The following is a 226,441-nucleotide window of genomic DNA, read 5'->3' as shown; positions in this document are numbered from 1 at the left end:
CCCCTGGGGCAGGTCATTGCCGCCGACACGGGTGAGAAAATTCTGATGGACGATCTCTGCGCGATCCATGATCTGCCCCCCTTATGCGCCAAGACCGGCGACAAACCGGCCCATCCGCGCGAGCCCCTCGTCGAGCAGCGCATCGGCATAGGCAAAGGACAGGCGCAGATGCCCCGGCATCCCAAAGGCCCGCCCCGGCACCAGCGCCAGCGCCTCGGCCTCCAGCAGCGCCTTGCAGAACGCGCCATCCTCGTCAAAGCCCCCCGCCTTGATCGCCCCTTCGATGTTGGGGAAGGCATAGAACGCCCCATCCGGCACGAGACAGCTCACCCCCGGCATCGCATCGAGCGCCGCCACCACCCGGTCCCGGCGCGCCTTCATCGCAGCGTTGCGTTCGGCCAGCAGCGATTGATCCCCTGTCAGCGCCGCCACCGCCGCCGCCTGCGAAATGGACGATCCGCCCGAGGTCACCTGCCCCTGCACCGCCGTCATCGCTTTGATCAAAGGCGCAGGCCCAATGCCCCAGCCGACCCGCCAGCCGGTCATCGAATAGGCCTTGGACACGCCGTTGATCACCAGCGTCCGGTCCCGCAGCCCCGGCACCGCCTCGCGGAAGGACACGAAGGGCACAAAGCTCAGATGCTCATAAATCTCGTCGGCCATGATCCACACATGCGGATGCCGCTCGAGCACCTCGGCCAGCCCGGCATAATCCTCGGCCGAATAGACCGCGCCCGACGGGTTCGACGGCGCGTTGAGCATAAGCCAGCGGGTGCGTGAGGTGATCGCCGTCTCGAGCTGCGCGGGCGTCAGGCGAAACCCGGCCTCCATCGGGCAATCCACGAGAACCGGCACCCCGCCCGCCATCCGCACGATATCGGCATAGCTCGTCCAGAACGGCACCGGCATCACCACCTCGTCACCGGGATCGAGCGTCGCCAGCATCGCATTGGCGATGGATTGCTTGGCCCCGGTCGAGATCACCACATGCGCAGGCTCGACACCCGCGCCCTCTGCCACGGTCGCGCGCAGCTTGGCCGTGCCGCCGGTGGGCGTGTAGTTGGTATCGCCATTGAGCGCCGCGCGATGGGCCGCCTCGACCACATGCGGCGGCGTCGGGAAATCCGGCTCGCCCGTGCTGAGCGCGATCACGTCATGGCCCGCGTCGCGCATAGCGCGCGCCGCCTCGGAGACCTGCACGATCTCCGACAATTCGAGCCCTTGAAGCCGTTCAGCCCTGCGAAAATCCGTGCTCATATCCTGATCCCCTGTCTTGGTCTGACGCCGCTGGCAGCCGTCATTCCCTGTCTAGCCCGCGAAAACACGGTTTAAAAGACAAGCAAACCTGCGATATTGATGAGTGATTGTAATGAATGAGCATGCCCATGGCCCAAACACCCCCTCTGCCCTCCCTGCCGGTCCTGCGCAGCTTTGAGGCCGCCGCCCGCCATCAGAGCTTTACCATGGCCGCCGAAGAGCTCGGCCTCACCCAAGGCGCCATAAGCCGTCAGGTCCGCGAGCTCGAAGAGCTCATCGGCGCGCGGCTTTTCGCCCGGGTCGGGCGCAGCGTGCAGCTCACCCCGGCGGGGCGCGGCTTTGCCCGTGACCTGGGCGGCGATCTCGCCCGGCTCCGGCAGAGCGTGAGCCGGGCGGTGGCGGCGGGCGATGGCGGCTCAATCCTGTCAGTGGCGGTGCTGCCCACCTTCGGGTCGCGCTGGCTCATGCCGCGCCTGCCCGATTTCTGCGCCCGTCACCCGGACATTCAGCTCAGCTTCAGCAGCCGGGGCGAGCCCTTTGACCTGCAAGAGGCGCGCTGCGACGTGGCCATTCACTTTGGCCGCGCCGACTGGCCGGGCGCGCAGCTCACCCCGCTCTGCCCGGAAAACCTGCGCGCGGTCGCCGCCCCCGCCTTTATCGAACGCCACGGCATCCGCCAGCCCGCCGATCTCTGCCACGCGCCGCTCTTGCAGCTGAGCTCGCGGCCTGATGCCTGGGCCGGCTTCTTTGCCGCCCATGCGCAGGATGCCACCCGCGCCGGGGCCGGGATGCTTTTTGATCAATTCTCGCTGATGATTTCCGCTGCATTACAAGGGCTTGGCGCGGCCCTCCTGCCTGTCTACCTGATCGAAGACGAGCTCAGCCAAGGCAGCCTCTGCGCGGTCGCGGCGGTCGGCTCGCCCCAAGAGGCAAGCTATCACATCGCCACGCCACTTGGCGGGACGAGCCGCGAGGCCGCAAGTTTTGTCAGCTGGCTGCGACGTCAGGTGCCGCGGCGCCGCGCGGCGTGATGCGCAGCCAGATGCCATCGCGCCCGCGCACCGTCAGATGCGCGACGGGCATCGCAGGCCGGTCTACGACCACCGCAAAGCGATATTTCCGCAGCAGCATCGACAGCAACAGTGGCCCTTCGATCATCGCAAACCCCGCGCCGGGACAGACCCGCTGCCCGGCGGAAAACGGCATGAAAGCCTCGCGCAGGCAGGACCGGCCATTGTCGGTGGCAAAGCGGTCGGGATCGAACGCATCCGGCCGTTCCCAGAGCCGCTCATGCCGGTGCAGATGCCAGGCGCTGAGCACGATCTGGCTGCCTTTGCGCACCTCGCGATCACGGAAAACCTCTGTCCCGGACGCCTCGCGCACCATCATTGGCACCGGCGGATAAAGGCGCAGCGCCTCGCGGAACACATCGCGCGACAGCCGCAGCTTGGCCATGTCCGACATACCGAACGCGCCCGTCATCGCGCCCGTCATCGCGCCTGCTGCCTCCTCTGCCAGCCGCTCCTGCCAGTCAGGATAGAGCGCCAGAAGATAGAGCGCCCAGGCCAAGGCAGAGGCGCTGGTTTCATGCCCCGCCAAGAAGAAGATCGCCACCTGATCGACCATTTCCTCGGTCTCGAACCGCTTGCCCGTCACCGGATCAGGCGTCGTCATGATCTTGGTGGCTAGATCATCCGGCGCGGTACCGGCCTCGATCTCGGCCCGGCGTCGCGCTGTAAGATCGGTGATCAACGCCCTGATATGTCTCGCTGTTTCGCGGGTCTTGCGGCGGTGAAACCGGGGAAACCAGCGCGGCAGCGGCAAAAAGGCCCCGAGGTTCAAAACCGGCTGCGTCCGCTGATGATCGCGGAAGGCGGCAAAGACCTCGCTCGCGGTCTCATCCTCGATGGGCAGTGAAAACAGCGTGCGAAAGATCACATCCGCCGCGGCGTGGCTCGTGTGAAACTCGATATCCTGGGGCGCGCCATCGGCCTGCGGGGCGAGCCGCGCGACGGCGGCCTCGCCCGCGGCATACATGGCCGGAAACGTGTCGCGCAGCCGCCCGCCCTCAAAGGCAGGATCGATGATTCGGCGTTGCCGCTTCCATGTCTCGCCATTGGTGACAAAGACCGATTGCCCCAGTAGAGGCGTCAGCCCCTCGCGAATGCGATCGGATTTCGGGAAATCATCGGGCCGTCCTTTGAGGACCAGATCCACCAGATCTGGCTGATTACACAGGTAAGACCGGAAAAACGGCGTGCGAAACTCGGCCATCCACGCTCGATAGAGCCGCGCCGGCTGGGCCGAGAGGATGTCCTGCCGAAAGAGCCGCGCATAGCGCCAGAGCGACACCCGCCCCTCGCGTGCCGGGGGTTTCGGCGGCAGATGCGGGCAGCCGTTCATACGGTGGTACTCGTGAACCGGTTGACCGGCTTTTCGATCCGGCTCTGCGACGGCTGCCGCCCGGCAAAGCGCTCGGCCAGTGTCTTGGGCCCCGCGGTGATGCGGAAGTAATCGTAATCGCCCGGCCGGTCAAAGGCGCAAAGATATTGAAAATGCAGCCGAAAGAACCGCCAGCGCAGCTCTTTCCAGCGCTCTGGGCTGAGCGTCTGGGTGAAAGCCGCCGAGAGCACCAGAGGCCAACGCTTGCCACTTGCGGGGGCCACGCCCGACACCGCCACCGGATCGCAGAGCGCAAAGGCGCAGCCATCGCCCGGCGCGGTGACATCCACCCAAGCGAGCTCGCCTCGCGTCGAGAGATAGGCGAGATCGGCGCGCAGACGCGCGGCGCGCGGCAGGAAGGACACCATCGGCACCACCTGCCCCAGCGACAGGAATGAGAGCTCTGGCCCTCCCTCCGGCACCCGGCCCGCGCGGATCAGATCGGCGAGAATCGAGACGGCGAGATGCGCGCCCGAGCTGTGGCCCACGACGAGAACCTCATCGCTATCCTCTTGCAAAGCTTGCGCAATCTCATCCGCGAACTCCGCCATCCGGGCCTCGAGATCGGGCGGGTTTGCGCCGCGCCAGCGGGCGGAATAGGCGTAATCATGCATAAGGTAATAGGCGAAAAAACGGTTGTCCTTGCGGCGAAACCAACCGAGCACCAGCGGCACCAGTGCGAGCCCCGCCCAAGCGGCCCAAGGGTGGATCAGGCTCAAGAGACGCCCCGCGCCCCAGGCCAGCCCGAGCGCGATGAGCAGTTGCAGGATCAGAAATCCGACCGGGTAGAGCGCCGCGATCACCGGGCCCTTGCGCAGCCGCATCAGCCGGAAGAGCGCGCCCGAAGCGATATAGGTCCAGGCGGTGCGAATGAGCTGACCATAGGTGGCAAGAATGCCCTGCTCCATGCTGCCCCGCACGATATCCGACCAGACCAGAACCGCGATATCGGCATGGGTTTCGCCACCCTCGATCCGCGCATCGACCTGCCAGCCATAGCGCGTCAATGAGGCGTTTTTATCCTGCGGTTTCAAGGTGATGTCATAGCCCGACACCTCCGCCTGCGCGGCGGATTCCTTGCGGTACAGTTCCCTGTACCGGCGCGGGTGGATGGGGTCATATCCGGGGATATAAAAGACCCGCCTACGGGAAATTCTTTTGCTCATGTCCTGCCTCTAGCGCCGAGAGTAGCGCAGGAGTTTGGCAAGACAAAGACCTAACCAAGGAGAGCGAGGGCCGGGAAAAGCTCGAGCAGCCAATAGGCGAAGGCCGAGAAGCCGCCGGTGAGCATCATCAGCCCGATGGTCCACAAAAGCAGGCCCATGATCCGTTCGATCACATCCATATGGCGCTTCATCCAGCCAAGGAAGCCGCCCATGCGCGGCAAGAAGAGCGCCACGAGGATGAAGGGCAGACCGAGCCCCATGGCATAGACCGCCAGAAGCGCCGTGCCGCGCGGCACCGAGGCCTCGGACGCGGCGAGCGACAGGATCGCACCGAGCTGTGGGCCGATGCAGGGCGTCCAGCCAAAGGCGAAGGCAAGCCCGAGGATATAGGCCCCAAAGGCCGAGCCGCCCCGGTCCCCGGCATCCACCCGCGCCTCGCGATTGAGGAAGGGAAGCCGCAGGATCTGCAGGAAATGCAGCCCGAAGACCATCACAGTTATGCCCGCCAAGGCATTGAAATAGCCCTGATATTGCAAGATCATCGTGCCCGCCACCGAGGCCGCAAAGCCGAGGATCAGAAAGATCGTCGACAGCCCCATGACAAAGAAAATCGCCGGCACGACCGCCGCGTTGCGGCGCCGGTCCCCGGCCGAAAGATCGGCCAATGTGGTGCCGCTCATATAGGCCAGATAGGGCGGCACGATGGGCAGCACGCAGGGGCTCAGAAACGAAATGATCCCGGCCGCCAATGCGACAAACATGGCGGGGAGGAGGGAGGCGTCGATGAGGTCAATTCCGAACATGGGGAGAGACATACGGTATTTGCGCGGCGGCGTCATGAGACATCCGGTCACAAGTTTGTGGACAGGATGTCACGTTCCGGTTAACTGGCCGTATGAGCGACAATGACACTTTGGATGCGCGTGGGCTGCTCTGCCCCCTGCCCGTTCTCAAGCTGCGCAAGCGGTTGAAATCGCTGGAAAACGGCGCGGAGATTACCATGTTGGCGGATGATCCGGCGGCGGTGATTGACGTGCCGCATTTCTGTGCCGAGGCCGGTCATACGCTCGTCGAGAGCCAAGAGGTTAACGGCGATCTGCGCTTTGTCGTGCGTGTTGGCCGCTGATTCGAGACGCTGAAACCCCGGAAAATGGCATGTCGGCAGGACGTCGGTATTTCGACGGTAAAGCGACAGTGCGGGTTTTGAGGGGCGGACGGGGCTGTCCCGGATCGCGTTTGGGGGCGCTGCCCCCCGGCCTGCGGCCTCCCCCCGGGATATTTTGAGCCAGAAGAAGCGGCAAGGGACACGCCAGAAAGACATCAGGCGGGCGGGCATGAAAAAAGGCAGGGTCTCCCCTGCCTTTTTGCTGTTCTGTGCGGAGCCTGAGCTTAGCGGCCCATGGACCACCAGCCGCGGCGCTTGGGCTTGGACGGCTCTTCTGCCTGGGCCGCCTCGGGGGCCGCTGCGGGCTCGGGCGCGGCGTCGACCAGAGCGGGCTCGGGTTCGGGCTGCGGTTCCGGCTGCGCCTCGGGTTCCGGCGCGGGTGCAGGTTCCGGTGCAGGCGCCTCAGCCACCGGCTCTGGCTGCGCCTCGGGCGCTTCTGCGGCCTCGGGCGCGGCGTCGACCGGCTCTTCCTTCTTCTTGCGCGGGGCGCGTTTGCGCTTGGGCTTGGGCTTTTCTTCGGCCTCGGGCGCGTCTGCGCCGTCAGTCTCGGGTTTGGCCTCTGCCGGGGTCTCGGCCTCTGCCTCGACCTTTTTCTTGCGCGGCGCGCGTTTGCGCTTGGGCTTTTCTGCCGGCGCAGCCGCTTCGGTTTCGGCCTCTGCAGGGGCTGCCTCGGGCGCAGTATCAGCGGCCGCCTCGGCAGTCTCTTCGACCTTGTCGGCGCTCACGTCACCCTCGGCGGCCTCTTCGCTGTCGCTGTTGTCGCCGTTTTCGCCGTCAGAGCCGTTGTCGCCCTCGTCGCCGTTGCGTTTGCCGCCCCGGCGGCGACGACGACGGCGGCGCTTCTTGGGCTTGTCATCCTCGCCCTGGGTCTCGGCGGGCGCATCGCCGCCGGGCAGGTTGTCCTCGACCTCCTCCTCGATCGGCTCGGCCTCGTCGATATCGGCCATGATCGAGCTGTCGACGGAGACCACAGGCGCTGTGGCCTCGGGCACCGAACGGGTGGCGGTCTTGAACTTTTCAAGGCTGAAATCGGGGCTGATCAGCGTGTGATCGCCTTCGATCCGGACCGAGAGCCCGTAGCGGGTTTCGATCTGGGCCACATGTTCGCGTTTCTGGTTCATCAGGAAGTTGGCGATGGCCACCGGGCATTTCACCAGAACTTCGCGCGAGCGGCGGCGCACGCCCTCTTCTTCGATCTGACGCAGGATCGACAGGGCGAGGTTGTCATCCGACCGGATCAGCCCGGTGCCATGGCAGGCGGCGCAGGGCTGGGTCGTGGCCTCGATCATGCCGGGGCGCAGACGCTGACGCGACATTTCCATCAGGCCAAAGCCCGAGATGCGGCTCACCTGGATGCGGGCGCGGTCGGTCTTGAGCCGGTCCTTCATCCGCTTTTCCACCGCCGCGTTGTTGCGGCGTTCGTCCATGTCGATGAAGTCGATGACGATGAGACCGGCCAGATCGCGCAGGCGGAGCTGGCGGGCCACCTCGTCGGCGGCCTCGAGGTTGGTCTTGAGCGCGGTTTCCTCGATCGAGCCTTCCTTGGTGGCGCGGCCCGAGTTGACGTCGATGGCGACCAGCGCCTCGGTCACGCCGATGACGATATAGCCACCGGATTTGAGCTGCACCGTCGGGTTGAACATCGCGCCGAGATAGCTTTCGACCTGATAGCGGGCGAAGAGCGGCATCGCGTCTTGGTAGTTCTTCACGTTCTTGGCGTGGGACGGCATGATCATTTTCATGAAGTCCTTGGCAATGCGGTAGCCGCGTTCGCCTTCGACCAGAACCTCGTCGATGTCGCGATTGTAGAGGTCGCGGATCGAGCGTTTGATCAGGTCGCCCTCTTCATAGATCTTGGCCGGGGCGATGGATTTGAGCGTCAGCTCGCGGATCTGTTCCCAGAGCCGTTGCAGATACTCATAATCGCGCTTGATCTCGGCCTTGGTCCGCTTGGCGCCCGCGGTGCGGACGATGAGACCGGCGCCCCGGGGCACGTCGATCTCGGAGGCGATTTCCTTGAGCTTCTTGCGGTCGGCGGCATTGGTGATCTTGCGGCTGATGCCACCGCCACGGGCGGTGTTGGGCATCAGGACGCAGTAGCGGCCGGCGAGCGACAGATAGGTGGTGAGCGCCGCGCCCTTGTTGCCGCGCTCTTCCTTGACGACCTGCACGAGAAGGATCTGGCGGACCTTGATGACCTCTTGGATCTTGTAGCGCTTGGGCCGCGGTTTGCGCGGCGGGCGGATGTCGGCCTCGTCATCATCATCTGCGACGGATTCGATGGCCTCGTCCTTGGAGGCGGCGGATTTGCGGCGGCTGCGGCCACGGCCCCGGGTCGAACGCCCGTTGCTGTCGTCCTCGTCGTCGCGGTCGTCGCCGTCATCGTCTTCGTCGCTGTCGTCGTCGTCGCCATCACGATCGTCGTCGAAGGACAGATCGTCCTCGGCGTCATCGCTGTCGTCGGCTTGCGCGTCGGACTGATCTTCGGCGCGATCCTCGGCCTCAGCGGCCGCGATGGGCGCATCCTCATCACGGGCCGCGTCCTGGGCCTCATCCTGAGCGGCATTGTCTTCGGGGTCGATGGTTTCCATCCCCGAGATGCCATCGCTCACCACATCCGAGCTCTCGACCACGTCGCCATTGTCGGCCTGTGCGGCCTTGGAGCGGCTGCGCGAGCGCCGGCTGCGTTTGGGTTTGCTGTCGTCCTCTTCGCGGGCTTTCAGAGCCTCGGCATAGGCGCGTTCCTCTTCGAGAAGCGCCTCGCGGTCGGCGACCGGGATCTGGTAGTAATCCGGGTGGATCTCCGAAAAGGCGAGGAAACCATGGCGGTTTCCGCCATAGTCGACAAAGGCCGCCTGCAGCGACGGTTCGACCCGTGTTACCTTTGCGAGATAGATATTGCCGGCGAGTTGCCGTTTGTTTTCAGATTCAAAATCGAATTCCTCGACCTTGTTTCCGTCCACCACCACGACGCGGGTTTCTTCCGCGTGGGTGGCATCGATAAGCATTTTCTTGGCCATGTATTCCAATTGCACCGGCGCAGAACCGCGCGCCCGGGTGGGGCGGTCGCGGTTTGGGCAGGGTGTCTGTCAGGGGCGAGTGCGTGCGCGGGTGGACGGTGACCGCTGGCGGCCTCTCTCGTCCTGTTTGTCCCGTTCGCGCGTGTCATCGCGGTTCTTCTCCGGTGCCTCGTGTGGCACCCGTTCGGTCACCCGGTTCGCCAAATTCTGCGGACCTGGGCATGTATGTGACCCTGTATGTCGGGCCCAATCGGTCTGTGTCAGAAGGCCCGGCTCTGGCCGGGGGCGTCTCTGAAACAGCGAAACTCAGAAATGGGCGGAGGTCAGGCCTCTCGCGCATAGACACACACTAATGCGTTGCTGCAAGGAATTACAATGGGCAAAATGTTCCGAGCGCCTTTGGGGGCCTCGGATCCGCGGGGGAATTCGGCGGCTTGCATCCCCCTGCCCGGCGCAGCACTGTGCCGCCGGAGCGGCCGCGAGGATGCGCGGCGCGGGGCGCGGGTCCTGACCTCAGGGATCAGCCGCAAGAGATCAGCCAAGGAGAGAGCATGGTCACCAGCACCGAAACCATCTGGATCGAGATGCCCGACGGGGCGCGGCTTGCCGCACGGCTCTGGCTGCCCGAGGGCGATGGGCCCTTTCCCACCATTCTCGAATATATCCCCTATCGGCGGCGCGACCGCACGCGGCTTCGCGATGAGGCGATGCATCCGCGGTTTGCGCATGCGGGCTATGCCTCGATCCGGGTCGATATGCGGGGCGCGGGCGACAGCGACGGGCTCATGCATGGCGAATATCTCGAACAGGAGATCCAGGACGGTTGCGACGTGATCGGCTGGATCCGGGGGCAGGATTGGTCCGATGGGCAGGTCGGCATGTTCGGCAAGAGCTGGGGCGCCTACAGCGCCTATCAGGTGGCGGCGCGGCGGCCCGAGGGGCTGCGGGCGATTGCGCCGGTGATGGGGACGGATGACCGCTGGGCGGAATGCATCCATTTCTCGGGCGGTTGCCTGATGAGCGACAATTTCTGGTGGGGCGCGATCATGCAGCTGTTTAACGCGCAGCCGCCCGATCCGGCGGTCTTGGGCGACGCGTGGCGCGAGACATGGCGGGCGCGGCTTGAGGCGGCGGAGTTCTGGCCGGCAGAGTGGCTCGAACATCAGACGCGGGACGCGTTCTGGCGGCATGGGTCGGTCTGCGAGAATTACGCCGATATCGAGGTGCCCGCCTATATCTTTGGCGGTTGGGCTGACGCCTATCGCAACACGCCGTTTCGGATGGCGGAACATGCCACGAGCCCGGTCAAGGTGATGATCGGGCCTTGGGGGCATCTCTATCCGCATGAGGGCGCGCCGGGGCCGCAGGTGGATTTCCCGGCCGAGCTCATCCGCTGGTGGGATCATTGGATGAAGGGGCGCGACACCGGGTTGATGGACGAGCCGCCGCTGCGGCTCTACCTGCGCGAGGCCACGGCTCCGGGCGACGATCCCGACCCGCGTCCCGGCCGCTGGGTCGAAGAGCCGCGCTGGCCGAGCCCCAATGTGACTGAGGAAATCTTTCACCTCAATCACGGCGTGTTGGGCCAGAGCCCGCATCCCGGCCCTGATATGTCGGTCACCACGCCGACCAGCTATGGCGCGTCGGGGGGCGATTTCATGTCCTTTGCCACGCCCGGCGACCTGCCCGGCGATGCAAGGCTCGACGGTGCCGGGGCGCTCGAGTTCCGCAGCGCGCCCTGCGAGGCGGCGCTCGACATTCTGGGTCAGGCGCGGCTCCGGCTGCGGGTGGCGGCGGACAAGCCGCAGGCGATGCTCGCCGCGCTTCTCGTCGACGAGGCCCCCGACGGGGCGCAGACGGTGATCGCCCGGGGCTTTGCCAATCTCATGCATCTCGACGGGCCAGAGCAGGTGACACCGCTCAGCCCCGGCACGCCGGTCGAGGCCGAGATCCTGCTCCATGCCACGGGCTATCGCCTTCCCGAAGGCCACCGGGTGCTGATCAAGCTCTCGTCCGCCTATTGGCCGATCCTCTGGCCGAGCCCCGAGCCGGTCAAGATCACCCTGACACCGGGCCTGTCGCAGCTGTCGCTGCCGCTGCGCCAAGCGGTGGCCGACGCGCCCACGCCGCGCGCCCTGCCCGCACCCGACGCGCCGCCCCAACCGGCGATGACGCAGATCCGCGAAGGCCGGATGGAGCGCGGTTGGCAGTTCGATGCGCTGAGCGGCAAGCTCATCAACCGCACCTGGATCGATGGCGGGGTGTTCGGCCCGGTGGGGCGCATCCGCATCGACGAGACCGGCACCGAGCTCGGCGATATCTCGGAACGGATCTATGAGATCGGATCAGACCCGACGAGCGCCCGCGCGGTGATGACCCAAGAGGGGCATTTCAGCCGCGACGATTGGAATGCCCGGATCGAGACCCGCGCCGAAATGTGGTGCGATGCGACGCATTTCTACATTGAGGCGGGCACGCGCTGTTTCGTCGATGATGCGCTCTTTCATGAGAAATCATGGTCGCACAAGATCCGGCGCAACGGGATGTGAGGTAGATTAATCAGACCACAGGCGGCGGGGCGCAGAGGCGCCCTGCCCCTCGCCTTGGCTCTGCACCCTAGTAGGTCCCGGCCACGTATTTCGCGATGGCGCCGCCGCGCGAATTGACGCCAAGCTTTTGATAGATCGCCTTGAGGTAATATTTGACGGTGTTCTCGCTCAGCCCGAGCCGGGCGGAAATCTGAAAATTGGTCAGCCCGTCGACCAGCAGCCCCAAAATCTCATGCTCGCGCCGCGACAGCGCGTCCGAGGTGTCATTGGTCAGCCGGCGCAGGATGTCGGTCGGCACGAGGCTATGGCCGACGACCAGCTTGCCCAGGATACGCGGCAGGCTTTCGAGGATCTGCCCCATCATGCAGACCGAATTGGCCCCGGATTTGATCGCGGCACGGATGAAGGCAAATTCGCTCTCCTCCGCCACCACCACCACGAGCACATGGGGAAAATCCTTGTGCAGCGCCTTGAGGCTGGTGGCGAGATCGGCATCGGCCAGACGCACGCCCAGAATGACGATCACCGGGCCGCTTTCCTGACCCAGCAGACGGCGCAGCGTCTTGAGATCGGTGGCAAAGGGGCCAAGCGCCACCTCCTCCATCTGATCGACAAGCGAGCCGATCCCCTGACACACGATCACCTGCCGGTCCGCGACGATCACGCGCGACAGGGTCCGGGTCTTATCCTCGGTCATGACTTTGAGCACATCGTGCCACCTCCCCATGGCATCCCCTGATTGTGACCAAGGAAGTGACTGAAATCAAAGTATTTTTCCGCATACCATCGTATGCCAGCCGGAAATGCCCCCGGTTTCACCCCCGCGGGTAGCGCGGCCTACCCGTTCGGGGCCGCCCGCCCGTGCCCGGCACCCGATCGCCATGCGGACGGGCGTTACCTGCCGGGGCCGCCTGCGCGAGACTGCCCCAAACCACGGAGGCGATCATGCACGGAACCCAACATCTTTTCATTCCCGGACCGACCAACATCCCGGAAAAAATTCGTCAATCCATGAACATACCTATGGAAGATATGCGCGCGCCCGATTTCCCGGAATTGGTGAACGGGCTCTTGGAGGACGTGAAGAAAGTCTATCGGATGGCCTCGGGGCGGGTCTTTGTCTTTCCCTCCTCGGGCACCGGCGCCTGGGAAAGCGCGATCACCAACACGCTCGACCGGGGTGACCGCGTCCTAATGTCGCGCTTCGGCCAGTTCTCGCTTCTTTGGGTGGATATGGCCCAGCGCATGGGGCTCGAGGTCGAGCTCTGCGAGGTGGATTGGGGCAAGGGCGTGCCGCTCGACGCCTATCGCGCGGCGCTGGCGGCGGACAAGGATCACACGATCAAGGCCGTCTTTGCCACCCAGAACGAGACCGCGACCGGCGTCACCTCGGATATCGAGGGGGTGCGGCGGGTGCTCGATGAGACGGGGCACCCGGCGCTTCTCTTCGTGGATGGGGTGAGCTCCATCGCCTCGATCCCCTTTGAGATGGACAAATGGGGCGTCGATCTGGCGGTCTCGGGCTCGCAGAAAGGGTTCATGCTGCCGGCCGGGCTCGGCATTCTGGGGGTGAGCGACAAGGCGCTCGAGGTCAACCGCCGCCGCAACAAGGCGGGGATGGAGCGCTGTTACTTCAGCTTTGAGGATATGATCGCGCTCAATGACACGGGCTATTTCCCTTATACGCCCGCGACGCAGCTGTTGCGCGGTCTGCGCGCGGCGCTCGATATGCTGCTCGCCGAAGGGATGGAGCAGGTCTGGGCGCGCCACGCCTATCATGCCGAAGGGGTGCGCCGGGCGGTGGCGGCCTGGGACGGCTGTGAGCTGGTGGCGGCGGGGCCGGAATGGGCCTCGGACACGGTCTCGGCCATCTACACCCCCGAGGGCGTCGATGCGCGCGATGTGATCGCCGGCGCCTATAAGAAATATCAGACCTCGCTCGGCACCGGGCTCAACAAGCTCGCCGGGCGCGCGTTTCGCATCGGGCATCTCGGCTCGCTCAACCCGGTGATGCTCTGCGGGGCCTTGTCGGCGGCGGAGATGGCGCTCATCGATGCGGGGGCCAAGATCACCCCGGGCGCGGGCGTGGCGGCGGCGCAGGATCATTACCGGACGGGGCGCTAGGCGATGGCCGGACGCGCGAAGATCCTTGTCACCCGCGCCTGGCCCGAAGCGGTCGAGGCGCGGCTGACCGAGCTGGGGGCGGTGACCTTTCGCGCCCCCGATACGCCGATGAGTGCGGCGGAATTCATCGACGCCGCCGGGCGTTACGATGCGATCCTGCCCACCGTGTCGGATGTGATCCCACCCGAGTTCTACCCCGCCGCCAAGGGGCGGTTGCGGCTCCTGGCCTCTTACGGGGTGGGCTATAACCATATCGACCTCGACGCGGCGCGGGAGAATGGCATCACGGTGACCAACACGCCCGGGGTGCTCACCGATTGCACCGCCGATCTGGCGATGGGGCTCTTGCTCGCGGCGGCGCGGCGGATTGGCGAGGGCGAACGTGAGACCCGCGCCGGACACTGGGCCGGTTGGCGGCCCACCCATATGATTGGCCGCAAGGTGAGCGGCGCGACGCTTGGCATCGTGGGCTTTGGCCGCATCGGTCAAGCGATGGCGCGGCGGGCGCATTACGGCTTTGGCATGGAGGTGGTGTTTCAGAACCGTTCCACCGTCGATCCGGACGTAGCGCGCGCCGCCGGCAATGCCCGGCAATTGGCCAGCGTGATCGAGGTGGCGAAGGCCTGTGATTTCCTGTCGCTGCATTGTCCCGGCGGGGCCGAGACGGCGGGGCTCATCGGGGCCGAGGTGCTGGCCGCGATGAAGCCGGGCGCGATCCTCGTCAACACGGCGCGTGGCGATGTGGTGGATGAGGACGCGCTTTTCGCGGCGCTGGAGCGGGGGCATCTGGGCGGTGCCGGGCTCGATGTCTATTGCGGCGAGCCGGCGCTCGATCCACGGTTTCTGGAGCATGACAGTCTCGTGCTCGCGCCGCATCTGGGCAGCGCCACCGAAGAGACCCGCGCCGCGATGGGGCATCGTGCCATCGACAATCTCGCAGCCTTCCTGGCCGGGGCGATCCCCCCCGACCGGGTGGTCTGACGGCTCTCCCAGCCCGCGTCAGACCCGCGCCGTCCCCATCCCTGTCATCGGGGGCGGCGCAAAAGTTTCCTATCATAAACATTTGAAAACCCAAGGAAACCATCGGGTGCCCCACGGCATCCTATGGCATCCCGCAGTGCCGCCCGCGGGTAGTCCCCCCCTACCCGTTCGATGCCATGTCTCAACCCGGTGCGGCGCTTCTTACCCAAGGGAAAGTGTCGCGCGGGCCCTGCCCCGGCCAGACTGAGGAGGACGGCGCGCAGCCCGTGCGCCAGAGGACAATGAAGGACAGACCATGAGCTACACACTCCACCCGCTGAAAAAGCAACGCCTGCAACGCTCGGAACTCGCCGTGCCCGGCTCCAACCCCGGCATGATCGAAAAGGCCGCTGACAGCGATGTGGATTACATCTTCCTCGATCTCGAAGACGCGGTCGCCCCCCCCGACAAGGTGCAGGCCCGCAAGAACATCATCGAGGCGCTCAACGACATCGACTGGAAAGCCAAGGGCAAGACCATGTCGATCCGCATCAACGGTCTCGACACCCATTACATGTATCGCGACGTGGTCGATATTCTCGAACAGGCCGGTCAGCATGTGGACACGATCCTCGTCCCCAAGGTCGGCGTGCCCGGCGATCTCTACACCGTGGAAACCATGGTGAGCCAGATCGAAGAGGCGATGAACCTGCCCCATAAGATCGGGCTTGAGGCGCTGATCGAAACCGCGCTCGGCATGGCCAATGTCGAAGCCATCGCCGCGACCCCCGGCCGCCTCGAGGCGCTGCATTTCGGGGTGGCCGATTATGCCGCCTCGAACCGCGCCCGCACCGTGGTGATCGGCGGGCTCAACCCCGACTATCCGGGCGATCAGTGGCATTTTGCCCTGAGCCGGATGACGGTGGCCTGCCGCGCCTATGGGCTGCGGGCCATCGACGGGCCGTTCGGCGATTTCAGCGACCCCGACGCCTATGTCGCCAGCGCCAAACGCGCCGCGGCACTCGGCATCGAGGGCAAATGGGCCATCCACCCCAGTCAGATCGCGCTGGCCAATGACGTGTTCTCGCCGCCCGAGGCCGAGGTCACCCGCGCCCGCCGCATCATCGAGGAACTGCGCAAGGCGGAAGCGCAGGGCAAGGGCGCGGCCAGTCTCGACGGCAAGATGATCGACGCCGCCAGCGAGCGGATGGCCAACAACGTGCTGACAGTGGCCGATGCCATTGCAGCCAAAGGGTGAGGAGGACCCGATATGGACATTCATGAGTATCAGGCCAAGGAGCTGCTCAAGCGGTTCGGCGTGAACGTGCCGCGCGGCGGCATTGCCTATAGCCCCGAACAGGCGGTCTACCGCGCGCAGGAACTGTCGGGCGACAAATGCGTCGTCAAGGCACAGATACATTCCGGCGCGCGCGGCAAGGCGGGCGGTGTGCGCGTCTGTTCCAGCGACGAAGAGATCGCCGACGCCGCGAGCTGGATGCTGGGCCGCAAGCTCGTCACCCATCAGACCGGCCCGCAGGGCAAGCTCGTCGGGCGGCTCTATGTCGAAGAGGCCACGGATATCCGTCAGGAAATCTACCTCGGCTTTGTCATGGACCGCACCGAAGAGCGTGTCGTGGTCGTGGCCTCGGCCCAGGGCGGCATGGAGATCGAAGATATCTCGGCCAATGAGCCCGACAGCATCATCCGCTCGGTCGTCGACCCGGCGGTGGGGATGCAGGCCTTTCAGGCCCGCGAGATCGCCTTTCAGCTCGGGCTCGACCCGTCGCTCATCGCGCAGGCGTCGAAAACCATCACCGGCGCCTACAAGATGATGGATCAGCTCGACGCCTCGATGCTCGAGATCAACCCGCTGGTGGTCACCGGCTCGGGCGAGATCGTGGCGCTCGACTGCAAGGTGAGCTTTGACGACAACGCCCTCTTCCGCCATCCCGAAATCTCGGAGCTGCGCGACAAGAGCCAAGAGGACGCCCGCGAAACCTATGCCGGCGACCGTGGCCTCAACTATATCGGGCTCGAGGGCGAGATCGGCTGTATCGTCAACGGCGCGGGCCTCGCCATGGCGACGCTCGACATGATCAAGATGGCCGGCGGCGAGCCTGCCAACTTTCTCGACGTGGGCGGCGGCGCCAGCCCGGAACGGGTGCTGATGTCCTTCAAGGCGGTGCTCAACGATCCCAATGTCGAGGCGGTGCTGGTCAATATCTTTGCCGGGATCAACCGCTGTGACTGGATCGCCGAAGGCGTGGTGCGCGCGGTGCAAGAGCTCGACCTCAAGCTGCCCCTCGTGGTGCGCCTGTCGGGCACCAATGTCGAGGAAGGCCGCAAGATCCTCGCCGAAAGCGATCTCAACATCACCACGGCGGAAACGCTGGCCGAGGCCGCCGAAAAGGTGGTCAGCGCCTGGCGCATGGCCGAAGCCAAGAATGGGAGGGCCGCATAATGGCTATTCTGATCGACAAGAACTCCAAGGTGCTGGTGACCGGGCTCACCGGACGCATCGGCAGCTTTCACGCGCAGGAGATGCGCGACTATGGCACCAATGTCGTGGGCGGTGTGACCCCCGGCAAAGGCGGCATGGTGCATAATGGCCTGCCCGTGTTCAACACCGTCAAGGGCGCGGTGGCCGAAACCGGCGCCGATATGGTCATCGCCTTCGTGCCGCCCCCCTTTGCCGCCGACAGCATCATGGAAGCGGCCGATGCGGGCATCCGCACCTGCATCTGCATCGCCGACGGCATCCCGACCCAGGACATGATCCGCGTCAAACGCTACATGCGCCGCTACAAGGCCGAGAACCGGATGCGGCTCATCGGGCCGAACTGCGCCGGGATCATCACCCCCGGTCAGGGCTTTGCCGGGCTGATGCCGCCGCATATCTACCTGCCGGGCCGGGTTGGCATCATCGGCCGCTCGGGCACGCTCGGCTATGAGGCGGCGAGCCAGATGAAGGCGCGCGGCATTGGCGTGAGCTCCTCCATCGGCATCGGCGGCGATCCGATCAACGGCTCGAGCTTTCGCGACATTCTCGAGCTCTTCGAGAATGATCCCGAGACCGATGCCGTGGTGCTCGTCGGTGAGATCGGCGGCCCACAAGAGGCCGAGGCCGCGGAATATATCCGCGATCACATGACCAAGCCGGTGGCCGCCTATATCGCCGGTCTCTCGGCCCCCAAGGGGCGCCGCATGGGCCATGCCGGGGCGATCGTCTCGGCCTTTGGCGAAAGCGCGCAGGAAAAGGTCGAGATTCTCAAGGATTGCGGCGTCACCATCGTGCCGACCCCCTCGGCCTTTGGCGAAGCGGTGGAAACGATGCTGGCCGCCTGATCGGCGCGGATCCGCTCAGATTTCCGGCCCCGGATGACCTCCGGGGCCGGTTTGCGTTTGGCTGAAACATGTGTTGCCGATTTCGCGTGCAATCCACTTTGAAATGAGGAATATGCGCGCAGTTCGAAACATTGCCCAATTCTCGCCATAGTCTAACCACCCCCACGCCCCTTTTCCCGCCTATCCTGAGATGATCAGCCAAGCGCCGCCCGGGGCAGTTCGGGTGGCCTCCTACAAGGAGCAGCCCAATGGGCCAAGCAACCAAACCCACCCAAGTACAGGCACCATCCCCCCGTCCCGACACGCGCCCGCAGCCCTGCGCCCAAGCCGGCGGTCAGACCGCCAAGGACCCGCAGCACGACAGCGACGAACGCCGCAAACCGCAGGTCATCTCGCGCAAGATTTTCTCGGATTTCGCCAGCCTCTGACATCTGGTCTGAGCCCTGACCGCCGCGCTTGCCGGCGGAACAAATGGCCCCTCTCGGCGTTGCCTTCTTGGGACGCACCCAAAGATGAGAGGACAGACCATGGACCTTCTGCGCATATTGATCGCCATTCTCCTGCCGCCGCTCGGCGTGTTTTTGCAGGAAGGATTTGGCAAGCATTTCTGGCTTAACATCCTGCTGACGATTCTCGGCTATATCCCCGGCATCGTGCATGCCGTCTGGATCATCGCGAGCCGTGGCCCCCGCCACGCCTGATGTCCCGCCTGATCGCCATGCCCGACATCGCCACACCCCAGGCAGCGCCCAGCTCGCCACAGATCGACCGCGAACTTGACCGGCTCGACCGGTTGGCGCGGCAGATGGACCGCGCCTTTCGCCTGCCCTTCACGCAGATCCGCTTTGGCTGGGATGCGCTGTTGGGTCTGGTGCCAGGCATCGGCGACACGGCGGCGCTGGCGCCCTCATTCTATATCCTGGCCCGCGCCCAGCGGCTCGGCGCGCCCGGCTGGCTCTTGCTGCGGATGGCGGGCAATCTCGGCATCGACTGGGCGGTGGGGCTGATCCCGCTGGTGGGCGATCTGCTCGATGTGGGCATCAAGGCCAACACCCGCAATGTCCACCTGCTGCGGGCGCATATGCAAAAGGCGGCCCCCGAGGGACCGCCTTCGATGTCGTCTGGCGTGGGCCGTAAGGCTTAGCCGACCAGTTCGAGACCCGAGAAGAAGAACGCAATCTCCTGCGCTGCGGTTTCCGGGGCGTCCGAGCCGTGGACCGAGTTTTCGCCAACGGATTCGGCGAACTCGGCGCGGATCGTGCCGGGGGCTGCATCGGCGGGGTTGGTGGCGCCCATCACTTCGCGGTTCTTGGCAATCGCGCCTTCCCCTTCGAGAACCTGCACGACGACCGGCTCGGAGGCCATGAAGTCGCACAGCTCGCCGTAGAACGGACGCTCGGCATGCACTTCGTAGAACTTGCCAGCCTGCGCCGGGGTCAGCTGAATGCGCTTCTGCGCGACGATGCGCAGACCGGCGTCTTCGAACTTGGCGTTGATCTTGCCGGTCAGGTTGCGTTTGGTGGCATCGGGTTTGATGATGGAGAGCGTGCGTTCAACAGCCATGAGAGCCTCTTTACATTAGGGGTTAAGCGCGGGATCAGACCCGCCGGAACGGTGTTTCGCGGCCCCGATACCACGCGCCCCCAGCTTTGAAAAGCCGCGATTGACAGTGCCTCTCTGCTGCGCCATTCCCCTGCCCATGTTGAAAATCGAGAACATCTCCTACGCGGTCGCTGGCCGCCCCCTCCTCGAAGAGGCCAGTGCCGTCATCCCCGAGGGCCACAAGGTCGGCATCGTCGGCCGCAATGGCACCGGCAAGACCACGCTGTTTCGCCTGATCCGGGGCGAACTGGCGCTCGAAGGCGGCCAGATCACCCTGCCCTCGCGCGCCCGCATCGGCGGCGTCGCCCAAGAGGTGCCGGGCAATGAGGTGTCGCTCATCGACACGGTGCTCGCCGCCGACACCGAACGCGCCGCGCTCCTGGCCGAGGCCGAAACCGCGAGCGACCCGGCACGCATCGCCGATGTGCAGACCCGGCTGTCGGATATCGACGCCTGGGGCGCCGAGGCGCGCGCCGCCACCATCCTGCGCGGCCTGGGCTTTACGCCCGAGGAACAGCTCATGCCCTGCAGCGCTTTCTCCGGCGGCTGGCGGATGCGCGTGGCGCTGGCGGCGGTGCTCTTCTCCGCCCCAGATCTGCTGCTCCTCGACGAGCCCACCAACTATCTCGACCTCGAAGGCGCGCTCTGGCTCGAAAGCTATCTGGCGAAATACCCCCATACGGTGCTGGTGATCAGCCACGACCGCGGGCTGCTCAACCGCGCCGTCGGCGCGATCCTGCATCTCGAGGACCGCAAGCTCACCCTCTATCAGGGCGGCTATGACCGCTTTGCCGAGACCCGCGCCGCGCGGCTCGCCGTGGCCGAGGCCGAACTGCGCAAGCAAGACGCCCGCCGCGCCCATTTGCAGAGCTTTGTCGACCGGTTCCGCTACAAGGCCTCCAAGGCCAAACAGGCGCAATCGCGGCTCAAGATGATCGAAAAGATGAAGGTCATCACCACCCCGCAAGAGGCCGCGCTGCGCGCCTTCAGCTTTCCCGAACCCGAAGAGCTGTCGCCGCCGATCATCAATCTCGAAAGCGCCTCGGTGGGCTATGGCGAGAAACCCGTGCTGGGCCAGATGACCCTGCGCATCGACCAGGACGACCGGATCGCGCTGCTGGGCCGCAATGGCGAGGGCAAATCGACCCTGTCGAAACTCCTGGCCGGCAAGCTCGATCCGATGGGCGGCCGGGTCACCCGCGCCACCAAGCTGCGCGTGGGGTTCTTCGCCCAGCATCAGGTCGAGGAACTGCATCTCGACGAGACGCCCATCGACCATGTGCGCCGCCTGCGCCCTGCTGAGCCCATCGCCAAGCTGCGCGCCCGGCTCGGCGGATTTGGCATCGGTGCCGAACAGGCCGAAACCGAGGTCGGGCGGCTCTCGGGCGGGCAAAAGGCCCGGCTGAGCCTGATGCTCGCCACGATCGACGCGCCGCATCTGCTGATCCTCGACGAACCGACCAACCACCTCGACATCGAGAGCCGCGAGGCGCTGGTTGAGGCGCTCACCGCCTATTCCGGCGCGGTCATCCTCGTGAGCCACGACATGCACCTGCTGAGCCTCGTCGCCGACCGGCTCTGGCTGGTCAAGGATGGCCGGGTGAAACCCTATGAGGACGATCTCGAAACCTATCGGCAGATGCTCGTCTCGCCTGAGAAATCGAGCCGCCCCAAATCCGACAAGGCCAAGGCCGCGGCCAAGCCCAAACGCCCGTCGCGCGACGCGCTGCTGGCGCTGCGCGCCGAGGTCCGCAAATGCGAATCCCGCGTCGAAAAGCTGCAGGAAATGTCGGAAAAGCTCGCCACCAAACTGGCCGACCCGGCGCTTTATGACGAGGACCGCGTCGACGAGGCCGCCGTCTGGCAGCGCAAATATTCCGAAGTCTGCGACGGGCTCGAACGGGCCGAGGCGCTCTGGATGCGGGCGTTGGAAAAACTCGAAGCCGCCGAGGCCTGAGGCCCGCTCTCTTTCTGGTCAGAAATACCCAAATCCCCCGGCCTGCACCGGGGGATGCCTTTGGTTATTTCCCTTAGATATCTTCCACGTCCCAGACCCCATCGAGGCTCTTGATCGCGCCCTTGATCTGCGGATTGACGGCAAATTCCTGGCCTGCGTCCATCTCCACCTCGCCGGGCAACCCCTGATCCACCAGACAGAACCGCACCGGACCCCGGGCAGCATTGCGCGCCGCCTCCTGCGCCCGGGCCAGCACCCGCGCCACGGTCTCGACCGCGCCGGGGCTTTCGACAAAAATCCGAAGCCCCATGGCCCCCGCATCCGCCACCACCGTGTCAATGGGCGACACCGACCGCGCCAAGAGCTTGAGCTGATCGGATTCGCTGGTGGCCTCGACAGTGACCACGACCTGCGATCCGGTCTCCAGATAATCGCGTGACTTCTCAAGCGTTTCCGAGAACATCGTGACCTCATAGCCGCCGGTGGTATCGCTCAGCTGCACAAAGGCAAAGCGGTTGCCGCGCGCCGATTTCCGCTCTTGCCGCCCGGCCACCACACCGGCGAGCTTGGCGATACAGGCCCCGCCCCGCGCCAGCATCTCGACCTCGTCGAGCGTCTTGACGTCCTTGCGCTTGAGCGCGGCCATGTAATCGTCGAGCGGATGCCCCGAGAGGTAAAACCCCACGGCGCGGAATTCTTCGGTGAGCCGCTCGGCGGGCAGCCAATCCTCGACCGGCATGATGCGCGGCTCGGGCAGATCGTCGCCCGCCTCACCAAAGAGCGACACCTGGTTGGAATTGCGCTGCTCATGGATCGCGGCCGAGTAGTTCATCAGCCCTTCGAGACTGTCAAACACCCGGCGGCGGTTGCGGTCAAGCTCGTCAAACGCCCCGGCCCGCGCCAGCATTTCCAGCGGCCGCTTGCCGATCTTCTTGAGATCCACCCGGCGAGCGAAATCATAGAGCGTGGCAAAGGGCTTGTCACCGCGCGCCTGGGTGATGAGCCGCATCGCCTCGACGCCGACGTTCTTGAGCGCCCCCAGCCCGTAATGCAGCACGCCGTCGCGCACGATGAACCGCGCCTCGGAGCGGTTGACGCAAGGCGGCAGCCAGTCGAGCCCCAGCCCCTTCTTCACCTCTTCGAAATAGACCGCCAGTTTGTCGGTGAGATGAATATCGCAATTCATCACCCCGGCCATGAATTCCACCGGGTGGTTGGCCTTGAGCCAGGCGGTCTGATAGCTCACCACCGCATAGGCGGCGGCGTGCGATTTGTTGAACCCGTAGTTGGCGAATTTCTCCAGCAAGTCAAAGACTTCGCTGGCTTTCTTCTTGTCGACGCCATTCTCGGCCGCGCCCTTTTCGAACTTGGGCCGTTCGGCGTCCATCGCCTCCTTGATCTTCTTGCCCATGGCGCGGCGCAGAAGGTCAGCACCGCCGAGGCTATAGCCCGCCATGACCTGGGCGATCTGCATCACCTGTTCCTGATAGACGATGATGCCTTGGGTCTCTTCGAGGATATGGTCGATGAGGGGATGCACGCTCTCGCGCTCCTTGACCCCGTTCTTGACCTCGCAATAGGTCGGGATGTTCTCCATCGGACCGGGCCGATAGAGCGCCACGAGCGCCACGATATCCTCGATACAGGTGGGCTTCATCCGCTTGAGCGCGTCCATCATGCCCGAGCTTTCCACCTGGAACACCGCCACCGTCTTGGCGCGGGCATAGAGCTCATAGGTCTTGGCATCGTCGAGCGGGATCTGCCCGATATCGTCGACCGCGCCCTCGGGCGGCTCATAGAGGGTCGCGCCATCCGCCGCCTGATGCAGATGCCGCCCGCCGCCCTTGATCTGATCAATGGCGTTCTGGATCACGGTGAGGGTCTTGAGCCCGAGAAAGTCGAACTTGACCAGCCCCGCCTGCTCCACCCATTTCATGTTGAACTGCGTCGCCGGCATGTCCGAGCGCGGATCTTGATAGAGCGGCACCAGCGCGTCGAGCGGCCGGTCGCCGATCACCACGCCCGCGGCATGGGTCGAGGCGTTGCGCAGCAGCCCTTCGACCTTCATCCCGTAATTCAGCAGCCGCTCGACCACCTCTTCGCGCCGCGCCTCTTCGCGCAGCCGTTCTTCCTGCGCCAGCGCCTGTTCGATGCTCACCGGCTTGACCCCCTCGACGGGGATCATCTTCGACAGCCGGTCCACCTGCCCATAGGGCATCTGCAAGACGCGGCCAATGTCGCGCACCGCGGCCTTGGACAGAAGCGCCCCAAAGGTGATGATCTGCCCGACCCGGTCGCGGCCATATTTGTCCTGTACATAGCGGATCACCTCTTCGCGGCGGTCCATGCAGAAGTCGATGTCGAAGTCGGGCATCGACACCCGCTCGGGGTTGAGGAACCGCTCGAACAGCAAGCTGTAGCGCAGCGGATCAAGGTCGGTGATGGTCAGCGCATAGGCCACCAGACTGCCCGCGCCCGAGCCCCGCCCGGGCCCCACCGGAATATCGTGATCCTTGGCCCATTGGATGAAATCGGCCACGATCAGGAAATAGCCCGGAAAGCCCATGCCCTCGATGATGCCGAGCTCGAAATCGAGCCGCTTTTGATAATCCTCGACCGAGGCCGCATGCGGGATCACCGCGAGCCGCGCCTGAAGGCCCGCGTTGGCCATGCGGCGCAGCTCGGCCACCTCGTCATCGGCGAATTTCGGCAGGATCGGATCGCGGCGATAGCAGCCAAAGGCACAGCGCCGGGCGATCTCGACGGTATTTTCGAGCGCCTCGGGCAGATCGGCAAAGAGCGTCGCCATCTCCTGCGGCGTCTTGAGGTAATGTTCCGGCGTCAGCCGCCGCCGCGGGCCGCTTTGATCGACATAGGCGCCTTCGGCCACGCAGAGCATGGCATCATGGGCCTCGAACATCTCTTTATTGGGGAAATAGACGTCATTGGTGGCCACCAGAGGCAGGCCCATCGCATAAGCCATCTCGACATGACCGCGTTCGGTGAGCCGTTCGGCCTCGGGCTGGCCGTTTTCGCCGGGGTGGCGCTGCAGCTCGATATAGAGCCGGGTGGGATAGGCCTTGGCCAGCCGCGCGACCAGCGCCTCGGCCACAGGCGCGCGCCCCGCCTGCAAGAGCCGCCCCACCGGCCCATCCGGCCCGCCGCTGAGACAGATCAGCCCCTCGGCATGGCGTTCGAGCTCTTCGATGATCACATGCGGCAGCGACCCGTCGCCGCGCAGATAGAGGCACGAGTTGAGCTTCATCAGGTTCTCGTAACCCGCCTCGTTCTGCGCCAGCAGGACAAGCGGCGCGATCGCCTCGTCGCCCGCCGCTTCGTCATAGTGGAAATCGACCTGACAGCCCATGATCGGCTGCACGCCTGCGCCCTGCGCCGAGACGGAAAATTCGAGCGCCGCGAACATGTTGTTGCTGTCGGTCACGGCGACGGCGGGCATGTCCATATTGGCGCAAAGACCGGGCAGCTTCTTGAGGCGCATGGCGCCTTCGAGAAGCGAATATTCGGTGTGCAGGCGGAGGTGGATGAATCGGGGGGCTGTGCTCATGCCGCCAGCTTATGTGAGCCGCGCCCGCCATGCCAGAGCCAAGGCAGCGCCAAGTTGGTGCCAAGGCCGCGTGGGGCGCATATGCTCCAACAGGACGGCAAAGCCCCGCCGCACGGCGCGCGCGCCCCACCCCATAAGAAAACCCTTATGCCCAACCCAAGAATATTCTCGCTTTTTCGCGCATTGATTCTGGCTTACCCCAAGGGACAGAGAATTCTGGCCGTCGCGCCTATAGGGCTGCCTTATGCAGCCCCGGCGCCGACAGGCCCCAGCCACGGAGATTGCCAGATGGCCCCAAGGATGACACTCGAAGGGATCTACACCCCGGTCGTGACCCCGTTGCATGATGATTTCAGCGTCGATTACGACGCGCTGGCCGATGTGGTCGATCATCTGGTGGCAAGCGGCGTGCACGGGCTTATTTCCGGCGGCTCGACCGGCGAGAACTATACCCAGACCGTCGAGGAACGGCTCGAGATCGCGCGCTTCACCCAAGACCGGCTCAAGGGGCGGCTGCCGCTCTTTGTCGGCACCGGCATGATGCGCACCGAGGACAGTCTCGCCATGGCCGCGGGCGCCCGCGAGATGGGCGCCGATGGCATCCTGCACGGCACCCCGCCCTATTCGGTCCCCACCGAACATGAGAATGCGCTCAACACGCTGGCGGTGGACCGCGCCGCCGATCTGCCGATGATCCTCTACAATTATCCCGGTCGGATGGGCGTCAACATGGGCGAAGAATTTCTCGACCGGGTCGGCCGCTCGCGCAATGTGATCGGCATCAAGGAAAGCTCCGGCGACATCAACCGCGTGCATCTTCTGGCCCGCGACTATCCCCATATTCAGCTCAGCTGCGGCATGGATGATCAGGCGCTGGAATTCTTTGCCTGGGGCGCGCGCAGCTGGATCTGCGCCGGCTCGAACTTCCTGCCCGAGGAACATGTGTTCCTCTACGAGACCTGCGTCGTGCAGGGCGATTTCGCCAAGGGCCGCCGCATCATGTCGGCGATGATGCCGCTGATGCGGGTGCTCGAACAGGGTGGCAAGTTCATCCAATGCGTCAAGCATGGCACCACCTTCATGGGCCACCCCACCGGCACCGTGCGCCCGCCCCTGCGCCCGCTCAACAAGGATGACAAGCGTCAGCTCGAACAGGTCATCCGCACCCTCAAACGCACCATTTCTGACATCAAGGCGGAGAATTGAGCCATGAGTGATCTTCTGACCCGCGAAGAATACGGCGCCATTGCCAAGGGGCTGACCCTGCCCGTCAACGCTTTTATCGACGGCAGCTTTCGCCCCGCGCACTCCGGCGCGACCTTTGAGACCGTGAACCCCGCCACCGGCGCCAAGCTCGCCGATGTGGCTTCCTGCGACGCCAAGGATGTGGATTTCGCCGTCGAAAAAGCCCGCGATGCCTTTGAGGATGGCCGCTGGTCGCGGCTCCACCCCTCGGCGCGCAAGGATGTGCTCATCCGCCTGTGCAAGCTGCTCACCCGCAACGCCCATGAGCTGGCGGTGATGGAAAGCCTCGACAGCGGCAAGACCATCTATGATTGCGAAACCGTCGACATTCCCGAGACCATCCATTGCCTCAAATGGCATGCCGAGCTCATCGACAAGATCTATGATCAGGTGAGCCCCGCCTCGGACGACCATATCGCCATGGTTCTGCGCGAACCGGTGGGGGTCGTGGGTCTCGTGCTGCCGTGGAACTTCCCGCTCTTGATGCTGGCGTGGAAGATCGGCCCGGCGCTGGCGGCAGGCTGTTCGGTGGTGGTGAAACCCGCCGAGGAAACCCCGCTCACCGCGCTGCGCCTGGCGGAACTGGCGCATGAGGCGGGTGTGCCCGCCGGTGTGCTCAACATAGTGACCGGCGACGGGCCGGGCGTCGGCGAGCCGCTCGGGCGGCACCCGGATGTCGATATGGTCTCTTTCACCGGCTCGACCGAAACCGGGCGTCGCTTTCTGCATTACTCCGCCGACAGCAACCTCAAGGAAGTCGTTCTCGAAATGGGCGGCAAGAACCCCTGCGTGGTGCTCGACGACGCCGAAAACCTCGACAGTGTCGCGGCCCATGTGGTCAACGGCGCCTTTTGGAACATGGGCGAAAACTGCTCGGCCTCGTCGCGGCTCATCGTGCATGCGGCAGTGAAGGACGATCTTCTCGCCCGGGTCGAGGCCCATGCCCGCGAATGGATCACCGGCGATCCGCTCGACCCGCAGGTGCGCGTCGGCGCGCTCGTGTCGCGGGCGCATTTCGACAAGGTCTGCTCCTATCTCGACGAGGTTCAAAAGGGCCGCGTGGTGATCGGCGGCACCCATTCCGGCGGCGCCTTTGTCGATCCCACCGTGGTCGAGATTTCCGGCAATGACGCGCGGCTTGCCCGCGAGGAAATCTTTGGCCCGGTCCTGTCGGTGATCACCGTCACCAGCACCGAAGAGGCGATCAGCATCGCCAATGACACGCCCTATGGGCTGGCGGCCTCGGTGTTTTCGGCCAATGGCAAACGCGCGATCCGCGCCGCCCGCGCCATCAAGGCCGGGACCGTCACCGTCAACAGCTTTGGCGAGGGCGACATCACCACGCCCTTTGGCGGGTACAAGCACTCGGGCTTTGGCGGCCGCGACAATGGCATCCACGCCCATGACCAATACACCCAGCTCAAGACCATCTGGATCGACCTGTCGGATGACAGCGACGATCAGATCGGCTGAGCCATCGAGGCCAGACCCATGACCAAGCTTCATGCCCGCCGCCTGCCCCGTCACACCGGGCGGGCGGCCTGGAACGCCATTCTGCCCGAGGCGCCGCCGCCCGTGGCCCTGACCGAGGATCGCACCGCCGATGTGACCATCGTGGGCGCGGGCTTTGCCGGGCTCTCGGCGGCGCGGCGGCTGCATCAGATCGACCCGGGGCTGCGCATCGCCGTGCTCGACGCGGGCCGCGTCGGCGAAGGGGCCGCCGGGCGCAACTCGGGCTTTATGATCGACCTGCCCCATGACCTGCAATCCGACGATTACGCGGGCCATGCGGCGGACAACGACCGGATCATGACCGGGTTCAACCGCGCCGCCATCGCCTTTGCCGCGCAGGCCGTCGCCGACTATGGCATCGCGCCCGCCTATTTCGATCCGGTGGGCAAGGTCAACGGCGCGGCGGGCGACGGCGCCCATGCCCAGAACCTGAGCTACGCCCGTCATCTCGAGGCGCTGGGCGAGCCCTGTGAAATGCTCGACGCGCAGGCGATGCAAGAGCTCACCGGCTCATCCTATTACCAGTCCGGGCTCTACACGCCGGGCACCGCGATCTTGCAGCCGGCGGGCTATATCCGGGGGCTCGCCGCCGGTCTCGCCGCGGGCGGCGTGGCGATCTATGAGGAAAGCCCCGTCACGGATATGCGCCGGAATGGCTCTGACTGGACGGTGACGACCAAGGGGCATCGCCTCACCTCGGGCTGCGTGATCCTGTGCACCAATGGTCATCTGGAAAGCTTTGGCTTTGCCAAGAAACGCCTTTTGCATGTGATGCTCTTTGCCTCAATGACCGAAGACCTCTCGCCCGAGGCGCTCACCGCGCTCGGCGGACGGCCGCGATGGGGAATCACGCCGTCGGACCCGATGGGCACCACCATGCGCCGCATCGATTCGGCCCAGGGCGGCAACCGGATCATCACCCGGTCTTGCACCGAATTTCGCCCCGGCATGGAGCCGAGCCGCGCAGGGCTCGCCCGCGCCACCCGCGTCATGGCCCGCAAATTCGCCGACCGTTTTCCACAGCTGAGCGGCGTCAAACAGGAATATATCTGGGCCGGTCACCTCTGCCTGAGCCTCAATGGCGTCTCGGTCACCGGGCGGCTCGACGACGGGCTGTTTTCGGCCTGCGTGCAAAACGGGCTTGGCACCGCGCGCGGCACGCTCACCGGCATCGCCGCCGCCGAGGCAGCGCTTGGCCATCACAGCGACATCAGCGCCCATTTCACCGCAGAGCCCGCGCCGAAACGCCTGCCGCCCGAACCCTTTGCCACGCTCGGCGCCAATATGGTGCTGCGGCTGCGCGAACATCGCGCCCGCATCGAATAAAGCGGAGCAACGCGGACCAGGCCCAAACTCAGGCCCAAAAAATTCAGGCCCGAAAAATCAGGCCGGATATTTATGCGCCGAGATGAACTGCCAGATGTCGCGGTTGATCTCGGCCAGCGCATCGAGCGCCGCGCGGATCTCGTCCAGCGCCGCCTCGTCGAGCGGCGTGTCCTGCCCCATCAGCAGCCGGTCTTTGCGGTCGGCAATGCGCATCTGGATGGTGCGCGGATGCTGCCCGTCGGGATCAAAGGCATAGATGCAGTGATTGTAGCGGTTGCGCAGCGCCGAATGGCGTTGAATGCGGCCGGTGAGGCCGAGAATGGCCTTGCGCTCGGCGGCATCGACCCGGTCGAGCTTGGACAGCCGTTCCACCAGGTCGATCCGCGCCCGTGTCGTGTTGAGCGTCAGAAAGGTGACGGTGGCGATTTCCTTATCGGTGCCCGAAAGCCCGGCGATCAGATGGATCAGCAGGCTTTCGGTATTGGTCCAGGCATAGTTGAGCCGCCCGACGAGCAGGAGCACCGTATCGAAATCGATCCGGCCCCCCGCCGTCATCACTGCACGCGCGCGGATTGCTGCTGTTCCAGAAAACAGATCGTCGCCTCGGTCCGGTTATGCACCCCGAGCTTGGCGATCACATGGTGCATATGCAGCTTGACCGTATGCACCGACAGGCCGAGCTTGTCGGCGATGATCTTGTTCTGATTGCCCTGCGCGGCACAGCTCAGCACTTCGAATTCGCGATCGGTCAGCCGATCGAAAAGCCGGTCGGGCATCGCGGGCTTGGCAGGTTCCGGCGCGGGTGCCGCCTGTTCGATCAGCTCGCGCGGCATATAGCTCTCGCCACAGAGCAGCAAACGCAGCACCGACACCCAGCGGTCGATCTCGAGGTTCATCGGCAGATAGCCGAGCTGCGCGCCAAGCCCATCGGCCTCGGCCGCATCCGCCACCTGACGCGCGGCGGGCACATCGCGATAGCCGAGCGCCACCATCGCGCCGTTGAACCCCTCACAAATCTTCCCCAACTGCGCGAGCAGCTCTTTCGACTGGCTTTGATGGACAATGATCGCGCGCAGGTTATGGCGCCCGTTCTTGTCGAAAAACCCGAGGTCGTTGATATGGGAAATGCGCTGGAACTCGCAGCAGGGAAACTCTTCGCTCGCCAGCCGGAGCACATGGTCGGAAAAATCATGCGCGGTACCGACAAACAGGCAGATCACTTTGGTCTTATCCAGGTTTGCTTCATCAATCATAGGCTCTCATCCCCTAGCCTTGAGCGCAAATAGGATCGGCCGGACAGGCCGCGCGCTCTCGTGTTGAAAAACTCTCTCGAGGCCGGTTTGAAAGACCCCGTCCAAACAATGGTCACTCTTACCTTTGAGCCCAAAAATACGGCGGGCCATGGCTGAAAAATCACCCGAAATACGGTGAAGCCATTAATTAATATTAACACATTTTAGCCTAATTGTCCGCTTGTTTATTGGGCATTGGGCGTAGGGCGGGTCAAATTGGGCAAAGGTTGGACCGGCCCCCTCGCGCCTTGGGCGATGGCGATTTTGTCAACTCAACCCTGACGTTACGCGCCCTCACCCCGCCTGCCGCCCCCCGCCGCCCGCGTTCAGGCGCTACCCATCACGGCCACCCGGGGTCTAGACCCCCAGACCAGTGGATTTAGACCTCCCCCTGCTCTCCCTGATCAAAAGTTAACGTAAGGTTAACCGTTCGAACGCGCCCACAGCGATCCGCCCCGCCGTTTCCCCTGCCTTTTCAGCCAGATACCCGGCCCGACGGCGCATCGCCCCGTTAGACCGTTTTACCGGCTGTTTTCGACTCGGGCAGCGGTGAGATGCTGTGCCTACCGCAGGTCACTTGGGGAACATGACCCTTATTTTACGGGGAATGTCGGTGATCAGAGCGTCGGGGGGCATCGCATATTTTCCGCCTCCCGCCTGATCGTCAGCCTGACGGCAAGGGGAACAGATTGAATGAAGGGGGGACAGCAACACAGAGATTTCATCAGCCAACCCGGTGCCGTTCAGGATCGAGACCTCGTCCGAACCGCGCCAAATCATACGTCCAACAGAATCACCTTCCGTTGATGATCGCTTTTGAAATGAGCGGCGATCCAGCGAAGGTCTCTTATTTCGGAGATTGAACAAATGAGTAACCGCAACAACATGATTTTCCCGATCGGTCCCAATCACAGTCAGGACCAGGACCAAGATCAGCACCAGGCCCAGGCCCAGGCTGAACTGCAAGCCCAGCTGCAAGCACAGGGACAAGGCCAAGGTCAGGGTCAGGCCCAGTACTCATCAAGTGAGAACTGGAACGGCAATGGCAACGGCAACCTGAACGGCAACGGCAACCTGAACGGCAATGGCAATCTGAATGGTAACGGCAACCACAACGGTAACGGCAACCATAACGGCAATGGCAACCACAATGGCAACGCCAATGGCAACCTGAACGCCAACGGGAACCTGAACGCCAATGGCAACCTCAACGCCAATGGCAACGTCAACAGCAACACCAACGAGAGCATGACCACCGTGGGTGTTGAAGTGGCCGTCGGGATCGAAGGCTATGAGCCGACCGATGACGATTTCGCCGACATCGACCTCGACAATTCAGAGGCCGGTGATTTCATCATGGCCGACGGCAATATCGACTACAGCCCCGGCAATGACCTGAACCTCGAAGACATCCTTGCCGACGCCCTTGACGGCGAAGGCAATGACACGGGCATCGTCAACGCAATGTCCAACAACCTTCAGGACAATGACACGCTCGACAACGTGTCGAACGACGGTTCGCTGGATCAAACCAACGATTCCCGCGGCGGCGACGCTTCTTCGGGTGACGGCATCAGCTCCGGCGCAGGCGGCGGCAATGGCGGCGAAGCCAATTCGACCGGCGGTTCGGCCCTCGGTGGCTTTGGCTTTGGCGGCGCGGCCATCGCGACCGGCGCAGCCAGCGGTGACGGCGGTGAATCCACGGCCGAAGGCGGCGAAGGTGACGATGGCGGTGATGCAACCGCGGTTGGCATCGGCCTTGGTCTCGGCGCAGCTGGCGCGGATTCGGACGCTGACGGTGGCGACGGCGCAGGCGCAGCCTCGATCGGGGCCGGTCTCGGCATTGGCGCAGGTCTGGCCGGTGCGAATGCTGAAGGCGGCAACAGCGGCGACGCTGGCGGTCTTGGCCTTGGCATCGGTGCTGCAAGCTCCGACGCGGACAGCAGCAACGACGGCGATGCCGGCGCAATCGGAGCCGGTCTCGGCATCCTTGGCGTTGGTCTGGCTGGCGCTGAGAACGGTTCGACCGGCAATGCCGATGCGGCTGCAGGTGGCATTGGCCTCGGCGGTGGCTCGGGCGAGAGCGGCAATGGCGGTGACGCCGGTGCTCTGGCTGCAGGTCTCGGCAATGGTGAAGGCACCGGTCGCGGTGGCGAAGCCTCTGGCGGCAACGGCGGCGACGCCGGTTCGCTGGCCGGAGCGGCCAACAACGCCCAAGGCAATGGCGGCATCAATGGCGCCTTCGCCGGCAACGGCGGTGACGGCTACGGCGGTCACGCCTGGGGCGGTGACACCGGCAATGCCACGGGCGGCTATGCAGCGGTCGGCGGCGTTCAGGCCGGTGGCGGCACTGGCGGCTCGGCACGCGATGCCTTCGCGGATGGTGGTGCTGGCGGCAATGCCGGCATGTGGGGCTCGAACAACGGTGACGATGGTTTCGTGACCGGCGAGAGCTTTGCATCGGCCGCGTCGCAAATCGACACCACCGCGTTCAACCAGAGCGTTGTGATGGGCGCGAACGTCCTCGGCAACACGGTCGACATGACCGTGGTCGGCGGCAGCTTCAGCTCCAGCTACATCGGCGACGACGCCGACAGCTAAGTGACCTTGTTTCGGGCCCGGCATCGTCCGGGCCCGAAGCCTTTTTAAGACCCAAGATTTTTAGATTCGTAAATTCGGTGAAGCGGCCCCGAGGGCCGCACGGCCCTTAAGGCCAAAAGGCAAGAGCAGCCGGCCAGAATACTTGGATGGAAAGGCTCGGACATGTTGGACAAGACCACAGAGATCATCGCCCATATGGTGGGCATTTTCCACATCACGCTCGAAGAAGAGCGCATGCGTGACATCTATGAGGACTTTGCCGCGCTGAGGCTGGCCGAGGCAGATCTCGGAAGCTTGCTGAACATCACAGTCATCGTCAAAGCGCCCTACAGCCCCGATGGCTTTTCACCCTATACCAACTACCGCGATATCGCCCCGCCCGCCGAGGGTCCGGGGTTTTTCTTTCAGCCCTTCGGCTATTTCATGCCGCAGATCCCGCTGCCGATGCAGATCTTTCTGGCGCCCGATGCGATCTTTCTGCCGGCCCATCTGACGATCGAGATGGCGGCCGCACGGCCCCTTCTCATTCTCGAACCGCCGGGAAGCGTCGCCACCGCGACCTATCAATACGCCTGGCTCGAGGACAATGACGATTTCGAACTGGGCCGCAGCGATCATGTGTTCGAGGACACCGCCGCCTATACCGAAACGCTCAAGCAATATCACACCGTGGGTCAGGCGCTCGAAGCCGCCCCGCGGCTCGAGATGCCGGATTTTTCCGCATCCGTTCGCGATGACGCGCTCGCCACCACCCAGGCTGTAGCGCTCACCGAAGCGGCCCCGATCACCGGGGCCAGCATAGAGATCCAGCGTGGCGAGGCGACGCAAGGCACGTTCGAGAACGGCCAAGCCGTGGACACCGTGACCAAGCTCGACGACGTCATGCCCGCCTATTTCCGAGCAAAGAACCCAGATGTCACGCTGGACCCTGACGCAGAAGAGACCTCAGAGGACGACGGCACAAGCACCGGCCCCGAAGAGGGCGACAGCAGCTTTGTGCTCTCCAACGCCCCGGTCGATCCCGATCCCTTTGCCGGGCTCGGCGACAATCCGGCGAGCGCGCAATTCGCCGTGGATCCCGGCCATCTCGCCCTCGCGGGTGGCAATATGATGATCAACGAGGCCGGCATCACCCTGGGCTGGCTCGACGCGCCGGTCATCTCGGTGATGGGCGATGTGATCACCCTTGATCTCATTTCGCAGGTCAATGTCATGGTGAGCTATGGCTCGGTCAATGGCACCATCGAGGCCAGCGCTTCGACCAGCGTCAACAGCGCCGTGATGGCGCGGGTCAGCTCGGCCCCGCCGCCCGAAGAGATCATCGTCGAGGCCGAAGGCACCGAGGGCGAAGAGGGCAGCGACGCAAGCGCCGAGGGCGAGGCGGGCGAAACCGGCCCCGACGCCACCGCCGGCGGCCCGCTCTCCCTGCCCTCCAACTGGGCCGTGACCCGAATCGAAGGCGATTTGCTGACCGTCAACTTTGTCGAGCAATACAGCTTCATGACGGACCATGACCGCGCCGACATCACCTTCAGCAGTTCCAACACCTATATCGGTCTCGGCGACAACACCGTCGCCAATATCACCCAGCTCTTCGAGCTCGGCTTTGGCTATGACCTGATCATCATCGGCGGCAACATGATCTCGGTGAACCAGATCTTCCAGCTCAACGTGATGATCGACATCGACAATGTCACCTGGTCCGGCTCGATGGCGTTCAGCCCGAGCTTTGGCGACAATCTCGTGTTCAACGGCGCGTCGATCACCGCCACCGGGCTCGACAGCTATGCCGAGATGCAGGACAATTTCGCCAATGCCGCCGATCAGCTTGGCGATGGCGCCATCACGGTGGGCGGCGACGTCGCCCGCGACAGCGCCTTCGAGGGGATCGATCTGCTGCGGGTGCTCTATATCGACGGCGATCACACGATGATCAACTCGATCCGTCAGACCAATGTGATGGGCGATTCCGATCAGGTGCATCTGGCGCTCGACAATTTCGAGGCCGCCACCGGGGCCGAGGCTTCGGTCTCGCTGGTCAGCGGCTCGAACGCGGCGATCAACCTGGCGGCCATCGATCTCTATGGCACGGATTCCACCGTCCATGTCGGCGGCGAGGTCTATAGCGACGCGCTGATCTATCAGGCCGAGCTCATCGACACCGGGGCCAACCCGCTCGGCGTCAACCTGAGCCAGCTCACCAGCGAGGCGGTGGCCTTTCTCGCCGAGGGCATGCTCACCACGCCCGACCTGCCCGACACCGAAGAGATTGCGCCGACCCCGGCCCCTGACACCACATCGCCCGATGTGATGCAGACAATGCTTGCTTGAACAGAACGGATTACACATGAGTTTGGACGATATTGCCGCCCGAAACGCAGCCGCGCCGCCTGAGGCAGAGCTGCCCAATTCAACGAGCCCCGGAAAAACCGGCGCAAAACAATCATTTAACAAGGCAAAGACAGATTCCACCACTCACAGCACCAAAGACACAGACGACACGCTCCGCCTCGACCCGGCCCAGCGCGTGACGCCCAAGGAGGCCGACGGGCAGGAAATCTTCCGCTCCTCCCGCCCCGGCATCCAGATCGAAGGCGACACCGGCCCGATCCTGCGCAAAACCGGCGGCGGCGGCGCCAAACCCCCCGCAGCGCGGCGACGATGGCGGCGGCGGTGGCGGCGGCAACAACCAGACGCCCAAGTTCCACAAACGCGGCGGCCCCGACCAATTCGCCGTGCAGCTCGAAAAGGGCAAACGCGTGGTGCGCCGCAACATCGGCTTCGTGATGGTGCTGACCTGCGCCACCAACCTGCTGGTGCTGGCCATCCCGATCTATCTCTTCCAGATTTCCGACCGCGTGCTGACCTCGCGCTCGCTCGACACGCTGATCATGCTGACCATCGTCATCGGCAGCGCCGTGGTGCTGCAGGCGGTGTTCGACGCGGTCCGCCGCTTCATCCTGATGCGCACGGCGGTCGAGGTGGCGGTGCGGCTCGGCGCCCCGGTGCTGAGCGCGGCGGCGCAATCCTCGCTCCATGACAACGGGCGACAATATCAGACCCTGGGCGACCTGCAGCAATTGCGCGGATTTCTCACCTCCGGCACGCTCATCTCCTTCCTCGACGTGCCTTTTGCCCCGCTCTTCATCCTCGCCATCTTTCTCGTCCATCCGCATCTGGGGATGATCGTGGTGATCACCGCGATGGTCCTGATGGTGGTGGCGCTGATCAACCAGAAAATGACCGCAAAACCCTTTGCCCAGGCCAATATGGCCCAGGCCCGCGCCAACATGCATCTCGACAGCATGACCCGCAACAGCCAGATCATCAACGCCCTCGCCATGGTGCCCGAGGCCGTCGCCCTCTGGGGCCGCGACACGGCGCAATCCCTGCGCTCGCAGGTGATGGCCCAGGACCGCAACATCGTCTGGGCGGCCGTGTCGCGCGGCGCGCGGCTGCTGACCCAGATCGGCATGCTCGGCTGGGGCGCTTATCTGGCGATCCAGGGCGAGATCACCGGCGGCATGGTCATCGCCGCCTCAATCATCGCAGGCCGGGCGCTGGCCCCGATCGAAGGCTCGATCGAAGGCTGGAACGGCTTTACCCAGGCCCGTGGCGCCTATGGCCGGGTGACCCAGCTGATGCTGGCCACGGTGCAGAAATTCGAAAAACTGCGCCTGCCCAACCCCGAAGGACGGCTCACCGTCGAACGGCTGCTCTATGTGCCCACCGGCACCAAACAAGTGGTCTTGAACGGGCTGAGCTTTGATCTGAGCCCCGGCGAATCCCTCGCTGTGATCGGCAATTCCGGCGCGGGTAAAACCACGCTGGGCAAGATGCTGGTGGGCTCGATCCTGCCCACCTCGGGCAATGTCCGGCTCGACCTGATGGACCTGCGCAACTGGGACGAACGCCAGCTCGGTGAAAACATCGGCTACCTGCCGCAGGACGTGCAGCTCTTCCCCGGCACCATCAAGAACAACATCGCAAGGATGCGCGCTGATGCCCGCGACGAGGACATCTACCGCGCCGCCATGCTGGCCGATGTGCATGACATGATCGCCACCCTGCCACATGGCTATGAAACCATGGTGCAGGCCGATGGCTCGCCGCTCTCGGGCGGTCAGAAACAGCGGATCGCGCTGGCCCGCGCCTTCTATGGCAACCCGCGCTTTCTGGTGCTGGACGAGCCGAACTCGAACCTCGACACCGCCGGCGACCGGGCGCTTGCCAATGCCATCCGCCACGCCGGACAACATGGCATCACCGTGGTCGTCATCACCCAAAAACCCTCGCTGCTGAGCGTGGTCGACAAGATCATGCTTCTGGCCGACGGCAATGTCGCGCTCTTCGGCCATCGCCAGCAGGTGCTCGAACAGCTCGCCCAGCGCAGCAACCAGGGCCGTGGCGGCCATATTTCGGGACAACAGCAACAGGGAGGCCCGTCCAATGTCTAATCTCGTGGTCTATGCCGAGCCCCCCGAATGGTATGCCGAGGTGCCACGCAGCGTGTCAAAACTGGTGATCTTCGGCCTCGTGCTCTTGCTCACCACCTTTGGCGGCTTTGGCCTTTGGGCCTTTACCGCGCCGCTCGCCGCCGCGGTGATTTCCCAAGGCAGCTTTGTCGCCACCGGCAGCAACAAGATCGTGCAGCATCTCGAAGGCGGCATCATCAAGGAAATCCTCATCGAGGAAGGCGACAATGTCACCGCCGGTCAGCCGCTCCTGCGGCTCGATGAAACCTCGGCGCTGGCCACCGAACGCGAATTGTTCCTGCGCCAGATCCGGCTCGAGGCGATGGAGGCCCGCATTCTCGCCGAATACAATCAAAAGGAAACGCTCACCTACCCCGCCCATCTCGAGGCGCTGCGCTCGGATTTCAACATCGCCGCCATGCTCGATGGTCAGCGCGTTGTGTTCAACGTCGCCCTGCAACAGATGAAGAACGACGTCAAACTGCTGCAACAGAATATCGAGGCGCTCACCGTGCGCGCCGTCGGCTATCAGCAACAGCTCATCTCGAGCCGCGCCCAACACGCGATCCTTCTCGAAGACAGCAACGCCAAACAGACGCTGCTCGATCAGGGGCTGATCCGGCGCAGCGAATTCAACGCGCTCCGCCGCGCCATCGCAGAGATCGAAGGTCAGATCGGCCGCCTCATCGCCGAGGTGGACGAGATCACCGAGGTCAAACGCCGCTACGAGGCCCAGATCGCCCAGGCGGTGAGCGAACGGCGCGGCGCGGCGCTCGATGAGCTACAGGTCGTGCAATCCGAGCTTGAAAGCGTCCGCGAACAGGCCCGCACCGCTGAAAACGTGCTGCGCCGGGCCGAGGTCGTGGCGCCGGTTGCCGGCACCGTGGTGCGGCTCCACTATCACACCCCCGGCGGCGTGATCGAGAGCGGCAAGGCCATCGCCGAGATCCTGCCCACCGGCGAGCCGCTGATCATCGAGGTGCAGATCCCGCGCGTCGAGATTGACGTGGTCAAGAAAGGTCAGCCCGCCACCGTGCGCCTCACCGCGCTCAACCAGCGGATCACCCCGATCCTGATGGGCGAGGTATTCTATGTCTCGGCCGATGCGATCCTCGACCGCTCGCAGGAGAAACCGCGCGAGATCTATGTCGCCCGGGTCTCGGTGCCCCCGGCAGAGCTTGACCGGGTGCGCGGCTTTACCCCGACCCCGGGCATGCCCGCCGAAATCATGATCCAGACCGAGGAACGCACCTTTGTCCAATATCTGATGAAGCCGGTGACCGACAGCATGACCCGCGCCTTCCGCGAACAGTGACGCAAAGCCCCCGGCCAGAATTATCTTGATCTGGACCGGGGGCTCGCCTAATCGCTGGCCATGGACACCGCCTTTCTCATCACCGCCTTTGTCACCTTCTTCGTGATCATGGACCCGCCGGGCCTCGCCCCGGTCTTTGCCGCCCTGACCCAAGGCATGTCGGCCCAGCGCCGCCGCGCCATCGCGCTGCGCGCCTGTCTGGTGGCGGCCGGTGTGCTCATCGCCTTCGCGGCCTTCGGCGAGTCGATCCTCGGCTTCATCGGCATCACCATGCCCGCCTTTCGCATCGCGGGCGGTATCCTTCTTTTCCTGACCGCGCTCGACATGCTCTTTGAACGCCGCAACCAGCGGCGTCAGACCCGTGGTGAAGAAGATGACCATGACGACCCCTCGGTCTTTCCCATGGCGATCCCGCTCATCGCGGGGCCGGGCACCATCGCCACGGTGATCCTGCTCACCGGGCAGCAACCGGGCTGGGAAGGCTTTGCCCTCGTCGTCGGGGTCATGCTGGCGGTGCTGACGCTGAACTTTGTCTTTCTGCTCGGGGCGAGCCTCATCGACCGGGCGCTCGGCAAGACCGGCATCGTGGTGGTGACCCGGCTTCTCGGCATGCTGCTGGCGGCGCTGGCGGTGCAATTCGTGCTCGACGGCGTGCGCGGTTTCGGCCTCGCCTGAGCACAGTCGTGGTACCGTCGTAATACCGACGTGTTACCGACACGGGGTTTTCGCGCCCCTTGCCACCCCCTATATCGACAGGACCGAGGCCCCGGCCTGCCCCGCACCATGAGGTTTTGATGCAGGAATTCGACACCGCCCATCTCATCTATCTCGTCATGCTGGGCACGGCGGTGGTCTTCTGGTTCCTCGTGCAAAACCGCAATTCGCTCGGCAAAGTGGCGCAACAGGCGCTGCTCTGGGGCCTTATTTTCATGGGCGTCATCGCCGGGATCGGCATGTGGGACCATATCAAGCAAACCGTCCTGCCCCGGCAATCGGTCGAGCTCGCCAATGGCCGCATCGTCGCGCCGCTCGCGGCGGATGGCCATTACTACCTGAGCGCCGAGGTCAATGGCGTGCCCATCCGCTTTGTCGTCGACACCGGCGCCACCGATCTCGTCCTGACCCAACGTGACGCCGAAAGAGCGGGCTATGACCTTGATAAGATTAGCTTTCACGGCTCCGCCCGCACCGCCAACGGGATCATCCGCACCGCGCCGATCCGCCTCGACAGCATCGACATCGGCGGCATCCGCGACGAAAATGTCCGCGCCGTGGTCAATGGCGGCGAGCTCGACAGCTCGCTTCTGGGCATGTCCTACCTGTCGCGGTTCGGCACCGTGACCTTCGCCGATGGCAAGTTGATCCTGACCCGCTAAGCGCCTCTCAACGCTCGGCTTTCTTCTCCCACGACCCGCTCTCTTCCGACCAGTATTGCGCCGAACAGCCCGCCTCGGTGAGCGCCTTCCACTGCCCCCGCGCCCGGTCCAGCGCCGCCATGTCATTGCCGTCAAAGAGCACGCACACCCGCTCGAGCCGTTGCACCTCCTCGGCGCTGACCTCGGCCCCATCCACCGCCATCAGGCATTGCGGATCATTCGCACCCTCCATCGCCGTGGTGAGCAACACCGGCTGCAACGCATCATGCGCCCCACCCGCCAGCCCATGCGGCAGAAAGCTCTCGCCGCCCTGCCACAGCTTTTGGTCGAGCCAGTCCATCCGCCCCGGCTCGACCCCGCGCACAACCACCCGCCAGCCCGCGCCCATCGCCTTGGTCAAAAGCATGGGCAGCGTCGCCTCGAGCGGCTGTCGCGTCAGGTGGTAAAAATAGGCCGCGCCCAAGGGTTTACGCGCCCTCGAACTGATCCGCCACCAGCCGGTTGAGCGCCATCACCCCCCAGCCCGACGCGCCCTTCGGCGCATGCGGCGTGTCGGTCTTGACCGAGGCCACCCCGGCGATATCGAGATGGATCCACGGCGTTCCGTCCTGCACGAAACGCTGCAGGAACTGCGCCGCGGTGATCGAGCCCGCAGCCCGCCCGCCGACGTTCTTCATATCGGCAATCTGGCTCTTGAGCATGTCGTCATAGGCCTTGCCCAGCGGCATCCGCCACGCGCCCTCGCCCTCGGCCTCGGCAGCCCGCAGGAACTGGTTGCAGATCTGGTCGTCATTGGCAAAGACCCCGGCCTTCTCATGGCCGAGCCCGATGATGATCGCCCCGGTCAGCGTCGCCAGATCGATCATGCCCGCAGGCTTGTAGGTCTCCTGCGCGTACCACATCACATCCGCCAGAACGAGCCGGCCTTCGGCATCGGTGTTGATCACCTCAACCGTGTCGCCCTTCATCGAGGTGACCACATCGCCGGGCCGCGTCGCATTGCCCGAGGGCATGTTTTCCACCAGCCCGACGAGCCCCACGACATTGGCCTTCGCCTTGCGCAGCGCCAGCGCCCGCATGGTGCCCGCCACGACGCCCGCGCCGCCCATATCCATGGTCATGTCTTCCATGCCCGCCGCCGGTTTGAGGCTGATCCCGCCGGTGTCGAACACCACGCCCTTGCCGATCAGGGCCAGCGGCGCCGCGTCCTTGTCGCCACCCATCCACTCCATCACCGCCACTTTCGACGGGCTGTCAGAGCCTTGCCCCACCGACAGAAGACAGCCCATGCCCAGCGTGGCAAGCTCGTCTTCCTCGAGGATTTTCACCGTCAGACCGAGACCTTCCATCTCCTTGATCCGCTTGGCGAATTCCGTGGTGGTCAGATGGTTGGCAGGCTCGCTCACCAGGTCACGGGTAAAGAACACGCCCTCGGTCACCGCCAAGAGCGGCGCCGCCGCCTCGCGCGCGGCCTCGGGGTCGGTCACCATCACCGCTAGCGCGCCGGGGGCGTCCTTCTTGGCGTCGCTTTTGTGGGCGTCAAACGCATAGGCCCGCAGCGCGATCCCCTGCGCCAGCTCCGCCGGACGTTTGAGCTGCGGCGCCAGCGCCAGCATCGCGTCGCGCCCCTTGAGCTTGCCGAGCGCCACCCCGGCCTTGCGCGTCGCCAGCGCATCGGCATTGCGCTCGATACACACCACGTCGAGCGCCTTGGCCGCCATCCCCGCCGGATAGGCCAGCGTCTTGACCTCGGCCTCTTTCATCTCTTCGAGAGCGCCTTCGTCCACCAGCCGCATCAGCGCCCCTTTGGTGAGCCGGTTCACCCGCCGCGCCGTCTTGTCCATCTTGCCGTCACGGGTCAGGAACACGGCCACACGGCCCTCGGCCTCGGCGATCTCGTCGAGCGATACGGCGCTGAAAGTGACGTCAACAGGGGTGGTCATAACGCTTCTCCTTTGAAGATTTGCACAAGACCTAACGCGGCGGCGCGCCCTTGACCAGTGCCGACACCCGTGCCGGGTCCGGTGCCGCGTCCCGTGTCAGACCACACCCACAGGCCCAAGGCCGCGCCCCGCCCCGCGCCGTTCCCCCGCGCGACGGCGGGGCTTTGCCAGCCGCCCCGCTTTAACGGTTTTCCCCCGCGCGGAATTGGGCTAGTTTGCCCTGCAATAAATTCAGACTTTGGGGGAAGCCGCGTGACCAGATTCGACAGATACATGCTGTCGCAATTCATGGTGCTCTTTGGGTTCTTCGCCCTGGTCCTGGTGTCGATCTTCTGGATCAACAAGGCCGTGCGCATGTTCGACCGGCTGATCAGCGACGGACAATCCTCCTTTGTTTTCCTTGAATTGACGGCCCTGACCCTGCCCGGCGTGATCGCCGTGGTGCTGCCCATCGCGGGCTTTGCCGGCGCGGTCTATGTCACCAACCGGCTCAGCACCGAAAGCGAGCTGACCGTGATGCAGGCCACCGGCTATTCGCCCTGGCGGCTGGCGCGGCCGGTGCTGATCTACGGGGTGATCGTGGCCGCGATGATGTCGCTCCTGACCCATGTGCTCGTCCCGACCAGCCTGCACCGGCTCGAAACCCGCAAGGCCGAAGTGTCGCGCAATGTCACCGCCAAGCTCCTGACCGAGGGGGAGTTTCTGCACCCGGCGGGCGGCGTCACCTTCTACATCCGCGAGATCACCCCCGAGGGCGAGCTGCGCGATGTCTTCCTGTCGGACCGGCGCGACACACAGGCCCCGGTGATCTACACCTCCAAGATGGCCTATCTGGTGCAGGAAGGCGGCGGCACAAAACTGGTGATGGTGAACGGTCTGGCGCAGACCGCCCAGACCAAGGGCAACCGGCTCTTCACCACGTTTTTCACCGATTTCTCCTATGACATCAGCGGGTTGATCAGCGATGACGTGATCAACCTGACCCATGCCCGCTATGCCTCGACCCCGGCCCTGATGACCCGCGCCGCGGAAATCGCCCAGATTTCCGGCGTCTCCGAAGGGGTCGTCACGCTCGAATTGCACAACCGCTTTGCGCAGGCGCTCATGTGTATCGTCGCGGCGCTCATCGGTTTTGCGACGCTGCTTTTGGGCACCTATAGCCGCTTTGGCGTCTGGCGACAGATCCTCTTGGCCTTTTTGCTGCTCGTCGCCGTCAAGCTGGTCGAAGGCACGCTGACCTCGCCGATCCTCTCCGCGCCCGAGCTTTGGCCATTGGCCTATGCGCCGCCCGCGATGGGCTTTGTCCTTGTGGTGCTGCTGCTCTACATGGCCAGCAGGCCGCGCCTCTTCCGATGGCGCAGCCGCTCCCTTGCCGAGGCCAGCAGCGCATGATCCTGCATTTCTACTTCGCCCGGAAATTCCTATGGACCCTGATCGGCATCGCCACGGTGTTTTCCGTGCTGATGGGGCTTATCGACCTTGTCGACGAGCTGCAGGATTTCCCCGACCTGCCGTTTTTCGACGTGCTCGAAATCGTGCTTCTGAACCTGCCCCATGCCAATTACGAGATCCTGCCGCTGGTGATGATCCTCGCCACTGTGGCGCTCTTCGTGCGGCTGGCGCGCAGCTCGGAACTGGTGGTGCTGCGCGCCTCTGGCCGCTCGGCGCTGGCCGGGCTGGCGGGGCCGGTCGCGGTGGCGGCCCTCGTGGGGCTCGTCGGCGTCACCATGTTCAACCCGGTCGTCGCCGCCTCGGCGAAACGCTACAATGATCTGGTCAACGGCCATTCCGGGCTTGGCGACAACGTGCTGGCGATCTCTTCCGAAGGCCTCTGGCTGCGCCAGGGCACCGAAGAAGGCCAGACCGTCATTCACGCCAAAAGCGCCACCCCGGATCTGAGCACCCTCTTCGGCGCGACCTTTACCAGCTTTACCCCCGAGGGCGACCCGATGCGCCGGCTCACCGCCGAAAGCGCCGAGTTGGGCCAGGGCCAATGGCACCTCTCGGACGTCAAGATCTGGGATCTCGCCAACACCGACAACCCCGAGGCCAGCGCCCGCACCCAAGACCGGCTCACCATCCGCGCCGCGCTCACCCGGGACCGGATCATCGACAGTTTCGGCAAGCCGGAATATATCCCGATCTGGGATCTGCCCGCCTTTATCGATCAGCTCGAAACCGCGGGCTTTTCGGCCCGCCGCTATGCCGTCTGGTTCCAGATGGAGCTGGCCCAGCCGCTCTTTCTCATCGCGCTGGTTCTGGTCGGTGCGGCCTTTACCATGAAACACGCCCGGCTCGCCAACACCGGCACCTCGGTTCTGGCGGCGGTCATGCTCGGCTTTACGCTGCATTACATCCGCAATTTCGCGCAGGTGTTGGGCGAGAACGGTCAGATCCCGATCCTTCTCGCCGCCTGGGCCCCGCCGGTGGCCTCATTGCTGTTGGCACTCGGCATCTTGCTGCATATGGAGGACGGATGACGTCCCGTTCGACCCACTCCGCGCCCCTTATGCTCCCGGCCCTGCGACTGCTGCCCTCGCTGGCGCTGGCGCTCGGTCTTGGCACCGCCCTGTCGCTGCCGCCCGCCGCGCTGCGCGCCCAAGGCGTGACCACGACCGCCCGCGCGCCCCAAGACGATCCCGCCCTGCTCGTCGCCGACGATCTGCAGATCACCCCCGACCGGCGGCTCATCGCCAGCGGCAATGTCGAGGCGCTCTATGAGGGGCGGCGTCTGCGCGCCCGGCAGATCATCTATGATCACGAGACCGAGACCCTCACCATCGAGGGTCCGATCACGCTGCAGGACGGCGAATATACCACCGTGCTCGCCGATCAGGCGCGGCTCGACCGGGATTTGCAAAACGGCATCCTCACCGGCGCCCGCATCATCATGGATGATCAGCTACAGCTCGCCGCCGTGCAGGCCAATCAGGTCGAAGGCCGCTATACCCAGCTCTACAAGGCCGCCGTCACCTCCTGCCGCACCTGCAACACGGACGAGGCCCCGCTCTGGCAGTTTCGCGCCCGCCGGGTGATCCACGACAAGGAAGAACGCCAGATCTATCTCGATGGCGCGCAGTTCCGGGTCTTTGACGTGCCGGTCATGTACCTGCCGCGCCTGCGCCTGCCCGATCCGACGCTCGAACGGGCCACCGGCTTTCTCATCCCCTCGATCGAAAGCTCGACGCAACGCGGCACCGGCGTCAAAGTGCCCTATTTCTTCAAGCTTGGCGATCACCGCGACCTGACGCTGACCCCCTATATCGCCACCAAGACGACGACGCTCGAATGGCGCTACCGGCAGGCCTTCACCAAGGGCGAGATCGAATTCGAGGGCGCGTTTTCCAACGATGATTTCGGCACCGAGCGCAGCAACCGGCATTACCTCTTCGGCCAAGGCAAGTTTGAACTGCCGCGCGATTTCGAGCTGAATTTCGACATCGAGCTGGTGAATGACGAAAGCTACCTGGTGGATTATGGCTATTCCGACAAGGACCGGCTCGACAGCGAAATCTCGATCCACCGGGCACGCCGCGACGAATGGGTGAGCGCCGCGCTGACCCATTTCCGCTCGCTGCGCTCCGGGGAAGAAAACACCACCCTGCCGACCATCGCCGGCAATCTCGACTATGAACGCCGCATCTTCCCGACCCGGCTCGGCGGCGAGCTGCGGTTTTCCGGCGGGCTGCACAGCCATTACCGCAGCTCCGACAGCATTCTCGACGGCACGGACTACGACATCTGGGCCGATGGCCGCGATGTCACCCGCCTGACCGGCAGCGCCGATTGGCTGCGCACCTGGACGCTCTTTGGCGGCATCCGCTCGACGGTGCAGACCGGGCTCGCCCTCGACAGCACCTATGTCAATGACGCGGGCGCCACCAGCGCCTCGAGCGACACCCAGCTGACGCCCAGCGCCTCGGTCGCGCTGCGCTGGCCGCTAGCCAAGACCACGCGCGGCGGCGTCACCCATGTGATCGAACCGGTGGCGCAATTCGGCTGGGTCGGCGGCAGCAACTCCGACCTGCCCAATGACGAAAGCACCCGGGTCGAGTTCGACGAAGGCAATCTCCTGTCGATGTCGCGCTTTCCCGAAACCGACCGCCGCGAACGCGGCTTTATCGGCGCCTACGGGCTGAGCTGGTCGCGGCTCAACCCCAAGGGGCTGGAAACCCGGCTGAGCTTTGGCCAGGTCTGGCGCGAAAAGGACCTGGCCGAGAGCGACGGCAGCTCGACCTTCTCCGCCTCCTCCGGTCAGCGCGGTTCGACCTCCGACATGCTCGTCGCGGCCCATGTCGCCACCCAGAACGGGCTGAGCCTGACCGCCCGCGGCCTCTTTGACAGCGGTTTTGACACCACCAAGGCCGAGGTCCGCACCGCCTGGGACAACGCCAAGACCGGGCTGAGCGCCACCTATATCTGGCTCGGCAGCGATCTTGCCGAAGACCGGCCCAACACGATCTCCGAATGGGCCTTTGACGCGAGCTACCGGATGTCGCGGCATTGGACAGGCCATGCCGAATGGCGTTATGACGTGGCCAGTGACGAAAGCGTTGAAGGAGGGCTTGGCGTGACCTACACCAATGAATGTGTCGATATCACGCTTAAGGCCTCGCGCCGCTTTACCTCTTCCACTATCCTCACACCATCGACCGATTTCAGCCTGACGGTGGGGCTGCGCGGGTTTGCGACCCGGACCAGCGACGCCAACTACGCCCGGACATGCAGGAAATGACAGAAATGACCAAGAAGACGCGCATGATTGCCAAGTTTTTCCAGACAAGCGCCGTGGCGCTGGTGCTCGGGTTGACCCCGCTGACGGCCGCTCCGGTCATCGCCCAGTCCAAATTCGAGGCGGTCATCACCGTCAACAACGCCCCCATCACCCAGTTCGAGATCGAACAGCGCGCCCGCTTCCTGCGGCTCCTGCGCGCGCCGGGCGATCCCATCGCGCTGGCCCGCGAACAGCTCATCGAAGACCGGCTGAAACTGCAGGCCGCGCGTCAAAGCGGCATCGAGGTCAACGAGGAACAGATCGCCGCCGGGATGGACCGCTTTGCCTCGCAGGCCAATCTCAGCGGTGCCGAAATGATCAAGCTGCTCGAGAGCGAAGGCGTCTACGAGGAAACCTTCCGCGCCTTCATCATCGCCGGGGTGAGCTGGTCCGACCTGACCCGCGCCCGCTTTGCCCCCCGCGTCTCGATCAGCGAGGACGATCTCGAACGCGCCCGCGCCGCCGTCGGAAAGGGCGGCGGTGTCGAGGTGCTCATGTCCGAGCTCATCATCCCCTACACCCCGCAGACCCAGGAACAGGTCGAGGCCACCGCCCGCCGCATCTCGGAAGGCGCCAGCGAAAGCAGCTTTGCCGCCGAGGCCCGCCGCTATTCGGCGACCCGCACCGCGCCCAGCGGCGGCCGCCTGCCCTGGACCCCGCTCAACGAATTGCCCGGCGGGCTGCGCGGCATCATCCTCGGCCTCGCGCCGGGAGATGTGACCGACCCGCTGCCGCTGCAAGGCGCCGTCGCCCTGTTCCAGCTGCGCGATATCCGCGAAACCGACGTGGCCGAGCCGGAATATGCCGCCATCGAATATGCCGCCTATTACATCAATGGCGGTCGCAGCGAACAGGCGCTCGCCCGCGCCGCGCGGGTCGAGGCCGACACCGACACCTGCGACGATCTCTATGGCATCGCCCAGGGCGAAGACCCGCGCGTTCTCGAACGCGGCTCCAAGGCGCCCTCGGAGATCCCGCAAGACATCGCCTATGAGCTGTCCAAGCTCGACCCCGGCGAGGTCTCCTACACCCTGACCCGCTCCAACGGCGAAACGCTGGTGCTGCTGATGCTCTGCGGCCGCTCGCAAACCATCGCCGAAGAGGCCCCTGCCACCGGTGAAACCACCGCCGACAGCGCCGAAGGCGAAGCCACGGCCAATGCGCTCTCGGAGACGGAAATGCTGTCGCGCCAGATCGGCGATCAGCGTCTGGCCTCCTACGCGGACGGTTACATGGCCCAGCTCAAGGCCGAGGCCCGGATCGTCGAGAAATGAAGCCCGTCGCGCTCACCTGTGGTGAGCCTTCCGGCGTCGGGCCAGAGCTCGCGGCAAAGACCTGGGCCGCGCTGCGCGACCGGCTGCCCTTCTTCTGGATCGGGGATCCGTCGCATCTGCCGCCGGGCACCCGCCATGTGGAAATCGCCAGCCCCGCACAGGCGAGCGAGGTCATCGACCGTGGCCTGCCGGTGCTGGTGCATCCCTTTCCCGGCACGCTCAGCCCTGGCACGCCGAACCCGGACCATGCCGCCCATGTGATCGCCGCCATCGAAGAGGCGGTGACCCTCGTGTCGCAAGGCGCGGCCTCCGCCATCTGCACCGCGCCCATCCACAAACAGGCGCTGCAGGACGGCGCGGGCTTTGCCTTTCCCGGCCATACCGAATTTCTCGCCCGTCTCGGCGGCGTCGACCGCGCCGTGATGATGCTGGCCTCGGATCAGCTCCGCGTCGTGCCGACCACGATCCATATCGCGCTGTCCGAGGTGCCCGGCGCGCTCACCGCCGAACTCTTGCGCGACACGATCCGCATCACCCATGCCGCGCTGATCGCCGATTTCGGCATTCCCGCGCCGCGCCTCGCCGTCGCCGGGCTCAACCCGCATGCGGGCGAAAGCGGCAAGATGGGCCGCGACGAGATCGACCTCATCGCCCCGGTGCTGGCCGAGTTGCGCGCCGAGGGCCTGTCGCTCATCGGGCCGATGTCCGCCGACACGATGTTCCATGCCGCCGCCCGCACGGGCTATGACGCGGCGATCTGCATGTATCACGATCAGGCGCTGATCCCGATCAAGACGCTGGATTTCGACCGCGGCGTCAACGTCACCCTCGGCCTGCCCTTCATCCGCACCTCGCCCGATCACGGCACCGCGCTCGACATCGCAGGGCAAGGTATCGCCAACCCGACCTCGATCATCGAGGCGATGAAGCTCGCCGCCCAGACGGTCGCCGCCCGCAACAGATGAGCACGATCGACAATCTCCCGCCGCTCCGTCAGGTGATCAACGACCACGATCTCGTGGCGCGCAAATCGCTTGGCCAGAACTTCCTTCTCGATCTCAACCTGACCGCCAAGATCGCCCGGCAGGCCGGCGATCTGAGCACGGCGGATGTGCTCGAAATCGGCCCCGGCCCCGGCGGTCTCACCCGTGGGCTGTTGGCCGAAGGCGCGCGCCGCGTCCTCGCCATCGAAAAGGACAGCCGCTGCCTGCCCGCGCTGGCCGAGATCGCCGCCGCCTATCCCGGCCGGCTCGAGGTGATCAATGGCGACGCGCTCGAGGTCGATCCACTGGCGCATCTGACGCCGCCCATCCATATCGCGGCCAACCTGCCCTATAATGTCGGGACCGAACTGCTGGTGCGCTGGCTCACGCCACAGGACTGGCCGCCCTTCTGGCAGAGCCTCACCTTGATGTTTCAGCGGGAGGTGGCCGAGCGCATCACCGCCAAACCGGGGTCCAAGGCCTATGGCCGTCTCGCCCTTCTGGCGCAATGGCGTGCCGAGGCCCGCATCGTGATGTCATTGCCGCCCGAGGCCTTCACCCCGGCCCCCAAAGTGTCGAGCGCCGTGGTCCATCTGCGCGCCCTGCCCGAGCCCCGCTTTCCCGCCGATCCCAAGATGCTCGAACGGGTCGTGGCCCAGGCCTTCAACCAGCGCCGCAAGATGCTGCGCGCCGCGCTCAAATCCATGGCCCCCGACATCGAGGACCGGCTCAACGCCGCCGGCATCGAACCGACCCGCCGCGCCGAAACCCTGAGCCTCGAAGAATTCTGCGCCCTGGCCCGCGTCATGTCCGCCGCCTGAGCCATCTGACAGCAGCGCTCAGATCACCACCAGCTCCGGCCCCGCAAAGGGGCTGAGCCGCTCAGCCCCGCCCGCACGGATGACGATATTTTCCTCATGCACCATGAGCCGCCCGGGCCCGGTCTCGACCCCCGGCTCGAGCGTGATCACCATGCCTTCGGCGAGCACCGTCTCGTCGCGCGGCGAGAGCGACAGCCCCTCGGTCAGCTGCAGCCCCAGCCCATGGCCGAGCCGCCCGGCCTCTTCGCCGCCGCCGGTGATCGCCGCCATCGCCGCAAAGACATCGCAGGCCCGCGCGCCGGGACGCGCCGCCTCAAACCCCGCCGCGGTCGCCTCGATGAGCTGCGCATGCGCGCCCGCCGCCACGGCGCTCGGCGCGCCCACCGCGAAATTCCGGTCGAAATCGCAGAAATACCCGTCACGGACCGCCCCGGTGTCGAGCATGAGAACATCGCCCCACGCCAGCGGCACATCTGAAGCGGGCGAAATCACATCGCCATAGCCATCCGGCCCCGCGCCCCCCGCCAGATAAGAGACGAACTCGGCCCCCTCCTCGAGCAAGAGCCGCTGAAAATCGCGAAACACCTGCGCTAGGGCCACGCCCTCGCGGGCAATCTCCGGCACCCGGGCGAAACTGCGCCCCGCCACCGCACAGCTGGCGCGGATCTTGTCGATCTCGGCCTCCGATTTGATCGCCCGCAGCCGCGCCGTGATCCCCGCGTCATCGCGAAACATGAGCCCGCTGTCGCGCTGCACCCGCGCATAATCCGCAAGGCTCATGCGCAGGCTGCTCTCCGGCCCCGATGGCAGCGCCACCGGCCCGCCGGTTTCGCGCAACGCCTCGACCAGAAGGCTCACCCCCTCGTCGCGCGGATCGGGCGCGGGCCATGTGCGAATGTCCTGCACCCAAGTGCTCTGCATCAGCGCCGCGCCGATCGAGGGGATCACCGCCACCGGATCGCCCTGCGCCGGCAGGATGAGAAACCAAGGCCGGCTCGGGCTCTCCCAGAACCGCGTCAGAAAGCCGCTGAAATAGCGAAATTCCGGCTCGGTGGTGAGCAAGATCGCCCCGATCCCCGCCTCGGCCATGAGCGTCTGCGCCTTGTTCAACCGCCCGCGAAACTCGGCCTCGGCAAAGCCACGCATCACCCCGCGCCCTCGCTCAGGATGCACAGGGGCCGCGCGCCTTCGGGCAGGGTCATTTGTGCCAGCGCCGCCAGCCCCGCCGCCCCCGATGTGGTGGTGGCAAAGCCAAGCGCGCTCAGCTCATCGAGCACCGCGAACGCCTCTTCCTCGGAAATGAGCGCAAAGGCATCCGCATCCCGCGCCAGCCCCTTCAGCGCAATCAGCGACGCCTCCTTGCAATCGAGCCGCCCCATATCCGACGCAGGCCCTTCGGCGGTGACGAACCGCCCCGCCTCGATCGCCCCATAGAGCGCCGCCGCCCGGTTCGGCTCGACCACGATGATCTTGGGCGCGTCGCCCCAGACATGGCGCATATAGGCCGCCATCGCCCCGGCGAGCCCGCCGACACCGGCCTGCAAGAACACATGGGTCGGCACCTCTGTCAGCTGATCGACGATCTCCGCCCCCATGGCGAGATAGCCCTCCATCAACCGATGCGGGATCTCCGTATATCCTTCCCAGGACGTGTCGAGCAGCAGGGTCCAGCCATTCTCCTCCGCCGCCCGTTGCGCCGCGACCATGCTGGCCTCGTAATCCGCGCCCTCGATCACCACCTCTGCGCCCTGCGCCCGGAGCCGCGCGGCAAAGCCAGAGGGCACTTCTTGTGACAGGTAGATCACCGCCCGCGCCCCGAACCGCGCCGCGCCATAGGCAACCGACAGTCCGTGATTGCCCGCGCTCGAGGTCACAAAGGTCTCGCCAGCCAGGGCCGTCGCCCGATCACCGCCCCGCGCACGCGCCATATGCGCAATCACATAGGCCGCGCCCAGCGCCTTGAAGGACCCAAGCCCCATGCGCCCGCTCTCATCCTTGATCCAGACATCGACGCCAAAGGCCTCTACCCTTGTCAGCGGCGTGACCTCCGAGGGCAAATACTCCGCCATCACCGCCCGTGCCGCCGCCGCATCCACCGACGGTGCCGGCACCGCCTCGAGCTCGGCCAGATCGAGCCCCTGCCCCCGATAGGGATTCTTGAGAAACTTCATCGCCCTCTCCTCACCTTCTGCCACCACACCAAGGGGCGCAACCGCCCCCTTTTCTCGTCCCTCCTAGCCGTGACAGCCTTTCCCGCTTTGCGCAAGGGATTTGAAATCCGCATTAGTTTTCATGCAATCCCAAGGGCTTAGACAAAAATCACGCAATCTCTGTGGAACACTTGCCGGTCTCGCGGCTTGTCTCCCCGTAACAGCAAGGGGCACCGCCCCACAGATCGTGGCAAGGCCAAGGCCAACCCCACGGAACGTAATGAATTCAGGAGGATAGACATGTTTATCCGTGACATCGCACTCACCGCCGCCCTCGCAACCACCACCGCCATGGGCGCCTATGCCGCCTCGCTCGACAGCGGCATCAATGTCGAAGGCAAAGTGATGGAAGACGGCGCACAGGTTCAGACCGAAACCACGCTCGACACCGACATCCGCGAAGTCGAAGGCAAGACCCAGACCAACGTCGGCCTCGAGACCAACAAGCAGCTCGTGGCAGACGCCACGGTCAAGGATCTCGGCCCCGATGACGTCCGGGGTGACACCGCCGAAGACGAGTTCGACCGCATCTTCGTCGCCGCCAAAGCCGGCACCGAAGTCCGCACCTCGGACGGCGAGCTGATCGGTACCGTGATTGAGGCCCGTGAAACCGATGACGAGAATGGCGCCATCGTCTTTGTCGACGTCGCCGCCGATGCCGACATCCCGGCCAAGACCGTGGGCTTCACCCTCGACACGCTGAACGTGGCCACCGCCGGCACCATCGAATACGGCGCCGAGATGAGCCATCTGCGCGGCCACGTGCTCGCCAATATGTAAGCTCTAGGCCTTTATGGGCCACAGGCTTCGGGGGGCACCCTCCCGCCCCCCAATCTCCCCGAAACGGCCCGGACATCGCGTCCGGGTCGTTTTGCTGTGGGTTAAGCGGGAGGCCGCGCCCCCGCCCCCTTTCCCCCATCCCCGCAATCGCCTAAAGAAGGCCCATGCCGCAAAAGGGGAATCGGAGCAGATGCAAGAACCTGCCATCACGCCGGAACTGATCGACGCGCACGGGCTCAAGCCCGATGAATATGATCGCATCCTGGAGATCATCGGCCGCGAGCCGACGTTTACCGAGCTGGGCATTTTCTCGGCCATGTGGAACGAGCATTGCTCCTATAAATCCTCCAAGAAATGGTTGCGCACCCTGCCGACCACCGGCCCGCAGGTGATCTGCGGCCCCGGCGAAAACGCCGGCGTGGTCGATATCGGCGATGGTCAGGCCGTGGTCTTCAAGATGGAAAGCCACAACCACCCCTCCTATATCGAGCCCTACCAAGGCGCGGCCACAGGCGTCGGCGGCATCCTCCGCGATGTCTTCACCATGGGCGCACGTCCCGTGGCGGCAATGAACTCGCTGAGCTTTGGCGAGCTGTCGCACCCGAAAACCCGCCAGCTTGTGCATGGCGTGGTCGAAGGCGTCGGCGGCTATGGCAATTGCTTTGGCGTGCCCACGGTGGGCGGCGAGGTCCGCTTTGACCCGGCCTATAATGGCAACTGCCTGGTGAACGCCTTTGCCGCCGGTCTCGCCGATGCGGACAAGATCTTCTACTCCGCCGCCTCGGGCGTCGGCATGCCCGTCGTCTATCTCGGCGCCAAGACTGGCCGCGACGGCGTCGGCGGCGCCACCATGGCCTCGGCCGAATTCGACGACACGATCGAAGAGAAACGCCCCACCGTTCAGGTCGGCGATCCCTTCACCGAAAAACGCCTGATGGAGGCGACGCTCGAACTGATGGCCACCGGCGCGGTGATCTCCATTCAGGACATGGGCGCCGCAGGCCTCACCTGCTCGGCCGTGGAAATGGGCGACAAGGGCGGGCTCGGCGTGCGGCTCGATCTCGATTCCGTGCCGCAGCGCGAAGCCAACATGACCGCCTATGAGATGATGCTCTCCGAGAGCCAGGAGCGGATGCTCATGGTCCTCAAACCCGAGCTCGAGGCCGAGGCCCGCGCCGTCTTCGAGAAATGGGATCTCGATTTCGCCATCGTCGGCGAAACCATCGACGAAGACCGCTTCCTGATCCTGCATCAGGGCAATGTCATGGCCGATCTGCCGCTGTCGAAACTCTCCTCGACCGCGCCGGAATATGACCGCCCCTGGGAGGAAACCCCGGCCCCAGCCGCGCTCACCACCAACCTGCCCGACAGCGACCCTGTCGGGGCCCTGCGCAAATTGGTGAGCTCGCCCAACTACTGCTCGCGGCAATGGGTCTATGAACAATATGACACGATGGTCATGGCCGACACGGTGCGCGGCCCCGGTCTCGGCGGCGGTCTGATCCGCGTCCATGGCACGGAAAAACTGCTGGCCTTCACCTCCGACGTGACCCCGCGCTACGTCAAGGCGAACCCGGTCGAAGGCGGCAAACAGGCGGTGTCCGAGGCCTATCGCAACCTGACCGCCCTCGGCGCGACGCCGCTCGCCACCACCGACAACATGAATTTCGGCAACCCCGAGAAACCCGCCATCATGGGTCAGTTCGTCGGCGCCATCAAAGGCATCGGTGCCGCGGTCGAGGCGCTCGACATGCCGATCGTCTCGGGCAACGTGTCGCTCTATAATGAAACCGACGGCAAGGCGATCCTGCCTACTCCCACTATCGGTGCCGTGGGTCTCATCGCGAGCGAAGACAAGGCCATTCTCGGCGCGGCCCAGCCCGGCGACATCGCCCTGCTGGTGGGCGACACCCGCGGCCACCTGGGCCAGTCGGCCTGGCTCGCCGAGGTGCTTGAGCGCGCCGAAGGCGACGCGCCGCCGGTCGATCTCGCCGCCGAGAAACGCAATGGCGATTTCATCCGCGACAACCACGCGGCGATCCGCGCCTGCACCGATCTCTCCGACGGCGGGCTGGCCCTCGCGGGCTTCGAGATGGCCGAGGCGGCCGGCACCGGCCTCTCCCTCACCCCCGCCAGCACCGGCGATCTCTTTGGCGAAGACCAGGCCCGCTACCTGCTGGCCGTCTCCCCCGATCAACTCGCCACGCTGCAAGAGGCCGCCCAGGCCGCCGACGTGCCGCTCACCCAGGTGGGCAGCTTCGGCGGCGACCAGATCGCACTCGGCTCGGCCTCTGTGCCGCTGGCAGAGCTCGCCACGCTCTACCGCACGAGCTTCGGCCGCTATTTCGCCTGAGCCCCGCCGCTCTTTCTGGTTTCAAATACCCAAAAAACAACGCCCGCCGGTTCCCCCCGGCGGGCGTTTTGCATCTCAATCCCGATACCTTACCCCGAAAACAGCCCTTTGATCGCCCCCGGCCCGCTCTGCACCAGCCAGGCCGACAGCGCCCCCTCTAAGAGAAAATGATCCACCCCAAAGATCAGCGCCACCAGCATCAGCCATTGCAGCGGCCGCGTGACGATACTGTGCAAAAGCTTGAGCCCATAGGCCACCGCCGCAAAGGCCAGTAACGCCGCCCCCCAGGCCAGAGGATCCGGCGCAAAGGCGCGATAGGCGAGATAGGCCGCAAGCCCCCCCAAGACCCAGGCCGCGAGGCGCAGCTTGGGCGGCAGCGGCGTCATCGACCGGCCCCCAACCCTGCCGCCCCCGCCGCGCATCTGCCGGTCCCTATTGTCCTGCTGCAGCTTGCGGATCGGATCAACGACAAGCCCGCGCCCGCCGCAATGCCCGCAGATGATATTGCCATGCCTGCCGCTGCCGCCGCAGCCCGAGCATATGGTTAACGGATCCCCCATCTCGCCATCCCCTTGTGTTCCCCGGGGCAACTATACCAAAAATTGGCGTTTTTTGCGATCCTCTGGCATGCTGCTTCCCGTGATCCCGGCCGTTTTTCTGGCTCTGATCCCCGGAGGCCCACGCCTTGGCCCATTCCGCCACCGCGCCACAGGCCTCCCAGCGACCGCGTTACGAGCATGTGTGCGCCCCGATCCCTGTCACCGGGCAATTCCAGAAAAACACCCCATGAGGGAGGGACAGATCATGCGACATCTCACATCGGCACTGCTCTTGGGCGCGCTCGCCGCCCTCCCCCGACCCGCCACGGCCCAAACGGCCCATAGCGACGAGACCCTCGGCGTCTCCTTTGCCCTGCCCCAATCCGACTGGCTCGAGCTTGAAACAACCGCCCCCATCCGCTTTGCCATCGGCAACCTCACCACGCCCGAGGCCAGCGAGGGCGCGCTCTGGCGGGCCTGCTTCCTGCAAGGCGGCCCCTATCCCGAGACCATGACACCGCCGCAATCCACCGGCGATCTCCTGTCCGACATGACCGACAAGGGCGCCGAAATCTTCTCCCGTTCGCGCGGTGACGGGCTCGCCCGACAGGGCTACACGCTCGACAGCGCCGAGGCCACGCCGCGCCAGGACGGCTACCCGAGCTGGGACTACCACGCCACCGGAGAGGTCCAAAGCGTGCCGGTGACCCTCACCGCCCGCACGCTCTTCCTGAAAACCACCGTCGCCACGCTCTCCTGCGAGCTCTACCCCGGCAACGCGCCCCAGAGCACCGATCTCGACGCCACGCGGGCCGAGATCACCCAGACCCTCGCCAGCTTCGCGCCGCTCCCCGCCGCCGCCCTCCCCCAAGGCACCGCCAGCAAAAGAGCGGACCGCACCGACAGCCTCCTCGCCACCTTAGGCCGCGGCATCGGCATCGTGATCATGGCGCTCTTCGCCATCTTCCTGGTGCGCCGCCTGACCCGCCGCAAACGCCGCTGAGCCGCCCTCTCGGCCTCGTCCGATACCCCGGAATGAGGCCGGGGCGCGGACAGATCAATGGCAATGGGCAAAGGCCTCTAGACGCCCAAATTTATTCTGCTGGAGATCCTCGCGGAGCATGGTGACATAGAAGATGCCGCAATCCCCCCACATCCAGCCCATCGGACCATCGGTGTTCAGCTGGAACAAGAGCGCCTCCTCCGGTTCCAGTTCGAAATACTGCACCAGATTGGGATGACCGCCCATACGATGTGGCGCCTGCCCTTCAAAATGGCGCAACCCTTGCTCGAGCATCCTGAGCTTCTTCTTACTCAGCGACGCCAAACCAATCGTTCCGCGCGCATAGAGATCGAGAATATCTTCGCGGATCGCCATGTCGAGATGGCGTTCTTCGATCGCGAGCGTTTTTTCAACCGGCAAGAGATACGAGTTACGTTGCCTCCAGAAATGGGCTTTTTCCTGGTCGCTAAGGATCTTGGTGATTGCCACCCAATCGGCTTTCCGCAGGGGCGCGGTCAGAGTCCGAGCTCGGATTTCATCATACAACTGACCAACCTTCACGCGCATGGCCTCCCCCCATGCGAAATAGGCCTCTCCCGCCGCTTTGATGTCTTCGCCGAGGGCTGCCTCGCGATCCGGGCCGGAAAAGCCCGCCGCCCTCTTGGCCAGATCGTCGAGAACATGGTTTACTTGAGCAAGCGTCTCATAAAGCCCCTCAAGCCTGCGCTGTTTGCTCTCCCGGGGCTCGTCATCGAGACTTTCGTCCCCCACGTCCATCTCCATTTTAAGCGCTTCAATCTCTCCTTGATACTTCGCCCGTCGCCCCTCGAACTCGGCAAAGGTCCGGACCAGCCATCCTGTGCTGTGTCCGGCGCGCAGTTCGGCCACGACCTCCTCGTAGATAGCCTGTCGCCGCGCCTCATAGCCCGGCGCGTCCGCTGCGTCCGCATTACTGCGCTCGAGACGTTTTTCGACCTCTTGATTGACACCCGTGAAATCCGGCTCCGGCGCGGCAAGAAGTCCAGAATCCCTTTCGAACTGACGCGCGAACGTCTTCGGCTCCAACCTCCGCAAAGCCCCTTCCACGACATAGAGCGCCCCCTGCCAGGTGATCGGCCGGGAAAGGCCGCAGTCGCGAAAATTATGCCAAATGCCACCGTCAAGAGCTGGCGCACCATAGACAGTCTCATCGGTAATAGCGGCCGGGCCCATGCCATCCTCTGACTCGAAATAGCGATGAACATAGATATCAACCGGCCATTTACGCCAGAATTTCGGCACTCCCGGCCGGATTTCCGCCGCTGTGTTAGCGATGGAATCGGACATGCTCTGCCGCACAGTCGGGGCGTCCTCCGGCGGCGCGTGTTCCACCCCAAGCCGCTCGACATGCATCACCTGCACGCCCCCGCGCCTTCTCTCGTACTCTAAGGTTTCCACGAACAACAAGAGCCAGCCATCGCGCGGCCCATAGCCGTTCCAAAGATCCGCCGGCAGATCCGCACAGCAGATCTGCGCCAGGAAATGAAGGGGCGCCCCCGTCTCGTCGCGGGGCCATTGCACATCCTTTGGCATCATCGGCAAACCGCCCAGCCAGGACCGCGGCGCCTCACCATGCCGGATCGGGATCTGCCGCCGCAAAATCGCGGATACGCGCTGCCGCGGCTGGGAAGGTTCTTCACTCTTGTTGTCTTCGGAAGTCACGTTACTCACCTCACACTAAATCACTCGAAACACCCTTGTTAACCAAGTGAGCATGGCCAAAACAAGGCCTGCCTATCCCGTAACCAAGATCAAAACATGGCCATCGGGCCGCCCCCGCCCGCCCCCCTCATTCTGGTCCCAAATACCCAAAGAAAAACGCCCGCCGATCCCCCGGCGGGCGTCTCATGTCGCAACCACAGCCCCACACGGGGCCGCCAACCTCAGGCGTTGGCTTCGCGGATCTTCTCGGCGGCGTCCTTGTCATAGGTCACGCCATTTTCCTCGAACAGCGTGTCCAACTCCCCCGAGAGCGTCATCTCGGTGATGATGTCACAGCCGCCCACGAACTCGCCCTTCACATAGAGCTGCGGGATCGTCGGCCAGTCGGAATACTCCTTGATCCCCTGCCGGATCTCTTCATCCGCCAGCACGTTCACATCGGCGTAATTGACACCCATATAGTTGAGCACCCCCGCCACGCGGCTGGAAAACCCGCATTGCGGCATTTCCTTGGTGCCCTTCATATAGAGCACCACGTCATTGGATTTGACGGTCTCGTCGATCCGGGTCTTTGCGTCACTCATTGCTCATGTCCTTGTCTCTAGATCTCAGTCGGGCGCCTTGGTGGTGAGCGCCAGCGCGTGCAGCTCGCCGTTCGACCCGTCCATCTTACCCTTGAGCGCCGCATAAACGGCGCGTTGCTGTTGCACGCGGTTCTTCCCGCGAAAGCTTTCGTCGATCACCTCGGCTGCAAAATGCGCCCCGTCATCGCCCTGCACGCTGATCCGCGCATTGGGAAAGCTCTCACGGATCAAAGCCTCGATATCGCTTGCGAGAATGGCCATCGCGCCCTCCTTGGTGGTTCCTCTCACGAGATAGAGTGCCACCGACCCAAGCGCAAGGCAAAGCCCTCTTGCACCGCGCTGCGCTCTCGGCCAATCATGCCCCATGACCGATGCCAACGCCCCCTCGCCCGATCCAACGACCCGCTGGGGCATCGTCGCCACCGTCAAGGCAGACTGCGACGCGATCCTCGAGTTCGCGGCCCATCATCTGGCGCTCGGCGCGCATCGCATCCACCTCTTTCTCGACGAGGACAACCCAGAGGCCCGCGCGGCCCTCGCCACCCGGCCCCGGGTGCAGGTCACGGTCTGCGACGACGCCCATTGGGCCCGCTGGGACGGACGGCCCGAAAAACATCAGGCCCGCCAGACGAAAAACGCCACCTTCGCCTATCGCCGCCGCCCCGGGGTCGACTGGCTCGCCCATATCGACGTGGATGAATTTCTCTGGCCCGACCGGCCCATCGGCGAACAGCTCGCCGCCCTGCCCGATGACACCGACGTGGTCCGGGTCTATCCCATCGAGGCGCTGGCGCCGGTGGATGACAGCGCGCACCCCGGGCTCTGGTTCAAATCCTACGCGCGCCAACAGGCCCTGCGCCGCCGCCAGACCGCCGAGATCTACCCCGAATTCGGCCCCCATCTCAACGGCGGCTTCCTGAGCCATGTGGCGGGCAAGGTCTTTATCCGCACCCGCATCCCCAAGGTGAATTTCCGTATTCACAACGGCTTTGTGCAGGGTGAACAGCTCAGCGCCGAGACCTCTTTGGCAGAGACCAAGCTCTGCCATCTCCACGCCCGCGATTTCGACCATTTCCTGCAGGCCTATCGCTACCGGCTGGCGCGGGGCAGCTACCGCGCCGATCTCAAACCGGCGCCCACCCCGGATGGCGCGGGTCTCAACCTCAATGCGCTCTTCTCCCTGCTCGAGACCGAGGGCGGCGAGGCGGCGCTGCGCCGCTTCTACGCCGAGGTCTGCGAGGCGAGCCCCGCCCTGCGCGCCCGGCTCGCGGATCACGACCAGCTGCACCGGATCGACCTCGATCTTGCGGCGAAACGGGCCCGGTTTTTCCCGCAAACCGCGTCAACTGTTGCCAAATAGGCGACAAAGCACCGCTTAACCCCCGCATTGTGCGCACATAATCACAACAGATTGCCACCAAGCCCAATCTGCGCTACATGGCCCCGAGGGATCGTTAATTGCGACGAACCGCAAGGGCCGCGTGGGCCCGATCCCAATCATGACGGCGGGCCGGGAAAGTGTCCGCAAACAGCGGATACACATGACAAAATTCTCTGAGCTGAACCTCAACGCAAAAGTTCTCAAGGCCATCGACGAGGCCGGATACGAAAGCCCGACACCGATCCAGGCGGGCGCGATTCCCCCCGCCCTCGAAGGCCGCGACGTTCTGGGCATCGCCCAGACCGGCACTGGCAAGACCGCCAGCTTTACCCTTCCGATGCTCTCGCTTCTGGCCCGTGGCCGGGCCCGCGCCCGGATGCCGCGCAGCCTGGTGCTCTGCCCGACCCGCGAGTTGGCGGCACAGGTGGCGGAAAACTTCGACACCTATTCCAAACATCTGAAACTGACCAAGGCGCTGCTCATCGGCGGGGTCAGCTTCAAGGAACAGGAACAGATCATCGACAAGGGCGTCGATGTGCTCATCGCCACGCCCGGCCGCCTGCTCGACCATTTCGAGCGCGGCAAGCTGATCCTGTCGGACGTCAAGGTGATGGTCGTGGACGAAGCCGACCGGATGCTCGACATGGGGTTCATCCCCGATATCGAACGCATCTTCGGCCTGACCCCCTTCACCCGTCAGACGCTCTTCTTCTCGGCCACCATGGCCCCGGAAATCGAACGTATCACCAACACCTTCCTGTCGAACCCGGCACGGGTCGAAGTGGCCCGTCAGGCCACCGCCTCCGAGACGATCGAACAGGGCGTGGTGATGTTCAAAGGCTCGCGCCGCGACCGCGAAGCCTCCGAGAAACGCAATGTGCTGCGCAAGCTGATCGACGCCGAGGGCGACAAATGCACCAACGCGATCATCTTCTGCAACCGCAAGACGGATGTGGATATCGTCGCGAAAAGCCTCAAGAAATACGGCTATGACGCGGCGCCGATCCATGGCGATCTCGACCAGTCTCAGCGCACGCGCACGCTCGAATCCTTCCGCGCCGGCGACCTGCGCTTCCTCGTGGCCTCCGACGTGGCGGCCCGTGGTCTCGACGTGCCCTCGGTGAGCCATGTGTTCAACTTCGACGTGCCGAGCCATGCCGAGGATTACGTCCACCGTATCGGCCGCACCGGCCGCGCCGGGCGCGACGGCAAGGCGATGATGATCTGTGCGCCGCGCGACGAAAAGAATTTCGACGCCATCGAAAAGCTGATCCAGAAAGAAATTCCGCGCATCGACAACCCGCTCGGCACCGCCCCCTCTGACGAGGGCGACAATGCCAAGGTCGAGGGCGCCGAAGGCGACAAGCCGAAACCGCGCCGCACCCGCAGCCGTCGCGGCAAATCCGACAGCGCCCGCGACACGGCCCGCGACACGGCAGATGCCGCCCCCGCAGAGGCCAGCGAGGCGGTCGAGACCAAATCCGACGCGCCCGCCATGGCCGCGACAGAGGCAGAACCTGTGACCGATACGGTCGAGGCGACCCCGGCCAAATCCGCCGATAGCGACGACAAACCGCGCAGCCGCAGCCGCAGCCGCCGGGGCAAGCCCGCCGAGCCCGCCGAGGAGAACGCCAGCGACACGCGCGAACCCCGCGAGAGCCGTGAAAATCGCGAAAACCGCGACCGCTCGCGCGGCGGTCAATCGCGCGGCCAGCGTGGCGGCCAACAGGGCAAAGGCCCCGTCGGCATGGGCGACCACCTGCCCAGCTTCATCGCGCTGAGCTTTGAGGAGCGGATGACCGGCTAAGCCCGGTCACCGGCCCCCTTTCCTTTACCGACAGCTCGCAACGCTGCGATCGACCTTGCCGCCAATGGTAGGCTCGGGAAATTGCACCTGCACGCTGCGCTGCCCCTTGTCGCCGATGGCCACCCGCGTCTTGCGGGTGAAATCGCCCTCGCTCGTCTCGAGCCGCACGGAAATCTCGACCTCGCGCCCCGCCCCGTCGAGCCCGGCGGTGACATGGGTCACGATCCCATAGTCGAACTCGCCATTGACGATAAACGCATCCTCCGCGTTGCGAAGCGCCACTATCTTGCAGGTGCTGAGCATCTGACCGCCAAGGCTGCGCATCACCAAGATCCCCACCAGAAGCAGCACCACCGCCCCGCCCGCCATCTTGAGCCGCCCGATCCACACCCCCGACGGCCCCGGATTGTCGAGCCCACAGCTCGGGCAGGTCTTCGCCGCCTCTGAAATCTGATGCCCGCACTCGCGGCAATTCGTCAGCCCCATCTCGCATCCTCCCCAAGAACGCTCCACTCCCCACCCCATGCAAGCGCGCAAACCCGCCGCGTTTCAACTCTTTTTTCGGCCTCTGAAACGAGAAAAGCCCTCCCCGTCACGCGAGACGGGAAGAGCTCTGATACCCTGCCCTGCGGCAGAAATCGCCCGGAACGGCCTCAGCTCAGCCGGCTGATCACCACCGTCACCTCGGGCTTCTTGCCGATCTCGCCCTGCGTCGTCTGACGGGTGATCCGGCGCAGCTGCTCTTCGAGCTTGTCATCATCGGCAAGCGTCTTGTCATCCGCCCGGCCCAGGAACTGATCGAGATCGGCCTCGAGCACATCGACCAGCGGCGCATTGCTGCTCCCCTGCTCGGCCAGCCCACGGAGCTCGCACCACGGCTCGCCCAGCGGCGCGTCCTCTTCGTCGAGGATCACATTGACCATCACATGCCCGTTGAGCGCCATGCGGATCCGGTCCCGCACGATTCCGTCCATCGCCCCGTATTTCACCGACCCATCGAGATAGGTCCGACCGGTGTCGATATATTCCGCCACCTTGGGCGCCTTGCCGGTGAGATCGATCATCATCCCGTTGACCGCAAGGATCCCCTTGATCCCCCGCTTATCGGCGAGCTTCACATGCTCGCGCAGATGGCGATGCTCGCCATGCATCGGCACCAGGATCTCGGGCTGCAAAATCTCATGCATCGTCTCGAGATCGGGCCGGTTGGCATGGCCCGACACATGGTAGAGCCCGGAACTGTCGTCGATCACATCGACGCCCTTCTCGCTGAGCTGGTTGACGATGCGCAGGACACCGCGCTCATTGCCGGGAATGGTCTTCGAGGAAAAGAGGAACATATCCCCCTCTTTCAACTCGATCCCCTGATATTTGCCATTGGCAAGCTGCGCACTCGCGGCGCGGCGCTCGCCCTGGCTGCCGGTCACGATGAGCATGAGGTTCTCGCGCGGGATATTGCGCGCGTCCTCAGGGCTCACCGTGCGCGGGAAATCGGCGAGAACACCGGTCTCGATCGCGGCCTCGATCATCCGCCGCATCGCCCGCCCCAAAAGGCACACAGACCGCCCGGCGCGCTGACCGGCCTCGGCCAGCGTCAGAACCCGCGCCACGTTGCTGGCGAATGTGGTGGCGACAAACACGCCCTCGGCGGTACCGACGAGCTTTTCGATCTCGCCACCGACGCTCGATTCCGAGCGCCCGGGATGGCGCGACATCACATTGGTGCTGTCACAGGCAAACACCTTGACCCCCGGCTTCGCCACCTCTTCCCAGAGCTTGCGGTCAAACGCCTCGCCCACCACCGGGTTCTCGTCGAGCTTGAAATCGCCGGAATGGACGATCCGCCCCGCCGGCGTGTCGATGATCAGACCCGAGCTTTCGGGGATCGAATGCGACAGCGGCACAAAGCCCACCTGAAACGGGCCGGCCTCGGTCATCTCGGGCCAGGCCGACACGGTGGTCACCGCCTCATCGGGATGCCCATGCTCGCCCATCTTGCGGCGCGCGATATTGGCGGTAAAGGCCCGCGCATAGACCGGCGCGCCCAGCCGATCATAGAGATGCGCCACAGCGCCGACATGATCCTCATGGGCATGGGTGATGAACACCGCCTCGAGCCGGTCGCGGTTCTTGGCGAGCCAGGCGATATCGGGCATGATCAGATCCACGCCCGGCGTCGTGTCCATATCCGGAAATGTCACGCCGAGATCGACCAGGATGAGCCGCTCCTTGCCCGGTTTGCCATAGCCGTAAACATAGGCATTCATGCCGATTTCGCCCGCGCCGCCCAGGGGCAGGTAGATCAGTCTGTCGCTGCTCATATGTCCTCAGCTCTCTTTCTTGTTCTTACATCTTCTGGTTATACGCATGGATCACGGTGAGACCATGCATCGTCAAATCTTCTTCTATCGTATCAAATAGCTGCGTTCCCTGCGCAAACAAGGGCGCCAGCCCGCCGGTCCCGATCACCCGCATGGGGCGATCATACTCGGCCCGAATACGCGCGCAGATCCCTTCGACCAGCCCGACATAGCCCCAGTACACCCCTGACTGGATGCAATCCACCGTATTCGTACCGATCACCTTCTGTGGCGTGGTCACATCCACATGCGGCAGCGCCGCCGCCGCCATATGCAGCGCCTCAAGGCTGAGGTTCACCCCCGGCGCGATCACCCCGCCGACATAGGCGCCATCCTCGGCCACCACGTCGAACGTGGTGGCGGTGCCGAAATCGACCACCACCAGATCGCCGCCATGGCGGTCATAGGCCCCCGCCGCATTGACCAGACGGTCGGGCCCGACAATCGTGCCCTCATCGACACGCGGCGCTTGCGGCAGCGCGCAATCGGGCTTGCCCACCACCACCGGGCGACAGCCAAAGAACCGATCCGCGAAAACCCGCAGGTTGAACACGACCCGCGGCACGGTCGAGGAAATGATCACATGTTGAATGTCCGGGGTGATGCCGTAATGGGCCACCAAAGTGGTGAACCAGGTGAAATAGGCATCCGCCGTGCGCGCATGATGGGTCGAGGTGCGCAGGGTGCAGAGGAATTTCTCCCCGTCCCAGATCGAAAACACCGTGTTGGTATTGCCGCAATCAATCGCCAGAAGCATCGCGCCGCCCTTCCCTAGAAAAACACATCCGCCGCCGGGATGGCGATGCGCCCGTGGGCGGTGGATAATACAAGATTGCCCGTCGCGTCCACTGTCTCGAACGTGCCCTCATGGCTGTCGCGGGTGGTGCGCGCGGTGATCACCTCGCCGAGCTTCGCCGCCCGCGCGAGCCAGGCCTCGCGAATGGGCGCGAACCCATAGGTCACGAATTGCGTCTCATAGCGCGCATAGGCCGGGGCCAGCAGATCAAGAAACTCTTCCGGCGTCACCATCACCCCCGCCTCGGACAAGAGCGACACGGGCCGCACCGCGCCCGGCTCGACCTCGCCCGCGCCGGGGGCCTCGCGCAGGTTGACGCCAATGCCGATAGCGAAATGCGACAACCCGCCGCCGCTGCCCGCGCTCTCGAGCAAGATCCCGGCGAGCTTGCCGCCATTGAGCAGCACATCATTGGGCCATTTGAGGCTCACCCCCGCCGCGCGGCCCGTCGCATCAACCACCGCGTCAAACAGCGCCAGCGACGCCACAAAGGACCGCAGCGCCACCTGATCCGGGCTCTCGGTCGGGCGCATCACCAAGGTCGCGGCGAAATTGCCCACCGGGTTGGCCCAGGCGCGGCCCCGCCGCCCCCGTGCCGCCGTCTGTTCCAGCGCCAGAATCCATTCCGGCCCCGCCAAAGTCGGCGCGATCCGCGCGGCCTCGGCATTGGTGCTGTCGACCCGCGCCAGCACCCGCCGCCCATAGCCTTCCGGCCAATTCATCATGCGCCATCCCCCTGACCGCGTTTCTGCGGCTCGCATTTCATCTTCCCGCGGTGATACAGGCTGAGGCGGCCAAGGCAAAGCCCCCGCTTGCGCGTCCAACCCTGTCGCGCCGCCCTTTGGTGACGCCCTCTTGCCCCCATCGTGATACGCCCCGCCGAATTTTCCCATCTCCCGCCGGGGCATGGCCGATAGCCTTGACGCCCCCGATAGGCTAAACTTGTCCAAACCCCACGCAGGCAAGGAAAATCCCATGGAAGGTATGCTGTTTCAGGCGACGATCTACTTGGTTGCAGCGGTCATCGCCGTACCGCTCGCCTCGCGCCTGGGACTGGGCTCCGTTCTGGGCTATATCGCCGCCGGCATCCTCATCGGTCCGGTGCTCGGCCTCGTCGGTCACGAAACCCATGATTTGCAGCATGTCGGCGAATTTGGCGTGGTGATGATGCTTTTCCTCATCGGGCTCGAACTCGAGCCAAAGGCGCTGTGGGACATGCGGCACAAGCTCATCGGCCTCGGCGGCATGCAGGTGGTGCTCACCACGCTGGCGGTCATGGTGGTGGCGATGCAGCTCGGTCAGGTCTGGAGCGTGGCGCTCGCCATCGGCATGATTTTCGCGCTCTCCTCCACCGCCATCGTGCTGCAAACCCTGTCGGAAAAGGGGCTGATGCGCACCGGCGGCGGCCGCTCGTCCTTTTCGGTGCTGCTGACCCAGGACATCGCGGTCATTCCGATGCTCGCCTTCATCCCGCTCCTCGCCCTGCCCCAGACGCCTGAATCCGTGCTTGGCGACGCGCTCAAGAAACTGATGGCCGGCGAAGGCAAACACGAGGTCGCCCCCGCCCATGAGGCCGCCGTCCATTTCATCGAAAGCCTGCCGTCCTGGGGCGTGACCCTCGTCACCTTCGGCGCGGTCGCGGGCATCATCGTTTTCGGCGTCTACCTCACCCGCCCGATCTTCCGCTTCATCCACGCCGCCAAGCTGCGCGAGATGTACACCGCGCTGGCCCTGCTCATCGTCGTCTCGATCTCCTTCCTGATGAACCTTCTGGGCCTCTCACCCGCGCTCGGCGCCTTCCTCGCCGGGGTGGTCCTCGCCAACAGCGAATTCCGCCACGAGCTCGAAAGCGACATCGAACCCTTCAAGGGCCTGCTCCTCGGCCTCTTCTTCATCACCGTCGGCGCCGGCATCAACTTCGCCGTGCTCTTCGCCCTGCCCGCGCTGATCCTCGGCCTCACCCTCGCCGTCATCGTGATCAAGGGCATCGCCCTCTACTGCCTCGGCCGCGTCTTCGGCCTGCGCCGCCGCGATCTGTGGCTCTTCACCCTGTCGCTGGCCCAGGCCGGCGAGTTCGGCTTCGTGCTGATCTCCTTCTCGAAACAGCAAAACGTCCTGCCCCGCCAGATCGACGAGGTGCTGCTTCTGGTGGTCGCCCTCACCATGCTGATCACGCCGCTGCTCTTCCTGCTCTACGACTGGATGTCGCGCCGCATGACCGAGACGAACGACCTCCCCGAGCCCGACCAAATCGACGACAAGGGCCAGGTGATCATCGTCGGCATCGGCCGCTTCGGCCAGATCGTCCACCGTCTGGTGCGCTCGGCGGGCTTTTCCACCGTGGTGCTCGACCGCGACCTCTCCGCCATCCAGCGCATGCGCCGCTTCGGCATCAAGAGCTTCTTCGGCGACCCCACCCGCCCCGAAATGCTCATCGCCGCAGGCCTGCGCGAGGCGCGCGTGCTGGTGGTCGCCATCGACGACCCGCAGGCCTCGGTGCGGCTGGTGCATTTCGCCCGCCGCGAACGGCCCGATCTGCACATCATCTGCCGCGCCCGCGATCGCACCCATGTCTTCCGCCTCTATCAGGCCGGGGCCAATGACATCGTGCGCGAAATGTTCGACGCCTCGCTGCGCGCCGGGCGCTATGCGCTGGAAAACCTCGGCCTGTCGGAATTCGAGGCGGCCGAGCTGGAGACCACCTTCTACCATCACGACCGCCACTCGGTGAAGGAACTCGCCGCGCTGTGGAACCCGGACATCCCGACGGTGGAAAACGCCGCCTATATCGCCCGCGCGAAAGAGCTCGAATCCGAGCTCGAAACCATGCTGCTCAGCGCCATGGAAGAGGCCGCCGCCACCGAGGATAAGAAAACCGCCTGATCCCCGCCTGCCGGGCCCCAGACCTCCGAGCCCACAGCAGCGCGGTGATCAGCGTCGCCGCCGCCTGCGCCATGGCAAACCCCGCCATCGCCTCTGGCAGGCCGACCCGCTCGGCCAGCGCGCCGCTCGCCATCACCGGCAGGGCAAACCCCACATAGGCATAGACAAAAAGCCCCGCCACCGCCCGCGCCCGCTCCTCGGGTGCGGCCCGCGACACCTCGGCCAGCGCCGCCAGATAGGTGAACCCATAGCTCGCCGCGCTGGTGAGGCAGGCCCCCGCCAGCACCGGCCAGAGCAGGCCCAGCCACACCCCCCACAAGAGCACCGCAAACCCCATTGGGACACAGAGAAAGCCAAGCGCCAGCGCCCGCCCAGGCCCCATCCGCCGCGCCAGCGGCTGACAGAGAAACCCTATGAAAATCGCCAGAAAAATCACCAGCCCACCCCAGCCGCCAAGCCCCCGCGCGCCTAGCTCAAGTGGCACCACCGCGATCACCATCCCCGTCGTCGACCAGGCAAGCGCCATCGCCACGCCATACACCCATGTGCCACGCGCAAAGACCGGCAACCGCAGCGGCGACACCGCCCGAGGCCGATCGACCCGGGGCAGCGCCAGCACGCCAAGCACCAGCCCCGGCACTGCCAGAAACAGCGCGACATAGCTCGCCGGCAACAGCGTCGCCCCCTGCACCCCAAGGCTGATCCCCGTCGCCAAGGCCCCGCCGCCAAAGCCCAAAGACGTGGCCGAGGTCACCACGAGCGCCGCCCGCCCGGCCCGCGCCTCGCCCATGATCTCGGCCATATAGGCCGTGCCCGCCGTCGTCGCGAGCGCCGTCCCCACCCCCAGTAGGACCCGCGCCACCACAAGGCTCGACCAGCCGGGCCAGACCACCAAAATCCCCGTCGCCACCCCGCCAAGGCAAAGCGCCAGCGCAATCGGCCCCCGCCGCCCCACCCGGTCCGACAGCCCGCCGAGCAGCACAAGCGTCGGCATCAGCCCCGCCACATAAGCGGCAAAGCCGATGGTCACCGCCATCGCCCCGCGCCCGCTCCCGGCGGCATAGGTCTCATAGAGCGGCGCCTGCAGATTGACCGCGAATGTCACGGTAAAGAGGCTGAGCGCCAAGAGCGGCACGGCAAGCGGTTTCATCATGATTTGCGCTCCTGATTGGCAAGGGTCTCGCTGCCCCGGCATGGCACGCCGCGCCTATCCATGACAATTTTTAGATTGTCCTAAGGACAGCGCCCCGCCATGCTCTCCCCACGCCGCCCCGAGCCTCCCGAGTTACTAAGATGCCCCAAGCCCGCTACCTCCGCCTCGCCGATCAGATCGCCGCCGCCATCGACCGTGGCACGCTCGCCCCCGGCACGCGGCTGCCCACCCACCGCGCCTTTGCCGAACGCTTTGGCGTGGCGCTGGCCACCGCCACCCGCACCTATGGCGAATTGGAACGGCGCGGGCTGGTCACGGGCGAGGCCGGGCGCGGCACGTTCGTGCGCGATCCGGGCCTGCCGCTCAGCCTCGGGATGCAGCAGGGCACATCCGACGGGCTTCTCGATCTCGTCTTCAACATGCCCGGCGACAGCGGCGATCCCGACATGCTCCGCGCCGGGCTCAGACGCCTCGCCACGGCGGGCGATCTCGAGGCCATGCTGCGCTATCAGCCCCATGGCGGCCGCCCCCATGAACGCCGCCTCATCGCCGCCCATCTCGAGCCGTCCCTCGGCGACGGTTTCGGCCCGCTCGACCCCGAACACCTCTTGATCACCTCCGGCGCGCAGCACGGGCTCGCCATCACCGCCCTCGCCCTGTTCAAGCGCGGCGATCTCATCGCCAGTGACGCGCTCACCTATCCCGGGTTCAAATCCGTGGCCGCCCTGCAGGGCATCGACCTCGCCCCGGTCGACAGCTACGCCCGCGCGGGCGGTGTCATGGACCCCGACGCGCTCGACCGGCTCTGCCGCGCCCGCCCGGTCCGCGCCGTCTATCTCATGCCCACCGTCCACAACCCGCTTGGCGCGGTGATGGATATCGCCACCCGCCACCGCATAATCGCCGTGGCGCAGGCCCATGACCTGCTGATCCTTGAGGACGCCGCCTATGCGTTTCTCGATCCCACCCCGAGGCCGAGCCTTCTCTCCCTCGCCCCCGAGCGCACGATCCATATCGGCGGCTTTTCCAAGAGCCTCGCCACCGGGCTGCGCCTTGGCTATCTCATCGCGCCGCCCAGCCGCATCGCCCCGCTGATCGAGGCGATCCGCGCCACCACATGGAACGCGCCGGCGCTGATTTCGGGGCTTGTCACGGGTTGGATCGAGGATGGCACCCTCGCCCGCTCGGAAGAGACCCGGCGTCGCGACGGGGCCGAACGTCAGCGCCTTTGCCGCGACTGTCTTGCCGGTCTCACCGGTCTGCCGCTCCTGTCGCATCCCAACGCGGGCTTCGCTTGGCTGCCGCTCGACCGGGGCCTGCGTGCCGAACCCATCGTCTCACGGCTCAAGACGCGCGGCGTCTCGGTCTCCGGGGCCGAGGCCTTTGCCACGACCCAAGCCGTGCCGCAGGCGCTCCGCCTCGCCTTCGGCGGTCTGGCCAAGCCCGATCTCACCGCCGCCCTGCGCAGCGTCGCCGAAGAGGTAAAGGCCGCCCGTGCGCAGCCTTAACCGTGTTTCTGACACGGGGCCGGGCCGCGCCTCCCCATACAGTCGCTTTACCGTCGTAATACCGACGTCATACCGAAAAAGCGCCCAAACCCCTCAACCCGCCGCCGATTTACCCAACGGCACGCTGGTTTTACGGCGCATTCATGGATGAGAAACGCAGTTTATGTAGTTGATATTGCTAGATTACCCATCAGACACGCCAGCCTCTGCAAAGGTCGCCATACCGCTATGGCAGGCCAGCGCCCCCTTGAGGATCGAGATCGCCAGCGCCGCCCCCGAAGCCTCGCCCAATCGCATCCCCAGCGACAGGATCGGGGCCTTGCCCAACCGCTCCAACAGCGCCCCATGCGCCCCCTCGGCGCTCAGATGCCCGGCCACGCAATGATCCAGCGCCCCGGGCGCGGCCACCTCCAGACAGGCGGCTGAACTTGTGCAGATAAACCCATCCAGAATAACGGGAATTCGCAAATGCCTTGCCCGCAGAATGGCACCCGCCATGGCCACCATTTCGCGCCCGCCCAGATGCCTCAGCGCCGCCATCCCGTCGCCCTTGACCCCCGGATGCGCCGCCACGCCCCGCGCCACAACCTCGGCCTTGCGCTTGAGCCCCGCATCATCCACCCCGGTCCCCCGCCCGGTCCAGTCCTCAGCCTCTCCCCCAAACACCGCCAAAGCCACCGCCGCCCCCGCCGTGGTGTTGCCAATTCCCATCTCACCCACAACGAGCAAATCACATTTTGGATCAACAGCTTGCCAGCCATCCCTCATGTGCTCAAGAAAGCTCTTTTCACCCATCGCAGGGGCCTTCGTGAAGTCCTCTGTGGGGGTCTCCAACCGCAACGCATGCACGTCCATCCGCGCCCCTGAGACGGCGCTCAATTGGTTCACCGCAGCACCGCCCGCTTGGAAATTCGCCACCATCTGCGCGGTGACCTCTTGCGGAAACGGCGACACGCCCTGCGCCACAACGCCGTGATTTCCCGCAAAAACAATGACTTGCGGCGACTTCAGCACAGGCCGCGCCTCCCCACGCCAGCCCGCATACCAGATCGCCAGCTCTTCCAGCCGCCCAAGCGCCCCCGGCGGTTTCGTCAACACCGCATCCCGCGCCCGAGCCGCCTCTTCCGCCGCCCCGTCCGGCCCCGGCATCTCCGCCAGCAAAGCCGCCAGCTCGCTCATCGTCTTCGGCCCGTCCTGCATCTCAGCCCCCTGTTGCGCTATCACCCGCGCCTGTGTATCCCATTTCGTCAGGCAAGATGCAGCCAAATTCACCCGGATCGGAAGGGGAAAACGACATGAGTCCAAGAGCTTCGGAACTGGTCACCGCCTTCAGCCTGCTGAGCCGCCTGCCGCTGCCGCGCGGCGTCGCCGATCCCGACCTCAACGCCGCCTCCGTCTGGGCCTATGGCGCGGTGGGGCTGGGTCTCGGCCTCCTCTCGTCGCTCGCCATGCTTTGCGCCACGCTGATCGGCCTGCCCGCGCCTCTGGTGGCCCTTACCGGGCTTGGCGCGCTCATCGCCCTCAGCGGCGCGATGCATGAGGACGGGCTCGCCGATGTGGCCGATGGGTTCTGGGGCGGTTGGACGCAAGAGATCCGGCTCGAGATCATGCGCGACAGCCGTATCGGCACCTATGGCGTTGTGGCGCTCATCCTGTCGCTCGGTGCGCGGTGGGTAACGCTTTGGTATCTCCTTGAAATATCGACCGGTTTCGCCTGCGCCGCGGTGATCGCCAGCGCTGCTTTGTCGCGGGCGCTCATGCCGTTTCTCATGGCGCTGCTGCCGCATGCCCGCAAGGACGGGCTGTCGCATGGGGTGGGCCTTGTCAGCCTTGAAAACGCCTGGCTGGGCCTCGCCATCGCGTTTATCCCGGCGCTGATTTTCGCGGGTTTTGGCGTGTTCCCGGCGCTGTTCTGGGCGGCGCTGCTCACCTGGGGCATGGCGCGGCTCGCGCAGGCCAAGATTGCCGGTCAGAGCGGTGACGTTCTGGGGGCGACACAGCAGGTGGCGGAGATCGCGATCCTTGCCTCGCTGCTGATTTAAGCCGGCTCCAAACACATGAAAAAACCGCGCCCCGGGGGACGCGGTTTTCTAGCGGTATTACGTCGGTAACGCGTCGGTGTCAGGCCGCGCGCGACACCAGCACATCGCCGACCTGCTTGGCCGCGGCAACTTCGTCATTGCCGTTCACCGCCGCCACTTCGCGGGTCAGACGTTCGAGCGCCGCCTCATAGAGCTGACGCTCCGAATAGCTCTGCTCGCGCTGATCATCGGTGCGGTGCAGGTCGCGCACCACTTCGGCGATCGCGATCAGATCGCCCGAGTTGATCTTCTGTTCATATTCCTGCGCCCGGCGCGACCACATAGCCCGCTTGGCCTTGGCCTTGCCCTTGAGCGTCTTCATCGCCTGGCTGACCACATCGGGGCTCGACAGCGAGCGCATGCCGATTTCGGTCGCCTTGTGGGTCGGGACCCGCAGCGTCATCTTGTCTTTTTCGAAGGAGATGACAAAGAGCTCGAGCTCGATGCCGGCAATCTCCTGCTCCTCGATCGAAACGATCTGCCCGACGCCATGCGCCGGGTAGACGACGTAATCGTTGGGGCGAAACTCGGATTTCTTCGATTTACTCATTCAGCTTTCCTCGCATGGCTCCGACTGTCTTGGACACACAAGCCACATCCCGGACATCCTGCCCGGACCGTGAAGAGCTATGTCGCAAAGAAACCACCCCCGTGAGCGAAGCGGGCGGGTGGGTTTATGTCAGGCGTCTGTCTACATTTGTGACGATATCATAACACAAAATTAGCCCCTTCGGAAGCGGGGCCGGTACAGATGGCAAATTACCATATTTGCATCAGGGATTTACGCCAAATATAGGCGCCAATTCCTGCCCTGCAAGCCGGGGGAAACGAATCACCCCCGCGCCCGTGCTCAACCGACGATCAGCCGCCAATCCGCCGAGGCGGGCTCAGCCGCCCTCGCCTGCCTTCTCGGAGAAGTATTTGGCGAGCTTGCCCTCTTCGCCGTCGCGCTCTTCGGCTTCGGGAAGCTGGTCTTTCTTGGTGATGATCACCGGCCACATCTCGGAGTATTTGCGGTTGAACTCGACCCATTCCTCCATATCCGGCTCGGTATCGGGGCGGATCGCGTCGGCGGGGCATTCCGGCTCGCAGACGCCGCAATCGATGCATTCATCGGGATGAATGACCAGCATGTTCTCGCCTTCATAGAAGCAGTCCACGGGGCAAACTTCCACGCAATCGGTGTATTTGCAGGCAATACAGTTATCAGTGACGATATAGGTCATGACACCTTCCACGCTTGATCAGTTCAGCCCATCTAAATCAGCCGTCCGGATCAATCAAGCGCCCTGCCCCTTTTTGGGACAGCCCGCGCCGCTGACCCCATGTCGTGGGACAGTGTTCCACGACGGGCCGGGATCAGGGAATTTCTTCGTATAATTGCTGGGCTTCGCTGGCCGGACCGCGCCGCGTGCCCAATCCCAGCACCCGCAACACCCGGACGCCGCCGGGCAAGGTCACGGTGAGCACATCGCCCGACCGCACCGCCTGGGCCGGTTTGTTGATCTTGCGGGAATTGAGCCGGACCTTGCCGCCCTCGACCATCTGGGCGGCCAGCCCGCGCGTCTTGAACAGACGCGCGTGCCAGAGCCATTTGTCCAGTCGCAGCTTTGGCGGAGCAGTGTCCTGCGACACCGATGCCCCGATCCGTCAGCTTTTGTCGCGCAGGCCCATCAGGGCCGCCGCGAAGGGGTTGTCCGGGTCGATCTTGCCGGATTTCTCGGGCTTGGCCGAGAATTTGCGCGGGCCTTTGTTTTCAGGCTTGCCACCCGGCTTGCGCGGGCCACGGCCCTTGCCACGGGCCTCCCCATCCTTGCCACGGGCCTGTTGACCGCCCTGGCGCTGACCTTGGCCTTGACGCTGGCCTTGGCCCTGGCGCTGGCCCTGACGGGCGTTCTGACGGTTGCCACGGCCGGCCCAGGTGAAGGTGTAAAACACTTCGACTTCCGGCTCTTTGGCAGCGCCATCGTCTGTGGCCGCCGCGTCGCCTGCGGCCTCTTGCGTGTCCTTGATCGCCTCGACCTCGCCTTCGACCGAGGTCACCGGGCTGGCATCGGCCGGGATGGCCTCAACCGGCTCTGCCGTGGCCTCAGGGGCCTCTGTGGCCTCAGATGCGGCCTCAGGGGCATCTTTGGCCTCTGCAGTGGGCTCTGGGGCCTCTGCGGCGCTCTGGGCGACATCTGCGGCGGCGCGGGCCTTGTCCCGCTCGCCTCGCTCGGCGCGATAGCCCAGACCCTGCATCAGATCGGCGAATTGTTCGAGCGTCATGCCGGTGATCGACAGCATGTCGGGCGTGGCTTCAAACCCGCCGCGGCTGTCGGCACCGCGCAGCATGTCGGCCAGCCGCTCGAGCATGTCGATGCGGATCGCCCGTTCACCTGCGGCACGATAGCCTGCCATGGTGAAATAGCCCTGCGGCACGGGGACCGAGCGCGCGGGCACCGTCACCAGACCCGGCGGCGGCGATTCGGGGAATTCATCGAGGTCCTGCTGCAGCGACCAGAGCACCAGACGCAGACGCGTCGGCGCGGGTTTGAGCAACAGCGGCATGAAAATGGTGAACTGACCAAAACGGATGCCATGTTTGCGCAGCATGCCGCGGGCTTCTTGATCGAGGGATTTCACATCCTCGGCCACATCGCCGCGCGGCAACACGCCGAGCGCCTCGACCATCTGAAAGCCGAAACCGCGCGCCATGCCGGTCAGGGTCTCGTCATTCTGCAGGGCCAGCAGCGGCTCGAACAGCGTGGCGATCTTGCGGTCGATGAAATGCTGCAACCGGCGTTGCACCTTCTGCGCCACGTCGTCGCCCGCCTCGTCATCGACGAAGGCCTTGACCGTGGGTTTCAACGGGTCGGCGCCTTTGACAAGCTTGCCCACCGCGTCGGAGCCCCACATCAGGCCGCCCTGTTCGGTAAAGTCGATCTCGGTATCGGGGGCGTTGTAGAAACGATCCGCCTTGAGGTGAAAATGCGGCGCCAGCGCCTGTAGGCTGGCCTGATCCAGCGCCTTTGCCTCGGGGCCGCTTGCCGCCTTGTCACGGATAAAACGGAACCCTTCCAGACGGCCTGCGAATTCGCCTTCGACCGTCACTTCACCACTATCATTCACTTCGGCCACAACGGCCTCCTTCTGCTTGAGCCGGCGCAACAGCACTGAGGTGCGCCGGTCCACAAATCTTTGCGTCAGGGCCCCGTGCAGGGCATCCGACAGGCGATCTTCTACCGCGCGGGTGACATCGCGCCAATGCGTTTCGTCATCCACCCAGCCGTTTCGCTGCGCAACATAAGTCCAGGTACGGATAAAGGCGAGACGTTTCGACAATGTGTCGATATCTCCGTCACTTCGGTCCAGCCTTTTCACCTGGCGGGCCAGCCAATCATCCGGAATCCGACCCAATGACGTCAGATCCGTAAAGATTGTTTCCAAAAGCGAGACATGCTCGGCGGGGCTGATGCCGCGAAAATCGGGGATACGGCACACATCCCAGAGCAGTTTGACCCGTGTCGCATCGCCGAGACGGTCGCGAATGGCGGGGATTTGCGACAGGCTGCGAAGCGACTGTAAATCGTCGGTATCGCGACTGCGCCCCAAACGCGGCGTGGCGGGTTTCTGCTCAAGCGCGGCGAGAAGCGCGTCGACCGTGCCGAATCGCAGATCCGAGTTGCGCCATTCGAGCCGCGAGATCGGCGCGAAGCGATGGTTGGTGATCGCCTCGACCACCTCGTCAGAAATTTCTGGCGCCTCGCCGGTGACGCCAAAGGTGCCGTGGCGCATGCCGCGCCCGGCGCGCCCGGCGATCTGCGCCAGCTCATTCGGGGCGAGCATCCGCATCCGCCGCCCGTCAAACTTGGTCAGCGACGAGAACGCCACGTGATCCACATCGAGATTGAGCCCCATGCCGATGGCATCGGTCGCCACGAGGTAATCGACATCGCCGTTTTGGTAGAGTTCGACCTGCGCGTTGCGGGTGCGCGGGCTGAGCGCCCCCATCACCACCGCCGCCCCGCCCTTTTGACGGCGCAAAAGCTCGGCAATGGCATAGACGTTATCGACCGAAAAGCCGACGATGGCGCTGCGCCCCGGCATTTTCGCGAGCTTCTTGGGCCCGGTATAGGCGAGCTGTGACAGGCGTTCGCGGGTCAGAAAGCTCACCCCCGGCACCAGTTCCGCAATCACCCCGCGCATGGTGGCGGCGCCGAGAAACTGCGTCTCTTTCTGGCCGCGCATATGCAAGAGCCGGTCCGTGAAGACATGACCGCGCTCGGGATCGGCGCAGAGCTGGATTTCATCCACCGCGACGAAATCGGCGCCGAGGCCCTGTGGCATCGCCTCGACCGTGCAGACCCAATACTTGGTGCGCGGCGGCACGATCCGTTCCTCGCCGGTGACCAGCGCCACCACCGAAGGCCCGCGCAGCGCCACGATCTTTTCATAGACCTCGCGCGCCAGAAGACGCAGCGGCAGGCCGATCACCCCGGTCGGATAGCCCAGCATACGCTCGATGGCGTAATGGGTCTTGCCGGTATTGGTGGGGCCAAGTACCGCATAGGTTCTGGATGGCTCTGCCATCGCCGCCTCCTGCTCGTCAGAGGGAATTTCGGGCCGCGATCAGAGTCGCGTGCCGCCCGTGACATGCCCCAGCCGGTCCCGCGCTGCAAGAATGTCGGGATCATGGGGGTGAAGTTTACTGGCTTCCATATAGGCGCGGCTGGCCAGTTCGTCCTGCCCCATTTCCTCCAAAAGCGATCCAAGGCTGAAAAGTGCGGTGAAATGGCGCGGCTCGAGCGTCAGCGCATGTTCGAGATCGGCCAGAGCCGGGCCAAGCAACCCCATCCGCGCCCGCGTCACCGCCCGCAGATGCCAGCCCTCGGAAAAGCCCGGCGCATGGTCGGTGAGTGCGGTGAAATGGCCGTCTGCCGCCGCCAGATCGCCCAGATCGAGCGCCGCCCGACCGCGACGCAGCAGCAGATCCATCGCGGGCGAGCCGGATTTCGACAGCTCGAGCGCGATGTCGGCGGCAATCCGCGCAGCCTCCGCCGGCTCCGCCTGCGACAGCTCTGTGTATAGCGTATCGAGCCTGTTCTCCGCCCCGTTGCCGGTCAGGCCCGTGTCCTGACTGATCGCGGGTAAGGAAAACATGACTGTCACGGCAAATGCCGCAACGGTATTCTTGAGATCATAAGTTAGACGGCTCATAACTCGGACCAGTTTAACGTCTGCCGCCGGAAATCCTAGCCCCGGCGACCCCTCTGGAGGAGAGAATCGTGAGCGAAGTGATCACTGCGGCCGTGGCCGCCCTGAACGAGAAAATGAACGGCCAGAGCTTTGACGGTTCGGCGAAATTCGTGATCGAAGGCGAAGGCGCCGTGATCATCGACGAGGCGGGTGCCCGCGCCGCCGATGACGAGGCCGATGTCACCCTCACCGCCGATGCCGACACGTTCCAGTCGATCATGTCCGGCGATCTCGATCCGACGGCGGCCTTCATGACCGGCAAGCTGGCGGTCGATGGCGATATGGGCATGGCGATGAAGCTCGGTTCGGTCCTAGCCTGAGCCACGCGATGGAGACCGCCCCGTTCTTTGCCGAGATTGCCGACGCGCCCGAGGGCGGGCGCGCCCATTGGCTCGTGGCGGAAGACGGGGTGCGCATCCGGATCGGACATTGGGTGCCTGCCGATGCGGCGGGCACCGTGCTGCTCTTTCCCGGGCGCACCGAATATATCGAGAAATACGGCCGCGCCGCCCGCGATTTCGCCGCCCGAGGCTTTGCCATGGCGGCGGTGGATTGGCGCGGTCAGGGGCTGGCCGATCGGCTCGCCGGGGATGTGCTCTCGGGCCATGTGGATTTCTTTGGCGATTATCAGCGCGACGTGCGCGCGGTGATGGCGGCGGCCGAGGCGCTCGACCTGCCGCGCCCGTGGTATGTGCTCGGCCATTCGATGGGTGGCTGTATCGCGCTGCGCGCGGTCCAAGATGGCCTGCCGGTGGCGGGGGCGATTTTCTCCGCGCCGATGTGGGGCATCCGCATGGCGCAGGCGCTGCGGCCGCTGGCCTGGTCGCTTGGCTGGGGCAGTCGGCGGCTCAGGCTCGATCATGTCTATGCGCCGGGCACCCAGCCCGAGCCCTATGTGCTCAGCGAGCCCTTTGAGAGCAACAAGCTCACCCGCGACCGCGACATGTATCAATACATGATCGACCAGACCCGCGCCCAGCCCGAGCTTGGCCTGGGCGGGCCGAGCCTGCGCTGGCTGCATGAGGCGCTCATTGAATGTCGCGCCCTGATGCGGATGGCGCCGCCGAAACTGCCGGGGCTGACGCTTCTTGGCACGGCCGAGGATATTGTCGACCCGACCGATATTCACCGGATGATGGCGCGCTGGGCCAAGGCGTCTGATCGCGGCCATCTGGCGCTGCTCGATGGCGCGCGCCACGAGGTGATGATGGATGATGCCGAGACCCGCCGGACGGTCTTTGACATGATTGCCCGGTTCATGCAGGCCCCCGAGGCCTTTGACCTCGACCGGCCTGCGGCCTGAACCACCGGGGGCCCTAGCGGGTCAGCTATCGGCCACCACCTCTTGTCGCTGACGGCCAAGCCCGGCAATCTCGAGCTCCATCACATCGCCCGGTTTGAGGTATTTCGGCGGTTTGAACCCCATCCCTACCCCCGGCGGCGTGCCGGTGGCGATCACATCGCCCGGATGCAATGTCATCATCTGGCTCAGATAGGAAATCACCTCGGCCACGCCAAAGATCATCGAGCGCGTGTTGCCGGTCTGCATCCGCGTGCCGTTGAGATCGAGCGACATGTCGAGATCCTGCACATCGCCCAAGGCGTCGGGCGTCACCAGCCAAGGGCCGATGGGGCCGAATGTGTCGCAGCTCTTGCCCTTGGTCCATTGGCCGCCGCGCTCGGTCTGAAAGGCGCGTTCCGAGACATCATTGACGATGGTGTAGCCCGCCACATAGGACAGCGCCTCGGCCTCGCTCACGTATTTGGCGCGGCGTCCGATCACCACGCCAAGCTCGACCTCCCAATCGGATTTCTCCGAGCCGCGCGGCAACGAGACCGTGTCATTCGGCCCGCAGATGGCCGAGGTCGCCTTCATGAAGACGATGGGTTCCGAGGGCGGCTGCATCCCCGCCTCGGCGGCGTGATCGGAAAAGTTGAGCCCGATGCACACCAGCTTGCCAATGTCTGCCACCGGCACGCCCAAACGCGGCGTGCCCTCGACCAGCGGCAGCGCCTCGGGGTTCACCTTGGGCAATTGCCCCAGCACCTCGCCCGAAAGATCCGGCACCACCCCCGACAGGTCGCGCAGCCGCCCCTCGGCGTCGAGCATCGCGGGCCGTTCTTCTCCGGCTGCTCCGTATCTGGCAAATCGCATCTTGCTCCCCCTCGCATGGTTCGATGTTGCCCCGACCCTACCCGGCCCGGCCTGATTGGCAAGCCGCTATCCGCCCGCCGCCCTTGCCGCGCCGGGTGGGGCGGCATATGTCTGGGCGCAACACGCAACAGAAAGGCCTGTCATGATCTCCTTCCCCCGCCCTGTTCGAGACGCCAACGCCCAAGGGGGCGCCGACAATCTTGGTCACCTGCCAGAGTGGGACCTGAGCGATCTCTACAAGGGCGAGGACGCGCCAGAGCTGATCCGCGATCTTGACTGGCTCGAGAGCGCCTGCGCCGAGTTTGCCCGCGATTACGAAGGCAAGCTCGACACGCTCGACGCCGCGGGGCTCCTCGAGTGCATCGTGCGCGACGAGAAGATCTCGAACATCGCCGGGCGCATCATGTCCTTCGCCAGCCTGCGCTACTATCAGCTCACCACCGATCCGGCGCGCACCAAGTTCCTGTCGGATTGTCAGGAAAAAATCACCGCCTACACCACGCCGCTGGTCTTCTTCACGCTCGAGCTCAACCGCATTTCTGAGGACAAGCTCACCGCGATGTATGCCGAGAACGCCGATCTGGCGCGCTACAAACCCTCGCTCAACCGCATCCGCGCGATGAAGCCGCATCAGCTCTCGGATGAGATGGAAAAGTTCCTGCATGACATGGGCGTGGTGGGCGATGCCTGGGAACGGCTCTTTGACGAAACCATCGCCGGCCTTTCCTTTGAGGTGGCGGGCGAGACGCTGACCATCGAGGGCACGCTCAACCTGCTCACCGAGCAGGACCGCGACACGCGCGAAGCCGCGACCCGCGAACTGGCCCGCGTCTTTGGCGAGAACATCCGCATCTTTTCGCGGGTGCACAACACCGCCGCCAAGGAAAAGGAAGTGATGGACCGCTGGCGCAACATGCCAAGCGCCCAGGCCGGGCGGCATCTGTCGAACGATGTCGAGGCCGAGGTGGTCGAGGCGCTGCGCGATGCGGTGGTCGCCGCCTACCCGCGGCTCAGCCACCGCTATTACGAGCTCAAGCGCAAATGGCTCGGTCTCGACCGGATGCAGGTCTGGGACCGCAATGCGCCGCTGCCGATGGAGCTGCAGAAAACCGTCGATTGGGACAGCGCCCGCGACATCGTGATGGAGGCCTATAACGCCTTTGATCCGCGCATGGGCGAGCTGGCCGAGCCTTTCTTTTCAAAGGGTTGGATCGATGCGGGCGTCAAGCCGGGCAAAGCCCCCGGCGCCTTTGCCCATCCCACCGTCACCACCGTCCACCCCTATGTGATGCTGAACTATCTCGGCAAACCGCGCGACGTGATGACCCTTGCCCATGAGCTCGGCCACGGCGTCCATCAACGCCTTGCCGCGGATCAGGGCGAATGGCTGAGCTCGACACCGCTGACCCTTGCCGAAACCGCCAGCGTCTTTGGCGAGATGCTCACCTTCCGCAAGATGCTCGACAAGGCCGCGAGCCCGCAGGAACGCAAGGTGCTACTCGCCGGCAAGGTCGAGGATATGATCAACACCGTGGTGCGCCAGATCGCCTTCTATGATTTCGAATGCAAGCTTCACGCTGCGCGCCGCGAGGGCGAGCTCACCCCCGAAGACATCGGCGCGCTGTGGATGTCGGTACAAGGCGAAAGCCTCGGCCCGGCCTTCGACTTCATGGAAGGTTATGACACGTTCTGGGCCTATATCCCGCATTTCGTGCATTCGCCCTTCTATGTCTACGCCTATGCCTTTGGCGACGGGCTGGTGAACGCGCTCTACGCGGTCTACGAGGAAAACCCCGACGGCTTCCAGGACAAGTATTTCGACATGCTGCGCGCCGGCGGGTCGAAACATCACAAGGACCTGCTCGCCCCCTTCGGCCTCGACGCGAGCGACCCGGCCTTCTGGGACAAGGGGCTGTCGATGATCTCGGGCTTCATCGACGAATTGGAAGCGATGGAAGACTGATCCGCGCCTTCTTCTGGCGGAAAATATCCCGGGGGGTCTCGGGGGGCAGCGCCACCCGGCCCTGCCCTCTCCGATAATCCTCAGATCACGTCAGCTAGACAGGTTACTTGAGCTGGCTGTCTTTCGAGCCGCGCCGGTTGATGCCGCCGCGCGGGGCTGTCTGGGCCTGCCGGTCGCTGGCGCAATCGATGCAGAGCTTGACGCCCGGAATGGCCTCGCGGCGGGCCTGAGGGATCTCTTCTTCGCATTCGGCGCAATGGGTCAGGCTCTCGCCCTGCGGCTGTTTGCGCGCCTTGAGCCGGGCGAGCTCATCCGAAATGGAGGCTTCGATCTGTTCGCTGACCGCGCCATCGCGGGACCATCCACCGGCCATCGCTCATCTCCTGATCATCACGGGTCTCACCGGCGACCACCTCGGGGATTTAAACCCTCAGGGCGTTGCCTTGAGCACCATATAATCCCCGAACCGACCACCGCCAGCCCCGGCCTGTTCGATCATGCCGCGCACGACGCCCACCGCCAGCGGCGAGGTGACCGCCACCGAATGCTTGAGAGGATCGCTGCCCTCGCCGCCAAGCTCGGTGAAATCCAGAAGCGAAACATTGAGCCCCTTGACCTGTTCGGCACTGTCGAGCCGCCCGAGACGCGCCTTGCGCCCGGTGATAAAGCTGATCAGGCCCAGCGCGCGGTCCTCGCGAGAGGTGAAGATCACGAAAGGCTGCGGCAGCGTGCCAATCGCCTCGGCCTGTTTGCGGAAAAGATCGGGATCGATGTCGGGCGACATGAGGGCGACGCCGCTGATCCGCGACAAGAGCCGCTTGTCGCCGCGCAGTGCCGCCTGTCGCAGCACTTCCATCGTCAGATGCGCGCCCATGGAATGCGCAAGGATGAACACCTTGTCATTGCCCTGGCTCAACAGGCGCAGTGTTTCCTCCATGTCGTCGCGGGCAAAGAGCACGGAATCGCGGTCATAGGCATAGCCGCGCGGATCGCCCGCCGAGGGCCAGGAATAGAGCGCCGCGGGCGCGGTCACGCCGAAATCATTCTTGATCTGGGCAAAGCGGTAGAGCGCATCCGAGAGCGTGTTGTTATAGCCATGCACGAAGAGCACGGTTTCGCTTTCGCCCGGCTTGCGGCGGCGCAGCAGGTCGTTGCGCATCGCCGCGCCGCTGGCGAAATGGCGGCTCTCGGTGATCACGAAATCGGTGTTGGCGTCGGGCGTGTCATCGGGCCATTCGATCTGGCCGATCTTATGGGTGGGCGGCACGCTCACCGTCATGCCGACAAAATTGAGCTTGGTCGGGCGTTTCTCGCCAAAGCTGTTGCCCGGCTCGCGCAGATTGCGCTGTGTCGCGACATAGATCTGCTGCTGTTGCGCCGCCGGGCTCGGCGGGGCGACCCGCGCGACCGGACGCTCGCCACAACCAGCGAGGCCGAAACTCAGACATGCCAAAACAAGTGTCAGACGCACCCGGTAATCCCCCAAGAAAAATCCCGTCCCCCGGGCTGGGGGACGGGACTATAGTCTTGGCGTAGTCTGCCGATCCGGTCAAGGCGGCGATCAGGCCGGGGTCAACATCCCCCGCTCCTGCGCGAGGCTGCGCATGCGTTTTTGCAGCTTCTCGAAGGCGCGGACCTCGATCTGACGGATGCGTTCGCGGCTCACCCCATATTCGGTGCTGAGATCCTCGAGCGTCACCGTCTCGTCATTGAGGCGGCGTTGCGACAGGATGTCCTTTTCGCGGTCGTTGAGCACATCCATCGCCTCGGTCAGCAGTTCGAGACGGGTTTCCATCTCGTTGCGCTTCTCATAATCGCCCGCCTGATCGGCATCCTCATCCTCGAGCCAATCCTGCCATTGCATCGTGCCCTCGCCTTCCGAGCCGACGGTGGCATTGAGCGAGGCATCGCCGCCCGACATCCGCCGGTTCATCGAGATCACCTCATCCTCGGTCACGCCGAGATCGGTGGCGATCCGCTTGACGTTGTCGGGATGCATATCGCCCTCTTCGAGCGCGCCGATGCGGGCCTTGGCCTTGCGCAGGTTGAAGAACAGCTTCTTCTGGGCGCTGGTGGTGCCAAGCTTGACCATCGACCAGCTGCGCAGGATATATTCCTGAATGCTGGCGCGGATCCACCACATCGCATAGGTGGCGAGGCGGAAGCCTTTTTCCGGGTCAAAGCGTTTCACCGCCTGCATCAGGCCCACATTGGCCTCGGAGATCACCTCGGCCTGCGGCAGCCCGTAGCCGCGATAGCCCATGGCGATCTTGGCCGCGAGCCGCAGGTGGCTGGTGACCATCCGGTGCGCCGCCTCGGTGTCCTGTTTTTCGACCCAGGCCTTGGCCAGCATATATTCTTCTTCCGGCTCCAGGAGCGGGAATTTGCGGATTTCCTGCAGATAGCGGTTGAGCCCGCCTTCCGGCGTCGGTGCCGGCAGATTTGCATAATTGCTCATGTTTCTGTCCCCTCTTTGCCCCTTAAGTTAAGGGAGTTAACATTCAGATAGGGTCGCCCTTGGGCCGGTTCAAGCCACTTAAGCGCGAAAGCTGAAGACAATATGAACCCCGCCCCGCCGTTTGGCGAGCTTTGCCGTCTTGCCTCACGCAGACGTGCGAATGATGTCAATCCGGGCTCAGCCCCGCAGCGCGGCCAAGAGGCCCGCCATATCCTCAGGCAAACGCGCATTGAAGCGCAGAGGTTCCCCGCTGGCCGGGTGGGTCACCCCGAGATGGCCCGCGTGCAGCGCCTGACGGTTGAACGCGGCGAGCGTTTCGGCGGCCTCGGCGGAGAAGCCGCGTTTCGGCAAGCCGCGCCGCCCGCCATAGACCGGATCGCCCAGGAGACCATGCCCGGCATAGGCGAGATGGACGCGGATCTGATGGGTGCGCCCGGTCTCGAGACGGCATTCGATGAGCGCGACCGAGGCCGGATCGCCCAACCGTTCGGTCACCTGGGCCCGCGTCACCGCATGTTTGCCGCCGTCAAACAACACCGCCTGTTTCTGCCGGTCGGTGCGGTGGCGGGCGAGCTGTGTGGTGATGCGCAGCACATTGCCCGGTTCGAACCCGACGCCGCGCAACCCGCCGAGACGCGGATCGGCCGCATCGGGCACGCCATAGACGATGGCCTGATAGACCCGCTCGGCGCTATGGGCCTCGAATTGCGCGGCAAGCCCGTGATGCGCCTGATCGCTCTTGGCCACCACCAGAAGCCCGCTCGTGTCCTTGTCGATCCGGTGCACGATGCCGGGGCGACGCACGCCCCCCACCCCCGACAGATCGCTGCCGCAATGATGCAAGAGCGCATTGACCAGCGTGCCGCGCGGCGTGCCCGGCGCGGGATGGACGACCATGCCCGCGGGCTTGTTCACCACCAGCAGATCCGCATCCTCATAGACGATGTCGAGAGGGATGTTCTCGGGCAGGATGTCGCTCTCTTCCGCCACGGGCACGGTGATCACCACCTCGTCGCCCTCGGCCACCCGCGATTTCACATCGCGCGCCTCGGCACCGTTGACCGAGACCGCGCCTTCTTCGACCAGACGTGCGAGCCGGGTGCGCGACAGATGGGCCTCCTCTGGCACATCGCGCGAAAGCGCCTTATCAAGGCGCGGCGGCGGATTGGCCGCGATTGTAAAGACAACTTGCGTGGATGCCATGGACGACACTCCTCAGCCGGTCGATCCGGCGACTTTGAAATATCTGCGCCTGTTGGTGACAGTGCTGACGGTTGTGACGATTGTGGGCCTTCTAGTGATCATCGGCCTGTTTGTCATCAGGTTCTCGTCGCTTGGCGAGGACCGCGCCGCGCCCAGCGTCGAATTTCCCACCGAGCTTGCCCTGCCCGCGGGCGAAACCGCCTCGGCCATCACGCGGGGTGAGGGCTGGATCGCCGTTGTGACACAGGCGGGGCGCATCCTGATCCTGGATAACACAGGCCAACACATCCTGCAGGAGATCGACGTCCCAGCCACGCGCGAGTGAGACCCAGAAGGGCGTCATTTCCGGGCATCATATCCGGGCGGATCAACGGAGGGAGAAGTGGTACCGCCTCCCCGGCTTGAACGGGGGACCTCTAGATCCACAATCTAGCGCTCTAACCAACTGAGCTAAGGCGGCACTGGGGGGCGATTTAGCTGGCCCGTTGCGCGAATGCAAGAGGTCTTGCGCGGGAAATTCTCATCTTCTGCCGGGAATTTCCCACCGGCCCGGTCTGGCCTTTGCCCCGGCCGCATCGGGCAAACTGCGCTTGCCGCTTGTCAAACCTTGGGCAAAAGTTTACCTCACGCGGCACAAGTGCGGAGAGACCCATGGGCATCAATACAGAACGCGACATCGAAGCCAACCTGCAGATCGGCCCGACCGACGCCGGCATGGTCCGCCTGTTCATCGCGGCGGATGACATTGAGATCCCGATGGATTTCTCGCCCGAAGAGGCCGAAGAAATCGCCGGTGAGATCCTCGCCGCCGCCAAGGCCGCCGCGGCCGCTGGCTAAACCCGATCAGATCCTCGGATCGCGCAACGCCTGAAGCCTCTGGGCGGCATGGCGGGCGAATTTGCGTGTGAGCGCGCTGCGCCGCGCGCCGGGCAGTTTATGCTCGGGCGCCATGCGAAGGATCTCGGCATTATAGGCATCGGCGATGATGAGCCCGGTGCCCTCGGGCAGCAGATCGGTGGGAAAAGCCTCGTCCACCGCCCAGAAATAGCGGTCGCACCATTCCAGATAGCCATCCCATTTCCGGTCGGTCTGAAAATCGACGCGGCTTGATTTGCACTCGATCACCCATATCTCGCCCTTTGGGCCGAGCGCCATGACATCGACGCGCTTGCCCCGCTCGGGCACGAATTCTTCGACCGAGGCGAAGCCATGGCCGCGCAGATGGCGGCAGACCCCCCGGGCCAGGGCCTGACCGGGTTGCAGCACGGGAACAGAGGCAAGGATGGCATCGCGATCGGACATGACCCCAATATGAACGAAGCGGGAACATTTTCAACCCCTGCCCCTGCGTCGCGCCGCTTTGACAGGTCGGAAATCCTGCCTATTGTGGATGGGGCCGCTGCGAAATCCTTAACGCGATGCGGGTCCGACCATTTATCACCGCGTTTGATTGCCATGAGAAAGGCCCTTTTCCGATGACCAGACTCACCCCCGATCCCGACAGAAGCGGCGGGCGCGATCTGCGCATGGCGCGCGAGCTTGAGGGCCATGTCACCTGGCTCGGCACGTTTTCCGGCACGGCGCTTGGCGTGCTATCCGTGGCCTCCGGCATCTATACCTATCTCGGGGTGTCGTCGCTTCTCGATGACAATGGCGCGATGTCGGTTTTCGCCGCCATCGCCTATTCCGTGGCGGTTTCGGTCGGTATTTTCGTCTTTTGGTCCTATCTTCTGCGGCTCTTCCCGGCGGTGCGCACGGCGCAGGCGCGGGTGGCGCTGCTCGGGGCGATGGGGCTTGGCTCGGTGGCGATCATCGCCATGTCGAGCTGGCTCAACGCGGCGGCGTTGGCGGGATCGGCGGCGGTGGAACAGCATCTGGCCAAGACCGTGCAGGATTATCAAACCAGCCTTGAGCGGGCCCATGAGGTTGCCCTGACCGGTCAGGCGCTGGAACGCGATGTGGCGCGGGTGCGGCAGAGTTTCGAGGATCTGAGCGAACAGGAGGCCACCGGCGATCTCTCGGGTCTGGCCGGGCGTGGCGCGGTGTTCCGGGTGCTCCGGCAAAAAGCCGCCGAGCTGTCGGCGCTCGAGGCGCAGATTGCCAGCCAGACCCCGCGCGTCAACGACGCCTTTTCCGAGGGCAACGCGATCCTGAGCCGGATGCGCGCGCTCACCGTCGAGCAAGGCCCGGTCGAGGCGCGGTCGGTCGAGTTTTCGGAGGCCGCCGTGCGCCTGCAGGGGCTGATCACCCAGATGCGGCAACTGACGGTCGCGCCGCTGGTCGAACGCGCAGCGCAGGATCTCGCGGCCTCGGTGGTTCTCCCCGAGCTCGACAGCCGCAGCGCCGAGGGCCGCAATGATCAGGCCGCGACGATCAAATCGGTGCTCGAGGTTCTGGGCCAGCGGGCCGCCACGCTCGAACGTGCGGCGCAGGAGGTGAGCGCCCTGCCCGCTGCGCCCGAAGTGACCTATACGCCGGTGTCCTCCGCCGATGCGGTGATCCTCTATGCGCGCAATTTCATCCCCTCCTGGGCCGGGGCCATCGCCATCGACCTGCTGCCCGCGGTGCTTGTCTTTATCCTCGCGATCACGCAATCGGCGATCCGGCAGGGCCGCGACGGGGCCTCGGTCGAGGACACAATGACCCTGTCGGAGCTGCGTGCCGCCTTGCGGGCCGCGCGGGATGTGGATCTCGCCTTTGATGCCGAGCACCTGCCTGAGACGCGCAAGCCGCCCGAGGCCGACAGTCCCAAAGAGACCCCGAGCGCCGAGGTCAAACCGTTTTCGGGGTCAACTGGATGAGTACGCTAGCCGATCCAGAGACCGATCCAGAGACCGCGCAAGAGCCCGCGGAGACTGGCCCGCCGCTGGTGGCGCGGATCCTGACCGGGGTTCTGGTGCTGCAGCTGGGGCTTGGCGGGCTGCTGGTGCTGGGCGATGTGCAGATCGGTGCCTTTCCGGGATTTGGCCCGGAGGCGCCGCCGCTCAGCGATCCGGTGCGCCCCGGCGATCAACGCCGGGTCTTTCGCCCTGACCGCGACCGCCCGGGAACCCAACCGGCACGCCCGCCCGGCGATATTCCGACGCGGCTGACGCTAGACCAGATCGAGGGGACGACCTATCGGCTCGAGGGCGAGATTGCCCCGGGCGACGCGGCGCGGATGATCGAGCGGCTGGCGTCGCTCACACCGGCGGCAGAGCGCCTTGTGCTGCAATCCCCCGGCGGGGTGGTCGAGGAGGCGCTGGCGCTTGGGCGCCACATACGAGAGGCGGGCGTCACCACGCAGATGCTCGCCGGTGAGTTTTGCTATTCCGCCTGCCCCTATGTGCTTGCCGCGGGCGCCACCCGCGACATTGACGACACGGCCCAAGTGGGCGTGCATCAACATTATTTCGGCGAGAGCACCATCCTGCCCGCGGCCTTTGCCGTCGAGGATATACAGACCGGTCAGGGCGAGGTCATGGGCTATCTCGTCGAGATGGGGATCGATCTGCGGGTCATGCAGCATGCGCTCACCACGCCGCCGGACGAGATCTATGTGCTCTTGCCCGAAGAGCTGCGTGACTACGGATTTATCGCCGACACAAATTAGCACCCTTGTCGTGGCCCCTCGAGCACCCTAAGTAGGGCTGTGGCGGGTGCTGCCCTTCTCGTGAACGGTTGCATTCCGGTGGCCTTAAGCAATTCCGAGGGAGCTGGCTCTGTCCGAGCCCTGGTTCGGTTACCCGGCGCCCACCTGTATATACAGGTCCTCGGGAATGAGATAACCAAACGGTCGCGTGCGGGCCCGCCACATTACCGCAAACATGAAGAGACCCCCTCACGGGGGTCTTTCGCGTTTCAGCCTCTGGTGAAAGCGATGGGATTAGCGGCGCAGGCCGGGTTTGCGGGCCCGATCGGCGCGCACGCGGATGGCGATCATCTCTTGTTCCATCCGGGGGTGGCGATGGCCGCCGCGCGGCTCGTCATCATCGTCATCGGTGCCGCCCGCGCTGATCGCGGCCTGCAGGCCCGAGAACACCGCGCCATTTCCGAGCCACAGCGGCAGAAGCGCCAGCCAGCCGATGTCAGAGCGTTGGATCGCGCCCCGGAGACCGGCCACATCGAACCACAGCGCCATGGCCAAAAACACCCCCGCAGCGGCAAAGCCGATCAGGATCGTGGTTTTATAGGCGCGCAGCGGTTCTGGCATGAACGATTCCCCCCATTTCAGATAAAAACTATAGCGCATCGTTTCCGGGTCTCAAGCCGGATGAGCCATTTTCCGCAGGTCTTTCCCCTGTCTTGCGCAATTAATGCAAAGCCGGGTCGCGCGGCTCCTGGCAACTGCCCAAAAAAGAAGCGCGCAGGTCAAACCTTGCGCGCTTTTTCTATGTTATCAGAGGGGGTAACCCGGCTCAGAACGCCTCGGGCCTCGCCTCGCGCGCCATGAAATCGAGCACGGCATTGACGAATTTCGGCTCGCGCCCCTCGGGGAAGAAGCTCTTGGCGATGTCGACATATTCGACGATCACCACCTTGGGCGGTGTGCCCTCTTGCATCAGCTCGGCACCCGCCGCCCGGAACAGCGCCCGCAGCGTCGGGTCGATCCGGTCGATCGGCCATTTCGCCACCAGCGCCCGGTCGGTCATCTGGTCGATCTTGGCCTGCCACTGCACCGCGCCTTCGATGACATCGGCAAAATGCTCGGCATCGCCTTCCTGCATGTCGATCCCGTCATCGAATTCGGCGCCGAAGCGGAATTCTAGGAATTCGCGGCGGACCTCGTCGACGGAGAGCGAGGAATGTTCCATTTGGAAAAGTGCCTGCACCGCATAGAGACGCGCGGCGGAGCGCATTTTGCGCTGTTGGTTGCCGGAGATATTGGGTCTGTCGCTCATGCTTTGGGTGTGTCCTTGGGGTCGCCTGCGAGTTTGTATTCCTCTGCCGCCGGGGCAAAGCCCACGCCCTTGCGCGGAGCGCCCCATTTGCGCGTCAACGCCACGAGATGCAAGGCCGCAGCGGCGGCCCCTGCCCCTTTATTCATTTTTTCCGGATTGGCGCGGGCTTCGGCCTGGGCCATATTCTCGACCGTGAGAATGCCATTGCCGATGCAGAGCCCCTGCAGGCCGAGCAAGGTGATCGCCCGCGAGCTGTCATTGCAGACCGTGTCGTAATGGGTCGTCTCGCCCCGGATCACACAGCCCAGCGCCACGTAACCGTCGAAATTCGACAGCCGTTCGGCAATGCCGATGGCGGTGGGAATTTCCAGCGCGCCGGGCACTTCGGCAATCTCAAAGCTGCCGCCCGAGGCCTCGATCTCGGCCGTCGCCCCGGCGATCATCTGATCGGCGATGTCGCGATAGAACGGCGCCACCACGATGAGCAGTTTCACCGGCTTGTCAAATTCAGCACGGGGCAAGGAATATTCGCTGGCAGCCATTAGTTCGTCTCCGCTTTGGCACCGCTGATCGGGCGGGTGCCGACAATGGAAATCCCGTAGGCATCGAGCCCGAGATAGCGCGTGTCGGGGCTGTCGGTGAGCAGGATCAGCTCATGCAGGCCCATATAGGACATGATCTGTGCGCCGAGCCCGGTGTGTTTGATGGTGCGCGGCGTGTCGTCATCCTCCATCTCGGAGGCGAGACGCGGCCGGGGCTGGCGGAAGAGGAACACGGCACCGCGCCCCTCGGCGGCGATGATCTCCATCGCGCGGGGCAGTTTGCCGGTGGGGCCGCTGCCCGTCGCCTCGAGCCCGATGCCCAGCACATCCTCGAGCGCGTCGAGCGCATGGGTCCGGGCCAGCACCGGCGCGCCATCGGTGATGTCGCCCTTGCTCAGCACCACATGTTCGGTGCCGGTGATCTGATCGGCATAGATCGCCATGTCCCAGGCGCCGCCATGCGACGAGGTCACTTTTTCGCGACGCACCTCATGGATCAGGTTGTCATGTTTGTGACGGTAGGCGATGAGATCAGAGATCGTGCCGATCTTCATCTCGTGTTTCTGCGCAAACTCCACCAGATCGGGCAGACGGGCCATGGTGCCATCGTCCTTCATGATCTCGCAGATCACCCCCGAGGGATGCAGCCCCGCCAGACGCGAAATATCGACCGCCGCCTCGGTGTGACCGGCGCGGACCAGCACCCCGCCCTTGCGCGCGCGCAGCGGAAAGACATGGCCCGGCGTGGCGATATCGGCGGCGGATTTCTGTTCATTGATCGCGGTGGCGATGGTGAGCGCACGGTCGGCGGCGGAGATGCCGGTGCTCACCCCTTCGCGGGCCTCGATCGAGACGGTGAAAGCGGTCTCGTGGCGCGAGGAATTGTTCACCGCCATCATCGGCAGGCCCAGCGTTTCAACGCGCTCGGCGGTCATCGGCAGGCAGATCAGCCCGCGGCCATGGGTCGCCATGAAATTGATCGCGGCGGCATCGGCATGTTCGGCGGGGATCACCAGATCGCCTTCGTTCTCGCGGTCCTCGTGATCGACGAGAATATACATCCGGCCCGCACGGGCCTCTTCGATGATCTCTTCTGTCGTGGCGATGGCGTCGCGAAGCCCTGCCTCGACGGGGCCGGGTTTCTCGAAGGGGACGGTATCGGACATGGGGCAGCCTCTGGTGGTGTCGGGCCCTCCGATACAAGAGCCGCGCCCCAGATGCCAGTGCAGAGTTGCACAGCCCCTCTGCGGGGCTGGTACTGGGCTGCTGCAAGGTTGAAGGGTATCAGCCGAGGTTGGCGCGCACCCTTGCGGTGAAATCATCGCCACGCTGCTCGAAATTGTCGTATTGGTCAAAGCTCGCCGCCGCCGGGGCCAGCAGCACGCAATCGCCCGGTTCCGCCTCTTCCATGGCGCGGGCTACGGCGCGCTCCATCGTGGTGCAGATCTCGGTCTCGGTCTCGCCCAGATCGAGCGCGAAAGCCGCCGCCTCGCGGCCGATCACATAGGCCTTGACCACATTGGCCAGTCCCGGCGCGAGGCCCGCCAGACCGCCCTCTTTTTGCAAGCCGCCGCAGATCCAGCGGATGCGGCCATAGGCCATGAGGGCGCGCGCGGCGCTGTCGACATTGGTGGCCTTGCTGTCATTGACAAAGCTCACCCCATCCCGTTCGGCGATAAGCTGGCTGCGATGCGGCAAGCCGCCAAAGCTCGCAAATCCGGCCTCGATCACCCGGGGCGCGAGGCCGAGAGCGCGGCAGGCGGCATAGGCGGCGCAGGCGTTTTGATGGTTATGAGCACCGGGCAAGCCCTTGATCTCGCGCAGGTCAATAGATCCGGCCTGACGGCCCTTTCGGTATTCGCTCAGGAACCCTTTACGGGCAAAGACCTGCCAGCCGGGACCGGTGAGCTTGGTGCCGGACGAGATGCGGATCACTCGATCGTCGCTCGGCCCGACAGAGAGCTGGTTGGCGAGAAACCGGCCCTCGGCCTCGTCGACGCCGATCACCGCGCGATCAGGCCCGCCTTCGGAAAAGAGCCGCCGCTTGGCCGCGAAATAGCCGCCCATCCCGCCATGCCGGTCGAGATGATCGGGGCTCAGATTGGTGAAGACCGCCACATCGGGGGTGAGCGCGCGGGCGAGTTCGGTCTGATAGCTCGACAGTTCGAGCACCACCACGCCGCCATCCTCGGGCGGGTCGATATCGAGCACGCCGCGCCCGATATTGCCCGCAAGCTGCGAGGCGCGCCCGGCTTCGCTCAGCACATGGTGGATGAGCGCCGAGGTGGTCGATTTGCCGTTCGAGCCGGTGACCGCCACCACGCGCGGCGGCGTGTCAAATTCATCAAAGCCCTGCGCCGCGAAGGAGCGGAAGAAAAGCCCGATGTCATTGTCCACCGGCACGCCCGCCGCGAGGGCGGCGGCGATGACGCGGTTGGGTTCGGGATAGAGATGCGGGATGCCGGGGCTGGTGACCAGGAGCGCGATGTCGTCAAAGGCGCCTTGGCGGGACAGGTCGCTCACTTTGAACCCTTCGCCAGCGGCGATGTCGCGGGCCGCCTCATTGTCGTCCCAGCAGATCGGATGGGCACCGCCCTCGCGCAGGGCGCGGGCCGCCGAGAGACCTGAGCGGCCCAGCCCGAGGACTGCGATCCGCTGCTCTTCCACCCCGATGACTGGTATCATTGGCCACCTCTATTCCTTGATGATCTATCGCTACAGCGGGCGGGGCGGAAGGTCCAGTATGGACAAATCCGGGCCGAAATCGCCCTGTCGGTAGCCTGTCGGTATTGCGTCGGTAAGACGGCGGTGGGCGATGTCGCCCACGCGCCAGATTGGACCGCCTCTTTCGGCGCCTATGTGGACGCCGATTTGGGCAGGCGGATTACCGGACCTTGAGCGTCGCCAGTCCGATCAGCGCGAGGATCAGCGCCACGATCCAGAAGCGGATCACGATCTGCGGCTCGGACCAGCCCTTTTTCTCGTAATGGTGATGGATCGGGGCCATGAGAAACACCCGCTTGCCGGTGCGTTTGAAATAGAGCACCTGAATGATCACCGAGAGCGCCTCGACCACGAAGAGGCCGCCGATGATGGCGAGCACGATCTCGTGCTTGGTCACCACCGCGATGGCGCCGAGCGCGCCGCCGAGCGCGAGGCTGCCGGTGTCGCCCATGAAGACCGCGGCGGGCGGGGCGTTATACCACAAAAAGCCCAAGCCGCCGCCCACGAGACCCGCGACAAAGATCAAGATCTCGCCAGTGCCCGGCACGTAATGCACATCGAGATATTCGGTAAAGTCGACCCGCCCCACCGCATAGGCGATGACGCCGAGCGACACCGAGGCGATCATCACCGGCATGATGGCCAGCCCGTCGAGCCCGTCGGTGAGGTTCACCGCATTGGCCGAGCCGACGATCACGATCATCGCGAAGGGGATGAAGAACCAGCCGAGATTGAGCAGCACATCCTTGAACACCGGCAGCGCCAGCTGATGCTGCAGCGCCTCGGGGTGAAAGAGCGTCGCCACATAGGCGGCAACCGCCGAGATAAAGAAGCCGATGGCGAGGCGCACCTTGCCCGGCACGCCCTTGTGGTTGCCCTTGGAGACCTTGGCGTAATCGTCGGCAAAGCCGATGAGGCCAAAGCCCAGCGTGACCATCATCACCACCCAGACATAGGGGTTGTCGAGCCGCGCCCAGAGCAGCGTCGCGGTGAGCATCGCGCCGACGATCAGCAACCCGCCCATGGTCGGTGTGCCGGCCTTGGCGAAATGGGTCTCGGGGCCGTCTTCGCGGATCGGCTGGCCCTTGCCCTGGCGGCGGCGCAGCACGTTGATCAGCGGCGGGCCGAAGAGGAAGCCGAAGAACAGCGCCGTGAGAAAGGCCCCACCGGCCCGGAATGTGATGTAGCGAAACAGGTTAAAGAGATCGCCACCGTCAGACAGGGCAGTCAGCCAATAGAGCATTGTTCAATCGTCCTCGTTATTATTGGGACGTCGACGACGCCCGATATTGCGCAGGCTCTCGGCCACAAGGCTCACTCGGCTGCCCTTGGAACCCTTGACCAGAACCACGTCGCCCGCATCCACCAGATCGGGGAGTTCTGCAACCATTTCCTCGGCCATATCGGCCCAGGTGCCCCGCTGTGCGCGGGGAAGCGCCTGCCAAAGATGCCGCATCCGGGGTCCGACGCAATGCACCGTGTCGAGCTGAGCAATCAGCGGCCAGGTGGCGATATCGGTATGCACCGCGATCTCATTGGGGCCAAGTTCGAGCATATCGCCCAGAATGGCGATGCGCCGCCCGCGGGCGATGCGCCCGACATTGTCGCGCGGCGTGGCGGCAGCGAGCACTTCGAGCGCCGCCTCGAGCGAGGTCGGGTTGGCGTTGAACGCGTCATCGATGAGATCGAGCACCCAGCCCTGCCGGGCCTCGTCCATCACCACGTCTTCACGGGTGCCGCGCCCGGCGGGCGGCTGCCAGAGCGCCAGGTCCGGCGCGGCACGGCCCGCGTCGCCACCGAGCGCCGCCACGGCGGCCAGCGCCCCGAGCCCGTTCATCGCGAAATGCCGCCCCGCGCAGTCGAGCTTGAACAGCGCCGTCTCGCCCTGGATTTCGGCGCGGATCACCGTGCGGTCGCCGGTGATCTGCACCGTGTCGAGATGATAGTCGCGCGCCTTGGTGCCAAAGCGGCGGATGCTGGCCCCGGCGCGGGTCGCGGCCTCTTCGAGAATGGGGGTGGTGTCGAGATCGGCATTGACCACGGCGATGCCGCCCGGCTCCAGCCCTTCGAAAATCGCGGCCTTTTCGCGGGCGATGCCCTCGATATTCTCGAAGGCTTCGAGATGGGCGGCGGCGACGGTGGTGACCATCGCCACATGCGGCCGCGCCAGACGCGCCAAGGGCGCGATCTCGCCGGGGTGGTTCATGCCGATTTCGATCACCGCAAACTGGGTGTCGCGCGGCATCCGGGCCAGTGTCAGCGGCACGCCCCAATGGTTGTTATAGCTTGCCTCGGCGGCATGGGTGCGGCCCTGACGCGCCAGCACCGTGCGCAGCATTTCCTTGGTCGAGGTCTTGCCGACCGAGCCGGTGACGGCGACGACGCGGGCGTCGCTGCGGGCGCGGGCGGCGCGGCCCAGCGCCTCGAGTGCGGCCAGCACGTCCTCGACGATCAACAGCGGCGCATCGGCGGCGACGCCCTCGGGGATATGGCTCACCAGTGCGGCCCCTGCCCCTTTGCCCAAGGCTTGCGCCACGAAATCATGGCCATCGCGGGCGGCTTTGAGCGCCACGAAGAGATCGCCCTCGGCCAAAGTCCGGGTGTCGATGGAGACGCCGGAAACCTGCCAGTCGCTTTGCGCTGTGCCGCCGGTGGCCTCGGCCGCCTCTCGGGCGGTCCAAAGCGCGCTCATGCGAGCCTCCCGTCAAGGGCGGCGACGGCGACGCTTGCCTGTTCGCAATCGTCGAAGGGCAGCACATCGTCGCCGACGGTCTGCCCGGTCTCATGGCCCTTGCCGAGGATCAGCAGAGCATCCCCCGGCCCGAGCATATCGACGCCGCGCAGGATCGCCTCGGCCCGGTCGCCCATTTCGAGCGCCTCGGGACAGCCTTCGAGCACGGCGGCGCGGATCAGCGCCGGGTCTTCGCTGCGCGGGTTGTCATCGGTGACGATGACCTGATCGGCATGTTCGCCCGCCGCGCGGCCCATCAGCGGGCGCTTGCCCGCGTCGCGGTCGCCACCGGCGCCGACGATGGCGATGAGACGGCCCATCACATGCGGGCGCAGGGCGCGGATCGCGGTGCCGACCGCATCGGGCGTATGGGCGTAATCGACAAAGACCGCCGCGCCGTTTTCGCGGGTCGCGGCCAGTTCCATCCGGCCCCGCACCGTGCGCATCTGCGGCAAGGTGTCGAAGACGCGCGACGGGTCGGCCCCGGTGGCGATGGCGAGACCGGCGGCGAGCAGCAGGTTCTCGCCCTGAAACCCGCCGATGAGCGGCACGGTGGTCTGATAGGGGCGGCCTTCCCAGTCAAAGCGCATGGTCTGACCGGTGGTCTCGAACCGCTGGGCGCGCAGGATGAGATCGGCCTCGTCCTTGCGCCCGACGCAGAGGATGCCCTGCCCCCGGTGGCGGGCGATCTCGGCCATCTCGGCGCCGCGCGGATCGTCGATATTGATCACCGCCGTGCCATCCTCGGGCAGGACGCGGGCAAAGAGCCCGGCCTTGGCGTCGAAATATTCGTCAAAGCTCGCGTGGTAATCGAGGTGATCCTGGGTGAAATTGGTGAACCCCGCCGCGGCGAGCTGTACCCCGTCGAGACGGCGCTGGGCGAGCCCGTGGCTCGACGCTTCCATCGCGGCATGGGTGACGCCAGCCGCCTGACATTCGGCCAGGACGCGGTGCAGGGTGATCGGCTCCGGCGTGGTATGGGCGAGCGGCACCTGATAGGCGCCCTCGACCCCGGTGGTGCCGAGATTGACCGCCTCAAAGCCCAGTTCGGCCCAGATCTGCCGGGTAAAGCTCGCCACCGAGGTTTTGCCATTGGTGCCGGTGACGGCGATCATGCAGTCGGGCTGGCCGCCATACCAAAGCGCGGCGGCATAAGCGAGCGTCTGGCGCGGGTCTTCCGCCACCACCAGCGCCACCGCCGCCCCGTCGAGCAGATCGCGGGCCAGCGCCGCGCCCTCGGCATCGGTGAGCACGGCCGCCGCGCCGCGCTCGAGCGCGGTGGCAATAAAGCGCGCACCATGCACATTGGTGCCCGGCAAAGCGGCAAAGAGATGGCCCTCGCGGGTCTGTCGGCTGTCCACCGACAGGCCGGTGACAAGGGCCTGGGCACCGCCTTGGGCGGTCAGCCCCAACTCGGTCAAAGATTTACGCATGGCGTTCCCGCCCTCCACTGGCCGCTCAGTTCGATGTGAGCGTTATATCAGCCAATGGGGCGGGTTCAATCTCGGGTCTGAGGCCCAGCAGCGGCGCCACGCGGCCGATGATTTCGGCGGCGACCGGCACGGCGGTCCAGCCAGCGGTGCGGCGCGGTTCCTTGCCGGAGGTTTCCACCGGCTCATCCAGCGTCACCACCAGCACATATTTCGGGTCATGCGCCGGGAAGATCGTGGCGAAGGTCGCGATCACCTTGTCGTCGTAATAGCCGCCGGTGGGCTTGGGTTTGTCGGCGGTGCCGGTCTTGCCGCCCACCGCGTAGCCCGGCACCTCGCCCATGCTGGCGGTGCCTTCGCTGACCACTTTGCGCAGCATGTCACGCGCGGCGCGGGCGGATTTCTCGGACAAGACCCGGTGGCCCGGCTCGACACGCGGTTTGTGCAGGAGCGTGGGTTTGACATAGGTGCCGCCATTGGCAATCGCCGCATAGCCTGCGGCGAGGTGCAGCGGGCTCGACGAGAGGCCGTGACCATAGGAGATGGTCATGGTCGACAGCTCGTTCCAGCGCGCCGGCAGCAGCGGTTTGCCGCCCGCCGCCTCGATGATCTCGAACGGTGTCGGCTCGAAGAAGCCGAGCGATTTGAGGAACTCCTGCTGACGCGAGGCGCCGATCATCTGGGCGATGCGGGCGGTGCCGATGTTAGAGGATTTGACGATCACCGTGGTGGCGCTCAGCGACGAGCCGTAATTGCGAAAATCGCGGATGCTGAACCCGTCCTGGCGCAGCGGGCCCTTGGTGTCGATCATCGTCTCGGGGTTGATGAGCCCGAGGTCCATGGCCTGCGCCACGGTGAAGATCTTGAAGGTCGAGCCGAGTTCGTAGACGCCCTGCACCGCGCGGTTGAAGAGCGGGCTGTCGCTGGCATCGCCCGAGACCGCCGGGCGCGGCCGGTCGTTCGGGTCGAAATCGGGCAGCGAGGCAATGGAGATCACTTCGCCGGTGTGGACATCCATCAGCACCGCCGCCGCGCCCTTGGCGTTCATCAGGCGCATGCCGCCGTGGAGCACCTGTTCGATGGCGGATTGGATGGTGAGATCGATGGAGAGCTTGAGCGGCTCATGCCCCTGCGCCGGGTCGCGCAGACGGTCGTCGTAGAAACGCTCGATCCCGGCCACGCCGATCACCTCGGCGGCATGGACGCCCTCGCGGCCAAAGCTCGCGCCGCCGAGCACATGGGCGGCCAGCTTGCCATTGGGGTAGAGGCGCATTTCGCGCGGCCCAAAGAGCAGGCCCGGCTCGCCGATGTCATGCACGGCCTGGCGCTGTTCGGGGCTGATTTTCTTCTTGATCCACAGGAACTTGCGCTTGCCGGTGAAGTCGCGCATCAGCCGGTCCTGATCGAGATCGGGGAAGATCTTGACCAGCTCGCGCACGGCGCGTTCCGGTTCGATCATCTGCTGCGGCTGGGCATAGAGGCTGTGGGTGTCGAAATTGGTCGCAAGGATGCGGCCCTTGCGGTCGACGATATCGGCGCGCTGGGCGAGGATCGAGGCGCCGGCGGCGCTGGCGCGCGGCTCGGCCGGTTCGGACTGGGCCAGAACCGCCATCCGCCCGCCGATCACGATGAAGGCGCAAAAGAACATGGCCCCCATGACCAAAAGCCGCCCCTCGGCGCGGCGGCGGTCGCGGTCGCGCATCTCTTCGTGGCGCAGGCGGATGTTCTCGCGTTCGATGGCGTCGGGGTTTTCGCCCTGATGGCGGGCCTTGAGGATACGGGCCAGAGGCCGAAGCGGGGTGCGGATCATTCTACGCTCTCCTGTGCGGACACATCCACGGAATTGCTCAGATCAATCGGCAGGCCTTCGAGCGCGCCTGCAACCGGCGGGTAGGCCACCTGATCGACGCGGCCGAACTGATGCGGCTGCAGCGGCAAGAGGCCAAGACGTTCGTAATTCAGCTCGGCCAGATCGCGGAGCCGGTCGGGACGGTTGAGATAGGCCCATTCCGCCTTGAGCACGCGCAGCCGCTGGCGGGTGCCGGCAATCTGCGTTTCGAGCCGTTCGGCCCGGTCCTGCGCGGCCTGGGTCTCGTAATTCTCGCGGTAGGCCCAGAAGGCCAGCCCGACGACGATCAAGGCGCTGAGGATATAGAAGAAGCTGCGCATCAGCGGCGCCCTCCGAGCTGTGGCATCCCGATGGCGCGGCGGTCGAGCGGCGCGGGCGGCGCATCGGTGCGCGTGGCGACCCGGAGCCGCGCCGAGCGGGCGCGCGGATTGCGGTCGATCTCGGCCTCGCTGGCCGAGGTGGCCTTGCGGCTCACTTGGGTGAATTGCGGGGCGACCTCAATGGTCTCGGGGGCGTGGCGGCTGCCCCGCCCGGCGCCGCCGAGCCGCGACTGGATGAACCGTTTGACCATGCGGTCCTCGATGGAGTGAAAGGTCACCACCGCGAGCTTGCCACCGGGTTTCAGCGCGCGTTCCGCCGCCGCCAGACCTTGGGCCAATTCGCCATATTCATCATTCACCGCGATGCGCAGCGCCTGAAACGAGCGGGTCGCGGGATGGGCCTGACCGGGCTTGGGGCGCGGTAGGCATTTTTCAACGATTTCAGCGAGTTGCAACGTGGTCACGATGGCCGCCTCTTCGCGGGCGCGGACGATGGCGCGGGCGATGCGGCGGCTCGCGCGTTCCTCGCCATAGAGAAAGAGGATATCGGCCAGATCGCCCTCGTCGGCGCTGTTGACGATATGGGCGGCGGTCTCGCCCTCCTGGCTCATCCGCATGTCCAGCGGGCCGTCCTTCTGGAAGGAAAAGCCGCGCATCGGCTGATCGAGCTGCATCGAGGAGACACCGAGATCGAGCACCACCCCGTCGAGATCGGTGGCGTAGTCGTCCATCTTGGAGAACACGCCGCGCACCAGTTCGAGCCGGTCGCCATAATCCGCGCCCCATTGCGCGGCGAGATCATGGGCCAGCGGATCGCGGTCGACACCGATGACCTTGTCGGCCCCGGCAGCGAGAAGATAGCGGGTATAACCGCCCGCCCCGAGCGTCCCGTCGAGCCAAGTGCCAGTGACCGGGGCCACCTCGGCAATCAGCGGTTCGATCAAAACGGGAATATGGGGGTCGCGGTCAGAGGGGGGTGTGGCAGCAGGTGACATCCCTCACTCCTTTGCAGCGTTGTCCAGGAAAATCAGCGGATCGAAGTCATCGGGCAGCTCGTCGAGCCATTCCTCGGTCCGGGCCAGCTCTTCCGCCTCGTAGGTTTCGGGCTTCCAGATCTGGAACGTGTCACCGGCGGCGATAAAGAAGGCCTCATTGTCGAGATCGATCTTTTGCCGCAGCTTGGCGGGCAGCACAAGACGGCCGGTTTCATCGACCGTGGTGGGAAAGCTCTGACCGTGAAAGAGGCGTTGGAGCATCTTGCGCTCCATCGAGCCACGCGGCAGGGCGTCGATCTTGGCATCCACCTCCTCGATGGCTTCGATCGTATAGCATTCGAGGTAATTGCGGCGGTGATCGCCATAGACGATGACCAGCTCGGGCGTGTCGCCATCGCGCCAGTTCGGGTCGGACGCTTCCAGCACACGGCGAAACGAGGCCGGGATCGAGACCCTGCCCTTCGTATCTACCTTGTGATGGCTTTCGCCTCTGAACCTGCGGGCCACTTTGTCCTGTCCCTTGCGTGTTGCCTCCCGGAAACGAAACGACGGATAGAGCTGCTGCCACTGCCCTACCCGTCGCCCTCGTCCCGCTTGGCGGGGTGTCCAGCTGCGCGCGCCACCTGGGGGGATGTCTGCTCGCCCGCGCGCCGGATCTCTTCGTTTCTGATGAAGCGGGCGCCTGTATGAAACCTGACTTGGGAGTTTTGGTTGGGGTCTTGCTGCCCCTTGATCCCGTCCTCATCGTGTCTATAGGGATGCCATGGGAATTCATGGAGATCAACAAGTTTTTACGGGAAATCACCACAGGATGTTGTTCTCGAGGCCCTTAAAAAACAAGATGATGTGGCAGTTTTGGGAGATTTTGCACACAACCTAGCGGAAAGTGACTTGACCACACACAAGATATAGACAAGTCGCAGTGCCCAAATTTTTTCCCATATATTCCCGGGATTTCCGAGAATCTCAGTGAATCAAGGCCGCAGAGCCCGCTCTAGCAGCCCTTTCAGCCCGAGAAAACCCGGCAAATCACCCGGGGAACCCGCGATTTCCTGCCAAATCGCCCCAAGTGATTCGCAAATTGCCGCTCATCGGCCCATGAATTCCCGTGCCGCCCATGATGTCCCTGACATCCCGGCTGATCTGCGCCGATCCGGGCCTGATCCACGCCATCCCATGGCGTCCCAGCTGTCCCATGAGATCCCAGACCTCCCATGCGATCCCACCCACTGCATGCGAAAGGGGCGCGCCCGCTGGCACGCCCCTTCCCTGTCTTTGTCGATCCTTGTGGCCCTTTGTGGGCCCGCTGTGGGCCCTGCCCCGATCAGGCGTTGACGTCGACCACCACGCGGCCCTTGACCTGACCCTTGAGGATGTCGCGGCCAAGCCCCGGCAGATCCGAGAGCGTCGCGGGCTGCACCATCGCCTCGAGCTTGTCCATCGGCAGGTCGCGGGCGATGCGCTGCCAGGCGCGGACGCGGTTGTCATAGGGCTGCATCACGCTGTCGATGCCGAGAAGGTTCACGCCGCGCAGGATGAAGGGCGTGATGAGCGCGCCTTCGATGGCCGCGCCCCCCGCGAGGCCGATGGCCGCGACCGAGCTGCCATATTCCATCTGCTTGAGCACCCGGCCCAGCATGGCGCCCGCCACCGCATCGACGCAGCCGCCCCAGCGTTCGCCTTCGAGCGGTTTGCGCGTCACCTCTTCGAACTCTTCACGGCCAAGGATGTCGCTGGCCCCGAGATCGCGCAGGTAGTCGGCCTGTTCGGCGCGACCGGTGACCGCCGCCACCTTATGCCCGAGATTGGCGAGGATCGCGGTCGCCACGGACCCGACGCCGCCCGCAGCACCGGTGACCAGCACCGGCCCTGATTTGAGCCCCTGATCCTCGAGCGCCTGCACCGCGAGCATCGCGGTGAGACCGGCGGTGCCCACTGCCATCGCCTGCCGCGCATCGAGCCCCTCGGGCAGCGGCACCAGCCAATCGGCGCGCACCCGCGCCTTTTGCGCATAACCGCCCCAATGCGCCTCGCCCACACGCCAGCCGGTGAGCACCACCTTGTCGCCGGGCTTGTAGCGGTCGTCCGAGCTCTCCTCGACAGTGCCCGAGAAATCAATCCCCGGCACATGCGGGTAGTTGCGCACCAGCCCGCCGCCCGGCCCGATGCAGAGCCCGTCCTTGTAGTTCACGGTGGAATATTCCACCGCCACGGTCACCTCGCCCTGCGGCAGCTGCGCCAGATCGATCTCTTCCACCGCAGCAGATGTCTTGCCGCTCTCTTCGTCCTTGTTGACGACCAATGCCTTGAACATGTCTCTCTCCTCCATCTTATGTGAATGCCCTGACTGTATGTCTTGGGACTGCGGGGGCCGCGCCCCCGCCTGCCCCTGTCAGAGCCAGAATTTTTCCTGCACCACTGCGGCGCGCTCTTCGCCCTTGATATCGACCCGCAGCTCGGTGCCCGCGTCCCAATGGGTCATCCGCACCATGCCGATGGCCACGTTGGTGTTGAAATCGGGCGACCAGGCGGCCGAGGTCACCTGACCGACCCGCTTGTCCCCGGCATAGAGCGGCCAGACCCGGTCACAGCCCGGCACCGGATCGCCGGCGATGGCGATGGGGCGGATCTGTTGCACCGGGCCTTCCTTGGCCACCCGCAACAGCGCATCCCGGCCGATACAGCCGATGGCGGTATGGGTGTTGCAGAACTTGCCCAACCCGCATTCATGCGGCGTGTTGTCATCGGTCATGTCATTGCCATAGCTGAGCAGACCGCCCTCGACCCGCTCGATCCCGTTGGGACAGCCAGCGCGGACCTGCAAATCCTCGCCCGCCTTGAACAGCGCGTCCCAGAGCGGCATGCCGATGTCACCGCCCTCGACATAGATCTCGAACCCGCCCTGTTTGGAATAGCCCGAGCGCGCGATCACCATGTCGCGGCCTTCGAAATCAAAGACCCCATAGCGGAAGAAGCGGATGTCGCGCACCGCATCGCCAAAGACCCGCGCCATGAGCTCGTCCGATTTCGGCCCCTGTATGCCCAAGGGCGACACGTCCGGCTCATCCACCAACACATCGAGCCGATAGCCATTGGCCACGCCCTTGACCCAGAGCAGCAGATCGCTGTCGGCGATGGAGATCCACCACCGGTCTTCGGACAGCTTGACCGCCACCGGATCGTTGAGCATGCCGCCCGTCTCATCGACGATCGGCACGTAATAGCATTGACCAACGCCCATGCCGCGCAGATCGCGCGGGGTCAGCATCTGCATCAGCCGCGAGGCATCGGGGCCGCGCAGCTCGACCTGGCGTTCGCAGGCCACGTCCCAGACCTGCACATGTTTCTTGAGATGGTGGTAATCCGCCTGAACGCTTTCGAACACAGTCGGCAGCAGCATCCGGTTGTAGACGGTATAGGCGCTGACGCCTTGCGCCTCGACCCCATCGGAAAAGGGCGTGCGGCGCAGGCGGCGGGTCTGGGAAATCATGGCTGGGCTCATCGGCCAACATCCTCTGGCATGACAAAGAGATCGGTATCCCCGGGGCGCGCGCCCGCCGCCGTCAGCATGGCGTGGATTTGCCCCCGGTGATGGGTTTGGTGGTTGAAGAAATGCGCGACGCATAGGCCCAGAGCCCGTGTCACATCGCGCCCCAGAGTGCCGGAATACCAAGCGAGATCGCTGGCAAGTTCCGCCACCCCAAGCGCATGCGCCCAATCCAAAATGCGCGCATCCGTCTCGGCGCGCTGGGCTTTGAACGCCTCCCAATCGGCAAAGAGCGCGGCACTGCCGGTGACGCCGCAGGCCGGGGCCTCGCCCCCTTCAAAGCGCGACATCCAGGCCAGATCGGCCCAGAGCAGATGCGAAAACGTGCCCGTGATCGAGCCAAAGAACGCGCCGCGCTCTTCGGCCCGGGCTGCGGGCGACAGCGCCTCGGCCGCCGCCACAAGAGTCTGGTTTTGCCAGAGGTTGTAGCGCGCCATCAGTTGGCAATAGTCTGGGGTGACGATCATGGCGTCCACTCCTGCCGGGGCCCCGGCCCTAGCGTTTGGTCGGGCCGGACCAGTCGATCGGGCAGATTTCCGCGGATTTGCCGCCGAAATCCCAGACCCGGCCATAATCGCGCACACGGCTCTTCTTGCCCTTGGCGGCGATGATGTCGGGACCCATCCAATATTGCGAATTGGTGATGGTCACCGGCTGATCGGGGCTGGCGCCGTCGATCATCTCGATCTCGCCCTGGATCTTGCGGCCGATCTGGATGGCGCGGGTCTTGCCTTCGCGCTGGATCGACACCGGCAGCCGTTCGACGCCGATGATTTCCGACACGAGCATGGTAAAGAGGCCGGTGGTGCCGCCCGCCTTGCCCGAAAAGATCGCGCAGATCGCGTCAAACGCCGCGTCGCTGGCGCGTTCGTCAACATAGAGCGCGACCTTCCAATTGCCCTCGCCCATGCGGCCCGGGATATCGGCGAGAATGCCGACATTGAGGTTCGACAGGTCTTCGCCGTCAAAGCTGCCCTCGTCGATGGCGATGGCCATCCAGGCGTGGCAATGGCCCTCGGTAGGCGGGTGCTGGCCGAGGCTCACCACGCAGGGGCAGAAGACTTCGCAGCTACAATTGAGGAACAACTCACCCTTGATCGCCCATTCCGGTGCGGTTTTCGTCTCACTCATCCTTTATCCTCCCAGGACATGCGGCGCGACCAGCCAGACCAGCCCGCCAAGTATCAGCAACACCCCAAATGGCCGCGCCACCGCGTGACCGATCTGAGGCAGTTTCTCCAAAATCATGTAAATCGTGGCGAGCCCCATCCAGGCGAGGTTCATCACCCCACCGGCAAAGCCCAGCACCATCAAGGGCCAGCAGCAGCCGACGCAATAGGCGCCAAGCCCCAGCCCCATGCGCAGCCCGCCGAGCCCGCCGGCGCGCCAATGGCCGAGGAAATACATCATCGGGCTGTGGCAGACGCCGTGGCAGATCTCCTTGAGCCGGGTGAACTGGTAAAGCCCCGCCCCGATCAGCAAGAGCGCGCCGATCCAGGGCGCGCGCGCGATGCCCAGCATGTCGATCACCCCACCGTAGAGAAGCGCTAGCTGCGCCCCGGTGATCAGCCCGGCAAAGCCCACCCAGATGAGGAAATACCCCGCCAAGACGCCGAGAAACCCGGCGCGGCTGCCATTGGCCGAGGCGATCAGATCCTCATAGCTGCGCAAGGTCGGCACCAAGGTCGGCAGCATCATCGCCGCCATCATGATCGCCCACATGGCAAAGAGCGGGCCGAAGTTCGCCATCGGCATATACATCGGCATGCGCGGGTCCATCTGGCGCATCCGCTCGCCCATCGCGCCGGGGCGGCCCAGCAGGTCGAGATCCATCTGCATCGCCATCGCATACATCGCATACCACGCCGCGAGGATCGCCGCGAAAAAGCCCAGCCAAGCCAGGTTGCGCAGGGGTATGGTCAGAATTCCGTGCATCGCGTATGTCCTAGACTCACCTCGGCACTCAAAATGTCAGACAATTGCGGACGGCACAAATGAAAATTGATCCGGACAAGAAAATCGACCTCTCGGCTCAGATCGCCAATGCCATTCGCGATGCCATCGTATCGGGGGATATGATCGTCGACGAACGGCTGCCCTCTGAGGCCGAGCTCTCGGATCAGTTTCAGGTGTCGCGGCCGACGGTGCGCGAAGCGCTCAAACGGCTGGCGGCGCAATCGCTCATTCGGACGCAGCGGGGGGCGACCGGCGGCGCCTTCGTCAACCGGCTGCGCTATGAAGAGGCCTATGGTCAGCAGGTCACCACCTCGACGCTGCTTCTGTCGATGAATGAGGTGAGTTTCGATGTGGCCTGCGAGGCGCGCTATGCGCTGGAGCGGGCCTGTGCGCCGCTCTCGGCCGAACGGCGCAGCCCCGATCACCTCGCCACGATGCGCGCCGAGATCCACCGCCAGGCCCAGCCCGGCCTCTCCGATGAGAGCTTCTGCGCTTCGGATGTGACCTTTCACCGGGCGCTGGTCGATGGCGCGGGCAACCCGGTGCTGAGCTATCAACTCGCCGGGGCGGTCGAGGCGATGCAGCCCCTGATGAACATGATCACCTTCACCGCCCGGTCGCGCGAAGCCATTGTCGGGCTGCACACGCGGATTGCCGATGCGCTCGAGGCGCATGATGCGGACGGGGCGGATCAGGCGCTGGTCGAGCTCGAGGCCTATACGCTCACCCTTGGCCGCGATGTCATGGCGGCGCGCGCCAAAGGCTGACGCCGTTTCCCTCAAAGGGAAACGGGACGAAATCCTTTCAGGATTTCGGAAACTCGAGCCGCTCGCCCGAGCCGAGCATCGCCCGCTGCATGGGGATGTCCCAAGGCTGCGGAAAGATCGTCTTGATCCGGCAATCGGAAAAGCCCACGCCGACCACTTCGGCCGCGAGCCCGGCCAGGGTCCGGTCGTAATAGCCGCCGCCATTGCCGAGCCGATAGCCCGCCCCGTCGAGCCCCAGCAGTGGTGCTATGACGAGATCGGGCGTGATCGGCGCACCTGTCTCGGGCACCGGGATGTTCCAATGACCGCGCGTCATGGCCACACCGGGCCGCCAGCGGCGAAAGATCAGGGCGGCGTCTTTTTCCACCACCACGGGCAAGAGCATCTCGGCCCCGGCCCGGTCGGCCTCGGCCATCCAGTCGCGCAGATCGGGCTCGGCCCGGATCGGCCAGAAGACCGCGATGCGCCGCCCGGCAAGCGGGCCGAGCATTTCACCAAGCCCCGCCATGATCCGCGCCGATTGCGTCCGCAGCCCCGCGACCCCCAGCGCCTTGCGTGCCGCATAAAGCCGCGCGCGTTCGGCCCGGCGAAACCGGGCGACATCGCGCCATGTCTCTGGGTCGACCGGGTGACCGCCGATCAGCTCATGCTGAAAACAGGGCGGCGCACCGGGTCGGTCATCATCCTCTGCCATGGGCGCCAGCGAAGCACAGCCCGCCTGCCCCGGCAAGCGATCAGTCTTCGGGGCCCGCATCGGGGTCGGCCTGACCGACCCCTTTGAAGATGAATTTGAACGGCAGCGCCCAGACAATGCCGAGCGCCACGAAAACCACCAGTTCGGTCAGCGCCGGCAGCACCGGGTAGCGCCCGCGCAGCCAATCGGTGAGCGTCACCGCCAGCACGATATAGAGCGGCAGCCCGATCAGCAGGATGACCAAGGCCCAGCGCCGCCGCGCCTTGTAGCTCAGACCGGGTGCCTTGCCCATCGGATCAATCCGCGAAGGGATCGGTGACGAGGATCGTGTCCTCGCGCTCGGGGCTGGTCGAGAGAAGCGCCACCGGACATTCGATGAGCTCTTCGACGCGGCGCACATATTTGATCGCATTGGCGGGCAGATCGGCCCAGCTGCGCGCGCCTTCGGTCGATTCGCTCCAACCCGGCATTTCCTCATAGATCGGCTGACAGCGCGCCTGCTCTTCGGCGGCGGTCGGCAGATAGTCGAGCCGCTTGCCGTCGAGATCATAGCCGACGCAGATCTTGAGCGTCTCGAACCCGTCGAGCACGTCGAGCTTGGTCAGCGAGATGCCGGTGACACCCGAGGTGGCGCAGGTCTGACGCACCAGAGCGGCATCGAACCAGCCACAGCGGCGCTTGCGCCCGGTGACGGTGCCGAACTCATGGCCACGGGTGCCGAGACGGTTGCCATCCTCATCGTCGAGCTCGGTCGGGAACGGGCCTTCGCCCACGCGGGTGGTGTAGGCCTTGACGATGCCCAGCACGTAATCGATCGAGCCCGGGCCGACGCCGACGCCTGTGGCGGCCTGACCGGCGATCACATTGGACGAGGTGACAAAGGGATAGGTGCCGAAATCAATGTCGAGCAGCGCGCCCTGCGCCCCTTCAAAGAGGATACGCTCGCCCTTTTTCTTGCGCTCGTTGAGCACTTTCCACACCGGTGCGGCATAGGGCAGGATCTCTTTGGCGATCTCCTTGAGCTGCGCGATGAGCCCGTCGCGGTCCACCGGCTCGATGCCGAGGCCGCGGCGCAAGGGATCATGGTGCTGCAGCGCGCGGTCGACCCGCGCCTCGAGCGTGGCGTCATCGGCGAGATCGGCGACGCGCACCGCACGACGGCCGACCTTGTCCTCATAGGCCGGGCCGATGCCGCGACCGGTGGTGCCGATCTTGGTGCCCTTGCTGGCCGCTTCTTCGCGGGCGCGGTCAAGCTCGCCATGGATCGGCAGGATGAGCGGCGTGTTCTCGGCGATCATCAGCGTCTCGGGCGTGATCTCGACGCCCTGCTCGCGGATCTTGGCGATCTCGGCCACGAGATGCCACGGATCGAGCACCACGCCATTGCCAATGACCGACAGCTTGCCGCCGCGCACCACACCCGAGGGCAGCGCGTTGAGCTTGTAGACCTTGCCGTCGATGACAAGCGTATGGCCGGCGTTATGCCCGCCCTGAAACCGGGCGATCACATCGGCCCGCTCGCTGAGCCAATCGACGATCTTGCCTTTTCCCTCGTCACCCCATTGGGCGCCCACGACGACAACATTTGCCATGGTGATCCTTTCCGGACATCCATTTCTGTAAAACCGGCTCCCCTATACCGGGCCAAGGGGGCCAGTGGAACCGCTAATTCAGAGAAAGCCGTGGCAAACTGTCCAAGCACGGGCGCCGCCACGCCAGACGGGCCATCCGCGCGCCGGGCAAAAGGCTGGACATGATCTGCCGCCTGTCCCACTCTCAACTCCGATTCAGCCCGACCCAAGACGGAGAGCTCTCGCATGGCAGGCTTTTTTCTACGCTGGTTTTTGGCCTTTGCGCTTCTGGCGGTGACGTTCAATCCAACGGGCTATAGCTATCTCGGCTGGGCGCGCGACAATCTAAACGCGGAATTGCCGATGGTGGTGCTGGGCGGACTGCTGCTCTTGGTGGGCTACATCATCTATCTGCGCGCCACGCTGCGCTCGATCGGGGGTTTCGGCATGCTCCTGGTGCTGGCGATTGCCGGGGCGCTGGTCTGGGTGCTCTATGATCTCGGGCTTTTGCGGCTCGAGGAAGGCGCGGCGCGTATCTGGCTCGGGCTCGGCATCCTGTCCTTGGTGCTCGGCATTGGCCTCAGCTGGAGCCATGTGCGCCGCCGGATCAGCGGTCAATCCGACATGGATGATGTGAGTGCTTGACCGATGCCCTGTCTTTGGGTGTTAATCCATATGTGTACATACGGAGATTTATAAAGGGTTAGGCGATAATCCGCACGTTTTGAAAGGGGACTTACGGAACTCCGCCACATTTAATCATTTGTTAATGTGTTCCTCCGAATTTGCCGGCTCTAGCCTGAGGAAACCCATGCCAAAGACCTTTGACGAAACCCTGTCTCGACCGCCTTCGGGTGGCATCGCCCAAGTGGCGCCCGACGGGCGTTTCCAATCGGTGTCGGTGCAGCTGGCGCATTTTCTCGGCTATAGTGTCGAGGCGCTCATCGGCAAGGGCATCGATGAGATCACCCACACGACCGACCATTTGCGCGAATGCGCCCAGCTCGAGCTTTTGCAGGCGCGCGGCGCGGGCAAGTTCAGCCTGCTCAAACGGTTTCGACATCCTGAACGCGGGCTGGTCTGGGCTGAACAGCTCGTGCTGCTCATGCCGCAGGTGGAGGGACGCCCGCCGGTGTTCGAGGTCCATGTCCGCGAACCCATGGTCAGCGACCAGACCCTGAACGAGCTGCACCGCCGCGCCTTTCGCGATCCGCTCACCGGGCTCCTGAACCGGGCGTCGATCTCGGAACAGATCGACAGCGCGATCATGGCCGGAAACCGGCTCGGGCGGAGCTTTGCGCTTTTGCTGCTCGACATCGACGGGTTCAAGCAGGTCAATGACACCCATGGCCATCTCGCCGGGGATGCGGTGATGCAACAGCTCGGGCGGCGGCTCAATGCGACGATGATCGAACGCGATCTCACCGGGCGGCTTGGCGGTGACGAATTCGTCATCCTGCTGCGCAGCGCCACCGATGATTTCGCGCTCAAGCGTGGGCAACGGCAGGTGCTGCGCTGCTTTGATGCGCCTTTCACCCTGCCCAAGGGCGGCCAGGCCGACAAGATCGCGCTGGGCGCGAGCCTTGGCATGGCGGCCTTTCCGCGGGATGGCTGTACGGTGACCGGGCTGCTTACCCGGGCCGATCACCGCATGTATGAAGAAAAGCGCAGCCGCCTCAGCGCCTGAGGCGACCGCCCGGGATCAGCCCTGCCGCGGCAGCCGCTGCTCCACCAGCTCCGCCCACCAGCTACAGCCGGCGGGAATCACCGCATCATTGAAATCATATTCCGCGTTATGAACCATGGCCGTGTCGCCATTGCCGACGAGGATATAGGCGCCGGGCCGCTCTTCGAGCATGAAGGCGAAATCCTCGCCGCCCATGACCAGAGGCGCGGTGTCGCATTGGCCGCTGATCGCCCGCGCCGCGCCTGCCGCATGATCGGTCTCGGCGGGATGGTTGACCATCACCGGATAGTTCCGCTCATAGCGCACCCGCGCCTCGGCCCCAAACCCCTGTGCCGTGGACTGTGCCAGCGCGGTGATCCGGCTCTCGGCAAGGTCGCGCAATGCCGGCGACATGGTGCGCACCGTGCCGCGCAGGGTGACGCTGTCGGGGATCACGTTGAACGCATTGGAGGAGGTGGCGACCGAAGTGACCGAAACCACGAGCTGTTCGGTCGGATCGGCATTGCGCGCGGCCACCGTCTGCAGCGCCATGATGAGCTGGCTCGAGATCACCACCGGGTCGATCGTGTCATGCGGTTTCGCCGCATGGCCGCCACGACCCAGGATCTCGATCTCGATGAGGTCTGTGGCGGCAAAAAAATTGCCGGGCCGGATGGCGAATGTCCCCTCGGGCACGCCGGGCCAATTGTGCATCCCATAGACCTCTTCGATGCCGAACCGCTCCATCAGCCCGTCTTCGCACATCTCGCGCCCGCCGCCGCCGCCCTCTTCGGCGGGCTGAAAGATCACCACGCAAGTGCCGGAAAAATCGCGCGTTTCGCAGAGGTATTTCGCGGCCCCCAGCAGCATCGCCGTATGCCCGTCATGGCCGCAGGCATGCATGACGCCGGGGGTCTTGCTCGCATAGGGCACGCCGGTCGCCTCGGGGATCGGCAGCGCATCCATATCGGCGCGCAGCCCGATGGTGCGCGCGTCATTTCCGGGCTGAGCGCCCTGCCCCCGGATCACGCCGACAACGCCGGTGCGCCCGATGCCTTCGACCACCTCGTCACAGCCAAAATCGCGCAGCTTTTCCGCCACCAGCGCCGCAGTGCGATGGGTGTCGAAGAGAAGCTCGGGATGGGCGTGAATGTCGCGTCGCCAGTCGGTGATTTCGGCGTGATGCGCGGTGAAGAAGGGTTTGACGGGCATGGGAGGTCCTTGGGCCAAGGGGGGGGATTCGTCGCGCAGCTTAGCCCCGATTGCCCCCGGCTGAACAGCCGTGCCCTCTCAGGCGTCTGCCATACCTCCCGCCTCGGCCAAGAGCGCCCTTGTCACCGCATGGCGCGGCGCGCGCAGCACCTCCGCCGCGGGGCCGGTTTCTACGATCTCGCCGCCGGCCACCACGGCCACGCGATGGGCCAGCTCGGCCACCAGCGCCATGTCATGACTGATGAGCAGCAGCGCCATGCCGCGCGCCGCCTGTTCGGCCTGCAAGAGCGCCACCATCTCGGCCCGCAGCACCGGGTCGAGCGCGCTCAGCGCCTCGTCGGCGATGAGCAGATCGGGCGCGAGGATGAGGGCGCGGGCCATGGCCGCCCGCTGCCGCTGCCCGCCCGAGACCGCGCCGGGCCGCCGCGTCAGCAGAGCGGCATCAAGCCCCAGCCGCGCAGATAGCGCCGTCGCCCTTTCCTCGGCCTCTGGCCGCGTCACGCCGAAATTGCACGGGCTGTCGGCGATCTGCGCGCCAAGGCTGCGGCGTGCGTCAAAGCTTTGCAGCGGGTCCTGAAAGATCATCTGAAACCGCGCCCGGTCGGCCCGCGACAGGTTCTGCCCCGCCCCCAGCAGCACCCGATCCTCCACCTGCACATGGCCCCCCGAGAGCCTCTCGATCCCCAAAAGCGCCCGCGCCAGGCTCGTCTTGCCTGCGCCCGACGGGCCGATCAGCGCCAGACATTCGCCGCGCCGCAACTCGAGCGCGACATCGCGCAGCGCCGCCTTTCGCCCGCGACCCCGCGCGGGATACTCGAGGCAGAGCCCCTCGGCCCGCAGCCACGGCGCCGTCTCAGGCGCGCGCCCCGCCTCAGGCCGCACAGGCGCGGACCCGAGCATCTCCGCCACCGGCCCCTCAGCCACGATCCGCCCCGCCTCGATCCGTGCCACCCGGTCGGCCAACCGCCGCGCCACGCCCGCATCATGGGTGATGAGCAGCACCGCCAGCCCCTCTTCGCGGCGCAACCGGTCAATGAGATCGAGAATGCCCGCCTGCGTCACCGGATCGAGCGCGGTCGTCGCCTCATCCGCGATCAAGAGTTTCGGCCCCCGCGCCAGCGCCAGCGCCAGCATCACCCGCTGCGCCATCCCACCCGAGAGCTCATGCGGATAGGCCTGCATCACCTCCGGGCCAAGCTCGACCCGACGCAACCATTCATGGGCCTGCGCCCGTGCCTCGCCCCGCCGTATTCCGGGCTGCAAACGCAGGCTCTCGATAAGCTGCGCACCGATGCGCCGCCCCGGGGTCAGCGCCGCCGCCGAATCCTGAAACACCATGCCCGCCAGACCGCCACGCAGCTGCCGAAGCTCTGCCGGAGGGAGAGCCGTGAGATCGCGCCCATCGAGCCACACGCGCCCCGCAGTGATCCGGTTGCCATCGAGCAGATCGAGCCGCAGCACCACCCGGCCCAGCACCGATTTCCCCGCCCCCGACGGCCCCAGCAGGCAGAGCACCTCGCCCGCCCCGATGGTCAGATCGATGCCTTTCAGGATCTCCGTCCCATCCGGGGCAGAGACGCCGAGGCCGCAGAGCGCCAGACGGGCCGGGACGGATGAGTTCTGCGGCACGGGGCGTCCTTCTTTCGGGGCTGCGACATCAACTTGCAGTTTAGCGGTTGATTTCCAGAAGAAAATATCAAAGCTTGTTCCCCGGGGGCCCAGGCGCCCCACGCCACGGGGCATTTCCGTGGCCCAGACATTCAACCCCACTCGTCATGTCGCCCAGCGACGGCCCGGACAGAACGGCGCGGAGACGCATATGAACCTTTCCATCCCCCCCGCAAGCGCCCCCTCGGCGCGCCGGCGTCTCGCATCCGTGGCCCTGACGCTTGGCTGTCTCGCCACGCCGCTCATGGCCCAATCGCAAGACACGGGCGAACGCGGCCGCGATGGCCGGCTCGAGATGATCTATTGGCAGGCCCCCTCGACGCTCAACCCCTATCTCTCGAGCGGCGCCAAGGACACCGAGGCCGCGAGCATCGTGCTCGAACCGCTGGCGCGCCATGATGCGACGGGCGCGATGGTGCCCTGGCTTGCCACCGAGATCCCGACGCTCGACAATGGCGGGGTGAGCGAGGATCTCACCCGCATCACCTGGACCCTACGCGAGGGTATCACCTGGTCCGATGGCAGTGCCTTCACCGCCGAGGATGTGGCCTTTACCTGGCGCTATTGCACCGCCCCCGGAACCGGCTGTGCCCAGGCCGATATGTTCGACGATGTGGCCGAGGTGACCGCCCCCGATGCGCGCAGGGTCGAAATCCGCTTTTCCACCCCCAAACCCTATCCCTATCAGCCCTTTGTCGGTGCCCAGGCCCCGATCCTGCAGGCCGCGCAATTCGCCGAGTGTCTCGGCCCCGAAGCGGCGGGCTGCAGCGCGCAGAACTTTGCCCCGATCGGCACCGGCCCCTATCGCGTCGCCGAGTTCCGCAGCAATGACACCGTGCTCTTCGAGGCCAACCCCGCCTATCGCGACCCCGCAAAACCGGCCTTTGCCGAGATTTCGCTCAAAGGCGGCGGCACCCCGACCGAGGCCGCCCGCGCGGTGCTCGAGGCGGGGGCCTTCGACTATGCCTGGAACCTGCAACTGCCGCCCGATCTGCTGAGCGCCATGGCGGCGGCGGGGCACGGCACGCCGGTGGTGGCCTTTGGCGCGGTGGTCGAACGGCTGGTGGTGAATTTCTCCGACCCCGACCCGGCGCTCGGCGAGGCGCGGGCGACCTTTCTCCAGCAGCACCCGATCCTGTCGGAGCGCCTCGTGCGCGAGGCGCTGAGCCTTGCCATCGACCGCGCCGCGCTGGTCGATCTGGGCTATGGCGACACCGGACGGGTGACCTGCAACATCCTGCCGCCGACGATGCTGGCGACCGAAGAGGCGCTCGCGCCCTGCCCGGCGCAGGATCTCGACGCGGCGCGTGCCCGGCTTGACGAGGCGGGCTGGACGGACAGCGATGGCGACGGCATCCGCGACAAGGACGGCACGCCGCTGCGCCTGTTGTTCCAGACCACCACCAACGCCGTGCGGCAGGATTTCCAGATGGCACTCAAACATTGGTGGGGCGAGATCGGCATCGACACCGAGCTGCGCCATATCGATGCCTCGGTGTTCTTTGGCGGCGACACCGGCAGCCCCGACACGATGCAGAAATTCTTTGCCGATATTCAGATGTACGCGGCGAGCTTTACCGGCACCGACCCCGAGGCCTATCTCGCTGGCTGGACCTGTAGCTCTATCCCGCGCCCGGAAAACCAATGGCAAGGCAGCAACACTGGCCGCTGGTGCCATGCCGAGTTCGACGCGCTTCTGGCGACGCTGGCCCAGACCGCCGGGCTCGCGGCGCGCGCCGCGCTCATCCGGCAGCTCAACGATCTCTTGGTGCAGGATTACGCGGTCATCCCGCTGGTCGACCGGGGCCGGGTCTCGGCCCATCTGCATGATCTCAAGGGCGTGGTGATGAACAGCTGGGACAGCGAGTTCTGGAACATCGCCGACTGGCACAAGAGCCCGGTTTCGCGCTAGGCTGCACGGCGTGCGAGACCACAGAGGGACCAGCCAGGTGCCAGTTTGTTGACATTCACCCTCCGCCGGCTCGGCTGGGCGATCCCGACGCTGCTCGTCATCGCGCTCGCGCTCTTTGCCCTGATCGATCTGGCCCCGGGCGATCCCTTGGCTCAGCTGCCCTTGGGCGTCTCGCCCGAGGTCGAGGCCGAGATGCGCGCGGCCCTCGGCATCGACCGGCCCGCGCCCGATCGTTTTGGCCTCTGGCTGCAACAGATGTTCTGGATCGAACCGGCGCAGGCGGTGAACGCGCTGTTTGGCACCGGCTGGGCCGAGGACATGCCGCGCCTGATCAGCTGGCAAAACCGCGCCCCGGTGATGCAGATCATCGGCGAACGCCTGCCCCAGACGCTCTGGGTGGTGGGGGCGGCCTATGTCGTGGGGCTGCTCCTTGCGGTGCCGCTGGGGATCATCTCGGCGCTGCGGCAGTATTCGCTCTTTGATCACCTGACGGGGGGCATTTCGGTGCTGGGCTATGCGCTGCCGCCGTTTTTCACCGGGGCGGTGCTGATCCTGCTCTTCACCACCACGCTGGGCTGGCTGCCGCTCTCCTATGACGGGTTGCACCGGGTCGAGGATTGGCCGAGCCTGCGCTTTCAGCTCTGGCAGATGACCCTGCCGGTCATGGTGCTGAGCCTGCAGACCACCGCGCTTCTGAGCCGCTACATGCGGGCCGCGATGCGCGACGAGCTGCGCGCGCCCTATGTGCTCTCGGCCCGCGCACGGGGCCTGTCAGAGCCACGGGTGATCCTCCTCCACGCCCTGCCCCGCGCCCTCGGCCCGGTGGTGAGCGTCGCGGCGCTCGGCCTGCCACAGGTCTTTGGCGGCGCAATCATCACCGAGCAGATTTTCCGGGTGAATGGCGTCGGTCACCTGCTGATCACCGCCCTGAAGGCGAGCGATTGGCCCGTGGTGCTCACCATCACCTTCCTGCTGGCGGTGCTGATCGTGCTCTGCAACCTGCTGGCCGATCTGCTCAACGCCTGGCTCGACCCAAAGCTGCGCCATGGATAGACGCCGCAGCCCCCGCCCGCGCCGTGCCCCGGCCCGCGCCGCCCGCGCCACGCTCGGGCTCATCTTGCTGCTGGTGCTGCTCGGGCCGCTGCTCTGGCCCCATGCCGCCGATGCGGTGGATTTCGGCCAGCGCAACGCCGCCCCCTCGCTCGCCCATCCCCTCGGCACCGATCAGCTTGGCCGTGACCTGCTGGCACGGCTCTTCGAGGGTGGGCGGCTAACCTTGGCGGTGGGCGGCGCGGCCATGGCGCTGTCGCTCCTGTTGGGCTGCGCCATTGGCCTCGCGGCAGGGCTCTTTCCGCGTCTCGACGGGCTCTTGATGCGGCTCACCGATCTCTTTCTGTCGCTGCCCCTGCTGCCGATCCTCTTGGTGGCGGTCATGCTCTTCCGCGACCGGCTGAGCGGCGCGTTCGGCCATGACGTCGGCCTCTTCCTGCTGGTGGTGCTGGGCATTGGGTTCACCTCCTGGATGATGACGGCGCGGGTGGTGCGCGGGCTGACCCAGACGCTGATGCGGCGCGACTTCATCATCGCCGCCCGTGTCGCAGGCGCCAGCACCGGCGCGCTCGTCACCCGGCATATCCTGCCCCATTGCGCCTCGGCGATCCTCGTCTCGGCCACCTTGGGCATCGCCAATGCCATCCTGCTGGAAAGCGCGCTGAGCTATCTCGGCCTCGGCTTTCCCGCCGATATGCCGAGCTGGGGCCGCATGTTCACCGAGGGCCTGCCCTATCTGAGCGACCGGCCAGGCCGCGCCCTCTGGCCCGGCGCGATGATCTCGCTCACCGTGCTCGCGGTGAGCTATCTGGGCGACGGGCTGCGCGACCGCATCGCCGACGAGATCCACCTGCCCCGCTAATGCACCGCGCCGCGAATGCGCCGGATGATGAGCCAGACCGCCAGGATGATCGGCAAGGTCACCAGCGCCGTCAGCACCCCCTTGCTCATCCCCAGCCCCGCCGCCAGCGGATAGAGAAGATAGCCCGCCAGCGACACCGCGTAATAGCTGATCGCCACAACGCTGAGCCCCTCGACGGTCTTCTGCAGCTTGAGCTGCATATCGGCGCGCTGATCCATGCTCTCGAGCAGCGATTGGTTCTGCGCGCTGCGCTCGACCTCGACCCGCGTCCGCAGAAGCTCGCCCGCGCGCCGCGCCCGGTCCGCCATCGCCGCGAGCCGCGCCTGCGTCGATTCCACCGTGCGCATCGCCGGCTGATAGCGCCGCATCATGAACTCGGTAAAGGTCTGCCGCCCCTCGAACCGCTCTTCGCGCAACACGTTGATCCGCTGCGTCACGATCCTCTCATAGGCTGCCGTCGCGCCAAAGCGGAACGAGGCCCGCGCCACCATCGCCTCGAGCTCGGCGGAAATATCGAGAAGCACCCGCAGCGTCTCTTCCGAGCTCGAGCCGCCGCCGGTCATCTCTTCGATCATCCGGCTGAGCCGCGCGTCGATCTCGCCCATCCGAGGCTCGAGCGACCGCACCCGCGAAAAGCCGAGCATCGACATCGACTTATAGGTCTCGATCTCGCAGAGCCTGGTGACGATGCGGCCCACCCGATTGGGCCCGATCGAGGGCGCGGCAATCACCAGAATGCGCTGATGCCCGGCCTCGTCGATGCGGAAATCCGACGCGATCACCGCCGCATTATCAAGCACCCGCGCCACCGCCACGCTCTCGGCCACGAAGTGATCGGCAATCGCCGCACGGGCGTTTTCCTTGTCCTTCCACGGCACCACCCGGATCAGCGCCGAGGTGATCCGCACCCCGGGCGCCTCGGTCAGCCAATCCTCCGGCAGGACCGAGGCCTCGGCCGGATCGAACGGCCGCTGGCCCGCGCCTTCGGCAAAGACCGTGTAGGTCACAAACTCGGTATGGCTTTCCCAGCGCAGCGTATGGCGGCCGATCTTGCCGGAATAATGCGTGGCCCCGGGCTGTGGATGCGGCGCGCCATGGCGATCGAGAAGCGCCACCAGATGCGCCAAATCCTGATCCCGGTCGCGGGCCGCCGCCCCCTCTTCGCGCTTGATCGCCAGAAAGAGCCCCGTGGCCGGCACCGACATGGCTGGAAAGGGCCGCGCGTGAAGCTCGTTGGCAAGGCTATAGCGCAGCGGATGGTCGGCGATGGGCGGCATGTCTGTGATCCCCGTTGGTTCGCCACACCCTAGGGATGATTCGCCCCGATGAAAAGGAATTACTGTGACATCGCAAGGGCTTGGCCGCATACCATTGTATGCCGCAGCGCAGCGATCAGACGCGGGTCACTCGGCAGTGCCCGCCTCCAGCGTCCAGCCCTCGCCCTGCCATTTCTCCGCCACCTGATGCAGCCCGTCGAGCGCCCGGTGCAGCTCTGCGCCTCTGCAGCTCATCGCATAGGTCACCTGCGGCGGGATCGTCGGCACCACCTCGCGGGTGATCAGCCCCGCCGCCTCGAGACCGCGCAGCCGCTCGGTGAGCATCTTGGCCGAAATCCCGGGGATAAGCGTCTTGAGCGCGCCAAACCGCTGCGGCCCCTCGCTGCGCAAGAGCCACAGGATATAGAGCGTCCAGCGCCCGCTCACCGCCCGCAAAAGCGGGTCCATCGGGCATTGGCCGGGGGTATGCGCCAAATTTTTCGACGCCGCGCGGCCCTTAATTTCCTGATCCATCATGTCGCTCATGACATTTTTTTCCTTAGTTACCAAAAGGTACCCACTTACGTTTTGTAAGTAAAGCCCTTACCTCCCCTCTCACACAAGGAACACACGCCCCGCGGGGCATCTGAATGGAGGCCAACATGGCAAATATCGAAATCGTTTACTTCTCTGGATATGGACATACCGACCGGCTCGCACAAGCGGTGGCCGATGGCGCGGGCAATTCCGCCCGGCTCTGGAAACTCTCCGAAGACGGCACCCTGTCCGACGACGCCTGGGAGGCGCTCGATCAGGCCGATGCCATCCTCTATGGCAGCCCGACCTACATGGGCGGCCCGGCCTGGCAGTTCAAACGCTTCGCCGATGACAGCTCGAAACGCTGGTTCGCCCGCGACTGGCAGGACAAGCTCGCCGGTGGCTTTACCAACTCGGCCAGCACCAATGGCGACAAGGGCTCGACCCTGGCCTATTTCAACACGCTCGCCTCGCAGCATGGCCAGATCTGGGTGAGCCTCGGTCAGGCGCCCTCTAACACGCTGGCCAGCACGCCTTCGGACATCAACTGGGGCGGCGGCTCGGTCGGTGTCACCGCCATCTCGCCCAGCGATTCCAGCCCGGACCAGGGCCCGCGCAACGGCGATCTCGACAGCGCCCGCGCCTTTGGCGCCCGCGTCGCCAGCCTCGCCGAGCGCTTCGCCGCCTGACACCCTGCCCCGAAAAACACCCTCCCGGCGCGCGTTACGCCGGGGGGCTCTGCGCCGCTTGCATCTGCCGCAACAGCCCGTCGAGCTGCGCCCGCTCCGCCGCATCGAGCCCCGCCAAGAGCCGCGCCTGCGTCGCCACATGCGCCTCGAGCATCCCCTCGATCCGCGCCAGACCCTCTGCCGTCAGCCCGACCAGAACCGACCGCCGATCGCCCTCCTGCGCGATCCGCTCGACCAGCCCGGCCTTGACCAGCTGGTCGATCCGGTTGGTCATCGTCCCCGAGGTCACCATGCTGCTGGCAATCAGATCGCCGGGTGACAGCCGATAGGGCGCGCCCGCCCGCCGCAACGTCGCCAAAAGGTCAAATCCCGCCGCATTGATCCCATGCGCGCGAAAGGTCTTTTGCATCTCTGCACTCATCTCGAGCACCAGCCGCGACATCCGGCCGATGATCGCCATCGGCCCGGTGTCGAGATCGGGCCGCTCCCGCGCCCATTGCGCGATGATCTTGTCCACATGATCCATGCACATACCCTGTGCGCGGGTTATCTTGACGTCAAGAGATTATCACATATCTTGACGTCAAGATTTCTTCTCCCCTCCCGCGTCAGGACATCTCATGACCCGTCAAACCGATCTCGCCCTCACCGCGCTCGCCCCCGCCATCTGGGGCAGCACCTATATCGTCACCACCGAACTCCTGCCGCCGGGCCATCCGCTCGGCATGGCGATGCTGCGCGCCTTGCCCGCCGGGTTGCTGCTCATCTTGCTGCTACGGCAAATGCCGCCCCGCCGCTGGCTCGGGCGGATCTTCCTGTTGGGCGCGTTGAACTTCACCCTCTTCTGGGGCTTTCTCTTTCTCGCGGCCTATCGCTTGCCCGGCGGGGTGGCGGCGACGCTCGGCGCGGTACAGCCGCTCTTTGTGCTCTTCCTATCCCGCGCCCTGCTGGGCAGCGCCACGCCGCCTGTGGCAATCCTCGCCGCCCTGGCCGGGATCGGCGGCGTCGGCCTGCTGGTCCTTTCACCCGAGGCACAGCTCGACCCGGTGGGGATTGCCGCCGGGCTCGGCGGTGCGGCCAGCATGGCGCTCGGCATGGTGCTGAGCCGCCGCTGGACGCCGCCCGTCTCAGCCCTCACCTTCACCGCCTGGCAGCTCGCCGCCGGGGGGCTCTTGTTGCTGCCGCTGGCGCTCTGGCTGGAGCCGCCGCTGCCCGCGCTCGACCGCGGTGCGCTGCTTGGCCTGTTGTGGCTTGGACTGGCGGGTGCGGTGCTGACCTATGCGATCTGGTTTCGCGGGTTGGCGCGGCTCGGCCCGGCGTCGCTCTCGGTGCTGGGCTTTGTCTCGCCGCTCTCGGCGGTGCTGCTCGGCTGGGCCATCGCGGGCCAGACCCTCAGCCCGCAACAGACCATCGGCGCCGCCACCGTGCTCGTCTCGGTCTGGCTCGGCCAATGGGCGCTGCGCCCGGCCCCCGCAAGGCCCGCGCCGCTGCGCGCCGCCTGACAGCCCCCCAAAACGCAAAACGCCCCGGCAGACACCGGGGCGTTTTCTTTTGTCTCGCAGTCCCGATCAGAGACGGGTCAAGAGGCTCGACACGCTGTCCTTGGCATCGCCATAGAACATGCGGGTGTTCTCCTTGTAGAAGAGCGGGTTCTCGATACCGGAATAGCCGGTACCCTGACCGCGTTTCGACACGAACACCTGCTTCGCCTTCCACACTTCGAGAACCGGCATGCCCGCGATGGGGCTGTTCGGGTCTTCCTGTGCGGCCGGGTTCACGATGTCGTTCGAGCCGATCACGATGACCACATCCGTCTCCGGAAAGTCCTCGTTGATCTCATCCATCTCGAGCACGATGTCATAGGGCACCTTGGCCTCGGCCAGAAGCACGTTCATATGCCCCGGCAGACGGCCCGCGACCGGGTGGATCGCAAAGCGCACCGATTTGCCCGCCGCCCGCAGCTTGCTGGTGAGCTCGCTCACCGCCTGCTGCGCCTGCGCCACCGCCATGCCATAGCCCGGCACGATGATCACGCTGTCAGCGTCTTTGAGTGCGGTCGCCACGCCATCGGCATCGATCGCCACCTGCTCGCCCTCGACCTCCATCGCCGGGCCGGTGGTGCCACCGAAACCGCCGAGGATGACGCTGACAAAGGAGCGGTTCATCGCCTTGCACATGATGTAACTCAGGATTGCACCGGACGAACCGACCAGCGCACCAACCACGATCAAGAGATCATTGCCGAGGCTGAAGCCGATCGCCGCCGCCGCCCAGCCCGAGTAGCTGTTGAGCATCGACACCACCACCGGCATATCGGCGCCGCCGATGCCCATGATCAGGTGATAACCGATGAAGAACGCCAAGAGCGTCATCACCAGCAGCGGCCAGAACGCGCCCGTGTTGAGATAGACGATCAGCAGGATGAAGGACGCAATCGCCGCCCCCGCGTTGAGCAGATGCCCACCGGGAAGCTTGGTCGCCGCCGAGCTGAGCTTGCCCGCCAGCTTGCCAAAGGCCACAACCGAGCCGGTGAAGGTCACCGCGCCGATAAAGACGCCGAGAAACACTTCGACCCGCAGGATGTTGATTTCGACCGCATCTTTCTTGGCCAGAAGCGCGGCAAAGCCGGTGAGGTCCTTCTTTTCTGCGGCTTCCATCGCCAGAACCCGGCCCAGTTCGATATCGGCGTTAAAGCCGACAAAGACCGCCGCCAGACCGACGAGGCTGTGCATCGCCGCCACAAGCTGCGGCATCTCGGTCATCTGGACGCGCTGCGCGACCATATAGCCGATGATGCCGCCGCCCGCGATGAGCAGCACCGACAACAGCCACAGGCCAGAGCCCGGCCCGATCAGCGTCGCAAAGATCGCGAGCCCCATGCCGACGATCCCGTACCAGACCGCGCGCTTGGCGCTTTCCTGGCCCGACAAGCCGCCCAGCGACAGGATGAAGAGGACAGCGGCAACAACATAGGCCGCAGTGGTAAATCCGAAATCCATTATCCCCTACTCCTTACGATTTCTGGAACATGGCGAGCATGCGCCGGGTCACGAGGAAGCCCCCGAAAATGTTGATCCCTGCCATGAAGACGCTGAGCGCCGCCAAGAGGATCACCAGGAAACTGCCCGATCCGATCTGCATCAACGCGCCGAGGATGATGATCGACGAGATCGCATTCGTCACCGCCATGAGCGGCGTGTGCAGGCTGTGGCTGACGTTCCAGATCACCTGGAAGCCGACAAAGACCGACAGAACGAAAACGATGAAATGCTGCATGAAACTCGCCGGGGCAACGGTGCCAACCAACAGCAGCAAGCCGCCGCTGACCGCCAGCAAGGTCACCTGCTGCTTGGTCTGCGCCTTGAAGGCTTCCACTTCCTTGGCGCGTTTTTCCTCCGGGGTGAGCTCCTTGGGCGCGTCCTTCTTGGGCTGCGCCGCAATCGCCTGAATTTTCGGCGGCGGCGGCGGGAAGGTCACGTCACCGGCATGGGTCACGGTGGCGCCGCGGATCACGTCATCCTCCATGTCATGCACGATCACACCATCCTTTTCAGGGGTCAGATCGGTGAGCATGTGACGGATGTTCGTGGCATAGAGCGTCGAGGATTGCGACGCCATGCGGCTCGGGAAATCGGTATAGCCGATGATGGTCACGCCATTGTCGGTGACGATCTTCTCATCCATGACGGTGAGCTTGCAATTGCCGCCCTTTTCCGCCGCCAGATCGACGATCACGCTGCCCGGCTTCATCGCCTTGACCATATCCTCGGTCCAGAGCTCCGGCGCTTCGCGGTTCGGGATGAGCGCGGTGGTGATGACGATGTCCATCTCCGGTGCCAGCTCGCGGAACTTGGCCAGCTGGGCCTCGCGGAACTCGGGGCTCGACACCGAGGCATAGCCGCCCGAGGACGACCCGTCCGCCTGCTCTTCCTCGAAATCGAGATAGACGAACTCGGCGCCCATCGATTCCACCTGCTCCGCCACTTCGGGGCGCACGTCGAACGCATAGGTCACAGCGCCCAGCGAGGTCGAGGTCCCGATCGCCGCGAGACCCGCGACACCGGCACCAACGACCAGAACCTTTGCCGGCGGCACTTTGCCCGCCGCGGTGATCTGCCCGGTGAAGAAACGGCCGTAATTGTTGCCCGCCTCGATCACCGCGCGATAGCCCGCGATATTGGCCATGGACGACAGCGCGTCCATCTTCTGCGCCCGGCTGATGCGCGGCACCATCTCCATGGCGACGACCGTCGCGCCCTTCTTGGCGGCGGCCTGCATCTGCTCTTCATTGCCACCGGGGTTGAAGAAGGAGATCAGCGTCTGCCCCTTGCGTAGCCGCTTGAGCTCGGCCTCGGTGGGCACCCGCACCTTGGCGACCACGTCGCAGGATTTCCACAGCGCGGCGGCGGTGTTGATCACCTCGACCCCGGCCGCCTTGTAATCCGCATCCGCAAACCCGGCCTTTTCGCCGGCCCCGGCCTCAATGGCACATTCATGGCCCAGTTTCTGCAGCTGCAGCGCCGAGTCCGGCGTCATCGCCACTCGGTTCTCACCGTCCAAAACTTCCTTGGGCGTTCCGATCTTCAAGACATGATCCCCCTTTTTTTCATCCCTACCCGGCGCCTGACGGACCAGTTCCGCCGATATGATTGTTGCGCTCTCCACCGGGTGTTCGCGCAATATTATTGCGCGCCCGACAAAATCGCCAGCGCATTTTTCTGCACTGCGACAATTCCGCCGCGCCCGATGGCCGACCTGCCCCTCCCAAAGCGGACGGTTTCGGCCTGACAAGCGTCGTTATTTCACATTTTCGGCATGGATACGATAACCTGATTTCCCTAAATCATGTGGGTCATCGCGGAATTTGCCCCAGATGCGGCAGCGCAGCGGTCAAAACGTCCCCTCAGACGCGCCTCGGGCCCAGCGATCCGGCCATTCCGCCCCGCGCCGCGTTGCAGCATTCGCGCCACAGCCCGCCGCCGCAGAATCAGGCCCCTCTCAATCGAGCGTGTAGAACTCCGGCGCGATCGCCAGCTGCCAGCTCACCCGATCCGCCTCCAGCGCATAGACCGGTTCCGCCCCCAACATCGACGCCGCCAGCTTGGTCAGCACATCGGTGCCAAACCCGTGCGACGTCGGCGGCGCGGGGATCTCGATCCCGGTCTCGGCCCAGTTGACCTGCAAGAGCGTCCCGCCCTCCTCGGCGACCAGCTCCCAGCTCAGGGTGATCTCGCCCGCAGGCTGCGCCAACCCGCCATATTTCGACGCGTTCGTCGCCAGCTCATGCAGCGCCATGCCGAGAACCTGCGCCGCCGTCACATCGACCGACACCTCCGGCCCCAGCAGATGCACCCGGCTCAGATCGCTCACGAAAGGCCGCAGCTGCGACACCGCGAGACTGCGCAGGGACGCCGCCTGCCAGCGCCCCTGCACCAGCACATCGGTCGAGGTCACCAGCGATTGCAGCCGCGCCCCGAAAATATCGGCAAACTCCGCCAGGCTCGCCGCCTTGCGGGCGGTCTGGCGATGGATCGCATTGACCACGGTGAGCATGTTCTTGGCGCGGTGGATCACCTCGCGCGCCTCCGCCTCGCGGGCCTCTTCCTCGGCCCGCATCTCGGTCACATCGCGCAGGATGTTGGAAATCGCCACGACATCGCCGTCCTGCCCCCGGATCGGCGAGGCCGTGACCCAAAGATCGAGCCGCCGCCCGTCGCGCCCGCGCATCTCCGCCTCGAAATCGGTGAGCTCGCCGCTCAGAACATCGTCGCGATAGCGCCCCATGCTCTGCTCCCATTCCTCCGGATAGAGCATCCGCACCGACTGGCCGAGCACCTCTTCAGCCGCCAGCCCAAACAGCTCTTCCGCCGCATGGTTCCAGGTCAGGATCGCCCCGCTGAGATCATGGCTAAGGATCGCATCGCGCGACGACGCCACCAGCGCCGAGAGGATTTCCGCATCCCTTATCGCCTCGCGCGCGTCGCTCTGGCTGACATAGCGGGTGGTGATGTCGCGATGCTGAATCACCGCATAGGGCTGCCCGCCCTCGCCCAAGAGGCGGAAACTGTACAGCTCGAACCAGCGTTTCTTGCCCGGCGCATGACAGGGGTATTCCGACCGGTAGGGCGTGCCGCTCTTGAGCGTTTCGCGCACCCCGCGCGCCACCGCCCCCGCCGCCGCATCCGACGCGGTGATGCCGCTTTGACAAATCTCGAAATAATTGGTGCCGATATACTGGCTCTCGGTGTCGCCGCCATTCTCTGCGCAAAACCGCCGCCAGGCCGCGTTCACATGCTGCACCCGCCCCGCCGCGTCGATCACCACCACCACGTCGATCATCGCGTCAAGAAAGGCCGGTAGCCCCACCGGCAGAGCGATTTCATCCTGGCTCAGCAAAGTCATAAACGCGTCAAGATCTCTTCAGGGCTGTGAAATGCGGCAAAAACACAAGGGGCCCACGGGCGCACAATAGCAAACCCGGCCAACCTATCGGGTTCGCCCTTTTGGCACAACGCCTTCCTGCCCCGCCATATCCGCCCTTGCGGCCTGCAACGCGCGGCGGCACCATGGCGCCATGACACGAGACGAGTTCAATGCCTTCTGCGCCGCCCTGCCCGCCACCTCACATGTGGTGCAATGGGGCAATGCCGATGTCTGGAAGGTCGGCGGCAAGGTCTTTGCCATCTGCGGCTGGAACGAGGGGCGCGACGCCTTCACCTTCAAAACCGGCGACATCGCCTATGAGGTGCTCCGCGATCAGCCCGGCCTGCGCCCGGCCCCCTATCTCGCCTCGCGCGGCATGAAATGGATACAGCAGTTCGACCGCCCCGGCCTCTCGGATGCCGAACTGCGCGACCATATCGAGGCGAGCTATCGCATGGCGATCGATCGCATGACCCGCAAGGCGCGCCGCGAATTGGGGCTGAAAACCTCGGCTTAGGCCGCGCTCCGCGCCCGCGCGCCCTGCGCCCAGGCCCGCGCCGCATCGCCAAAGGCGCTGAACAAGGGCCGCGACACCGGATCGGTGCAGGCGTTATATTCCGGATGCCACTGCACCCCCAGCGCAAAGCCCTTGGCCCCCTCGACATAGATCGCCTCGGGCGTGCCATCGGGCGCGTGGCCGTCGATCACCACGCCCTTGCCCGGGCGCACGATGCCTTGGCCATGCAGCGTGTTGGTCATCACCTCCACCGCGCCGAGCAGCCCGTGAAACGGCCCGCCCTCGCTGAACCGCACCACATGGCGCAGCGCGAATTTCTCTTCGAGCGTGCCATCGGGCGGCATCCGGTGGTTTTCCCGCCCCGGAAGCTCGCGGATCTCGGGATGCAGGCTGCCGCCCAGCGCCACGTTCATCTCCTGAAAGCCCCGGCAAATGCCGAGAACCGGCTGCCCGCGCTCGACACAGGCCCGCACCAGCGGCAGGGTGATCGCATCCCGCGCCCGATCAAACGCGCCATGCGCCGGGGTTTCGTCCTCGCCATATTCGCTGGGATGGACATTGGGCCGCCCGCCGGTGAGCAGAAACCCGTCACAGACATCGAGCAATTCCTCGACCGTGACGAACCGCGGATCGGCGGCAATCGCCAGCGGCATACAGCCCGCCACCTCGGCCACGGCAGTGGTGTTCATCACCCCCACCGCATGCACGGGATAGCGATCCTCAAGTTCCTGAAAATTCCCGATGATCCCAATGACCGGACGCGCCATGTTTGTCGATTCTCCTGACCTACACTGGCATCCATACTACGGCGCAAGCGTCAAGAAAACGTCGCCAAGAGGCAAGACGCCTGTGCAGCGCCGCACATCCTGCCGCAAAATCAGGCCGGAGACACCGGCCTGATCAAGGCTTGGGCATCGCCGAGGCGGTGTTAATCGCCCGCAGGTACCGTCTGCGTCTCGGCCCCCTCAGTGGCGCCCGGCGTGGCCTCTGGCACGACCCCCGGCTCGGCCGGCGCCACTTCCGGCGCGCGCGTCTCATCGGCCTCTTGCTGCTGGACCACCCCGGCCGGGGCCTCCTCGCCCGAGGCGTCACGCGGCTCATTGCCATTGGCGACGAGCCAGATCCCGAGAATGCCGATCATCAGCACGCCAAAGAGAAAGGCCAGCGCCATCCCGCTCAGCGGCCCTTTGTGGCGGCGTTCCTGTTCGTGAATATTGGTTTGCGGTGCGGACATCTGCTCCCTCCAATCGGTCAAAGGCGGCAGGCGGCCCATTGCACACCTGCCCTCGGGCACATAACGTCCCGCCGAAACAGAAGTTCCCAAGCCCAAGGACAGCAGGATGAAAGACGCAAGCCCCGCGCCGGTCTATCTCAAGGATTACACCCCCTTTTCCCATCTCGTGGACGAGGTGCATCTGACCTTTCAGCTCGAGCCCGCGAAAACCCGCGTCATCAGCCGCATCCGCTTTCGCCCGAACCCCGACGCCACCGCCGCGCCGCTGCGTCTCGATGGCGAAGGGCTGACGCTCCTTTGGGCCAAGATCGACGGCACACCCGTCACCCCCGAGGTGGACGAGGCAGGCCTCACCTGCGACGTGCCCGACGCGCCGTTCCTCTGGGAGGCCGAGGTCGAGATCAACCCCGAGGCCAACACCGCGCTCGAAGGGCTCTACCGCTCTTCCGGCATGTATTGCACCCAATGCGAGGCGCAGGGCTTTCGCAAGATCACCTATTACCCCGACCGCCCCGACGTGATGAGCATCTTCACCGTGCGCATCGAAGGCGAGGAAAGCGTGCTGCTCTCCAATGGCAACCCGGTGGCCTCGGGCGATGGCTGGGCCGAATGGCACGATCCCTGGCCCAAACCCGCCTATCTCTTCGCGCTGGTGGCGGGAAATCTCGTCAACCACCCCGACCGTTTCACCACCGCCTCGGGCCGCGAGGTAGAGCTCAACATCTGGGTGCGCCCCGGTGACGAGGGCAAATGCGCCTTCGGCATGGAGGCGCTGAAACGCTCCATGGCCTGGGATGAAGAGGTCTATGGCCGTGAATACGACTTGGACATTTTCAACATTGTCGCCGTGGATGACTTCAACATGGGCGCGATGGAAAACAAAGGCTTGAACATTTTCAACTCAAGCTGCGTTCTAGCCAGTCCCGAGACCTCGACGGACGCGAACTTTGAACGCATCGAGGCGATCATCGCGCATGAGTATTTCCACAATTGGACCGGCAACCGGATCACCTGCCGCGACTGGTTTCAGCTTTGCCTCAAAGAGGGTCTCACCGTCTACCGCGACGCCCAGTTCACCTCCGACATGCGCTCGGCCCCGGTGAAACGGATCGAGGACGTCATCGCCCTCCGCGCCCGGCAGTTCCGCGAGGACAACGGCCCGCTCGCCCACCCGGTGCGCCCCGCCTCATTTGTCGAGATCAACAATTTCTACACCGCCACCGTCTATGAAAAAGGCGCCGAGCTCATCGGCATGCTGAAAACCCTCGTCGGCGACGAGGCCTATGCCCGCGCGCTCGATCTCTATTTCAGCCGCCACGATGGCGACGCCGCCACGATCGAGGATTGGCTCAAGGTGTTCGAGGATGTGACCGGCCGCGACCTGAGCCAGTTCAAACGCTGGTATGAACACGCCGGCACCCCGCGCCTGCATGTGACCGAGGATTATGAGGGCGACCGCTACACGCTCACCTTCCGGCAGGAAACACCCCCCACCCCCGGCCAGCCCGAGAAACCGCCGCGCGTCATCCCCATCGCCCTTGGCCTGCTCGGCCCCAATGGCGACGAAATCCTGCCCACCCAGGTGCTCGAGATGACCGAGGCGGAGCAGAGCTTTACCTTCGACGGCATCCCGTCGCGCCCGACGCCCTCGATCCTGCGCGGCTTTTCCGCCCCGGTGATCCTGACCCGCCCGAGCAGCAACAGCGAACGCGCCTTCCTGCTCGCCCATGACACCGACCCGTTCAACAAATGGGAGGCCGGGCGCGCCCTGGCCCGCGACGGGCTTCTGTCGATGATCACCAAGGGCGCCGCCCCCGATGATCTCTACCTTGACGCGGTGCTCACCATGGCCCGCGACGACAGTCTCGATCCCGCCTTCCGCGCCCTCGCCCTCGCCCTGCCGAGCCAGGACGATCTCGCCCAATCGCTGCATGAGGCCGGGCACACCCCCGACCCGCAGGCGATCTGGGACGCGCTCGAGACCCTGCGCCAGGCCCGCGCCCACAGGCTGCAGGACCTCGCGCCGCGCCTCTATGCGCAATATCAGGTCGAGGCCCCCTACGCCCCCGATGCCGAGCAATCCGGCGCCCGCGCCCTCGCCAATGCGGCGCTCGGCCTGATCACCCGGCTCGATGGCGGTGCCCAGGCCCAGGCCCAGTTCGACCGCGCCGACAACATGACCCAACAGCTCGCCGCGCTGGCCAACCTGCTGCAGGCCGGTAGGGGCGAGACCGCGCTCGCCGCCTTCTATGATCAATGGAAGGACGACCGTCTGGTGATCGACAAATGGTTCTCGCTGCAGGTGCTCCACGCCGCGCCCGACCGCGCCGCCGAAATCACCCGGGCGCTCACCGAACATCCCGATTTCACCCCGCGCAACCCCAACCGCTTCCGCGCCACCCTGGGCGCGCTGGCGCAGAACCACGCAGGCTTTCACCATGCGAGCGGCGCGGGCTATGCGCTCTTGGCCCAGTGGCTCAAGACGCTCGATCCGATCAACCCGCAGACCACCGCCCGCATGTGCACCGCCTTCGAAACCTGGACGCGCTACGACGCCGCCCGTCAGGACAAGGCCCGCGATGCGTTGGAGGATCTGCTGGATCTCGACGGGCTGAGCCGCGACACGACCGAAATGGTCACCCGCATTCTCGAAGCCTAAGAGGGGGAGAGACCGGGGACGGCAGGGATCAGTTGCGCCCTGCCGCTTCCTTTTCGGGGATGGTGGCGATCTCATCCTCGGAGGCGCCCGTGACCGACGCCACTTTCACAACCGCGGCAAGATCCGCAGGCCGTGCATTGGGCCGCGCAGTCGCGCTCTCCTGCGCTCCCGCCGCCGCAATCTGCGCCCCGAAATTCGCGGGCCGCGCCTTGGGCCGCTGGGTCAGACCGACGCAATAGGGCTGCTTGCGCATCCAGCGCTTCATGTCCTCGCGCTTGGCCCGGCTGTGGAATGGCCCCCAATCGGCGGCCACGCCCCGCATCCCCGCCGACACAACGCCATCGCGCGGCACTGTCACCGCCATGATCCGCGTCGCACAGGCAAGGTTGAGCGCCCCGTTCTTGAGCGCCCCGCCGCTGCGCGCCTGACAGCCATAGCCGCGCGCCGTGGCGGGCAGGATCTGCAACAGCCCGTACCATTTGCCGCCACCGCCCACCGCATCGGGACGATAGGTGCTCTCATGCTTGGCCAGGGTCGACATCAGCCCGACCCAGAACGCCCGCCGGTCGGCGGCGCTCGCCATCGGATAGGCCGGGCACCAATTGGCAATGTCACGCGGCACCGTGTTGACCAGCGGCTTGCCATGGGTCTTGAGCGCCCCAAGCGCCGCGCGCGTCCACATGTCCGAGCCGCGCCGCCCCTGCCAGCGGGTCTGCGGCAAGGTCTCGAGCCGCGCCTGAGGCCGCGACATCGCCCATTCCGGGCGCGGCATGGCGGGCAATTCATCGGGCGTGGTGATCATGCCAGAGGCCGCTGAGGCCACCGAGGTCGGCATCAAAACCGCCCCCGACGACAGGCCCTCGCCCGCCACGACGGGGGTCGCCACACCAAAACCGGTGCCCAAACCGCTGCACAGAATCGCAAGGCAAATATGTCGTAATCTGGCTTTCATCGCCGCAAGACTTCCCCAAAGCCGCCGGAAAATCAATCTGACCCCCGAAAGCTCCACGCGATGACCTTTGACGGGTCATTATTATGCCCAGAATCGCCGTCACTTTCGGGCCAAGCCAACGATAATAAACGGATGCCAGAATGCCTGTGACACGCCTCATCAAACGCGCCCTCGCCACCCAGACCGCCCAGTTCCTGCGGCGGCCCTCCGGCGCGGATTGGGACGGCCAAACCCAACTGTCACAACAAGAAATTGACCATATGGCACAGCGCATCCTGCTCCCCTCGCTGCCCGTCTCGGACGAGGAAATGGCCCGCGCGCAATTTCAGGACCGGGGTCAGAAAATGGCCCGTCAGGAAAACTGGCCGGCGCTTTCGGCGGCAATCCGCGCAGCAGACGAGACCCGGCTCGCCACACCGGGCGGCGAGATGGCCACAATGCTGCTCGCCTATGGCGCACGCGGCGATGTGACCGCCGCCGCCGAGGACGCGCTCTATGATGGGGTGGTGCCGCCGAACCATGGCATCGACGCGCTCGAAGAGGCCGCCGAAGAGCTGCCCGGCGACTATCCCACCGCCCTCGTCACGGCGCTGGCGCATATGGATATCGGGCTGGCCTGGCGCAACCTGCCAAAGACCATCACCCAGATCGACATCACCGACCGCGCCGCCCGCACCCATCACCATTTCGCCCGCGCCGCCCAGCTTCTCGCCCCCCATTGCGGCCTCACCCATGACGCGCCCTCGCTGGCCGCCGCGCAATGCGCCCTGCTCGCCGGGCAAACCCCGTCGCAACGTCAGGTGGCCGACGATTACGAGGCGTTGATCCGGCTCGATCCCAACAGCCCGAAACATCTTCGCGCCATGGGCCGGGCGCTGCTGCCCGAATGCGGCGGCTCGCTGGCACAGCTCGAACTCGAAGCCCGCCGCGCCGCCACCCTCACCCAGTCGATCTGGGGCGCCGGCGGCTACACTTGGGTCCATCTCGACGCGCTGGCGCTTGACCCCGACGCGCTGATCCGGCTCGACGCCGAGTTTTTCGCCGATGGCATGCGCGACATCCTCGCCCGCCGCAAGAACCAGCATATCGCCAATCTCCTCGCCGCCTATTGCGCCGCCGCGCTCAAGGGCGCGCCCGGTGCCCCCGGTGCGACGCCAGACAGCGCCGCCACCAACGCCGCCAAGGTTGACCCCGCCACCGGCACCGCCCTGCGCGCGCTCTTCGAATGGGTGCTCTCCACCCATCTGCAGGAATTGCACCCGCTGATCTGGACCGAGGCGCTGCACCGTCCGGGCCTCGCCACAGCACTGCCCTCGCGCCGTTCGCTGGTGCGCGCGGGCCGTCACGCGGCGCTCGGCATGATCGCCACGGTCTTTGCCGACAAGCTCGCCAATGGCCGCTCCATCGCCTTTTCCACCGCCGGCATGTATCAGCTCGACCCGATGTAAGCCCGATGTAAGCCCATTCTGCCTTGCCCCCTCGCCCGCCCTGTCCTAGAACGCCCACGTTCTGAACAGCCATGGTGCGACGATGCTTGACCTCACATATGACACGCCAAAGCCCAAGGTGATCGCCGGGGCCAAACAGGATTGGGAACTGGTGATCGGGATGGAAGTCCACGCCCAGGTCGCCAGCCGGGCCAAGCTTTTCTCGGGCGCCTCCACCCAATTCGGCGCCGAGCCGAACTCGAACGTGGCCTTCGTCGACGCCGCCATGCCCGGCATGCTGCCGGTGATCAACGAATTCTGCGTCGAACAGACCGTGCGCACCGGGCTCGGGCTCAAGGCGGACATCAACCTGAAATCCGCCTTCGACCGCAAGAACTACTTCTACCCCGACCTGCCGCAAGGCTATCAGATCAGCCAGCTCTACCATCCGATCGTCGGCGAAGGCGAAATCCTCGTCGATCTCGAGCCCGGCATCGCCCGGCTCGTGCGCATCGAACGCATCCATATGGAACAGGACGCGGGCAAATCGATCCACGACATGGACCCCAACATGTCCTTCGTCGATCTCAACCGGACCGGCGTCTGCCTGATGGAGATCGTCTCGCGCCCCGACATCCGCGGCCCCGAAGAGGCCGCCGCCTATGTCGGCAAGCTGCGCCAGATCCTGCGTTACCTCGGCACTTGCGACGGCAACATGCAAAACGGCAACCTGCGCGCCGATGTGAACGTCTCCATCTGCCAGCCCGGCGCCTACGAGAAATTCCGCGAAACCGGCGATTTCTCGCATCTCGGCACCCGCTGCGAAATCAAGAACATGAACTCGATGCGCTTTATCCAGGCCGCGATCGAGGTCGAAGCCCGCCGTCAGATCGCCATCGTCGAGGCAGGCGGCGCGGTGGTGCAGGAAACCCGGCTCTACGACCCGGACCGCAACGAAACCCGCTCGATGCGCTCCAAGGAAGAGGCCCATGACTACCGCTACTTCCCCGATCCCGACCTGCTGCCGCTCGAAATCGAACAGGCCTGGGTCGACGAGATCAAGGCGTCCCTGCCCGAGCTCCCCGACGAGAAAAAAGCACGTTTCGTGACCGCCTTCGGGCTGAGCGAATATGACGCCAGCGTGCTCACCGCCGATGTCGCCAACGCCGCCTATTTCGAAGAGGCCGCCCAGGACCGCGACGGCAAACTGGTGGCGAACTGGGTCATCAACGAGCTTTTCGGCCGCCTCAAGAAGGACGACCGCGACATCACCGACTGCCCGGTCACCCCGGCCCAGCTCGGCGGCATCGTCGATCTCATCGCCTCCGACGCCATCTCCGGCAAGATCGCCAAGGACCTCTTCGAGATCGTCTACACCGAAGGCGGCGACCCGGCCCAGATCGTCGAAGAACGCGGCATGAAACAGGTGACCGACACCGGCGCCATCGAGACCGCCGTCGATCAGATCATCGCCGACAACCCGGCCCAGGTCGAAAAGGCCAAGCAGAACCCCAAGCTCGCCGGCTGGTTCGTCGGTCAGGTGATGAAAGCCACGGGCGGCAAGGCCAACCCCAAAGCCGTCAACGAAATCGTCGCCGCCAAGCTCGGCCTCTAAGGCCAAGGTAACGACAAACAGACGTAACACGGGCCGGGGTCACCCCGGCCCGTTTTCTTTTGCAAACAAGTTATTACAGCAACCGGACCGCCATACCGCCATCCACCGCCACCGGCGCGCCAGTCACGAAACTCGCCCGATCCGACAGAAGAAAGAGCGCCGCCTGCGCGATCTCCCGAGGCTCCGCCATACGCTTCATCGGATGCAGCCCGGCGATAAACTCATGGGTCGCGGGATCATCCCCCGCCATGCCCGTCTTGGTGCCACCGGGCAGAACCGTGTTGATGCGGATATTCTGCGCCGCATGGTCCGAGGCCAGCGACTGCACCAGCCCGAGAAGCCCCGCTTTCGAGGCCGCATAGGCCGCCATTCCGGGCAGGCCGCCATTGCTGACCCCGACAAAGGTTCCGGTGAACACGATCGAGCCGCCACCCCGCTCGGCCAGCGCCGGGATCTGCGCCTTCGCTGCGAAAAAGGCGCTGGTGAGATTACTCGCAAGAACGGCGTGCCAGTTGCCTGCCTCCATCTCCGATACCGGCCCCATCTCGCCCATCATCCCCGCATTGTTGAACGCGCCATCGAGCCCGCCGAACTGCCGCTGTGCCAGATCGACAAGATCGCCGAGATAGGTCTCGTCGGTCACATCCCCGGCAAGGCAGATGGCCCGCCCATTGGCTTGTGTGATCTGCCCCGCGATCCGGTCGAGCTCGGCGCCCCGCCGGGCCCCGAGCAAGACATTCGCCCCCTCCGAGGCAAATAACAGCGCAGCCGCCGCGCCGATCCCACTGCTCGCGCCGGTGATGAGGATGGTTTTGTTTCGAAGTTCCATGGTCATGCCTTTCTTTGACTAGAGGCCCCTCCCTTAGGCCCCGACCCAAAGACCGCACGACCCGCTTCTTGCGGGTGCGCCGCCCCCAGACCTGAAAGCGCAAGAAACGGGTCGGCACGCCATCCACCCCCGCCATCCGGCATCCCCAAGCCGCGCCGCGCCGTGCCGGGGCCCGGCGACCCTCGCCAGCCATCTACCGCTTTATCCCGGCCACTCCGAAACCCCCCGAAATCTCACGGCCCCGCCCCCAAATCGCCGTGCCCCCGGACGGCACGGCGATGCGCGGCGGGCCAAGGCCCTTGCCCCGCGCCCCCCTATTCCGCCGCCTCGACCCGACGCCAGCCGGGAAACGGGTCCGCCATCCCGGCGAGTGCCGCCAGCGCCTCGGGGCCGCGCGCCGCCGCCTCGGGCACCAGGGCCGCATCGAGCCGCGCCCGCAGCGCGACCCAGTCGATGCCGCTGCCGATGAACACGATCTCCTGCCGCCGGTCGCCCCAGGGCTCCTGCCAATGCGCCTGCATATAGGCGCGCGCGCTGTCATGATCGGGGCGGCGCGCCTCGGGCACGCTGGCCCACCACTGGCCCAAGGGCGCCACCGACGACAACGCCCCCGCCAGCGAGAACTCGGCCACCCATTCGGGCCGCGTCGCGATCCAGAAATGCCCCTTGGCCCGGATCACCCCCGGCAGATCACCGTTCAACACCGCGTGAATTGCCTCTGGCACAAAGGGCCGCCGCGCCCGGTACACATAGCTGGTGACACCATATTCCTCGGTCTCCGGCACATGGTCGGCAAACCCATAGAGCTCCTTGGCCCAGAGCGGATGCTCATGCGCCTTGTCAAAATCAAAAAGCCCGGTGTCGAGCACCAGAGCCGGCGCCACCTCCGACCGGTCGGTCTCGATGATCTTGGCATCGGCATTGAGGCTGCGAATGATCTTGCGCGCCGCATCGACCCGCTCGGGCCCCGCATCGCTCACCTTGTTGAGCACGATCACATCGGCAAACTCGATCTGATCGGTGAGCAGATGCACCAGCGTCCGCTCATCGCCCTCGCCCATGACCTCGCCCCGGTCGTGCAGGAAATCATGGCTGGCGTAATCGCGCAAAAGGTTCACCGCATCGACCACCGTCACCATCGTGTCGAGCCGCGCCACATCCGACAGGCAGTCCCCCGCCTCGTCGCGAAACTCAAACGTCGCGGCCACCGGCAGCGGCTCGGAAATCCCCGTCGACTCGATGAGCAGGTAATCGAACCGCCCCTCTGCCGCGAGCCGGCGCACCTCGACCAGAAGATCGTCGCGCAAGGTGCAGCAGATGCACCCGTTCGACATCTCGACCAGCGTCTCATCGGTGCGCGACAGCTCGGTATCGGCGCGCACCAGATCGGCGTCGATATTGACCTCCGACATGTCATTGACGATGACCGCCACCCGGCGCCCCTCGCGGTTGTTGAGCACCCGGTTGAGCAGGGTCGTCTTCCCCGCCCCGAGAAATCCGGACAAAACGGTCACGGGCAGTCGGTTGTCACGCATTGGTAAAACTCCTGTTTGGGCGGCCGGCGCGGCCTGGGTCACGTCGCGAATCTGTTATAGTATAACATTACAATCCGCAACCCAGACCGCCCCCCAGACCGCATCCCGCCTGACCCGCCGCCAAAGGGTTAACGCCCCAGCCCCCGGCCGCCGCCCGGCCCAAAGCCGCACTGTCGTGATACCGACGCAATACCGACGTGCTGCCGACGCCGCATTTCGCGGCCCGGACACAGGTTAACGACGATCCACAGCGCCAGCGGCCTTTCTCTTTGCAATCCGCCCCCCCACGCCCTATTTCCTGAGGGGAGCAGAGCAAATGACAGCGGAATTCCATGCCCGAGCCCAAGCCCTTCATGTCCACCTGGCACGAGATTGAACCGGGCTGGATCGACTATAACAACCACCTTAACATGGGCTATTACACGGTGCTCTTCGACCGCGCCGCCGATGAGGTGTTCGAGCAATTCGGCTTCGGTCCCGACTATCTCAACCGGACCAATCACACGACGTTTTCGGGCGAATTTCACCTGCGCTACCTGCGCGAGGTCAAGCTCGGGGACAAGCTGAGGTCTTCCTTCTATCTCATTGATTATGATGAGAAACGCTTTCACACCTTTCAGGAACTTTACCACGAGGACGGCTGGATTTCCGCCACTGGCGAAGGCCTGACCCTGCATGTCGATCTGACCGGCCCCAAGGTGGCGCCGATGCCCTCCGACATCCTCGACCGCGTCTCTGCCATGCAGCGCGCCCATGCCGATCTGCCCCGCCCCGAGGGCGTCGGCCGCCGCATCGGCATCCCCCGCAAATCCGCGTGATCCCACGCCGCCCAAGTCAAAGGACGACGCCCATGCACCGCTATGAATACAAGGTCATCCCGGCCCCCGGCAAAGGCCTCAAGGCCAAGGGTCTCAAATCCCCCGAGGCCCGTTTCGCCTATGCGCTCGAAACCGCGATGAACGAGCTTGGCGCCGAAGGCTGGACCTACCTCCGCGCCGACATCCTGCCCAGCGAAGAACGCCAGGGCCTGACCTCCTCGCACACCGTCTACCGCCCACTTCTGGTCTTCCAACGGCCGCTCGATCCCGGCGCCTCCGCGCCCGCGCCGCTGCCCATGGAAGAGGCGGACGCACCCGCAGACGAGGCACAAGAAGAGCCCAAGAAACCCCCTGAAACCAGTGAGTTGCCCACCAAAGCTTCTTCAGAACCTGAAGCGAAAACCCCCGACACCACCGCGGACCCCGCCGCGCCGGAGACATCCGACACGACGGAGACGCCGCGCAAATCCGACTAGGTATCGAGTTCCAGCGCCAGCGCGTGAATGCGCCCGAGAAGGTCCTTGCCCAGCGCCCCATGCACCGCCCGATGCCGGGCGATCCGACTCAGCCCGCCGAAATCCGGGCTGCGCAGCCGCACCCGGAAATGGCTCTCGCCGCCCTCCTGATATCCGGCATGGCCCCGGTGACTTTCGCTCTCGTCGATGACCTCCAAATCGGTTATCTCAAAGCCCGATTCCAACGCTCGGCGGATCTCTTCCGTTCTCGTCATTTTTTCGCTCTGCCCTCTTCTCTTTACCGTCATTTAGCCTAAACTCTCCGCTCCGAGTCGAAAAGGGAATGCCCATGGCCAAATCCGATCCTTTCGGTTTCGACATGTCCGTGTCGTCCGCCAAGAAGAAAAACCCCCGCGGCCGCCGTGGCATGTCCGGCGCCTCCGAAACCTCCGTGCGCATCTGCGATCACGAAGGCTGCAACGAGCCCGGCAAGTTCCGCGCCCCCAAGGCCCCTGATGTGCTGGATGATTTCTTCTGGTTCTGCAAGGACCATGTCCGAGAATACAATCTCAAATGGAACTTCTTCAACGGCACCACCGAGGCCGAGATGAACGCCCAGATGTCCAAGGACAAGGTCTGGGAACGCGAGACCCGCACCTTCACCGACCCCGAGGCCAAGGCCTGGGCGCGTCTGGGCATCGAAGACCCGCATCAGGTGCTTGGCGCCAATGCCACCCGCAACCCCGGCAAATCCGGCGGGGCACAGCGCCGTCTGCCGCCCACCGAACGCCGCGCCGTGGAAATTCTCGAGGCGGAGGACAGCTGGACCAAGGCCGACATCCGCAAGAGCTACAAAAAGCTCATCAAGGTGCTGCACCCGGATATGAACGGCGGCGACCGCAGCCAGGAAGAACAACTGCAAGAGGTGGTCTGGGCCTGGGACCAAATCAAACAAAGCCGGAACTTCAAGTGAAGTCCCGGCCCCAAGCCCTTCTTTTGGCTTAAAATATCCCGGGGAGTGTGAGGGGCTGGCCCCTCACGTCCCGCCCCTCCCATCACGCGGCGCGAAAGACGAGGCTCACCCCGTTGAGACAATGGCGCGCGCCCGTGGGCTTTGGCCCGTCATCGAAAATATGGCCCAGATGGCTGCCACAGCGGCGGCAATGGCATTCGGTGCGCAGCATGAAAAGCTTGCGGTCGCTCTTGGTGCCAATCGCCTCCGGCAGCGCCTGCCAGAAACTCGGCCAGCCGGTGCCGCTGTCGTATTTATGGGCGCTGGAATAGAGCGGCAGATCGCAGCCCCGGCAATGATAGACCCCATCATCATAGAGCTTGTCGAGCGGCGAGGACCCGGCCCGTTCGGTGCCCTCCTCGCGCATCACCGCATATTCCAGATCGCTGAGCATGGCGCGCCATTCGGCCTCGCTACGGGTGATCTCAAACCCGCCCTCGGCCCCCGTCGTCGCGGCCCGCGCCGCCCGCAGCGGCACCAAGGCCATCAGCCCCGCACCCAGCATCAATTCACGTCGTCGCATCACCTGACCTCCCGATCCTCTTGCCCCCAATATGGGGTTTGCCGGGCCGTGGCGCAAACCACGACCCGGCCCGAAGCAGCTCAACCCTGGCCGATTACATCTTCGGCAGGATCACGCTATCGACCACATGGATCACGCCATTCGACTGATCGACATCGGCGATGGTGACATTGATCACCCGGCCGTTCTCGTCTTCGAGCATGATCTTGTCGCCATCATAGGTGGCGTTGAGTTCACAGCCGCCCAGCGTCGGCACCACATGCGAGCCGCCATCGTCGTCGATCATGCCTTTGATCGCCATCGACATGGCATCGGCCCCGACCACATGACAGGTCAGCACCTTGGTCAGCTGATCTTTCGCCTCGGGCTTGAGCAGCCCTTCGACCGTGCCCTCGGGCAGCGCCGCAAAGGCGTCATTGGTCGGCGCAAAGACGGTGAACGGGCCTTCGCCCTGCAGCGTCTCGACAAGGCCCGCGGCCTTGACGGCGGCGACGAGCGTGGTGTGATCGGCCGAGTTCACGGCGTTTTCAACGATGTTCTTGTCGGCATACATGGCGGCACCGCCGACCATCGGGTTTTCACCGGCAAATGCGGTGCTGGCGGCAAGGCTGGCGCAAAGGGCGGCAAGGCTCAGGGTGGATTTCATCATAGTGTCTCTCCTGTTCGATTGACCCGCCGGGACATCGCCCGGTCGGGAGCCGGGGCATCTTCTGCCCGGTCTGACCCAAGCCACGCAAAAGGCGCGGTGAGAGTTTCACCGCGCCCGACATTTTTTTGAACTTTTCTCGAAAACCCTTTCGGGTCAGAGGCTTGCGCCAGAATTAAACTTCCGACACCTGCCCGATGGCCAGCACCGATCCGGTCGCCACGCCACCCGGCGCACCACCCGGCGGCTCATCCGTGATGGCGAATGTCGCGCCGCGCAGCTTCTCGGCCAACTCACCCGCGAGGGTGAACTCGGCCCGTCCGCCCCCGTCCATCACGCCAAGCGACACCGGCGCATTCTCGCCCTCGATGAGCCAGAGCTCCATCACCCGGCCCTCCGGCACCTCGCCCGACCGGTGATCAAGCGTGAGCGCGCCGCGCCCCGCGTCATAGGAGGCCGTGACCACAAAGGCCCCCTCGCCGCCGACCATCTCGGCCACATAGGCCGGATCTCCCGGCCCCTGCGGCCCGCGGTCCGCCCCGGCGAAATAGACAAGTGCCGCCAGCCCCGCCACGGCCACCCCGCCCCAGAGCCAGCGCAGCCCCGGACGCGCGCGCCGCTCAGCCCCAAAGAGCTCGGCCCGCAACGCCGTCTCGACCCGCGCCGGCGGCGCCACCGGCTCGAGCTCGTCACTGAGCCGCGCGAAATCCTCGACCCAACTCGCATAGAGCGCCCGCAACCCGGGCTCGCCCTGCAGGCGCGCCTCGAAGGCCGCCGCCGCCTCGGACGACAACAGTCCCAGCGCATATTCTGCGGTCAGGACCCGGTCGTCTTCCTCCTCTTGCGGCAGATCGCTCATCGCGACAGGCACTCCTTCAGTTTCAACAGACTGCGCCGCAGCCAGGTTCGCATCGTGTTGAGCGGCACGTCAAACCGCCCGGCCAGATCATCATAGCTCTCGCCATCGAGATAGGCCCGGCGCACCGCTTCGGCCCGGCTCGGCTCCAACTCGCCGAAACAGGCCATGATCACCCCCGTCTCCGACCCGGCAATCACCCGCGCCTCGGGCCCCGGAGCCGGATCGGCAAACACAATCCGCGTCACATCGACGCTTTGCTCGGGCCTGCTCTGACGCCGCCGCAGCCGGTCGATGGCGGCATTCCGCGCCACCGTGATCAGCCAAGTCATCGGGCTGAGCCCGTTGCTCTGATAGCGCCCGGCACCCCGCCAGATCTTGACGAAACTCTCCTGAAGCACCTCTTCCGCCTCGCCCCGATCTTTCAACACACGCAGGCACACGGCAAAAAGTTTCGCCGAGGTCAGCCGATAGAGCTCGCCAAAGGCCGTCCGGTCGGCCAATGCCACCCGGCCAAGCAATCCCTCAATATGTGTATGATCGGTCATCGCCCATCCCCGCTTCCCGGCACAAACTAAACCACCGCGGGCAAAAGACCAGAAATTCTTCCCCTTGCCCTTGCCCGCTTTATATTGCACCAAATGGCCGAAAATGACGCCGCGTGATTGAAGGACGATGCAATGGCTGACGGAACCATCGACATGAATGCCAAGCCCACCGAAGAGATTTCGGTCCGCGAGGTCTTTGGCATCGATACAAACATGGTGGTCAAAGGCTTTGCCGAACGCACCAACCGCGTGCCCGATCTCGACAGCACCTATAAATTCGACCCCGACACGACGCTGGCCATTCTCGCAGGCTTTTCGCACAACCGTCGGGTGATGGTGCAAGGCTATCACGGCACCGGCAAATCGACCCATATCGAACAGGTCGCGGCCCGTCTCAACTGGCCCGCCGTGCGCGTCAACCTCGACAGCCACATCTCGCGGATCGACCTCATCGGCAAGGACGCGATCAAGCTGCGCGACGGCAAGCAGGTCACCGAATTCCACGAAGGCATCCTGCCCTGGGCGCTGCGCAACCCGGTCGCCATCGTCTTTGACGAATATGACGCCGGCCGCGCAGATGTGATGTTCGTGATCCAGCGCGTTCTCGAACATGATGGCAAGCTGACGCTGCTCGACCAGAACGAGATCATCACGCCGAACCCGAATTTCCGCCTCTTCGCCACCGCCAACACCGTTGGCCTCGGCGACACCACGGGCCTCTACCACGGCACCCAGCAGATCAACCAGGCGCAGATGGACCGGTGGAGCCTTGTGGCCACGCTCAACTACCTGAGCCATGATGCCGAGACCGCCATCGTGCTGGCCAAGAACCCGCTCTTCAACACCGCCGACGGCCGCCAGAAGGTGAGCCAGATGGTCACCGTCGCCGATCTCACCCGCACCGCCTTCATGAATGGTGAACTGAGCACGGTGATGAGCCCCCGGACGGTGATCTCCTGGGCGCAGAACACCCATATCTTCCGCGATGTGGGCTATGCGTTCCGCCTCACCTTCCTCAACAAATGCGACGAGCTCGAACGTCAGACCGTGGCCGAGTTCTATCAGCGCTGCTTTGACGAGGAACTGCCCGAAAGCGCCGCAAGCATGAGCCTCGCATGAGGGCGCTCCGCGTGATCCGTCGGGAGGCGCCCATCGCGGCGCCGCTCATGGCTGCGGTCTTTGCGCTGACGGCGGCCCTGCCCGCACAGGCGGAAAACCCGTTCATGCCCGGCGATTTCGCGGTGCCCTTTCGCAGCCTGACCGGCGGCGAGATCGTCCATGACGAAACCGGCGGTGGCCGGATCACCGCGCGCGAAGGCGCCGAAGTGACCGACACCGTGCCCGAGGGCTATGAGGACACCTGCTGGATCGTCCATAGCTCGGACGAGCATTCGGTCACCATGACGCTGCTCACCGGCACCTTCCGCCCCGCTTGGGAAGGCGGCAAGGCCTATGAGGAATGGACCGACACCTGGCGTGTCGATGCGCTGGCCCCGTTTCCGACGGATATGGACGCCAAGGAATTCTCGCTGTTCCGGCAGGTTAAATCCTGCCTGTGAGCACAGCCAGGGCGGCGCGGCCGCGCAGGGCTGAGACGACGGCACGACTTCGGGGGAAATTGACGAGATGAAAAAACCGAACGACAACCCCGCCGATCCTTTCAAAAAGGCGCTGGCCGAGGCGACCAAGGTCATGGCCGATGACAGCGACCTGACGGTGACCTATTCGGTCGACCCGGCGGGCGTCTCGGGCGATGCCATGCGCCTGCCCCAGGTGAGCCGCCGGATGACCCGCGACGAGGTGCTGATGGCGCGCGGCACCGCCGATGCGCTGGCCCTGCGCCACAAGTATCACGACGCCAAGACCCACGCCAAATACGCCCCTCCGGGCCAGATGGCGCGCGAGCTCTATGAGGCGATGGAAACCGCCCGCTGCGAGGCCGTCGGCGCCCGCGCCATGCCCGGCACCGCCTCCAATATTGACGTCAAGATCGAGGCCGAGGCCCGCCGTCAGGGCTTTGACCAGATCACCGAGGCCTCCGAGGCGCCGCTGCCCACCGCCGCGGGCTATCTCATCCGCCATCTGGCCACCGGGCGCGATCTGCCCCCCGGCGCCCAGAACGTGATGGAGCTGTGGCGCGGCTTCATCGAGGCCGAGGCCGGTGGCACGCTCGAAAACCTGCAAGACATGCTCGCGGATCAATCTGCCTTTGCCCGGTTTGCCCGCCAGATCATCGACGATCTCGGCTATGGCGATCAGCTCGGCGACGACCCCGACAGCGAGGATGAGGATCAGCAGGACGAGGCCGAGGAAAGCGCCGACGAAGAGCAAGATCCCGAGAGCCAGGGCGACGACGACAGCAGCCCCGAGGATGCCGACGCCGATCCCGAACAGCAGCAGGACGACACTCAGGACCAGTCGCAGGCGCAGGTCTCGATGGATGAAATGGCCGAGGACGAGGCCGGCGAAGAGACCGAGATGCCCGAGGGCGAGGCCCCGCTCGACCCGCCGCCGCCGCCCGCCAGCGAGGCCGATCCCGACTATACCGTCTACACCACCCGCTTCGACGAAGAGGTCCATGCCGAGGATCTCGCCGAACCGGCGGAACTCGAACGGCTGCGCGCCTATCTCGATCAACAGCTCGAACCGCTCAAAGGCGCGGTGAGCCGGCTCGCGAACAAGCTGCAACGCCGCCTGCAGGCGCAGCAGAGCCGCTCGTGGGAGTTCGACCGCGAAGAGGGCATTCTCGACGCGGGCCGCCTCGCCCGCGTGGTCGCGAACCCGACGACGCCGCTGAGCTTCAAGGTCGAGAAAGACACCGAATTCCGCGACACGGTGGTGACGCTGCTTCTTGATAACTCAGGCTCGATGCGTGGCCGGCCGATCTCTATCGCGGCGATCTGCGCCGATGTTCTGGCCCGCACCCTCGAACGCTGCGCGGTCAAGGTCGAGATCCTCGGCTTTACCACCCGCGCCTGGAAAGGCGGCCAGAACCGCGAGGCATGGCTCAACGAGGGCCGCCCGCAACTGCCCGGCCGTCTCAACGATCTGCGCCACATCGTCTACAAATCCGCCGACGCGCCGATGCGGCGCACCCGGCAGAACCTTGGCCTGATGATGAAAGAGGGCCTGCTCAAGGAAAACATCGACGGCGAGGCGCTCGAATGGGCGCATAAGCGCATGGTCAACCGCCGCGAGGCCCGCAAGATCCTCATGGTGATCTCTGACGGCGCCCCGGTCGATGACAGCACCCTGTCGGTCAACCCCGCGAATTATCTGGAAAAGCACCTGCGCGACGTGATCGAGATGGTCGAGAAACGCAAACAGGTGGAACTTCTGGCCATCGGCATCGGCCATGACGTGACGCGCTACTATGACCGCGCCGTGACCATCACCGATGTGGATCAGCTCGCCGGCGCAATGACCGAACAGCTCGCCGCCCTCTTCGACAGCGACCCGCGCGCCCGCGCCCGGGTGATGGGCATGCGGCGGGTGAGCTAAGCCACCCCCGCCACGCCCGCGCTACTGCACCGCCTCCGGCATCTCCAGCACGCCGATCTCGCTCACCCCTTCACCGTCGGGGTGCAGAACATCCGCATCCGGGTGCAGCGCGTGCTCAAAGGTGAATTTGCCCTCGCCATAGCTGTAGATCGGAAAGAGCTGCAGGCGCTGCCCCTCGGGACATTCGGTGAGCTCGGATTGCGACGCGATCCGGTAGAACGGCTCGGTGAGGCTGGTGCAAAAGGCAAATTGCGAGACGTGAAACTGTTTCATCAGCCCGCCAACCCCGCTGAACCGCCCCGGCCCCCAGCGCCCCTCCTCATCCTTGTAAAGATAGGCAAAATAGAACTCGGTCGACCAATCTTCGCCACGGGTGACGCATTCGCCCACCCCGCGCGGCAACCAGCCTTCGGCCTGCCACAAACCCTCTCGGGTCTTGGCCACCACCGCCACCGCCATTTCGGTATCTCCGGCATTGCACAATCTGGCGACAAAGGCCTGTGCGGGCATCGGGGCGAGCAGACCCGACAAGAGCAAAAGTCGCTCGGACAATCGTAAGAACATCTCTATGACCCTCCTTGGGGAGGCTTTACGACCTAGCGCAATCCATCTCCCTGACACGTGCCCCAGCCGTAATTGACGTAACGTAACATAGCTGCGCGTCCCCGCCAATTAGACAAATCACGGTCTCGAAATCCGCCCGTCTCCCGCCACGCCTCTGGACATTCGGGGCGGCGCTGGGCCAATTTCCCGCAAGCCCCCCGGCAGCCCCCCGGCACGCCCACCAAGAGGAACGCCCGATGTACCAATCCTTCACCGAGACCGCCCGCCCCGAGCAAGGCCCGCCGCGTCTGGCCGCCCTGCGCCACGCGCTGCAAGAGGCACGGCTCTCGGGCTTTCTCGTGCCCCGCGCCGACGCCCATCAGGGCGAATACGTGGCCCCCGGCGATGAACGTCTGGCCTGGCTCACCGGCTTTACCGGCTCGGCCGGGTTCTGCATCGCGCTGCTTGATCGCGCCGGGGTCTTCATCGATGGCCGCTACCGGGTGCAGGTCAAGGCGCAGGTGGCGCTCGACCATTTCACCCCGGTGCACTGGCCCGAGACCAAGCCCGCCACATGGCTCCGCGAGGCGCTGCCCGAGGGCGGCCGCATCGGCTTTGACCCCTGGCTCTACACCCCCGACCAGATCGACGAGATCACCAAGGGGCTCATCGGCAGCGGGATCGAGCTCGTCCCCCATGACAATCTCATCGACCAGATCTGGGAGGACCGCCCGGCGCCGCCGCTGGGCGCGATCCGCGCCTACCCGGACGCGCTCGCCGGTCTCACCCATGGCCAGAAGCGCGCCACCCTCGGCGCCGAACTCAGCTCAGCCGGCCAAGAGGCCGCCGTCATCACCCTGCCCGATTCCATCGCCTGGCTCTTGAACATCCGCGGTAGCGACATCCCCCGCAACCCGATCCCCCACGGCTTTGCCATCCTCCACGCCACCGGCCATGTGACCTTTTTTGTCGAGGCGGCCAAGCTCGACGAGGCGCTGCGCGCCCATCTCGGCGACGAGGTGGTGATCCGCCCACCGAGCGCCTTCGGCCCGGCGCTGCGCTCGCTCACCGGCACGGTGCGGGTCGATGCGAAATCCGCGCCCCTGCAGGTGCTGCGCGAATTGGAACAGGCGGGCGTGCCGGTGCAGATGGGCGACGATCCCTGCATCCTGCCCAAGGCCTGCAAGACCCCGGCGGAAATCGACGCCACCCGCGAGGCGCATCTGCGCGACGGCGCGGCGCTTTGCGAGTTCCTGACCTGGTTCGAGGCCCAAGCCCCCGGCACCATCACCGAGATCGACGTGGTGCGCGAATTGGAAAACCGCCGCCGCGCCACCGGCGCGCTGCTCGACATCAGCTTTGAGACCATCGCAGGGTCCGGCCCGCATGGGGCGCTGGCCCATTACCGGGTGAGCGAGAGCAGCAACCGCACCCTTCAGGCGGGTGATCTTCTGGTGCTCGACGGCGGCGGGCAATATCTCGACGGCACCACCGACATCACCCGCACCCTGCCGGTGGACGAGGTGGGCGAGGACGAACGGGCCGCCTTCACCCGCGTGCTGCAAGGCATGATCGCCATGAGCCGGGTGCGCTGGCCCGCCGGTCTCGCCGGACGCGATCTCGATGTGCTGGCGCGCTATCCGCTATGGCTCGCCGATCAGGACTATGCCCATGGCACCGGCCATGGCGTCGGCGTGCATCTGTGCGTCCATGAAGGACCGCAACGGCTCTCGCGGGTCTCCGAAGTGCCGCTGCGCCCCGGCATGATCCTGTCGAACGAACCGGGCTATTACCGCGAGGGCGCCTTTGGCATCCGCATCGAGAACCTGCTGGTCGTCCATGAGGCGACGCCGCTGCCCGGTGGCGACCAGACCGGCAAACTGGCCTTCGAGACGCTGAATTTCGTGCCGATCGACACGAGGCTCATCGAGACCGGGATGCTGAGCGGGCCCGAGCGCGACTGGCTCAATGACTACCACGCCGCCTGCCGCGACAAAATTAGCCCTCGGCTTGGCGAAGCCGCCCGGCTATGGTTGGCGCAACGCACGCAACCGGTCTGACACAAAGACCGGCTAGACGGAATTGACGCGGGCCCTCGTGGCCCGCTCTGCTATGAAAGGGACGGGATGATATGACCAAGATCACGATACGCAATGCCGCAGGCACATGGACGGTGCGCGCCGGGGGCGCGGTGCTCGCCGAGAGCACCAATGCGCTGGAACTGACCGAGGGCGATTACCCCCCGGTGATCTATTTCCCGCGCGGCGACATCGCCATGGCCTTCCTCGACGCCACCGATCACAAGACCACCTGTTCGCAAAAGGGCGAGGCGAGCTATTTCTCCATCGTGACCAAGAGCCAGACGCTCGACAACGCGGCCTGGAGCTATGAGGCACCGAAAGAGGCCGCCGCCCGGATCAAGGATCATCTGGCCTTTGCCCCCGGCGATTACCTGACGGTGGAAGAAATCTAAGCCCCCGCGTGGGGCCTGCCTCTTGCAGGGGTATTTATCACCAGAAAGAGCCATAGGCGCGCCCCTGTCCGAGGGGCGCGTTTTTTTGTCAGCTGTGCTCTTCTTCCGAGATCGCCGCCAGCGCCCGGTTATAGGCCTTGAGCGCATCCACCTGGAACAGCGCGCCGCGCAGCTCGACCGCCGCGCCCTCGCCGCCCAGCGACACCACCGGGATGAAATAGACCCCGGCCCTCTCGTAGATCGGCATCGCCGTCTCGAGCGTTGAGGCCGCGTCGATATAGACCCCGTCTTCGATCAGCTTCCAGCATTCGTCCTCTGGGGCGCTGCGCGGGTGATCGGGGGCGCGCATCAGGCTCTCGACGCTCTGGATGCTGAGCAGATAGGCATGTGGGCCGGCCGCCAGATGCACGCCGCGCCGTTCGAGCTGGGTCAGGAAGAAGGAGCGTTTGACCATGCGCGAGGCCAGCGCCGTCGAGGTTGAGACCGCCACCATCACCGCCAGACCCGTCTGCCAGTCGCCGGTGAGCTCAAAGACGATGAGCGTGGTCGAGATCGGCGCGCCGAGCACCGCCGCCGCCACCGCGCCCATCCCCGCCAGCGCATAGAGCGTATGGGCACCCGAGACCTCGGGAAAGACTGCCGTGGCGATGAGCCCAAAGGCCAGCCCGGTCAGCGCCCCGAGCATGAGCGACGGCGAGAACACCCCGCCGCCCATCCGCCCGCCCAGCGTGATCGCCACCGCCGCCACCTTGAGGATGGCAAAGACCACCGCCTCATGCAGCAAGAGCTTGCCGGTGAGCGCCGCCGAGGTCGTCTCGTATCCCACGCCGATGATATGCGGAAAGGCAATGGCGATGACGCCCAGGATCGCCCCCGCCGCCGTCGGTCGCAGCCAGCGCGGCAGTCCGCTCCGCGTCTGGGCGTATTCTGCCAAAGTGTCGGTGAAGAAGATCGCCTTCATCATCACCGTCGCCACCAGCCCGCAGACCAGCCCGAGCAGCAGGAAGGCCGGCAGCTCGACATAGAATTCGAGCGCCGTCGCGGTGGGCAGGACGAATTCCGTCACATCGCCGAACTCGAGCCGGTTGATCACCGTCCCCGCCACCGAGGCGATGACGATGGGCGCGAAAGCATGCAGCGCGAAATGGCGCAAGATCACTTCGAGCGCGAAAAGCGCCCCGGCAATCGGCGCGTTGAACGAGGCTGAGACCGCCGCCGCCACCGCACAGCCCAAGAGATCGCGCCCGGTGATCCCATCGGCATTGATCCGGTGGCTGACCCAGCTCGCGATGAGCCCCGCGAGATGCACCACCGGCCCCTCGCGCCCTGACGAGCCGCCCGTGCCCAGTGTGATCATCGACGAGATCGCCGAGGCCAGCCCCGCCCGCCGTTCGACCCGTCCATTGCGCAGCGCCGCGCCTTCGATCACATCCGCCACCGACCGCGCCCGCGCGTCCGGCGTGAACCGGTGCAGGATCAGCCCGACCACCAGCCCGCCCAGTGTCGGCACCGCGATCACCCAATACCAATCGAGGCTCGAGACAAAGGAATGCAGCCGCGCCGTGTCCTCGGTGCCATAGGCAAGGCGTTCAAGCGCCTCGATCCCCTTGCGAAAGAGCAGCGCCGCAAACCCCGCCGCGATCCCGATCAACAGCGCGATGAACCAGAATTGCAGCTTGCTCGGCCCCCTCGTGCGCAGCACCAGCCAGCCCCGCCGGATTTCCCCCATAAGGGTGCGCAGCGCGGTGACAACCGGATGATCTTGCGGCATTTCACTCATCTCGGGGCCCCTTCCTGCACTTTCCCACCGCCACGGTTTGGCCTAACGTGGAACGAAACGGCTGTGAAGGGTCCAGTATGCACAATCAAGCGGCTATCGATGAGTTGATCACAACTCTAGGCCAACGTGTCTCGCAGTCCAAGTCCGATCTGGAATTGCATGGGCGCAGCGAGACCCATTTCCCCGACGCCCCGCCCGAGGCGGTGATCTATCCCGAGAGCACCGAAGAGGTGGCGCAGATCCTGCGGACCTGTCACGCCCATCGCTGCCCGGTGGTGGGCTGGGGCACCGGCACCTCGCTTGAGGGTCACGCGCTGGCGCTCAAGGGTGGCGTCACGGTCGATTTCAGCCGCATGAACAAGGTGCTCGACATCCGCGCCGACGATATGGATGTCCGGGTGCAGCCCGGCGTTACCCGCGAGGCGCTCAATCACGAGCTGCGCGCCACAGGGCTCTTCTTTCCGGTCGATCCCGGCGCCAATGCCTCGCTCGGCGGCATGGCCTCGACCCGGGCCAGCGGCACCACCTCGGTGCGCTACGGCACGATGCGCGATCATGTGCTGGCGCTCGAAGTGGTCACCGCCTCTGGCCAGATCATGCGCACCGGCAGCCGCGCCCGCAAGACCAGCGCCGGCTACGATCTCACCGGGCTCTTCGTGGGCTCCGAGGGCACGCTCGGCCTGATCACCGAACTCACCCTCCGCCTGCATGGCCAGCCCGAGGCGATCTCGGCGGCAATCTGCGGCTTCGACACGGTCGAGGACGCGGTCGGCACCACCATGGACGCGATCCAGATGGGGCTTGCCATGGCCCGGATCGAGCTTTTGGACGAGGCCTCGGTGCGCGCCGTCAACGCCTATGCCGGCAGCAATATCCCCGTCAAACCGCATCTGCTGCTCGAATTTCACGGCTCTGACACGATGGTGCGCGAAACCTCGGAACTCTTTGGCGAACTGGCCGAGGCGCGCGGCGGCTCGGGCTTTGACTGGGCCTCGAAACCCGAAGACCGAAGCGCCCTCTGGGCCATGCGCCACAACGCCTTCTATGCCATCTTGGGCCTCATGCCCGGCGCCACCTCCATGGTGACGGATGTCTGCGTGCCGATCTCGCGGCTTGCCGAAACCATCGAGGAGACCCAGCGCGACTTTGCCGCCCATGACGTCACCGGGCCGATCCTCGGCCATGTCGGCGATGGCAATTTCCACGCCGTGCTCTTGATGCATCCCGACGACAGCGCCGCCCGCACCCGCGCCCATGACGCGGCGCATCGGCTGGTGGAGCGGGCGCTCGACAAGGGCGGCACCGCCACTGGCGAACATGGCATCGGCATGGGCAAGCTGCGCTATATGGAGCGCGAGCACGGCCATGGCTGGGCCGTGATGGGCCAGATCAAACAGGCGCTCGACCCGCTGGGTATCATGAACCCCGGCAAGATGGTCCCACCCAGCAATCTTTGACGCTGTCGCTGTTCAGCCGCGCCCGCCGCGGATCTTCTGACGCAACCCGTGGATCTTGCAGGCCAACGGATGCAGCACCCGCGCCACCCCCGCCAGCACAGCCCCCAACCGCGCCGCCTTTGCCCCCGTGACGTCCTTTGTGACGTGCTCTGTGACCGCCGCGCCCTGCGCCGCCGCATGCGGCACCGCACAGCGCGCTGGCGGCAGCAGCTCTGGCAAACGTGCCTGCCCCCGTGTGGCGGGCCGCGCCCGATCCCGTTGCGTAGACTGTCGTGCGTTCTGCTGTGCAGAGGATGGCGCCACCACCGCCCGCGGCGTCAAAGGCCGCCGCCCGAGCGGCACCAAAGCCTCCGGGTCGAGAACCGCCGCCATCATCGCCTCATCCAGTACCCAACGCCCGAGACTGCCCTCGCGGCGATCCTCGCGCTGCGCCTTGAGCCAATTGCGCAACCGCGCGGCCAGCATATCGTCGAGCCGTGTCACCTCTGCCGCGGGCTCGGCCTCACCCATCAGGTAAAACCCGCTGTTGATCCGCAGACAGATATTGTCGAGCACCCGGCAGGCACCGCGAAATTTCTCGGGCACATCGCGCTTGTGGAGATAGTTGAACCGCTCGGGCGCACCGTTGAAAAACGTCGCCAGCGCCGATTGCATGTCCACCGATTGCTGCGCCATGACCCAGCCGAGCACCGGCTCGGGATATTGGTCCCAATCATATGCGCGCGCCATCGCGCCCAACGCCGGGCGCTCGGATTGGCGCACCAGTTGCAGATGTCGGTCAACATCCCCGTTGGACCAAGTCGTGGCAGCCATGCGAATCCCTCCAGCAGCAGTGTGTTTTGTTGCGCCGAAACTGACCTCGGAAATGGCGGTTTCTTTGGTGCAAATGTGACGCTCTCGCGGCGCTTGCACCTTTCGCGCCAAACACCTCGAGAACCGCCCGTGGCGCGGCCGCCTCACACCCCGCAAAACCCGCTGCAAATCGACCTCTTTGCGGCGAATTCACAGGCGCGGCTCTTGTGTGAATCAGGTCACAGGCATAGACTTAGCCCATGTTGTCAAAACTCTTTTCCTTCCACGCGCCCAGCGCCAAGGAACCCGCCCCCAAGCCGGATGAACGCACCGCTTTGGGCGCTTTGATGGTGCGCGTCGCGAAATCCGACCGCAACTATAAATTCGAGGAAATCAGCGCCATAGACCGCCTCTTGGGCCGGTTCTTCGGGCTCAAGCCGATCGAGGCGGCCAAGCTCCGGGCGCTGTGCGAAAAGATCGAGGCCAACGCCCCCGCCACCGAGGAATTCGCCCAGATCATCCGCGATCACGTCGATTTCCAGCACCGGATCGAGGCCCATGAGGCGCTCTGCGAAGTGATGCTGGCCGATGGCTCTGCCACGGTGGAAGAGCTCGAAATCATCGACCGCTCGCGCGTCGCTCTGGGGCTGAGCGAGGCCGATTGCGCCGCCGCCCGCGACCGGGTCTCGGCCTGACCGATGTTTGCTGAGTTTCTCAACCGCCTGACCGCGCCCGCCCCCGCGCCCCTCGGGGCCGAAGACGCCCGGCTGGCGCTCGCCGCCCTGCTGGTCCGCGTCGCCCGCACCGATGGTCAATATGATCCCGAGGAACGCCGTCGCATCGACCGCATTCTCGTCACCCGCTACGGGCTCACCGCCCCCGCCGCCGAGGATCTGCGCGCCCGCGCCGAAACGCTCGAGGCCGAGGCCCCCGACACCGTCCGCTTCACCCGCGCCATCAAGGACAGCGTCGCCTATGAGGACCGCGCCGCGGTGATCGAGGCGCTGTGGTCCGTGGTGCTCGCCGATGGGGTGCGCGACGACGAGGAAAACGCGCTGCTGCGCCTTGTGGCGAGCCTTCTGGGCATCAGCGACATGGACAGCAATCTCGCCCGGCAACGCGCCGAAGCGGCGCGATGATCGCCAGCCTGCCGATGTATGACCGTCCCGAGCTGCGGGACGCCCATGACGCCTATTGGCAGCTGATCTCGCAAAACCTCGGCGCGGGCGCCCCGGCCAGGCTCACCCGCGACGGCGATCTCTGGGAGATCTGGCAATCCCCCGATCTGGTGCTGGCCCAGACCTGCGGCTTTCCCTATCGCGCCAGGCTCCATGACAAGGTGACGCTGGTCGGCACGCCGGATTATGGGCTGCCGGGCTGCCCCCCGGGCCATTACAACAGCGTGCTCATCGCCCGCGCCGAGGATCGCCGCGATCTGGCGGCGCTGGGCGAGGCGCGGTTCGCCTATAACGAAGCCATGTCGCAAAGCGGCTGGGCCGCCGCCGCGAGCCATTTTGCCGAGGCGGGCCTGCCGCTCAACCCGGTGCTGCAAACCGGCGGTCACGCCCTCTCGGCCCATGCCGTGGCCTCGGGCGAGGCCGATCTCGCCGCCATCGACGCGCTGAGCTGGGCGCTCTTTCTGCGCCATGAACCCGAGGTCGCCTCTGGCTTGCGCGAAGTGACCCGCACCGCGCCGACCCCCGCCCTGCCCTATATCGCCCGCGTCGGCGCCGACGGCCCCGCCACATTCGACGCGATCCGCCGCGCCATCGACGCGCTCAGCCCCGATCACCGCGCAGCGCTGCACCTGCGCGGCATCTGCGTCATCTCGCCCGCCGCCTATCGCGCGGTGCCGACACCGCCGCCGCCGGGGCTCGCTGCCGTTTCGGGGTGACCCGGCGTCACTTTGGCCGCCAACGCCCCAAATCGCCCCTTTTGCAAGTTGCATTGCGCCAAATTTTCATTCCTATTGTCTGTCACACTCACGTCACAAGGAAATGGAACGGTTTTGACAGAAACGCCTCCGGTCATCGAAATCCGCAACCTGCACAAGGCCTATGGCACGCTCGAAGTGATCAAGGGCGTGGACATCATGGCCCGCAAGGGCGACGTCATTTCCCTGATCGGCTCGTCCGGGTCCGGCAAATCCACCATCCTGCGCTGCGCCAACCTGCTCGAAGAGAGCCAGCAAGGCGAGATCCTGTTCAAGGGCGAACCCGTCCGCTGGAAAGGCACCGGTCTCAACCGCCACCCCGCCGATCCGAAACAGGTGCTGCGCATCCGCACCAATTTCTCCATGGTGTTCCAGCAGTTCAACCTCTGGGCCCATATGACCATCCTGCAAAACGTGATGGAGGCCCCGGTGACCGTGCTCGGCCGCGACCGCGCCGAGGTCGAGAAAAGCGCCCGCGCCTATCTCGACAAGGTCGGCATCGGCGACAAATGCGACGTCTACCCGGCCCAGCTCTCGGGCGGCCAGCAACAGCGCGCCGCCATCGCCCGCGCCCTCGCCATGGAACCCGAAGCGCTGCTCTTTGACGAACCCACCTCCGCCCTCGACCCCGAGCTCGAACAAGAGGTGGTCAAGGTGATCCGCGACCTCGCCGCCGAGGGCCGCACCATGATGATCGTGACCCATGACATGAAGATGGCCGCCGATGTGAGCAGCCATGTCGTCTTCCTCCATGAAGGTCTGATCGAAGAACAAGGGCCGCCCGAAACCCTTTTCGGCGCGCCCGAATCCGAACGGCTCCGGCAGTTCCTCAGCTCGACGATGGCTGCCTGACCCGCCCACCCCAAGTAAAAAAGTAATCTAGGGAGACTACCACATGAAAACCATCCTGCTTTCCACCGCCGCTCTGGCGCTGACCGCGGGCTTTGCGCTGGCGGACACCGTGCGCATGGGCACCGAAGGTGCCTACCCTCCGTATAACTTCATCAACGACGCCGGCGAAGTCGACGGGTTCGAGCGCGAGCTGGGCGACGAGCTGTGCAAACGCGCCGAGCTGACCTGCGAATGGGTCACCAATGAATGGGACAGCATCATCCCCAACCTGGTGTCCGGCAACTACGACACGATCATCGCGGGCATGTCGATCACCGACGAACGTGACGAAGTCATCGACTTCACCCAGAACTACATCCCGCCAGAGGAATCGCTCTATGTCGCCCTCACCGATGATGTCGACATCATGGGCGTGATCGCCTCGCAGACGAGCACGATCCAATCCTCCTACATCGCCGAAAGCGGCGCCACCCTGCTCGAATTTGCCACCCCCGACGAAATGGTCGCGGCCGTCCGCAATGGCGAAGCAGACGCCGCCTTCTTCCAGGGCGCCTATCTCAAGCCGATCGTCGAAGAGAGCAGCGACCTGACCTTCGTCGGCGATCCGATCGCACTTGGCGGCGGTGTCGGCATGGGCCTGCGCGAGAGCGATGGCGAACTGCGCGAGAAATTCGATGCGGCCATCACCTCGATGAAAGAAGACGGCACGCTGAACACGCTACTGACCAAATGGTTCGGCGAAAAGCAGAAAACCTTCTGATCTAACCTTCGGGCGCGGCGGATCTCTGCCGCGCCCCTCTCCTGCGTGGTCCCATGTTTTCCTATTGCACCGATCCCGAGACCCTCTCCGGCCTGAGCTGGCTGTCGTGCTACCTGACCACGGGCAAGCATATGTCGCTCTATTATGCCGTGCCGACGGTGCTGCTGCTTCTCGCCCTCACCGCGCCGCTGGCGCTGGGCGTGGGCTTTCTCGGGGCGATGGCGGCCCGCGCCCGCTTTGCGCCGCTCTCCTGGGTCGGTAAATCCTATATCGCCATCGTGCGCGGTGTGCCCGATGTGGCCTTCTTCCTCTTCTTCGTCATTGCGCTGGATCAGGCGCTGGAATGGCTCCTGCACAAGGCGCGCTGCCCCGACTGGCCCGAACCGGTCCGACAGGGCAATGATTTCGTCGTCTGTTCCGCGGCCAAGATCCCGCCCGGCACCGCACCGCAATGGATCCACGAATCCTACGGGTTCATGCTCGCCGTGGTCACCTTTGCCATCGTCTTTGGCGCCTTCGTGGCCAATGTGCTCTTTGGCGCGATGCGCGCCGTGCCCCGGGCCCAGCTCGAAACCGCCGCCGCCTATGGCATGAACACCCGCCAGACCTTCTGGCGCATCCTCGTGCCCCAGATGTGGGTCTATGCCCTGCCCGGTCTCGGCAACCTCTGGATGGTGCTGATCAAGGCAACGCCGCTGCTCTTCCTGCTCGGGGTCGAGGACATCGTCTATTGGGCGCGCGAACTGGGCGGCGCGAAAACCGCGCGCTTTTCCGACTACCCGCATCCCGACTGGCGCATGTGGTATTTCCTCGGGCTGCTGGTCTTCTACCTGATCTTCACCCGGATCTCGGAAATCTTCCTGGAACGGCTGATGCAACGGCTGAGCCATGGTCAGGCCACGACCGGGGGCGAAGCTCTCAGAAAGGCCGACGCATGAGCTGCTGGCAAACCATCCAGGATTACGGCCTGCGCTCCATCGGCATCGGCGAACGGCTCCTGCCGCGCGACGGGTTTACGCTCTGCGAACAGATCACCCTGATCGGGTCGGGCATGCTGTGGAACATCTATTTCGGCACGCTGGCGCTGGTCGCGGGGTTCTTCCTCGCCAACCTGCTCGCCGTGGCCAAGGCGGCACCCAGCCGCTGGGCCCGCAAACCGGCGGAATGGTTCATCTTCGTCTTCCGTGGCTCGCCGCTCTTCGTGCAGTTCTTCTTCGCCTATTTCCTCTTTCTTTCGCTGAAGCAGAGCTTTCCGATCTTCACCCCCTTCGCCTCGGCCTGGCTCGGGGCGCTGGTGGTGCTCTTCTTCAACACCGCCGCCTATTCCGCCGAGATCTTCTACGGCGCGCTGCGCTCGATCCCCAAGGGCGATGTCGAGGCGGCCGACGCCTATGGCTTTTCCGGCTGGCCGCGCTTTCGCCGCATCGTCTGGCCGACCATGCTGCGGCTGGGCTGGCCCGCCTATACCAATGAGGCGATCTTTCTCTTTCACGCCACGGTGCTGGTCTTCTTCTCGGGCTTCCCGAGCCGCCAGCAACGCGGCGATGCGCTCTATTACGCGAATTACTTCGCCGACAAGACCTTCAACCCCTTCGTGGCCTACCCGATCCTCGCCGGCTATTTCATCCTGCTGACGCTGGTGGTGATCGCGATCTTTGGCCTGATCAACCGCCGCCTCAACCGGCACCTGCCGCAAGAGGCCCGGCGCAAGCTGCGGATCAGACCCAACCTCATCCGCTGATCCTTCCCGGAACCCGATGCTCAACGCCCCGATCACCGCGCGTGATCGGGGCTTTCGGGCGTCTCCACAGAGCTGCCATTCACGCAAAATCCAGACTGTCGCGATACCGTCGTAATACCGACGTGTTACCGCAACCGAAATAATTTGATCAAATTCTGTTGCCTTGCGTCAAATCCCCGCTTAGGGTCGCGCCAAGACCAACAGGAAAATTTCAGATGTCCCAAGATCCGCATACGATCCGCGTCGCATTTTGCGACCTCAACGGGGTGATGCGTGGCAAACGCCTCCCCGGCGAATATGAGAGCAAGCTTGCAAAGGGCGCGGTCAAACTGCCCCTCTCGGCGGTCAATGTCGACGTCACCGGCGCCGATATCGAAGACAGCCCTCTCGTGTTCGAAACAGGCGATGCCGATGGCGTGCTGCTGCCCACCGGGCGCGGCCCGATGCCCCTGCCCTGGCTGGGCAGCGATCAACCGCTCTACCCGATGGAGCTGCGCCGCTCGCGCGAGGACGCCTTCGGCGCCGATCCCCGCGCCGCGCTGCGCCGGGTGCTGACCCGCTATGAGGCGCGCGGCTGGTCCGTGCAGGCCGCGACCGAGCTCGAATTTACCCTCGTGGACGACACCGGGGACGAGCTCGCCTGCGTCCGCAACCCGCAAAACGGCCAGCCCATCGAGATGCCCGAGGTCCTCGCGCTGAGCCATATGGACGCTTTCGATGCCTTCCTCACCGACCTCTATGAAGGGGCCGAGGAAATGGGCATCCCGGCCCAGACCGTGACCTCCGAGGCGGGCGTCGGCCAGTTCGAAATCACCCTCGATCATCAGGACGCTTTGCGCGCCGCCGATGACGCTTGGCTCTTCAAGGCGCTGATCCGTGGTTTGGCCCGAAAACATGGGCTTGCAGCCACGTTCATGGCGAAACCCTTTGGCGATGACGCGGGCAATGGCATGCATGTGCATTTCTCGATCTGGGGCGCCGGCGGTCAGAACATGATGGATGAGACCCATCCCGGCGGCGAAGAGCGGCTCCATGCCGCGCTGGCCGGCTGCCTCGCCGCGATGGCCGGCTCGACGCTGATCTTCGCACCGCATGCCAATTCCTACGCCAGGCTGGTGCCCGGTGCCCATGCCCCCACCGCAATCTGCTGGGGTCAGGACAACCGCACCGCCGCGCTGCGCATCCCGATGGGCGGCCCCGGCAGCCGCCGCATCGAGAACCGCGTCGCGGGTGGCGACACCAACCCCTATCTGGTGCTCGCCGCCATCCTTGGCGCGGCGATCCACGGCATCGAAAACGGGCTGACCCCGCCTCCGCCCATCGAGGGCAACGCCTATGAGCAGGACCTGCCGCAGCTCGCCGAGAGCTGGACCGAGGCCATCGACCGCTTCGAGGCCGATCCGATCATGGCCGAGATCTTCGGCCCGCTCCTGCGCGACTGCCTCGTGCGCTGCAAACGCCAGGAGGTCGACATCCTCGCCGACGTGCCGCTCGAAGATCATTGGAAGACCTATCTCGACACGGCCTGACGAAGAGCGCTACGATGCGCGGCACGGGCCCTCCCGGCCCGCCGCCAGATAGAATTTGATCAAATTAAGGTGACCCAGTGAAAATCGGCATCCTCCAAACCGGCCACGGCACCCCCGAAATGATTTCGGCGCAGGGTGATATCGACCGGATGTTCATGAAACTGCTCGGCGCGCGGGGCTTTGACTTTGAAACCTTCGCCGTGGTCGACGGGATCTTTCCCGACACGGTCGAGGACGCCGACGGCTGGCTGATCACCGGCTCCAAACATGGCGCCTATGAGGATCACGACTGGATCCCGCCGCTCGAAGAGTTCATCCGCGCCGTCCATGCCGATGGCCGCCCAATGATCGGCGTTTGCTTTGGTCACCAGATCATCGCGCAGGCCATGGGCGGCAAGGTCGAGAAATTCTCCGGCGGCTGGTCCGTCGGCCACAAGAGCTATGAGATCGAGGGCGAAACCCACCATCTCAACGCCTGGCATCAGGATCAGGTGACCGAAGTGCCCGAGGGCGCCCGCGTCATCGGTCATAATGATTTCTGCGCGAATGCGGCGCTGATCTACGATGACCGCATCCTGACGATCCAGCCCCACCCCGAGTTCAACGCCGAGGTGATCGACCTGCTGATCCGCACCCGCGGTCCCGGCGTCGTCCCCGAAGAGCTGCTGCAATCCGCCACCGCGCAGCTCGACAAAAAGACCGACAGCGACCGCTTCGCTGATCGGATGGAACAGTTTTTCAAACGAGGTGCCTGATGGCCCAATGGACCGACTCCCTGCCCGAAGCCGCGAATGCCTATCTCGAAGGCCGCCGGCTTGACGAAGTCGAATGTATCGTCTCCGACCTGCCCGGCATTGCCCGGGGCAAGGCGGTGCCCGCATCGAAATTCGCCCGTCAGGATTACTTTCACCTGCCGGATTCGATCTTTTACCAAACCATCACCGGCGGCTGGGCCGAGGCCGCCGGCGACGAAGGCTTTATCGAGCGCGACATGCTGTTGCGCCCGGATATGAGCACCGCCACCGCCGCGCCCTGGACGGCGGACTGGACGCTGCAAGTGATCCATGACGCCTTTGACAAGACCGGCGCGCCGATCCCCTATTCGCCGCGCAACGTGCTCAAACGCGTGGTGCAGCTCTATCGCGATCAGGGTCTCGAACCCGTTGTCGCCCCCGAGATGGAGTTTTTCATCGTCGCGCGCAACATCGACCCGGCGCAGGAAATTCAGCCGATGATGGGCCGCTCCGGCCGCCCCGCCGCCGCGCGCCAATCCTATTCGATGACCGCCGTCGACGAATTCGGCCCCGTCATCGACGACATCTATGATTTCGCCGAGGCGCAAGGCTTTGAGATCGACGGCATCACCCAGGAAGGCGGCGCAGGCCAGCTCGAGATCAATCTCAACCACGGCGATCCCGTGGCGCTGGCCGATGAGGTCTTTTACTTCAAGCGGCTGATCCGCGAGGCGGCGCTGCGCCACGGCAGTTTCGCGACCTTCATGGCCAAACCCATCGCCGACGAGCCGGGCAGCGCCATGCATATCCACCAATCCGTCCTCGATTTGAAAACCGGCGAAAACATCTTTTCCACCCCCGAGGGCGAAGAAACCGATGCCTTCCGCCATTTCCTCGGCGGCATGCAGAAACACCTGCCCGCGGCCATCGCGGTGCTCGCCCCTTACGTCAATTCCTACCGCCGCTACGTCAAGGATCACGCCGCCCCGATCAACCTCGCCTGGGCGCGCGACAACCGCACCACGGGGCTGCGCATCCCGATCTCGAGCCCCAAGGCACGGCGCATCGAAAACCGCCTCGCCGGGATGGATTGCAACCCCTATCTCGGCATCGCGGCCAGCCTCGCCTGCGGTCTTCTCGGCATGATGAACAAGGTCGAGCCCGCCGCCGAATTCCATGGCGACGCCTATGAGGGCGACGAGGACATCCCGCGCGTCCAAGGCGAGGCGCTCGATCTCTTTGAAGAGGCCACCGATCTGCACGAGGTGCTGGGCCGCGAGTTTGCCCGCGTCTATGCCATCGTGAAACGCGCCGAATATGACGAGTTCCTGCAGGTCATCTCGCCCTGGGAACGGGAACATCTGCTGCTCAACGTCTAGGTGCTGTGATGAACCTGCTGCACGCCAATGATCGCCCGGGCGAATACCCGCAGAGCTGGTACGCCGCCACCGCCGAGACCCTGCCGCCCTTCGCGCCGCTCAAGGGCGAACAACGCGCCGATGTCTGCGTCGTGGGCGGCGGCTTTACCGGGCTGTCGGCGGCGCTGCATCTGGCCGAGGCCGGGCTCGACGTGGTGCTGCTCGAGGCCCAGCGTCTGGGCTTTGGCGCCTCGGGCCGCAACGGCGGTCAGCTCGGCTCGGGCCAGCGGCAGGATCAGCACACGCTTGAAAAGATGCTGGGCGACGCCGATGCCGCCCGCTGCTGGGAGCTGGCCGAAGACGCCAAGGACCTCGTCAAATCGCTGATTTCAAGCCACAATATCGACTGCTACCTGAAACCGGGCGTGGCGCATGCCTGTTTCACCCGGGCCGAGATGACTGAAGAGCATGATTATGCCAGCCATCTGCGCGACCGCTACGGCTATGACCAGATCGAGACGCTCGACCGCGACGCTTTCCACGCGCTCTGCCCCTCACCCGCCTATCACGGCGGCATTCTCGACATGGGCGCGGCGCATCTGCACCCGCTGCGCTATGCGCTGGGCCTTGCCCGCGCGGCCCGTGACGCGGGCGTGCGCATCTATGAGCGCGCCGAGGTGCATCACATCGCCGAAGGCCAGCCCGCCACCGTGCAAACCGCCCAGGGCCGGGTCACCGCCGATCACGTGATCCTCGCCTGCAACGGCTATCTCGGCGGGCTCAACCGGCAGGTCGCGGCCCGCGTCATGCCGATCAACAATTTCATCCTCGCCACCGAGCCGCTCGGCGACGAGGCCGCCCGCGTGCTCACCCGCGATGTGGCGGTGGCCGATACGAAATTCGTGGTGAATTACTTCCGGCTGAGCCATGACAAACGGCTCTTGTTCGGCGGCGGCGAAAGCTATGGCTACCGCTTTCCGCGCGACATCCGCGCCACGGTGATGAAGCCGATGCTGGAAATCTATCCCCATCTGCGCGAGGTGCGCGTCGATTACACCTGGGGCGGCACGCTGGCGATCACCATGAAACGCCTGCCCTATCTGGCGCGGATCGGGCCCAATATGCTCACCGCCTCGGGCTATTCCGGCCATGGCGTCGGCAGCGCCACCCATTGCGGACGGCTCATGGCCGAGGCGGTGCGCGGCGAGGCGTCGGGCTTTGACACGATGGCGCGCCTGCCCACCCCGCGCTTTCCGGGCGGCGGTGCGCTGCGCTCGCCGCTCCTCGTGCTCGCGATGAGCTGGTACGCGATGCGCGACCGTCTCGGGCTCTAATCCGCGCCGAAGGTCGCCGAAACCTCGTACATCACCGGCTCGAACCCTTTGCACAGGGTGTTGAACCCGCGATTGCGCCGCCGCATCTCGTCGCTGCGCAGCATCGCCTGGAAATCCTCCCGCGTGCTCCATTGCGAGTAATTGGCGATCCGCGTCTGGGCGTCATTGACATGCAGCCCCGCCGCGATGAACCCCGGCTGTTTCGAGATAAAGGCGTCATAGGCCTCGGTCAGCGCCTCCAGCAAATCCTGGCAGGACCCCGGCGAGGTCTCGAATGTGGTGATGACGGTCTGGTGGCCACCACCTTGGCTAATCCTGGGCATGGCATCCTCCTTTTTGAGAAATAGCCTAACACCCTCTCGTCATTTGACAAAGACAGACAATTTAACCTGCCGTTTACCATTCTAGGCAAGGCTGGGCCGACGCGGAGGAACCCGATGGCCCGCCTGATCCTCATTCTGATCTGCCTGAGCGGCATGGCCCATGCCGGGCCGTGGCCACGCCCGCCGGGCACCGGGCATCTCTCCGTCTCCACCACCTATTTCGACGCCAAGACCTATGCCGACCCGCTGAGCTTCAACACGCTCTATCTCGACTATGGGCTGACCGAACGGATCACCCTTGGGCTCGATCTGGGGCAAAATGATCTGGGCGAATACAAGGCCATCGCCTTTGCCAAAACCCCGCTCATGGCGGGGCTGCTGGGCGATCGGCTGCGGATCTCGGCCGAGCTGGGGGCGGGCATGGTGATCAACCGCGAGGCCCTGCGCGCCGGGCTTCATCTGGGCCGGGGCGGCCGGGTCTGGCGCGAGAAAACCGGCTGGATCGCCTGGGAGAACCGCGCCATCTTCACCACCGGCCACCGCCCCCGCATCACCAGCGATCTCACCTTGGGCCTCACCGCCAGCCCCCGCACCAAGCTCATCGTGCAATTGCAAAGCGGCGTCACCCCGGGCGAGCCCGCCTATGCCCGCCTCGCCCCGAGCCTCATCTGGCAGCGCAAGCCCGGTCACCATCTCGAATTCGGAGTGGGTGCCGGGCTGCATGATGCGGAGCGCTACAATATCAAACTGGGCATCTGGCGCGACTTCTGAGCCGCGCCAGACACTTACCTAATGCACGTCATCCATCCGCGCCCGCAAGATCACCGTGCCCTGCACCGGCTCGGGCCAGCGCAGCCGGATCTCGTTTTGCGACGCACCCTGCTTGGCATGGACATAAGGCGCGGCAAACACCTCCTGCCCGGCGCCATTGGTCAAGGGCCCCATCGCCACCACCGATTCCACCGCCTGCGCCCAGCCCTCAAACGGCAGATGATCCGCCAGGCTGATCGACCAGTCGTTTGACACCCCCGCCCGGCTGAACTCATAGCTGAACGGGCTCTCGCTGCGCTTTTCGATGTTGTTGTAGGTGTTGGAGGTGAAATTCACCCCCTTCATCCGGTTATAATCGAAATCGGCAAAGCTGGTGTCGACATGTTCGACCTGCGCGATGCTGCCGCCAATGATGCGGAAAGAATTGTTGTTGATGTTCAACCCGTTGAGGTAATGCCCCGCGCCATGCGGCTTGATTACGAGAAAGGTGAACCAGGGCGCCACATTGCCCGCCAGAAACACATTGTCCGACAGGTTGAGCGCGCTGAAGGAAAACTCGCTGTCATAATCCGGCGCGCTGTCATGCTCGTTCACCCATTCGACAAAACAATTGTCGATATAGTTCGAGGTCACCGTCGACCGCGAATTGGTCCGGGTGAGGATAAGCCCCGCCGTCCGCCCGCCGTCATTCGACGTATCGCCCTGAAACCAATGGTTGCTGGTGACGATATTGCTCGACCCGGCCAAGAGCGCGAAATGCCGGAAATAGGACGCCCGGTTGTCGCGCAGCTTGACGTCATTGGCATTCGCATTGAGCCCGATCGACACCCGGTTGAGCGCCGGAATATCGCTTTCATCCGACAGGAATTGACAGCGGTCGATGATCATCCCCTGATCGCCCTTGGAATAACTGGTGATGCCGCGATCCTTGGGCCGCGTGATGAAACAATCGCGGAAATGAAACCCGGTCCCCGATCCGGGCAGCATCACGCCGCTGCACACGCCGGAACATTGGAACTCGATATTCGACAGGGAAAACTTGCTGAGCTTCACAAAGCCCGAGAAATCGAGCAGGTATTTGAACCGCCGAAAGGTAAAGACCTGCGTGCCCTCCCCATCATAGAGCTGCTGGCTGAGCGTGATCTCCTGCTGCGCCACATCGACCTCGGCGACATAGACCTCGCGCCCGACGCCGGTGCCCTCGATCACCGCGCCCAGCGGGATATTGGCCACATTCGTCACATTGGTGAGCTTGAGCGAGTCGGTGAGACTATAGCTCGCCTGCGAGGTCACCACCTCGGTCGCCCAGCTGCCATTGCCATGGGCCGAGAACTGGCCGTTCTTGATATAGCGGCGCTGCGAATAATTGTCCTTGTCGACCACCGCCGCCTGCATATCCACCGGCTCGGTGAGCGTGATCAACCGCCCGCACAGATCGAGCGATTCATGCCCCGAATTGTTCAAGAGCGCCTGAAACGCCTTGCGAAAACCCAGCTCCTCATCGCCGAACGCATCAATATAGCTCGGCAGATCATAACTCCCGTTGAGCGACAGGATCTTGTCGGCGGCCATAGTCACAATGCCCTGAAACCGCACCCGCGATTGCAGCGTCACAGAATCGCCAAGCCGATACACCCCGTCCGGCACCAGCACATCGCGCCCCTGCGCCGCCGCATCCGCCGCCTCAAAGGCCGCGTGATTGTCCGTGGTCCCATCGCCCACCGCACCATAATCGCGCACATCCACCCAATCGGTGGACTGGCCGCGAAAGGCCGCCGTGATGTCCTCGATCTCGATATCGTCGATCCGCACCACACCGCCATTCGGCCCGGTCATATCCAGCCCGAAATGCCCGTAGATCGCCCCCGGCCCCCAGGCCATATCGACACCGCTGCGCTGGCCGACACCGACGATGGCGCTGATCTCCACCACCTCGCCATAGGAACTTAGCGTCACCTCCGGCCCGGTCTCGGTCACGCCGGTCACATGCTGATTGCCCGCCCCCCCGGCCCAGGCCGCAATCCGCAGCGTCGGGAAATTGCCCGACACGGCTTTGACCCGCGCCCGCACCTGCAGATAACAACCCGGGAGGATCGGCGTTTCGCCAAAATGGCGCAGCTTCTGCGTGGTCTGGCTCTTCGTGAGCTCGAGCGCCCCGCCGAAATCCTGATCCGCCGCCACCAGCGCGGCATTGCCCGCCCCCTGATAGCTGTCCGACCCCGGCGTGCCATCGCCGCTCGACCATTGATCCAGACCCATTGCAAAGGCCGGGGGCATAAAGACCACGCCGTCGGTGATTGCCTTGTTCATCCGTTTCCCTTTCCGCCTGTCCCGCGCCTTGCGGCTGTGGGACCCGTTGATATCGCCAGCCGGGACTGGCCCGGTCAGGGCAATGGTCTAGGAAAGATTGGTTAACGCCTTGCGGCCCCACCGTGACGGTGCCCCCTCTGGCCCTCGCGCCGTGGGGCTACGGGTTTCTACGCTCTGGCGCAGGCCTCACCCCCATGCCACTCTGGCCCGACAGTCGAAAGGACAGCCCATGCAGCCCACCAGCCTCTACGCCCTCACCATGCTCATCGCCGGGATCGGCATCCCGCTGCTGGCCGGGCTCAACGCGGCGCTGGGCACCCGGCTCGGCTCGCCCGCCGCCGCCGCGACCGTGCTTTTCGTGGTGGCCTTTCTGGTGGCGCTCGTCACCTGCCTCGCGGTGTCGAGCCCCCGCGCCCTCGCCGGTCTCGCCGCCGCGCCCCGGCATCTCCTGCTGGGCGGTGTGCTGGTCGCCTTCTACGTGCTCTCGATCACCTATGTCGCGCCGCATTTCGGCGTCGGCAACGCGGTCTTCTTCGTGCTGCTGGGCCAACTGATCAGCGCCGCCGCCATCGACCATTTCGGCCTCTTCGGCGCGCGCATCTCGCCGCTGACGCTCAACCGCGCGGCGGGCATCGCGCTGATGGCCACCGGCGTCTTTCTCACCCAACGCGCCTGAGCTGCCACCGCCCCCCGCCGCACGGCGCGTTAACCCCGCGCCGCAACACCGCGTCGAAGGCGATTTTCGATACCGACGTCCTGCCGCCGGAATACCGACGTGATACCGACAAATGGAAAACCCGGCCAAAATGACCGGGTTAACCTCAATAAAACAACGACTTATGGCGGATTTCAGCCCGCAAGCTGGTTGAGCTGGTTCCACACATGCTCTTCGATCTCCACAGGGTCCATTTTCCGTTTCCCCTGCCCCGGCATCCGGGCCCCCTCATCCTGCGCCACGGCCCGCGCCACCTGTTCGAGACGCGCGCCGAAATCATCCGACCTACCGGGATCAATGATCAGGTAAAACTGCCCCAGATCATGCGGCGGCCCTTCGGGTGCCTTGAGAGGTTTGACATCCTGGCTCGCCACCCCCCCGGTCATCCCCGCCGCCAGCAGCTCCACCATAAGGCCAAGCCCCCAGCCCTTATAGCCGCCCGTCGACACCAGCGACCCGGCCAGCGCCGCCTCGGGATCGGTGGTCGGCCGCCCCTCGGCATCCACCGCCCAGCCCTCGGGAATGCTCTCGCCCGCCGCCTTTGCCATGGTGATCTTGCCCAGCGCCACGGTGGTCGTCGACTGGTCGAACTGCATCGCCACCCCCCCGGCCCCATCCGGCACCGAAAAGGCAAACGGGTTGGTCCCGATCACCCGGCGCTTGCCGCCCGGCGGCGCCACGATGGGCGAGGCATTGGTCATCCCCATGCCGATCATTCCTTCACGGGCGATCTGCTCGGTGAAATAGCCCAGCGAGGTGCAGGTATGCGCGTGACCCACCGCCAGCATCGCCACGCCGTTCTCCTGCGCCGCCGAAATCGCCAACGGCAGCCCCTTGGCAAAGGCCGGCTGGGCAAAGCCGAACTGCGCATCGACCCGCACCGTGCCGGGACGCGGACGGCTCACCTCAGGCTCGGCATGGCCCTTGACCCGGCCACTCTTCAACTGGGTGCAATAGCTCTCGAGATAATACAGCCCGCAGATCTTGTTGCCGACGGATTCCGCCTTGGCAATGGCATCCGCCACATGCGCCGCAACCCAGGGTGCCGCGCCGTGATTGATTAGCGCATGGGCCGACAGACGTTCGATTTCGGCCAATGAAACTTTGGGCATTCTACTCTTCCTTGTTTAGTCTTTGCAGCGGGTTACCCCGCCACCACCGTACCATTATCAAGCCGCAGCACCCGGTCCATCCGCGCCGCCAGCTCGAGGTTATGGGTCGCGATCAGCGCCGAAAGCCCGGTCTCGCGCACCAGCGTCACCAGCCGCTCGAACACCCGGTCCGAGGTGGCGGGATCGAGGTTGCCGGTCGGCTCATCCGCCAGCAAAATGCGCGGCCCATTGGCCAGCGCCCGGCAAAAGGCGACGCGCTGCTGCTCGCCGCCCGACATGGCCGAGGGCCGATGCCCGGCCCGCTCGCCGACGCCCACCTGATCCAAAAGCTCCTGCGCCCGCGCCTCCGCCGCCCGCCGCGCCACGCCATTGGCCAGCTGCGGCAGCACCACGTTTTCCAACGCGCTGAACTCGGGCAGCAGATGGTGGAACTGATAGACGAACCCGACCTCGCGCCGCCGCGCCACGGTGCGCCGCCGATCGCCCAGCCCGGTCATGTCGACCCCGCCGATCTCGACCCGTCCGGCATCCGGCGTGTCGAGCAGCCCCGCCATATGCAAGAGCGTCGATTTACCCGCCCCCGAGGGGGCGACCAGCGCCACGATCTCGCCCGCCTGCAGGCTGAGCTCGGCCTCGCGCAGCACCGTGACCTCGTTCTCGCGGCCCTTGTTGTAGGTTTTCGAAATGCCTGTCAGGCGCAGCACGGGATCACTCATAGCGCAGGGCCTCCACCGGGTTCATCCGGGCCGCGCGGCGCGCCGGAAAGATCGTGACGATAAAGCTGAGCCCGAGCGACAGCGCCACCGCCGACAGCACATCCCAAAGCTCCAGCTTGGCCGGCAGGTAATAAATCCCCCGGATCGCCGGGTCCCAGGCCTCGCCCCCGGTCGCGCCGTTAACCAAAGCGAAAATCGGATCGATGTAGATTGCGAAAAGACAGCCAAGGATCACGCCAAACAGCGTCCCAATCAGACCGGTGAACGCGCCACAGATGAAAAACACGCGCAGCACAGACCCTTCGGTGAGACCCATGGTGCGCAAAATGCCAATATCGCGCCCCTTGTTCTTGACCAGCATGATCAAGCCGCTGGTGATGTTCATCGCGGCAATCAGCACGAGGATCGACAGGATGACGAACATCACCCGATCCTCGATATCGAGCGCATCGAGAAAGCTTTTCGAGGCATCGCGCCAGGTCCAGAGCAGCGCCCGCTCCCCCGCCGCCGCGATCAGCGCCTCGGTCATCGCGTCAACATGGTCCGGCTCGGCCACCATCACCTCGAGCTCATCCGCCACGCCTTCGCGGTTGAAAAACTCCTGCGCCTCGGCAAAGGGCAGATAGACGCGGGTGCGGTCGATGTCATAGCGCCCCGCCGAGAACACATAAGTCACGTCATAGGCCTTGACCCGCGGGCTCGACCCAAAGGCCGTCTTGACGCCGCCGGGCAGGATGATCTTGACCTTGTCGCCCACTGTCACGCCCAATTCTCGCGCCACGCCCGACCCGATGGCGATGCCCTGATCAAAATCCTCGATCTCGCCAAGGCTCGTCTCTGGGTTCGCGATGCGCGGGATGGTTTTCAGGTTTTCTTTCGTAATACCAAAGACTTCCACCCCGGCATTGCGGTTCTGCACATTGGCCAGCAACTGCCCCCGCACCAGCGGCGCAACCCGTGTCACACCCGGCACCTCGCGCACCCGCGCGGCCATCTCTTCATAGTCCTGCAAGGTCCGGTCGATCCGGCCCGTCACCGCGTCCACCTCGCCCGCGCTATAGACGGTCACATGCGCATTGCTGCCAAGGATCGTATCCACGAACTCGGCCCGAAAGCCTGAGCGCACCGCCAGCGTCACGATCAGCGCAAAGACGGCCAGCGTGATGCCGATGAGGCTGATCCAGGTCATGACGCTCACGCCGCCCTCGGCGCGTTTGGCGCGCAGATAGCGCCAGGCGATCATCCATTCAAACGGGGCAAAGGGGGCGGGTGTGCCTGCCATGTGTCGGGTTCCGGTCTTGGTTTCGGCGCAACCTGTGCCGCAGGGGGCCAAGGGTCAAGCCTTCTTCCCCCGCCTAGCCGCTTTCCGCCCGAAAAGCACGCCCCAAAAGAGCCTGAGCACCGCGCCAATCCCGCCAATCGCCAGCAGACCGCCAAGGAACCCCGCCCCGCCGAACATGCCGCCCTCAAATGTCAGCGGCAGCGCCGGTCGGAAATCCTCCCAAGTGGCGCGCGCGATCTCCCTGTCGCCAAGCCGCCCGGCCTCATAGGCGCGGGTGAACGGCCCCGCCTGACGCAGCACCGACAGATCCTCGCTGAGCCGCGCATGCCGCGCCACGGTGCGGCGCACGCTCTCGGCCCGCGCCGCGGCCATCCGCCCGCCCTGCTCGAGATCGGCCAGCGCCGCCTCGCGGTCCAGGTCGAACTTTGCCGCATCGGCATCGAAGGCGGCGATGAACCGCGACAGCTCATCCACCGCGCCGCCAAGCCGCTGCACATATTGCTGTGAAAATTCCGGAAACTGCGACAGCCCCGCCGCCCCGGCCAGACCGCCCGCCAATGCTATCGCCCGCATGAACATGCGCCGCACCTCTTACCTGCCTCGCCCCAATCTCGCACGGGGCAAGGCAAGAGGACAAGCCAACGCGCGATCAGAGAGCCTGATCGCCGCAGCCTATCACACACCCTTTCCCGGCAGGTTAATCGCCGCGAAATGGTCCTTGAGCTTGGCAATCGCGGCCTCCGGCGCCAGCTCTTCGCTCTCGCCCGTGCGGCGGCTGGTGAGCTCTACCACACCGTTCTTGAGGCCGCGGGGACCGACCGTGATCCGCCACGGCAGACCGATGAGATCCATCGTCGCGAACTTGCCGCCCGCCCGCTCGTTGCGGTCGTCATAAAGCGGCTCGAGCCCGAGCGCCGCCACCTGCGCATAGAGCGCGTCACAGGCCGCATCCGCCTCATCATCGCCCTGTTTGAGGTTGACGATCCCGACATGGAACGGCGCCACCGCCTCGGGCCAGATGATGCCCTTGTCGTCATGGCTCGCCTCGATGATCGCGCCCAGAAGGCGGCTCACCCCGATGCCATGGCTGCCCATATGCACCGGCACCGGCTTGCCGTCGGGGCCTTGCACCGTGGCGCCCATCGGCTCGGAATATTTGGTGCCGAAATAGAAGATCTGCCCGACTTCGATGCCCCGCGCCACGCGGCGGCGGTCTTCGGGGATCTGGTTGAACAGCGCCTCGTCATGGGTCTCATCGGTGCGGGCATAGCGCGAGGTGAACTCTTCGAGCACCGCCTGACAGGCCTCATGGCTGTCATGGTCGATCTCGCGCTCGCCAAAGGTCAGATCGGTGATCTCGCTGTCATAGAACACCTCGCTCTCGCCGGTCTCGGCCAGCACGAGGAACTCATGGGTGTCATCGCCACCGATGGGACCGGAATCCGCCCGCATCGGGATCGCCTGCAGCCCCATCCGCTCATAGGTGCGCAGATAGCTCACCAGATGGCGGTTATAGGCATGCAGCGCGTCTTCCTTGGTCAGGTCGAAATTATAGCCGTCCTTCATCAGGAATTCGCGCCCGCGCATCACGCCAAAGCGCGGCCGGATCTCGTCGCGGAACTTCCACTGGATATGATAGAGCGTCAGCGGCAGGTCCTTGTAGCTCGACACATGGCTGCGGAAGATGTCGGTGATCATTTCCTCGTTGGTCGGCCCAAAGAGCATGTCGCGGTCCTGCCGGTCACGGATGCGCAGCATCTCGGGACCATAGGCGTCATAGCGCCCGCTCTCGCGCCAGAGATCGGCCGATTGCAGCGTCGGCATCAGCATCGGGATATGGCCGACGCGCTGCTGTTCCTCATGCACGATGGTCTCGATATTGCGCAGCACCTTATAGCCCAGCGGCAGCCAGGAATAGATCCCCGCGCTCGACTGTTTGATCATCCCGGCCCGCAACATCAGGCGGTGGCTGACGATCTGCGCCTCCGAGGGCGTTTCTTTCAAAACGGGCAGGAAATAGCGGCTGAGACGCATGGAGAGACCTTTCAGGGATCCGAAAACTTGGTGCCCGCGAGGTCTAGGGCAATCGCGGCTCACAGGCAAGCGGTGCTATCATCCCCTTCCCGCTTGCAACCCCCGGCCCGATGGGCGATTTTTGGACAACTTCACAAGTGGTTCAAAGGGGAAGCCCGTGGCCTTGCCGGTGCGTACACAGATGAAATACTGGGGGGCCGTCACACTGGTCTTTCTGGTGGTGCTTTGGTTCCTGGGCGACGTGATCCTGCCCTTCGTGCTGGGCGGCGCCATCGCCTATTTCCTCGACCCGCTGGCCGACCGTCTGGAAAAGCTCGGGCTGACCCGCGCCATGGCGGTGGCGACGATCACGCTCTTTGCGCTGCTGCTCTTCGTCATCATGGCGCTGCTGGTGGTGCCGACGCTGATCCATCAGGCGGTGGCGCTGTTTGACATCGCGCCACAGCTCGCCCGCGATCTCGAAGGTTTCATCAGCCGCAACTTCCCCCAGGTCGGCGATGGCGACAGCACCCTGCGCCAATCGCTTGCCGTCGTCGGCGACACGATCAAATCCAAGGGCGGCCAGCTGCTCGACAGCGCCATCGGCTCGGTCTCGTCGCTGATCAACGTGGTGCTGCTCTTCGTCATCGTGCCGGTGGTGGCCTTCTACCTGCTCTATGATTGGGACCGGATGGTCGCCGCGGTCGACGACCTGCTGCCCCGCGACCACGCCCCCACCGTGCGCCATCTCGCAAAGCAGATCGACCGCACGCTTGCCTCCTTTATCCGGGGCATGGGCACGGTCTGCCTGATCCTTGGCACCTATTACGCCGGGGCGCTGATGCTCGTCGGGCTGCAATTCGGTCTGGTGGTGGGGTTCATCGCCGGTCTGATCACCTTCATCCCCTATGTGGGGGCGCTGGTCGGCGGCGCGCTGGCCATCGGGCTCGCGCTCTTTCAGTTCTGGGGCGATTGGGTCTCGATCGGTCTGGTCGCCGGCATCTTTGCCCTGGGTCAGGTGATCGAGGGCAATGTGCTCACCCCGAAACTGGTGGGCAGCTCGGTCGGGCTGCACCCGGTCTGGCTCATCTTTGCGCTGTCGGTCTTTGGCGCGCTCTTCGGCTTTGTCGGGATGCTCGTCGCGGTGCCCGTCGCCGCCGCCATCGGCGTGCTGGCGCGGTTCGCGATCCAGCAATATCGCAGCAGCCTGCTCTATCGCGGTCTCTCGGATCGGGATCAGGCCTGATGTCGCAACAGCTGAGCTTTGACCTGCCCGCCGTGCCGGCGATGGGGCGTGACGATTTCTTCGTCTCCGCCTCGAACGCCGCCGCCGTGGCGATGATCGAAACCTGGCAGAGCTGGCCCGCCCGCAAGCTCATGCTGCGCGGCCCCTCGGGCGCGGGCAAGACCCATCTCGCCCATGTCTGGGCGAGCCTCTCAGGCGCCCGGATCATCGCTGCCAGCGATTTGGCCGAGGCAGATATCCCGACATTGGCGAGCGGCCCGGTGGCGGTCGAAGACCTGTGGCAGATCACCGGCGAGAGGGCGCAGGAACGGGCGCTCTTTCACCTGCACAACCTCGTGCTCGCCGAGGGCAATTCGCTGCTGATCACCAGCAGCGACGACAGCGCCCTCAGCGACATCCACCTGCCCGACCTCGCCAGCCGCATGGAGGGCACCCCCGGCGTTCGGATCGAGCCCCCCGACGACGCGCTGCTTGCCGCGGTGCTGATGAAGCTCTTTGCCGACCGCCAACTGCGCCCCACGCCGGAAACCCTGCCCTATATCGTGCCCCGCATGCCGCGCGCCTTTGCCGCTGCCCGAAATCTGGTCGAAACGCTGGATCAACTGGCGCTCGATACGGGCAAACCGATCAATCGGCGGCTGGCCGCGACTGCACTGGACAATCTGCAAATTTAGTCTGACACTCCGTCACTTTCCCGTTGCAATTCATGCGGTACAAGGCGGCCATGACCTACGCAGACTTTCTCAAATCCCCGTTTCCGCCCGCCCAGGAGCTTCCCGAGCTTGACCTCTCCGGACCCGGCCGTTTCTTCAACCGTGAACTGAGCTGGCTCGGCTTCAACTGGCGGGTCCTCGAAGAGGCGCGCAACCCCAAGGTGCCGCTTCTGGAACGGCTGCGTTTTCTGTCGATCTCGGCCACCAACCTGGACGAGTTCTACAACGTGCGCGTCGCGGGTCTGCGCGAACTGGCCCAGGCCGGCAACACCACCCCCGCCGCCGATGGGCTGACGCCCGCCGAACAGCTGGTGCTCATCGACGAAGACGCCCGCAACCTGATGAACGAACAGCATCAGACCTATGAGGCGCTGCAAAAGGAAATGGAAGCCGAGGACATCCATATCCTCAACAGCTCGATGCTCGATGCCGAGGACAAGGCCTATCTCGACGAGGTCTTTCTCAATCAGGTCTTCCCGGTGCTGTCGCCGCTGGCCATCGACCCGGCGCATCCCTTCCCCTTCATTCCCAACCTTGGCTTTTCGCTGGCCCTGCAACTGCGTCGCCGTGCCGACAAGAAAGAGCTCAAGGCGCTGCTGCCAATCCCGCAGCAGATCGACCGCTTCGTGGCTCTCGCGCCGCGCAATGGTGCGGTGCGCGTCCTGCCGCTCGAAGAACTGGTTCTGGTCCATCTCGACAGCCTCTTCCCGGGCTATGCCTATAGCGGTCACTGCGCCTTTCAGGTGCTGCGCGACAGCGATCTCGAGGTCGAGGAAGAGGCCGAGGATCTGGTGCGCGAATTCGAAGTGGCGCTCAAACGCCGCCGCCGTGGCGAGGTGGTGCGGCTCAAGATTTCCACCGACGCCCCCGACGATCTGCGCAAGCTCGTGATGAACGAGCTGCACGTCAATGCCGATGAACTGGTCGCGGTGAACGGGCTTCTGGGCCTCGCCGATCTCAAGGAGCTGGTGCTCGACAACCGCCCCGATCTGCTCTGGCCGCCCTTCACCCCGCGCGTGCCGGAACGGGTGCAGGATCACGACGGCGACATGTTCGCCGCGATCCGCCAAAAGGACATGCTGCTCCACCACCCCTACGAGACCTTCGATATGGTGGTGCGTTTTCTCGCGCAGGCGGCGCGCGATCCGAACGTGGTCGCGATCAAGCAGACGCTCTACCGCACCTCGAACGACAGCCCCATCGTGAGCGCGCTTTGCGAGGCCGCCGAGAACGGCAAATCCGTCACCGCCCTGGTCGAGCTCAAGGCGCGGTTCGACGAGGCCGCCAACATCCGTCAGTCGCGCCGTCTCGAACGTGCGGGCGCGCATGTGGTCTATGGGTTCCTCAACCTCAAGACCCACGCCAAGATCAGCACCGTGGTCCGCCGCGAGGGCGATCAGCTGGTGACCTATACCCATTACGGCACCGGCAATTACCACCCGATCACCGCGCGCATCTATACCGACCTGTCGTTTTTCACCTGCGACACGGTGCTGGGCCGCGACGCGACCAAGCTCTTCAACTACCTCTCGGGTTATGCCCAACCCGAAAAGCTCGAAAATCTCGCCATCTCGCCGATCTCGCTCAAGCCCCGGCTGCTCGAGATGATCAAGGCCGAGATCGCCCATGCCGAGGCCGGGAAACCCGCCGAAATCTGGGCCAAGATGAACTCGCTCATCGAACCCGATGTGATCGACGCGCTCTATGAGGCGAGCCAGGCGGGCGTGAAAATCAGCCTCGTCGTGCGCGGCATCTGCGGGCTGCGCCCCGGCGTCACCGGCATGAGCGAAAACATCCGGGTGAAATCGATCGTCGGGCGTTTCCTCGAACATTCGCGCATCGTCTGTTTCGGCAATGGCCACGGCCTGCCGCACAAGAAATCGCGCGTCTATATCAGCTCGGCCGACTGGATGGGCCGCAACCTCAACCGGCGGGTGGAAACCCTCGTCGAGATCGAGAACCCCACCGTCAAGGCCCAGATCGTCAGCCAGGTGATGGCCGCCAATATGGCCGATGTGGCGCAGAGCTGGGTCATGGCCCCGGACGGAAGCTTTGCCCGCGCCGAAACCACCGAGGGCGAGTTCGCTTTCAACTGCCACCGTTTCTTCATGGAAAACCCGTCGCTCTCTGGTAGAGGATCGGCTGGGGCGTCGGATGTGCCGAAACTGACCCACACAGAAGATTGACCCCCCGGCACCGCTGACGCATAAGGGGGCCGTTGCAAGCCGGGGAAGCAATGAACATCAGCTATGACGCCGCCGATGGCCCCTTCGGGCGCCCGCTGTTCGACAAGCCCTCTGCACGGGCGCTGCGCCGGGTCGGTGTGGTTGATGTCGGGTCCAACTCGGTGCGGCTCGTGGTGTTCGACGGCGCAGCCCGCTCACCGGCCTATTTCTTCAACGAAAAGATCATGTGCGCGCTCGGCGCGGGCATGTCGGAAACCGGGCGGCTCAACCCTACGGGACGCATCCGCGCGCTCAACGCGCTCAAACGGTTCAAGCTGCTCGCTGAGGGCATGGACACCGGCCCGCTGTCGATCGTTGCTACCGCCGCCGTCCGCGAGGCCGAGGACGGCCCCGATTTCTGCGACGAGGTGCTGCGCGAAACCGGGCTCAAGATCTGGGTGATCGACGGGCGCGAAGAGGCGCGGCTCTCGGCACAGGGCGTCTTGCTGGGCTGGCCCGGCTCCTATGGGCTGGTCTGTGACATCGGCGGCTCGTCCATGGAACTCGCCGAAATCCACGATGGCGAAGTGGGCCGTCGCGAAACCTCGCCGCTGGGTCCGCTGAAGCTGCAGGACATCAAGGGCGGCCAACGCGCCCGGCGCAAATACATCAAGGAAAAGGTCGCGGCCCTGCACGAGCAGATGGGCGAACAAAAAGACCGGCTCTTCCTCGTCGGCGGCTCATGGCGTGCCATTGCCCGGATCGACATGGAACGGCGCGGCTATCCGCTCCACGTGCTGCACGAATACCGGATGACCGCCAAATCGGTGCGCGAAACCGCGAAATATATCCAGAAATCGGATCTCGACGATCTGCGGATCAACTGCGGCATCTCGTCGAGCCGGATCGGCCTTGTGCCCACCGCCATCGAAGTGCTGCTCGAAATCGTGCGCAGCTTTCGCCCGCGCGACATCGCCGTGTCGAGCTATGGCATCCGCGAAGGCCTGCTCTACGAACAGATGCCCGCCAAGCTCAAACAGCGCGACCCGCTGATCGAGGCCTGCCGCTATGCCGAACACAAAGACGCGCGCGTGCCCGGCTTTGGCAAGATCATCTATCATTTCATCGAGCCGCTCTTCCCAAGCGCCAAACCCGAACGCAAACGCCTGATCAAGGCCGCGAGCCTTCTGCATGACGTGAGCTGGCGCGCCCATCCCGACTACCGCGCCGAGCTTTGTTTCGACAACGCGACCCGCGCCAATCTCGGCGGGCTCAAACACTCGGAACGGGTGTTTTTGGGGCTCGCGCTCATGTACCGCTATTCGAACAAGTTCGACGACGCTCATTTCGGCCCGCTTCTCGCGCTCATCGACGAAAAGCGCCGGCACGAGGCCGAGGTTCTGGGCAAGGCCATGCGCTTTGCCGCGATGCTCTGGCTCAAGGAAGACGCGGACCCCGGGCAATTGCGCTGGTATCCCAAGAAAAAGCTGCTGGAGTTCAAGGTCGCGCCCGAGGCGGTCGACCTCTTTGGCGAGGTGGCACAGGCCCGGCTTCAGTCGCTGGCCAGCACGCTCAACGCCGAGCTGCGCCTGCTCTGACGCCGTTTAGATCTCGATATCCTCGCCGGGTTTCATCGGCAAAAGACCCTCGCCGGGCCCCTCCTCTGCGGGTGCTTTGCGGCGCATGATGATATCGCCATTGGGCAACATTTCCGGCGCGTGATAGCGGGAAATATCATCCACCTTATCCAATAGCTCCGACAGCGCCGGCCCCATCTGCGTGACGAACTCGCGCATCTGCGGCTGCCAGCTTTCCGCCAGCTCCGCCAGGTCCTTCATCGCCGGGGCCATATCCTCGGCCAACCCTTCGAGAAACATCCGCGCGCCTTCCTCGATGAGCGACAGCCCCTCTTCGGGCGCGGGTTCTCCCTCCGTCTCCTGCGCGGACACAGGCGAGACGGCAAGATAGGCAATCGTGACGAGGGCTAGGCTACGCATGGGCTAGATATAAGCGCGATTTGCCCCAAGGGAAGAGGCCCCAGCCCGGCACTCGGCAAGCGCCCGCCCAAGACGCGGCCTCGCCGCCTCAGATATCGAGATCGATGGTCACCGGATAATGATCCGAAGCGGTCAGCAGGGCGCGGCTCAGCTCTGGCAGGTTCCAGCAATCGGGATCGTCGAACGGATGCCAGATGCGCCAGGCCGCCCCACGCGCGCGCAGATCCCGCGTCACCATGATGTAGTCGAGCAGCGCCTGCATATAGCGGCCGGTCTCGGGCTGATAGAACCGCGAGGTGCTATAGATCGCGCCGAGCTTGCGGGTCAGCGCCGCCCGCGCATGCGGATCATAGAGCGCGCCCTCCCCTTCGCCGAGCAGGATTTCCACCGAGGACCGGCCAAAGAGATCCTCATATTCATCGAGCCCCGGCCCGTCATTCATATCGCCCATCACCATGAGCGTCTCACCCGCCGCCAGATGCCCGTCGATCCTCTGCCGCAGCCACACCGCCTGCGCCAGCTGCTTGCGCCGGTTGGCAATGCCGATGCGCATCGCCGCCTCGCGGTTGGTCGCGCCATGCGGGGCCTTGGATTTGAGATGCACGCCGATCATCCGAAACGCCGTGCCCGTGGCCGTCTCGACGGCGAGCTCGATCGGCGGCTTGGAAAAGGTGACGATATCTTCCTTGGCGTCGATATCGAGGTCAATGCGAAACGCCCCGTCAAACCGCGGCGCATCGGCCGAGCCGCGCTTGCCGGTTTCCTCGCCGATCGGGTCATGCCGCACGCTGAGCTTGTCGGGATCATAGAGCAGCGCAATTTCCTGCTGCGTCTCGTTCTCAAACCCGAGCACCGCCTTGCGCGCGCGGAGCCCCATCCGATAGGCAAATCCTTCGAGCGCCCGCACCGTCGACCGCCGCCGGTTCTGATCCGGCGCCTCAACGATCATGATCGCATCGGCGCGGATCGCGGTGAGAACGATCCCCACTGCCTCGGTCTGTTGACTGCGGGTGATATTGTGCCGCGCCGACCAGCCGTCGTCGTCGATCAATTCCCCATCATCGTCGAAAAGCGCATTGAACCACTCGATATTATACGTGGCTATGCGCATGGGCGCGATCCTCGCTGATCTCTTCCCAGGCGCGGTTGATATCGGCCATGCGTTTCTCGGCCAGCCGAATGGCCTCCTGAGGCACGCCCCGCGCCAGCATCCGGTCGGGATGCGTCTCGCGCACCAGTTTCCGCCAGACGCCGCGGATCTCATCCATCGGGGCGTCCGCGCTCACCCCGAGCACCGCATAGGGATCACAGGCCGCATCGCCCGCGAACCGTGACCGCATGGTGCGAAAGCCGCGCTCGTCGAGACCGAAGATCTCGGCCACCCGTTCGAGAAAGCGGTCTTCATTCGGATGATAGACCCCATCCGCCATGGCGATATGAAACAGCCCTTCGAGCAGTACCGACAGCGTCTCGCGATCGTCGCGAAACATCGCCTGAATGCGCGCGGCATATTCCTCGAACCCGGCCACGTCCTGCCGCGCGAGGTTGAACACCCGCGCCGCGCCGGGCTCATCCTGCGGTGCGATATGGAACACTTCGCGAAAGGCCGTGACCTCATCGGGCGTCACCAGCCCGTCCGCCTTGGCCATCTTGGCCGAGAGCGCGATCACCGCGATGGTAAAGGCGACGCTCCGCTCTGGCGGGGTGCGCAGGCGGTCAAAGACGGCGCTCAGGCTTTCGCCTGAGGCCAGGGCGGCAATCGCCTCGGATATGCGGCTCCACAAGGACATGGAAAGGATAATAGCCCGTTCGCGCGGGAATTGGCATGGCGAAATCGTCACAGCTTGGTGATGAAATCGCACAAAATTGACGCAGGCGGCGGGGTTAGAGGCGGTACTGCATCAACACAAGGTCGAGGTAGCGCCCGTATTTGAACCCCACCTCCGGCACCTGTGCCACCTCAGCAAAGCCCATCGCCTCGTGAAAGCGCAGCCCGCCGTCGTTCTCGGCACAGACCCCGGCCATCATCACATGCACACCCGCGTCCCGCGCGTGATCGAGCAGTGCCGCCATCAGGCCGCGCCCGACCCCGCGCCCCTGCGCCCGTGGATCGAGGATGATCGTATGTTCCATCGACTGCGCATATCCAATGCCGCCGCGAAACTGCCCATAGCTCGCGAAGCCCAAGGTCGCGCCGTCAATCTCGGTCACCAGAAACCCATGCCCCTGCCCCTGTTTCGCGGCGATGTCGCGGGCGATGTCCTCAGGGGTTTTCTCGATGGAATTGAAGGTCACAAGCGTGTCGCGGATCTGCGGGTTCCAGAACGCTGCGATCGCCTCGGCATCGGCGGCAGTGGCGGGGCGGATCATCGCAGCTCCCGGCGCCCATGGGGCGTGTCAAACGTGGCAATCAAGGACGGTTCTCCAATATCATAGCGTACCCGCGCATCTGCTAAATAAGGCGCCATACGCGCCGCCAGGGCATCCGCCTCGGGATGCCGCACCTCAAGCGCCACAAGACGCACGCCACTGGCGGGCAGTCGCTGCGCCGGATGCGCGTCGCCCTGCCATTCCATCAAGGCGGGCTGACAATTGTTGAACGGCAGCACACCGCTCGCCGGCACCGCCATCTGCCACCGCAGATCACCCCGGCTGAGCGCCACGGCCGCCCCCGACCCCGGCAGCGCCGCCGCATCGCCCGCGAGATCGCTCGACCGGCAGATCCAATTGCCAAGCCGTGGCGGCCCTGAAAACTGATCGAGATCGAACCAGCGCGGGCTCTGCTCTGGCGCGCCCTCGGGATCGATCGCGATCACTTCGAGGTAGAGCCCATCTTCGAGCCCCAAGAGCATGTTATGCGTGCCAAACCGCGCATGCGCGCCCCCCGGCACCATGGCCACGCCGAGGGCCTCCTCAACCGCGCGTTGCCCGGCGGCCAGCGTTTCGCACGCGACCGCGATGTGATCCAATTCCAACATGGGCAACCTTTCCCTCACTTTTCTGCAGATTGCGGCATACGGGCGCATGTAAAATGCACCGCCGAAACCCATATTCAGAAACATTAACTCCAAAAATGACCAAAGGGACGAGGGAAAACAATGCTCCTGCGCGCAATTGACAGGTTCTTTTCACATGAGGCATCGGGCGGCATCCTGCTGATGCTGGCAACGGTTGCGGCGCTACTGGCGGCAAATTCCGGATTTCAACAGGGCTACGAGGCCTTTCTGAGCGCCAAACTGTCGGTGACGGTCAATGGCGAAGGTCTCAACAAACCGCTGATCCTGTGGATCAACGACGGGCTTATGGCGATCTTCTTCTTCCTGATCGGGCTCGAGCTCAAACGCGAGATGCTCGAGGGCAAGCTCAAGAACCCGCGCGACATCGTGCTGCCCGGCGTCGCCGCCCTTGGCGGCATGGCGCTACCGGCAGTGATCTTTGCGGCGCTCAACTGGGGCGAGGCCACCGTGGCAGGCTGGGCCATCCCGGCGGCCACCGACATCGCCTTTGCTCTGGGGATTCTGGCGCTTGTCGGCCGTCGCGCGCCCGTGGCGCTCAAGGTTTTTCTGCTGACCCTCGCCATTCTCGACGACCTCGGGGCGATCATCATCATCGCGCTTTTCTACACGGCCGAGCTAAAGATCGACTACCTGCTCTTCGCATTGGTGCCGCTGGCCGGGCTGATCTGGCTCAACATGAAGGGCGCGCACCGCGTTGCCCCCGCCCTGCTTCTGGGCGCGCTGATGTGGGTGCTGGTGCTCAAATCCGGGGTGCATGCGACGCTCGCCGGTGTGGTGACCGCGCTTTGCATTCCGCTCACCGATAAGTGGGGTAAATCGCCCCTGCACGCGCTGGAACACGGCCTCGCGCCCTATGTGCTCTATCTCATCGTGCCGGTCTTTGCCTTTGCCAATGCGGGCGTCGTCTTCGAAGGCATCACCGCGCAGATGATGCTCGCTCCGCTGCCGCTCGGCGTGGCGCTGGGCCTTGTCATCGGCAAACAGGCCGGCGTCTTCGGGCTGAGCTTTCTGGCGGTCAAGACCGGGCTCGCGCGGCTGCCTCATGGCGTGCGCTGGATCCATGTCTATGGCGTGGCCTGCCTCGCCGGTGTGGGCTTTACCATGTCGCTCTTTATCGGCGCGCTGAGCTTTGCCGACCCGATCTTGATGAACCAGGTGCGGATCGGCGTGCTCACCGGCTCGGCCATCTCGGCCATCTTGGGCTTTACGGTGCTGATGCTGGCCCGTGGCGAAGAGCCGAAAGTGGCGGTCAAAGACCCCGCGCCTGACTTCCCCTAACGCGCCTCGACAAGCGACAGGGCGGCCGCCCGTGCCTCATCGGTGATGCGGTCGCCCGACAACATACGGGCGATCTCGTCGATCCGGGCGGCCTCGCCCAGGGGCACAACGCGCGACAGGGTTTCCTCGTCGCGCGTTTCCTTTTCCACCCGCCAGTGATGCCCGCCAAGCGCCGCCACCTGCGGCGAATGGGTCACTACGAGAACCTGTCCCGACTGCGCCAGCGACGCCAGACGTCGGCCCACCGCATCGGCGGTCGCGCCGCCAACACCTCGGTCGATCTCGTCAAAAATCAGCGTCAGACCCGACGCCTCGCCCACCAGACAGACCTTGAGCGCCAGCAAAAACCGGCTCAGCTCGCCGCCCGAGGCAATCCGCGCCAGCGGCCCAGAGGGCGCGCCCGGGTTGGTCGCCACCTCGAACGTGACCTCGTCATGCCCATCCGGCCCCGGCTCTGCCTCGGTGATCCGGGTGGTGAACACCGCCCGTTCCATCCGAAGGGGCGCGAGCTCGTCGCTCACCGCGGCATCAAGCCGCGCCGCCGCCGCCCGACGCGCCGCGCTCAGCGCCTCGGCCTTGGCGGTGTAATCGGCCAGCGCCGCATCGCGCGTCTTGCGCAGATCGGCCAGCTCGCCATCGCCCCGGTCGAGCGCCGCAAGCCGCCCGCGCAGCTCTTCGGCAAATTGGTTCAACTCGTCGGGGCCAACCCCATGTTTGCGCGCCAGCCCCCGGATCGCGAACAGCCGCTCTTCGCATTCCTCGAGATCACGGGGATCAAACGCCAGCGCATCGAGACAGGCCTCGACGCCGCGCGCCGCCTCGTCCAGCTCGACCAGAGCACGGCCCAGCGCCGACATCGGCTCATCCAGCCGCCCTTCGGCCTTGTCCGACACCCCTTCAAGCCAGCGCAGCGCGTCGCTCGCCGCGCCTTCGGCCCCCTCGCCGCCCAGCGCCGCCGCCGCGCGCGAAATATCATCGCGGATCTTTTCGGCGCCCTGCATCAATCGGCGGCTGGTGTCGAGAATCTCATCCTCGCCCGGCTGCGGATCGAGCGCATCAAGCTCGCCCACCGCATGGCGCAGAAATTCTTCCTCGGCCCGCATCGCGGCCAGCGCTGCCTCGGCCTCACTCACTGCCTTCTCGGCTGCGCTCCGCGCCCGCCATGCCGCCCGCAGCTCGGCGAGCTTGGCCTCATGCCCGCCATAGGCATCAAGAAGCGCCCGGTGACCACGCGGATTGAGCAGGCCCCGATCATCATGCTGCCCATGCAGCTCGACCAGCGTCTCGGACAATTGCCGCAGCACCTCGCCCGAACAGCGCCGGTCATTGACCCAGGCGGTCTTGCGCCCGTCGCGGCTGTTGACCCGCCGCAGGATGAGGCTCTCGCCCCCGGGAAGCCCCGCCTCTTCGAGAACCTTATGCGCGCCATGCCCCTCGGGCAGATCGAACTCGGCCAAAACCTCGCCCTGCTCTGCCCCCTGCCGGACCAGCTCGGCCCGGCCACGCCAGCCGAGCACAAACCCGAGAGAGTCGAGCAGGATCGACTTGCCCGCGCCGGTTTCCCCGGTCAGCACATTGAGACCGGGCCGGAACTCGAGCTCCAGCTGGTCAATGATAAGCATGTCACGAATGTCGAGATGGCGCAGCATGTCGGATCACCTCGCGGACCGGGACGGCCCGCATTCCACTCTCGAACCCATGGATCAGAGCCATTCGCCCTTGATCATCTGGCGATAGACCTGACGCAGCCAATTGTCGCCCGCAGGCTCTGGCCGCAGCCCCCGCCGGGTCAGCAGCGCATAGCTGTCCTCATACCAATCGGTCGCCCGGAAGTTATGGCCAAGGATCGCCGCCGCCGTCTGCGCCTCGTTCACCAGACCGAGCGAAAGGTAGGCCTCGACCAGACGGTGCAGCGCCTCGGGCGTGTGCGACGTGGTCTGGAAATCCTCGACAACCACACGGAACCGGTTGATCGCCGCCGAGAAATGATCACGCTTGAGGTAATAGCGCCCCACTTCCATCTCTTTCGACGCCAAATGGTCGAAGGCCAGATCGAACTTGAGGATCGCCGAACGCGCATATTCGCTGTCGGGATAGATCTCGATCACCTTGCGCAGCTCTTGCAGCGCCAAGAAGGTCAGCCCCTGATCCCGGCCCACTTCGTCGATCTGATCGTAATAGCTCAGCGCTAGAAGATATTGCGCATAGGCCGCGTCTTCATCCGTCGGATAGAAATCGATATAGCGCTGCGCGGCGGACCGGCTGGCCTCGTAATCCTTGTCCAGATGATGGGAATAGGCCTGCATGATCACGGCACGCTTGGTCAGTTCCGAATAGGGGTAAAGCCGCTCGATCTCGCCAAAGCTCTGCGCCGCGAGATCGTAGTTGCGCCGCGACAGATCGTATTCGCCACGCTCAAAGATATGCTGCGCCGTATAGTTCTCGTAATCGAGATCGCCACGTTCCACGCGGCCGCGGATACTGTTGCAGCCTGCCAGCAAAGAGGCCACCAGAACCGCGCCGATCAATGTCACCCGCTTTGTGCCGACCTTCATGCTGGACCTGTCCTCAATATGTTCTCAGGGAGTCCTACCCCAATCTCCAACCCGGTGCTAGCACAGAAATTAACGGGGCAAAACGGCTTTGGGAAAAATTCCCACCGTTAAATCACCCACTGTGCTGTGACACGGGGACCAGATCGCGGCCAACTCGATTAGTGATAGAATTCAGCAAGATGTCAAAGCTGTCTCAGGCGACCTGAGGCACTTCGCCCCAATGCACCCCGGCCCCGGGAAGCTCGGCTTCCATCGCGGCGTCGCAGGTGACCCATTCCACCGCGCCCGGCGTGGCAAAGAGCACACGCAAAAGCTCGTTGGTGAGCGCATGGCCCGCGCGCGAGCCCTCGTAATGGCCGAGGATCGGCGCCCCTGCCAGCGCCAGATCGCCCAGCGCATCAAGCATCTTATGACGCACCGCCTCGTCCTGATGGCGCAGCCCGCCGGGGCTCAGAACCTTGTCGCCATCGACGACAACGGCATTGTCCATCGTGCCACCACGCGCCAGCCCATTGGCCAGCATCTCGTCGATATCCGCCTTGCGGCAGAAGGTGCGGCTGTCGCTCAGCTCGCGCACGAAACTGCCATTCGACATGTTGAGCCGCTTGCGCTGCACGCCAATGGCGGCATCGGCGAAATCAATGGCAAAGTCGATCAGCAGGGTCTTGTGCGGCGACAGGCGGGCCACCGCATCGCCCCGGCGCACTTCGACCGGCTTCAGAACCTTGAGCGCGCGCACCGGCGCATCGAGACGGGTGAACCCGGTTTTGAGGATCGCCCGCACGAAAGGAATGGAACTGCCATCGAGGATCGGCACTTCGGGCCCATCCACTTCGAGCACGGCGTTCTGCACGCCACAGCCCATCAGCGCCGCCATCACATGTTCGACGGTCGACACTTCGGTGCCCGCCGCATTGACCAGCCGGGTGCAGAGCGGCGATTGGATCACATGATCCCAGAGGGCGGGGATATCAGTCGTTCCCGCGGCGCAATCGACGCGGCGGAACATCAGCCCGGCATCGACGCCTGCAGGACGGATCACCAGCTTTGCAGGCGCGCCGGAATGAAGCCCAACGCCCTCGAAGGTGATGTCATGTTTGATCGTGGTTTGCAAAACGCCCTCAACAGCGGCCGAGGCCTCTGCGCCTCTTTGTATTGTTGGCTAGGATGTAGAACGTCGCCCTCCGATCCTCAATTCAATCTTTGCAACGAAGTGAAACATGTAACAGGGAAATGACGGCGGCTTTTCGCCGACTTGCCCAGGCCGAGGCAACCACAGCCCGCGCCCAGATGCGAAAAAGGCCACCCGAAGGCGGCCTCTTCACTTTAATTTCCGAGCTTAGCCCTTTGATAAGGCTCAGTTTGCCTGGCGACGCAAAAAGGCAGGGATTTCGATCTGCTCGTCCTGCTCCGGCTCGGGCTCAACCGCGGCGGGCTGGGCCTGACGGGCCTGAAGCGTGGGCTGCTGACGGGGTGCACGGGCCGGTTGTTCGGCCTCTGCACCATGCCCGGTCATCCGGTTGAGCAGCGAATTGATCCCGAAACGGGGGCGTTCGCCATGGCTTTCCTCGGCTGCGGGGGCCGCCTGAGCCGGGCGTTGAGCCGGCTGATGGGCCTGCGGCTGCGGCGCGGGCTGACGCGGTTCCGAACCCGGGGTCCGGCCAACGGCGGCGTGCAGACGGGCCAGTGCCTCGGGCGACGGTGTGCCCGGCGCCGGGGCCTTGGGCGCGACAAAGGCTTCAAGCTCGGCTTCGGCCTCTTCGACATATTCGGGCTCGGGCTGATAGGCCGGGGGCGGCACGGCATCGCTGGCCGCCTCGGTCTCGAAGATGTCTTCCATCTGGTCTTCGGCGGCGGCGCGCTCGGATTCGAACCCTGTAAAGAGCGACCGCTCCTCGCCTGCCTCTGCATGGCTGGCCGATGCCGCGATCGGTGCCTCTTCGACCGGCGCGGGCTCTTCGCGGGCTTCCAGCGACGTGGTCGTGGCCAGCGGCTCCGACAGCTTGCGGCGCGGCACGGGGATGTCGGTCTGCACGTCACGCGCATCGATCCCGGTGGCTACGACGCTCACGCGCATCGCGCCTTCCATCGAGGTGTCGAGGGTCGAGCCCACGATGATATTCGCGTCGGCATCAACCTCTTCGCGAATGCGGTTGGCCGCTTCGTCGAGTTCGAACAGGGTGAGGTCGTGACCGCCGGTGATGTTGATGAGAACGCCCTTGGCGCCCTTGAGGCTGATCTCGTCCAGAAGCGGGTTGGCAATCGCCTTTTCCGCCGCCTGGATCGCGCGATCTTCGCCGCTGTCCTCGCCGGTGCCCATCATCGCCTTGCCCATCTCGTCCATCACGGCGCGCACATCGGCAAAGTCGAGGTTGATCAGGCCGGGGCGCACCATCAGATCGGTGACGCCTTTCACGCCTTGATAGAGCACATCATCGGCGAGCGAGAAGGCCTCGGTGAAGGTGGTCTTTTCATTGGCCAGCCGGAACAGGTTCTGGTTGGGAATGATGATCAGTGTGTCGACGACCTTTTGCAGGCTCTCGACGCCATCTTCCGCCTGACGCATCCGCTTGGCGCCTTCGAACTGGAAGGGCTTGGTCACGACGCCGACGGTCAGAACCCCAAGCTCACGCGCGGCCTGCGCGATGATCGGCGCGGCGCCGGTGCCGGTGCCGCCACCCATCCCGGCGGTGATAAAGCACATATGCGCGCCCGCCAGGTGATCAACGATCTGTTCGATGCTCTCTTCGGCGGCGGCGGCCCCGATGGCCGCCTTGGCGCCTGCACCCAGGCCTTCGGTCACCTTGACCCCAAGCTGGATGCGGCTCTCCGCCCGCGCCTGGCTCAGCGCCTGCGCATCGGTGTTGGCGACGACGAAATCCACGCCATCGAGCTGTTTTTCGATCATGTTGTTGACGGCGTTGCCGCCAGCACCGCCGACACCGAATACGGTAATCCGGGGTTTCAGATCCTCATGACCGGGCACGGTAAGATTCAATGTCATCGCTCTGTCCGCCTGATGTTGCGCCCGCTGCCGGGCCGTTTTTCTGCCTAGTTACCCATAATATTAACGAGGCTCAGCCCTAGCGTCACCTAAAAAACGTTAAAAAACACAAAATGTGGCAGGTTTTTTTGTCAAACTCGCGGGATTTCGCCGATGACACGACATCTAGCGGTCACCAATTGTCTTTGAACCATTTCACCGCGCGTTTGAGAGACCGTGCAGGGTAGCGATCGACCGGCAGGTCAAAATCCCACCATTCGTCCTGTGGATTGGCCGCAAAGAGGCACAATCCGACCGCGCTGGCAAAGCCCGCGCCCGTCGCCGCCTGTGGCAGCCCATGCACCCGCAGAGGCCGTCCAAGACGCACCTGCTGGCCCAAGATGCGGCTCGCCAGCCCGTCGAGACCGGGGATCTGGCTGCCGCCCCCGGTGAGCACGATCTGCTGGCTCGGCAGATGCTCGAACCCGGCCGCATCGAGCCGCGCCCGCACCTCTTCGAGGATTTCCTCGACACGGGGCCGCATGATGCCGATAAGCTCGGCCCGGCTGACCCTGCGCCGGTCATGTTCGTAATCGCCGGTATCGCCGCCGATTTCAATCATCTCGCGATCATCCATGCCGGTGGCCACCACCCCGCCATAGAAGGTCTTGATCCGCTCGGCGGTGGCCGTCGGCACCGACAGCCCTTTCGAGATGTCGCTCGTCACGTGATCGCCGCCCATGCGGACACTATCCGCATAGATCATATGTTTCTTAATGAAGATTGAAATTCCGGCCGTGCCACCGCCCAAATCGATACAGGCCGCGCCAAGCTCCTGCTCATCCTCCACGAGTGACGACACCCCGGCCATATAGGCCGAAGAGGCCACCCCGGCCAATTCGAGATCACAGCGTTTCACGCAATGGGCGAGGTTCTGCACCGCCGCCGCATCCACCGTGAGCATATGCATATCCGTGGCCAGCGTCTGGCCAAGCTGCCCGCGCGGATCAATAAGACCCGAACGATGGTCGAGGGCGAAATTGACCGGCTGCGCATGCAGCACCTCGCGCCCATCGCCATAATCCGGCACATCGCAGGCCGACAACACGCGGCTGATATCCTGCTCGGTCACCACATTGCCTTCGAGATCGACCGATCCCGCCAGCCCGTAAGAGCGCGGACCGGCGCCCGAGAAACAGGCGATGATATGATCGACCCGGATATTGGCCATCTTCTGCGCCGCCTGCACCGCCGTGCGAATGGCGCGCTCGGTTTCCTGCATGGCGGAAATCTCGCCGAAACGCACCCCGCGCGACCGTGTCGTCGCCGCCCCGATCACCCGGAACCCGGCCTGCCCCGCCATCGAGCCAATCCCCTCGGCATCGAGGCGCGGACTGCCGTCAAAGCGCAGCACAAGACAGGCGATCTTGGAGGTCCCGACATCCAGCACCGCCACGACACCGCGTTGCATGGCCGCCTTGCGCATGTTCCGCATTGCGCGTTGCGTCTCATATAGCTCGATCATTGGTCCTTCACCCCTGCAACGGAATTGCGCACCTGCCACCAGGCTTCGACGGCACGCTCCCTCATTCGAATGGCGGGCCGTTCGGCCAGCCGCATGTCCACGACCGCGATATCGCGTTCGAGCATGTCATTTGTCTCGTTGAGCACGATCACCCGCTCGAGCGCCCGCACCGGGGCCGCCTCGGGCAGCAAGATGCGCTGTTCGCCATCGAGCACCACGTCCCAACGCCGCGCGCCCATCCGGACGAGGCCAAGGATACGCGGCGCCAGCGGCCCGGCGGCGGCCTCGATCGCCTGCGCCTCGGCAACGCTGGCCTCAGCCCCTTCGCCGGTGAGCAGCGGCAGCTCGGGATAATCGCTGAGGCTCTGCGCCTGCGCGATGGTCACCCCTTCGACGTCAATCACGCTAAGCCCCGCCCGCGTCCGCAACAGCGCTGCCGGCTGACGCTCGGTGATGGCAAGCTCGAGCACCCCACCCTGACGCAGCCGCACGGCGGCGCTCGCCACGGCGGGCAAATCCTCGATGGTGATGCGCAGCTCATCGAGATCGAAATCAAACGAGCTTGCGGGCAAGGCCACCGGGAAAATCTCGCGGATTTCGCTGGCGACCTCGTCGCTCGCGCCTTCCACGGCCAACAGGTTGACCATGAATTCCGGGCGCTCCTCGATGGTCTCGCGGATCTCGGCAATCCGCGTGATCAGACTGTCGCGCACTTCTGGCTGGTTGAGGTACAGGCTCGCCGCGCCAAAGCTCAGCGCAAAGGGCAGCCCCACCCGCAGCAGCTTGCGAAAGATCGGCGTCAGCATCAGCCGCTGCATCCGGTAGGACCAGCGCGACGGCGCCGGATCATGGCGCAGCTTCTGCATACGCTGGCCTAGCGGTCGCATGACGCGTCCTCCACGATCCAGCGGCACAGCTGGCCAAAACTCATGCCGATCCCCGCCGCCTGTTCCGGGCTGAGCGAGGTCGGCGTCATCCCCGGCTGGGTGTTGGTCTCGAGCACGATAAGCCCGTCGACACCGCGCGCCTCGTCCCAGCGGAAATCCGTCCGGCTCAGCCCACGACAGCCAAGCGCCGCATGGGCGCGCAGCGCATAGTCGAGACAGGCCTCGGTGATCTCTTCGGGCAGATTGGCGGGGAACTCATGGCGCGACCCGCCGACCGAATATTTGGCGTGATAATCATACCAGCCCTCGGTGATGATATCCGTCACCCCAAGCGCCCGATCGCCGAGCACAGATGTGGTGAGCTCGCGCCCCGGCGCATAGGTTTCGACCATCACCGTCTCGGGCATGTCATCCGACAGCTGCGGCGGCGCGTTGGCGGCCTCATGCACGATATAGACCCCGACGGAAGAGCCTTCATTATTGGGCTTCACCACATAGGGCGGGGCCATCACATGGCGCGCCCGCACCTCGTCACGCGGGGCCAGAACGCTCTCCACCACCGGCAACCCGGCGCGGCGGTACACATCCTTGGATTTCTGCTTGTCCATGGCCAGCGCCGAGGCCAGGACGCCGGAATGGGTATAGGGGATGCGCAACCATTCGAGCAGCCCCTGCACACAGCCATCCTCGCCCCAACGGCCATGCAGCGCGTTAAAGACGACGTCGGGCTTGATCTCGGTTAAACGCGATACGAGATCGGGGCCTGCAACGACCTCGACAACCTCGAATCCTTCATCCCGCAATGCGACGGCGCATTCCTGTCCAGAGGACAACGACACTTCGCGCTCTGCCGAAGGGCCGCCCTTAATAACCGCCACTTTGGGGGTGCTGCTGCTCGCGTGACCCACCTTGGTGCCTCAATGTCCCGGGCCGTTTTCGACCCTGTTATTACTTATCTGCCAATTTGGCTTTCGTCGGGGCCGGTTCGCCGACCCTCATGATTTCCCACTCTAACTCTATTCCACTGTTTTGGAAAACCCTTTTTCGCACCTCTTCGCCAAGTGATTCGAGATCATCGGCGCTGGCCTCGCCGGTGTTGACGAGAAAGTTGGAATGTTTCGGGCTCATCTGTGCGCCACCGCGCATCGCGCCGCGCATTCCGGCATCGTCGATGACCTTCCACGCCTTGAGATCATGGCTGTCATCGGCGCGCCCCGTGCTGCTGAACCCGGCCGGGTTGCGAAAGGTACTGCCCGCCGTGCGGTCCTTGGTGGGTTGGGTTTCGTCGCGCTTGGCAAGCTGCTCTTGCATCCGCGCATGAAGCTCTTCGGGCACACCATTCGACGCCTCGAACGCGGCCCGGATCAGCACCGCCCCCTCGGGCCAGGCGGTCTGGCGATATTGGAACTGCAAATCCTCGGGGCCAAGCCGCATGATCTCGCCCGTTCGGGTCACCACTTCGGCCCAGATGAAATGGTCCGCCGTATAGGTGCCATAGCAGCCTGCGTTCATCCGGACGGCGCCGCCGATGGAGCCGGGGATGGTGCGCAGGAAGGTGAGGTCGAGGCCGGCGTCGGCGGCTTTCTTGGCGACATGCGCGTCGAGCGCGGCGGCGCCGGCGATCACCGTATTGCCGTCGATCTCGATGCCGTTGAAGCCCCGGCCGAGACGGATCACCACGGCCCGCAGACCGCCATCGCGGACGATGAGATTGCTGCCCACCCCCATCGGGAAAACCGGCACCGAAGCCTCAAGTTTTCCAAGAAAATCAGCCAGATCCTCGGCATCCGCAGGCTGGTAGAACCAATCCGCCGGGCCGCCGACACGGAGCCATGTCAGATCGGCCAGAACCCGGCCCTGGGTCAGCTTTCCTCTTGTCTCAGGCAATGTGGTCATGGCGGCAGAAATCCTCTTGTCTCACCCCTCTCCCCTACCCCAGCTCGCCGGGAAATGGAATGGATCGGCCCATCGGTACCCTGTCGGTATTGCGTCGGCATCGCGACAGTGCGGATTTTCGCCGCTCAGCGCGACCGAAAGAGCCCGATCACGATGCCCAGAAGACCGCCCAGAAGCGCTGCGAAACTCAAAAACAGCACCGGCAGGATCGCCTCGCTTGGCAAGAAGCCGAGAAACACCGCCGCGCTGAACCCCGCCACCGCCGTCAACAGCAGCAGCCAGCGCCAGAACAAGCCGATGAAATCCTCATGCTCGGCCTCGGCGATGAAATACCAGACCGAGAGGCTGAACGCGGTCAGCGCCAGCCCTGCCCAGATCATCACATCCCCGAGCCAGATCGTTTCGCCCATGGAGTGTCTGCCCGTATCCTAGATGTGACTGCGGTCGAGCCGGTTGCGCAGCCACCGGCCCAGATAGATCACCGGCCAGCGCAGCATCGACATGCCCGCCGCCATCACGAAAAGCCCGACCCAAGGGCCGTTTTCATAGGTGACATAGCCGACCAGCGGGATGCCCAGCACGATGAGCGCATAGGCCCGCCGCCAATGGTTGTCCCGCGACGGCAGCATGGCGAGCACATTGGCCGCCAGCGCCCAGAGACAGGCGAGGATGAGCGACAGGCTCACTTGCCCGCCTCCCGAAGCCGGTCGGGCAGCGCATTGGCCCAGCCGCTGATCGTCCCGGCGCCGAGACAGACGACCATATCGCCCGGCCCCGCCTGTTCGCGCACCAGCCGGGTGAGATCGCCCTCGTCGAGCAGCGCCCGCGCATGGCGATGGCCGTGACGGATGAGACCAGCCACGAGATCGTCGCGCGAAGCGCCGGGGATCGGGTCTTCGCCCGCCGCATAGACATCCGAGATACCGACGACATCGGCCTCGTTGAAACAGGCGCAGAATTCTTCGAAATGATGGCTCAGCCGCGAATAGCGGTGCGGCTGATGCACGGCGATGACCCGGCCTTCGGTGGCCTGCCGCGCGGCCTTGAGCACGGCGGCAATCTCGGTCGGGTGATGGCCGTAATCGTCGATGATCACCACGCCGTCGACCTCGCCCACCCGGGTAAAGCGGCGGTTGACCCCGCCGAAATTCGCCAGCGCCTCGCGGATTTCCGCGGATCTCATCCCCAGATGCCGCGCCACCGCCACCGCCGAGAGCGCGTTCGACACGTTATGGTCGCCCGGCATCGGCAACACGCAATCCTTGATCACCTTGTCGTCGCCTTCGCCGCGCAGGGCGATGTCGAAATGCGCCTGCCCCGCCTCATAGCGCAGGTTCATGCCGCGCACATCGGCCTGGGCGTTGAACCCGTAGGTGACAACCCGGCGGTCGGTGACCTTGCCCACCAGCGTCTGCACATCCGCATCATCGGTGCAGCAGACGGCGAGCCCGTAGAACGGGATGTTCGAGACAAATTCGTAGAACCCGCGATGCAGGTTCTCTTCGGTGCCCCAATGTTCCATATGTTCGGGGTCGATATTGGTCACGATGGCGATGGTCGCGGGCAGACGGTTGAACGTGCCGTCGCTCTCATCGGCCTCGACCACCATCCATTCACCGGCCCCGACGCGGGCGTTGCTGCCATAGGCATGGATGATGCCGCCATTGATCACCGTCGGGTCGAACTTGCCATGATCGAGCAGCGCCGCCACCATCGTCGTGGTGGTGGTCTTGCCATGGGTGCCCGCGACGGCGACGTTGGATTTGAGGCGCATGAGCTCGGCCAGCATTTCGGCCCGGCGCACCACCGGCAGGCCGCGCGCCCGCGCGGCGTCGAGCTCGGGGTTGCCGGGTTTGATCGCCGACGAGATCACCACGACCTCGGCCGCGTCGATATTCTCGGCCCGCTGGCCTTCGAAGATCGTGGCGCCCGCTTCGGCCAGACGCGCGGTGATCGGCGTCGTCTTGAGATCCGAGCCCTGCACCTGGTAGCCGTGGTTGATCAGCACCTCCGCGATGCCCGACATGCCGATGCCACCGATCCCGACGAAATGGATGGGACCGACGTCCCCGGGCAGTTTGGTGGCGGCATTCATACGCGGTCCCCTTTTTGGGCCAGAGTGTCTACAAGAGCGGCGAGCCGTTCGGTCGCATCGGGCACGGCGCAAGACAGCGCCGCGGCGGCCATTTGCAACGCCCCGGCCGGATTGTCCAGCACGCGGGCAATCTCGGCGGTCATTGTCTCGACGCTGAGCTTGCTTTCGGGGATGAGGATCGTGGCGCCTGCCTCCTTGAGGCCGCGCGCATTGGCGGTCTGATGATCGCCGGTGGCTGCCGCAAAGGGCACCAGGATCGAGGGCCGCCCGATCACCGAAATATCGGCCACCGAGGAGGCCCCAGCGCGGCTTATGACGAGCTGCGCCTCGCTGATCCGGGTCGGCACATCGGTAAAGAAGGGCTGCACATCGGCGTCGATGCCATGCTCGGCATAGAATTGCGCCACCCGGTCGCCATCCTCGTCGCGGGCCTGATGGCTCACCCTTATGTTGCGCAGCACCTCGGGGGGCAGCGCGGCAATGGCGGGCGGCACGATGTCGGACATGATCCGCGCGCCCTGGCTGCCGCCGATGACGAGGATCGACATCGGGTAATCGCCGGGCGGGATATAGGCGGCGCCGGCCCGTTCGAGCACCGCCGCCCGCACCGGATTGCCGACATGTTCGGCCTCGACGCCCTCGGGCATCTCGGTGGGCCAGGTGCCACAGGCGACCTTGGCCACGCGTTTGGCAAAGGCCCGGTTGACCCGGCCCAGCACGCCGTTTTGTTCATGCACCATGGCCGGCACGCCGAGAAGCCGCGCCGCCGACAGGGCCGGGATGCTCGGATAGCCGCCAAAGCCCACCACCACATCGGGCTTGTCGCGCAGCATCGCGGCGCTGGCGCCCATCACGCCGCCCGCGATCCGGAACGGCACCATCGCCTTGGCCAGCGGCCCGCCGCGCGCGAAGGTCGCGGATTTGATCTGTTCGATCTCGATCGAATGGGGAAAGCCGCCGGTATAGCGCGCGCCCCGGGCATCTGTGCTGAGCTTGACGCGCCAGCCTTGGCGCAGCATATGCTCGGCAAGCGACTGGGCCGGGAACATATGCCCCCCGGTGCCGCCCGCGGCCATCAGCAAGAGAGGCGCGCGGTCGCTCATCGCACGTGACCCCGGAGGATATCGCGGATCTCGCCCTGCGGGCGCGACCGGGTAAAGGCAAAGAGCATGCCGACCGCGATGCCGCCCGCGATGAGCGACGAGCCGCCATAGCTCACGAATGGCAGGGTCATCCCCTTGGCGGGCAAAAGCCGCACCGCGACGCCCATGTTGATCATCGCCTGCACCCCGAACATCGCCGCAAGCCCGGTGCCTGCGAGGCGGATGAACGGATCGCGTTCGCGCATCAGCCGAAAGAGCGAGCGCACCACGATCATGCAGTAGAGCGCGATAATCGCCAGCACCAGCACCAGCCCGTATTCCTCGGCCGCCACCGCGATGATGAAATCCGTATGCGCGTCGGGCAGCGACCATTTGACCGTGCCTTCGCCGACCCCCACCCCGAAGAACCCGCCTTCGCGGATCGCATTGGTGGCAAAGCCGAGCTGGGTCGTGGGATCGACCTCGGGGCTCAGGAACCCGTCGATGCGGCGGGCGAAATGTTCGGAATTGGCATAGGCGATCATGCCGGCGAAGATCACCCCGCCGGCCATGCCGAGCAGCAGGAAGATCGGCGCACCGGCGACGAAATACATCACGCCCCAGCCAAAGAGCACCAGCGCCGCCTGCCCGAAATCGGGCTGCATGGCGAGAAAGCCCACCACCACGAGGGTGAGGCAGAAGGACATCAAGAGCCCCGGAGGCCCGTTGATCTCGCGGCTCGCGGCGATCATCCAGGCGGCGACGACGACGAAGCCGGGCTTGAGAAATTCGGACGGTTGAATACTGGCAAAGCCGAGGCTGTACCAGCGGACGGCGCCTTTGCCGAAATCCGTGCCGAGCACCGGCAAGAGCATCAGCGCCACCAGCGCGCCGATGAACCCGATCACCGCCAGACGGCGGACCATCACCGGCCCCATCATCGAGGTGAGCACCATCGCCACCATGGCGAGCCCGCCAAAGAACATCTGTCGCTGCACGTAGTGGAACGGCTGAAACCCGTTTTTCTCCGCCAGTGGCGGCGACGCGGCCAGCCCCAGAAGGAGCCCCACGAGAAACAGGAGGGCCACGCCGAACACGGCCCATTTGTCGATCGTCCGCCACCATTTGGGGAGAATCGGTTCGCCGTCCCTTTGCGGAACGGCCCCATACACCATCTCTGTCATGACACCGCCAGTATCTGCCTCGTTGATGACCCCAGGTGCGGGATCGCGCCCCATTTTCGGGGTCTTACCGAACAGTATAACAGCTTGCCGCGCCCGTGGGAAGCGTCACCCGAATGCAACGGACCATCATTGTCTTTGTGAATAATTTGACTGGCATTTATTCATTTCACCCGTTACGGTATGTCCACCCTACCCCGCACAACCCAGAGAGGTTGGCGATTTGTATCGAGTGTCGCAGCAGTAACGAGTACCCCCCATGCCCTATCTCTATATCTATTCCCCCGATGATTTCGTCGAAGGTGCCCCCGACGAGGAGAGCACCGCCGCCGCGGGCACTCCGAATTTCACCCTGACGCTCAAACCCGGCGCGACGCCGACGCTGATCGAGATCATCGACGACGATCTTACCATCGAAGAGATCGAGGATTCCCAGACCCTCGCCACGACGCTCAATCTCGACGGCACCACCTATGCCGCCGGGACAAATATCTGGAGCGCCTATGACCTGATCAACTCCACCACCGGCCATAAGGTGACCAGCCTCCATTTCGGTGGCGATGGCTATCAGCAGGGCGTGGTGCAGGGGCTCATTTCCACCGTCGAAATGGTGCCGGGCACCAGCTATACGTTCAATCAGGAGCGCACCTCCTATCAACAAAACAACGCCTATTCCGAATATGTCGCCTGTTTCACCCCCGGGGCGCTGATCGACACGCCCCACGGGCCGCGCCCGATCGAGACCCTGGCGCCCGGCGATCTGGTGAACACCCGCGACGCAGGCCCACAGAGGCTGCGGATGATCCCGACGCGCCACCTCTCGCCCGAGACGCTGGCGGCGCGGCCCAACCTGCGGCCGATCCGGATCGCCGCCGACAGCCTGGCCCCCGGCCTGCCCGCGCAGGATCTTCTGGTCTCGCCACAGCACCGGATCCTGGCCAATTCGGCCATCGTGCAGCGCATGTTCAACTGTACCGAGATCCTGATCGCCGCCACCGCCCTGACCCGGCTTCCCGGTGTCATGATCGACAACTCGACGCGGGCGATCACCTATATGCATCTGATCTTTGACAAGCATGAGATCGTCACCGCCAACGGCCTGCCAAGCGAGAGCTTTTACTGCGGCCCCTATGCCGTCAAGGCGATGCCGCCCGACGCGCGGCGCGAACTCTACGCGCTCTTTCCCGAACTGATGGAGGACGCGCCGCTGCCCGATCCGGCCCGCCCCATCGCCAGCGGCCCGATCCGCCGCAACCTGTTGCGCCGCCACCTTAAAAACGATCGGGCTTTGTTGGAGCTCGAACGGCCATGACAGAGGCGCTATAAGGAGAAGAACGGCAGTTTGTCACAATTCTGTCAAAATCATTAACCACACTATCCGCCTAGCGACCGACAGAGCCGCGCGGACCCATCCGGCCCTCAGGCCGCAACAGTGCTGTAACGAGGCGAGCTATGCCCTATCTCTATATCTACTCCCCTTCCGATTTCGTGCAGGGCCTGCCGGATGAACAAAGCGCGGCCGCCGCTGGCAGCCCGACATTCACCCTGACGCTGAAGGAGGGCGCGACACCGACGCTGGTGTTCGTCAACGATGACGACACGGTGTTCGACGAGGTAGACAGCAGCCAAACCATCGCCGACACGCTCGATCTCGACGGGACCAGCTATGCGGCGGGGACCTCGATCAACACCGCCTATGACCTGATCAACAGCAGCACCGGGCATAAGGTGACGGCCTTTCATTTCGGTGGCGACGGCTATCAGCAAGGCGCGGTACAGGGTCTGACCTCGACCGTCGCGATGACGCCGGGCACCTCCTATACGTTCAACCAGGAACGCACCTCGCATCAGCAGGACAACCAGTACAGCCAATATACCGCCTGTTTCACCCCCGGCACGATGATCGAGACCGCCGAGGGACCGCGCGCCATCGAGACGCTGCGCCCCGGTGATCTGATCGAGACCCGCGACCATGGGCTGCAGCCGCTGCGCCTCTTGCCGAGCCGCCACATCGGTGCCGAAGAGCTGCGCCAGCGGCCGAACCTGCGGCCCGTGCGCATCCGCGCCGACAGCCTCGCCCCCGGTGTGCCCGAACGCGATACGCTCGTCTCGCCGCAACACCGCATCCTGAGCCAATCGCTCATCGCGCGGCGTCTGTTTGGCAAGGACGAGGTGCTGGTCGCCGCCGTGGCGCTGACCAAACTGCCCGGCATCGAAAAGGCCGAAGATCTGGATGAGATCACCTATATCCATCTCGTGCTCGACGAGCATCAGATCGTCACCGGCGACGGGCTCGCCTCCGAGAGCTTTTACTGTGGGCCAAATGCCATGCAATCCCTGTCACCCGAGGCGCTGGCCGAGCTGCAGGCGGTCTTTCCCGACATGAAGGACTGGGCCCCCGGACACATGCCGCCGCGCGCCCGGCCCTTCGCGCTTGGCGCGGGACGCCGCGAATTGGTGCGCCGCCACGCCCGTCAGGACCGCTCGCTGCTCGAGGCGCGCTAGGCTCGGCCCTTGATGTTCGGCTCTTGACCCGGGCGCGCCCATGCGGCAGGGGCTGATCCATGCAAATCGACACGCTGATCCTTGGCGCCGGCGCGGCCGGCATGATGTGCGCGGCCCATGCCGGGGGCCGCGTCGTGGCCATCGACCATGCCAAGGCCCCGGGCGAGAAAATCCGTATCTCGGGCGGCGGGCGCTGCAATTTCACCAATCTGCACTGCACGCCTGAGGCGTTCCTGTCGCAGAACCCGCATTTCTGCAAATCCGCGCTGAGCCGCTATACCCAATGGGATTTCATCGAACTGGTCGAGGCCCATGGCATCGCCTGGCATGAAAAGACGCTGGGCCAGCTCTTCTGCGACGTGAGCGCCAAGGACATTATCGCCATGCTGCGCGGGCTGATGCAGGCGGCGGGCGCCGAGCTCTGGCTCGAGACTTCGTTGGTCGAGGTGACGCGCGACGGCGATCTCTTTCGCGTGACGCTGGAACGCGGTGGCCGCCGCAACAGCCTTGTGACCCGCAATCTCGTGCTGGCCAGTGGCGGCAAATCCATCCCCAAGATGGGGGCGACCGGCCTCGCCTATGATCTCGCGCGGCAATTCGGCCTGCGCGTCACCGAGACGAGCGCGGCGCTGGTGCCCTTTACCTTCTCAGATCAGCGCTTTGCGCCGCTCGCGGGCGTGTCGCTGCCGGTGCGTGCGCGCGCAGGATCAGGCAGCTTTGACGAAGCGATGCTGTTCACCCACCGGGGCCTCTCTGGCCCCGCGATGCTGCAGATTTCCTCCTATTGGCAGGAGGGCGGCGACATCACCGTCGATCTCGACCCCGAGGCGCGGCTCTTTGCGGCCCTGCGCGCCAAACGGGCCGAGGCGGGACGGGTCAACCTGACCACCGAGCTTGCCCGCCACCTGCCGCAGCGGCTGGTCGACGCGCTGCCCGAGCATCTGGGTCTCAGGCTCTCGGGCAATCTCGCCGATCAATCCGACGCGGCGCTGCAGGCGCTCTGTGACGCGCTGCGCAACTGGCAGCTGCGCCCGCAAGGCACCGAGGGCTATCGCACCGCCGAGGTGACGCTCGGCGGCATCGACACCGATGATCTGTCGTCGAAAACGATGGAGGCCCGGCCCTGCCCCGGCCTCTATGCCATTGGCGAGGCGGTGGATGTGACCGGCTGGCTTGGCGGCTATAATTTTCAATGGGCCTGGTCCTCGGCCATGGCCGCCGCCCGCGCCATCGCCCAAGGCTGATCAGAGCAGACCGCCAGACATGAAGCCGAGGGGACATCCGCAGACGCCCCCCCGCCCCCAGGCTCCTTCCGAGAGTAGGATCAGAAGAACCCCAGCTTGTTCGGGTTGTAGCTCACCAGCATGTTCTTGGTCTGCTGGTAATGTTCGAGCATCATCTTGTGGTTTTCGCGCCCGATCCCCGATTGCTTGTAGCCGCCAAAGGCCGCATGGGCCGGATAGGCGTGGTAATTGTTGACCCAGACGCGCCCCGCCTCGATCGCCCGGCCAAAGCGGTAGCAGGTGTTGGCGTCGCGCGACCAAACGCCCGCGCCGAGCCCGTACATTGTGTCATTGGCCAGCGCCAAGGCCTCGTCGGCATCCTTGAACGTGGTCACCGACACCACCGGGCCAAAGATTTCCTCTTGGAATACCCGCATCTTGTTGTGGCCCTTGAGGATTGTCGGCTGAATGTAATAGCCGCCCGAGAGATCGCCCTCCATCGGGGCCGCCGCGCCGCCGGTAAGCACCTCGGCCCCCTCTTCGACGCCGATCTGGAAATAGGAGAGGATCTTCTCCTGCTGCTGGGCGCTGGCCTGGGCCCCGACCATCGTGTCGGGCAGGCGCGGATCGCCCTGTTTGATCGCCTTCACCCGCTCGATGGCACGGGCAATGAACTCTTCATAGATGTCCTCTTGGATGAGCGCCCGGCTCGGACAGGTACAGACCTCGCCCTGGTTGAAGGCAAAGAGCACGAAGCCCTCGACCGCCTTGTCGAGAAAGGCGTCATCCTTGGCCATCACGTCGGAGAAGAAGATATTGGGCGATTTGCCGCCCAGCTCGAGCGTCACCGGGATCAGGTTCTCGGTGGCATATTGCATGATCTGCCGCCCGGTCTGGGTCGAACCGGTAAAGGCGATCTTGGCGATCCGCTTGCTTTGGCCGAGCGCCGCGCCGACCTCGGCACCATAGCCATTGACAATGTTGAGCACCCCCGGCGGCAGCATCTCGCCAATGATCTCGGTCAGCACCATGATCGCCGCAGGCGTCTGTTCGGCGGGTTTCAGCACCACGCAATTGCCCGCCGCCAGCGCCGGGGCGAGCTTCCACGCCGCCATCAGGATCGAGAAATTCCACGGGATGATCTGGGCGACCACGCCAAGAGGTTCGTGAAAGTGATAGGCGACCGTATCATTGTCGATCTGGCTCATCGCGCCTTCCTGACCGCGCAGCACCCCGGCGAAATAGCGGAAGTGATCCACCGCCAGCGGAATATCCGCCGCCATGGTTTCGCGGATCGGCTTGCCATTGTCCCAGGTCTCGGCGGTGGCGATGAGCTCGAGATTGGCCTCGATCTTATCCGCCAGCTTGAGCAGCAAGGTCGAGCGCTCGGCCGCAGCCATCGCGCCCCAGCTCTCCTTGGCCGCATGGGCCGCATCGAGCGCCAGCTCGACATCCGCCGCGTCCGAGCGCGCCACTTCACAGACCTTGGCGCCGGTGATCGGCGTCACATTGTCGAAATAGCGGCCATTGACCGGGGCCGTGAATTTGCCGCCGATATAATTGTCGTAGCGCGCCTTGAAAGGCGAGGCAAAGCCGGTCTCGGCTTGGGTCATCTCGTTCATTGTGTATCCTCCTCAAATGGTCCGGGTCCTCCACCCGGATCATCTCTGAGGCTGCCCCATGTCGCCGGTTTGGTCAGGCGGGGGGCAACAGATTGCAGCCGTGTTTCGTCTCAGAACTGAGACACACAGGGGGCACCGTCCGCGCCGATCAACCGTCTAGCCCGAGCCGCTTCATCCGGCGATAGAGCGTCGCCCGCCCGATGCCGAGCGCCCGGGCCGCCGCGCTCACATTGCCATCGGCCCGCGCCAAGGCCCGTTTGAGCGCCGCCCGCTCGGCCCGCTCGAGGCCGCGCGGCCCGGCCTCGCCGCCGATCACATCGCTGGCCGGTCGCGGCCGCAGCGCGCCTCGCGGCTCAAGCCCAAAGGCCCGCCGCGCCGCCCGCGTCGCCCCCACCACGAGATCATCGCCATCCACCGCCAGAAGCGTTGACAGCGCGCCCTCGCCCTCCGCCGCCACGACGATGCGCGCGCCGGGAAAGGAGGCGCGGAAATATTCCGCCTCGATGGCCTGCGCGGTCTGCGCCACGGTGGCCGCGATGAGCCGGTTGACCCCCGCCGTCTGATCGGCCCGCGCACTCGACACATCGAGCGCCCCGAGCAATTGCCCATCGGCGCCAAAGATCGGCGCGTCGAGACAGCTCATGCCGATGTTGCGGGCGAGGAAATGTTCGTCGCGGTGGATGGTCACCTGCCGCTCTTCGGCGATGCAGGTGCCGATGCCGTTGGTGCCCTCGCGCGCCTCGCTCCAATCCGCGCCATTGCGCAGACCCCAGCCGTCGAACACGCCCCGGTCGCCATCGCCACAGCGCCGGTCGAGGATCACCCCCGCCGCATCGGTCAGCACCACGCCACAGCCGGAACTGCCCACCAGCGTATAGAGCTGATCGAGCTTGGGTGCCGCCACATGCAGGAAATGATCGTGCCGCGCGCGCCGCTCAGCAAGCTCGCGCCCCTCCAAGACCACACCCTCGGTGCGCCCCGGATCGAGCCCATGCTTTTCCAAAGACCGCCACCAAGACGCCGCCAGCGCCGAACGGGCCGCCGCACGGCCCGACTGCACCGCGGCGAGCACGGTTTCGATATGGCGCTTGCCTTGGCTCACGCGTCATCCTCCCTGAGGAGAAAGACTAGCCGCGGCGGGGCCACTTGGCAATCTTTGCGCGAAAGACCCCGCCGCCCGCAGCTTTCACGGGCGCGGATCTGGCACAGAGCCTATGCGCGTCTGGCCACGCTCAGGAGGTGGGGTGGAACTTGCCCTTGGGCGAGAGGGTGAAGATCTCGCAGCCATTGGCCGTCACGCCGATAGAATGTTCAAACTGCGCCGAGAGCGATTTGTCGCGGGTGATCGCGGTCCACTCATCCGACAGCACCTTGGTCTCGGGGCGGCCCAGATTGACCATCGGCTCGATGGTAAAGAACATGCCCTCTTCGAGAACCGCCTGGGTGCCCGGCCGCCCGTAATGCAGCACATTGGGCGGCGCGTGGAACACCCGGCCCAGCCCGTGACCGCAGAAATCGCGCACCACCGACATGCGCTGCGCCTCGACATAGGTCTGAATCGCATGGCCGATGTCGCCGAATGTATTGCCCGGCTTGACCGCCTCGATGCCGATCATCAGCGCGTCATGGGTCACCTGGATGAGCTTTTCGGCATAGGGTTTCGGCTTGCCCGCGACGAACATGCGGCTGGTGTCGCCATACCAGCCATCGACGATCACCGTCACATCAACATTGATGATATCGCCATCGATGAGCGTGTCATCGTCGCGCTTGGAGGTGTCGTTCTTCCATTTGCGGATCTTGTCGCCGGGAATGCCGTGACAGACCACATGGTTGACGCTGATGCAGGAGGCATGCTGATAGCCGCGATAGCCGATGGTGGCCGATTTCGCCCCCGCCGCCTCGACCCGGTCCTCGATCAGCTTGTCGATGGCCGCCGTGCTCTGGCCGACAAAGACGTTCTCCGCCACCTCGTCGAGGATCTCCGCCGCCAGCCGTCCGGCGGCATGCATCCCGGCAAAATCTTCCGCCTCATGGATACGGATGCCGTCCTTGGTCAGTCTGCCGCGATGCTGGTCGTTCACGCTGGGCCTCAAGAATTTAAACAGGGTTTTCATCACTTCGCGCCCTATCTAGGCAATATGTGCGCCAAGGGCCATAGGGGCGGGACATTTTTACCACGTGCGCGCCGCGACACCGGGACGCCCCTGTTGCCCCGCTGGGCGCGCCCGACAATCTATGACATAGCGCCGCGCAAACCCGGTGCCAGTTGAAAACGACAGGAGTGACACTCAGCCATGGATGCTTTGCAGGATCTGTTCAATCAGGAAATCTACAACGGTCAGACCCTGGCCGATCTCGTGACGCTCAAGGCGTTGACCGGCCTTTTGGGCAGTCTCGTCGCGGCCATCGTGATCATCCTTCTCGGCATCGTCCTGTCGGGCTGGGCCAAGCGCCGCATCACCGGGCTGAGCGACCGCCACGCCTCGCTCGATCAGACGCTGTTTCACTTTCTCGGCAATATCGCCCGCTACACGATCCTCGCCTTCACCGCGCTTTTCGTGCTCAACACTTTCGGCATTCAGACCACCTCGCTCATCGCCGCCATCGGTGCGGTGGGTCTGGCCATCGGTCTGGCGCTGCAAGGCACGCTGTCGAATGTGGCGGCGGGGGTGATGATCATCCTCTTTCGCCCCTTCAAGATCGGCGATTTCATCGCGGTCGCAGGCGAAATGGGCACGGTCAAGGATATCACGCTCAACGTGACCGAGATCGCCAGCCTCGGCAATGTGCAGACGATCATCCCCAATTCCGAGGTCTGGGGCAACACGATCTCCAACTACTCGACCTATCCGCTGCGCCGCGCCGAATGGACCTTTGGCGTGGGCTATGGCGTCAATCTCGCCCGGGCCGAAAAGGTGATCCGCGACACGATCATGGCGGACGAACGCTCGCTCGAGGATCCCGCACCGTTCTTTCAGGTCAACAATCTGGGCGACAGCTCGGTCGATTTCCTCGTCCGCGTCTGGGTCAGCTCGGCCGATTACTTTCAGTATCAGGCCGATATGAAGCGCAAGGTGAAAGAGGCGCTCGACGACAACGGGCTCGACATTCCCTTCCCGACCCGCACCCTCGTGCAGGCCAAGTGAGCTATCGCACCGTCACCCTGTCGCGCAGGGTGACGGCCTCGGGGCTGATCGCACAATCGAGCGCGATCACCTCGACCCCCGCCGCCCGCGCCGCCGCGAACCCTGCCGCATAGGCCGGGTCGATGTCCTGGGCGAGGGTCATCTCGCGGCAATCCGTCCGCTGCACGAGATAGAGCATCACCGCCCGATGCCCGGCCTCGGCCATGCGCGCCAGTTCCATGAGATGCTTGGTGCCGCGCGCGGTGACGCTATCGGGAAACTCCGCGAGCCCTGCCTGCCGCGACAATGTCACGGATTTCACCTCGACATAGGCATCACGCCGCCCCGCCCCGCTCAGCAGGAAATCGATGCGGCTCTTCTCGCCATAGGGCACCTCGGGGCGGATGAGATCATAGCCCGCCAGCTCGGCCACCTGCCCCGCTTTGAGCGCCGCGCGCAGCGCCCGGTTGGGCAGGCTCGTATCCACCCCGGTGAAATGGCCGTTCTCGTGATCGACCAGCCGCCAGCCGAATTTGAGCTTCTTCTTGGGATCGTCATTGGGCTCGACCCAGATCCGCATCCCCGGCTCGGCCAGCCCCATCATCGATCCGGGATTGGCGCAATGGGCGGTCACCTCCCGCCCATCCGCCTCGAGCCGGATGTCCGCCAGAAAGCGTTTATAGCGACGAATGAGCCGTGCCGGCACAAGAGGGGTTTGAAAGCGCATGGTCCCGGCCCTATACCCAATGCAACACCCGTTCAAGACGGGCACCCCGGTGCCCCCGTGCTTGCCGAACTCGAAGAGGCCGCCATGACCAATCCCACCGCTGCCATGCTGATCATCGGGGACGAGATCCTCTCGGGCCGTACCCGCGACGCCAATATGCACCATCTCGCCAAAGCGCTGACCAGCCACGGCATCGACCTCGAAGAGGTCCGCGTGGTGGCCGATGTGCCCGATGCGATCACCGAGGCGGTCAAGGCGCTGGCGGCGCGCTACACCCATGTCTTTACCTCCGGCGGCATCGGCCCGACCCATGATGACATCACCGCCGACAATGTGGCCCGCGCCTTTGACCGGCCCATCGATGTGCGCGACGACGCCCGCGCCATCCTCGCCGCCCATTACGACCGGCAGGGGATCGAGCTGAACGACGCGCGGCTGCGCATGGCGCGTATCCCCGAGGGCGCGACGCTCATTGAAAACCCGATCAGCGCGGCACCGGGGTTCAGCCTCGAAAACGTCCATGTCATGGCGGGCGTCCCGGCAATATTCGAGGCAATGGTGGCGGGCGTCCTGCCCACCCTCACCGGCGGCGCGCCGATCCTGTCGCAGAGCCTGCAGCTCTTGCGCGGCGAAGGCGATATTGCCGCGACCCTCGGCCAGATTGCCGAGGAGTTCCCCGAGCTGAGCTTTGGCTCCTACCCGTTTCAGCTCAACGGCGCCTTTGGCACCAATGTGGTGGTGCGCGGCTCGGATGCCGTGCGGCTCGATGCGGCGATGGCGGCGCTCGACCGGGCCTTTCCCGCATGAGCGCCCCGGTCAATCAGACCCCCGACATGGCCCGCCTCTATGAGGTGGTCGAGGTGACTTGGCCCGCGGCCCGGCTCATCCCCGCCGCGCCCTTTACCCTGCGCGACGGTGCGGGCGGCGGCAAACGGGTCTCGGCGGCAACGCTCGACAGCCCCGGCGGCACCGCCCCCGAGGGTGAGATCGAGCGCGCCGCAAGCGCCATGCGCGCCCAAGGCGAGACACCGCTCTTCATGCTGCGCGACGGCGATCACGACTTTGACGCCCAGCTCGCCCATGCGGGCTATGACATCATCGACCCGGTCAACATCTGGCTCTCGCGCATCGAGACGCTGAGCGAGATGACCCCGCCGCGCACCGCGAGCTTTCACATCTGGGAGCCGATGGCCATTCAGCGCGACATCTGGGCCAAGGGCGGCATCGGCCCGGCACGGCTCGCCGTGATGGACCGCGCCACCTGCCCCAAGACCTCGCTCTTTGGTCGCAATGGCGACCGCCCCGCCGCCACCGGCTATGTCGGGCTGCATGACGGCATCGCCATGGTCCACGCGCTCGAAGTGCTCGCCAGCCAACGCCGCGCCGGTCAGGGCCGCTGGTTGATGATCGAGGCCGCGCGCTGGGCCGCCGCGCAGGGCGCGCAGCATATGTCGGTGATCTGCACCGCCGCCAACACAGGCGCCAACGCGCTCTATTCCGCTCTCGGCATGGCCCGTGTCGGCGGCTATCATTACCGTATCAAGAAGGATGAAGATTGATGAGTGACCCACGCCCCACCGCCCTTGACCTGCCGATGGTCGACCCGCTGCCGCCCGAGACGCAGAAATATTTCGATGTCTGTCAGGACAAGCTCGGGATGATCCCCAATGTGCTGCAGGCCTATGCGTTCGACATCGACAAGCTCAACGCCTTCACCGCCATGTACAATGACCTCATGCTCGCCGACAGCGGGCTGAGCAAGCTCGAGCGCGAGATGATCGCCGTGGTGGTCAGCGCGATCAACCGCTGCTGGTACTGTCAGGTCGCCCATGGCGCGGCGGTGCGGGCGCTCTCGGGGCGGCCCGAGCTGGGCGAGGCGATGGTGATGAACTGGCGCATGGCCGATCTCGACGCGCGCCAAACCGCGATGCTCGAGTTTGCCGAAAAGGTCACGACCGCCAGCGCCAAGATCACCGAAGCCGACCGTCAGGCCCTGCGCGACGCCGGGTTCAGCGACCGCGACATCTGGGACATCGCCAATGTGACCGGGTTCTTCAACATGTCGAACCGGGTGGCCAGCGCCACTGCGATGCAGCCCAATCCCGACTATCACGCCCAGGCCCGGTGACCATGCGGGCTGGCTTTGTCCGGCGGGGGTTGCCCGCCATGTTGTGTCTTGGCGCCACCGGTTTCGGCGCTCCCTCTCTGGCGCTCGACCTGGTGCTGCCGGGCCGCGCCGTTCAGACCCATCAGGAGAGCCGGACGGGCGACCGTCTGGCCGTGCCACTGGACCGATGGGACACCGACCATATACCGACGCAGTACATCGAAGGCACGATCGACCTGCAAAGCTGGCGCATCACCGGCGGCGGCACCAGCACGCTGCAGGCGCTCGACGCGCTCGCCCGGCAATTGGGTGAGGCCGGCTATCAGACCATGCTGCGCTGCGCGGGCCGCGACTGTGGTGGCTTCGACTTTCGCTTTGGCCTTGATGTGCTGCCGGCGCCCGCGATGTTCGTCGATCTCTTCGACTATCGCTTTCTCTCGGCCCGCCTCGGCCAAGGCGATACCGCGCCCCATGCCACCGTGCTGATCAGCACCACCGGCGCCAACACCTATGCCCAGATCACGCTGGTCCGTCCCGAGGGCGCGGAACCGCTGCGCATCCGCGCCAGCACCACCGCCCCCGATCCGGCCACGACGCCCACCGAGACTGCGACCCCAGAGACCGCGCCCAACCCCGGCACTGCGACCCCGCCGACGCCCAGCGCGCCGTCCCCCACCGCTGCGCCCGGCGAGATCACCGAACAGCTCATGTCGCAAGGTCATGGCATCCTTGGCGATCTCGACTTTGCCACCGGCTCGGCCACGCTCGGCCCCGGGCCCTTTGCCTCGCTCACCGCGCTGGCCGCCTATCTCAAAGGGGATGGCGCGCGCCGCATCGCGCTGGTCGGGCATACCGATGCCACCGGCGGGCGCGACATCAACATCTCGATCTCGCGGCAACGCGCCCGGGCCGTGCTCGACCGTCTGGTCGAGGGTCACGGCGTGCCCCGCGCCCAGCTCGAGGCCGATGGCGTGGGCTATCTCGCGCCCATCGCGTCGAACCTCTCCGAGGCCGGGCGTCAGGCCAACCGCCGCGTCGAGGCGGTGCTGCTCACCACCCAATAGGGCCGATCACGGCTCTCGAAACGCTTCTTTCGATTTGTAGAGCGGCTTGAGCAGATATTGCAGCACCGTCTTGCCGCCGGTGTGCAGCTCGACCTCGGAGAGCATGCCGGGGCGGATCTCGATCGCCTGCTGGCGCGGGGTGAGCGCGGTCATATCGACCTTGAGCGTCACCTTGTAATGCGGATCGCCATTGGGATCGCGGGCGTTTTCATCCTTGAACGTGTCGGAGGAGATGAAATCCACCTCACCCTTGAGCGTGCCATAGATCGTGTAATCATAGGCGGTGAGCTTGATCGTCGCCTCCTGCCCCTCGCGGATATTGCCGATATCCTCGGGCGCCACCCGCGCCTCGACAAAGAGCTCTTCATCGAGCGGGGTGATCGACAGGATCTGCTCGCCCGGCCGCACCACGCCGCCGATGGTGGTGATGTTGAGATCGTTGACGATGCCGCGCATCGGGCTCACCAGCGTCGTCCGGTCGAGCTGATCGAGCGAGGCCGCAAGGTTCTGCCGCAGGGTCGCCAGCTCCTTGAGCGTGTCGGAATACTCCTGCGCCCGGTCGAGCTCGGTCTGGGTGACGATCTCGTCATAGCGGGTCTTGGCATCGGCATGGGATTTGCGCGCCCGGGTCACTTCGATCAGCGCCACCACCTTTTTCTTGAGAAGCCGCTCGAGCAGGTCCATCTCTTCGCGCGCCTGTTTGAGAACCGCGCCCGCGCCTTCGCTGCGCTTGACGTAATCGGCCTGCCGCGCCTGCAAGAGCGACCGCTCCGAGGCCACGATATCCGGGCTGCGGGTCGCCAGATCCTCGGGCACGGTGAAATCGAACTGCCCCGCCAGCTCGGCCTCGAGCCGCAGCCGCCGGATCTCATGCGCCGCCACCTGATCGCTCAGGTCTTCGACCGAGGACCGGAACTGTGTGCCATGCAGCCGCGCGAGAACATCGCCCTGCGCCACCACATCGCCCTCCTGCACCCTGAGCTCGGAGAGAATACCGCCTTCGAGGTTCTGGATGATCTGCGGCCGCGACGAGGAAATGAACGCCCCCTCGGCGCGCACGATCTCGTCGAGCCAGGCAAAAGCCGCCCAGACGAGAAACAAAAACACCGTCGCGGCACAGAGCCAGATCGTCAGGCTCGCGCCGCGCAGCCGCGCATTGAGCTGCCCCGCGAGGTTCGTCGTCCCGACCGCCATCTCACGCCCCTCCGGCGCTGGTCAGATGGGCCAGAACCTTGTCGCGCGGGCCATCTACCGCAAGCCGGCCGTTTTGCAGGATCATCGTCCGGTCGGTCAGCGCCAGGATCGGCACCCTGTGCGTGGCAATCACCGCCGTCCGCCCGTCGAGCCATGTCTCGAGCCGGCTCACCAGCGTGCGCTCCAGCGTCTGATCGAGCGCCGCGGTCGGCTCATCGAGCAAGCACACTTTCGGGTCCTGCAGCCAAAGCCGCGCCCAGCCCACCGATTGCCGCTGCCCCTGGCTGAGCCCCTGCCCGCCATCGCCGATCTCGAGGTCGAGCCCCTTGGGATGCGCCCGTACAAACGGCCCCAGCCCGGCAAAGTCGAGCGCCGCCATCAGCCGCGCATCGTCGCGCTCGAGCAGCGTCAGATTGAGGTTCTCGCGCAGCGTCCCGGCAAAGAGCCGCACGTCCTGCCCGAGATAGCCGATGAGCCGCCGCAAATCGCCCGGCTCGATCTGGCCCATATCCGTCCCGTCGAGCATCACCCGCCCGGCCTCGGGCGCATAAAGCCCCGACAGAAGCTTGAGCAAAGTGGTCTTGCCCGACCCGTTCGATCCCAGCACAGCGAGCTTTTGACCCGGCTGAATGCTGATCCCGGCAATATCCAGCACCGGCGCGCCGCCCTCGTCATCATAGCCGAACCGAACCTCGCGCAGATCATAGCCGCCGCCGATCTCGTCGCGCCGCAGATAGCTCCGCCCCGCCGCGCGCTCCTGCTCGGAGCCGGCAATCGCGTCGAGCCCGTCGAGCGCCGATTTGACATTGCCCCAGCGCGCCATCGTGCCCGCGATCTGGGTCAGCGGGGCGAGCGTCCGGCTGGTGAGGATGCTCACCGCGATGATCGAGCCCACGGTAAATTCGCCCGCGAACACGAGGAAGGTACAGACCACGATCGCCACCACGAACGTGCCCTGCTGAATGGCCTGCGACCAGAAGGTGAGCGCCGAGGCGAGCTTGCGCTGTTCGCTGGATTTGAGCGCCGAGAGGCTGGTGAGCTCGGCCCAGAGCCGCCGCACCCGATCCTCGCCGCGCTGCGTCTTGACGGTGTCGAGCTCGAATATCGCCTCATGCAAGAGCCGCGACGCCTTGCCGCCCGCGCCCTGTGTCTCCTGCGTGAGGCGGATCATCCGCTTTTGCAGGAAGAACCCCGGCACCACCATGATGATGCCGCCGAGCACCAGAACCCAGACCACATTGCCCGCGATAGAGGCCACCAGCAGCAGGAAGACGAAGAGAAACGGAATATCCGCCACCGAGCCGATGGTCGAGGCGGTGAAAAACTCGCGCACCGAGCCAAATTCGCGCATCGCGGTGAACAGCGTCGAGGGAGACCGCCCCGCCTCTTGCGACCGCATGCCGAGAATGCGGGACATCAGAAGATCCTGCACCGTCACCTCGATCTGCCGCCCGACCCCATCCATGAGCTTGGCCCGCGCCAGTTTGAGCACGCCTTCCATCACCAGCGCCATCATCGCGCCAATGGCCAGCACCCAAAGCGTCGCCACCGATTGATGCGGGATCACCCGGTCATAGACCTGCAGCGAAAACAGCGCGACCGCCACCGCCAGCAGATTGGCCACGAAAGACCCGAGCGCGATTTCCGCGAACTGCCGTTTGAACTGCCGGAACTGGCCCCAGAACCAATGCGGCTGGGCCGTCTCGGGCACATGGCGCTCGGCGATCTGGGCAAGGCTCGCCTCGGCATGGATCGTGATCCCGGCAAAGACCGGATCAAAGCTTGCGAGCGGCACCCGCGCGCGATTGTCGACGCAGCTGCGGTCATAGAGGATGATCTCACCCTCGGCCGCGCCCAACACCAGAACATGCTGCCCGCTGGTCATCTGCGCCAGCGCCGGCCACTCTGCCTCGGCGGCGCTCGCCACCCGGCGCACCGAGATCAAGAGCCCCGAAGCGCCCATCCCTTCGGCCAGCCGCTCGGGCGAAATGTCATTGCCCTCGCCAAAGCGCAGCATGCGTTCGTAGATATCCCCCGAGGGGATCGGCTGTCCCAGCAGGGCGCTGTAGATCGACGCCAGATCGGCCCGCGTGCGCAGCCGCGGCTCCAGATCGGATGTCTGTGCCGCCGCCTGCCGTGGCGGGTGCGGGTCGTTCGACACCGGTTGCACCGGTGGCGTCGGGCCCGGGCGGGCCGAGACCCCGGTAAAGCTGAGCGTGACGGGTTTGCTGCTCACACATCACCCCCATCTGCCAGCACCCCCAGATGGCGCGCCAGCTCGATCCTTGCCCGCGACAGCTCATATTGGTGATCAATGGCGAGGCTGCGGCGCTGGGCATAGGTCTCGTAGACGCCGACCACATCCATCACCTGCCGTTGCCCGGCGTCATACTGCCGCTGAAACAGGTCGAGATTGGTCTTGGCCTGCTGGCTCAGCCGTGCGGCCTCTTCGCTCTGCCGCCGCAATCCCTCGATCCGCGCCTCGAGACGGCGCAGCACCCGGTTGCTGTCCTCTTCGGCCTGCGCCACGCGCCGGTCGGCCGCGTCGCGTTCCATCGCGATGGCCTTGAGGTTCGCCCCGGTCCCGAGACCGAGCAATTCGCCCCCGCCGAGCGTCACATTCGGCCCGCTCGATTGCGTGCCCGTCGTGCCGCTCGCGGTCAGCCCGGGCAAGAGCCCCGCCCGATCCACCTGCGCCTGCGCCACGGCGCGGTCGCGCTCGGCCTCGGCCCGCAGCATCGACAAGGGCCGCGCGCTGGTCGTGGCCACCGCCACCGTGCCGCCGCCCTGCACCGCATCGAGCGGCGTGGCGCTCATCGCGTTGAGCTCGGCCATGGCGGTGCGCGACTGCTGCTCGGCGGAGCGCAGATCAGAACTGATCTCGCCCAGCTTCTGCCGCAGCACGCTCAGATCCGACGGGTCAGACACCCCGCCCTTGACCCGCTCCTGCATGATCCATTCGAAATGGCGCATATCCTTGAGAGAGGCCTGCTGCAGCGCCGCCCGCGCCCGCCCCTCCTGCACATCGAGATAGAGATCGAGCGCGGTTTCGACCCGCGCATTGCTGTCCTCGGCAAGCCCTACGGCGGCCACTTCGACATCGGCCTTGGCAAAGCGCCGCTCGGCCTTGAGCCGCCCGTGATCGAAGAGCACCTGCTCGACAAAGATCGTCGCCACCACCTCGCTCAGCGAGCTGAGCGAAATATTCGGCCCGATCTTCGGCAGCCAGTTCTTCGACGCGGCCTCGGCGCGCAGCCGCGCGGCCCGCAGCTCGGCCTCGGCGCTGCGGCTGTTGGCCTCGAGCACCGCCTGCGCCACTTGGGCATAGGCGCTGCCCTGGGGCAGAACGCTCTGCCGGGCCTGCAAATCTGAAATCACGGTGCTCTGCGCATCTTGCTGCGACGCGGCCCCCGCCGTCGCCGGCTTGGCGAGAAAGCGCGACACCGCATTGCCATCGCCCGCCTCGGGGGCCAGACAGCCCGACAGCGCCACCATGGCCACAAGCCCCGCCACCGGCCGCATCACCCCTGACTTACAAACCCATTGCCCCATGTACTGCCCCTTGATCGGTAGCTTTTTGTTATGCGCGGCCCCCGCCATGCCGGGGGCCGCCTGTCACGCGATCAGATGACGGTCTTGATATCGTCATCGACCACGATCGAGCTGCCATTGTCGAAGCTGTAGACGCTATAGGCCTCGCCATCGACGTCTTTGGTGCCGGTCTTGCTGGCGCCGCTGATGGTGAGCGTGTCATCGGTCCCGCCGCGCACCAGAAGCGTGTCGGAATTCTCTGACAGCCCGGCCAGCATATCGGCGGTGATGGTAAGCTCGGTTTGGTCGCTGAACCGCAGATCGACGGTCTCGATGTTGAACCCGTCCACCGCGTTGCTGCCGAGATCGACCGTGGTCACCCCCGCCTCGTCGAGCACCAGATAGGTGCTGTTGGCATTGCCCGCCGCATCGGTCCCGGTTATGACAAGCTCTGAGCCGTCGGGGATGCTCTTCGGCGCGCCCGCCGCATCGAGAAAGTGATAGGTCGACTCGTTGAGAAACGCATCCTTCGCCTCATAGAGGTTGAGCTCTTGCGCCCCCTCCGGCCCATCCACACGGTGAATGGAAATGTCCTCGTCGGTGGTCTCGATCGTGGTGTTCCGGTTGCCCGAATGGTCGCGGAAATAGCCCACCACATCCGGCTGATCCGGCACCAGAGTGTCGATGGCGATGCTATCGGTCACGCTGCTCACGTTGCCCGCCGCATCGGTTGCGCGGATCACCATGTCGAAACTCTCTTCCGCCTGCGGAATATCCGCCGCCGGAAGATCAACCCGCCAATTGCCCGAAGCATCGACCACCGCCGCATAGCTCTTGCCAAAGAGATCGACGGTGACCGTCGAGCCCGGCTCGACCTTGCCGGTGAGCGTGACCCCGTCCGAGGCCTCCGCCGCATTGACCACATTGTCGCCCTCGACCGGGCTGTCCTTGTCGAGCGCATTGACCAGCGTGTCGACCCGCACCGTATCGGTGAGGCTTTGCGTGTTGCCCGCCGCATCGGTGACATCGACAATCAGCGCCGCATCATATTCGCCATCCGCAATCGCGCCGGGGCCAAAGCTCGCGACCCAATTGCCATTGGCATCGACCGCCGCCTCGACCCGCGTGCCGCCAATGCTGACAAAGACGGTCGAGCCCGGCTCGACCGTGCCGGTGAGCTCGAACCCCGATCCGGCCACATCGCCATTGATCACCGACCGGCCATCGCTCGTCGCGGCAAAGCCGCCGCCGCCCATGGTGAGATTGTCGACCCTTGTGTCCACATTCACCGTATCGCTGACCGAGGTGGCATTGCCCGCCGCATCGGTGGTGGTGGCGGTCACCACCGGATCATGCACGCCTTCGGTGATCTCATGGCTGGCATAGGTGGTGGTCCAGACGCCATTGGCCCCCGCCACAACCTCATGCGCCACCCCGTCGAGCGTGACGGTGACGGTCGCACCGGGATCGGCGCGGCCCGTGACCTGCACCCCGGCCTGCGCCTCGGCCTGGTTGATCGTGCCATCGCCGCCGATCTGATCGGCATTGAGCGTCAAGAGCCCCGCCTCGGTGTCCACCGTGACACTCTGGGTCTGGGTGCTCGTATTGCCGGCAAGATCCGTGGCCGTGGCACTCATCGTGGCGGTATAGGTGCCCGGCGTGATCTGGTTTGCGGCAAATGTCGCGCTCCAGCTGCCATCGGCCCCGGCCACCGCCGTCACCTGTTGGCTGCCAAGCTGCACCACGATGGTCGATCCCGGCTCGGACGTGCCGGTGACCTCCAGCCCCGATTGCGCCTCTTGCGCGTTGATCACCCCATCGGTGCCGCCGCTGCTGCTGGTCAGGGCGAAATTATCGACCCGCGTGTCCACCTGCACCGTGCCGGTGGTGGTGTTCACATTGCCCGCCGCATCGGTGCTGCTGGCGGTGATCTCGGCCTCATAGGTGCCCTGCGGCAAGGTCCCCGGCGCGAAGGTCACGCTCCAGCTGCCATCGCCGCCCGCGGTCACCGTCTGCTCGACGCCCTGCACGCTCACCACGACCACAGCCCCCGGCGTGGCGGTGCCAACGATGGTGGTGCCATCCGCCTCTTCGGCCTGGTTGATCGTGCCGTCGCCCTCGATCTGGCTGGTCGAGATGCTGACCGCATTGGCCACCGTGTCGATTGCGATACTTTCGGTCACCGTCGTGCTGTTGCCCATGGCGTCGCGGCTGATCACCGTCACCGCGCTGGTGTATTCGCCCTCGGGCAGGCTGCCCGCCTCATAGGTGACGCTCCAGCTGCCGCTCTCGCTCACCACCGTCTCGCGGGTCACGCCTTCGACGGTGACGCTGATCGTCGCCCCCGGCTCGCCGCTCCCGGCAAGCTCGATCCCCTGCCCGAATTCTTCGGCGTTGAAAATCTCGCCGCTGGCCTCGGTGCCTTGGGTCACAGAGGTCTCGGGCGGGGTCGTATCAATCGTGACCTCCGGCCCGGCCAGATCGCTCGTCGTGCCATCCGGCTCGACCACAGTCACAGTGGCCGTGTGCATGCCGTCCGAAGTGAAAGTGTCGCCGGCAAACTCGGCCTGCCAATTGCCCTCGTCATCGGCGGTGGTCTCGACGCTCTTGTCGCCCAGGGTGACCGTGACGGTCGATCCCGGCTCGGCGCGACCGGTGAGGGTCACGCTATCGGTGTCCGGGCCAACCCCGTCACCGCCGAGCGTGATCGGCCCCTCCTGATCCACCGACGGGGCAATCCGCCCGTCGCCCGAGCCACTGCCATCGCCCGGAATGAGGGTCGAGGCCGCCACCGCCGCCGCGCCCACACCCGCCGCTGTCGCCAGACCGCTGCCGCCAAAAAGCGCCGCCGCCCCGAGCATCGAGACATCCTCGTCACCGGTCCCGGCAATCGCCGCGACCCGCTCGTCCTCGTCGAGGAAGATCAGCTCTTCCGACGGGCTCCACTTGCCCCATTGCTCGGTCGGCCCGTATTGCGCGTAGAGCGTGCCATTGCCGCCCTCGACCAGCGTCACCTCGTTGAGATAACCATCCGCCGAAATGAAAAGCCGGCTGTCCGGCACCCCATCGGCGCCAAAATAATCTTCGAGAATGATCACCCGCCCATCGGTCAAGGTGATCTGCAAATCGCCGCCGCTGCGCGCATATCCGTTGACCTCGGATTGCCGCAGGTTGAGCGATAGCTCCTGCCCCGGTTCGGCCCGGAGCGTCATCATGCTGTCGTTTTCGGAAATGGACCCATATTGGGCTGCACCCGCACTCGTGCGGGTGACGAAATCAATCGCCTTCATAACACCACCACTCTTAAAGCCTCTGCCCCCACTTTGGCGTGAGGGCGTTTTTGTTGTCTTTGATCTTCTGAGCCGATTTTAATCCCACCGCCACATTTCTGCCAGAAAATTTTCAGGATTTCTCCCAACTTCGCGGCTTGGCGTGCATTTACAGGGGCTTCGCGCGTCGCGTCCCGCGCGCCGCGCGCTAACACACGGGAGTCAAACGGTTTTAAGAGTCAAATTTGCAACACTGCATGGGCGCACACTCACTCTCCTATAGGTTGATTTTCCTCAAAATAATCCGATCTTGACCCCGGATTAATTGCGCTTCACTCTCCCCCGACACGACCATCCCAGAGGCCCGCCATGTCCGACCATCTCTCCCGCACGACCGAGCTTCTGGAACAGATGATCGCCTATCCGACCATCTCGGATCAGAGCAATCTCGACATGATCGCGGCGCTGGCCGATCTGCTCGACGCCGCCGGCGCGCGGGTCGATCTCTTCCATGACGACACCGGCGCCAAGGCCAATATCTTTGCCACGCTCGGCCCCGAACGCGACGGCGGCATCGTGCTCTCGGGCCATACCGATGTGGTGCCGGTGGCCGATCAGGACTGGACCACCGATCCCTTCCTCGCCGACCTGCGCGACGACCGGGTCTATGGCCGCGGCAGCTGTGACATGAAGGGCTTTATCGCCGCCTGCGTGGCGCTCGCCCCCTCCTTTGCCAGCCGGGTCAAGGAGCGCCCGCTGCATTTCGCCTTCACCTATGACGAGGAAACCGGCTGTTTCGGCGGTCAGGCCCTGATCCAGAGCCTGCGCGACAAAGGCCTCACCCCCGGCCTCGCCATCATCGGCGAGCCGACCTCGATGCGCGTCATCGAAGGCCACAAGGGCTGTTTCGAATATTCCACCCATTTCCACGGGCTCGCAGGCCATGGCTCGGCCCCCGATCGCGGCGTCAACGCGGTCGAATATGCCGCCCGCTATGTCACCCGACTGCTCGACCTCAAGGACGAGCTGCGCGCCCGCGCCCCCGCCAGCAGCCGCTTTGATCCGCCCTGGACCACGATCAACACCGGCGGGCTCACCGGCGGCGTCGCCCATAACGTCATCCCCTCCGCCGCCCGCGTCGATTGGGAAATGCGCCCGGTGCAAAATTCCGACGCCGATTTCGTCAAGGAGAACCTGCGCGACTATTGCGCCAATGTGCTCCTGCCCGCCATGCAGGCGGTCGACCCCGACGCCCGCATCGACACCGAAATGATCGCCGAAGTGACCGGGCTCGAACCCGCCGACGCCAATGAGGCCCGCGACATCGTGCTGGAGCTGACCGGCGGCGCCCGCCCCGATCTGGTGGCCTTTGGCACCGAGGCCGGGCTCTTTCAGCATTATGGCCTCTCGGCGGTGGTCTGCGGGCCGGGCTCGATCGAACAGGCCCATAAGGCCGATGAATATGTCTCGCTCGATCAGCTGAGCCAATGCCTCGACATGCTCGACCGGCTCGGAGACAGGCTGGGCGACAGGCTCTGACCCCGCCTCTTTCTGGTGTCAAATACCCAGAGCGCCGCGCTTACAGGCGGCGGAACGTCAGGTAATGGGGCACCCGTCCCTCGCGCAGCGCCTTTTGCTCATAGCGCGTGCTGATCCAGTCGCCCCAGCTCTCGCGCCAATCGCTCGGCCCCTCGGCCAGCCATTCGAACCCGTGGCGCGGCACCTCTTCGAGGGTCTGGCGGACGTAATCGGGAATATCCGTCGCCACCCGCAGGATCGCGCCGGGCTTCATCACCTGCGCCAAGGGCGCCAGATGCTCGGGCGTGACAAACCGGCGACGATGGTGCCGCTTTTTGGGCCAGGGATCGGGATAGAGCAGAAAGGCCCGCTCGATACTGGCCTCCGGCAGCACGTCAAAGAGATCGCGCGCATCGCCCGGATGCACCGCCAGGTTCTCAACCCCGGCGCGGCGGATCTTGCCCAACAGCATCGCCACCCCGTTGATAAAGGGCTCGGCACCGATGATCGCCACATCCGGATTGGACTGCGCCTGATGCACCAGATGCTCGCCACCGCCAAAGCCGATCTCGAGCCAGACCGGACGCTTGCCAAACCGCGCCTCAAGGTCGAGAGCCACCCGCTCGGGGTTTTCCTCCCAGCCCACCGGCCCCGGCGACAGCGCCGCCAGATCCTCGTCGAGATAGCGTTTCTGGCTGTCCTTCAGGGTCTTGCCCTTGAAGCGGCCATAGAAATTCCGCCAGGGCGCGCCCGAGGCATGGGTTTGGGGGGTGTCATCATCCTGCGTCATGCGCCGCGATGTAGCGCCGCGCGGCGCGGGGCGCAATCCCTAGCCCTCCTCCCAAAGCCCTGCGCGCCGGGGCTAGGGGCGGATTTGGGTATTTGACACCAGAAAGAGGATGGGGCCCCGCAAGAAAGAGACAGGGCGGCGCAGGTTGCCCCGCGCCGCCCCGATCCTCTGTCCTGTCCCTGCCGGGATCAGGCGTTTTTCTTGAGCGTCTCCGCCAAATCGGTGCGTTCCCAGCTAAAGCCGCCATCGTCTTCGGGGGCGCGGCCGAAATGGCCATAGGCCGCGGTGCGCTCGTAGATCGCCTTGTTGAGCTCGAGATGGGTGCGGATGCCGCGCGGCGTCAGGTCCATGGACCGCGCCACCGCCCGTTCGATCTCGGCATCGGCAAGCTCGCCGGTGCCATGGGTGTCGGCATAGATCGACAGCGGCTTGCTCACCCCGATCGCATAGCTGAGCTGGATGGTGCAGCGCTCGGCCATGCCGGCAGCGACCACGTTCTTGGCCAGATAGCGCGCCGCATAGGCCGCCGAGCGGTCGACCTTGGTCGGGTCCTTGCCCGAGAAGGCCCCGCCGCCATGCGGCGCAGCACCGCCATAGGTGTCGACGATGATCTTGCGCCCGGTGAGGCCCGCGTCGCCATCGGGGCCGCCGATGACAAAGGTGCCGGTGGGGTTCACCCACCATTCGGTCGCATCCGTGATCCAGCCCTGCGGCAGAACTTCGCGGATATAGGGCTCGACAATGGCGCGGATGTCGTCGCTCGACTGGTCTTCGCTCTCATGCTGGGTGGAAAGCACGATCGAGCTCACCCCCACCGGCTTGCCATCTTCATAGACCACCGAGAGCTGGCTCTTGGCGTCGGGGCGCAGCGTCGGCTCGGCGCCGGATTTGCGCACCTCGGCCAGCCGCCGCAGGATCGCATGGGCGTACTGGATGGGCGCCGGCATCAGCTCGGGCGTCTCATTGGTGGCAAAGCCGAACATGATGCCCTGATCGCCGGCACCGTCCTTGTCCACGCCCTGCGCGATATGGGCCGATTGCTCATGCAGGAAGTTCAGCACATGGCAGGTGTTCCAGTGGAACTTCTCCTGCTCATAGCCGATGTCCTTGATGCAATCGCGGGCGATCTGCCCGATGCGGCCCATGTAATTCTTGAGCTTTTCCTGGTCGGACAGGCCGACCTCGCCGCCGATCACCACCATGCCGGATGTGGCAAAGGTCTCGCAGGCGACGCGGGCGTCTTCTTCCTCGCGCAGGAAACTGTCGAGGATCGCGTCCGAAATGCGGTCGCACACCTTGTCGGGATGCCCCTCCGACACGGATTCAGAGGTGAAGGTGTAGTTCTGTCTTGCCATGAAATCGCTCCATTAGGGTCATCCGCCACGCCAGGAAGCCGTTGTGACGGGGATTGCGATTGGTTAGGACGCGCGCCGCCTGCGGTCAATGGCTATTCGGCCCGCGCCCAACGCCAGCAGAAATGCGAGTCCCCAGAGCAACACCGGCAGGTCGCCCTGCCGCGCATAGGGGGTCTCGGCCCGCGGCGGCGGCAGCGGCGCATCGGCATAGCCGGTCTCGCCCAGCCCCAGCCGCGTGATCACCCGGCCCTCGGCATCGATCACCGCCGAAATCCCGGTATTGGCCGCCCGGATCATCGGCAGCCCGGTTTCGATGGCCCGCATCCGGGCCTGATCGAGATGGGCATAGGGCATGGTCAACTGCCCGAACCACGCGTCATTGGTCACCAGCACCAGCCAATCGGCCCGCTCGGGAAAGCCGCGCAGATCCTGCGGGAAAATCCCCTCATAGCAGATCAGCGGCAGCCCCTTGCCCAGCGGTCCGAGATCGAGCAGCGCCTGCCCCTCCGGCCCCGGCGCATAGCCATAGCCCTGAGCCGAGGCGAGATGGGTGATCCCCCATTGGCTCAACAGCTCGCCAAAGGGCATGTATTCGCCAAAGGGCACCAGATGCCGCTTGTCATAGATCTGCACCTCGCCCTCGCGCAGCGCGCCCAGCGAATTGTAGTAAAGCCCCGCCTCGCTGCGCTGCACGCCAAAGAGCACCGGCACGCCCTGCGCCGCCTCTTCGATGGCGGCGATGAGATTGTCGGCATGGTGCAACAGCGCCGGCACCGAGGTCTCGGGCCAGACGATGAGATCGGGCCGCGTGCCCTCGGGCCCGGCAATCGCCGTCAACTCGCGCGCCCGGTTGAAAAAGATCGGCATATAGGCCGGATCCCATTTGAGATGCTGCGCCGCATTGGGCTGGACCACCCGCACCACCTGCCCGGTGGGCTCTTGCGGCGCGGCCATCCGCCCCGCGCCCCAGAGCCAGAGCCCGGCCACGGTGGCGAGCGACAAAACCGCCGCCCCGGCGGCCTGCCCGGGCCGCGCCCGCAGCGCCATCGGCACCAGCAGCAGGCAAAGCGTCATCGCCCCCAGCCCATGCACCCCCCAGAGCGCCGCCGTCTGCGCCACCGGCGTCTCGAGCCAGAGCGACCCCAAAGGCGCCCAGGGAAACCCGGTCAGCCCATAGGCGCGGAAAAGCTCGGCCAGCAGCAAGGCCGGGATGAGCGCCAGCGCCCGGCTCCGCGTGCTCCAGCCCAGCCAATGCGCCAGCGCCGTCCCCGCCCCGAAGATGAGCGCCAGCCCCCCCGCCATGCCCAAGAGCGCAAAAGGCGCCATCCAGCCATGGCGCACCGGGTCCACCAGAAACGGGTCAATGATCCAGAAATGCGTGGCGAGCACATAGCCCGCGCCCGCCCACCAGCCGCGCAGCGCCGCGCCGCGCAGGCTTGCCGCCCCGGGTAAGAGCCACAGCACCGCAGCGAGCGCCAGAAGCGCCAGCCACCACAGAGAAAAGGGCGCCTGCCCGGCGCCCATCCCGACCCCGGCCAGCGCCAAGAGCCCGCGTCGGCGCCATTCGCTCACCCGGCGCCTCCGGCCTGTTTCGTCTCGGGCACCCGCACCCGCAGCCGCTTGATCCGGCGCGGATCGGCCTCGACCACTTCGAACACGGCCTCGGAAGGATGTTCAATCACCTCGCCGCGCACCGGCACCCGGCCAAGCATCATGAAGATCAGCCCGCCGAGCGTGTCGATCTCTTCCTCATCCACATCTTCCATCTCGGTCAGACGCAGCCCGGTCTCGGCCTCGAACTCTTCGAGCGGGGTCTTGGCCAGCGCCAGATAGCTTCCCGGCTTTTCCTCGCTCCAATAGGCGCCCTCGTCGATGTCATGCTCATCTTCGATCTCGCCGATGACCTGTTCTATGAGGTCCTCGATGGTCAGCAGCCCATCCACCCCGCCATATTCGTCAATGACGAGCGCCATATGCCGCCGTTCGCTCTGCATCTTGGCGAGCAGCACGCCGATCGGCATCGACGGCGGCACATAGAACATCGGCCGCAACAGCTGGCTGAGCGAGAACCGCCCGCTATTGCCGTTGAACCCGTGTTTGAGCGCGAAATCCTTGAGGTGAACCATCCCCTGCGGCGTGTCGAGCGTGCCCTTATAAACCGGCAGGCGCGACATGCCGCTGTCGCGGAACACCTGCACCAGCTCATCCTTGGTGATGGTGGTGGGCACACAGACGATATCGGCCTTGGGAATGGCCACGTCTTCGACCGTCTTGCGGCTTAGATTGAACATGCCGGGAACATCCGATGTCGCCTCGGCCCGAGCCTCCGGCGCGTCCTGTTCCTCGCTGTCAGGGCTCAGAGCCCCGAAAATACGGGTGAAAAACCCGCCCCGTTCCTCGCCGTCTTCGCCAGTTTCCGGCTGCGCGCTCTGCGCTGCCATAGAAGACCCGTCTGTACTGTCGCCCATCTCTCTCTTTCCAAAACCGGGGCTCAGCCCCCAATGTCACACACTATATGGGTCATCTAACCCCAAATTGCCAAGTATCACCACCTCTTCTGCTTCCATCAAAGTGGCATCTTGGTCACGAATATGATCATAGCCTAAAAGATGTAACACCGCGTGAACAATCAGATGCGTCACATGGTCCTCGATCGGCTTGCCCGCGGCGCGCGCCTCGGCGGCGCAGGTCTCCCAGGAAATCGCGATATCGCCAAGCTCGGGATCAAACCCCGGTTCGGGCAGATCGGGCCGCGCGCCGGGGGTCTCGGCGCCGCGTTCCTCCGACGGCCAGCTGAGCACATTCGTCGGTCGCGGCTTGTCGCGAAACTCTTCATTGAGACCGGCAATCCGCGCATCATCACAGGCGAGCAGGCTGATTTCCCAGTCCTGCGCATCGAGCCCGAGATGCCCTAGCGTCGCCTTGGCCGCACGCTCGGCCAGCGCCGCCAGCGGCAGCGCCTCCCAGCCCTCGGCCTCGATCATCAGATCCACCAGATCGCTCATGCCGCCTCTCCCGCGCCATGATCCGCCGCAAAGGCCAAGAGCCGCGCCAGATCGGCCCGCCGCCACGCCTGTTTCGCCGCGCCCTGATTGTCCATGCCCACCGTCGCCACCACGCTCATCAAGAGCTTGACCGCCACGCCGCGCCGATAATCGCGCCAAAGCGCCGCGCGCTCATAGGCGATGCCCTGCGCCTCCAGCGCGTTGAGATAACAGGCGATCAGCGCCTCTTCATGCGCCCGCCGCGCCTCGGGCTGCAGCGACGAGATCAGCAGATAGGCGAGATCAGAGCCGCCCCGCCCCCGCGCCATGAATTGCCAATCCAGGAGCACCGCGCTCGGGCCGTCGAACATCAGGTTATCCGCCTGCACATCGCCATGGCGCAGCGTCAAAACGCCGTCGTCGAGGATCGGCCCCAGAACCGCCGCCGCATCCCGCGCCATGGCCGCGCCCAGCGCCAGCACCTCGGGCGAGAGGTCCGCCCCCGGCAACAGCGCCTGCAACGCCTGCGCATAGCCGTCCCAGCAGGCAGCAAAGCCCAGTTCTTCCGCCACCGCCGCGCCGGGCAGATCGGCCAATCCCGCCGCCCCCCAATGCGCCGCATGGCAACGCGCCAGCGCCCGCACCGCCGCCTCGGCCTCCGCCCGGCTGAGCCCGGTCACGAAAGGCACCGACCGCGCGCCCCCAAGGTCTTCGAGCACCACAACGCTGGCTCCGGCCTCGGCATCGCTCGCCGCGTGATAACAGCGCGGCACCGGCAGGCCTTCGGCATAATGATGATAAAACGCGACCTCGCGGGCATTCTCGGCCGCGAACCGCGCCCGCAGCGCCGCATCCTCCGACGCGAGCTTGACGATCACCGAGGCCCCGCCGCCGATCTCCGCCCGGTAGAGCCGCGTGCCGGTGAACCCTTCGTCCACCCCCACCCGGACCAGCCGCAGGTCGCTCACATCAGATCCCAGCGCCGCCCCGAGCCAGCCCCGCGTCACGCCCTCCGGCCCCAGCGGCACGGCATGGGGCGAAGACGCCTCAGGGGCGCGATGTCGCAACGGCGCGGTCATGTCTGTCTGCCTTCGGGCGGGTCTCCGGTCAGCTCGCCGGATCGTCCGCCTCATACGCTTCGATGATCGCCGCCACAAGCGGGTGACGCACCACATCCTTGGCGGTGAAGTAGTTAAAGCTGATGCCCTTGATCCCATCGAGAAGCCGCTCGGCGTCGCGCAACCCGCTGGTCACCCCGCGCGGCAGGTCGACCTGGCTGCGGTCGCCGGTGATCACCATGCGCGAGCCCTCGCCCAACCGGGTCAGGAACATCTTCATCTGCATCGAGGTGGCGTTCTGCGCCTCGTCGAGCACCACAAAGGCATTGGCCAGCGTCCGCCCCCGCATGAAGGCCAGCGGCGCGATCTCGATCTTCTTCTCTTCCATCAGCTTGGCGAGCTGCTTGCCCGGCAGAAAATCATTCAGCGCGTCATAGAGCGGCTGCATATAGGGATCGACCTTCTCCTTCATGTCGCCGGGCAGATAGCCGAGCTTCTCGCCCGCCTCCACCGCCGGACGGCTGAGAATGATCTTGTCGACCATGCCGTTGATGAACATGTTCAC

The 226,441-nt window shown here is 65.1% G+C and carries 207 protein-coding genes, 1 tRNA gene and 1 riboswitch (2 of these 209 cut by a window edge); of the genes, 90 read left to right on the top strand and 118 right to left on the bottom strand.

Annotated elements, in window-relative coordinates; translation table 11 throughout:
• Positions 1 to 69 carry the start of a dehydrogenase E1 component subunit alpha/beta gene (locus WA237_RS06715; RefSeq protein WP_336097115.1) on the bottom strand. The gene continues 2,124 nt to the left of window position 1, outside the view, so the window shows 69 of its 2,193 coding nt (coding positions 1-69); the start codon lies at positions 67 to 69; its stop codon lies off the left edge, out of view.
• A gap of 12 nt (positions 70 to 81) precedes the next feature.
• Positions 82 to 1,257, bottom strand: a complete 1,176-nt coding sequence (locus tag WA237_RS06710; protein WP_336097114.1) for a pyridoxal phosphate-dependent aminotransferase — start codon at positions 1,255 to 1,257, stop codon at positions 82 to 84.
• Positions 1,258 to 1,385: 128 nt separating this feature from the next.
• On the opposite strand from WA237_RS06710, the gene WA237_RS06705 reads away from it, so the two are divergent.
• A complete protein-coding gene (locus WA237_RS06705) occupies positions 1,386 to 2,288 on the top strand; it encodes a LysR substrate-binding domain-containing protein (protein WP_336097113.1) in 903 nt (300 codons plus the stop codon).
• Here the strand turns inward: WA237_RS06705 and WA237_RS06700 are convergent.
• The 3 genes from WA237_RS06700 to WA237_RS06690 are packed head-to-tail and all read right to left on the bottom strand — an operon-like array spanning position 2,245 to position 5,668.
• Positions 2,245 to 3,660 (bottom strand): cytochrome P450, encoded by a 1,416-nt coding sequence (locus tag WA237_RS06700; RefSeq protein WP_336097112.1) that lies wholly within the window; start codon positions 3,658 to 3,660, stop codon positions 2,245 to 2,247. The genes WA237_RS06705 and WA237_RS06700 overlap by 44 nt on opposite strands.
• The gene (locus WA237_RS06695; protein ID WP_336097111.1) at positions 3,657 to 4,865 is read right to left on the bottom strand and encodes a hypothetical protein; all 1,209 of its coding nucleotides are present in this window, start codon (positions 4,863 to 4,865) and stop codon (positions 3,657 to 3,659) included. The genes WA237_RS06700 and WA237_RS06695 overlap by 4 nt, the downstream gene beginning before the upstream one ends.
• A gap of 50 nt (positions 4,866 to 4,915) precedes the next feature.
• Positions 4,916 to 5,668 (bottom strand): cytochrome c biogenesis CcdA family protein, encoded by a 753-nt coding sequence (locus WA237_RS06690; RefSeq protein WP_336097110.1) that lies wholly within the window; start codon positions 5,666 to 5,668, stop codon positions 4,916 to 4,918.
• A 92-nt stretch (positions 5,669 to 5,760) separates the two neighbouring features.
• On the opposite strand from WA237_RS06690, the gene WA237_RS06685 reads away from it, so the two are divergent.
• Positions 5,761 to 5,991 carry a sulfurtransferase TusA family protein gene (locus tag WA237_RS06685; protein WP_336097109.1) on the top strand — a complete coding sequence of 77 codons (231 nt, stop codon included), beginning with the start codon at positions 5,761 to 5,763 and terminating at the stop codon, positions 5,989 to 5,991.
• A 263-nt stretch (positions 5,992 to 6,254) separates the two neighbouring features.
• Here WA237_RS06685 and WA237_RS06680 read toward each other — a convergent pair whose 3' ends face one another.
• Entirely contained in the window at positions 6,255 to 9,050 is a 2,796-nt protein-coding gene (locus tag WA237_RS06680) for an Rne/Rng family ribonuclease (protein WP_336097108.1), read from the bottom strand.
• Positions 9,051 to 9,601: 551 nt separating this feature from the next.
• Here WA237_RS06680 and WA237_RS06675 point away from each other — a divergent pair.
• Entirely contained in the window at positions 9,602 to 11,599 is a 1,998-nt protein-coding gene (locus WA237_RS06675) for a CocE/NonD family hydrolase (RefSeq protein WP_336097107.1), read from the top strand.
• Between the two features lie 67 nt (positions 11,600 to 11,666).
• Here the strand turns inward: WA237_RS06675 and WA237_RS06670 are convergent, their stop codons facing one another.
• Positions 11,667 to 12,326 carry a helix-turn-helix transcriptional regulator gene (locus WA237_RS06670; RefSeq protein WP_216016944.1) on the bottom strand — a complete coding sequence of 220 codons (660 nt, stop codon included), beginning with the start codon at positions 12,324 to 12,326 and terminating at the stop codon, positions 11,667 to 11,669.
• Between the two features lie 218 nt (positions 12,327 to 12,544).
• On the opposite strand from WA237_RS06670, the gene WA237_RS06665 reads away from it, so the two are divergent.
• From WA237_RS06665 to WA237_RS06630, 8 genes are all read left to right on the top strand, one after another.
• On the top strand, positions 12,545 to 13,723 hold the full coding sequence (locus WA237_RS06665; protein WP_336097106.1) for a pyridoxal-phosphate-dependent aminotransferase family protein: 1,179 nt from the start codon (positions 12,545 to 12,547) through the stop codon (positions 13,721 to 13,723).
• 3 nt (positions 13,724 to 13,726) lie between these two features.
• Positions 13,727 to 14,704: a 2-hydroxyacid dehydrogenase gene (locus tag WA237_RS06660; protein ID WP_336097105.1), complete on the top strand. Its 978-nt coding sequence runs from the start codon at positions 13,727 to 13,729 to the stop codon at positions 14,702 to 14,704.
• Between the two features lie 295 nt (positions 14,705 to 14,999).
• Positions 15,000 to 15,941 (top strand): HpcH/HpaI aldolase/citrate lyase family protein, encoded by a 942-nt coding sequence (locus WA237_RS06655; RefSeq protein WP_336097104.1) that lies wholly within the window; start codon positions 15,000 to 15,002, stop codon positions 15,939 to 15,941.
• A gap of 12 nt (positions 15,942 to 15,953) precedes the next feature.
• Positions 15,954 to 17,144, top strand: coding sequence for a malate--CoA ligase subunit beta (locus WA237_RS06650; RefSeq protein WP_009815413.1), 1,191 nt, complete (start codon positions 15,954 to 15,956; stop codon positions 17,142 to 17,144).
• Positions 17,144 to 18,028 (top strand): succinate--CoA ligase subunit alpha, encoded by an 885-nt coding sequence (gene sucD, locus WA237_RS06645; protein WP_009815414.1) that lies wholly within the window; start codon positions 17,144 to 17,146, stop codon positions 18,026 to 18,028. The genes WA237_RS06650 and sucD overlap by 1 nt, the downstream gene beginning before the upstream one ends.
• Before the next feature lie 248 nt (positions 18,029 to 18,276).
• Entirely contained in the window at positions 18,277 to 18,456 is a 180-nt protein-coding gene (locus WA237_RS06640) for a hypothetical protein (protein WP_156783429.1), read from the top strand.
• Between the two features lie 99 nt (positions 18,457 to 18,555).
• Complete coding sequence (locus WA237_RS06635; RefSeq protein ID WP_009815415.1) at positions 18,556 to 18,729, top strand: YqaE/Pmp3 family membrane protein; 174 nt, start codon at positions 18,556 to 18,558, stop codon at positions 18,727 to 18,729.
• Positions 18,729 to 19,172 (top strand): DUF4112 domain-containing protein, encoded by a 444-nt coding sequence (locus WA237_RS06630; RefSeq protein WP_336097102.1) that lies wholly within the window; start codon positions 18,729 to 18,731, stop codon positions 19,170 to 19,172. The genes WA237_RS06635 and WA237_RS06630 overlap by 1 nt, the downstream gene beginning before the upstream one ends.
• On the opposite strand, the gene ndk is transcribed toward WA237_RS06630, so the two are convergent.
• Positions 19,169 to 19,591, bottom strand: a complete 423-nt coding sequence (gene ndk / locus WA237_RS06625; RefSeq protein ID WP_009815417.1) for a nucleoside-diphosphate kinase — start codon at positions 19,589 to 19,591, stop codon at positions 19,169 to 19,171. The two genes, WA237_RS06630 and ndk, sit on opposite strands and share 4 nt — an antisense overlap.
• A gap of 136 nt (positions 19,592 to 19,727) precedes the next feature.
• On the opposite strand from ndk, the gene WA237_RS06620 reads away from it, so the two are divergent.
• Positions 19,728 to 21,587, top strand: a complete 1,860-nt coding sequence (locus WA237_RS06620; protein ID WP_336097461.1) for an ABC-F family ATP-binding cassette domain-containing protein — start codon at positions 19,728 to 19,730, stop codon at positions 21,585 to 21,587.
• Positions 21,588 to 21,660: 73 nt separating this feature from the next.
• Here WA237_RS06620 and dnaE read toward each other — a convergent pair whose 3' ends face one another.
• Positions 21,661 to 25,152, bottom strand: coding sequence for a DNA polymerase III subunit alpha (dnaE, locus tag WA237_RS06615; RefSeq protein ID WP_336097101.1), 3,492 nt, complete (start codon positions 25,150 to 25,152; stop codon positions 21,661 to 21,663).
• A gap of 300 nt (positions 25,153 to 25,452) precedes the next feature.
• On the opposite strand from dnaE, the gene WA237_RS06610 reads away from it, so the two are divergent.
• Genes WA237_RS06610 through WA237_RS06600 form a run of 3 tightly spaced genes read left to right on the top strand, consistent with a single transcriptional unit; the run spans position 25,453 to position 29,235 of the window.
• Positions 25,453 to 26,358 carry a dihydrodipicolinate synthase family protein gene (locus WA237_RS06610; RefSeq protein WP_336097100.1) on the top strand — a complete coding sequence of 302 codons (906 nt, stop codon included), beginning with the start codon at positions 25,453 to 25,455 and terminating at the stop codon, positions 26,356 to 26,358.
• 3 nt (positions 26,359 to 26,361) lie between these two features.
• Positions 26,362 to 27,870, top strand: a complete 1,509-nt coding sequence (locus WA237_RS06605) for an aldehyde dehydrogenase (protein WP_336097099.1) — start codon at positions 26,362 to 26,364, stop codon at positions 27,868 to 27,870.
• A gap of 18 nt (positions 27,871 to 27,888) precedes the next feature.
• Positions 27,889 to 29,235, top strand: coding sequence for an NAD(P)/FAD-dependent oxidoreductase (locus WA237_RS06600; protein ID WP_336097098.1), 1,347 nt, complete (start codon positions 27,889 to 27,891; stop codon positions 29,233 to 29,235).
• Between the two features lie 57 nt (positions 29,236 to 29,292).
• Here the strand turns inward: WA237_RS06600 and WA237_RS06595 are convergent, their stop codons facing one another.
• Positions 29,293 to 29,790 (bottom strand): hypothetical protein, encoded by a 498-nt coding sequence (locus WA237_RS06595; protein ID WP_009815423.1) that lies wholly within the window; start codon positions 29,788 to 29,790, stop codon positions 29,293 to 29,295.
• Complete coding sequence (locus WA237_RS06590) at positions 29,790 to 30,488, bottom strand: response regulator transcription factor (RefSeq protein ID WP_009815424.1); 699 nt, start codon at positions 30,486 to 30,488, stop codon at positions 29,790 to 29,792. The genes WA237_RS06595 and WA237_RS06590 overlap by 1 nt, the downstream gene beginning before the upstream one ends.
• 906 nt (positions 30,489 to 31,394) lie before the next feature.
• Between WA237_RS06590 and WA237_RS06585 the strand changes: the two genes are divergently transcribed.
• The 6 genes from WA237_RS06585 to WA237_RS06560 all read left to right on the top strand — a co-directional run bounded on the left by WA237_RS06585 (position 31,395) and on the right by WA237_RS06560 (position 40,294).
• Positions 31,395 to 33,128 carry a hypothetical protein gene (locus WA237_RS06585; RefSeq protein WP_336097097.1) on the top strand — a complete coding sequence of 578 codons (1,734 nt, stop codon included), beginning with the start codon at positions 31,395 to 31,397 and terminating at the stop codon, positions 33,126 to 33,128.
• A gap of 162 nt (positions 33,129 to 33,290) precedes the next feature.
• Positions 33,291 to 35,459: a type I secretion protein ATPase gene (locus WA237_RS06580; RefSeq protein ID WP_336097096.1), complete on the top strand. Its 2,169-nt coding sequence runs from the start codon at positions 33,291 to 33,293 to the stop codon at positions 35,457 to 35,459.
• A gap of 404 nt (positions 35,460 to 35,863) precedes the next feature.
• Positions 35,864 to 37,585 (top strand): type I secretion system permease/ATPase, encoded by a 1,722-nt coding sequence (locus WA237_RS06575; RefSeq protein ID WP_336097095.1) that lies wholly within the window; start codon positions 35,864 to 35,866, stop codon positions 37,583 to 37,585.
• Positions 37,578 to 38,918, top strand: coding sequence for an HlyD family type I secretion periplasmic adaptor subunit (locus WA237_RS06570; RefSeq protein ID WP_040618188.1), 1,341 nt, complete (start codon positions 37,578 to 37,580; stop codon positions 38,916 to 38,918). Before WA237_RS06575 ends, WA237_RS06570 begins: the two co-directional genes overlap by 8 nt.
• A 60-nt stretch (positions 38,919 to 38,978) precedes the next feature.
• Positions 38,979 to 39,593, top strand: a complete 615-nt coding sequence (locus WA237_RS06565) for a MarC family protein (protein ID WP_009815429.1) — start codon at positions 38,979 to 38,981, stop codon at positions 39,591 to 39,593.
• A gap of 119 nt (positions 39,594 to 39,712) precedes the next feature.
• The gene (locus WA237_RS06560) at positions 39,713 to 40,294 is read left to right on the top strand and encodes a retropepsin-like aspartic protease family protein (RefSeq protein WP_286907123.1); all 582 of its coding nucleotides are present in this window, start codon (positions 39,713 to 39,715) and stop codon (positions 40,292 to 40,294) included.
• A gap of 7 nt (positions 40,295 to 40,301) precedes the next feature.
• Here the strand turns inward: WA237_RS06560 and WA237_RS06555 are convergent, their stop codons facing one another.
• Positions 40,302 to 40,757, bottom strand: coding sequence for a DNA polymerase III subunit chi (locus WA237_RS06555; protein WP_336097094.1), 456 nt, complete (start codon positions 40,755 to 40,757; stop codon positions 40,302 to 40,304).
• Positions 40,758 to 40,761: 4 nt separating this feature from the next.
• Positions 40,762 to 42,237: a leucyl aminopeptidase gene (locus WA237_RS06550; protein ID WP_336097093.1), complete on the bottom strand. Its 1,476-nt coding sequence runs from the start codon at positions 42,235 to 42,237 to the stop codon at positions 40,762 to 40,764.
• Positions 42,238 to 42,510: 273 nt separating this feature from the next.
• On the opposite strand from WA237_RS06550, the gene lptF reads away from it, so the two are divergent.
• Genes lptF through rsmA form a run of 6 tightly spaced genes read left to right on the top strand, consistent with a single transcriptional unit; the run spans position 42,511 to position 50,089 of the window.
• Complete coding sequence (lptF, locus tag WA237_RS06545; RefSeq protein ID WP_336097460.1) at positions 42,511 to 43,629, top strand: LPS export ABC transporter permease LptF; 1,119 nt, start codon at positions 42,511 to 42,513, stop codon at positions 43,627 to 43,629.
• Entirely contained in the window at positions 43,626 to 44,717 is a 1,092-nt protein-coding gene (gene lptG / locus WA237_RS06540; protein WP_216016928.1) for an LPS export ABC transporter permease LptG, read from the top strand. The genes lptF and lptG overlap by 4 nt, the downstream gene beginning before the upstream one ends.
• Entirely contained in the window at positions 44,714 to 46,972 is a 2,259-nt protein-coding gene (locus tag WA237_RS06535) for an LPS-assembly protein LptD (protein ID WP_336097092.1), read from the top strand. Before lptG ends, WA237_RS06535 begins: the two co-directional genes overlap by 4 nt.
• A gap of 5 nt (positions 46,973 to 46,977) precedes the next feature.
• Entirely contained in the window at positions 46,978 to 48,285 is a 1,308-nt protein-coding gene (locus WA237_RS06530) for a peptidylprolyl isomerase (protein ID WP_336097091.1), read from the top strand.
• Positions 48,282 to 49,250 carry a 4-hydroxythreonine-4-phosphate dehydrogenase PdxA gene (pdxA, locus tag WA237_RS06525; RefSeq protein ID WP_336097090.1) on the top strand — a complete coding sequence of 323 codons (969 nt, stop codon included), beginning with the start codon at positions 48,282 to 48,284 and terminating at the stop codon, positions 49,248 to 49,250. The genes WA237_RS06530 and pdxA overlap by 4 nt, the downstream gene beginning before the upstream one ends.
• Positions 49,247 to 50,089, top strand: a complete 843-nt coding sequence (gene rsmA / locus WA237_RS06520) for a 16S rRNA (adenine(1518)-N(6)/adenine(1519)-N(6))-dimethyltransferase RsmA (protein WP_286907135.1) — start codon at positions 49,247 to 49,249, stop codon at positions 50,087 to 50,089. Before pdxA ends, rsmA begins: the two co-directional genes overlap by 4 nt.
• Before the next feature lie 18 nt (positions 50,090 to 50,107).
• Here rsmA and WA237_RS06515 read toward each other — a convergent pair whose 3' ends face one another.
• Both WA237_RS06515 and WA237_RS06510 read right to left on the bottom strand, forming a co-directional pair.
• On the bottom strand, positions 50,108 to 51,235 hold the full coding sequence (locus WA237_RS06515) for a M24 family metallopeptidase (protein ID WP_336097089.1): 1,128 nt from the start codon (positions 51,233 to 51,235) through the stop codon (positions 50,108 to 50,110).
• The gene (locus tag WA237_RS06510) at positions 51,235 to 52,260 is read right to left on the bottom strand and encodes a pyridoxal-phosphate dependent enzyme (RefSeq protein WP_336097088.1); all 1,026 of its coding nucleotides are present in this window, start codon (positions 52,258 to 52,260) and stop codon (positions 51,235 to 51,237) included. The genes WA237_RS06515 and WA237_RS06510 overlap by 1 nt, the downstream gene beginning before the upstream one ends.
• A 279-nt stretch (positions 52,261 to 52,539) precedes the next feature.
• Here WA237_RS06510 and WA237_RS06505 point away from each other — a divergent pair, with 279 nt between their 5' ends.
• Positions 52,540 to 53,079, top strand: a complete 540-nt coding sequence (locus WA237_RS06505) for a hypothetical protein (RefSeq protein WP_009815442.1) — start codon at positions 52,540 to 52,542, stop codon at positions 53,077 to 53,079.
• A 190-nt stretch (positions 53,080 to 53,269) separates the two neighbouring features.
• The gene (gene purL, locus WA237_RS06500; RefSeq protein ID WP_336097087.1) at positions 53,270 to 55,432 is read left to right on the top strand and encodes a phosphoribosylformylglycinamidine synthase subunit PurL; all 2,163 of its coding nucleotides are present in this window, start codon (positions 53,270 to 53,272) and stop codon (positions 55,430 to 55,432) included.
• An 89-nt stretch (positions 55,433 to 55,521) separates the two neighbouring features.
• Here purL and WA237_RS06495 read toward each other — a convergent pair whose 3' ends face one another.
• Entirely contained in the window at positions 55,522 to 55,992 is a 471-nt protein-coding gene (locus tag WA237_RS06495; protein ID WP_336097086.1) for a hypothetical protein, read from the bottom strand.
• A gap of 244 nt (positions 55,993 to 56,236) precedes the next feature.
• Between WA237_RS06495 and WA237_RS06490 the strand changes: the two genes are divergently transcribed.
• A complete protein-coding gene (locus WA237_RS06490; protein WP_336097085.1) occupies positions 56,237 to 56,974 on the top strand; it encodes a hypothetical protein in 738 nt (245 codons plus the stop codon).
• A 54-nt stretch (positions 56,975 to 57,028) separates the two neighbouring features.
• On the opposite strand, the gene WA237_RS06485 is transcribed toward WA237_RS06490, so the two are convergent.
• From WA237_RS06485 to WA237_RS06475, 3 genes are all read right to left on the bottom strand, one after another.
• On the bottom strand, positions 57,029 to 58,675 hold the full coding sequence (locus WA237_RS06485; protein ID WP_336097084.1) for a DUF1963 domain-containing protein: 1,647 nt from the start codon (positions 58,673 to 58,675) through the stop codon (positions 57,029 to 57,031).
• Positions 58,676 to 58,896: 221 nt separating this feature from the next.
• On the bottom strand, positions 58,897 to 59,259 hold the full coding sequence (gene grxD, locus WA237_RS06480; RefSeq protein WP_009815446.1) for a Grx4 family monothiol glutaredoxin: 363 nt from the start codon (positions 59,257 to 59,259) through the stop codon (positions 58,897 to 58,899).
• Between the two features lie 24 nt (positions 59,260 to 59,283).
• Positions 59,284 to 59,520, bottom strand: a complete 237-nt coding sequence (locus tag WA237_RS06475) for a BolA/IbaG family iron-sulfur metabolism protein (protein WP_040618191.1) — start codon at positions 59,518 to 59,520, stop codon at positions 59,284 to 59,286.
• A 103-nt stretch (positions 59,521 to 59,623) separates the two neighbouring features.
• Between WA237_RS06475 and WA237_RS06470 the strand changes: the two genes are divergently transcribed.
• Together WA237_RS06470 and WA237_RS06465 are read left to right on the top strand one after the other, a co-directional pair.
• Complete coding sequence (locus tag WA237_RS06470; RefSeq protein ID WP_336097083.1) at positions 59,624 to 60,619, top strand: glycosyltransferase family 2 protein; 996 nt, start codon at positions 59,624 to 59,626, stop codon at positions 60,617 to 60,619.
• Between the two features lie 181 nt (positions 60,620 to 60,800).
• Positions 60,801 to 62,447, top strand: coding sequence for a DEAD/DEAH box helicase (locus WA237_RS06465; protein WP_336097082.1), 1,647 nt, complete (start codon positions 60,801 to 60,803; stop codon positions 62,445 to 62,447).
• Positions 62,448 to 62,471: 24 nt separating this feature from the next.
• Here the strand turns inward: WA237_RS06465 and WA237_RS06460 are convergent, their stop codons facing one another.
• The 4 genes from WA237_RS06460 to WA237_RS06445 form a co-directional block, all read right to left on the bottom strand.
• Positions 62,472 to 62,933 (bottom strand): zinc ribbon domain-containing protein, encoded by a 462-nt coding sequence (locus tag WA237_RS06460; RefSeq protein ID WP_336097081.1) that lies wholly within the window; start codon positions 62,931 to 62,933, stop codon positions 62,472 to 62,474.
• Between the two features lie 167 nt (positions 62,934 to 63,100).
• Positions 63,101 to 64,768, bottom strand: coding sequence for a ribonuclease J (locus WA237_RS06455; protein WP_336097080.1), 1,668 nt, complete (start codon positions 64,766 to 64,768; stop codon positions 63,101 to 63,103).
• Positions 64,769 to 64,793: 25 nt separating this feature from the next.
• A complete protein-coding gene (locus WA237_RS06450; RefSeq protein WP_009815452.1) occupies positions 64,794 to 65,564 on the bottom strand; it encodes a type III pantothenate kinase in 771 nt (256 codons plus the stop codon).
• Between the two features lie 14 nt (positions 65,565 to 65,578).
• Positions 65,579 to 66,328 carry a biotin--[acetyl-CoA-carboxylase] ligase gene (locus WA237_RS06445; RefSeq protein ID WP_336097079.1) on the bottom strand — a complete coding sequence of 250 codons (750 nt, stop codon included), beginning with the start codon at positions 66,326 to 66,328 and terminating at the stop codon, positions 65,579 to 65,581.
• Positions 66,329 to 66,578: 250 nt separating this feature from the next.
• Between WA237_RS06445 and WA237_RS06440 the strand changes: the two genes are divergently transcribed.
• Positions 66,579 to 68,486, top strand: a complete 1,908-nt coding sequence (locus WA237_RS06440; RefSeq protein WP_336097078.1) for a cation:proton antiporter domain-containing protein — start codon at positions 66,579 to 66,581, stop codon at positions 68,484 to 68,486.
• Here WA237_RS06440 and WA237_RS06435 read toward each other — a convergent pair.
• Entirely contained in the window at positions 68,437 to 69,639 is a 1,203-nt protein-coding gene (locus WA237_RS06435; protein WP_336097077.1) for an MFS transporter, read from the bottom strand. The genes WA237_RS06440 and WA237_RS06435 overlap by 50 nt on opposite strands.
• Before the next feature lie 140 nt (positions 69,640 to 69,779).
• Between WA237_RS06435 and WA237_RS06430 the strand changes: the two genes are divergently transcribed.
• Positions 69,780 to 71,147 (top strand): aminotransferase-like domain-containing protein, encoded by a 1,368-nt coding sequence (locus tag WA237_RS06430; RefSeq protein ID WP_336097076.1) that lies wholly within the window; start codon positions 69,780 to 69,782, stop codon positions 71,145 to 71,147.
• 183 nt (positions 71,148 to 71,330) lie between these two features.
• Here the strand turns inward: WA237_RS06430 and cobT (WA237_RS06425) are convergent, their stop codons facing one another.
• Positions 71,331 to 72,347 carry a nicotinate-nucleotide--dimethylbenzimidazole phosphoribosyltransferase gene (cobT, locus tag WA237_RS06425; protein WP_336097075.1) on the bottom strand — a complete coding sequence of 339 codons (1,017 nt, stop codon included), beginning with the start codon at positions 72,345 to 72,347 and terminating at the stop codon, positions 71,331 to 71,333.
• Between the two features lie 95 nt (positions 72,348 to 72,442).
• On the opposite strand from cobT (WA237_RS06425), the gene WA237_RS06420 reads away from it, so the two are divergent.
• Positions 72,443 to 73,189, top strand: coding sequence for an adenosylcobinamide-GDP ribazoletransferase (locus WA237_RS06420; RefSeq protein ID WP_336097074.1), 747 nt, complete (start codon positions 72,443 to 72,445; stop codon positions 73,187 to 73,189).
• Between the two features lie 79 nt (positions 73,190 to 73,268).
• Here the strand turns inward: WA237_RS06420 and WA237_RS06415 are convergent, their stop codons facing one another.
• From WA237_RS06415 to WA237_RS06395, 5 genes are all read right to left on the bottom strand, one after another.
• Positions 73,269 to 73,778 carry a CarD family transcriptional regulator gene (locus WA237_RS06415; RefSeq protein WP_216016908.1) on the bottom strand — a complete coding sequence of 170 codons (510 nt, stop codon included), beginning with the start codon at positions 73,776 to 73,778 and terminating at the stop codon, positions 73,269 to 73,271.
• 337 nt (positions 73,779 to 74,115) lie between these two features.
• Positions 74,116 to 74,454 carry a ferredoxin FdxA gene (gene fdxA / locus WA237_RS06410; protein ID WP_009812040.1) on the bottom strand — a complete coding sequence of 113 codons (339 nt, stop codon included), beginning with the start codon at positions 74,452 to 74,454 and terminating at the stop codon, positions 74,116 to 74,118.
• 133 nt (positions 74,455 to 74,587) lie between these two features.
• Complete coding sequence (locus WA237_RS06405) at positions 74,588 to 74,863, bottom strand: RNA-binding S4 domain-containing protein (RefSeq protein ID WP_009812039.1); 276 nt, start codon at positions 74,861 to 74,863, stop codon at positions 74,588 to 74,590.
• Between the two features lie 15 nt (positions 74,864 to 74,878).
• Positions 74,879 to 77,800 (bottom strand): helicase-related protein, encoded by a 2,922-nt coding sequence (locus WA237_RS06400; protein ID WP_336097073.1) that lies wholly within the window; start codon positions 77,798 to 77,800, stop codon positions 74,879 to 74,881.
• 39 nt (positions 77,801 to 77,839) lie between these two features.
• Complete coding sequence (locus WA237_RS06395; RefSeq protein ID WP_336097072.1) at positions 77,840 to 78,427, bottom strand: hypothetical protein; 588 nt, start codon at positions 78,425 to 78,427, stop codon at positions 77,840 to 77,842.
• Between the two features lie 68 nt (positions 78,428 to 78,495).
• Here WA237_RS06395 and WA237_RS06390 point away from each other — a divergent pair, with 68 nt between their 5' ends.
• Entirely contained in the window at positions 78,496 to 78,786 is a 291-nt protein-coding gene (locus tag WA237_RS06390; protein WP_009812036.1) for an SCP2 sterol-binding domain-containing protein, read from the top strand.
• Between the two features lie 8 nt (positions 78,787 to 78,794).
• A complete protein-coding gene (locus WA237_RS06385; protein WP_336097071.1) occupies positions 78,795 to 79,769 on the top strand; it encodes an alpha/beta hydrolase in 975 nt (324 codons plus the stop codon).
• A gap of 21 nt (positions 79,770 to 79,790) precedes the next feature.
• Here WA237_RS06385 and WA237_RS06380 read toward each other — a convergent pair whose 3' ends face one another.
• The gene (locus WA237_RS06380; RefSeq protein WP_009812034.1) at positions 79,791 to 80,621 is read right to left on the bottom strand and encodes a fumarylacetoacetate hydrolase family protein; all 831 of its coding nucleotides are present in this window, start codon (positions 80,619 to 80,621) and stop codon (positions 79,791 to 79,793) included.
• Between the two features lie 142 nt (positions 80,622 to 80,763).
• On the opposite strand from WA237_RS06380, the gene WA237_RS06375 reads away from it, so the two are divergent.
• Positions 80,764 to 82,584 carry a M3 family oligoendopeptidase gene (locus WA237_RS06375; protein ID WP_336097070.1) on the top strand — a complete coding sequence of 607 codons (1,821 nt, stop codon included), beginning with the start codon at positions 80,764 to 80,766 and terminating at the stop codon, positions 82,582 to 82,584.
• 103 nt (positions 82,585 to 82,687) lie between these two features.
• Here the strand turns inward: WA237_RS06375 and WA237_RS06370 are convergent, their stop codons facing one another.
• The 4 genes from WA237_RS06370 to WA237_RS06355 form a co-directional block, all read right to left on the bottom strand.
• Positions 82,688 to 82,957 (bottom strand): DksA/TraR family C4-type zinc finger protein, encoded by a 270-nt coding sequence (locus WA237_RS06370; RefSeq protein ID WP_336097069.1) that lies wholly within the window; start codon positions 82,955 to 82,957, stop codon positions 82,688 to 82,690.
• A 57-nt stretch (positions 82,958 to 83,014) separates the two neighbouring features.
• Positions 83,015 to 84,055 (bottom strand): alpha/beta hydrolase, encoded by a 1,041-nt coding sequence (locus WA237_RS06365; protein WP_336097068.1) that lies wholly within the window; start codon positions 84,053 to 84,055, stop codon positions 83,015 to 83,017.
• A gap of 90 nt (positions 84,056 to 84,145) precedes the next feature.
• Positions 84,146 to 85,042, bottom strand: a complete 897-nt coding sequence (gene rpoH / locus WA237_RS06360) for an RNA polymerase sigma factor RpoH (RefSeq protein WP_009812044.1) — start codon at positions 85,040 to 85,042, stop codon at positions 84,146 to 84,148.
• 177 nt (positions 85,043 to 85,219) lie between these two features.
• Positions 85,220 to 86,245: a pseudouridine synthase gene (locus WA237_RS06355; RefSeq protein ID WP_336097067.1), complete on the bottom strand. Its 1,026-nt coding sequence runs from the start codon at positions 86,243 to 86,245 to the stop codon at positions 85,220 to 85,222.
• Here WA237_RS06355 and WA237_RS06350 point away from each other — a divergent pair.
• Positions 86,244 to 86,570, top strand: coding sequence for a DUF6476 family protein (locus WA237_RS06350; protein ID WP_336097459.1), 327 nt, complete (start codon positions 86,244 to 86,246; stop codon positions 86,568 to 86,570). The two genes, WA237_RS06355 and WA237_RS06350, sit on opposite strands and share 2 nt — an antisense overlap.
• A gap of 58 nt (positions 86,571 to 86,628) precedes the next feature.
• On the opposite strand, the gene WA237_RS06345 is transcribed toward WA237_RS06350, so the two are convergent.
• A tRNA-His gene (locus tag WA237_RS06345) sits at positions 86,629 to 86,705 on the bottom strand.
• Between the two features lie 191 nt (positions 86,706 to 86,896).
• Between WA237_RS06345 and WA237_RS06340 the strand changes: the two genes are divergently transcribed.
• A complete protein-coding gene (locus tag WA237_RS06340) occupies positions 86,897 to 87,082 on the top strand; it encodes a DUF6324 family protein (protein ID WP_009812047.1) in 186 nt (61 codons plus the stop codon).
• Positions 87,083 to 87,088: 6 nt separating this feature from the next.
• On the opposite strand, the gene WA237_RS06335 is transcribed toward WA237_RS06340, so the two are convergent.
• Entirely contained in the window at positions 87,089 to 87,547 is a 459-nt protein-coding gene (locus WA237_RS06335) for an MmcB family DNA repair protein (RefSeq protein WP_009812048.1), read from the bottom strand.
• 173 nt (positions 87,548 to 87,720) lie between these two features.
• On the opposite strand from WA237_RS06335, the gene WA237_RS06330 reads away from it, so the two are divergent.
• Both WA237_RS06330 and WA237_RS06325 read left to right on the top strand, forming a co-directional pair.
• The gene (locus WA237_RS06330) at positions 87,721 to 89,046 is read left to right on the top strand and encodes a hypothetical protein (protein WP_336097066.1); all 1,326 of its coding nucleotides are present in this window, start codon (positions 87,721 to 87,723) and stop codon (positions 89,044 to 89,046) included.
• Positions 89,043 to 89,837 carry a hypothetical protein gene (locus WA237_RS06325; RefSeq protein WP_336097065.1) on the top strand — a complete coding sequence of 265 codons (795 nt, stop codon included), beginning with the start codon at positions 89,043 to 89,045 and terminating at the stop codon, positions 89,835 to 89,837. The genes WA237_RS06330 and WA237_RS06325 overlap by 4 nt, the downstream gene beginning before the upstream one ends.
• Positions 89,838 to 90,110: 273 nt before the next feature.
• On the opposite strand, the gene WA237_RS06320 is transcribed toward WA237_RS06325, so the two are convergent.
• The 17 genes from WA237_RS06320 to WA237_RS06240 form a co-directional block, all read right to left on the bottom strand.
• A complete protein-coding gene (locus WA237_RS06320) occupies positions 90,111 to 90,437 on the bottom strand; it encodes a hypothetical protein (RefSeq protein ID WP_336097064.1) in 327 nt (108 codons plus the stop codon).
• A gap of 205 nt (positions 90,438 to 90,642) precedes the next feature.
• Positions 90,643 to 91,125 carry a transcription antitermination factor NusB gene (gene nusB, locus WA237_RS06315; protein ID WP_009812052.1) on the bottom strand — a complete coding sequence of 161 codons (483 nt, stop codon included), beginning with the start codon at positions 91,123 to 91,125 and terminating at the stop codon, positions 90,643 to 90,645.
• Complete coding sequence (locus tag WA237_RS06310; protein ID WP_336097063.1) at positions 91,122 to 91,667, bottom strand: 6,7-dimethyl-8-ribityllumazine synthase; 546 nt, start codon at positions 91,665 to 91,667, stop codon at positions 91,122 to 91,124. The genes nusB and WA237_RS06310 overlap by 4 nt, the downstream gene beginning before the upstream one ends.
• Positions 91,667 to 92,833, bottom strand: coding sequence for a 3,4-dihydroxy-2-butanone-4-phosphate synthase (gene ribB / locus WA237_RS06305; protein ID WP_009812054.1), 1,167 nt, complete (start codon positions 92,831 to 92,833; stop codon positions 91,667 to 91,669). Before ribB ends, WA237_RS06310 begins: the two co-directional genes overlap by 1 nt.
• A 118-nt stretch (positions 92,834 to 92,951) precedes the next feature.
• Positions 92,952 to 94,352, bottom strand: a complete 1,401-nt coding sequence (gene murD / locus WA237_RS06300) for a UDP-N-acetylmuramoyl-L-alanine--D-glutamate ligase (RefSeq protein WP_336097062.1) — start codon at positions 94,350 to 94,352, stop codon at positions 92,952 to 92,954.
• Between the two features lie 199 nt (positions 94,353 to 94,551).
• Entirely contained in the window at positions 94,552 to 95,634 is a 1,083-nt protein-coding gene (gene mraY, locus WA237_RS06295) for a phospho-N-acetylmuramoyl-pentapeptide-transferase (protein WP_009812056.1), read from the bottom strand.
• A 3-nt stretch (positions 95,635 to 95,637) separates the two neighbouring features.
• Positions 95,638 to 97,083, bottom strand: coding sequence for a UDP-N-acetylmuramoyl-tripeptide--D-alanyl-D-alanine ligase (locus WA237_RS06290; protein WP_336097061.1), 1,446 nt, complete (start codon positions 97,081 to 97,083; stop codon positions 95,638 to 95,640).
• Positions 97,080 to 98,555, bottom strand: coding sequence for a UDP-N-acetylmuramoyl-L-alanyl-D-glutamate--2,6-diaminopimelate ligase (locus WA237_RS06285; RefSeq protein WP_336097060.1), 1,476 nt, complete (start codon positions 98,553 to 98,555; stop codon positions 97,080 to 97,082). The genes WA237_RS06290 and WA237_RS06285 overlap by 4 nt, the downstream gene beginning before the upstream one ends.
• 25 nt (positions 98,556 to 98,580) lie before the next feature.
• Complete coding sequence (locus WA237_RS06280) at positions 98,581 to 100,362, bottom strand: peptidoglycan D,D-transpeptidase FtsI family protein (protein ID WP_336097059.1); 1,782 nt, start codon at positions 100,360 to 100,362, stop codon at positions 98,581 to 98,583.
• On the bottom strand, positions 100,359 to 100,721 hold the full coding sequence (gene ftsL, locus WA237_RS06275; RefSeq protein WP_009812060.1) for a cell division protein FtsL: 363 nt from the start codon (positions 100,719 to 100,721) through the stop codon (positions 100,359 to 100,361). Before ftsL ends, WA237_RS06280 begins: the two co-directional genes overlap by 4 nt.
• Complete coding sequence (rsmH, locus tag WA237_RS06270; protein ID WP_336097058.1) at positions 100,721 to 101,716, bottom strand: 16S rRNA (cytosine(1402)-N(4))-methyltransferase RsmH; 996 nt, start codon at positions 101,714 to 101,716, stop codon at positions 100,721 to 100,723. The genes ftsL and rsmH overlap by 1 nt, the downstream gene beginning before the upstream one ends.
• Before the next feature lie 3 nt (positions 101,717 to 101,719).
• The gene (mraZ, locus tag WA237_RS06265; protein ID WP_050754085.1) at positions 101,720 to 102,223 is read right to left on the bottom strand and encodes a division/cell wall cluster transcriptional repressor MraZ; all 504 of its coding nucleotides are present in this window, start codon (positions 102,221 to 102,223) and stop codon (positions 101,720 to 101,722) included.
• Between the two features lie 817 nt (positions 102,224 to 103,040).
• On the bottom strand, positions 103,041 to 104,030 hold the full coding sequence (acuI, locus tag WA237_RS06260) for an acryloyl-CoA reductase (RefSeq protein ID WP_216016891.1): 990 nt from the start codon (positions 104,028 to 104,030) through the stop codon (positions 103,041 to 103,043).
• Positions 104,031 to 104,108: 78 nt separating this feature from the next.
• Positions 104,109 to 105,218: a dimethylsulfoniopropionate demethylase gene (locus WA237_RS06255; protein WP_216016890.1), complete on the bottom strand. Its 1,110-nt coding sequence runs from the start codon at positions 105,216 to 105,218 to the stop codon at positions 104,109 to 104,111.
• Complete coding sequence (locus WA237_RS06250) at positions 105,215 to 105,730, bottom strand: DinB family protein (RefSeq protein WP_336097057.1); 516 nt, start codon at positions 105,728 to 105,730, stop codon at positions 105,215 to 105,217. The genes WA237_RS06255 and WA237_RS06250 overlap by 4 nt, the downstream gene beginning before the upstream one ends.
• 28 nt (positions 105,731 to 105,758) lie before the next feature.
• The gene (locus WA237_RS06245) at positions 105,759 to 106,394 is read right to left on the bottom strand and encodes a DUF1326 domain-containing protein (protein WP_336097056.1); all 636 of its coding nucleotides are present in this window, start codon (positions 106,392 to 106,394) and stop codon (positions 105,759 to 105,761) included.
• 3 nt (positions 106,395 to 106,397) lie between these two features.
• Positions 106,398 to 107,198, bottom strand: coding sequence for a DUF2182 domain-containing protein (locus WA237_RS06240; protein ID WP_009812067.1), 801 nt, complete (start codon positions 107,196 to 107,198; stop codon positions 106,398 to 106,400).
• A 59-nt stretch (positions 107,199 to 107,257) separates the two neighbouring features.
• Here WA237_RS06240 and WA237_RS06235 point away from each other — a divergent pair, with 59 nt between their 5' ends.
• Positions 107,258 to 107,986: a FadR/GntR family transcriptional regulator gene (locus tag WA237_RS06235; RefSeq protein ID WP_336097055.1), complete on the top strand. Its 729-nt coding sequence runs from the start codon at positions 107,258 to 107,260 to the stop codon at positions 107,984 to 107,986.
• Between the two features lie 37 nt (positions 107,987 to 108,023).
• Here WA237_RS06235 and WA237_RS06230 read toward each other — a convergent pair whose 3' ends face one another.
• The 3 genes from WA237_RS06230 to WA237_RS06220 are packed head-to-tail and all read right to left on the bottom strand — an operon-like array spanning position 108,024 to position 110,272.
• On the bottom strand, positions 108,024 to 108,680 hold the full coding sequence (locus WA237_RS06230; protein WP_336097054.1) for a 5-formyltetrahydrofolate cyclo-ligase: 657 nt from the start codon (positions 108,678 to 108,680) through the stop codon (positions 108,024 to 108,026).
• 40 nt (positions 108,681 to 108,720) lie between these two features.
• On the bottom strand, positions 108,721 to 108,972 hold the full coding sequence (locus WA237_RS06225; protein WP_009812070.1) for a DUF2842 domain-containing protein: 252 nt from the start codon (positions 108,970 to 108,972) through the stop codon (positions 108,721 to 108,723).
• A 4-nt stretch (positions 108,973 to 108,976) separates the two neighbouring features.
• Positions 108,977 to 110,272, bottom strand: coding sequence for an adenylosuccinate synthase (locus WA237_RS06220; protein ID WP_009812071.1), 1,296 nt, complete (start codon positions 110,270 to 110,272; stop codon positions 108,977 to 108,979).
• 225 nt (positions 110,273 to 110,497) lie between these two features.
• On the opposite strand from WA237_RS06220, the gene WA237_RS06215 reads away from it, so the two are divergent.
• Entirely contained in the window at positions 110,498 to 110,896 is a 399-nt protein-coding gene (locus WA237_RS06215; RefSeq protein ID WP_336097053.1) for a DUF6524 family protein, read from the top strand.
• A gap of 166 nt (positions 110,897 to 111,062) precedes the next feature.
• Complete coding sequence (locus tag WA237_RS06210) at positions 111,063 to 111,938, top strand: GGDEF domain-containing protein (protein ID WP_336097052.1); 876 nt, start codon at positions 111,063 to 111,065, stop codon at positions 111,936 to 111,938.
• Positions 111,939 to 111,953: 15 nt separating this feature from the next.
• Here WA237_RS06210 and WA237_RS06205 read toward each other — a convergent pair whose 3' ends face one another.
• Positions 111,954 to 113,129: a M20 aminoacylase family protein gene (locus WA237_RS06205; protein WP_336097051.1), complete on the bottom strand. Its 1,176-nt coding sequence runs from the start codon at positions 113,127 to 113,129 to the stop codon at positions 111,954 to 111,956.
• A gap of 78 nt (positions 113,130 to 113,207) precedes the next feature.
• Positions 113,208 to 114,758 (bottom strand): ABC transporter ATP-binding protein, encoded by a 1,551-nt coding sequence (locus WA237_RS06200; RefSeq protein WP_336097050.1) that lies wholly within the window; start codon positions 114,756 to 114,758, stop codon positions 113,208 to 113,210.
• 190 nt (positions 114,759 to 114,948) lie between these two features.
• On the opposite strand from WA237_RS06200, the gene WA237_RS06195 reads away from it, so the two are divergent.
• Genes WA237_RS06195 through WA237_RS06185 form a run of 3 tightly spaced genes read left to right on the top strand, consistent with a single transcriptional unit; the run spans position 114,949 to position 118,621 of the window.
• On the top strand, positions 114,949 to 116,709 hold the full coding sequence (locus WA237_RS06195) for a peptide ABC transporter substrate-binding protein (RefSeq protein WP_336097049.1): 1,761 nt from the start codon (positions 114,949 to 114,951) through the stop codon (positions 116,707 to 116,709).
• Positions 116,710 to 116,754: 45 nt separating this feature from the next.
• Positions 116,755 to 117,762, top strand: a complete 1,008-nt coding sequence (locus tag WA237_RS06190) for an ABC transporter permease (protein ID WP_336097048.1) — start codon at positions 116,755 to 116,757, stop codon at positions 117,760 to 117,762.
• Complete coding sequence (locus tag WA237_RS06185; protein WP_336097047.1) at positions 117,755 to 118,621, top strand: ABC transporter permease; 867 nt, start codon at positions 117,755 to 117,757, stop codon at positions 118,619 to 118,621. Before WA237_RS06190 ends, WA237_RS06185 begins: the two co-directional genes overlap by 8 nt.
• On the opposite strand, the gene WA237_RS06180 is transcribed toward WA237_RS06185, so the two are convergent.
• Together WA237_RS06180 and WA237_RS06175 are read right to left on the bottom strand one after the other, a co-directional pair.
• Positions 118,618 to 119,898: a DUF3422 family protein gene (locus WA237_RS06180; protein WP_336097046.1), complete on the bottom strand. Its 1,281-nt coding sequence runs from the start codon at positions 119,896 to 119,898 to the stop codon at positions 118,618 to 118,620. The two genes, WA237_RS06185 and WA237_RS06180, sit on opposite strands and share 4 nt — an antisense overlap.
• 126 nt (positions 119,899 to 120,024) lie before the next feature.
• Positions 120,025 to 120,423 (bottom strand): winged helix-turn-helix transcriptional regulator, encoded by a 399-nt coding sequence (locus tag WA237_RS06175; RefSeq protein WP_336097045.1) that lies wholly within the window; start codon positions 120,421 to 120,423, stop codon positions 120,025 to 120,027.
• Positions 120,424 to 120,539: 116 nt separating this feature from the next.
• On the opposite strand from WA237_RS06175, the gene WA237_RS06170 reads away from it, so the two are divergent.
• On the top strand, positions 120,540 to 121,103 hold the full coding sequence (locus WA237_RS06170) for a flavodoxin family protein (RefSeq protein WP_336097044.1): 564 nt from the start codon (positions 120,540 to 120,542) through the stop codon (positions 121,101 to 121,103).
• A gap of 34 nt (positions 121,104 to 121,137) precedes the next feature.
• Here the strand turns inward: WA237_RS06170 and WA237_RS06165 are convergent, their stop codons facing one another.
• Positions 121,138 to 121,629, bottom strand: a complete 492-nt coding sequence (locus tag WA237_RS06165; protein WP_336097043.1) for a MarR family winged helix-turn-helix transcriptional regulator — start codon at positions 121,627 to 121,629, stop codon at positions 121,138 to 121,140.
• A 94-nt stretch (positions 121,630 to 121,723) separates the two neighbouring features.
• On the opposite strand from WA237_RS06165, the gene WA237_RS06160 reads away from it, so the two are divergent.
• Positions 121,724 to 122,605 (top strand): EamA family transporter, encoded by an 882-nt coding sequence (locus WA237_RS06160; RefSeq protein WP_336097042.1) that lies wholly within the window; start codon positions 121,724 to 121,726, stop codon positions 122,603 to 122,605.
• A 66-nt stretch (positions 122,606 to 122,671) separates the two neighbouring features.
• Here WA237_RS06160 and WA237_RS06155 read toward each other — a convergent pair whose 3' ends face one another.
• The 3 genes from WA237_RS06155 to WA237_RS06145 all read right to left on the bottom strand — a co-directional run bounded on the left by WA237_RS06155 (position 122,672) and on the right by WA237_RS06145 (position 127,505).
• Positions 122,672 to 124,102, bottom strand: coding sequence for an NAD(P)(+) transhydrogenase (Re/Si-specific) subunit beta (locus WA237_RS06155; protein ID WP_009812084.1), 1,431 nt, complete (start codon positions 124,100 to 124,102; stop codon positions 122,672 to 122,674).
• Between the two features lie 13 nt (positions 124,103 to 124,115).
• Positions 124,116 to 125,690: a Re/Si-specific NAD(P)(+) transhydrogenase subunit alpha gene (locus WA237_RS06150; protein WP_216016876.1), complete on the bottom strand. Its 1,575-nt coding sequence runs from the start codon at positions 125,688 to 125,690 to the stop codon at positions 124,116 to 124,118.
• Positions 125,691 to 126,101: 411 nt separating this feature from the next.
• Positions 126,102 to 127,505 (bottom strand): PAS domain S-box protein, encoded by a 1,404-nt coding sequence (locus tag WA237_RS06145; protein ID WP_336097041.1) that lies wholly within the window; start codon positions 127,503 to 127,505, stop codon positions 126,102 to 126,104.
• Positions 127,506 to 127,677: 172 nt separating this feature from the next.
• On the opposite strand from WA237_RS06145, the gene WA237_RS06140 reads away from it, so the two are divergent.
• Positions 127,678 to 128,043, top strand: a complete 366-nt coding sequence (locus WA237_RS06140; protein ID WP_336097040.1) for an MmcQ/YjbR family DNA-binding protein — start codon at positions 127,678 to 127,680, stop codon at positions 128,041 to 128,043.
• Here WA237_RS06140 and WA237_RS06135 read toward each other — a convergent pair.
• Together WA237_RS06135 and WA237_RS06130 are read right to left on the bottom strand one after the other, a co-directional pair.
• On the bottom strand, positions 128,040 to 128,810 hold the full coding sequence (locus WA237_RS06135; protein ID WP_336097039.1) for a gamma-glutamyl-gamma-aminobutyrate hydrolase family protein: 771 nt from the start codon (positions 128,808 to 128,810) through the stop codon (positions 128,040 to 128,042). The two genes, WA237_RS06140 and WA237_RS06135, sit on opposite strands and share 4 nt — an antisense overlap.
• Positions 128,811 to 128,971: 161 nt before the next feature.
• On the bottom strand, positions 128,972 to 129,277 hold the full coding sequence (locus WA237_RS06130) for a hypothetical protein (RefSeq protein ID WP_216016874.1): 306 nt from the start codon (positions 129,275 to 129,277) through the stop codon (positions 128,972 to 128,974).
• Between the two features lie 106 nt (positions 129,278 to 129,383).
• Here WA237_RS06130 and pepN point away from each other — a divergent pair, with 106 nt between their 5' ends.
• Positions 129,384 to 131,936, top strand: a complete 2,553-nt coding sequence (gene pepN, locus WA237_RS06125) for an aminopeptidase N (protein WP_336097038.1) — start codon at positions 129,384 to 129,386, stop codon at positions 131,934 to 131,936.
• Between the two features lie 28 nt (positions 131,937 to 131,964).
• Here the strand turns inward: pepN and WA237_RS06120 are convergent, their stop codons facing one another.
• On the bottom strand, positions 131,965 to 132,822 hold the full coding sequence (locus WA237_RS06120; RefSeq protein ID WP_336097037.1) for a transglycosylase SLT domain-containing protein: 858 nt from the start codon (positions 132,820 to 132,822) through the stop codon (positions 131,965 to 131,967).
• Positions 132,823 to 133,028: 206 nt separating this feature from the next.
• Here WA237_RS06120 and WA237_RS06115 point away from each other — a divergent pair, with 206 nt between their 5' ends.
• Together WA237_RS06115 and gatB are read left to right on the top strand one after the other, a co-directional pair.
• Positions 133,029 to 134,336, top strand: coding sequence for a hypothetical protein (locus tag WA237_RS06115; RefSeq protein WP_336097036.1), 1,308 nt, complete (start codon positions 133,029 to 133,031; stop codon positions 134,334 to 134,336).
• An 82-nt stretch (positions 134,337 to 134,418) separates the two neighbouring features.
• Positions 134,419 to 135,930, top strand: a complete 1,512-nt coding sequence (gene gatB, locus WA237_RS06110) for an Asp-tRNA(Asn)/Glu-tRNA(Gln) amidotransferase subunit GatB (protein WP_336097035.1) — start codon at positions 134,419 to 134,421, stop codon at positions 135,928 to 135,930.
• A gap of 73 nt (positions 135,931 to 136,003) precedes the next feature.
• Here gatB and WA237_RS06105 read toward each other — a convergent pair whose 3' ends face one another.
• Together WA237_RS06105 and WA237_RS06100 are read right to left on the bottom strand one after the other, a co-directional pair.
• A complete protein-coding gene (locus tag WA237_RS06105; RefSeq protein ID WP_336097034.1) occupies positions 136,004 to 136,759 on the bottom strand; it encodes an SDR family oxidoreductase in 756 nt (251 codons plus the stop codon).
• A gap of 314 nt (positions 136,760 to 137,073) precedes the next feature.
• Positions 137,074 to 138,294, bottom strand: coding sequence for a GTP-binding protein (locus tag WA237_RS06100; protein WP_336097033.1), 1,221 nt, complete (start codon positions 138,292 to 138,294; stop codon positions 137,074 to 137,076).
• Between the two features lie 332 nt (positions 138,295 to 138,626).
• Between WA237_RS06100 and WA237_RS06095 the strand changes: the two genes are divergently transcribed.
• Both WA237_RS06095 and WA237_RS06090 read left to right on the top strand, forming a co-directional pair.
• Positions 138,627 to 139,112, top strand: coding sequence for a thioesterase family protein (locus WA237_RS06095; RefSeq protein ID WP_336097032.1), 486 nt, complete (start codon positions 138,627 to 138,629; stop codon positions 139,110 to 139,112).
• A gap of 32 nt (positions 139,113 to 139,144) precedes the next feature.
• On the top strand, positions 139,145 to 139,588 hold the full coding sequence (locus WA237_RS06090) for a hypothetical protein (RefSeq protein WP_336097031.1): 444 nt from the start codon (positions 139,145 to 139,147) through the stop codon (positions 139,586 to 139,588).
• On the opposite strand, the gene WA237_RS06085 is transcribed toward WA237_RS06090, so the two are convergent.
• Positions 139,585 to 139,842: a BolA family protein gene (locus WA237_RS06085; protein WP_336097030.1), complete on the bottom strand. Its 258-nt coding sequence runs from the start codon at positions 139,840 to 139,842 to the stop codon at positions 139,585 to 139,587. The two genes, WA237_RS06090 and WA237_RS06085, sit on opposite strands and share 4 nt — an antisense overlap.
• A 74-nt stretch (positions 139,843 to 139,916) precedes the next feature.
• Here WA237_RS06085 and WA237_RS06080 point away from each other — a divergent pair, with 74 nt between their 5' ends.
• Positions 139,917 to 140,540 (top strand): DnaJ domain-containing protein, encoded by a 624-nt coding sequence (locus WA237_RS06080; RefSeq protein ID WP_040618203.1) that lies wholly within the window; start codon positions 139,917 to 139,919, stop codon positions 140,538 to 140,540.
• A gap of 82 nt (positions 140,541 to 140,622) precedes the next feature.
• Here the strand turns inward: WA237_RS06080 and msrB are convergent, their stop codons facing one another.
• The 4 genes from msrB to WA237_RS06060 all read right to left on the bottom strand — a co-directional run bounded on the left by msrB (position 140,623) and on the right by WA237_RS06060 (position 143,152).
• A complete protein-coding gene (msrB, locus tag WA237_RS06075) occupies positions 140,623 to 141,102 on the bottom strand; it encodes a peptide-methionine (R)-S-oxide reductase MsrB (RefSeq protein WP_216016865.1) in 480 nt (159 codons plus the stop codon).
• Positions 141,103 to 141,196: 94 nt separating this feature from the next.
• The gene (locus tag WA237_RS06070) at positions 141,197 to 141,748 is read right to left on the bottom strand and encodes a fasciclin domain-containing protein (protein WP_009812101.1); all 552 of its coding nucleotides are present in this window, start codon (positions 141,746 to 141,748) and stop codon (positions 141,197 to 141,199) included.
• Between the two features lie 175 nt (positions 141,749 to 141,923).
• Positions 141,924 to 142,607, bottom strand: coding sequence for an anti-sigma factor (locus WA237_RS06065; RefSeq protein WP_336097029.1), 684 nt, complete (start codon positions 142,605 to 142,607; stop codon positions 141,924 to 141,926).
• A complete protein-coding gene (locus WA237_RS06060) occupies positions 142,604 to 143,152 on the bottom strand; it encodes a sigma-70 family RNA polymerase sigma factor (protein WP_336097028.1) in 549 nt (182 codons plus the stop codon). The genes WA237_RS06065 and WA237_RS06060 overlap by 4 nt, the downstream gene beginning before the upstream one ends.
• 132 nt (positions 143,153 to 143,284) lie before the next feature.
• Between WA237_RS06060 and cobS the strand changes: the two genes are divergently transcribed.
• The 3 genes from cobS to cobT (WA237_RS06045) all read left to right on the top strand — a co-directional run bounded on the left by cobS (position 143,285) and on the right by cobT (WA237_RS06045) (position 146,653).
• Entirely contained in the window at positions 143,285 to 144,271 is a 987-nt protein-coding gene (gene cobS, locus WA237_RS06055; protein WP_216016863.1) for a cobaltochelatase subunit CobS, read from the top strand.
• Positions 144,268 to 144,711: a hypothetical protein gene (locus WA237_RS06050; RefSeq protein WP_336097027.1), complete on the top strand. Its 444-nt coding sequence runs from the start codon at positions 144,268 to 144,270 to the stop codon at positions 144,709 to 144,711. Before cobS ends, WA237_RS06050 begins: the two co-directional genes overlap by 4 nt.
• Positions 144,712 to 144,778: 67 nt before the next feature.
• Complete coding sequence (gene cobT / locus WA237_RS06045) at positions 144,779 to 146,653, top strand: cobaltochelatase subunit CobT (protein WP_009812106.1); 1,875 nt, start codon at positions 144,779 to 144,781, stop codon at positions 146,651 to 146,653.
• 21 nt (positions 146,654 to 146,674) lie between these two features.
• Here the strand turns inward: cobT (WA237_RS06045) and WA237_RS06040 are convergent, their stop codons facing one another.
• Positions 146,675 to 147,217, bottom strand: coding sequence for a hypothetical protein (locus tag WA237_RS06040; RefSeq protein WP_336097026.1), 543 nt, complete (start codon positions 147,215 to 147,217; stop codon positions 146,675 to 146,677).
• 236 nt (positions 147,218 to 147,453) lie between these two features.
• Between WA237_RS06040 and WA237_RS06035 the strand changes: the two genes are divergently transcribed.
• Both WA237_RS06035 and WA237_RS06030 read left to right on the top strand, forming a co-directional pair.
• Positions 147,454 to 149,256: an aminopeptidase P family protein gene (locus WA237_RS06035; RefSeq protein ID WP_336097025.1), complete on the top strand. Its 1,803-nt coding sequence runs from the start codon at positions 147,454 to 147,456 to the stop codon at positions 149,254 to 149,256.
• Positions 149,257 to 149,327: 71 nt separating this feature from the next.
• Complete coding sequence (locus WA237_RS06030) at positions 149,328 to 149,669, top strand: DUF427 domain-containing protein (RefSeq protein ID WP_336097024.1); 342 nt, start codon at positions 149,328 to 149,330, stop codon at positions 149,667 to 149,669.
• 88 nt (positions 149,670 to 149,757) lie between these two features.
• Here WA237_RS06030 and WA237_RS06025 read toward each other — a convergent pair whose 3' ends face one another.
• Positions 149,758 to 151,449: a chloride channel protein gene (locus tag WA237_RS06025; protein WP_009812110.1), complete on the bottom strand. Its 1,692-nt coding sequence runs from the start codon at positions 151,447 to 151,449 to the stop codon at positions 149,758 to 149,760.
• A 77-nt stretch (positions 151,450 to 151,526) separates the two neighbouring features.
• On the opposite strand from WA237_RS06025, the gene WA237_RS06020 reads away from it, so the two are divergent.
• On the top strand, positions 151,527 to 152,906 hold the full coding sequence (locus tag WA237_RS06020; protein ID WP_336097023.1) for an FAD-binding oxidoreductase: 1,380 nt from the start codon (positions 151,527 to 151,529) through the stop codon (positions 152,904 to 152,906).
• A gap of 12 nt (positions 152,907 to 152,918) precedes the next feature.
• On the opposite strand, the gene WA237_RS06015 is transcribed toward WA237_RS06020, so the two are convergent.
• Positions 152,919 to 153,719: a hypothetical protein gene (locus WA237_RS06015; RefSeq protein ID WP_336097022.1), complete on the bottom strand. Its 801-nt coding sequence runs from the start codon at positions 153,717 to 153,719 to the stop codon at positions 152,919 to 152,921.
• A gap of 239 nt (positions 153,720 to 153,958) precedes the next feature.
• Here WA237_RS06015 and WA237_RS06010 point away from each other — a divergent pair, with 239 nt between their 5' ends.
• The 11 genes from WA237_RS06010 (at position 153,959) to WA237_RS05960 (ending at position 163,939) form a co-directional block, all read left to right on the top strand.
• Positions 153,959 to 154,393 (top strand): tellurite resistance TerB family protein, encoded by a 435-nt coding sequence (locus tag WA237_RS06010; protein ID WP_009812113.1) that lies wholly within the window; start codon positions 153,959 to 153,961, stop codon positions 154,391 to 154,393.
• Between the two features lie 3 nt (positions 154,394 to 154,396).
• Positions 154,397 to 154,837 (top strand): tellurite resistance TerB family protein, encoded by a 441-nt coding sequence (locus tag WA237_RS06005; protein WP_009812114.1) that lies wholly within the window; start codon positions 154,397 to 154,399, stop codon positions 154,835 to 154,837.
• Positions 154,834 to 155,592 carry a phosphate/phosphite/phosphonate ABC transporter substrate-binding protein gene (locus tag WA237_RS06000; RefSeq protein ID WP_336097021.1) on the top strand — a complete coding sequence of 253 codons (759 nt, stop codon included), beginning with the start codon at positions 154,834 to 154,836 and terminating at the stop codon, positions 155,590 to 155,592. The genes WA237_RS06005 and WA237_RS06000 overlap by 4 nt, the downstream gene beginning before the upstream one ends.
• Before the next feature lie 114 nt (positions 155,593 to 155,706).
• Positions 155,707 to 156,483 (top strand): ABC transporter ATP-binding protein, encoded by a 777-nt coding sequence (locus tag WA237_RS05995; protein ID WP_336097020.1) that lies wholly within the window; start codon positions 155,707 to 155,709, stop codon positions 156,481 to 156,483.
• A gap of 43 nt (positions 156,484 to 156,526) precedes the next feature.
• Positions 156,527 to 157,243: a transporter substrate-binding domain-containing protein gene (locus WA237_RS05990; RefSeq protein WP_216016853.1), complete on the top strand. Its 717-nt coding sequence runs from the start codon at positions 156,527 to 156,529 to the stop codon at positions 157,241 to 157,243.
• 53 nt (positions 157,244 to 157,296) lie between these two features.
• Positions 157,297 to 158,181 carry an ABC transporter permease gene (locus tag WA237_RS05985; RefSeq protein ID WP_009812118.1) on the top strand — a complete coding sequence of 295 codons (885 nt, stop codon included), beginning with the start codon at positions 157,297 to 157,299 and terminating at the stop codon, positions 158,179 to 158,181.
• Complete coding sequence (locus WA237_RS05980) at positions 158,178 to 158,984, top strand: ABC transporter permease (RefSeq protein WP_336097019.1); 807 nt, start codon at positions 158,178 to 158,180, stop codon at positions 158,982 to 158,984. Before WA237_RS05985 ends, WA237_RS05980 begins: the two co-directional genes overlap by 4 nt.
• Before the next feature lie 215 nt (positions 158,985 to 159,199).
• A complete protein-coding gene (locus WA237_RS05975; protein WP_246557930.1) occupies positions 159,200 to 160,513 on the top strand; it encodes a glutamine synthetase family protein in 1,314 nt (437 codons plus the stop codon).
• Between the two features lie 77 nt (positions 160,514 to 160,590).
• On the top strand, positions 160,591 to 161,268 hold the full coding sequence (locus WA237_RS05970) for a type 1 glutamine amidotransferase (protein ID WP_009812121.1): 678 nt from the start codon (positions 160,591 to 160,593) through the stop codon (positions 161,266 to 161,268).
• Positions 161,268 to 162,626: a glutamine synthetase family protein gene (locus WA237_RS05965; RefSeq protein ID WP_336097018.1), complete on the top strand. Its 1,359-nt coding sequence runs from the start codon at positions 161,268 to 161,270 to the stop codon at positions 162,624 to 162,626. The genes WA237_RS05970 and WA237_RS05965 overlap by 1 nt, the downstream gene beginning before the upstream one ends.
• An 8-nt stretch (positions 162,627 to 162,634) precedes the next feature.
• Positions 162,635 to 163,939, top strand: a complete 1,305-nt coding sequence (locus WA237_RS05960) for an NAD(P)/FAD-dependent oxidoreductase (RefSeq protein WP_336097017.1) — start codon at positions 162,635 to 162,637, stop codon at positions 163,937 to 163,939.
• Here the strand turns inward: WA237_RS05960 and WA237_RS05955 are convergent.
• Positions 163,936 to 164,262, bottom strand: coding sequence for an antibiotic biosynthesis monooxygenase family protein (locus WA237_RS05955; RefSeq protein ID WP_009812124.1), 327 nt, complete (start codon positions 164,260 to 164,262; stop codon positions 163,936 to 163,938). The two genes, WA237_RS05960 and WA237_RS05955, sit on opposite strands and share 4 nt — an antisense overlap.
• A gap of 114 nt (positions 164,263 to 164,376) precedes the next feature.
• Here WA237_RS05955 and WA237_RS05950 point away from each other — a divergent pair, with 114 nt between their 5' ends.
• Entirely contained in the window at positions 164,377 to 165,033 is a 657-nt protein-coding gene (locus WA237_RS05950; RefSeq protein WP_336097016.1) for a hypothetical protein, read from the top strand.
• 18 nt (positions 165,034 to 165,051) lie between these two features.
• On the opposite strand, the gene WA237_RS05945 is transcribed toward WA237_RS05950, so the two are convergent.
• Complete coding sequence (locus WA237_RS05945; protein WP_336097015.1) at positions 165,052 to 167,343, bottom strand: glycosyl hydrolase family 28-related protein; 2,292 nt, start codon at positions 167,341 to 167,343, stop codon at positions 165,052 to 165,054.
• A gap of 229 nt (positions 167,344 to 167,572) precedes the next feature.
• Here WA237_RS05945 and WA237_RS05940 point away from each other — a divergent pair, with 229 nt between their 5' ends.
• Positions 167,573 to 168,019 carry a DMT family transporter gene (locus WA237_RS05940; protein WP_009812127.1) on the top strand — a complete coding sequence of 149 codons (447 nt, stop codon included), beginning with the start codon at positions 167,573 to 167,575 and terminating at the stop codon, positions 168,017 to 168,019.
• Positions 168,020 to 168,192: 173 nt separating this feature from the next.
• Here the strand turns inward: WA237_RS05940 and WA237_RS05935 are convergent, their stop codons facing one another.
• The 5 genes from WA237_RS05935 to proS all read right to left on the bottom strand — a co-directional run bounded on the left by WA237_RS05935 (position 168,193) and on the right by proS (position 173,202).
• A complete protein-coding gene (locus WA237_RS05935; protein WP_336097014.1) occupies positions 168,193 to 169,170 on the bottom strand; it encodes an Ldh family oxidoreductase in 978 nt (325 codons plus the stop codon).
• A 32-nt stretch (positions 169,171 to 169,202) separates the two neighbouring features.
• A complete protein-coding gene (locus WA237_RS05930; protein ID WP_009812129.1) occupies positions 169,203 to 169,886 on the bottom strand; it encodes an ABC transporter ATP-binding protein in 684 nt (227 codons plus the stop codon).
• Positions 169,879 to 171,168 (bottom strand): lipoprotein-releasing ABC transporter permease subunit, encoded by a 1,290-nt coding sequence (locus tag WA237_RS05925; protein WP_336097013.1) that lies wholly within the window; start codon positions 171,166 to 171,168, stop codon positions 169,879 to 169,881. Before WA237_RS05925 ends, WA237_RS05930 begins: the two co-directional genes overlap by 8 nt.
• 54 nt (positions 171,169 to 171,222) lie before the next feature.
• Positions 171,223 to 171,747 carry a DUF2937 family protein gene (locus WA237_RS05920; RefSeq protein ID WP_336097012.1) on the bottom strand — a complete coding sequence of 175 codons (525 nt, stop codon included), beginning with the start codon at positions 171,745 to 171,747 and terminating at the stop codon, positions 171,223 to 171,225.
• Between the two features lie 96 nt (positions 171,748 to 171,843).
• Positions 171,844 to 173,202 carry a proline--tRNA ligase gene (gene proS / locus WA237_RS05915; protein WP_336097011.1) on the bottom strand — a complete coding sequence of 453 codons (1,359 nt, stop codon included), beginning with the start codon at positions 173,200 to 173,202 and terminating at the stop codon, positions 171,844 to 171,846.
• 157 nt (positions 173,203 to 173,359) lie between these two features.
• Here proS and WA237_RS05910 point away from each other — a divergent pair, with 157 nt between their 5' ends.
• Genes WA237_RS05910 through WA237_RS05895 form a run of 4 tightly spaced genes read left to right on the top strand, consistent with a single transcriptional unit; the run spans position 173,360 to position 178,903 of the window.
• Positions 173,360 to 174,427 (top strand): AI-2E family transporter, encoded by a 1,068-nt coding sequence (locus WA237_RS05910; RefSeq protein ID WP_336097010.1) that lies wholly within the window; start codon positions 173,360 to 173,362, stop codon positions 174,425 to 174,427.
• Complete coding sequence (locus WA237_RS05905) at positions 174,427 to 175,101, top strand: hypothetical protein (protein WP_009812134.1); 675 nt, start codon at positions 174,427 to 174,429, stop codon at positions 175,099 to 175,101. The genes WA237_RS05910 and WA237_RS05905 overlap by 1 nt, the downstream gene beginning before the upstream one ends.
• Before the next feature lie 50 nt (positions 175,102 to 175,151).
• The gene (locus tag WA237_RS05900; RefSeq protein ID WP_336097009.1) at positions 175,152 to 177,326 is read left to right on the top strand and encodes an RNA degradosome polyphosphate kinase; all 2,175 of its coding nucleotides are present in this window, start codon (positions 175,152 to 175,154) and stop codon (positions 177,324 to 177,326) included.
• A gap of 50 nt (positions 177,327 to 177,376) precedes the next feature.
• Positions 177,377 to 178,903: a Ppx/GppA family phosphatase gene (locus tag WA237_RS05895; RefSeq protein WP_009812136.1), complete on the top strand. Its 1,527-nt coding sequence runs from the start codon at positions 177,377 to 177,379 to the stop codon at positions 178,901 to 178,903.
• 6 nt (positions 178,904 to 178,909) lie between these two features.
• Here WA237_RS05895 and WA237_RS05890 read toward each other — a convergent pair whose 3' ends face one another.
• The 5 genes from WA237_RS05890 to WA237_RS05870 all read right to left on the bottom strand — a co-directional run bounded on the left by WA237_RS05890 (position 178,910) and on the right by WA237_RS05870 (position 182,280).
• Entirely contained in the window at positions 178,910 to 179,302 is a 393-nt protein-coding gene (locus WA237_RS05890; protein ID WP_336097008.1) for a hypothetical protein, read from the bottom strand.
• Positions 179,303 to 179,390: 88 nt separating this feature from the next.
• The gene (locus tag WA237_RS05885; protein WP_336097007.1) at positions 179,391 to 180,413 is read right to left on the bottom strand and encodes an endonuclease/exonuclease/phosphatase family protein; all 1,023 of its coding nucleotides are present in this window, start codon (positions 180,411 to 180,413) and stop codon (positions 179,391 to 179,393) included.
• Entirely contained in the window at positions 180,394 to 181,092 is a 699-nt protein-coding gene (locus WA237_RS05880; protein WP_216016835.1) for a molecular chaperone DjiA, read from the bottom strand. Before WA237_RS05880 ends, WA237_RS05885 begins: the two co-directional genes overlap by 20 nt.
• Positions 181,093 to 181,186: 94 nt before the next feature.
• A complete protein-coding gene (locus WA237_RS05875; protein WP_009812140.1) occupies positions 181,187 to 181,672 on the bottom strand; it encodes a GNAT family N-acetyltransferase in 486 nt (161 codons plus the stop codon).
• A complete protein-coding gene (locus WA237_RS05870; RefSeq protein WP_336097006.1) occupies positions 181,669 to 182,280 on the bottom strand; it encodes a VOC family protein in 612 nt (203 codons plus the stop codon). The genes WA237_RS05875 and WA237_RS05870 overlap by 4 nt, the downstream gene beginning before the upstream one ends.
• Positions 182,281 to 182,400: 120 nt before the next feature.
• Between WA237_RS05870 and nhaA the strand changes: the two genes are divergently transcribed.
• Positions 182,401 to 183,597, top strand: coding sequence for a Na+/H+ antiporter NhaA (gene nhaA, locus WA237_RS05865; RefSeq protein ID WP_216016832.1), 1,197 nt, complete (start codon positions 182,401 to 182,403; stop codon positions 183,595 to 183,597).
• On the opposite strand, the gene recN is transcribed toward nhaA, so the two are convergent.
• The 13 genes from recN to WA237_RS05800 form a co-directional block, all read right to left on the bottom strand.
• Positions 183,594 to 185,246, bottom strand: coding sequence for a DNA repair protein RecN (gene recN, locus WA237_RS05860; RefSeq protein ID WP_336097005.1), 1,653 nt, complete (start codon positions 185,244 to 185,246; stop codon positions 183,594 to 183,596). The two genes, nhaA and recN, sit on opposite strands and share 4 nt — an antisense overlap.
• A gap of 54 nt (positions 185,247 to 185,300) precedes the next feature.
• On the bottom strand, positions 185,301 to 186,152 hold the full coding sequence (locus WA237_RS05855) for an outer membrane protein assembly factor BamD (RefSeq protein ID WP_009812144.1): 852 nt from the start codon (positions 186,150 to 186,152) through the stop codon (positions 185,301 to 185,303).
• A gap of 193 nt (positions 186,153 to 186,345) precedes the next feature.
• On the bottom strand, positions 186,346 to 187,266 hold the full coding sequence (gene lpxC / locus WA237_RS05850) for a UDP-3-O-acyl-N-acetylglucosamine deacetylase (protein ID WP_336097004.1): 921 nt from the start codon (positions 187,264 to 187,266) through the stop codon (positions 186,346 to 186,348).
• Between the two features lie 243 nt (positions 187,267 to 187,509).
• A complete protein-coding gene (ftsZ, locus tag WA237_RS05845; RefSeq protein ID WP_009812146.1) occupies positions 187,510 to 189,156 on the bottom strand; it encodes a cell division protein FtsZ in 1,647 nt (548 codons plus the stop codon).
• Between the two features lie 172 nt (positions 189,157 to 189,328).
• Positions 189,329 to 190,660 carry a cell division protein FtsA gene (gene ftsA / locus WA237_RS05840; protein WP_009812147.1) on the bottom strand — a complete coding sequence of 444 codons (1,332 nt, stop codon included), beginning with the start codon at positions 190,658 to 190,660 and terminating at the stop codon, positions 189,329 to 189,331.
• Positions 190,657 to 191,547 carry a cell division protein FtsQ/DivIB gene (locus tag WA237_RS05835; RefSeq protein WP_040617735.1) on the bottom strand — a complete coding sequence of 297 codons (891 nt, stop codon included), beginning with the start codon at positions 191,545 to 191,547 and terminating at the stop codon, positions 190,657 to 190,659. The genes ftsA and WA237_RS05835 overlap by 4 nt, the downstream gene beginning before the upstream one ends.
• Positions 191,535 to 192,425 carry a D-alanine--D-alanine ligase gene (locus WA237_RS05830; protein WP_442970247.1) on the bottom strand — a complete coding sequence of 297 codons (891 nt, stop codon included), beginning with the start codon at positions 192,423 to 192,425 and terminating at the stop codon, positions 191,535 to 191,537. The genes WA237_RS05835 and WA237_RS05830 overlap by 13 nt, the downstream gene beginning before the upstream one ends.
• A gap of 70 nt (positions 192,426 to 192,495) precedes the next feature.
• Complete coding sequence (murB, locus tag WA237_RS05825; protein WP_336097002.1) at positions 192,496 to 193,443, bottom strand: UDP-N-acetylmuramate dehydrogenase; 948 nt, start codon at positions 193,441 to 193,443, stop codon at positions 192,496 to 192,498.
• Positions 193,444 to 193,568: 125 nt separating this feature from the next.
• Positions 193,569 to 193,853 (bottom strand): hypothetical protein, encoded by a 285-nt coding sequence (locus WA237_RS05820; protein ID WP_009812151.1) that lies wholly within the window; start codon positions 193,851 to 193,853, stop codon positions 193,569 to 193,571.
• An 18-nt stretch (positions 193,854 to 193,871) separates the two neighbouring features.
• Entirely contained in the window at positions 193,872 to 194,129 is a 258-nt protein-coding gene (locus WA237_RS05815; protein ID WP_009812152.1) for a DUF2484 family protein, read from the bottom strand.
• Positions 194,126 to 195,538 (bottom strand): UDP-N-acetylmuramate--L-alanine ligase, encoded by a 1,413-nt coding sequence (murC, locus tag WA237_RS05810; protein ID WP_286910010.1) that lies wholly within the window; start codon positions 195,536 to 195,538, stop codon positions 194,126 to 194,128. Before murC ends, WA237_RS05815 begins: the two co-directional genes overlap by 4 nt.
• Positions 195,535 to 196,641 (bottom strand): UDP-N-acetylglucosamine--N-acetylmuramyl-(pentapeptide) pyrophosphoryl-undecaprenol N-acetylglucosamine transferase, encoded by a 1,107-nt coding sequence (locus WA237_RS05805; protein ID WP_336097001.1) that lies wholly within the window; start codon positions 196,639 to 196,641, stop codon positions 195,535 to 195,537. Before WA237_RS05805 ends, murC begins: the two co-directional genes overlap by 4 nt.
• Positions 196,638 to 197,804 carry a peptidoglycan glycosyltransferase FtsW gene (locus WA237_RS05800; protein WP_040618209.1) on the bottom strand — a complete coding sequence of 389 codons (1,167 nt, stop codon included), beginning with the start codon at positions 197,802 to 197,804 and terminating at the stop codon, positions 196,638 to 196,640. Before WA237_RS05800 ends, WA237_RS05805 begins: the two co-directional genes overlap by 4 nt.
• Before the next feature lie 256 nt (positions 197,805 to 198,060).
• On the opposite strand from WA237_RS05800, the gene WA237_RS05795 reads away from it, so the two are divergent.
• The 3 genes from WA237_RS05795 to WA237_RS05785 all read left to right on the top strand — a co-directional run bounded on the left by WA237_RS05795 (position 198,061) and on the right by WA237_RS05785 (position 201,550).
• Positions 198,061 to 199,113 (top strand): Hint domain-containing protein, encoded by a 1,053-nt coding sequence (locus tag WA237_RS05795; RefSeq protein WP_336097000.1) that lies wholly within the window; start codon positions 198,061 to 198,063, stop codon positions 199,111 to 199,113.
• Between the two features lie 140 nt (positions 199,114 to 199,253).
• A complete protein-coding gene (locus WA237_RS05790; RefSeq protein ID WP_336096999.1) occupies positions 199,254 to 200,306 on the top strand; it encodes a Hint domain-containing protein in 1,053 nt (350 codons plus the stop codon).
• Positions 200,307 to 200,365: 59 nt separating this feature from the next.
• Positions 200,366 to 201,550, top strand: a complete 1,185-nt coding sequence (locus WA237_RS05785; protein ID WP_336096998.1) for an NAD(P)/FAD-dependent oxidoreductase — start codon at positions 200,366 to 200,368, stop codon at positions 201,548 to 201,550.
• A gap of 80 nt (positions 201,551 to 201,630) precedes the next feature.
• Here the strand turns inward: WA237_RS05785 and adh are convergent, their stop codons facing one another.
• The 3 genes from adh to map form a co-directional block, all read right to left on the bottom strand.
• Positions 201,631 to 203,151 carry an aldehyde dehydrogenase gene (gene adh, locus WA237_RS05780; RefSeq protein WP_336096997.1) on the bottom strand — a complete coding sequence of 507 codons (1,521 nt, stop codon included), beginning with the start codon at positions 203,149 to 203,151 and terminating at the stop codon, positions 201,631 to 201,633.
• 148 nt (positions 203,152 to 203,299) lie between these two features.
• Positions 203,300 to 204,253 carry a GAF domain-containing protein gene (locus WA237_RS05775; RefSeq protein ID WP_336096996.1) on the bottom strand — a complete coding sequence of 318 codons (954 nt, stop codon included), beginning with the start codon at positions 204,251 to 204,253 and terminating at the stop codon, positions 203,300 to 203,302.
• Positions 204,254 to 204,383: 130 nt separating this feature from the next.
• Positions 204,384 to 205,268: a type I methionyl aminopeptidase gene (gene map, locus WA237_RS05770; RefSeq protein WP_009812161.1), complete on the bottom strand. Its 885-nt coding sequence runs from the start codon at positions 205,266 to 205,268 to the stop codon at positions 204,384 to 204,386.
• A gap of 180 nt (positions 205,269 to 205,448) precedes the next feature.
• Between map and WA237_RS05765 the strand changes: the two genes are divergently transcribed.
• On the top strand, positions 205,449 to 206,300 hold the full coding sequence (locus WA237_RS05765) for a mechanosensitive ion channel family protein (protein ID WP_336096995.1): 852 nt from the start codon (positions 205,449 to 205,451) through the stop codon (positions 206,298 to 206,300).
• 1 nt (position 206,301) lies between these two features.
• On the opposite strand, the gene sfsA is transcribed toward WA237_RS05765, so the two are convergent.
• Positions 206,302 to 207,006: a DNA/RNA nuclease SfsA gene (gene sfsA / locus WA237_RS05760; RefSeq protein WP_336096994.1), complete on the bottom strand. Its 705-nt coding sequence runs from the start codon at positions 207,004 to 207,006 to the stop codon at positions 206,302 to 206,304.
• 84 nt (positions 207,007 to 207,090) lie between these two features.
• Between sfsA and WA237_RS05755 the strand changes: the two genes are divergently transcribed.
• From WA237_RS05755 to WA237_RS05740, 4 genes are read left to right on the top strand one after another with little or no spacing between them, the layout of a single operon-like run.
• Positions 207,091 to 207,813 carry a competence/damage-inducible protein A gene (locus WA237_RS05755; RefSeq protein WP_336096993.1) on the top strand — a complete coding sequence of 241 codons (723 nt, stop codon included), beginning with the start codon at positions 207,091 to 207,093 and terminating at the stop codon, positions 207,811 to 207,813.
• A complete protein-coding gene (locus WA237_RS05750; RefSeq protein ID WP_336096992.1) occupies positions 207,810 to 208,565 on the top strand; it encodes a GNAT family N-acetyltransferase in 756 nt (251 codons plus the stop codon). The genes WA237_RS05755 and WA237_RS05750 overlap by 4 nt, the downstream gene beginning before the upstream one ends.
• Positions 208,565 to 209,134: a peroxidase-related enzyme gene (locus WA237_RS05745; RefSeq protein ID WP_286908581.1), complete on the top strand. Its 570-nt coding sequence runs from the start codon at positions 208,565 to 208,567 to the stop codon at positions 209,132 to 209,134. Before WA237_RS05750 ends, WA237_RS05745 begins: the two co-directional genes overlap by 1 nt.
• Positions 209,135 to 209,172: 38 nt before the next feature.
• Positions 209,173 to 210,177, top strand: coding sequence for an OmpA family protein (locus WA237_RS05740; RefSeq protein ID WP_336096991.1), 1,005 nt, complete (start codon positions 209,173 to 209,175; stop codon positions 210,175 to 210,177).
• 6 nt (positions 210,178 to 210,183) lie between these two features.
• On the opposite strand, the gene WA237_RS05735 is transcribed toward WA237_RS05740, so the two are convergent.
• From WA237_RS05735 to WA237_RS05720, 4 genes are all read right to left on the bottom strand, one after another.
• Positions 210,184 to 211,371 carry an HlyD family efflux transporter periplasmic adaptor subunit gene (locus WA237_RS05735; RefSeq protein ID WP_336096990.1) on the bottom strand — a complete coding sequence of 396 codons (1,188 nt, stop codon included), beginning with the start codon at positions 211,369 to 211,371 and terminating at the stop codon, positions 210,184 to 210,186.
• A gap of 1 nt (position 211,372) precedes the next feature.
• On the bottom strand, positions 211,373 to 213,607 hold the full coding sequence (locus WA237_RS05730) for an ATP-binding cassette domain-containing protein (protein WP_336096989.1): 2,235 nt from the start codon (positions 213,605 to 213,607) through the stop codon (positions 211,373 to 211,375).
• Complete coding sequence (locus WA237_RS05725) at positions 213,604 to 214,923, bottom strand: TolC family protein (protein ID WP_336096988.1); 1,320 nt, start codon at positions 214,921 to 214,923, stop codon at positions 213,604 to 213,606. Before WA237_RS05725 ends, WA237_RS05730 begins: the two co-directional genes overlap by 4 nt.
• 71 nt (positions 214,924 to 214,994) lie before the next feature.
• Entirely contained in the window at positions 214,995 to 218,192 is a 3,198-nt protein-coding gene (locus WA237_RS05720) for an Ig-like domain-containing protein (protein ID WP_336096987.1), read from the bottom strand.
• A gap of 348 nt (positions 218,193 to 218,540) precedes the next feature.
• On the opposite strand from WA237_RS05720, the gene argE reads away from it, so the two are divergent.
• Positions 218,541 to 219,710, top strand: a complete 1,170-nt coding sequence (gene argE, locus WA237_RS05715) for an acetylornithine deacetylase (RefSeq protein ID WP_336096986.1) — start codon at positions 218,541 to 218,543, stop codon at positions 219,708 to 219,710.
• A 40-nt stretch (positions 219,711 to 219,750) separates the two neighbouring features.
• Here the strand turns inward: argE and trmB are convergent, their stop codons facing one another.
• The 7 genes from trmB to WA237_RS05680 all read right to left on the bottom strand — a co-directional run.
• Positions 219,751 to 220,479 (bottom strand): tRNA (guanosine(46)-N7)-methyltransferase TrmB, encoded by a 729-nt coding sequence (trmB, locus tag WA237_RS05710; protein ID WP_216016809.1) that lies wholly within the window; start codon positions 220,477 to 220,479, stop codon positions 219,751 to 219,753.
• A 188-nt stretch (positions 220,480 to 220,667) separates the two neighbouring features.
• Positions 220,668 to 221,834: a methionine adenosyltransferase gene (gene metK, locus WA237_RS05705; RefSeq protein WP_286908590.1), complete on the bottom strand. Its 1,167-nt coding sequence runs from the start codon at positions 221,832 to 221,834 to the stop codon at positions 220,668 to 220,670.
• Between the two features lie 5 nt (positions 221,835 to 221,839).
• A riboswitch (SAM-SAH riboswitch) is annotated at positions 221,840 to 221,887 on the bottom strand.
• Positions 221,888 to 221,897: 10 nt separating this feature from the next.
• Positions 221,898 to 223,406 carry an apolipoprotein N-acyltransferase gene (gene lnt / locus WA237_RS05700; RefSeq protein ID WP_336096985.1) on the bottom strand — a complete coding sequence of 503 codons (1,509 nt, stop codon included), beginning with the start codon at positions 223,404 to 223,406 and terminating at the stop codon, positions 221,898 to 221,900.
• Positions 223,403 to 224,302: a hemolysin family protein gene (locus WA237_RS05695; protein ID WP_040617739.1), complete on the bottom strand. Its 900-nt coding sequence runs from the start codon at positions 224,300 to 224,302 to the stop codon at positions 223,403 to 223,405. The genes lnt and WA237_RS05695 overlap by 4 nt, the downstream gene beginning before the upstream one ends.
• Positions 224,303 to 224,338: 36 nt before the next feature.
• The gene (gene ybeY / locus WA237_RS05690) at positions 224,339 to 224,839 is read right to left on the bottom strand and encodes an rRNA maturation RNase YbeY (protein ID WP_336096984.1); all 501 of its coding nucleotides are present in this window, start codon (positions 224,837 to 224,839) and stop codon (positions 224,339 to 224,341) included.
• A complete protein-coding gene (locus WA237_RS05685) occupies positions 224,836 to 225,897 on the bottom strand; it encodes an oxidoreductase family protein (protein WP_336096983.1) in 1,062 nt (353 codons plus the stop codon). Before WA237_RS05685 ends, ybeY begins: the two co-directional genes overlap by 4 nt.
• Positions 225,898 to 225,925: 28 nt before the next feature.
• Positions 225,926 to 226,441, bottom strand: partial view of a PhoH family protein gene (locus tag WA237_RS05680; protein WP_050754088.1) — the 3' portion only. 498 nt of this gene lie beyond the right edge of the window; the window shows 516 of its 1,014 coding nt (coding positions 499-1,014); the start codon falls outside the window, past its right edge; it ends in the stop codon at positions 225,926 to 225,928.

This window comes from Roseovarius sp. CH_XMU1461 (assembly GCF_037027165.1).
GTDB classification, from domain to species: domain Bacteria; phylum Pseudomonadota; class Alphaproteobacteria; order Rhodobacterales; family Rhodobacteraceae; genus Roseovarius; species Roseovarius nubinhibens.
The sequence above is the reverse complement of the archived record's forward strand: the minus strand, read 5'-3'. Positions and strand labels throughout refer to the sequence as shown.

What these genes read in the sequence shown, in the direction of transcription:
- WA237_RS06710 (WP_336097114.1), bottom strand. Translation starts at nt 1,257, where the DNA reads ATGAGCACGGATTTTCGCAGGGCTGAACGGCTTCAAGGGCTCGAATTG.
- WA237_RS06705 (WP_336097113.1), top strand. Translation starts at nt 1,386, where the DNA reads ATGGCCCAAACACCCCCTCTGCCCTCCCTGCCGGTCCTGCGCAGCTTT.
- WA237_RS06700 (WP_336097112.1), bottom strand. Translation starts at nt 3,660, where the DNA reads ATGAACGGCTGCCCGCATCTGCCGCCGAAACCCCCGGCACGCGAGGGG.
- WA237_RS06695 (WP_336097111.1), bottom strand. Translation starts at nt 4,865, where the DNA reads ATGAGCAAAAGAATTTCCCGTAGGCGGGTCTTTTATATCCCCGGATAT.
- WA237_RS06690 (WP_336097110.1), bottom strand. Translation starts at nt 5,668, where the DNA reads ATGTTCGGAATTGACCTCATCGACGCCTCCCTCCTCCCCGCCATGTTT.
- WA237_RS06685 (WP_336097109.1), top strand. Translation starts at nt 5,761, where the DNA reads ATGAGCGACAATGACACTTTGGATGCGCGTGGGCTGCTCTGCCCCCTG.
- WA237_RS06680 (WP_336097108.1), bottom strand. Translation starts at nt 9,050, where the DNA reads ATGGCCAAGAAAATGCTTATCGATGCCACCCACGCGGAAGAAACCCGC.
- WA237_RS06675 (WP_336097107.1), top strand. Translation starts at nt 9,602, where the DNA reads ATGGTCACCAGCACCGAAACCATCTGGATCGAGATGCCCGACGGGGCG.
- WA237_RS06670 (WP_216016944.1), bottom strand. Translation starts at nt 12,326, where the DNA reads ATGGGGAGGTGGCACGATGTGCTCAAAGTCATGACCGAGGATAAGACC.
- WA237_RS06665 (WP_336097106.1), top strand. Translation starts at nt 12,545, where the DNA reads ATGCACGGAACCCAACATCTTTTCATTCCCGGACCGACCAACATCCCG.
- WA237_RS06660 (WP_336097105.1), top strand. Translation starts at nt 13,727, where the DNA reads ATGGCCGGACGCGCGAAGATCCTTGTCACCCGCGCCTGGCCCGAAGCG.
- WA237_RS06655 (WP_336097104.1), top strand. Translation starts at nt 15,000, where the DNA reads ATGAGCTACACACTCCACCCGCTGAAAAAGCAACGCCTGCAACGCTCG.
- WA237_RS06650 (WP_009815413.1), top strand. Translation starts at nt 15,954, where the DNA reads ATGGACATTCATGAGTATCAGGCCAAGGAGCTGCTCAAGCGGTTCGGC.
- sucD (WP_009815414.1), top strand. Translation starts at nt 17,144, where the DNA reads ATGGCTATTCTGATCGACAAGAACTCCAAGGTGCTGGTGACCGGGCTC.
- WA237_RS06640 (WP_156783429.1), top strand. Translation starts at nt 18,277, where the DNA reads ATGGGCCAAGCAACCAAACCCACCCAAGTACAGGCACCATCCCCCCGT.
- WA237_RS06635 (WP_009815415.1), top strand. Translation starts at nt 18,556, where the DNA reads ATGGACCTTCTGCGCATATTGATCGCCATTCTCCTGCCGCCGCTCGGC.
- WA237_RS06630 (WP_336097102.1), top strand. Translation starts at nt 18,729, where the DNA reads ATGTCCCGCCTGATCGCCATGCCCGACATCGCCACACCCCAGGCAGCG.
- ndk (WP_009815417.1), bottom strand. Translation starts at nt 19,591, where the DNA reads ATGGCTGTTGAACGCACGCTCTCCATCATCAAACCCGATGCCACCAAA.
- WA237_RS06620 (WP_336097461.1), top strand. Translation starts at nt 19,728, where the DNA reads ATGTTGAAAATCGAGAACATCTCCTACGCGGTCGCTGGCCGCCCCCTC.
- dnaE (WP_336097101.1), bottom strand. Translation starts at nt 25,152, where the DNA reads ATGAGCACAGCCCCCCGATTCATCCACCTCCGCCTGCACACCGAATAT.
- WA237_RS06610 (WP_336097100.1), top strand. Translation starts at nt 25,453, where the DNA reads ATGACACTCGAAGGGATCTACACCCCGGTCGTGACCCCGTTGCATGAT.
- WA237_RS06605 (WP_336097099.1), top strand. Translation starts at nt 26,362, where the DNA reads ATGAGTGATCTTCTGACCCGCGAAGAATACGGCGCCATTGCCAAGGGG.
- WA237_RS06600 (WP_336097098.1), top strand. Translation starts at nt 27,889, where the DNA reads ATGACCAAGCTTCATGCCCGCCGCCTGCCCCGTCACACCGGGCGGGCG.
- WA237_RS06595 (WP_009815423.1), bottom strand. Translation starts at nt 29,790, where the DNA reads ATGACGGCGGGGGGCCGGATCGATTTCGATACGGTGCTCCTGCTCGTC.
- WA237_RS06590 (WP_009815424.1), bottom strand. Translation starts at nt 30,488, where the DNA reads ATGATTGATGAAGCAAACCTGGATAAGACCAAAGTGATCTGCCTGTTT.
- WA237_RS06585 (WP_336097097.1), top strand. Translation starts at nt 31,395, where the DNA reads ATGAGTAACCGCAACAACATGATTTTCCCGATCGGTCCCAATCACAGT.
- WA237_RS06580 (WP_336097096.1), top strand. Translation starts at nt 33,291, where the DNA reads ATGTTGGACAAGACCACAGAGATCATCGCCCATATGGTGGGCATTTTC.
- WA237_RS06570 (WP_040618188.1), top strand. Translation starts at nt 37,578, where the DNA reads ATGTCTAATCTCGTGGTCTATGCCGAGCCCCCCGAATGGTATGCCGAG.
- WA237_RS06565 (WP_009815429.1), top strand. Translation starts at nt 38,979, where the DNA reads ATGGACACCGCCTTTCTCATCACCGCCTTTGTCACCTTCTTCGTGATC.
- WA237_RS06560 (WP_286907123.1), top strand. Translation starts at nt 39,713, where the DNA reads ATGCAGGAATTCGACACCGCCCATCTCATCTATCTCGTCATGCTGGGC.
- WA237_RS06550 (WP_336097093.1), bottom strand. Translation starts at nt 42,237, where the DNA reads ATGACCACCCCTGTTGACGTCACTTTCAGCGCCGTATCGCTCGACGAG.
- lptF (WP_336097460.1), top strand. Translation starts at nt 42,511, where the DNA reads ATGCTGTCGCAATTCATGGTGCTCTTTGGGTTCTTCGCCCTGGTCCTG.
- lptG (WP_216016928.1), top strand. Translation starts at nt 43,626, where the DNA reads ATGATCCTGCATTTCTACTTCGCCCGGAAATTCCTATGGACCCTGATC.
- WA237_RS06535 (WP_336097092.1), top strand. Translation starts at nt 44,714, where the DNA reads ATGACGTCCCGTTCGACCCACTCCGCGCCCCTTATGCTCCCGGCCCTG.
- WA237_RS06530 (WP_336097091.1), top strand. Translation starts at nt 46,978, where the DNA reads ATGACCAAGAAGACGCGCATGATTGCCAAGTTTTTCCAGACAAGCGCC.
- pdxA (WP_336097090.1), top strand. Translation starts at nt 48,282, where the DNA reads ATGAAGCCCGTCGCGCTCACCTGTGGTGAGCCTTCCGGCGTCGGGCCA.
- rsmA (WP_286907135.1), top strand. Translation starts at nt 49,247, where the DNA reads ATGAGCACGATCGACAATCTCCCGCCGCTCCGTCAGGTGATCAACGAC.
- WA237_RS06515 (WP_336097089.1), bottom strand. Translation starts at nt 51,235, where the DNA reads ATGCGTGGCTTTGCCGAGGCCGAGTTTCGCGGGCGGTTGAACAAGGCG.
- WA237_RS06510 (WP_336097088.1), bottom strand. Translation starts at nt 52,260, where the DNA reads ATGAAGTTTCTCAAGAATCCCTATCGGGGGCAGGGGCTCGATCTGGCC.
- WA237_RS06505 (WP_009815442.1), top strand. Translation starts at nt 52,540, where the DNA reads ATGTTTATCCGTGACATCGCACTCACCGCCGCCCTCGCAACCACCACC.
- purL (WP_336097087.1), top strand. Translation starts at nt 53,270, where the DNA reads ATGCAAGAACCTGCCATCACGCCGGAACTGATCGACGCGCACGGGCTC.
- WA237_RS06495 (WP_336097086.1), bottom strand. Translation starts at nt 55,992, where the DNA reads ATGGGGGATCCGTTAACCATATGCTCGGGCTGCGGCGGCAGCGGCAGG.
- WA237_RS06490 (WP_336097085.1), top strand. Translation starts at nt 56,237, where the DNA reads ATGCGACATCTCACATCGGCACTGCTCTTGGGCGCGCTCGCCGCCCTC.
- grxD (WP_009815446.1), bottom strand. Translation starts at nt 59,259, where the DNA reads ATGAGTGACGCAAAGACCCGGATCGACGAGACCGTCAAATCCAATGAC.
- WA237_RS06475 (WP_040618191.1), bottom strand. Translation starts at nt 59,520, where the DNA reads ATGGCCATTCTCGCAAGCGATATCGAGGCTTTGATCCGTGAGAGCTTT.
- WA237_RS06470 (WP_336097083.1), top strand. Translation starts at nt 59,624, where the DNA reads ATGACCGATGCCAACGCCCCCTCGCCCGATCCAACGACCCGCTGGGGC.
- WA237_RS06465 (WP_336097082.1), top strand. Translation starts at nt 60,801, where the DNA reads ATGACAAAATTCTCTGAGCTGAACCTCAACGCAAAAGTTCTCAAGGCC.
- WA237_RS06460 (WP_336097081.1), bottom strand. Translation starts at nt 62,933, where the DNA reads ATGGGGCTGACGAATTGCCGCGAGTGCGGGCATCAGATTTCAGAGGCG.
- WA237_RS06455 (WP_336097080.1), bottom strand. Translation starts at nt 64,768, where the DNA reads ATGAGCAGCGACAGACTGATCTACCTGCCCCTGGGCGGCGCGGGCGAA.
- WA237_RS06450 (WP_009815452.1), bottom strand. Translation starts at nt 65,564, where the DNA reads ATGCTTCTGGCGATTGATTGCGGCAATACCAACACGGTGTTTTCGATC.
- WA237_RS06445 (WP_336097079.1), bottom strand. Translation starts at nt 66,328, where the DNA reads ATGATGAATTGGCCGGAAGGCTATGGGCGGCGGGTGCTGGCGCGGGTC.
- WA237_RS06440 (WP_336097078.1), top strand. Translation starts at nt 66,579, where the DNA reads ATGGAAGGTATGCTGTTTCAGGCGACGATCTACTTGGTTGCAGCGGTC.
- WA237_RS06435 (WP_336097077.1), bottom strand. Translation starts at nt 69,639, where the DNA reads ATGATGAAACCGCTTGCCGTGCCGCTCTTGGCGCTCAGCCTCTTTACC.
- WA237_RS06430 (WP_336097076.1), top strand. Translation starts at nt 69,780, where the DNA reads ATGCCCCAAGCCCGCTACCTCCGCCTCGCCGATCAGATCGCCGCCGCC.
- cobT (WP_336097075.1), bottom strand. Translation starts at nt 72,347, where the DNA reads ATGCAGGACGGGCCGAAGACGATGAGCGAGCTGGCGGCTTTGCTGGCG.
- WA237_RS06420 (WP_336097074.1), top strand. Translation starts at nt 72,443, where the DNA reads ATGAGTCCAAGAGCTTCGGAACTGGTCACCGCCTTCAGCCTGCTGAGC.
- WA237_RS06415 (WP_216016908.1), bottom strand. Translation starts at nt 73,778, where the DNA reads ATGAGTAAATCGAAGAAATCCGAGTTTCGCCCCAACGATTACGTCGTC.
- fdxA (WP_009812040.1), bottom strand. Translation starts at nt 74,454, where the DNA reads ATGACCTATATCGTCACTGATAACTGTATTGCCTGCAAATACACCGAT.
- WA237_RS06400 (WP_336097073.1), bottom strand. Translation starts at nt 77,800, where the DNA reads ATGGCAGAGCCATCCAGAACCTATGCGGTACTTGGCCCCACCAATACC.
- WA237_RS06395 (WP_336097072.1), bottom strand. Translation starts at nt 78,427, where the DNA reads ATGAGCCGTCTAACTTATGATCTCAAGAATACCGTTGCGGCATTTGCC.
- WA237_RS06385 (WP_336097071.1), top strand. Translation starts at nt 78,795, where the DNA reads ATGGAGACCGCCCCGTTCTTTGCCGAGATTGCCGACGCGCCCGAGGGC.
- WA237_RS06380 (WP_009812034.1), bottom strand. Translation starts at nt 80,621, where the DNA reads ATGCGATTTGCCAGATACGGAGCAGCCGGAGAAGAACGGCCCGCGATG.
- WA237_RS06375 (WP_336097070.1), top strand. Translation starts at nt 80,764, where the DNA reads ATGATCTCCTTCCCCCGCCCTGTTCGAGACGCCAACGCCCAAGGGGGC.
- WA237_RS06370 (WP_336097069.1), bottom strand. Translation starts at nt 82,957, where the DNA reads ATGGCCGGTGGATGGTCCCGCGATGGCGCGGTCAGCGAACAGATCGAA.
- rpoH (WP_009812044.1), bottom strand. Translation starts at nt 85,042, where the DNA reads ATGAGCAATTATGCAAATCTGCCGGCACCGACGCCGGAAGGCGGGCTC.
- WA237_RS06350 (WP_336097459.1), top strand. Translation starts at nt 86,244, where the DNA reads ATGGACGACACTCCTCAGCCGGTCGATCCGGCGACTTTGAAATATCTG.
- WA237_RS06355 (WP_336097067.1), bottom strand. Translation starts at nt 86,245, where the DNA reads ATGGCATCCACGCAAGTTGTCTTTACAATCGCGGCCAATCCGCCGCCG.
- WA237_RS06340 (WP_009812047.1), top strand. Translation starts at nt 86,897, where the DNA reads ATGGGCATCAATACAGAACGCGACATCGAAGCCAACCTGCAGATCGGC.
- WA237_RS06335 (WP_009812048.1), bottom strand. Translation starts at nt 87,547, where the DNA reads ATGTCCGATCGCGATGCCATCCTTGCCTCTGTTCCCGTGCTGCAACCC.
- WA237_RS06330 (WP_336097066.1), top strand. Translation starts at nt 87,721, where the DNA reads ATGACCAGACTCACCCCCGATCCCGACAGAAGCGGCGGGCGCGATCTG.
- WA237_RS06325 (WP_336097065.1), top strand. Translation starts at nt 89,043, where the DNA reads ATGAGTACGCTAGCCGATCCAGAGACCGATCCAGAGACCGCGCAAGAG.
- WA237_RS06320 (WP_336097064.1), bottom strand. Translation starts at nt 90,437, where the DNA reads ATGCCAGAACCGCTGCGCGCCTATAAAACCACGATCCTGATCGGCTTT.
- nusB (WP_009812052.1), bottom strand. Translation starts at nt 91,125, where the DNA reads ATGAGCGACAGACCCAATATCTCCGGCAACCAACAGCGCAAAATGCGC.
- WA237_RS06310 (WP_336097063.1), bottom strand. Translation starts at nt 91,667, where the DNA reads ATGGCTGCCAGCGAATATTCCTTGCCCCGTGCTGAATTTGACAAGCCG.
- ribB (WP_009812054.1), bottom strand. Translation starts at nt 92,833, where the DNA reads ATGTCCGATACCGTCCCCTTCGAGAAACCCGGCCCCGTCGAGGCAGGG.
- murD (WP_336097062.1), bottom strand. Translation starts at nt 94,352, where the DNA reads ATGATACCAGTCATCGGGGTGGAAGAGCAGCGGATCGCAGTCCTCGGG.
- mraY (WP_009812056.1), bottom strand. Translation starts at nt 95,634, where the DNA reads ATGCTCTATTGGCTGACTGCCCTGTCTGACGGTGGCGATCTCTTTAAC.
- WA237_RS06290 (WP_336097061.1), bottom strand. Translation starts at nt 97,083, where the DNA reads ATGAGCGCGCTTTGGACCGCCCGAGAGGCGGCCGAGGCCACCGGCGGC.
- WA237_RS06285 (WP_336097060.1), bottom strand. Translation starts at nt 98,555, where the DNA reads ATGCGTAAATCTTTGACCGAGTTGGGGCTGACCGCCCAAGGCGGTGCC.
- WA237_RS06280 (WP_336097059.1), bottom strand. Translation starts at nt 100,362, where the DNA reads ATGATCCGCACCCCGCTTCGGCCTCTGGCCCGTATCCTCAAGGCCCGC.
- ftsL (WP_009812060.1), bottom strand. Translation starts at nt 100,721, where the DNA reads ATGCGCAGCTTCTTCTATATCCTCAGCGCCTTGATCGTCGTCGGGCTG.
- rsmH (WP_336097058.1), bottom strand. Translation starts at nt 101,716, where the DNA reads ATGTCACCTGCTGCCACACCCCCCTCTGACCGCGACCCCCATATTCCC.
- acuI (WP_216016891.1), bottom strand. Translation starts at nt 104,030, where the DNA reads ATGTTCAAGGCATTGGTCGTCAACAAGGACGAAGAGAGCGGCAAGACA.
- WA237_RS06255 (WP_216016890.1), bottom strand. Translation starts at nt 105,218, where the DNA reads ATGAGCCCAGCCATGATTTCCCAGACCCGCCGCCTGCGCCGCACGCCC.
- WA237_RS06250 (WP_336097057.1), bottom strand. Translation starts at nt 105,730, where the DNA reads ATGATCGTCACCCCAGACTATTGCCAACTGATGGCGCGCTACAACCTC.
- WA237_RS06245 (WP_336097056.1), bottom strand. Translation starts at nt 106,394, where the DNA reads ATGAGTGAGACGAAAACCGCACCGGAATGGGCGATCAAGGGTGAGTTG.
- WA237_RS06240 (WP_009812067.1), bottom strand. Translation starts at nt 107,198, where the DNA reads ATGCACGGAATTCTGACCATACCCCTGCGCAACCTGGCTTGGCTGGGC.
- WA237_RS06235 (WP_336097055.1), top strand. Translation starts at nt 107,258, where the DNA reads ATGAAAATTGATCCGGACAAGAAAATCGACCTCTCGGCTCAGATCGCC.
- WA237_RS06230 (WP_336097054.1), bottom strand. Translation starts at nt 108,680, where the DNA reads ATGGCAGAGGATGATGACCGACCCGGTGCGCCGCCCTGTTTTCAGCAT.
- WA237_RS06225 (WP_009812070.1), bottom strand. Translation starts at nt 108,972, where the DNA reads ATGGGCAAGGCACCCGGTCTGAGCTACAAGGCGCGGCGGCGCTGGGCC.
- WA237_RS06220 (WP_009812071.1), bottom strand. Translation starts at nt 110,272, where the DNA reads ATGGCAAATGTTGTCGTCGTGGGCGCCCAATGGGGTGACGAGGGAAAA.
- WA237_RS06215 (WP_336097053.1), top strand. Translation starts at nt 110,498, where the DNA reads ATGGCAGGCTTTTTTCTACGCTGGTTTTTGGCCTTTGCGCTTCTGGCG.
- WA237_RS06210 (WP_336097052.1), top strand. Translation starts at nt 111,063, where the DNA reads ATGCCAAAGACCTTTGACGAAACCCTGTCTCGACCGCCTTCGGGTGGC.
- WA237_RS06205 (WP_336097051.1), bottom strand. Translation starts at nt 113,129, where the DNA reads ATGCCCGTCAAACCCTTCTTCACCGCGCATCACGCCGAAATCACCGAC.
- WA237_RS06195 (WP_336097049.1), top strand. Translation starts at nt 114,949, where the DNA reads ATGAACCTTTCCATCCCCCCCGCAAGCGCCCCCTCGGCGCGCCGGCGT.
- WA237_RS06185 (WP_336097047.1), top strand. Translation starts at nt 117,755, where the DNA reads ATGGATAGACGCCGCAGCCCCCGCCCGCGCCGTGCCCCGGCCCGCGCC.
- WA237_RS06180 (WP_336097046.1), bottom strand. Translation starts at nt 119,898, where the DNA reads ATGCCGCCCATCGCCGACCATCCGCTGCGCTATAGCCTTGCCAACGAG.
- WA237_RS06175 (WP_336097045.1), bottom strand. Translation starts at nt 120,423, where the DNA reads ATGAGCGACATGATGGATCAGGAAATTAAGGGCCGCGCGGCGTCGAAA.
- WA237_RS06170 (WP_336097044.1), top strand. Translation starts at nt 120,540, where the DNA reads ATGGCAAATATCGAAATCGTTTACTTCTCTGGATATGGACATACCGAC.
- WA237_RS06165 (WP_336097043.1), bottom strand. Translation starts at nt 121,629, where the DNA reads ATGGATCATGTGGACAAGATCATCGCGCAATGGGCGCGGGAGCGGCCC.
- WA237_RS06160 (WP_336097042.1), top strand. Translation starts at nt 121,724, where the DNA reads ATGACCCGTCAAACCGATCTCGCCCTCACCGCGCTCGCCCCCGCCATC.
- WA237_RS06155 (WP_009812084.1), bottom strand. Translation starts at nt 124,102, where the DNA reads ATGGATTTCGGATTTACCACTGCGGCCTATGTTGTTGCCGCTGTCCTC.
- WA237_RS06145 (WP_336097041.1), bottom strand. Translation starts at nt 127,505, where the DNA reads ATGACTTTGCTGAGCCAGGATGAAATCGCTCTGCCGGTGGGGCTACCG.
- WA237_RS06140 (WP_336097040.1), top strand. Translation starts at nt 127,678, where the DNA reads ATGACACGAGACGAGTTCAATGCCTTCTGCGCCGCCCTGCCCGCCACC.
- WA237_RS06135 (WP_336097039.1), bottom strand. Translation starts at nt 128,810, where the DNA reads ATGGCGCGTCCGGTCATTGGGATCATCGGGAATTTTCAGGAACTTGAG.
- WA237_RS06130 (WP_216016874.1), bottom strand. Translation starts at nt 129,277, where the DNA reads ATGTCCGCACCGCAAACCAATATTCACGAACAGGAACGCCGCCACAAA.
- pepN (WP_336097038.1), top strand. Translation starts at nt 129,384, where the DNA reads ATGAAAGACGCAAGCCCCGCGCCGGTCTATCTCAAGGATTACACCCCC.
- WA237_RS06115 (WP_336097036.1), top strand. Translation starts at nt 133,029, where the DNA reads ATGCCTGTGACACGCCTCATCAAACGCGCCCTCGCCACCCAGACCGCC.
- gatB (WP_336097035.1), top strand. Translation starts at nt 134,419, where the DNA reads ATGCTTGACCTCACATATGACACGCCAAAGCCCAAGGTGATCGCCGGG.
- WA237_RS06105 (WP_336097034.1), bottom strand. Translation starts at nt 136,759, where the DNA reads ATGGAACTTCGAAACAAAACCATCCTCATCACCGGCGCGAGCAGTGGG.
- WA237_RS06100 (WP_336097033.1), bottom strand. Translation starts at nt 138,294, where the DNA reads ATGCGTGACAACCGACTGCCCGTGACCGTTTTGTCCGGATTTCTCGGG.
- WA237_RS06095 (WP_336097032.1), top strand. Translation starts at nt 138,627, where the DNA reads ATGCCCGAGCCCAAGCCCTTCATGTCCACCTGGCACGAGATTGAACCG.
- WA237_RS06090 (WP_336097031.1), top strand. Translation starts at nt 139,145, where the DNA reads ATGCACCGCTATGAATACAAGGTCATCCCGGCCCCCGGCAAAGGCCTC.
- WA237_RS06085 (WP_336097030.1), bottom strand. Translation starts at nt 139,842, where the DNA reads ATGACGAGAACGGAAGAGATCCGCCGAGCGTTGGAATCGGGCTTTGAG.
- WA237_RS06080 (WP_040618203.1), top strand. Translation starts at nt 139,917, where the DNA reads ATGGCCAAATCCGATCCTTTCGGTTTCGACATGTCCGTGTCGTCCGCC.
- msrB (WP_216016865.1), bottom strand. Translation starts at nt 141,102, where the DNA reads ATGCGACGACGTGAATTGATGCTGGGTGCGGGGCTGATGGCCTTGGTG.
- WA237_RS06070 (WP_009812101.1), bottom strand. Translation starts at nt 141,748, where the DNA reads ATGAAATCCACCCTGAGCCTTGCCGCCCTTTGCGCCAGCCTTGCCGCC.
- WA237_RS06065 (WP_336097029.1), bottom strand. Translation starts at nt 142,607, where the DNA reads ATGAGCGATCTGCCGCAAGAGGAGGAAGACGACCGGGTCCTGACCGCA.
- WA237_RS06060 (WP_336097028.1), bottom strand. Translation starts at nt 143,152, where the DNA reads ATGACCGATCATACACATATTGAGGGATTGCTTGGCCGGGTGGCATTG.
- cobS (WP_216016863.1), top strand. Translation starts at nt 143,285, where the DNA reads ATGGCTGACGGAACCATCGACATGAATGCCAAGCCCACCGAAGAGATT.
- WA237_RS06050 (WP_336097027.1), top strand. Translation starts at nt 144,268, where the DNA reads ATGAGGGCGCTCCGCGTGATCCGTCGGGAGGCGCCCATCGCGGCGCCG.
- cobT (WP_009812106.1), top strand. Translation starts at nt 144,779, where the DNA reads ATGAAAAAACCGAACGACAACCCCGCCGATCCTTTCAAAAAGGCGCTG.
- WA237_RS06040 (WP_336097026.1), bottom strand. Translation starts at nt 147,217, where the DNA reads ATGTTCTTACGATTGTCCGAGCGACTTTTGCTCTTGTCGGGTCTGCTC.
- WA237_RS06035 (WP_336097025.1), top strand. Translation starts at nt 147,454, where the DNA reads ATGTACCAATCCTTCACCGAGACCGCCCGCCCCGAGCAAGGCCCGCCG.
- WA237_RS06030 (WP_336097024.1), top strand. Translation starts at nt 149,328, where the DNA reads ATGACCAAGATCACGATACGCAATGCCGCAGGCACATGGACGGTGCGC.
- WA237_RS06025 (WP_009812110.1), bottom strand. Translation starts at nt 151,449, where the DNA reads ATGAGTGAAATGCCGCAAGATCATCCGGTTGTCACCGCGCTGCGCACC.
- WA237_RS06020 (WP_336097023.1), top strand. Translation starts at nt 151,527, where the DNA reads ATGCACAATCAAGCGGCTATCGATGAGTTGATCACAACTCTAGGCCAA.
- WA237_RS06015 (WP_336097022.1), bottom strand. Translation starts at nt 153,719, where the DNA reads ATGGCTGCCACGACTTGGTCCAACGGGGATGTTGACCGACATCTGCAA.
- WA237_RS06010 (WP_009812113.1), top strand. Translation starts at nt 153,959, where the DNA reads ATGTTGTCAAAACTCTTTTCCTTCCACGCGCCCAGCGCCAAGGAACCC.
- WA237_RS06005 (WP_009812114.1), top strand. Translation starts at nt 154,397, where the DNA reads ATGTTTGCTGAGTTTCTCAACCGCCTGACCGCGCCCGCCCCCGCGCCC.
- WA237_RS06000 (WP_336097021.1), top strand. Translation starts at nt 154,834, where the DNA reads ATGATCGCCAGCCTGCCGATGTATGACCGTCCCGAGCTGCGGGACGCC.
- WA237_RS05990 (WP_216016853.1), top strand. Translation starts at nt 156,527, where the DNA reads ATGAAAACCATCCTGCTTTCCACCGCCGCTCTGGCGCTGACCGCGGGC.
- WA237_RS05985 (WP_009812118.1), top strand. Translation starts at nt 157,297, where the DNA reads ATGTTTTCCTATTGCACCGATCCCGAGACCCTCTCCGGCCTGAGCTGG.
- WA237_RS05980 (WP_336097019.1), top strand. Translation starts at nt 158,178, where the DNA reads ATGAGCTGCTGGCAAACCATCCAGGATTACGGCCTGCGCTCCATCGGC.
- WA237_RS05975 (WP_246557930.1), top strand. Translation starts at nt 159,200, where the DNA reads ATGTCCCAAGATCCGCATACGATCCGCGTCGCATTTTGCGACCTCAAC.
- WA237_RS05965 (WP_336097018.1), top strand. Translation starts at nt 161,268, where the DNA reads ATGGCCCAATGGACCGACTCCCTGCCCGAAGCCGCGAATGCCTATCTC.
- WA237_RS05960 (WP_336097017.1), top strand. Translation starts at nt 162,635, where the DNA reads ATGAACCTGCTGCACGCCAATGATCGCCCGGGCGAATACCCGCAGAGC.
- WA237_RS05955 (WP_009812124.1), bottom strand. Translation starts at nt 164,262, where the DNA reads ATGCCCAGGATTAGCCAAGGTGGTGGCCACCAGACCGTCATCACCACA.
- WA237_RS05950 (WP_336097016.1), top strand. Translation starts at nt 164,377, where the DNA reads ATGGCCCGCCTGATCCTCATTCTGATCTGCCTGAGCGGCATGGCCCAT.
- WA237_RS05945 (WP_336097015.1), bottom strand. Translation starts at nt 167,343, where the DNA reads ATGAACAAGGCAATCACCGACGGCGTGGTCTTTATGCCCCCGGCCTTT.
- WA237_RS05940 (WP_009812127.1), top strand. Translation starts at nt 167,573, where the DNA reads ATGCAGCCCACCAGCCTCTACGCCCTCACCATGCTCATCGCCGGGATC.
- WA237_RS05935 (WP_336097014.1), bottom strand. Translation starts at nt 169,170, where the DNA reads ATGCCCAAAGTTTCATTGGCCGAAATCGAACGTCTGTCGGCCCATGCG.
- WA237_RS05930 (WP_009812129.1), bottom strand. Translation starts at nt 169,886, where the DNA reads ATGAGTGATCCCGTGCTGCGCCTGACAGGCATTTCGAAAACCTACAAC.
- WA237_RS05925 (WP_336097013.1), bottom strand. Translation starts at nt 171,168, where the DNA reads ATGGCAGGCACACCCGCCCCCTTTGCCCCGTTTGAATGGATGATCGCC.
- WA237_RS05920 (WP_336097012.1), bottom strand. Translation starts at nt 171,747, where the DNA reads ATGTTCATGCGGGCGATAGCATTGGCGGGCGGTCTGGCCGGGGCGGCG.
- proS (WP_336097011.1), bottom strand. Translation starts at nt 173,202, where the DNA reads ATGCGTCTCAGCCGCTATTTCCTGCCCGTTTTGAAAGAAACGCCCTCG.
- WA237_RS05905 (WP_009812134.1), top strand. Translation starts at nt 174,427, where the DNA reads ATGTCGCAACAGCTGAGCTTTGACCTGCCCGCCGTGCCGGCGATGGGG.
- WA237_RS05900 (WP_336097009.1), top strand. Translation starts at nt 175,152, where the DNA reads ATGACCTACGCAGACTTTCTCAAATCCCCGTTTCCGCCCGCCCAGGAG.
- WA237_RS05895 (WP_009812136.1), top strand. Translation starts at nt 177,377, where the DNA reads ATGAACATCAGCTATGACGCCGCCGATGGCCCCTTCGGGCGCCCGCTG.
- WA237_RS05890 (WP_336097008.1), bottom strand. Translation starts at nt 179,302, where the DNA reads ATGCGTAGCCTAGCCCTCGTCACGATTGCCTATCTTGCCGTCTCGCCT.
- WA237_RS05885 (WP_336097007.1), bottom strand. Translation starts at nt 180,413, where the DNA reads ATGCGCATAGCCACGTATAATATCGAGTGGTTCAATGCGCTTTTCGAC.
- WA237_RS05880 (WP_216016835.1), bottom strand. Translation starts at nt 181,092, where the DNA reads ATGTCCTTGTGGAGCCGCATATCCGAGGCGATTGCCGCCCTGGCCTCA.
- WA237_RS05875 (WP_009812140.1), bottom strand. Translation starts at nt 181,672, where the DNA reads ATGATCCGCCCCGCCACTGCCGCCGATGCCGAGGCGATCGCAGCGTTC.
- WA237_RS05870 (WP_336097006.1), bottom strand. Translation starts at nt 182,280, where the DNA reads ATGTTGGAATTGGATCACATCGCGGTCGCGTGCGAAACGCTGGCCGCC.
- nhaA (WP_216016832.1), top strand. Translation starts at nt 182,401, where the DNA reads ATGCTCCTGCGCGCAATTGACAGGTTCTTTTCACATGAGGCATCGGGC.
- recN (WP_336097005.1), bottom strand. Translation starts at nt 185,246, where the DNA reads ATGCTGCGCCATCTCGACATTCGTGACATGCTTATCATTGACCAGCTG.
- WA237_RS05855 (WP_009812144.1), bottom strand. Translation starts at nt 186,152, where the DNA reads ATGAAGGTCGGCACAAAGCGGGTGACATTGATCGGCGCGGTTCTGGTG.
- ftsZ (WP_009812146.1), bottom strand. Translation starts at nt 189,156, where the DNA reads ATGACATTGAATCTTACCGTGCCCGGTCATGAGGATCTGAAACCCCGG.
- ftsA (WP_009812147.1), bottom strand. Translation starts at nt 190,660, where the DNA reads ATGATCGAGCTATATGAGACGCAACGCGCAATGCGGAACATGCGCAAG.
- WA237_RS05835 (WP_040617735.1), bottom strand. Translation starts at nt 191,547, where the DNA reads ATGCGACCGCTAGGCCAGCGTATGCAGAAGCTGCGCCATGATCCGGCG.
- murB (WP_336097002.1), bottom strand. Translation starts at nt 193,443, where the DNA reads ATGACCACATTGCCTGAGACAAGAGGAAAGCTGACCCAGGGCCGGGTT.
- WA237_RS05820 (WP_009812151.1), bottom strand. Translation starts at nt 193,853, where the DNA reads ATGGGCGAAACGATCTGGCTCGGGGATGTGATGATCTGGGCAGGGCTG.
- murC (WP_286910010.1), bottom strand. Translation starts at nt 195,538, where the DNA reads ATGAATGCCGCCACCAAACTGCCCGGGGACGTCGGTCCCATCCATTTC.
- WA237_RS05805 (WP_336097001.1), bottom strand. Translation starts at nt 196,641, where the DNA reads ATGAGCGACCGCGCGCCTCTCTTGCTGATGGCCGCGGGCGGCACCGGG.
- WA237_RS05800 (WP_040618209.1), bottom strand. Translation starts at nt 197,804, where the DNA reads ATGACAGAGATGGTGTATGGGGCCGTTCCGCAAAGGGACGGCGAACCG.
- WA237_RS05795 (WP_336097000.1), top strand. Translation starts at nt 198,061, where the DNA reads ATGCCCTATCTCTATATCTATTCCCCCGATGATTTCGTCGAAGGTGCC.
- WA237_RS05790 (WP_336096999.1), top strand. Translation starts at nt 199,254, where the DNA reads ATGCCCTATCTCTATATCTACTCCCCTTCCGATTTCGTGCAGGGCCTG.
- WA237_RS05785 (WP_336096998.1), top strand. Translation starts at nt 200,366, where the DNA reads ATGCAAATCGACACGCTGATCCTTGGCGCCGGCGCGGCCGGCATGATG.
- adh (WP_336096997.1), bottom strand. Translation starts at nt 203,151, where the DNA reads ATGAACGAGATGACCCAAGCCGAGACCGGCTTTGCCTCGCCTTTCAAG.
- map (WP_009812161.1), bottom strand. Translation starts at nt 205,268, where the DNA reads ATGAAAACCCTGTTTAAATTCTTGAGGCCCAGCGTGAACGACCAGCAT.
- WA237_RS05765 (WP_336096995.1), top strand. Translation starts at nt 205,449, where the DNA reads ATGGATGCTTTGCAGGATCTGTTCAATCAGGAAATCTACAACGGTCAG.
- sfsA (WP_336096994.1), bottom strand. Translation starts at nt 207,006, where the DNA reads ATGCGCTTTCAAACCCCTCTTGTGCCGGCACGGCTCATTCGTCGCTAT.
- WA237_RS05755 (WP_336096993.1), top strand. Translation starts at nt 207,091, where the DNA reads ATGACCAATCCCACCGCTGCCATGCTGATCATCGGGGACGAGATCCTC.
- WA237_RS05750 (WP_336096992.1), top strand. Translation starts at nt 207,810, where the DNA reads ATGAGCGCCCCGGTCAATCAGACCCCCGACATGGCCCGCCTCTATGAG.
- WA237_RS05745 (WP_286908581.1), top strand. Translation starts at nt 208,565, where the DNA reads ATGAGTGACCCACGCCCCACCGCCCTTGACCTGCCGATGGTCGACCCG.
- WA237_RS05740 (WP_336096991.1), top strand. Translation starts at nt 209,173, where the DNA reads ATGTTGTGTCTTGGCGCCACCGGTTTCGGCGCTCCCTCTCTGGCGCTC.
- WA237_RS05735 (WP_336096990.1), bottom strand. Translation starts at nt 211,371, where the DNA reads ATGGCGGTCGGGACGACGAACCTCGCGGGGCAGCTCAATGCGCGGCTG.
- WA237_RS05725 (WP_336096988.1), bottom strand. Translation starts at nt 214,923, where the DNA reads ATGGGGCAATGGGTTTGTAAGTCAGGGGTGATGCGGCCGGTGGCGGGG.
- WA237_RS05720 (WP_336096987.1), bottom strand. Translation starts at nt 218,192, where the DNA reads ATGAAGGCGATTGATTTCGTCACCCGCACGAGTGCGGGTGCAGCCCAA.
- argE (WP_336096986.1), top strand. Translation starts at nt 218,541, where the DNA reads ATGTCCGACCATCTCTCCCGCACGACCGAGCTTCTGGAACAGATGATC.
- trmB (WP_216016809.1), bottom strand. Translation starts at nt 220,479, where the DNA reads ATGACGCAGGATGATGACACCCCCCAAACCCATGCCTCGGGCGCGCCC.
- metK (WP_286908590.1), bottom strand. Translation starts at nt 221,834, where the DNA reads ATGGCAAGACAGAACTACACCTTCACCTCTGAATCCGTGTCGGAGGGG.
- WA237_RS05695 (WP_040617739.1), bottom strand. Translation starts at nt 224,302, where the DNA reads ATGGGCGACAGTACAGACGGGTCTTCTATGGCAGCGCAGAGCGCGCAG.
- ybeY (WP_336096984.1), bottom strand. Translation starts at nt 224,839, where the DNA reads ATGAGCGATCTGGTGGATCTGATGATCGAGGCCGAGGGCTGGGAGGCG.
- WA237_RS05685 (WP_336096983.1), bottom strand. Translation starts at nt 225,897, where the DNA reads ATGACCGCGCCGTTGCGACATCGCGCCCCTGAGGCGTCTTCGCCCCAT.